Genomic DNA, 230,686 nt, shown 5'->3' on the forward strand with positions numbered 1-230,686 from the left:
TGATCGATGCTCCGAAGCAGCCGCTATCGGCTCTTACTCTGCTGACAGAGCAGGAACGGCAGGAGCAGCTTATTCTCCGCAATGAAACGAAGGCGTACTATCCGCAGGATAAGACAGTCATCCATCTGTTTGAAGAACAGGTACTCGCCACGCCGGAGAAGATCGCAGCATCTGATGGCAGCTTAACCTTCACCTACGATGAACTGAATCGCCAAGCGAACCAGTTCGCCTATAGGCTGCGTTCGCGAGGTATTGCAGCAGGGGAGCTGGTCGGCATCATGGCTGGCCATTCCATCGCATGTCTCTCCGCTCTGCTCGGCGTGCTGAAGGCCGGGGGAGCCTATGTGCCGATTGACCCGGACTACCCGCAGTCGCGTATCCAACAGATTATAGCCAGCAGCCGGCTGAAGTACATGCTGGTTGATTGTACGGATCAAGTGCCGCCTGAATTTCGTGGACAGGTCATGCTGCTGGATGATCCTGTCTTAGACCACGGGGCCGATGCGAATGGGGATTCTCCTGCATCGCCGGACGGACTGGCCTATATCATCTATACATCCGGCTCTACCGGCATTCCTAAGGGGGTGAAGGTGCACCATCGCGGATTAATGAACTATATTACCTGGGCGGCCAAAAGCTATCTGAGCTCGGATCATGAGGTGTTTGCACTCTATTCTTCTCTTTCCTTCGACCTAACGGTGACCTCGATGTTCGCGCCATTGATTAGCGGGCATGAGGTGCGAATCTACAGGCAACATCGTTCCGAATTTATCCTGCGCGATATATTCGCAGACAATCAGGCTACGGTGGTCAAGCTTACACCTGCGCATCTGGCGTTGATTATGGACCTGGATTTGCGGCAATCGACGGTTCATTGTCTTATCGTTGGCGGCGATGATCTCAAGGCGTCGCTGGCTGAACGCGTGCATCATCTGTTTGGTGGACATATCCGAATCGTCAATGAGTACGGGCCTACAGAGACGGTGGTAGGCTGCATCGTTCATGAGTATGATCCGAAGCAGGATAGGCAGGGCTCTGTGCCGATCGGCCAGCCAATTCAAAATGTGAAGGTATATGTGCTGGATCAGGCCGGCCAGCCTGTGCCCGATGAACAGCCCGGGGAGCTATATATTGCTGGAGATAGTGTCGGGCAAGGGTATCTGTACCAAGAGGAGCTGACCGAGGCACGATTTGTTGCGGACGCTATCCTGCATACAGGAACCATGTACCGAACAGGGGACCTGGCTTGCTGGTCTGCAGACGGCACACTGCATTATCTTGGCCGTGTGGACCATCAAGTGAAGATCAAAGGCTATCGCATCGAATCGCAGGAGATCGAGAATGAATGTCTGCGCCTGCCCGAGATTAGGGAAGCTGTAGTCATCGACCGGGAAGACTCACGTGGACAGAAGTATCTGGCGGCTTATATTATCCCGGACAGAGAGGGCTTCGATACGATGAAGCTGCGACGCCACTTGATAGCACGCTTGCCCAGCTATATGGTGCCTGCTGCAATACAGTGCATGAAGCAATTCCCGCTTACCCCCAATGGCAAGGTAGATCGCGATCGCCTCCCCGACCCGTTAATAGATGTGCAAGAAGGGGAGAAGGAAGCTTATACGGCTGGCGGCAACGGAACCGAAGCAGCCGTGCTTGCAGGGTTGAAACACATGTTGAGCGTCGATGCCATTCATCCAGGCGATAACTTTTACTTTTTGGGAGGAGACTCGATCAAGGCGATCCAGCTATCCGCTCAGTTGAGAGAGCAGGGCGTTCATCTGACCGTCAAGGATATACTGGCATTCCCTGTCATCCGCGAGCTGCTTGCTGTTGCGACAGCAGCACCTGCAACGCACATCGCTCAGACCCCTGCAATGGGAGCAGTACCCTGTACGCCGATATGGCGCTGGTTTAAGGAGCAGCGATTCGCTGAACCGCACTATTACAATCAGTCTGTGCTGCTTCGATTACACCGGGAACTGCCAGTGGAACGACTCCGGCAAGCGCTGGGGAGATTAGTCGAGCATCATGATGCATTACGGCTTATCCTTCATGAGGAAACAGGCGAGCTGCACTATTGCAGCGAACGGTTAGGCCAGCTTCCCGAGCTTGCCTGGATCGATCTGTCGCACTGCACAGGCAAGGAAAGGATCGATCGGCTCAGGAGCGAGGGAGAACGATTGAAGTCGAGCATGAGCCTTGCGACGGGGCCCTTGTTCAAAGCTGCCTTATTCGATCTGGGAGAGCAGGGCCGGCGCCTTCTTCTCACTGCTCACCATGGGGTCATCGATGCGGTATCCTGGCGAATTGTACTGGAGGACTTCAGCTCGATCTGTCATGCCTTGCTGGAGGACGAGACAGTCGTGCTGCCCGCCAAAACCCATTCATTTCAAGCGTATGCTCAAAGCCTGGAGCAATATGGAGCATCCGACTCCCTGTTGGCTTCACTGGATTATTGGGAGGCTAGCGAGACACAGAGGCATGCTGACCTAGGTCTGGCACATCAACATCAGCAGCGGATTCCCTCGAAGTCTACGGAACGGACACTCGAGCTGACAGCCGAGCTCATAGAGGACGAGACGAAGCGATTGCAAACCTCTGCCAATGCGACTTATGCAACGACTACCCAGGATTTGCTGTTAACTGCGCTCAGCATGGTGGTCGGTCAGATCACGCATAGCCATGACGTTACGATTGAACTGGAAGGACATGGTCGCGAACCATTCACGCATGCGCTGGATGTGACGCGCACAGTCGGCTGGTTTACAACACTGTTTCCTGTCTGCTTCCACCCGAGCGGAGGAGATATGGGACAGGAGATTCAAGCGCATAAGGAGCAGCTACGACGCATACCGGATAAGGGATTAAGCTATGGTGTGCTGCGATACCTTAGGAATACGCTCTTGGCGAGCGAAGTTAAAGATTCCATTCGCTTTAATTATTTGGGGGAGATTGAAAGCGAGCTGCCATTTGGCCTGTTTTCGCTGGCCGAGGAATATAGCGGAGCCGACAGCTCCATACACAACCAGATGACCTGCGGTCTTGACTTCTTAGTGTGGATTGCTGGCGGAAGGCTTCATATTCGGCTGTCCTGTGACCCTGCGAGATATTCTCACGATAGTGCCGAACAGCTTCTGCATAGCTTCATAGCCCGACTGCAAGCCATTATCCATCACTGCGAGAACACAAAGGCACAGTCGGCGCCAGCAGTATACGACACCGTCGCCTTAACTCCGGATGAGCTGGACAACTTGTTTGTCGGGTGAAGTGAAATTAGCGATAGTGGGGGGATACACATGGGTGTGGAAATCAAGTGTGTGGTATGGGATCTTGACCATACGCTATGGGATGAAGTGCTGCTGGAAACGTCGGAGGTATCCCTAAAGCCGGGCATACGCGAGATCATACAGGAGCTGGATCGACGGGGCATCCTGCAATCGATTGCGAGCAAGAACGACTATGCTGCGGCCATGTCGAAGCTGAAGGAATTCGGGCTGGATGACTATTTTCTGTACCCGGAGATCCACTGGCATGCGAAATCCTACTCCATCACCAATATTCAGCAGAGACTGAATATTGGACTGAATACCTTTCTGTTCGTCGACGATCAGTTATTTGAATTAGAGGAAGTGCAGAGTGTGCATCCCGATGTCTGGTGTCTGGAGGCTAAGGAGCTGTCTGCCCTGCTCGATCACCCGCGGTTGAACCCGCAGGTGGTCACGGAGGAGACCGGCAGACGACGGCAGTTGTACAAGCTCGATGAGCAACGCAACCGGGCCGAGGAGTCGCACACTGGCCCGAAAGAGGAATTTATGGCGTCTCTTCAGATGAAGTTTATGATTACAGAGGCATGCGAGGGAGACCTGCAGCGAATGCAGGAGCTTACGGTCCGAACCAATCAGCTCAATTCAACCGGAATCACATACAGCTATGAGGAATTGAAGCGACTCTCGGAGCTGGACGAATATAAGCTGTTGGTATGTGAACTGACAGACCGATTCGGGTCATACGGCAAGATTGGCTTGGCGTTAGTCGAGGTCGATGCAACCGCATACCATCTGAAGCTGTTATTAATGTCATGCCGTGTCATGTCCAGAGGCGTGGGGACGGTATTGCTGACGTATCTGATTCAGCGTGCAAGGGAGGAAGGGAAACGGCTGCTCGCAGACTTCAAGGAAACGGACAAAAATCGCCTGATGTATGTGACCTATCGCTTTGCCGGATTCAGAGAAATCAAGAAGCAGGATCGACATCTATTACTGGAGCATGACGCTCAGGAGGCAGTGGGATACCCGCCATCCATCAAGGTGATTACACCGCAATACACTATTAATTCCTAGAGAGAAGGTGTCCTATGGATCGTTACGAGATCGTGAAGAATTTTATCCAACAGAATCTGATCATCTTTGAGGAGGACGTTGAGATTCAAGCTGATGATAACATCTTTGCCCTCGGGTTTGTGAACTCCCTGTTTGCCATGCAACTACTGCAATTCATCGAACGGGAGTTTGCCATTACAGTGGACAATGAAGATCTGGAGATTGCCAATTTCAGTACGCTCAACAAGATCATCTCACTGATTGACAAGAAAACACAAAGCCGTGTACAGCCATGAGATCAGTGGCAGAAATTATTCAGGAGGCAGAGCGCTTCGCAGACGAGGAATTAAGACCCTATGCCTCCAGCTTCGAGGAGCAGGGTGCGATTCCGACGGAGGTGCTGCGGAGGCTGGCGGAACGGGGGTTCCTGGGCGCCACGCTGCCGTCAGCTTATGGAGGACTGCAGCTCACTCCGGTTGAGTATGGACAGCTTCTGGAGTGTATGGGCAAGGCCTGCAATTCCATCCGCGAACTCATGACGGTTCATACCTCGCTTGTTGGAGAAGCACTGCTGCGCTTTGGAACGGAGGCGCAGAAGGAGCAGTGGCTTCCCAAGCTGGCGGCTGGGCAGGTCCTGGCGTCATTCGCCCTGACTGAGCCGAATGTCGGAAGTGATGCCCGCGCAGTAGAAACGAGCTACCGGCAGGAGGATGGGGGCTATATCTTAAATGGAACAAAAAAATGGATTACATTCGGCGGAATCGCGGATGTCTATCTGGTGCTTGCCTCTCATCATGGCACTACGACAGCCTTCCTGGTGGAGCGCAGCCTAAAGGGAGTATCCGTCAGACCGATGGGCGGCTTACTGGCAGGCAAGGCTTCTCACATGGCCGAGCTGCAACTGGAAAATGTTCGAGTGTCCGCTGGCAACGTGCTGGGACCTGTCGGGGGCGGCTTCGATTATATTGGTTCGACGGCACTGGATCATGGGCGGTACGCGATCGCATGGGGGAGTGTCGCCATTGCACAGGAGGCGCTGGAGACGATGATTAGCTATGCTCGCCATCGCAAGCAAGGCGGCAAGAGCATCTGTGAATATGATGCGATTCAAGCCATTATCGCGGAAGGAATCAGCCAGATTCACGCGGCTCGTTCCTTATGCATCCAGGCGGGGACTATGCGTGCTGCCCATCATGCTCATGCTCTGTCGGAGACGATGATTGCCAAGTATTTTGCCTCGAAGGTAGCTATGAAGGTGGCAACGGATGCGATCCAGGTACTGGGCGCGAATGGCCTCTCCAATCAGTTCCCGGCGGAACGATTGTTTCGAGAGGCCAAGGTTATGGAGATTATCGAGGGCACGACCCAGGTGTTGCAGCCGATGATAGCCATGCATGGATTGCGTGCTTATTACAAGCCTGCTGTGTCTGTACCCAGCGAAAGCTTCGCATAAGCAAGCAGCATGTGAAGCGGGAGTACGAAGGAGACGAGAGGATGAGACATGACTTGATCAACACTGTATTCATGTTCCCGGGCGTTGGCTCGCATTATACGGGGATGGGAGCGTACTTGTATCATCGTTATTCGATGGCGCGTGAAACCTTCGAGGAGGCTAGCGACACATTGCACCTGGATATGACAAGCCTCTGTTTTTCCAAAGATCAGCAGCAGCAGTTGAATCGACTGGAGCACGCTCAAGCCGCTCTCGTGTGCGTGAGTGTGGCAGCCTATCGGGTCTTCGTTCAAGAGATGGAGTTCGAGCCGAATGCGATGCTCGGGTACTCGCTTGGAGAATACTCAGCGCTCTGCTGTGCCGGGGCAGCGAGCCTCAGCGATACACTGCAATTAGTCTATCAGCGGGGCGCTATCGTGAGCCGGCAAGCTGCGGCTATAGACGGCACGATGGCTTGGGTCACCAATCTGGAGGCCACAGTAGTAGAGGAGACTTGCCGGGAAATGAGTACGACTGCTGACCCGGTCTATCTCTCCGCCTACGACACCCCGTATAAAACCTCCATCTCCGGCTCGCATCGCATGATTCGGGCAGTCGGTGAAGCGCTGGTTGAACGCGGTGGAATTGTAATTCCGATCCAGATGAGCGGGCCGTTCCACTCGCCATGGATGCAGCCTGCAGCCGATGAATTCAAGCCCCTTGTCCACTCTGTAGCGCTCCGTCCCCCCCGTATTCCGGTCATCGCGAACTGGAACGGTCGGCCATACGGCGATCAGGTGGAGGAGGTCGCGACGAATCTGGTGCTGCAATTAGTCAACCCCGTTCACTGGCATTCCTCTGCCGAGTATGCGCTGCAGCGGGGGATGAGGGTTGCGGTCGAGATCGGGCCCAAAAATGTGCTGCAATACTTAATGAAAAGCTTGTCCCCCACGCTGAGAACGTTCACCTTTGATAAGGAAAAGGATGTGCTGGAGGCGAGTCGAGGGCTGCTCGTTCAGGACAGCGACTACCTCTCCATTATGGCTCGATGTCTGACTGCTGTGGTCGCTGTAAAAAACCGCAATACCAGTCGTGAAGAGTATGCCAGGTATGTCATGGAGCCATATCGGCAGATCGAGGCCCGTTACGAAGCTCTACGGGCCGCTGAGGAGATTCCACTATACGAGGATGCTGTAGCAGCGATCGATATGCTGAAGCTGGCACTGGAGACGAAGCGAGTGCCGGTGCAGGAAGGAAACCATCGAATGCAGCAGGCACTCGATTACAAGCGATTGAAACGAGGTGAACGACAATGTATACAAAAGTAGGCATTATCGGCGCAGGTACGATGGGAATTGGAATTACAGTCGATCTGCTGCTGCATGGCATCCAGACCGTTCTTGTGGACATCTCCGAGCAGGCGCTGGAGAAGGCGAAGCGAGAGATCGTCCAGACCGCTCGATTCGCTCCATTGCTCAATAAGGCGCTGCCTGTCGTATCCGAGGAGCAGGTATGCTCTCTCGTTATCGCAACGACGGATATGAAGCACGTTGAGGACTGTGAGTTCATTGTAGAGAACATTCCGGAGCAATGGGCTTTGAAGGAGCCGCTGTATCGGCAGTTGGACAGCCTATGCCGACCGGATGTCGTCTTTGGCGTCAATACCTCTGCGATTTCGATTACGAAGGTAGCGGGTGTGACACATAGACCGGACAAGGTGATCGGTATGCATTTCATGAATCCGGTGTACTTGAAGCCTTCGATCGAGGTTATCCGGGGCTATCATACGTCCGAGCGAACGGTGAACGAGGCAGAAGCCTTGTTAGCACAGCTCGATAAAGACGCGATTGTAGTCAATGATTTGACTGGCTTTGTCTCGAACCGCATCTCCCATTTATTTATGAATGAAGCTGCATTTGTGGTGGCGGATGGTGTGGCTACTGCCAAGCAGGTGGATGAGATATTCAAAAAATGCTTTGGACATAAGATGGGACCGCTGGAAACAGCCGATCTGATCGGGTTGGATACCGTGATGGACTCGCTGAATGTATTATACCAGGAATATCAGGACCCCAAATTTCGTTGCAGCCCTTATCTGAAAAAGATGGTAGAAGCCGGAAGACTCGGACGCAAGGTGGGAGCAGGGTTTTATGACTACACGAAGCAAAGGGGGAATGAAGCATGAACGATGTGAAGCAGCTAGAGGAGCGTGTGCATCACTATATTGCCGAGCATGTGGATGTGCCTGAGCTGGATTACGATGTGGAAATTTTCGAAGAGGGACTGGTGAACTCGCTCTTTGCCATCCAACTGATGACGTTTCTGGAGAAGACCTTTCAGATCAAGGTGACGATGGATGACCTCGATATGAATAATTATAAGTCGGTCGCTGCGATCACCAATTTTGTGCGCAACAAGCTGAGGGAAGGTGTCTAATATGAGAGCCTTGCTTGCACCGTGGCAGCAGGAGAAGTATAGCGAATTCACCGCCTTCGTTCAGCGTGAGGTAGAGCCTTACGCCAACCAGTGGGACATTGAGCAGCGCCTGAGCCCGGACATCATCCGACAGTGTGCGGAGCGAGGATATTTCGGCGGCACACTTCCCGCGTCTTATGACGGGCATGGCTGGGATTATGTGACCTATGGCTTGTTCAATGAAGCGATTGGACGGGGAAGCGTCTCATTATCCGGCTTGTTTAATGTGCATACGATGGTGGCTGAATCCATACTCAAATGGGGGACGGAGGAGCAGAAGGCGGCCTGGCTGCCGCGTCTGGCGAGCGGTCAAGCGATTGCGGCGCTCGCACTGACCGAGCCTGGCGCTGGCTCCGACCTGCAGATGATGGGGACAGAATTCCGCCTGGAGGGCGATCATTTCATTGTGAATGGCCGCAAAAAATGGATCACCTTCGGCGGTCTGGCCGACGTGCTGCTCGTCTTCGGCAAGCTAAGCGGCACGCAGCCTGTCGCTTGTCTCGTGGAGCGCAATCGTCCTGGGCTTACCATCCATCCGATTCGAGACATGCTTGGATTCAAGGCTTCTCAGCTCGCAACCATTGAACTGGACGAATGCCGTATCCCCTATAGCAACATGCTGGGCAGACCCGGCTTTGCGCTGTCGCATATCGCGCCTTATGCCCTGGAATATGGGCGCATCTCGATTGCATGGGCTGCACTCGGGCTGCTGCGCGGCTGCCTGGAGACTTGCGGAGAGCAAGCGATGGATCGCCATTCGTTCGGAATGCCTCTCATTGATCATGGCATGATCTCGCATATGATCGCGGATATGGGCGTGGACCTAGAGGCGGCAGGGCATCTGTGCTTGCATGCTTGCCAGGCGAAGGATGAGCATTCTGCGGAAGCCACGGAGAAGATTATGATCGCCAAATATTTTGCTTCGCGCGCAGGAGCGCGCCATTCGGCAAATGCCGTGCAAATTATGGGCGCCTCCGGCTGCAATGACCAGCTTTCCGTCTCGCGGTATTACCGCGACTCCAAAACGATGGAAATCGTCGAAGGCAGCAATCAGATTCACCAGTTGCTGTTAGGGAAGGGCTTCGCGCAGAGAGCGAAGCATCTTGCACGCCGCCAAGCCCGTACCAGCGAGGAGCAGTTGATATGAGCTATGCTGCTCTGCATCATGGGTTTGAGGCTCAGGTGGAACAGAGGCCCGATGCCATCGCCGTCACATGCGGCTCATCAATGATGACCTATCGCGAGCTGAATGAGAAGGCGAACCAGCTTGCCTTCCGTCTTCGCTCTGCGGGCGTGAAGCCGGATACGGTTGTCGGCATCATGCTGGAGCGGTCGCTCGACATGATGGTTGCTGTGTTCGGGGTCTTGAAGTCTGGTGGAGCGTATCTGCCCCTCTCCCCGCAGCATCCCGACAGCAGAGTACGCTATATGCTGGAGAACAGCCAGGCACGGCTGCTGCTGACCGCGAGGCGCTATGCGGACAAGCTGAGCTATCCTTCCATCATGGTGGATGACCCGGAAGTGTATCGTGGAGATGTCCATAACCCCGAGCATGTGAACGCCCCGGGCGATCTCGTCTATGTCATCTATACCTCGGGCTCGACGGGCCGTCCTAAGGGCGTGATGATCGAGCATCACTCTCTAGTTAACCGAATTCAATGGATGCAAAAGGCCTACCCCATCGGCCAGGGCGATGTTCTATTGCAGAAGACGCCCTTCACATTTGATGTATCCGTATGGGAGCTCCTCTGGTGGTCTGTAGCCGGTGCGTCCGTACATCTGCTGCCCCCCGCAATGGAGAAATTCCCGCAGGCCATCCTGGAGGCAGTGGAGACGAACAAGGTGACGATGATTCATTTTGTGCCGTCGATGCTTGGCGCCTTTCTGAATTATGTAGACGGCGCTCAGGAGCAATACCGATTGCGCTCGCTAACACATGTGTTTGCCAGCGGGGAGGCGCTGCTGGGGGGACAGGTGGAGCTTTTTTACCGCGTATTATCGGAGCCATGGCAGCCACAGTTGACGAATCTGTACGGGCCGACGGAAGCGACCATTGATGTCTCGTATTATGATTGCTCGCCGGATTCCCCAGTCAGCGGGATCGTCCCTATCGGCCAAGCGATCGACGGTATTGAGCTGATGATCATCGGGGACAACGGAACAGGTCTGGCTCAAGGTGAGATCGGGGAATTGTATATCGCAGGCGCAGGCGTAGCACGCGGATATGCCAATCAGCCCGAGCTGACGGAGGAACGGTTCATTCCCCATCCCGATCAGCCAGGAGTAAGAATGTACAGGACAGGCGATCTGGCCAGTTGGGGCGTGAGCGGCAATCTGGATTACCATGGGCGAACGGATCACCAGGTCAAAATACGCGGACTACGCATTGAACTCGGCGAGGTGGAGGCTGGTATCCTGTCCTACAGCGGCGTCGAGCAGTGTGCCGTGGCGGTGACTGAGGAATCCGAAGCATTGGTGAAGCTCGTCGCCTACATCGTTGTACGTGAAGGCTTCGACCTGAGGCAGCTACGCAGTCACTGCAAAGGCATCCTGCCAGATTACATGCTTCCAGGATCATATGTCGTGCTGCCGCAGTTGCCCGTTACAGAAAATGGGAAGATAGACCGCAAGTCGTTGTCCGTAGGCCAAACCGTCAATGGTTAATGGAAATAGGATGGGGGGTGTCGCGCGATGGATCGCCAGATGAAATTGAGAAAGGAAGACATTGAAGACGTACTTGCATTAACACCGCTGCAGGAAGGGATGCTGTTTCACTATCTAAATCATCCGTCATCCACGATATATCATGAAGAGCTGAGCTTGCGGCTAGCCGGACAGATTACCGCCTCGCACATACAAGAGGCATGGCAGCAGGTGATTCGCGCCAACGAGATGCTGCGCGCCGTATTCCGGTGGGAAGGCGTCCACAATCCCGTTCAACTCATCTTGCGGGAAAGCAATTTCAAGCTGCACATTACAGAAGGGAAGCGAACAGAGCTTACTCCTTTTGACCTGCGCTTCGTTCCCTTCGCTGTGGAGCTATGCCGGGGTACGGATCATTCGTTCGATATGATTATGCGATTTCATCATATTTTGCTGGACGGATGGAGCATGGGGATCGTGCTGCGTGAATTCATGACAGCCTATCGCATGATCGTATCAGGAGAGGCTCTGCACCTGCCGAAGAAAACGGCCTTCTCCGTCTATATTCGCCATATGCAACAGCAGGATGCTAAGAAGCAGGAGCTGTACTGGAGAAGCTATCTGAGCCAGATGCCCGATCCCACACCGCTGCCCATAAAAACCCGGGCATCCGAGCGCAACCGGGCGCTGACTCATTCCATAGCGCTCGATCATGCCCTGCAGCAGGCGTTACAGGGGCTGGCACATCATAACGGCGTGACACTCGCAGCGGTATTCTACGCAGCATGGGGGCTGCTCCTTCAGCGATATACCGATTCGGAGGAAGCGCTCTTCGGTACTACCGTCTCGGGACGATCCATGCCGATCGTCGGTATCCAAGAGATGGTCGGCTTGCTGATTAATACGTTGCCGCTAAGGGTGCGAAGGACGGAAGGCCAGACAGTAAGCATGCTTCTCCGGGAACTATTCCAGACGCTGCAGGATCGAGCTGACTACGAGAGCAGCTCCCTCGTTGACATCCAGCATTATGGGGGGAGAGAGCGCGGGCAGCCCTTCTTCGATACGCTGGTCGTTGTAGAGAACTATCCGCTGGAGCGCGCACTAATGATGGGGGAACAGTCTCCTCTTGCTATTCAGTCGTATGCCATGCGTGAAATGACGGATTACGATCTCACCGTCTCGATCGAATGCTTCGATCAGGTGACCCTACATTTCTCCTGGCCAGAGGGGCTGATCGATCGGGAAGCCATCTCTCGCTGCGGGGGGCATCTTGTTCAGCTCTTGCAGGAGATGGCTGCCAAGCCCCAGGAGAGCCTGGACAAGCTGTCCCTGCTGACGCAGGAGGAGGAAGGTCGCCTCTTACATCCATCCATCATTGCCCAGGCAGAGGGGGTTCCTTCATGTATTCATCATCGATTTGAGGAGCAGGTGCGCCGAACACCGGATCAGATCGCTCTGCGCTTCCAGGACGGATCGCTATCCTATAAGGAGCTGGACGAGCGTGCGAATCAATTAGCCCATGTATTGCGTGCGAAGGGGATTGGCCCGGATAAGGTTGTAGCCGTCTGCACGGAGCGTTCGCCGGAGATGATCGTGGCTCTATATGCCATCTTAAAGGCAGGCGGAGCCTATATGCCGATCATGCCGAATATGCCGCAGGAGCGAGCACGATATATGCTCAAGGATAGCGGGGCAAAGCTGATGCTATGCCAGGCACAGCTTGCCCGCTTGTACAGCGAGCTGGATGAGGTGGATACGATTGCACTGAATGATCCGCTCATCCTCATGCAGAGCAGACAGGCGCTGAAGGAGACGGGTTCTCCGAACCAACTGGCCTATGTTCTCTATACCTCCGGCTCCACCGGGGAGCCGAAAGGCGTGATGATCGAGCATCACTCGGTTCTCAACCGGATTCATTGGATGCAACAGGCGTATCCTCTTTCGACGGAGGACGTCATTATGCACAAAACACCCATAAGCTTTGATGTATCCGTCTGGGAGTTGTTCTGGTGGTCCTTCTACGGGGCATCGTGCTGCCTGCTTCCTCATGGGGAAGAGGGAGACCCCTATGCCCTGTTGCAATCCATACAGCAATACGGGGTAACGACGATGCATGTTGTTCCCTCGATGCTTCAGGTCTTCCTGGAGGTCGTGGAGGAGGGGGGAGCGGCAGCGCAGCTTGCAAGCTTGAGGCAGGTTTTTGCAAGTGGGGAGGCGCTCAGCCGCAGCCATGTTCATGCCTTCAAGCACCGGGTAGGCGAGCACGTTGCCCTGATCAACTTGTACGGCCCGACAGAGGCTACGGTGGATGTGACGCACTATCGGTGCGAGCAGGCTGACGACCAGGCTCCTGTCCCAATCGGCAAGCCTATCGATAATATTCAGTGCTATGTGTTATCCCGGCACATGATGCTGCAGCCTGTCGGAATTCCTGGACAGCTTGCCATCGCAGGCGCCGGGCTGGCAAGGGGCTACCTCCATCGTCCCGAACTGACCGAGGCAGCATTCGTGTACAACCCGCATGTTCCAGGGGAGCGCATCTATCTGACAGGAGATCGCGTGAGATGGCTTGCAGACGGTAACCTGGAATATCTGGGACGCGAGGATCATCAAGTCAAACTACGCGGCTATCGGATCGAGCTGGGGGAGATCGAGGAGACCCTTCGCCGCATGAGCGGCATCAAGGATGCGGTCGTGCTTGCATCAGGGGATACCTCCGAAGATCGCCAGCTTGTCGCTTACATCGTAGCCGCAGGCGAGCCGGATACATCGGAGCTACAGCAGAAGCTGCTACAGGTATTGCCGGACTACATGGTTCCCGCCCAGTATATTCGGTTGGATTCGATTCCGGTTACATCGCATGGCAAGGCAGACAAGAAGGCGCTGCTGCTGATGAAGCCTGTGCGTAAGCCGCCTGCGCTTGAAGTCAAGCCAGGCAACGATGTGGAGCAGCGAATACGGGCGATATGGCAGAATGTCTTGAAGGTGCAGCAGGTGGGGCTGCATGATAACTTTTTTGAGCTTGGCGGCAATTCGCTCAAGATGGTGCGGCTGTTCGGGCAGTTAAAGGGCGCGTTCTCCAAGGAGCTGACCATGACGACCTTATTCCGCTACCCGACCGTGTCGGCCTTGGCAGGCTACTATCAGGATACGGCCCCGCGTGTAGAGCCGGAACGTCCGCAGCAGCCGACAGGCAGCAAAGATGTCGCGGTCATCGGCATGGCTGTCCGCTTTCCGGGAGCAAGAGACATTAACGAGTTCTGGGACAATTTGAAGGAAGGCGTGGAATCGATTCATTTCTTTTCGGATGATGAGTTGAGGCAGAGCGGCATCCCGGAGGAGCTGATTCAGCACAAACGCTATGTGAAAGCCAAGGGGTACGTGGAGAATGCAGCGCATTTTGATGCCCCTTTCTTTGAGTATCATGAGCAGGAAGCGGCGATGATGGACCCGCAGATTCGTCTGCTGCATGAATGCGCCTGGGAAGCGCTGGAGCATGCCGGCTATTCCGTGGAGAACGGGGCAGACATCGGCCTGTATGTCGGGGGCTCATCCAATTACCCATGGCTCAGGCATATTACCCAGCAGCCGTCCAATGCGATCGACCAATTTACATTGATGCTGCTCAATGAGAAGGATTTTTACAGCACGCGCCTGTCGTATAAGCTGAATCTGACAGGGCCAAGCATGACCGTGCAGTCCGCCTGCTCCACCTCGCTTGTTGCTATTTCGCAAGCCTATCAGGATATTGTGAGCGGACAATGCATGATGGCGCTGGCCGGGGGCGTCAGCATTACCTATCCCCTACAGGGCGGCTACCTGTACGAGGAGGGAATGATTCTGTCCCCGGACGGACATTGCCGGGCCTTTGATGCGAAGGCCAGCGGTACGGTGGCCGGGAACGGGGTCGGGATGGTGGTGCTGAAACGGCTGGAGGAGGCTGTGCGGGACCGCGACCCGATCTGGGCTGTCATCAAGGGGGCGGCGGTCAACAATGATGGCATCCACAAGGCCGGGTTTACCGCGCCTGGAGTCGAGGGACAAGTGTCGGTTATCCGCCGCGCCCAGCAGATGGCCGGGCTGGGGCCGGAGGAGATCAGCTACATCGAAACGCATGGCACCGGTACGCCGCTAGGCGACCCGATCGAGGTTGAAGCATTGGCGCTTGCATTTGGCGAGCAGCAGCCAGGAAGCTGTGCGATCGGCTCCGTGAAGACGAATATCGGCCATCTGGACGCTGCGGCGGGGGTAGCGGGCTTTGTGAAGACCGTACTTGCGCTCTATCACCGCAAGCTGCCGCCCAGCCTGCACTATGAGCAGCCGAATCCCAAGATCAGCTTCGGGCAGACGCCCTTCTATGTCAACACCGAGCTTGCGGACTGGAAGGCTCCCGTGCGGCGAGCAGGGGTCAGCTCCTTCGGGATGGGCGGAACGAACGCCCATGTGCTGCTCGAGGAGCCTCCGTCTCCGCCCGTCTCGTCAGCCTCCAGGCCGTGGAGCATCGTGTCCGTGTCCGCCAAGACGGAGAGGGCGCTTGAACGGGCGACTCGCAGGCTGGCGAATGAACTGACACAGCATCCTGATGTGATAGTAGCCGATGTCGCCTATACACTGCATGTAGGACGACGGGCGTTCAACCACCGCAGAGTAGTGGTTGCCACGAGTGCGAGTGATGCCGCAGAGCAGTTGAGTCGTGCGCTTGAGGGCGCGAGCGGGACAAGCTCGCGCCAGACGGGAACAGCAGTCCCCCTCCCGCGGGTAACCTTCATGTTCACCGGTCAAGGGTCACAGCACATCCAGATGACGCGGGATTTGTACGCGAACGAACCGATGTACAGGGAGGAGCTGGATCGCTGCCTTTCAGTGCTGCAGCCGCTGATGGGGATGGACGTGCGGCGAGTGCTGTTCCCCGAGAAGGAAGAGGAGCAGGCCGCAGCGGAAATGCTCAACCGGACAGACATCACCCAGCCCTTGCTGTTCAGCACCGAATACGCGCTTGCCCGCCTGCTCATGAGCTGGGGCGTGCAACCGTATCAGATGATCGGACACAGCATCGGCGAATATGTGGCTGCCTGCCTGGCAGGGGTATTCACCCTGGAGGATGCGCTCAAGCTTGTGGTGACCCGCGGCCGGCTCATGCAGTCTACGCCAGGCGGTGCCATGCTCAGTGTCGGGCTGCCGGAATCGGAAGTGCGCGCGCTTCTCTCTGACGAGGTATCCTTAGCGGCAGTGAACAGTCCCGCCCATGCTGTCATCTCGGGCACGACCGATGCGATCAGCCGCCTGGAGCGGCAGTTGGCCGATAGGGGAGTGAAGACGACACGGCTGCGAACATCTCATGCGTTCCACTCGCATAGTATGGATGCCATACTCGGTGAATTCGAGGCAGCGGCGGCTCAGATTCGGATGAGTCCTCCGGCTATTCCCTATATCTCCAACCTGACCGGGACATGGATTACTGGCGAGCAGGTGCTATCGCCGTCGTACTGGAGCCAGCATCTGCGCAGTACGGTTGCATTTTCCGCAGGATTGGATGTGCTGCTCCAGACAGGGCAGTCCATCCTGATTGAGATGGGGCCCGGAAAAGTATTAAGCACCTTCGCACAAAGCCATCCTGCCAAAGAGCAGGCGCTTCTCATTGCAAGCGCGCTGCGACATCCGTTGGAGCAGCGATCGGATATGGAGCATCTGTATCGCACCGTGGGACAGCTATGGGTTAACGGGGTGAGGGTGGACTGGGAGGCCTTCTATGCCTCAGAGCAGAGAAGACGGCTGCCACTGCCCGCGTATCCGTTCGAGCCGCATTCTATGCAGGTATGGAAGGGGCATCCCGCCCAGGCGGCGGCTAACGCCTCTGTTGCCTCCATGGGGGAGAATCTCGAAAAACAGGCCGACCTGGCGGATTGGTTCTATGTTCCCGCATGGGAGCGGCATTCGCTCCCGCAGTATCCGCAGTCATCCGTACACACGACCGCGGATCAAGGCGTCTTGTGGGTCTATGTAGACAGCGGCCGCAAAATGACAGCATTAAGTGAGCGGCTGGAGCTAGAGGGATACCAGGTCATTCGCATCTATGCAGGGGACAGCTATACCAAGCATAGTCCATCCTCCTTCGCGATCGATCCAGGGGAACCGGAGCATTACGAGGCGCTTGTATCGGAGCTTGTGCGGCAGCAGTTGCTGCCACGCAAAATTATTCATGCATGGAGTATGAAGGAGGGCGCAGAGCGCGCCTTGTCCATCGAGGAGGCAAGCCTGACACTGGATAAAGGCTATTACAGCCTGCTCTACACCGCACAAGCCTTAGGCAAAAGACCGCTGGGCACAGCGATCGAGATCCTTGCACTGAGCAATAACATGCAAGAGATTATCGGCCACGAGGCGCATCATCCTGAGCAGGCTGCCCTGCTGGGCTTCTCCAAAATCTGCGGCCTGGAGTTCACTGGCCTGCGCTGTCGCAGCATAGATATGGATTGGACGACTTATTCACAACAGGGAGAGTGGGTCGAGCAGCTCGTTCATGAATGTCAAGCCGAGGGATCAGAGCATGTCGTTGCCTACCGGGGGCGTTATCGCTGGATTCAGAGGTTCCAGCCGTGTCGCCTGGAGAATAGGCCGTATCCGGCAAGCCGTCTGCGGCATCAAGGCGTGTATGTCATCACCGGAGGATTAGGCGGGATCGGCTTCGCGCTTGCTCAGCATCTCGCCCGTTCTGTTCAGGCCAGGCTCGTATTGACCGGTCGCTCCGCTTTCCCTGAGCGGGGCGAGTGGGAGCGGTGGCTACACTCTAATTCGGAGCAAGACCGAACGAGCCATGCCATTCGCGGCATCCTGGAGATGGAGGAGCACGGTGCTGAGGTGATGCTCATCCAGGCGGATGCTGCCGATATGCAGGAGATGGCTCGTGGTCTGGAGATGGCGCGGCTGCGCTTTGGACCGATCCATGGGGTCATTCACGCGGCGGGGGTGGCCGATTATCTGGGCATCATGCAGTACCGCACCAAGGCGCAAAATGATCACGTGCTGGCTCCTAAGATAGCCGGAACCTTGATTCTGGATCAACTGCTGCAGCAACAGCAAGCGCCGATCGATTTTCTGGTGCTGTGCTCGTCGATTGGAAATATCGCTGCCTATCAAAAGTTCGGCCAGAGCGGCTACAATGCGGCCAATGAGTTTCTTGACGCCTTCGCATTCTATAAGAACGCCCGAGAGGGCGTATACACGATATCCATCAACTGGCCGGATTGGAAGGAGGCGGGCATGTCTGTCGAGTCAGCGCCGCGATGGGCCAAGCAGTTGAATACCGAGGTGGAGACGATTCTGGAAGACGGTCTGTCGACAGCAGAAGGCGTAGAGGTGTTCCAACGCATCCTGGAGTCGCCCTATCCGCAAGTGATCGTGTCCCCTCAGCAGCTTGGGGTCAAGCTTGAGTATGGCGCGAAGCGCTTCCGCAAGCTGCTCGAACAAGAGCATGCGACTCCGACCGCGCCGCAGCAGCGCGACCAAGCAACAGAGTACACGGCTCCGGCAAGCGAGCTGGAGCGGACGCTATGCGAGGTATGGCAGCGAACATTTGGCATGGAGCAGGTAGGGGTACATGACAACTTCTTTGATCTGGGCGCCAGCTCTCTCGATCTCATCCGGTTCAACGCCAAGCTGAAGGAGCACTATGAATGGGAGATTCCTCTGGTCAGTCTCTATGAGCATTCCACGATATATGCGCTGGCGCAATTTTGGGATCGGCAGCAGCGTGCGAAGCCGCTGGAGGCTCCGCGTAAGGAAGAAGAGCTGAATAAAGCAAGGTCGGTCATGAAGAATACGATCTCGATAATCGGGAAGCGGACGTAGTGACTTAGTGGGCAAAGGAGGGGAGAAAGTGACCGTGAATCACTTGCAAAATGAGCGGACAGGCTTGGAAATCGCGATCATCGGCATGGCTGGGAAATTTCCAGGCGCTAACCAGCTCGATCAGTTCTGGAATAACCTGAAGCAAGGGGTAGAATCCATCTCCCATTTTACAGAGGATGAGCTGATCCAGGCGGGCGTTGCCCCGGAGCAAATGAATAAGAACCATTATGTAAAGGCCAAAGGGTACATCGAAGGGGTGGAGCAGTTCGATGCCGCGTTCTTCTCGTATTCGCCAAGAGAAGCAGAGATGACAGATCCCCAGATTCGGATGGTTCAGGAGACGACATGGGAAGCGCTGGAGGGAGCAGGCTATGACCCGCAGTCCTATCCTGGCTTAATCGGTCTCTATGTCGGAGCTTCGACCAATCTGAACTGGATGAAGCTCTCACCTCTGATGAACAGTACCAGCGCGGCGGAATTGTCGGAGGCCGGAACACTGTGTTACAAGGATGCGATTTCGACCTTGACGTCTTATAAGCTCGGACTGAAGGGCCCGAGCTTTACGATCTATACGGCTTGTTCGACCTCATTGTTAAGCGTTCATCTCGCTTGCCGCGCGCTGTTGACCGGGGAATGCACGATCGCGGCTGCAGGGGGGGTCTCCGTATCTTACCCGACCAAGCGCGGCTATGAATACCAGGAGGGGATGACGCTCTCCCCGGACGGCAAGGTGCGCGCATTCGATGCGGATGCGAGCGGCGCGGTGTTCAGCGACGGTGTCGGTATGGTCATCTTGAAGCGACTGGAGGACGCGCTGGCAGATGGCGATTCCATCCATGCGATCATCAAGGGCTCGGCGGCCAATAATGATGGCGGGCGGAAGGTCGGTTATACCGCCCCGAGTGTGGAAGGTCAGGCGGATGTTATCCAAGCCGCGTTAAATTTCGCTGAGGTCGACGCTGCGACGATTGGCTACATCGAGACTCATGGGACGGCAACGCCTCTGGGTGATTCCATTGAATTTGAAGCACTCAAACGAGCCTTTGGAGAAGTTGACCGCAGAGGGGGCTGCGCGATCGGTTCGGTCAAAAGCAACATCGGCCATCTCGATACTGCCGCAGGAGTTACAGGCTTGATCAAGGCTGTATTGTGCCTCAAACACCGGCAGATACCGCCTACACTGCATGTCCATCGCCCTAATCCCAAGCTCAATGCGGTAGACAGCCCGTTCTATATCAATACCGAGTTGACCGAGTGGGAGCGGGAGGCGCATCCGCTTCGCGCCGGTGTCAGCGCATTCGGCTACGGCGGAACCAATGTTCATCTGGTGCTGGAGGAAGCCCCGGAGGCAGTGGGCACTCCTGCGAGTCGCAAGCAGCATGTGCTTACCCTTTCGGCTTATTCGGAGACATCGCTTAGGCAAGCTGCATCGAAGTATGCACAGCATCTCACAGCGCATCCGGCCGTGAATATAGCGGATGCCGCTTATACGATGCAGACGGGACGCCGTGCCTTTCCTTACCGCAGGGCGATCGTTTGCCGCAGTGCAGAGGATGCGCGGCTCGCCTTGGAACGCATGAGCCATCCTGTCCAGGCGGCCAACGGGACGCGCGAGCTAATCTTTATGCTGCCATCCCGTTCATCCGCCTATCGCGAGGGCTGGCTGACGCTGTATGAAGAGGAGCCTGCATTTGCACAGGTGATCGAGCGGAATATAGCGCTGGCCCAACCGTTCGTTCAGGCGCCATTGAAGCCAGCGCTGTACGAGGCTCCGCACCGTCCGCATATGGAGGAGATGCTGTATGTGCTCTCCCTCTGTTCCCTGATCGAGCTGTTGTCGGAGCTCGGCGCAGCTCCCGCACGTTGCATCGGCTCTGGAGCAGCAGAGCTTGCCGCGGCGGTCTGTGCCGGCGTCCTCTCGCTCGGCGAAGCGTTGCGTCTGGTAGCTTCGCGAGATCAGGGGCTGATGATGACATCGATCCAATTCCAGCCTGCCTCCTTCGCCTTCTTCTCTGCTCATACGGGGGCTTGGATCGAGAAGGGTCAAGTCACGGACAGCTCCTACTGGGTTGCCCAGCTCCAGGCGGAAGCGACCGCGGTCGGTCAGTGGCATAAGGAGCAACAGTCCGTACATGGCGAGCTGTATGTGAGATTAGGCCCTCAAGAGGCAGCCGACGGGGACGGGATGGGGATGGCGTCTGTCCTGGACGGCTTCATGGAGACGCTCGCCAGCCTGTGGGAGCTTGGGGTTCCGGTGGCGTGGGCCAGGCTGTACACGAATGAACGGCGAATTCGGATTCCGCTGCCGACGTATGCTTTTGAGAAGCAGCGGTATTGGCTGGAGCCCGCACGCGATGAACGGCTAGAGAGCAGCAAGGAAGAAGCCGCGCTTGCCAAGCGCGCCAATATGACGGATTGGTTCTACAGCATGGACTGGGAAGCACGGCCAGCGCTGCCCCCTTCCGCCGCACGCCAGCCGCACTGCTGGCTGCTCTTGGTGGATGAGGGCAACGTGGGAGCAACGATGGCGAAGCGGCTGCGAGCGGCTGGCCAGCGCGTCATTACCGTTGAGCAAGGGTCTGCATTTGCCAGGCTAGGGCAGGATGCCTACCGAATGAATGCCGCGGTGGAAGCAGAGTATACTCGATTGCTTCACTCGCTACAGGAGGATGGCAACCTGCCGGATCGCCTCTTGCACTTATGGAATGTGAGCCCGCATCATCTGGGCGCCGACTGTTTGAACTTGGGCTTTTATTCACTCATTTATTTGGCGAAGGCCATAGGAGAGCTTCACTGGATTCATGCGATAGACGTGTATGTCATGACGAACAATATGCAAAAGGTCGCTGGCGAGGATTACATCGACCCGGAAAAAGGAACGCTACTTGCTCCGATCAAGGTCATACCGCAGGAATACGTCACGATTCGCTGCAAGAGCATCGACTTCATCTTTGCGCCTAATGGAGAGGCTCCGATCGATCAACTGATAGCGGAGCTGGGCAGTGTGGAAGATACCGTCGTCGCCATTCGTGACGGCGTGCGATACATTCGCACGTTCTCCTCCATCCCGCCCGAGCAACTACAGCAGGCCGTCTCATTGCAGGCCGACGAGGCTGCTCCAACGCTCCGTCAGCATGGTGTCTATCTGATTACAGGAGGCCTGGGCGGGGTCGGTCTCAAGCTGGCCGATTATCTGGCACGCGCCGTGCAAGCGAAGCTGGTGCTCGTCAGTCGCAGCGGACTGCCAGGCCGAGCCGAATGGGAGCCGATCCTCCAGGCGGGAACCGACCTGGCGTTATGCGAGCGGATCGGTATCGTTCGTCAGCTAGAGTCGCGGGGGGCTGAGGTGCTGGTGGTCCGGGCGGACGTCGCGGACGAGGAGCAGATGAGGGAGGCTCTGCAGCTAGCGGAGCAGCGGTTCGGTGCGCTGCATGGCGTCATCCACGCCGCAGGCATATTGCGGGTAAAATCTGCGCAATGTGTCATTCAGGGCATCACCCGAGCCGATTGCGAAGAACAATTCCGACCCAAAATGCAAGGCGTACAGGTGCTGAACAAGCTCCTGGGCGAGCATTCGCTTGATTTCTGCCTGTTCGTCTCGTCTCTCTCGCCGATCCTGGGCGGACTCGGGTTCGTCGCCTATGCCGCTGCCAACCTGTATATGGATGCTTTCGCCAGCCAATTGAATCTCCAGGGAAATCACCGCTTTGTGAGCGTCAACTGGGGAGATTGGCAATATACAGGGAAAGTGGCGGCGAAGCCGCTGCTCGGTCAAAGTCTGGAGCCGCTGGAGATGACGCCAGAGGAAGGGGTCAAAACCTTCCAATGTGTGCTCGGGCTAAGCGGCCATAGCCAGATCGTGATCTCATCAGGAGACCTGCACACCCGGTTCAGCCAATGGGTTCAGCTAGGCTTTCGCGAGCGGGGAAGCAAGCCAGCAGAGGCGAAGGAAAGCCACACATCCACTGCGCTGTACACGGTCGACGAGCTGGAGCAACGAATGGCAACGATCTGGATGGAGTTCTATCGTGTCGATACGGTCGATCGACAAGCTAACTTTTTTGATCTGGGAGCGACCTCGCTGGATATTATTCAGATTCAGGAAAAGCTGGTCAAGCAGCTTCAACGCCATATCCCCATCGGCTCCATGTTCGAATACCCTACCATCCGCTCACTTGCTGCGCATGTAGGGGGGAGCCAGGCACAGAAAAGCGAGCGCTCCGCCTTCGGTCAACGGCGTCAGCGCAGTGAACGGAGCGGCGATGTTGCGATTATTGGCATGGCGGGCCGCTTCCCTGGCGCGCTAACGCTAGCAGATTATTGGGATAATGTGGCGAACGGCGTGGAAGCGATCCGCTTTTTCACAGATGAAGAGCTGCTGGAGTCTGGCGTTCAGCCCACAGAGATTAACAATCCGGCCTACGTGAAAGCCAAGGGCTACCTGGAGGGAACCGATCTGTTCGACGCGGCCTTCTTCGATTATACGTCGCGGGACGCCGCGCTCATGGACCCACAGTTGCGGTTGTTTCATGAATGCGCCTGGACGGCGCTAGAGCATGCCGGGTATTATGCCGAAGCCTATCCTGGGTTGATCGGTGTCTTCAGCGGAGCATCTCCTAATCTGTATTGGCAGGTTCTGTCTACGCTGAGCGAGTCGGAGGAGCCAGCAGGACAATTTTTAACCTCGTTGTTAAATGATAAAGATTCATTGAGCACGCAAATTTCGTATAAGTTCAACTTGCGTGGGCCAAGCACCAATGTATTTACGGGCTGCTCCACCTCGCTTGTCGCCATCCATTATGCACGCGAGGCGCTATTGAACCAACAGTGCGACATGGCGATTGCCGGGGGTATAACGATCACTCAGCCAGATAAAGCGGGATATGTCTATCAAGAGGGCATGCTGTTCTCGGTAGACGGTCATTGTCGCCCCTTCGATGAGGAGGCCAGCGGCATGCTGTTCGGGGACGGGGTCGGTATTGTTGTGCTGAAGCGTCTGGAGGAGGCGCTGCACGATGGCGATACGATTCATGCGATTCTCAAGGGCTCCGCAATCAACAATGACGGGAGTCGCAAGATCGGCTACACCGCTCCTAGCGTCGATGGGCAGGCCGAGGTCATTCGACTGGCACAGCGGGAAGCGCGAGTGGAGCCGCAGGACATCTCGTATATCGAAACCCATGGTACGGCAACCAAGCTTGGGGATACGATCGAGATGAAGGCGCTGTGCGAAGTGTTCGAGCTGCCGGACAAGCAGATCATACCTATCGGCTCTGTGAAATCGAACGTCGGCCATCTCAATGCGGCCTCAGGAGCTGCGGGCTTAATCAAGACGGTTCTTGCCATGCAGCATCAGCAGCTTCCGCCGAGCCTGAATGTGAAGGTACCCAACCGTCAGATCGGGTTTGAGGATAGTCCGTTCTATGTCAATACGACCCTTAGGGAATGGAAGACGGGCAAGGAGCCGCGCCGTGCAGGAGTCAGCTCCTTCGGAATCGGAGGAACCAATGCCCATGTCATCCTGGAGGAAGCGCCCACGCGCCAGCCGTCGTCGTCCAGCAGGCCTTGCCATATGCTGATGCTATCGGCGAAAACAGAGGCTGCGTTGGATCGGATGACCTCCAACCTCGCCCAATATATGGAGCGCCAGCCGCTGTTGAATGTGGCTGATCTTGCATTTACGCTGCAAACAGGACGCAAGCCGTTCAAGTATAGACGGGCGCTCGTCTGCTCCTCTGTGGAAGAAGGAGCACGGCTGTTGGGTGCGTCTGAGCGGCGCAAGGTGCATACGGGGCATGTCCATTCCGACCGGCCCAAGGTGTGCTTCCTGTTCTCCGGCAACGGGGCGCAATATGTCAACATGGGGCGTGAGCTGTATGAGCAGGAAGCGGTGTTCCGGGAAGCTATGGATACCTGCTTTGCGATCCTGAGCGCTCTGACGGGCTTCGATTATCGTGCTGTCCTCTATCCAACGGATGCGGCAAGCAGCCAGGATGAGGCGAAGGATAAGCTGGAGAATATGGAATATTGCCAGCCTCTCATCCTTTCCTTCGAGTATGCCTTGGCGAAGCTGCTATCCGAATGGGGGATTCAGCCCTCGGCGATGATCGGCTACTCCTTTGGCGAATATGCGGCGGCCTGTCTCGCTGGGGTGTTCACTTTGGAGGAGGCGTTGCAACTGATCGTTGTTCGCGGCCGCCTGATGAGCAGCCTCCCTTCCGGTGTGATGCTCAGCATCCCGCTGCCGGAGCAGGAGCTGCTGGCTCTGCTGACGGCTTTCCAGGCCAGTGAAGCCACGGTCATCTCACTTGCGATTGTCAATGGGCCATCGTGCATCGTGGCAGGGACTGAGCCTGCGATTAGCCAGCTTGAGCTGTACCTGAAAGAGCGGCGTCTGATGGGCGTGAGGGTTTCTATCGAAACGGCCGCCCATTCGCATGAATTGGATACGATACTGGAGCCGTTTTTGGCGCATGTGCGAACGATGGAGCTGCGTGCGCCGAGGCTTCCTTTCCTCTCGAATATAACCGGAACATGGATTACACCAGAGCAGGCGACAGATGCGGAGTATTGGGTGCGACATATGCGGGAGACGGTGCGGTTTGCCGACGGCATGCAGGAATTGTTGAAGGACCCTAACAGCCTGCTCATTGAGCTAGGCCCGGGCAGCGAGCTGAGTGCTCTGGCCAATCGGCTTGTGGAGCAGAAGAGCAGCCGCGCACGAATCTTCCATACGGTTCGCTCCGCCCATCGGGAAGTATCTGACCTGTCCTACTTGCAGTATCAGCTTGCTCGCATGTGGACGCTTGGCATGGAGCTGGATTGGGAACGATTCTACGCACAAGAGCGGAGACAGCGAATTCCTCTGCCAACCTATTCGTTTGAGAAGGTATCGCACAAGCTGCATGGAAACCCATACCAGTTAGGTCAACGCTTGCAGGAGAAGCCGCAGACGGGCAAAAAGAAGGAGATTGCTGACTGGTTCTATGTGCCGCAATGGATGACTGTTTCCAGCGTTGCCGCTGTCCCTGGAACGCAGGAGCGGTGGCTGCTGTTCACCGACCGATGCGGGGCAGGCGCTGCTCTGATGACCGAGTTGCTCAAGCTGGGACATGAGGTCGTGATAGTGGAGGCAGGAGAAGTGTTCGAGTGGCGGGGCGGCAGCCATTGCATCATCGCCCCGGATCAGCCAGAGGATTACGCCGCTCTGCTGCAGGGATTAGCGAGCGCATCTGCTCTGCCTACACGCATTGCACATCTGTGGGGGGTGACCGATGAGCAGGAGCATTCCGCTACAGGGCCTACCCTGGAGAGCACGGCGCGCATCCAACAGGTTGGCTTCTACTCCTTGTTCCATTTGGCTAAGGCACTTGGTCGGCAAGAGCTGACCGGCACGCTGCCGATCCATGTCATCACGAACGGCGTGCATAGCGTCGCCGGCACGGAGAGACTTATCCCGGAGAAAGCAACGGTGCTCGGCATTTCCTTGGTCATCACCCAGGAGTATCCGTATCTGTCCTGCTCCTGCATCGATATGGAATGGCCTGCCGGATCGCCGCTTCAGCAGCGCAGAAGGGTACAGCAGCTCATCTCTGAATGCATCAACACAACGGACGACAACGTCATCGCCTACCGCGGCAGCCATCGGTTTGTGCTGCGCTACGAGCCGCTGCCCCTTGCTGCGGCTGATCCAGAGCTTGTGCCGCTTCGTCCAGAAGGCGTCTATGTCATTACCGGCGGACTTGGCGGGATCGGTCTGGTGCTGGCCAAGCATCTGGCTCAAGCGGCGCAAGCCCGGCTCGTCCTTATCTCCCGCTCCGGTCTGCCCGCGCGCGAGGAGTGGGGGCAGCACCTGCAGGATCATGCTCCGCTAGCGGCTAAAATTCGAGCCGTTCGCGAGCTGGAGGAGCTTGGGGCACAGGTCGCTGTAATTGCCGCAGATGTCGCCGACAAGCAGCAACTGCAAGCTGCGCTCTGCCTGGCGGAGAGCCGCTTCGGCGCCATTCATGGCGTTATTCACGGGGCAGGGGTGCTGGGCGGGAAAACCTTTAATTTGCTGAGCGAGCTGGAGCAAGCGGATTGCGAGGTGCAGTTCCACGCCAAGCTATATGGCCTCATTCAGCTTGAGGAGGCTCTGCGCGGCAGGACGCTTGACTTCTGTCTGCTCATGTCCTCGATCTCCGCTGTGCTCGGAGGTCTCGGGTACGCTGCTTATGCGGCATCGAACAATTATATGGATGCATTCGTCCGGCACATGAATCGCAGCTCTGCGTATCCATGGTTAAGCGTTAACTGGAGCGATTGGAAGTATTGGGACGAAGAGGACAAGGATGCTCGCATCGGTGCCAGTGTGCATGAGCTATCGATGACGCCTCAGGAAGGAATCGAGTCGTTCCTGCGCGCATTGTCCTGGCAGCAGGGGGATGTACTCGTGCATAGCCCTGGAGATTTGCAGACGCGCATAAATCAATGGGTTCTCCTGCATTCCCTTAGGGAGGAGGAACCGTCTGACGAAGGTAGAAGCTACCATGCTCGTCCACAGCTTTATAGCGACTATGCCTCGCCCCGCAATGAGACGGAGGAGCGGCTCGCTCATATTTGGCAACGCATCTTCAATGTAGAGCAAGTGGGCATACACGACGAGTTTATGGAGCTTGGGGGCGACTCACTCAAAGCCATCACGGTCGTCTCGCGAATTCATAAGGAGTTTCACCTTGAAATCCCCATCTCCCTGCTCTTCGAGCGGTCGACGATCGAGAAGCTGGCCGAGTATATCCAGCACGCTGACAAGGGCGGCTATGGAGACATCGAAGCCGCGGAGCCAAAGCCGTATTATCGGCTGTCTTCAGCGCAGCAGCGATTTTACATCCTGCATCGGCTGTACCCCGAGAGCGTCGCCTACAACGACACCTCGATTATGCTGCTGGAGGGGGAAGTGGATCGGCAACGGTTGGAGGCTGCTTTCAAGAGCTTGATTGCCAGGCACGAAATCTTCCGCACGACGATTGTCATGCAAAGTGATGAACCGGTGCAGAGGGTGCATGCACATGCTGACCTGCACATGGAGTATTTTCAAGCCTGCGAGACCGAAGTGATGGATATGATCGCGCGCTTTATTCGCCCGTTCGACTTTGAACAGGCGCCGTATTTCCGCATCGGACTGATCCGGCTGCAGGAGCAGCGACATGTCTTGATGATGGATTTGCACCATATTGTAACTGACGGGGTCTCCTACGATATATTTGTTCATGATCTCTTTGCCTTCTATGATGGCAACAGCCTGCCAGCGTTACGAATCCAGTATAAGGATTACGCCGAATGGCAGGCAAGCGAGCTGGAGCAGCGAACGATGCGCAAGCATCGGCAATACTGGCTTGACCGTTTCCAGGGGGCATTGCCTGTGCTGCCATTGCCTCACGACTATGAACGACCTGCCATTCAATCCTTTGAAGGGGGAACGGTATCGTTCACATTGCAGGCGGAGCTGACAGGACAGCTCAGAGCGCTCATCGCCACTTCGGAGACGACCTTGTTTGCGGTTCTGCTGGCCGTATATACTGTGTTGCTTAGCAAATACAGCGGGCAGGAGGATATTGTCGTCGGTACACCGATTACCGGCCGCTACCATGCCGATTTGCAGCCGATTATCGGTGTGTTCGTCAATATGCTGGCGATGCGTAATTCGCCGGCAGCAGCCAAGACGTTCCGGCAATTTCTAGCCGAGGTCAAGCATAATTCACTCTTGGCCTTTGAGCATCAAAAATATCCCTACGAGGACTTGATTGCTGAGCTCGGCCTGCAAGGACAACTGGACAGAAACCCGCTATTTGATGTCTCCTTTATTATGCAGAACATGGATACCGATCATATCGAGCTCGATAAGCTGAAGATTAGTCCCTATCCATACGATCATAAGCGAGCCCAGTTTGATTTGATGCTGCGCACGGTGGAGTCGGAGGATGCCATTGTATTGAACATGGAGTATGCCGCGGCGCTGTTCAAGCGCGAGACCGTCGAGAGGCTATGTGAACGATACGTGGATATACTGCAACAGATCGTAGCGTTCCCTGACATCCGCTTGCGGGACATCTGCCTCAAGCATCAACTGAAGGAACTGCAGACGGTCAGCCAATCCGGCGATTTTGATGATTTTGACTTCTGATGAGGGGAAAGGAGCGAGCCAATGGGAGGAATCGCTAGAGAAGAATGGGTCCTTGCCGCCAATCAGCGAGAGCAGGAGCACCAATACTGGCTGCGCCAATTAGCCGGGGAATTGACGGATAGTCACTTCCCTTATGATCACCGCTCCACAGGTTCAGGGAATAAGCTAGAGCGGGTGGAGTTTGAGCTGGATGCGGAATTAGCCCAGCGACTGCATCAATTGTCCGGCGGCTCGAGCTTGCGTCTGCACATGGTGCTAACGGCCGGACTCGTTCTCCTGCTGCACAGATATACTGGCAACCCGGATCTAACGGTAGGCACTCCTGTTCAGAGACAGTCCGATGAAGCGGCGGGCTATGTGAATACTATTCTCGCCCTCCGACATGAGATGCGAGAGGACATGACGTTCCGCCAGCTTCTCCAGCATGTGCGGGACACCATTGCAAGCGCCACTCAGCACCAGAACTATCCGCTGATTGCGCTGCAGGATGCTCTGCGTGATCGGCTGCCGGCGGGGCGGGCGTATCCATTTCGGACGGCAATTATGATGGAGGAGCTGCACGATCCGAGCTATCTGGCGGGGAGCGATCCAGAAGTCGTATTTTCCTTTCGCTGTGCCCAGGATGTCATTCAGGGATGGATCAGCTACCAGCCGGGTTTATATGAACGGATGACGATGGTGTGTCTAGGAGAGCAGTATGCCGAGCTGCTCGGACAGGCGATCCGCCTGCCTGAGCAGCCCCTGTGGCAACACTCTGGTCTGAGCGAGCGGGAGCTGCAGCAACTGCTGCAATTCAATGCAACGGATCAGGACTACCCGCGTCACTTGACGCTAGCTCAGTTGTTCGTCCTGCAGGTGTCCAAGACACCGGATCGACTGGCGGTTACAGACGGCACGAGCGCCTTCACCTATGCGCAATTGCATGAGCAAAGCAATCGGGTCGCTGCCTCCTTGCGTGCAAGGGGGATCGGCAAAGGGGATATTGTCGCTCTCATGCTGGAGAGGTCCGCGGATATGGTCATTGCGCTGCTTGGGGTGCTGAAGAGTGGCGCCGCATATTTACCGGTAGCGCTGCACCTGCCGCCCGCCCGCATACAGTCGATGATGGACGACTGCCACTCTCCGCTGATGGTGACGAGGCCAGATCTTGCCGAGCATCTTCACCAGGAACGGTATGAGAAGGTTTATTTGTCCGAGCTGCTCCATGGGGCAAGCGAGGACTTGGCGTATACAGGCGAGCCGGATGATCTGGCCTATATTATATTCACATCGGGTACCACGGGGAAACCGAAGGGGGCCATGGTGCAGCACCGGAATGTGGTGAATTTTATTGTTGGCCTCGCCCAGGAGCTGTTGAGCCGTTATGAAGCCCCTTTACGGTTCGGCCTGGTCTCGCCATTCGAGTTCGACTCTTCGGTGCAGAACATGTTCAGCGCACTCCTGTCAGGACATCACTTGTATATCGTCCCGGAGGAAGTGCGCGTCGATGGCGAGCAGTTGCATCGCTTCTATGTCGAGCAGCAGATCGAGATCATGGATGGAACAGCGACACATCTGCGCTTGCTGGCGGGATTCATCAGCGACCGTGAGAGCTATGCACTGAAGCAGTGCATCATGGCGGGGGAGGAGCTCCCGGTGGAGCTGGCCCAACGATTTTTAGCCGGCTTTGGCGAGAATAACCGCCCGCTCCTGGTTAACGCCTACGGGCCTACGGAGACTACCGTGCTCTCTACCTATTACCCTGTCGATCCTGACGAGCTGGATACGTGTATCAGGCTCCCGATCGGCAAGCCGCTGCCCAATCAAAGGGTTTACATTATGGGGCCGAATCTGCAGCTTCAGCCGATTGGCGTGCCAGGTGAGGTATGGATTGCAGGGGATGGTGTCACGCAAGGCTATGTAGGTCAGCCTGAACTGACGAATGAAAAGTATGTGACCATTACTGCCGATCAGTCGTGCCACCCTGTCTGCCAGGGGCGCCTATACCGTACAGGGGATGTCGCCAGGTGGCTGCCAAGTGGGAAGCTCGAGTTTCTGGGACGGACGGATGACCAGGTGAAAATAAACGGGCTGCGGATTGAATTGGGCGAGATTGAAAGCTGCCTCCTGCGGTTGCCGAATATTCATGAAGCCGCCGTCATGGCACGCACCAGAACAGAGGGAGAAGCCCCCATCCTGTGCGCCTATATTGTGTCCGACAGCTCCATGACAGCCGAAGAGGTTCGAGGCGAGCTCAGAGAGCAGTTGCCGTCGTACATGGTCCCGGCTTACGTGATTTCATTGGAGCGTCTTCCGCTGACAACGAACGGCAAGCTGGCACGCAAGGCATTGCCAGAGCCGGTATGGCAGCAGAGCGCTCTGCAATATATCGAGCCGCGGAGCGAGACCGAGCGGCTTCTCGCTCACATCTGGGAGACGGTATTGGGAATAGAACGGGTCGGGATAGCGGATCATTTCTTCGAGCTGGGCGGCAACTCGCTTCAGATGACCACTGTCGTTGCACGTATCCAAAAGCAGCTTGGCTCAGAGCTTTCACTGCGGGAGGTCTTTCTAAGGCCGACTGTTGCGCAGCTTGCTGAGTATGTCGATCAGGTGGAGAGGCTGAACTTCGTCCCCATCGAGCGGCAAGCCGAGCAAGCCTATTACCCCGTATCCTCTGCTCAGAAGAGAGTCTACATCCTGAACCGGTTCGAAGGCATTGGGACGACATACAACCTGCCGGGCGTCCTGCTCATAGAGGGCAGGCTGGAGCGGGATCGGGTGGAGCAATGCATGTACAAGCTGGTATCCCGCCATGAAGCATTGCGAACCTCCTTTCACTTTGTAGGGGGAGAGCCGATGCAACGGATTCATGAGGAGGTTGCGCTGGAGTTCAACCACAGCGAAGTGAGGGAGAGCGAGGCCAAGGCAGCGATTCAAGATTTTATCCGCCCATTTGATGTGCAGATTGCTCCGTTAATGCGGGTCGGTACGATTCGCCTGGGCGAAGAGCGCTGCCTACTGTTATTCGATCTGCATCATCTCATTGCTGACGGCGTCTCTCTGTCCCTACTGCAGCATGAATTCATTCGCCTCTATACGGGTGACGAGCTGGAGCCACTGTCCATCCAGTACAAGGATTACGCCGTCTGGCAGCGCAAGCGATTGGATGGCGGTCAATTCGAGCAGAGTAGACACTATTGGATGAGCGAGCTTGCAGGCGACCCTCCGCTGCTGCAGTTGCCTACGGATTACCCCCGACCACCGCAGCAAAGCTTTGCAGGGAACCGTGTTCATCTAGAGCTGACAGCCGAATCCACGGAGAAACTGCTCGCCTTTGCGGAGCGCAACGAAATGACGCCCTACATGCTGTTTCTGGCAGCGCTGAATGTCCTGCTGCACGTCTACACGCAGCAGGAAGATATTGTAGTCGGCAGCCCGATTGCTGGTCGCGTGCACAGTGATGTAGAGCCTGTAGTGGGCATGTTTGTGAATACACTGGCGATACGCAGTCGGCCATCAGGCAACAAGACAGTAGCTCAACTGCTCACCGAGGTGAAGGAGCAGGTGCTGCACGCGCTGCAGCATCAGGAATATCCGTTCGAGGAGCTGGTGGATCAGCTTCAGCTTGAGAGGGACACCAGTCGCAATCCGCTTTTTGACGTTATGCTGGTGATGCAAAATATGGCCTGGACACTCGATCAGCCGCCGGGATTATCCATTAGTCCCTACGCCTTCAGGCATGATATGTCGAAGGTTGATCTGACGCTAGAAATCTCTCAACATCCCAGTCTGCGCCTGGAGCTTGAATATTGTACGGCGCTGTTTGCACAGGGAACGATGCAGCGATTCCTGCAACATGTTGTCCGCACGCTGGAGTGGATGCTCGACCATTGCGATTCGTTCCTTCGCGATCTTCATATGCTGACGGACGACGAATACCGCCAGGTCATTCTTCAGTTTAATGAGACCCCTTCGCTCGATCTGGAACAAGAAGCTGTGCATCGTATCCTGGAGCGGAAGGCAGCAGAAGCTCCGCAGCGAACAGCCATCATCTGCGGGGAGTCCGTCTACAGCTACGAGACCATCAATAGCCGGGCGAATCAGCTTGCCCGTTATCTGCTTCGCAACGGCATCGGGCTAGAGGATAAAGTGGGACTGCTCGTCGACCGCTCAGTGGACATGCTCGTTGCCCTATTCGCCGTACTGAAGGCTGGGGCAGCCTATGTTCCGATTGACCCTGAATATCCGGTACAGCGAATCGCCCATATATTGGAGGATTGCGAGGCGAAGCTGCTATTGACGGCGTCCGAGTATGCTGAGCGAATGGCCTTCACGGGCATCCACATCGCGGATGTTGGTAACCGTGAGCTGTACTCAGGGGAGACGGGAAATCTGAACACAGAGGTTCAACCCGATAATCTCGCCTATATTCTGTATACCTCCGGTTCGACCGGAATGCCCAAGGGCGTGTCGATCGAGCATAAGAGCGTATGTAATTTTCTGCATGCGATGCAGCATCAGTACCCGATGTTGGAGAGCGATGCCTCTCTATTAAAGACACCCTACACATTTGATGTGTCGGTCATGGAATTATTCGGCTGGACACTTGCCGGAAGTCATCTCGTCATTCTGGAGGAGGGGGAGCACCGGAATCCGAGAGCCATCCTCCGAGCAGTCGACAGATACCGTATCCGATTGTTGAATTTCGTGCCCTCGATGTTCAGGCTGTTCGTCCAAGCACTGGACCGCGAGCACACTGCGATGCTCCATGACATGAAATACATCCTGCTCGCCGGCGAGGCTCTGCCGCGCGATCTGATCGAGCAGTTTGATGCGCTTGGCTTGCCCGTTCAATTGGCAAACCTGTACGGGCCTACAGAAGCGACGGTAATTACAACAACGTTCTCGCTGGCTGCCCGTCGTAACTCCCATGTCGTGCCGATCGGCAGGCCGATTCCGAATGTCAGAGTGTACATCTTGAATGAGCAGCGGCGGCCGCTCCCTATAGGTGTAGCCGGGGAACTGTATATTTCAGGAGCTGGGGTAGCCAGAGGCTATATGAACCAGCCTGAGCTGAACGCCGAGTGCTTCCTTCCCGATCCATTCTGTGAGGGAGCGACAATGTATAGATCCGGCGATCTTGCCCGCTGGCTGCCGGACGGCAACATCGAATACATCGGCAGAATGGATAACCAGATCAAGCTCCGCGGCTTTCGGATGGAGCTGGGTGAGATTGAGGAGGCGATGCGATCTCATCCACATCTTGCAGCAGCCGTGGTCATGCCGATCGATGATGTCTCTCATCATCGGCAATTAGTCGCTTATTATGTGAAGGAAGCCGCGATTACGGATACCGAAATCAGGGCGCATCTCAAGCAGTGGCTGCCGGAATTCATGGTTCCGACGTCTTATGTGGAGCTGACAGAGATACCGTTATCACGCAGCGGGAAGGTAGATCGGAATGCACTGCCGCAACCGATGATGGAATCCAGTGCTGAAGCAGGATCGGCTTGTCAGCCGGAGACCAAGCTGGAGAGGCAGATCGCCGCCATCTGGCAAGGCATTCTCAAGCTGGATACGATCCGTATTGATCAGGATTTCTTCGAGCTGGGCGGGGACTCACTGCAAGCGATCGAGCTGGATCTTGCACTGGAGAAGGCGGGGCTGGCTGCGGAAGATCTCGTCATCTATAGACATCGGACGATCAGAGAGCTTGCTGCTTCGATTGAAGCTGCTCAAGAAGCGGCGAAGATCCATCCATAACGAGTCCCGTGCTGAAGGAGGTGCAAATCATGGAATTTTGTTGGGCATTGCCTGTTGTCGCTACCACAGCGTATGATCAGTTATGCCAAGCGTATATCGATCAATCGCAGCGGGCTGAACGCCATCATTTTGATTCGGTGCTGCTCTCGTTAACCCCGACATCCGTTGACCCTTTTGTCATGGGGACAGGCATCGGGCTGAATACGACATCCATCCGTATACTAATTGCCCAAAACACCAACCATCTGCTACCGACGTATACAGCCAAGGCGGTTAATACTTTAAATGCCCTCATCGGCGACCGCGTCGATATTAATGTTGTAACCGGAAGCGCCGCCTTGACACTGAGCAAGGATGGCAAGCCGGACACGCGCGAGGTGCGTTACGCCCGAACGAAGGAATACATGGATGTGCTTCAACGGTTAAGGCGAGGGATCACTACCTATACAGGCGATTTCTATCATCTGGAAAATTGCAACATCTATCCCAAAGAAAACCCGGACAAACGTTCTCGCTATTTCGTAGCTGGCAGCTCCGAGGAGGCGATGCAGGCCGCAGGAGAGCATGGCGACGCCTATATTCTGTACGCCTGTGATCGTAAGTCGATGGCCGCCCACTTTCGCAAGGTAAGGGCGATCGCCGCTACCCATGCACGAACCGTTACATGCGGCGTGCTTGTCGATATTATTGCCAGGGAGACCACCGGGGAAGCATGGGAGGCCGCTCGCGAGCTGTTGGAGCAGACACCCGAAGCTGTAAAGCGGTTAACGAAGCTATTTATAGATAATGCGGATTCAGTTGGCCTGACCCGATACAAATCGCTAGGCAGCGACACCAACTACATGGTGGACAACTATTTGTGGGGAGGTCTGAGTGTCATCAATCCCTCTAATGCCGTTGCGATCGTAGGAAGCTACGATGAGGTGCGTGCAACGCTATCGGATTTTCAGGATGCTGGAGCCGATTATATTCTTGTGGCCTCCCTGCAAAGCGAATCGGAGCTGGAAAGGATCGGGAACGAGGTCGTCCGACCTCTGAAGGAGGAACAGAGCAAGAAAATAAGCTGCGGCTAAATTGATCTAACATCACGTAAAAACCGCTTTTTGGTAATGTAAGGTAACATACCTTCATTTTCCATCTAGCGGTTTTTTTATGTGGAAAATGAAGTCAAAAAACGGCGGTTTAATAAGGAAAGCTAACATATTCTGATACCTATAATTTAGAACTAAGAGTATATTCGACTTTTTATTTTAAATATAGACAAAAATATACAAAATACACCCGTATGCGAGCTTGCGAGCCCTGTGATATACTTTACAAAGAAAAAAATACCATCAATTCAATTAAAATCAATAAAAGTCGAGTATTTCATCTCTTTCATTAGTGGATAAGAGAGATGCCTGCCATCTCTGACCAAGTGCGAGTGAATGCTATATTTTATGATATGAGGGGTGCTGAAGATGTCACCGCAACCATTTCTTACAGATCACCTGACATTTATGGATCTGATCGACTTTCGCAATAGCGAGCAGCCGCACAAGACCGCTTTTACTTTTATTGAAGATGACCAAGAGCTCAGCATTAGCTATCGGCAGTTGAAGGAACGGTCAAGCCAACTGGCGGCAGCCCTCAGAAGCTATACCCGGCCTGGAGACAAGGTGCTCATCTTGCATCAGCCTGGTGCAGATTATGTGTACAGCTTTTTCGGATGCCTGTATGCAGGCTGTACAGCCGTTCCTGCTTATCCGCCATTAACGAAGCGGTATGCAGAGAGAGTCCGGTTGATCGCAGCGGACTGTCATGCCCGTGTTGCGCTCGTGTCGGAGCGCTGGAGCCAGCGCATGAACCAGACGTTCTGCGAGGAGTCGCTACTATATTTGAATACCGATCCCTATATTAACGGTGCAATAGAAGAATCAGAGCTTGCGAGGCAGGATGGCTCTGAGCTCGCCTTCATTCAATATACCTCAGGCTCCACCTCCAAGCCCAAGGGCGTTATGGTTAGCCATCAGAACCTGATTCATAACTCCGAGGCAATCCGGCAAGGCTTTCAGCTTTCGGAGGAAAGCACAGGAGTGCTGTGGCTGCCTCCTTATCATGATATGGGACTGATTGGCGGCATTCTGCAGCCGATCTTCACCGGCTTCCATATGGTGCTGCTCGCGCCGAATGATTTTGTACAGCAGCCTATGCGCTGGTTATCCGCAGTCTCCAAGTATCGTGCAACGGTGAGCGGGGGGCCGAATTTCGCCTATGATTTATGTATTCAGAAGATTCCCCCGCATGAGCTGCACACTCTTGATCTGAGCACATGGGACGTGGCCTTTACCGGCGCAGAGCAGATTCAAGCACAGGTCATGCGCGACTTTCATGCCAAGTTTACCACTTGCGGCTTTCGAGAGCAAGCCTTCTATTCGTGCTACGGACTGGCTGAATCCACACTCTTCGTCACGGGTGGCATACCGGGAGAAGGGATGATGACACTGCCTGTCAACCGGGAGAAATTAAACGAAGGCATCGCCGAGGTAGAACAGAATCCCTTAGCGTCCACTGTGGAATATGTGGCCTGCGGCAGCTCCTATCAGGGCCAACAACTGCATATCGTGCATCCGCAGACGGGCATGCCGCTAGAGGATGGCGTTATCGGGGAGGTATGGGTGAGCAGCGCCAGTAAGGCGCTCGGCTACCTGAACCAGCCAGAGCTGACGGCAGAGACCTTCCACGCAGTATTAGGAGATGGAAGCCCCGGTGAATATGTGCGCACAGGCGACTTGGGTTTCCTGATGCAAGGCCGACTGTTCATTACTGGGCGAGTGAAGGAAATGATCATTATTCGCGGGAAGAATTACTTCCCGGCCGATATGGAATGGCACATCGAGCAAGCTAATGAGCACTTCATCCCGGACGGCTGTGCAGCGTTCTCGGTGTCACAGCAAGGCAATGAGCAGCTCGTCATTGTTCAGGAGCTGAGTCGGCACTATCGCTTGGCGGATACTGCTCCGCTGGCGAATACGATCCGAAGAGTGCTTGCCAGCCAATTCGGCATCCAGCCCTATGAGATAGTCTTCGTCAAGCAGGGCGGACTGCAAAAAACATCCAGTGGCAAAAAAATGCGAAATGCATGCAAGGAGCATTACCAATCCGGTCTTCTGCGCATTATTGCCGGTCACAGACGAGCAGAGGATACGCTAGATGTCCTCGATAGCTCTATCCACTCTGTTCACTCGGATCGACAACGGGTGGAGGTGGCTGAGCTCGCGGGTATGTCACAAGCCGAACAGTTGGAAGGGTGCATCGATTACGTGCGGACGCATGCTGCCCATCGCTTCCGTCTCTCCCCTTCTCTCATCCAGCTTCAATCCTCACTCCTGGAGATGGGATTCGACTCCATCAGCGCAGTGGAATTCCAATACCAAGTAGAGGTAGACCTGGGTATCAAGCTTTCCCTGGAGCTGTTGCTCTCTGCTGAAGCGACGGTTGAGTCAGTTGCGGTCGCCATTGTTCAGCGACTGGGAGAGACCAGCAGTCCAATCAAGAAGCAAGTTGTAGAACGCATGGATGGCACAGCCTTTCCTCTCTCAGAGGATCAGCAGCGGCTATGGTTTGTCGAGCAGCTCCATCCAGGACAAGCCACATTGCATATTCCGGTAGGCGTTCGCATCATCGGTTCGTTAGATCCGCAGCGCCTCTATGAGGGCATGCTCGAATATGTCCAGCTTCATGAGACGCTGCGGACGGCCATCGACACGAGTGATGGAGGCATGCGGCAATATCTTACTGAGGGCTGCTGTCTGGAGAATGCCTGGCTATATGAAGACCTTGAAGCTCATGAAGCTCATGATGGCATATCCTATGAGAAGGTTAGCCAGGACATCATCGGACGCCCGTTCGATCTGGCCAATGGCCCGTTGTTCCGCTGTGCAGTCCTTCGACTCAGCAGTCAGGAGCATATCTTACTATTCGTCATTCATCATCTCATCTCGGATCTCAAATCCGCCTTTCTGGCATTGTACGGAATTCTCTCTCATTATCATCCTTCCACAACGGGAGCTTCTAAGGATTCTTCGGTTCGTTACATGGATTTCTTGCAGTGGCGGCAGCACAAGCAAGCTGAAGCAGAGTATACCAGGCAGCTTCATTACTGGGAGGACCAGTTGAAGGACGCTCCACTGCTGCTGGAGCTGCCGCCGGATTACGAACGTCCGGCAGTGTCTCGTCATACGGGTGGACAATATACCTTTCATCTGTCCAGCCAATTAAGTGAACGCATATGTATGTTCAGCCAGCAGCAGGGTGTGACTCCATATGTAACGCTGCTCAGCGCCTATATTGCATTCGTCAACCTGCTCACCGAGTCCAGGGATTTCATCATCGGCACCCCGGTCGATGGCCGGAGAATTCGCGAGCTGGAGGAGGCGATCGGCTTCTATGCCCAACCGCTGCCGTTGCGCATTCGCCTGGAGTCCGAGCCGGTGCCTTTCTTGCAGCTCCTAGCCATCGCCAGACAGTCTGTGCTGCAGACATTGGAGAACCAGGATATTTCGTTCTCCAAGATCGTTGAGATGGTCAATCCCGAGCGGACGATGAGCTATAATCCTGTCATTCAAGTCATGTTCAGTTATCTCGCGCTGGGGCGTCCGGCAGGACTGCCAGCGGAGTGGCAGCTTCACCCTCAACCGCTTCATACAGGCGTTACCGAGTTTGACTTCTTTCTTACGCTGCTTGACCACGGCGATAGGATGTCGGCTGCTATTGCTTTCAATACCGAGCTGTTCGAGCTGAGTCGCGTGGAAGCCTTCGCCGACCTATATATGGAGATCATACAAGCAAGCATCGCGAGCCCGGAGAAGTCGGTCAGGGAATGGGAGCTCCCCCGTATGGCCTGGCTTCGCCACCAGCAGAAGCAGGAGCCCGTTCCCATCCAGATCGTCTCCACATTCACCTCTCAGTTTGTAGAGGATGCCTTGGCCTTCTGGCTGAAGGAGCTGGGGCTGCGGACAACGAATGGCTTCGCACCATATAATCAGGTGTTCCAGCAGCTCTTGCAGCCTGACAGTGAGCTGGCACGGAGCAAGGAGGGTATCCGTATTGTTCTTGTCCGGCTGTCCGACTTTCGTTCAAATGAGGACTCATCACTGGGTGAGGGGGCAGAGGCTGATGAGCGCCTGCTAACCAATGTGCGTCAGCTTGCTGCTGCTCTGGAGCAGCACAATCGCCAAGCTCCCGGTACGTGCATCGTCGCCATCTGTCCAGAGCCGCCAGAGAGCCAGGAACGGAAGGCTTCACTCTGGTCGACGCTTGAGGGGGTCATTGTCGAGCGCATCGCCTCACTGCCGGGTGTATACCTGCTGCACTCCCATCAGCTATCCGCAGGCCTCACGCACGCGGACTACTACGATGAGTATGCGGAGAAGATGAGCCATACGCCATATACGTATCCTTACTTCGCGTGTATCGGGACGGCACTCGCCCGCACCATCAGCAGCGTGCTCACTGCCCCCAAAAAAGTAATGGTACTGGATTGCGACTACACACTGTGGTCTGGGGTCTGTGCGGAAGACGGGGCAGAGGGGGTGGTGCTGGATGATAGAAGCCTCTATCTGCAGCAATTCGTTCTGGAGCAGCACAGGCAGGGAATGCTCATCTGTCTGTGCAGCAAAAATGCCGAGCATGATGTATGGCGTGTATTGGAGTCGCGCGAGGACATGCTGCTGCGCAAGGAGCATGTGGCGGCCTATCGCATGAATTGGGAGGCCAAGTCGAGCAACCTTGCAAGCCTGGCCGAGGAGCTTGGCCTCAGTCTTGACAGCTTCATCATGCTCGATGATAACCCGGTCGAATGCGCCGAGATCGAGGCGAATTGCCCTGATGTGTTCGTCATTCATGTGCAGGAGCGATGGCCAAGCTTTCGGTCGAAGCTGGAGCGGCTATGGGTGTTTGATCAGGCTCAGCTTAGCGAGGAGGACCGAAGGCGCAACCAGATGTATCGGGAGAATGCCAGACGGCAGCAGTTCATTCAGTCGCTTCAACAGGAGCACATGAGCTATGAGAGCTTTATGTCCCAACTGCAACTGGAGGTCAACTGTACGAGGCTTGAGCCCGAGCAGATTCCACGCATATCGCAGCTAACTTACCGGACGAACCAGTTCAACTCAACCGGCCTTCGTCAAAGGGAGGAGGACCTGCTCCAGCTCCTCCAGCACCATGAGAAGCATTGCCTGACAGTTCATGTCCGTGATCGCTTCGGTGATTATGGATGGGTAGGCGCTGTATTCTATCAGCAGCAGGACGCTGCGATGATCGTGCATGGCTGGATGCTCAGTTGCCGTGTGCTGGGCAAGGGCGTTGAGGCACGAATACTTGAACAGCTTCGACAATTGGCAGCGGAGGGCACGCAGGAGATGATCATCCATTATATCCCGACAGATCGCAATACGCCGTTCTATCAGTTTGTCCGTGCGCTGCCTGGGGTAACCGAAGCTCAAGGAGATGGAGCAATTCTCTATCATCTGCCCCTATCAGCGCCACCCCATTATAGCAAGGCGGATTACGCTGCGTCTTCGGACAAGCACATGCAAGCGCCCATACTGCTACCACAGGTCAGAGCTGCACGCCGGGCGGCGGTCAGCTCGAACAGGGCGAGCTCCCTCCTCTCAAGGATGGAGAGTGCCGAGGAGCTGGTCATGGCCATCCAGCGCTCCCACTCGATAAGGCCGTTCGCCGCCTCCGAGCGTGAGTACGTCGGCCCGAGGAACCAGACGGAGGAAATTGTTGCGGCGATATGGAGAGAGTTGCTGCAGCTCGAACGGATCAGCGTCCATGACTCGTTCTTTTTCATCGGGGGTCACTCCTTGCTGGCGCATCAGGTGTTGTACAGAATACGCGATGCGTTCGGCATAGAGCTGTCCTTGGATGTATTGTTCCAGCAAGATTTCACGGTGGCCTATGTATCGTCGGTCATTGACCAGCATCTGCTGGAGCAGACGGATCTTGAGGAATTGAGGATGATGGCCAAGGAGCTTGAAGGGTTAAGCGAGGAGGAGCTATTGCAGTTGCTCCACGAACATTCCGACCATTAGGAGATAGGTTATGGCACATATCATAATGTTAACGATCGGCTCCGGCGGTGACCTGTACCCGTTCATTCGTATGGGCAGCGTCCTGCAGCAGCACGGGCATCGGGTTACCTTGGTGACCCATTGCATCTATGAGCAGGAAGCGATGAAGCGTGGGTTTGCCTTCATGCCATTTGATACTACTGCACAATATCAGCTCATGATGAACGCGGACATTCAGGTGCAGGTACAGAATCCTGCATCGGGGATTGATTTCACGCGAAAGTATCTGCTCCCCAGAATGGAAGACAATGCGAGGAGGATAGCGGAGCTCTATGATGGCGCTGAGACGCTGCTCATCGGCCATTACATGATCCATGTGCTTGCCCAGATGATCGCTGAGCGCCTGCGCATTCCTTATGTGACCGTGTTTCTCGCGCCAAGCTTTCTGGAAGGGGCACAGACCTCATCGACGATGAGCCGCTATTTTGGACAGGAGATCAATGGCATTCGGCAGCGATTCGAGCTTGCCCCGGTGCGCAACTGGGAGCGCTTGATGGAGGATTACAGCCATGGAGTGGCCTTCTGGCCCCATTGGTTTGGCGACACAGCGGAACGTGAGCGCATCACTAAAGCAGGCTTTCTGCTCCATGAGAATGAGGAAGAAATTCCCGCTGCCTACCGCAGTCAAATCGTAGAGGAACGTCCAGTCTTGATTACGCATGCGACTACGCCGCCCATCTCGCCTGCCTTCTTCCAAGCTAGCATCGAGGCATGCGAGACGTTGGGGTTGCCAGCTATCGTCGTTACCCGGCATGTCGATGTTGTTCCACAGCGCCTGCCTGCGGGTATCCTGCATGTGGATCGGCTGCCGTTCTCCAAGATCATGCCCAGCGTGAGGCTGCTTATCCATCACGGCGGGATCGGAACACTCGGGCAAGCGTTGCAGGCGGGCATACCGCAACTCATTCTCGGCAACGGCTTCGACCGGCCACGCAATGCTGGCTATGTATCGGGTCTGGGAGCGGGCGGGTACCTGCCCATCTCGCGCTGGAACAAGGATGATGTGTCCGCTGCCATACAGCAACTGCTCGATCAGCCCCAAGTGCAGGAGGCGTGCCAAGTCGCCTCCTGCCGCATGCGAGACAGCGACCCGGACAAGCTGGTGGTGGACATCGTGGCCCGGGCACTGGAAGGGACACCGACACGATCCGGTGAGCTTCAGTATGGAGAACCGCAGCAGACAACGGACAGCCTGCATGAGACGATCGAGCTCCTGCAAGGCTTGACCCCGGAGCACAGACGGCAGCTCATGGCGAAGCTCGTGGCGCGCAAGGCCAAGGCATAAGGGCGAAGTAGCCGGAAGGACTGGTTACCTTGATCACCTTGGTCACTGCAGAGCATGGGGAGATCAACAATCGTTAAATAGAATAGAATGCAGATGCATATAAGGACATGGAGGGAAATGCCATGAGCAGGCTCGATTCGCGCGAGGAGATTCTAAACCAATTATCCGAGGAGCAGAGACAGCTTCTGATGCTGAAGTTGAAGGCCAAGAGCAGAGGTCAGGAACGACCACGATTGGAACGCGTGGAGCGTGCGCCAGGAGATCGACTCTTTCCACTGTCTTATGCGCAAGAGCAGATCTGGTTTCTGGAGCAGCTTCAGCCGGGGCAGGTGACGTACAACTCGACATGGTCTTGTGAACTGAACGGCGAGCTTCAGACTGACTGGTTCGAGACGTGTCTCCATCAGATCGTGGAGCGCCATGAGGTTCTGAGAACCGTCTATGTCGAGCAAGGCGGAGTGCCGTATCAACAAATCATGCCCCCGGGGCGGCGAGTCGTGACCCGATTGGACCTCAGCGCGCTAAGCGGTGAGGAGCAGGCGGCAGAGATTGCCCGCATTCATGAAGAGGAACGGTCGATGCCGCTCAAGCTGTCGGAGGCGCCCCTGCTGAGGGCAGTGCTGCTGAAGAAGAGGGAGCGCAGCTTCCAACTGCTGCTGACGATGCACCATATTGTGGCAGATGGATTGTCGTTCGGCATCATCTTCCGTGAGCTGTCCGAGCTGTACGATGCCCGGCGAACGGGTCGTCCCTGCGCGTTGCAGGATATGCCTGTCCAGTATGTGGATTTCGCTTGCTGGCAGAGGACGACTGCCGAGACAGGAGGCTTCGAAGCCGAGCTCTCGTATTGGAGGCAGGCGCTGGACGGGGCGCCCCAGATTACGCCACTGCCGCTAGATCGACCGCGACCGGGCGTGCTGTCTGCGCGGGGCGGCGTTCATCGGTTTCACTATCCGAAGGAGCTGCTGGAGCGCTTGAAGGAGCTCGGCAGGCAGCATGACGCCACCTTGTTCATGACGATGCTTGCCGCCTTCAATGTCCTGTTATATCGCTATACGGGACAGGAGGATATTGTCGTTGGCTCATTGACCTCCAATCGTGTATGGCCGGAAACGGAGCAGTTGATCGGCTGTTTTTTGAACAGTATCGTATTGCGAACCGACCTGTCAGGCCAGCCGACGTTCTCGCGACTGCTGGATAGAGTCAAGCAGCGCTGTATGGACGCATACCGACACCAGAGCATTCCGTTTGAGAAGCTCATAGAAGAGCTGCGCCCCCATCGCTCGTTGAGTGCTAATCCGATCTATCAGGTGCTGTTCGAGCTGCAAAAGGTGGAGCATGGCGAGGGGCGTATTGGCGATATTGAGGTCAAGATGGAGGAGGCGGATACGGACACCGCCAAGTTCGACCTGTTTTTCTCCATCATGGAGACAGAGCATGGGCTTTCGGGCTTCATCGAATACCGTTCAGACCTGTTCGACGCTTCGACCATTCATCACATGAACGATCATTTCCACCAATTATTAAATGAGGTCACTGAGCAGCAGCATACCTCGATAGCCAGCCTCCGTATGCTGACAGAGGCAGAGACACGTCAGCAGTTGCAGGAATGGAACTTCTCGCCCGAAGGAGGCAGCGCCTTGACGGAGGAGCCGAGCTTCCTGTCACGCATCGAAGCGATGGCAGCGCGTCATGGGCAGCGGACAGCGATCAGATGCGGAGAGCAACGGCTCAGCTACAGCGAGCTGAATCGACGGGCGAACAAGCTGGCGCATCGGCTGCAAGCGATCGGGATCGGCCCGGAGGCGCGGGTAGGCATCTGCCTGGAGCGCAGCGTGGAGCTGGTGGTGGCGCTGCTGGGGGTAGCGAAGGCAGGCGGCGCCTATGTGCCGCTCGCCCCGTCGCTGCCCGCAGAGCGCCTGGCGTATATGCTCCGCAGTGCAAAGGTGCAGGCGCTGGTGAGCAGGCAGGCGGAGCTGGACGAGGCGGAGGGGGGCGAGAGGCTGGCGCAGGCTGCTGCGGAGCAGGGAGCGGAGCTGGTGCTGCTGGACCGGGATGCTGCGCTGCTCAGCCGGGAGGCGGAGACGAACCCGGCAGCGTCAGCGAGTGCAGCGCATACGATGTATGTGATCTTCACCTCCGGCTCGACAGGGCTGCCGAAGGGAGCGATCGTGCACCGCAAGGGATTCGCAAACCTGCTGAAGTGGTACACGGAGGCCTTCGGGATGAGTGAGCAGGATAAGGTGCTGCTCGTCTCGTCGCCGAGCTTCGACCTGACGCAGAAGAATATCTTCGCCCCGCTGATGACAGGGGGCGAGCTGGTGCTGCTGCCATCAGGTGTATACGATCCGGCCGAGGTGTCGTCGCTGATCGATACGCATGGCATTACGTTATGGAACGGCACGCCGAGCGCCTTCTATCCGCTGCTGGAGGAGAGCGAGCCGAGCGGGTACCGCGAGCTGCAGACGCTGCGCTATGTATTTCTCGGAGGGGAGGCGATCGCAGCGGAACGGCTGCTGGCATGGACGTCATCGGAGTCGTGCAGAGCTCGCATCGTGAACACCTACGGGCCGACAGAATGCACCGATGTGACGGTATACGGCATCGTGGAACGGCTGGAGGAGCTGGCCGGGAAGGCGGTGCCGATCGGACGCCCCGTGCCGGGCACGCAGGCCTACATCCTGAATGAAGGGCTGGGGCTGCTGCCGGCTGGGGCAATAGGAGAGCTGTGCCTTGCAGGGGTGCAGGTCGGCGGTGGGTATGTTGGCGATGAGGAGAGGACGGCTACGCAGTTCGTGCCGAATCCGTATGGGGCAGGGAAGCTCTACCGGACTGGCGATCTGGCGCGGTATCTGGCGGATGGAACGATCGCGTACCTGGGTCGGAGAGATCATCAGGTGAAGATTCGGGGATACCGGATCGAGCCGGGAGAGGTCGAAGCAGCGTTGCGGCTGTGCGAAGGTGTCAAGGATGCCGCAGTGGTGGCAAGGGAAGATCGTCCGGGCGAGAAACGTCTGGTCGCCTATGTTGTGTTGGAGACGATGGAGGCTACGGCACCAGCGGAAGTGGCTCTCGGCGGCGCGGGACAAGCCGCCGAGAGCAGAGGAGGGCGCGACACGGATCGGCAGCAGGATCAGCAGCAGCTAGTCCGGGCCCATGACTCGCATGGTGCAGAAGGCGATTCGGATTCGGCACGCCACCTGCACGAGGAGCGTCTGCGGGCGCTGCGGCAGGAGCTGAAGGAACGGCTGCCGGAGTACATGATGCCGGAGACGCTGCTGCGGCTGGAGCAGTTGCCCCTGTCGCCTAATGGCAAGGTCGACCGGAAGGCACTGCCGGAGCCGGAGGAGAGGACTGGCGGCGGGAGAGAGGAGAGCTATGCGGCTCCTCGTAATGCAGTGGAGGAGGCGATGGCGGCGATCTGGGCAGAGGTGCTGCAGATGGAGAGGGTGGGCATCCATGACCATTTCTTCGAGCGAGGCGGTCATTCTCTGCTGGCGATGCAGGCTGTCTCCCGGATGCGAACCCGGTTCCGCACGGAATTATCGGTACATCGCTTATTCCATGCCCCTACCATTGCTCAACTGAGTGCAAGCATCGACCCCGCTTCCGTTCAGGCAGTGCCGGCACCGCGCATACCCAAGCTATCCCGTGAACAATACCGGCTGCGGCCGCAAGGGTGAAAGGAGCGAGACAATGAACAATCTGACTCAGGATCAGCCTCTTATCGACATGGAAGCAGACGATGCTTCCGCGGTCTATTGCTTCGCGGCCTCTTATGCCCAGCAGAGACTATGGGTCATCGATCAACTTCTTGAGGATCGGGCCGCCTACAATCTGTCAGCCGCGCTTCGCATTCGCGAGCCGCTTCGTCTGGATGCGCTGGACTATGCGTTGCGATCGATCATTGAGCGTCATGATTCGCTGCGCACCACCTTTAGCGAGACAGACGGTATCGTGTCACAAATCATCAGACCATCTCACGGCTGGACACTTGTGGAAGAAGAGGTGGAAGGGAGCAACGCCGACGAACGTCAGGCCCATGCTGCACAGCTTGCGCTTGCAGAGGCTCGCACGCCCTTCGACCTGGAGGCAGGGCCATTATTCCGCTTTCGCCTGCTGCGGCTAGAAGCAACGGACTATCTGCTCCTGGTGACGATGCATCATATTATTTCAGATGGCTGGTCGACCGGCATTATTATCCGGGAGCTGTCTGAGCTTTATCCTTCCTTCCTCTCAGGCAGGGCAGCAGGCTTGCCGGAGCTGCCGATCCAGTATGCCGATTTTGCCCATTATCAGCGCGATCGGATGAGCAGTGAGGACGCGGCTCCCCTGCTGGATTACTGGAGGCATAAGCTTGGGGGCGAGCTGCCGGTGCTCCAGTTGGCGGGTCAGTCGCCTTACACAGAACAGGTCAGCGATAGGGGGCATACGCTTGCCTTTCAGATCCCCTGCGAGATGAGCGAGCCGCTGAGACGGCTCGGTCAGGCGGAGGGCGCCACCTTCTTCATGACGCTGCTGGCGGCTTACTATGTATGGCTATACCGCTACTCGAACCAGACGGACCTGCTCGTAGGTACCCCGGTCGCGGGAAGAGAGGCGGAGGAGCTTGAAGGCATCGTCGGCTTCTTTGTCAATAGTGTTGCGATTCGCATCCAGATACGTCCCGAGCACACCTTTCGACAACTGCTGGAGGATGTAAAAACGACCGTTGTTGAAGCGTTTGCCCATCAGGAGGTGCCATTTGACAAGGTCGTCGAGATGGTGCAGCCAGATCGGCAGCTCGGGCGCACGCCGATCTTCCAGACGATGTTTACCGTTCACCAGCGCCATATTTCCAGTGATGCGGCAGGGCTTGCTATCGAGCTGTGGCCTGTGGAGAGAGACTCGGCCAAGTTCGATCTGTCGCTTGATCTGGAGGAGTCGCAAGACGGCTTGTCCGGTCTGCTGGAATATCGAGCCGATGCATTCGAGCGCGAGGCTGCCCAGCGGATGGTGCGTCATTTCACAGAGCTGCTTGCCAGCATTGCGGTCAACCCCGACGCTGCTATTTCCCGTCTGTCGATGCTGACATCGGCAGAGACAGCTCAGCAGTTGCAGGAATGGAACTTCTCGCCTGAAGGAGGCAGCGCCTTGACGGAGGAGCCGAGCTTCCTGTCGCGCATCGAAGCGATGGCAGAGCGTCATGGGCAGCGGACAGCGGTCAGATGCGGAGAGCAACGGCTCAGCTACAGCGAGCTGAATCGACGAGCAAACCAGTTGGCGCATCGGCTGCAAGCGATCGGGATCGGCCCGGACATGCGAGTAGGCATCTGCCTGGAGCGCAGCGTGGAGCTGGTGGTGGCGCTGCTGGGGGTAGCCAAGGCAGGCGGCGCCTATGTGCCGCTCGCCCCGTCGCTGCCCGCCGAACGGCTGGCGTATATGCTCCGCAGTGCAAAGGTGCAGGCGCTGGTGAGCAGGCAGGCAGAGCTGGACGAGGCGGATGGGGGCGAGAGGCTGGCGCAGGCCGCTGCGGAGCAGGGAGCGGAGCTGGTGCTGCTGGACCGGGATGCTGCGCTGCTCAGCCGGGAGGCGGAGACGAACCCGGCAGCGTCAGCGAGTGCAGCGCATACGATGTATGTGATCTTCACCTCCGGCTCGACAGGGCTGCCGAAGGGAGCGATCGTATACCGCAAGGGATTCGCGAGCCTGCTGAAGTGGTACACAGAGGCCTTCGGAATGGACGAGCAGGATAAGGTGCTGCTCGTCTCGTCGCCGAGCTTCGACCTGACGCAGAAGAATATCTTCGCCCCGCTGATGACAGGGGGCGAGCTGGTGCTGCTGCCATCAGGTGTATACGATCCGGCCGAGGTGTCATCGCTGATCGATACGCATGGCATTACGTTATGGAACGGCACGCCGAGCGCCTTCTATCCGCTGCTGGAGGAGAGCGAGCCGAGCGGGTACAGCGAGCTGCAGACGCTGCGCTATGTATTTCTCGGAGGGGAGGCGATCGCAGCGGAACGGCTGCTGGCATGGACGTCATCGGAGTCGTGCAGAGCTCGCATCGTGAACACCTACGGGCCGACAGAATGCACCGATGTGACGGTATACGGCATCGTGGAACGGCTGGAGGAGCTGGCCGGGAAGGCGGTGCCGATCGGACGCCCCGTACCGGGCACGCAGGCCTACATCCTGAATGAAGGGCTGGGACTGCTGCCTGCCGGGGCAATCGGAGAGCTGTGCCTTGCAGGGGTGCAGGTAGGCGGCGGGTATGTTGGCGATGAGGAGAGGACGGCTACGCAGTTCGTGCCAAATCCCTATGGGACAGGGAAGCTGTACCGGACCGGCGATCTGGCGCTGTATCTGGCGGATGGAACGATCGTGTACCTGGGTCGGAGAGATCATCAGGTGAAGATTCGGGGATACCGGATCGAGCCGGGAGAGGTCGAAGCAGCGTTGCGGCTGTGCGAAGGTGTCAAGGATGCCGCAGTGGTGGCAAGGGAAGATCGTCCGGGCGCGAAACGTCTGGTCGCCTATGTTGTGTTGGAGACGATGGAGGCTACGGCACCAGCGGAAGTGGCTCTCGGCGGCGCGGGACAAGCCGCGGAGAGCGGAGGAGGGCGCGACACGGATCAGCAGCAGGATCAGCAGCAGCTAGTCCGGGCCCGTGACTCGCATGGTGCAGAAGGCGAGTCGGACTCGGCACGCCACCTGCACGAGGAGCGTCTGCGGGCGCTGCGGCAGGAGCTGAAGGAACGGCTGCCGGAGTACATGATGCCGGAGACGCTGCTGCGGCTGGAGCAGTTGCCCCTGTCTCCTAATGGCAAGGTAGACCGGAAGGCGCTGCCGGAGCCGGAGGAGAGGGCTGGCGGCGGGAGAGAGGAGAGCTATGCGGCTCCCCGCAATGCAGTGGAGGAGGCGATGGCGGCGATCTGGGCAGAGGTGCTACAGGTGGAGAGGGTGGGCATACATGACCATTTCTTCGAGCGAGGCGGTCATTCTCTGCTGGCGATGCAAGCCGTCTCCCGGATGCGCAGAGAGCTGGGCACATCGCTAACCTTGCGGCTGCTGTTCGAGCATCCGACTATATCGGAGCTGTCTGAAGCGATGGGTGTGGCTGAGCCGGCCTATGACAGCCGCACGGTGATTACACCGCTTCCGCTGGCAGCGCGAGCCGGGGGACTTCCGCTATCCTATACGCAAAAGCGACTATGGCTGCTGAATCAGATGGACCCGGACAGTACAGCCTATCATATTTTTGCTTCCATTCAGATTACTGGTCCATTAGATGTAGAACGATTGCGCCATAGCTTCAATGCTGTATTGGAGCGGCATGAAGCGCTGCGAACCGTCATCCGGGGCGATACCGAACCGATGCAATACGTGCTTCCGTTCCTCTCCATGCACCTGCCTATGGATGATTTGCGCCAGTTGAGCGCAGATCAACAAGCGGTAGAGGTTCGTGAGCGCAGCAGGCGCGAAGCCGAGCAGCCGTTCGAGCTGGCTCATGGCCCGCTGCTGCGGGCAAGCCTGCTAAGGCTTCAGGAGCAAGAATACCTGCTGCTGATCTGCCAGCATCATATTCTGTCTGACGGCTGGTCGATTGGAATTCTGATCCGGGAATTAAATCACTTCTACCATGCCGCTACGCTCGGAGTTGCGGCCAACCTCCCGCAGCTTGCCCTGCAATTCGGAGACTATGCAGCCTGGCAGCAGAACAGTTGGGAGACTGAGAGCAAGAGGCTAAGCGACTATTGGCTGGAGCAACTAGGTGGGGAGCTTCCTGTGCTTGAATTGCCGCGGGACTATGAGCGTTCGCAGCACCCCCTCCCGCGCGGTCGGATCGCCTATGGACGGATCGAGCAGCCTGCATCGCAGGCCATGCTTGACATCTGCCGCCGTGAGCGTGCGACGCCGTTCATGTTCCTGCTCGCCGTGTTCAGCGTGCTGCTCGGACGGATCGGCTCACAGGAGGATGTGGTGATCGGCGCCCCGGTCGCGGGGCGTGAGCGGCCAGAGCTGGAGCGCTTGATTGGCTGCTTCATCAACTCGGTCGCACTGCGTGTCGATTTGTCCGGCAATCCTCGATTTCTGGAGCTGCTCGCTCAAGTGCGCACCGTCTGTCTGGGAGCCTATGAGCATCAATCAATGCCATTTGAAAAGCTGGTCGAGCTGCTCCAGCCCGAGCGGAAGCTCAGCGGCAACCCGATCTATGATGTAATGCTGAACTATATCCATGCGTCGGAGGCAGCAGAGCCGGGGGAGACCGTAGACACGCTATCATGGACGACGCTCGAGCAGGAGGAGCCTCAGGCCAAGTTCGCCTTGACGCTCTACGTGAAGGAGGAGGAGGATGGTCTGGCGCTGGAGCTGTCTTATCGGGCAGACCTGTTCAGCGCAGCAAGAATGGAGGAGCTGCTCACGCAATTCGGCGGGCTGGTTGCCCGGATCATCGAGGAGGACAATCGTCCCATTCGTTCGTATTCGCTCGTAACAGCCTCCAGCGTGACACGCTTGCCAGATGTTGGCGCTCCGATCGCGACCCGACCCTTCCGCTCTGTTCCTGACACCTTCGCAGCAGTTGCCAGACAACTTCATGCGATGGTTGCAGTGAAGCAACGGGGGCGTGAGCTGACCTATGGACAGTTGCTTCGTGCTACGCAAGCGATAGGCGGTGATCTAACCGCCAGGGGGCTGAAGAGCGGCGACGTTGTCGCCATTGCCGGACTACGGAGCTTCGGCCTGGTTGCGAGCACGCTTGGCGCGCTGGCCGCAGGCGGGACGATACTGATGATTGCGGCGCATACGCCTCCAGAACGGAGGGAGGAATGGCTCGGGGCTTCAGGCGCAAGCTGGCTCCTATATATCGGCCAGCCGCGTTCTGGAGATGAGCTGCTGCTGCAGCGATTCGCTGGCTCTGCGCTGCTGCTGGTGGACGAAGGGCTGGAGGGTTTGAAGGATCAGATGACCCTCACATTGCCAGACATGGGTGATGGGACTGCTTCTCCGATACAGGCAGACGATGCGGCCTATATCTTTTTCACTTCCGGCACCACAGGCAAGCCTAAGGGCATCGTGGGCAGGCATAGCGGACTGTCGCACTTTCTGGACTGGCAGCGAATGCGATTCGGGATCGGACCAGGAGACAGGGGGGCACAGTTGACCAGCCTGTCGTTCGATGTTGTGCTGCGGGATCTATTCCTTCCACTAACGAGCGGAGCGGCGCTGATCCTTCCTGATCAGGAGGAGGATGTATCTGCTGTGTCCATTCTTCCCTGGATGCAGCAGGAGGGTATTACGTATCTGCATACGGTGCCTGCGCTCGCTCAATCGTGGCTGAGCACAGCGACATCGGGGGCAGGAGCCCCAACACTGCGATACGTATTCTTTGCGGGGGAACCGCTGACCGGCGCACTCATCCGCACCTGGCGTGAACGGTGGGGAGAACACACCACCTTCATCAACCTGTACGGCCCGACCGAAACCACGCTCGCCAAATGCTGCTATATTGTGCCTGGCCATGAGCTGCAGCAGGGCATTCAGCCGATCGGCAAGCCGCTGCCGGAGACCCAACTGATCATTCTGAACCCGGAGCGCCAGTTATGCGGCATAGGCGAGACAGGAGAGATTGTCATCCGCACGCCGTACAGAAGTCTCGGTTATCTGGAGGCTAATGCAGAGCAGCGTGCAGCATTCGCTCCCAATCCCTTTACGAAGGACCCTGATGACATCCTGTACTTCACAGGCGATCTCGGTGAATACTTGCCTGACGGATCGATAGCGATCAGTGGGCGTCTCGATGATCAGGTGAAAATCCGCGGCATGCGGGTGGACTTGAGCGAGATTCAAGCTGTCATCGCCTCACATCCCGACATTCAAGCCAATGTGGTCCTTCCCTGGACATCGGCAGGCGATGTCCAGCCGGTAGCCTACTATATGACCAGCCGCGAACTCCGTCCGCAGCAGTTGCGTGCTTATGTGCGGGTCAAGCTCCCGGCCTATATGATGCCGGCTGTGTTCATCGCGGTGGAGTGTCTGCCTCTGACACCCAATGGCAAGGTCGATCGCAAGCGGCTCCCTGACCCCGCCGCCTGCTTGAGCCTGCAGGATACAGCAGCCGTATTGCCGCAGACGGAGCTGGAGCGGACGATTAGTGAGGTGTGGTGCAGCCTGCTCGGCAGGCAGCAGGTCGGCATCTACGATCATTTCTTCGAGATCGGGGGGCATTCCTTGCTGCTGCTCGCTGTGAAGAGTCGATTGGCTGAACAATTGGAGCGGGACATCCCGGTCGTTGATCTGTTCCAGTATCCGACCATACAATCGCTAGCTGCCCATCTGGCCCGTATTGAAGCGCCGAGCATCGATATATCCGCTTCTGCGGAACGAGCACATAAAAGGCAGCATGCCCTGCGCCAGCGGCGCGAGAGGCTGCAGGTCAATCATCAACAAACAGATAGGTGGAATAACAATGAATACAATTAACGAGTCGATTGCGATTGTCGGGATGAACTGTCGCTTTCCAGGGGCAGAGCATGTAGAGGAATTCTGGATGAACCTATCTGGCAGCAAGGAAAGCGTCAGAAGCTTTACAGATGAGGAATTATTGGGAGCTGGCATCGATTCGGCGCTTCTGAACAAGCCGGGCTATGTCAAGGCGGGCGCGGTGCTAAACCGTATCGATGCGTTCGATGCCGGATTTTTCGGGCTGACACCGAAAGAGGCAGAGATTATGGACCCGCAGCATCGTATCTTTCTGGAGCTGGTCTGGGAAACGCTGGAGCTGTCCGGGACGGTGCCGGACACCTTCAATGGACGCATCGGGGTCTATGCCGGAGCGTTCCTGAGCACCTATATGCTGCAGTTGTTCGACAATCCGCAGCTAGCCGAGACCGTCGGCGAGATGAGTCTGCGTCACGGCAATGATAAGGATTATCTAGCGACCCGCGCGTCCTACAAGCTGAATCTGACTGGACCGAGCGTCACGCTGCAAACCTCCTGCTCGACCTCGCTGGTCGCCATTCATCTGGCCGTCCAGAGCCTGCTTAGCGGGGAATGTGACCTGGCGCTGGCAGGCGGGGTATCGATCGGCTCTCAGCAGATTGCCGGCTATATGTATCAGGAGGGAGGCATCCTCTCCCCCGATGGCAAATGCCGACCATTTGATGCGGCTGCAAGCGGAACGATCTTCGGCAATGGCGCCGGCGTCGTAGCGCTGAAGCGGCTGGAGGAGGCCGAAGCGGATGGCAACACCATCTATGCGGTCATCAAAGGCAGCGCAATCAACAATGACGGCTCCGACAAGGTCGGCTACACCGCTCCCAGTGTGACCGGGCAGTCTCAGGTGATTGTGGACGCGCTGGCGGTCGCAGAGATCGATCCGGCTACCATTCGGATGGTGGAAGCGCATGGGACAGGCACCCCGCTGGGTGACCCGATCGAGATAGCGGCTTTGACTCAGGCGTATCGCGCCATGTCCGGCGGCTCGTTGCCTGACAGCAACTATTGCGCGATCGGCTCGGTCAAGTCGAACATCGGACATCTGGGAGCAGCATCCGGTGTGGCGGGCTTTATCAAGGCGGTGTTATCCCTGTACCACAGGCAGATTCCGGCAAGCCTGCATTTTCGTACACCTAATCCGAATATACCTTTTACAGATAGTCCGTTCTATGTGAATACGCAGCATCGGGATTGGCCGGCTGATCGCCAGCATCCACGGCGCGCTGCTGTCAGCAGCTTCGGGATGGGCGGTACGAACGCTCATGTGGTGCTGGAGGAGTATGCAGCTTCTGCCTGTGAACCCGTGTCAGCGGTGAACACCCGACGGGAGCGGCTGTTCGTGCTATCGGCCAAAACCGGGTCGGCTCTGGAGGAGATGGAGCGGCGGCTGGCCTCCTATGTGCAGTCCTGCCCTGAGGTTTGCCTGGACAGTGTCGCCTATACGCTGCAGGAGGGGCGGAAGGCATTCGCACACCGCAGCTTCTTCATTGCCGACTCCGCCGATGCGTTGGCAGAGCAGGCAGGCAGCGCTTCACGCGCAACCTATCAGCGCGGTGTCGCAGCGCCCGCTCCTCCTCGCATTGCCTTCGTGTTCCCTGGCCAGGGCACACAGTATGTCGGCATGGCGAAGGAGCTGTATGCGTCGGAGGCGGCTTTCCGCGAAGCGTTCGATCAGTGCTGCCGCCTGCTGCGGCCTCTCATCGGCGCCGACCTCCAAGAGCTGCTATGGGCTTCGGACAGCAGCCATGACGCAGCTTCCGCCGAGCTCCAGCAGACGGCGCTTGCGCAGCCAGCCATCTTCGCCGTCGAATACTCCCTCGCCAGGCTGCTGCAGGCCTGGGGCATCTGGCCCGATGTGATGATCGGCCACAGCATAGGCGAGTATGTAGCCGCCTGCATCGCAGAGGTGTTCACACTAGAGGAGGCTTTGCGGCTCGTAACCACTCGCGGCAAGCTGATGCAGAGCATGCCGGCAGGGGCGATGCTCTCTGTCGCGCTCGCGGAGGAGGAGCTGGAGCGCTATCTCGGCGAAGCGTTAAGCCCCTTGTCTCTGGCTGCTGTCAATGCGCCGGGGATGTGTGTCCTTGCTGGAGCGAAGGAGCAGATTCAACATGCAAAAGCACAGTTGGACACGCACAGGATCGAGAATCGGCTGCTGGTCACCTCGCATGCGTTTCATTCGGAGATGATGGACCCGATCATCGAACCCTTCATCAAGGAAGTGGAGACCATCACGAAACGGGCACCCCGAATCCCCTACATCTCCAATGTAACCGGAGCACTCATCGAGCCGGAGCAGGCCGTTAGCGCCCGCTACTGGGGCGAGCAGCTACGCAGCACTGTCCGCTTCATGAGCGGCGTCCAAGCATTGGCGGATGAGCATACAGTATGGCTGGAGGTCGGGCCCGGGCAATCGCTAACCTCTCTGATCAAGCGATGCAGCGGGATGGATGAGTCACTGCTGATCGGCTCTGTACTGCGTCATCCGAAGGATCGCCAGTCTGACCGTCGCATCTGGCTGCAGGCGATCGGCCGCCTGTATCTGAAGGGTGTCGCGATCCGTTGGCCGTCTCATGCTATGGCGAATCGCCAGCGGCTCACCCGACTGCCCTTGCCAACGTATCCATTTGAACGCAAGTCGTACTGGGTGACACAGGGACATCGGGCGGGAGCTGCCCCGCTGCCGAGTGCTCCAGCTACTGGAGGGGATGCCGTTCGACCGATCAGGGAGCTGTTCCATTCCCCTGTGTGGCGGCTTACTCGCCCGTTATCTCCTGCCGTACAGATAAGCAAGGGGGTGCTTGTACTGGGGGATACCGTGGAGGAGAGCGGTGAGCTGGCCCATCTGCTTCTGCAAGGACTGCGCTCCCGGCTGCCCGTAGTCGCACACGCGGCTGCTGCCGATGCCCGGTCAGCGCTTCAGCATTACCGTGACGAGACGGGGGAGACTCCAGAAGCCATCATCTTCCTGGCTGACGGCAGCTATTCAGCCTCCATCGTGGGGGAACTGGTGCGCGAGCTGTTACTGGAGGAGCACGCCGCTGCGCCGCTTGTCCGGGTGGTCACGAGCGGTGCGGTTGCCATCTCGCAACAAGAGGAGGAGCGCGAGGAGCGTGCGCAATTTCTCGCGGCGATTCGCGACATGGCTGAGCTGGCTCCACTCGGTGGTCTGAATCGGCTGGATATAGCCGTTATCTCTGGACATGGAGCACGGCGCACGGCGATGATCGATCGCTGGTTAGATGAGCTGCTTCGTCAGGAAATCGCCGAGTCCGATGCTGCCTACAGAGGCATGCACCGCTATGTGCTGGAGATGGAGGCGCATCCGCTGCCGCTCAGCGTCTCGCCTGGCAGCCCCGCCACCATATCCGCCATCAGCTCTGTCGCCGTCTCTGTCGCCAGACCAGGTACAGTAATCTTCGGCAGTCAGCCAGACGAATGGAACAAGTCCGTCATGGCCGAGCTGTCGAACCACGGCTTGCGGCATTTCACCTTCATTAGCCAGCCAGGCCGGGATTACGCGCTATGGCTTGCTGAGGACCCCTTCCTGGCTGACAAGCTCGTCTCACAGGAGTGGACGATTGCTATCGAGACGGTAGAAGTCGGTAATGGGGAGATTCCCATCGCCAAGGCGCTGCAGTCTGTCTCGCAGGAGGTAAGAGGCATCATCCTCGGCTTCGGTGCGGCGAGTGACACGTGTCGGCAACTGGAATCCATTAGGCCATGGCTAGCGGACAACACGCCCGAATTCGTCCTCTGTCTGTCGGATCAGAGCGCACAGGATGATTCGTCCCTGTCCCGGAGCTTGTGGGAAGACAGGCTGATTCGCGCAGGCCGTGCACTCTCCAGGACGACAGGCAATCTGGTGTTGAACATTGTGGCAGATCGAAAGAGCCGTTCACAGGAGGACATCTCGGCTAGCATCGGAATGGTGCTGGAGCGCCCCTTGCCCCATATTATCCTCGCCGCTCCAGCCGTGGATGGGCAGGCTGAACCACAGGAAATGCCTGAAGAGCTAGAGCTGTCCATGGGCAGCGTGGTGAAGACGGATGGGCGCAGCACAGAAGAGCAGGTTGCCATCATATGGCGTGAGCTGTTCGGGATCGAGACGATTCAACCCGATGACGATTTCTTTGAATTAGGCGGCCATTCGCTGCTTGCCATCCAGTTGGTGTCCCGTATTCGGGAGCATTTCAGCATTGAACTGGATATAGAGAGCATGTTCGATGAGCCCACCGTCAGCGGTGTAACCAAGCAAGTGCAGGCCGCGCTGGGCACTGGCGAAGCAGATGGGCAGGATGAGCTGGAAGAGCTGTTGCGTGGACTGGATGCCTCTTCGCTTGATGATCTGGAACGCGAGCTGGATCAGTTGTATCAACAAAATGAACGAAATGAACAAAATGAACGGAAAACATCTTAAAGGAGGACGTTTATGAACGGCACACTGCATTTCATGGAGCATCAAGAGCTGGATGCATCATCACTTCAACAGCTCGCACAACTGCTCATCTCTGTCGTTGAGGATGGGGCTTCAATTGGCTTTTTGCCGCCGTTGTCTGCCGAAGAAGCATTGGAATATTGGAGGGGCGCTACCCAGCCGGGTGTCCTGCTGTGGACGGCCTGGAAGGGAGAGAAGCTATGCGGGACGGTTCAACTGCAGCTATGCACGAAGGCCAATGGCAGGCATCGCGCCGAGGTCGCCAAGCTAATGGTTCATCCCGCGGAGCGGAATCAAGGTATCGCCAGAGCACTGATGAGCCGGCTGGAAGCAAGGGCAGAGCAGGAGGAGCGGCGCTTGCTTGTGCTGGATACACGCACGGGCGATCCCTCGAATCAGTTGTATCTTTCTCTGGGGTATCAAGTCGTCGGGACGATTCCTGGCTATGCCTTATCCGCTAGCGGAGACAAAGATGCGACGACGATCTACTATAAGGAACTTCATGTCTAATCCACGAGAGGAAGGTGGCGCATGAGCCAGGATATCCAGCTACAGCGCGTGTCGAGACAGCAGTCGATCCCGCTGACCATCGAGCAATACCGATTATGGTTTCTCCAGCAGCTTGAGCCGGACAGTGTGCAATTCAACATTAACTGGGCTTTTTATGCACATGGCGCGCTAGACGAGGCCCTGTTCGCCCAGAGTCTTAATCAGTTGGTTCGCAGACATGAATCACTGCGCACCGTGTTCCGGCAACATGGCGCAGAGCCGGAGCAAGTCATTCTGGATAAGCTTGAGATCGATATTCAAGCCTTTCATCTGAGCTCGCTCCCGGAGGAAGACCGGGAGCAGCATGCGATCGCGCTTATGCATCAGAGCATTGCCGAGCCGATCCTGCTGGATACAGGCCCGCTGCTGCGGATGAGCCTGTATCGGATCGATACGGAATATCACATCATGCTCATTACTATTCATCATATTGTCTGCGACTTCGTCTCTCTGGAGAAGATGATCCAGGAGCTGATTCATTACTATTATGCGTATGCTACAGGCAAGACGGAGGCGGAGCGGGAATTGCCGCCGCTGCCGGTTCAGTTCGCAGATTATGCGGTCTGGCAGAGGCAACGGCTGCAAGGCGAATCGTATCACAAGCAGTTAGCCTACTGGAAGGAAAAGCTGGGCGGAGAGCTGCCCGTATTGCGGATGCCGCTAGATCGTCCCCGGCCACCGGTTATGACACACCAGGGTCAACGGACGAAGTTTGCCTTCTCTGAGGAATGGACGAGCAAAATCAAGCAGTTTAGCCGAAAAAATGGCGTCACGCTGTTCATGGCTCTGCTGGCCGCCTATCAAACGGTGCTCTATCGGTACACGCTGCAAGAGGATCTGTGCATCGGCACCTCGGTCAGCAGCCGCAGCCGCCCGGAGCTGCAGCCTCTGATCGGGATGTTCGTCAATACACTCGTACTGCGGACGAAGCTGGACGGCAATCCGACATTCTCTGAGGTGCTCAAGCGTATGCGCAAGACAGCCTTCGGAGCGTTCGCGCATCAGGATATTCCCTTCGAGAAGCTGATTGAGGAGCTGAATGCAGAGCGCGAAGCCAGCCATAATCCGTTCTTCCAGACGATGTTCACTCTCCTTAGCGCCGCGGATCATGCCGAGGAAGGTACTTCGCTGCCAGGTCTTCAGCTTGTGCCCTTCGAATTCAAGGAGAAGGCCAGTGCGCTGGAATTATCCTTCACCATGACGGAGCAAGGCGGCGTGCTGCTCGGAACGATGGACTATAATAGCGACTTGTATGATAAAGACACCATCGATCGGCTGCTGAGGCACTTCCAACATGTGCTGCAATCGGTTGTCGAGCATCCCGGTCAGCCAATCCAGCAGATTCCGCTCATGCCTGAGACCGAGAAGGCGCATATGCTGGAGACGATGAGCGGGAAGCATCAGGTGTGTCCTCTTCCACAGTCAAGCGTGCATCAAATGGTTGCCGACCAGGCCGCACGCACGCCGCACGCGGTGGCGATCCTGCATAACGGAGTGGCACTGACGTACCGGGAGCTGGACGAGCGTTCACAGCGGCTGGCGCAGCAGCTAAGAGCGTCCGGGGGCAGCGCCAATCGGTTCATCGGCGTCTGCCTGGAACGCTCGATCGAATTAATCGTTGCACTGCTCGCCGTAATGAAATCGGGCAGCGCCTATGTTCCGATTGATCCGAATTACCCGGAGGAACGCATTGCCTATCTGCTGGAGGATTCCGGCGTCCATACCGTGATTGTCTCACCGGATACGAAGCCTCTGGTTCGAGCCGCCTCTACCGCCTCGCCGCTGCTGCTGGCAGAGGCCGAAGCAGCAGCCGCACGTGACGGAGCTGGCGCGCCCTTGCCGGTCGTTAACCCTGAACAACTCATGTATGTCATCTATACGTCAGGCTCGACAGGCAAGCCCAAAGGGGTCATGGTGCCTCATCAGGCCGTTGTTAATCATTGCTTGGGCGTCATGGAGCGATTCGAGCTGCGCCCATCCGATCGGGTGCTTCAGTTCACCTCCATCAGCTTTGACGTTGCGGTTCAGGAGATATTCCCCGCCTTGCTGGCAGGCGCTACGCTTGTCCTATGGAAGGATAGATTTCTGACCTCGAGCAGCGAGTTTCTGCAATGGATCGGGCAGGAGCAGGTCACTGTGGTCAATGCGACAACCGCGCACTGGAATCAGTTGGTCCATGATGTGAAGCAGAATCTCGCTTCGCTGCCGGAGCAGTTGCGTCTTGTAATCGTCGGAGGTGAGGCGGTATCTCGTGAAGCCTATGCCAGTTGGAGAAGCATAGCCAAGGGACGAGTGAAGTGGATCAATGACTATGGGCTGACAGAGACGACGATTACAGCTACGATGTTCTGCCCGGATGGAGATTGGCAGGCTGTCAAGGCGGTTCCGATCGGTACGCCGCTGCCCAATGTGGAGGTCTACATTCTGGACAGCTCGCTGCAGCCTGTGCCGGTCGGCGTCTACGGTGAATTATGTGTAGGCGGCGCGGGGGTTGCGCACGGGTACCTGAATCGGCCTGAGCTGACGGCGGAGAGATTCGTCAGCCATCCATTCCGGGACGATGAGGGCGCGCGACTCTTTCGCACAGGAGATATGGCGCGCTTCCTGCCGGACGGTAACATCGAGTTTGTAGGTCGACTGGATAGCCAGATCAAGATAAGAGGGTACCGGATCGAGCTGGGAGAGATCGAGGCGGCTCTGGAGCAATGCCCGGCACTCGCACAATCTGTCGTCGTGCCTAACAGGCTGAACAGCGGCGATACGATGCTCGTCGCTTATGTCGTGCCGGCTAATCCGCAGGTAGACCTTCGCGAGATCCGGGAGCATCTGAAGCATAGCTTGCCGGATTATATGATTCCGGGGAACTTCGTTGTAATCGATCGCATCCCGCTTACGGAGAACGGGAAGGTCAATACGGCGCTGCTGCCCAAGCCTGAGCTCCCCGCGCTCACCGCCAAGGAATATATAGCGCCGCGAACAAGCACCGAGCAAGCGGCAGTGGAGCTGTGGAGCGAGGTGCTCGGGCTTGCAAGGCTCAGCGTTGTAGACAACTATTTTGACATTGGCGGCAATTCGTTGCTCGCAACTCAGCTCGCAGCCAAGGCGCAGCAACGGTTCGGAAGCCGTGTTCCGCTCAAGTGGCTCTTCGAATACCCGACGCTGGAGGACTGGGCTTTGCAGGTAGAGCAACTGACAGAGCAGCAGCTCGCGGACACAGTCACGCAGTCTGCGCTGCATGCAACGGAGAGCTGCCTCGTTCAGATCAACAGGACAGGCAGTCAGCTCCCGATCTGCCTGATTCATCCGGTAGGCGGCAGCATCTCATGCTACTTCGCGCTAGCCAGGCAGCTCGGCGCCAGCCAGCCATTGTATGCCATGCAAGCGCCCGGCCTGGCAGGGACGAGCATGGCGGGGACGATGACCGTGGAGCAGATGGCCGAGGTTTATGTGAGAGAGCTGCTGGCGATCCAGCCTGTAGGGCCTTATCGGCTAGGCGGCTGGTCCTTGGGAGGCTTTATTGCTTATGAGATGGCTAGGCAACTGCTGGCATCTGGACATGAGGTATATCAGCTTATCTTGATTGACAGCTATCTGAACCGTCAGACGGAGATCAATGATGAGGTCATCTTCTACAACTTCATTCGTCAGTTGGCTGTTGGTGTGAATCAGAGCGTAGAGGAGTATGCCTGGCTTAGCTGGGATCGCTTCAAGGAGCACAGCGATGCGGCGATCTGCCGTCAGTTGAAGGCGGCCGGATTGATCCCCGGCTCGATGGAAGATGATGAGCTGAGGCGGATCTTCAGCGTCTATGCCGATACGGCCCGAGCCTTCTACGACTATCGACCTGCGGCTGCCGCGAAGCTGCCGATTCAGGAAGTGCAACTGTTCCGTGGTGAGGATTTCCCGCAGGAAGAGAGGGTGTGGGGAAGACTGGTTGAGTCCTTCACGGTCTATCCCGTGCAGGCGGATCATTTCTCCATTGTGCAGCATGAAGAGGTTGGGCGGCAAATTCACAGAAGCAGCGACCGCCTGGCGGGGCAAGCAACGGGCGAGTCGATGTTGGAGGGGCTTCGATGATCGAATTTATCGTAAAAATGGCGCTGTATTTTCTTCTCTGGACGCTGTACTCCTATACGATGCATGTTATCGCCCATATACCGCATAAGCGAAATGTGCTGCACAAGATTCACCTGGCTCATCACCGGTACGATTATGGAGATTCCAAATGGCCGCCATGGCATGACTTTTTCTTCTGGTTCGGCGGATGGAAGGAGTCGCTAGATGTATGGATTACATTCACGCTGCCGATTCTTGTCCTGATCTGGTTTGATCCGGTATACGGCATCTGCTTGTTCGGATTTCATTATATCTATGAGATATTCCTGTCCCGTAATGTGCTGGATCACAATCCGAGACTTACCGGGGCGTACACGAATGTTATACCTGTCGGCCAATTTCACCTGAAGCATCACAAGTTTTATAAGTGCAATTATTCGTTTTTTATCTCAATCTGGGATTATCTGTTCCGAACGAATGACAGCCATGTGTTCAAGGCTAGACGAGCGAGAAAGACGGAACGCGAACGGGCAGCAGCAGAGGAGGGAGTTCATTGAACGATTGGAAGCATAAGCTGGCTAGCTTGTCGCCAGAGCAGCGGGCGGCTCTGGAGCAGAAAATAAAGCAGAAAAAATCAGTGCAGGAGGCAGGAAGCCCCACTCCGCACTCCGCGTGCGGTATGAAGTTTTCATTGATCTTCTTTTCGGGGGACGGGTCAAGTGATCAGCCGGATAAATACCGATTGCTGCTGGAGAGCGCGGCATTCGCCGACCGAAACGGCTTCGCCGCCGTATGGACACCGGAACGGCACTTCCAGGCTATCGGAGGGCTGTACCCGAACCCTTCCGTATTAAGCGCAGCGATCGCAGCTACGACAAGCAACATTCAGTTGCGGGCAGGCAGCGTCGTCCTGCCGCTTCATCATCCGATTCGCGTCGCTGAGGATTGGGCAGTCGTGGATAATCTATCCGGTGGCCGTGTCGCCATCTCGGTTGCGACCGGCTGGCATCCGGCTGACTTCGTCCTCCATCCCGAGCACTACGAGCAACGCAAGGAGATCATGTTCCGCAATCTCGACCAGATCCGCAGGCTATGGCGCGGTGAGGCGGTCACCTATGAGGATATTGCGGGGGAACCGATCGAGGTGCGCACGCTGCCGCGTCCGATTCAGCCCGAGCTGCCGATCTTCCTGACGGCCTCCGGCAACCCGGCAACCTGGGAGAAGGCGGGCGAGCTAGGCTTCCATATCTTATGCTCGCTGGCGAATCACCCGGCCGAAGCGCTCAAGGAGCGCATTCAATTGTATCGCGAGGCGAGAGCACGGGCGGGGCATGCTCCGGAAGACGGCATTGTGTCGGTCATGCTGCATACGTATGTCGGCGAGAGCGACCAAGCGGTGAAGGAGCTGGTGCGGGAGCCGCTCAAGGACTATTTGAATACGTTCTTGGGACAATATGATACCCCTATGAATCCGTACCAGGACGAGAAGGTCATGAGCATCCTGAGCAATGATCGCGAGTCGCTTATTAACTTCGCATTTGAGAAATATTTTCAGATGAGCTCATTGATGGGCTCGAAGGGGAAATGCCGGAAGATGGTGGAGCGTCTCCATGAGCAGGGAGTGAATGAGGTTGCCTGTCTGCTCGATTACGGGTTGGAGACCGATACGATCCTGCATGGTCTGCAGGCGCTCGCGGAATTGAAGGATGAATATGCCCCTGTGGAAGTAGAGCACAGTGTTTAGCTTGATTAGTAGAGATGAGGGATCGTATGAATGAAGCAGAGCTTCAGTTGAACCAGCCATCAGCACCACCTTCACCTGCTGCATCATCTATCTGGAGAGACAGCCGCTTCTTGCGCTTCTGGTCTTCACAGACGATCTCTCATCTTGGGTTGCAAAACACGATGATGGCTCTCCCGCTTCTGGCGGTCATGTTCCTGCAGGCGACACCGCTTCAGATGGGGATTCTGCGGTCGCTGGAATATGCCCCCTTCCTGTTATTCGGATTATTCGCAGGCGTATGGGCCGACTATTGGCCCAAGCGAAAATTGCTCATTATCCTGGATTTTCTGCGCGCAGCCGTCCTGTTGAGTATCCCTATCCTGTTTCTGGCTGGCTCCATGAGGATGGTTCACGTCTGGATAATTGGCTTCACGGCAGGGGTATTAAGCACGTTCTATGCTATTATCAGCCAATCTGTGCTGCCGCATGTGCTCACCAAGGAACAGTTTGTGGGCGGCAATTCCAAGCTGGAGCTGAGTCGTTCGCTATCGGAAATGACAGGGCCGAGCATCGCAGGTGTGCTCGCCCAGCTCCTATCGGGGGCGACCGCTATCTTCTTGTACGTGCTCTCGTTCATTGCCTCGGGCCTGCTCCTATGTACGACAAGATTCGAGGAGACGGTACGCAGGCGGGTTAAGGGAAGCGGCGATACGATCTGGCGGGAGATGGGGGAGGGCTTCACCTTCGTGTTCCGTAATCGGCATCTCCGCTCGATTGCGGCATGCTCCTCCACCAGTAATTTTTTCTTCAATATGATGCAGGCGATTCTCGTTCTGTATGTAACACAGGATATTGGGCTGCGTCCGTCGGTGATTGGCCTGTTGATTACTCTCGGAACGATCGGCGCATTGGTTGGTTCCTTGTTCAGTGATTGGATTATTCGTCGCTTTGGTATGGGGAAAGTCATTGTCGCAGCGTCCTTGGGCCAAGGTCTCGGGGCGTTGCTCATGATCGGAGCGAAGGGGAGCCAGGAGCTCGCGTTTCTGTTCATGCTCTCGTCACTCCTTGTGGTCACCTTCTGCACCACGGTATACAACATTGCGCAGGTCAGCTATCGGCAGATGATTACCTCGCCCGAGCTGCTCGGGCGGATGAATGCTACGATGAGAACGATCGTCTGGGGCGTCATTCCGTTCGGGGCGCTGGTAGGCGGTCTGCTTGGCAACCTGCTCGGGCTGTATGCGACCATCGTCATCTCGGCTTTTGGCTTGACACTGTCATTCTTATGGGTGATGCTCTCGCCTGTACGCAGGATCACATGACCGCACATCGATTGGGGAAGGAGGGGGGAGATCGTGCACATAGAGGCGCTGGAGACGAGCCGCTATACGGTGTATCCGATACGAACCGAGTCCGCGCATAGTATTAATTACTGCTACCTCTTAGTAGACAAGGCCACGCGGCAGGGGGCGCTTGTTGATCCGTCCTGGGAGGTGGATACGATCCTTCAGCGCCTTAACGGGCTTGGGGTGGAGCTAACCTCGATATTGCTTACCCACTCTCATTTTGACCATACCAATCTTGCAGCGGCGATGGTACAGCGCCATCGCTCCGCGCAGGTGTATATGTCCCGAGTGGAGATCGAGATGTATGCCTTCCACTGCCGAAATCTACATCCGTTGACCGATGGAGACCCGATTCAAGTGGGGGAGACGCTGCTAAGCAGCATATTAACACCTGGACATACGGCAGGAAGCATGTGTTTTTATACCGAGGGTGTCATGTTTACAGGCGATACGATATTTACGGAGGGCTGTGGCAAGTGCAGTCCGTGGGGAGGCTCTGCGAGCCAGATGTATGATTCGGTTCAACGAATAAAGGCCTATCCGGCAGAAACGGTCATCTATCCGGGTCATTCATTTGGCGCTCCGCCCGGACAGACACTGGACTACCTGCAGCAGAACAATATTTACTTCGTCATACAAACCAAAGACACCTTCGTACAATTCCGAATGAGGGAGAAGCAACCAGCAGCGATGGTATTTTACTGAAATAACAAGCCCGCGCTAGGGCGATTTCATGGCCTGACGACCGCACATTAATGAATGGCCCCCAAGCATAGACTTATCTAAGCTTTGGGGGTACCGTTCATATGGGGCGGTTTTTTTGATTCATTTCCCAGCGGGAGCTTCAAACGAGAAGCCTAGGCAAAGCGAAGAAAGAGTTTTAATTTCTTACTCGTTGGGGTATCATTATGTATGGGTATATATTCTAGTAAAGGTTAAAATTAAGAGTTGCTATAATCAGAAGGTGGGGAGAGCAATGGGATCAAGAATTATGCATGTCATTATTGCGCATCACATTGCAGAGCAGCTATCATTGGAGGATCGGTCTGCATTTTTGTTTGGAAGCATTGCACCCGACGCGGTTACGACGAAGAACGAATCCCATTTCTTCACAGGCGATCACCAAGACGGGTCCCGGAGCATTGATTACAGAGGGTTTTTATATAAATATAGTCGACTAACAGAGCACCCGTATATATGGGGTTATTTTACTCATTTGATCGCTGACGATCTATGGTTAAAGGGATTTTATCTATCGTGGTTGAGAAATAGAATGGATGCAAATCAGGAATTTTATAATTTATATCATAATGATTTTCGCTTATTGAATGGAAAATTATTAGAATACTATGGCATCACAGACGACCTGAGAGCTACACTGAATGGTCGCTCTCCATTAACTGCTATAACAGAGGTTGCGCCCATCGATGTGGAAGCTATGCTCCCGGATGTATTAGGAGATATGGAGTACGATGAGCACGCTATACATGACACACTTCAAGTCTTCACGTTGGAGCAGATTATTGGATACATCGAAACCTCCATTGAGCTAGGCGTGCTGAACATGAAGCAGGCGGCTCTTCTCTATCCCAATTCAATGCGTAAAATGCAAAAAATCTGATTGGGGAGGGGAATGAATAGGATGACTTCACAGGATTGCTTCATCTGTCGCAAGCATAAGGGCGAGTTTTACGTTCATGGCGGATGTATCTATGAGGATGAATGGGTATATGCAGGACATATTGGGGCTAATGATCCCTTGGTTTATTTGGGCTACTTGATAGTAGATGTGAAGCGGCATGTCGCCGGCTACGGCGATTTAAGTGATGAGGAGGCGCGCGCTATAGGAGCTATAGCCAATAAGCTGGGCCGCGCATTAAAAAGCACAGAAGGCGCTGAGCATCTGTACAGCTTTGTACATGGGGATGCCTTTCCCCATTTTCATATCCACCTCATCCCGAGATATCCAGGCACACCCGCATCCTATTGGCACCCGACTCTTATTCGCGATTATAGCGGGGTTCGGGGTACAGCAGAGGAAGTGGAGGCGCTCTGCTCCCGATTGAGAGGTGCTCTTCAACATGACAGCTAATAAAGCTTGCATGACAATCAAACTGTAGACAGCACCACATGGATAGTCTTCTATTCCCGATCGACTGGATTTTGGATGGCATCCTTATATTCATCGAAGTAAAGCTGGCCACTCGTACTTCTTACAGCATAATTTATAGAGTGGAGCGACTTGCCCTGTCGTTTGATTTCCTTGACGAGCCACTCCTCGGTCAAGTCATTGTCCTTCAGGTTGTCGGTAACGATTTTGCCGTCCATGATAAGCTCCAATGGGAACAACTGGGTCGAAGGAGACGGCGGATAGAGATCCTTCCGCAGTAGTGGACGGTATGCATCCTTTTTCAACACCGATACTCTTCCATTTAATTCAAGAACAGCATAATCAACCTCATCGATGTCAAATATATTTTTTTCCCTGAGCTCTTGGTTTAAGGTATCCTGTGTAAGCTTGAGCTTCTTCATATTTTCTTCGAGAATTTTTCCATTTTGAATGAGCACTGTAGGCTGTCCGGAGATTTTCTTGCGTAATTTACGGCTCTTCAATGCAAGAACCATCATCAAATAGGCGATGAAGCTGAACACAAGCAGGGAAGTCAACGGCTCCCAAAAACTCATCTTCAGGTTATAGGCCAGATTCGCGGTCAGTGCCCCGAGTGTAATCGCTGCAACAAAATCATGGTAGGTCATCTGGGCAACCGTCGATTTGCCAAGCTGGCGGGCAATGATCATCATGATGGCAAAAGCAAAGATGGAGCGCCATAAAATTTCCCAAATATGATGCATGAACATTCTCCTTGTATGGACTTGTTGGTTGATGCGGCCTGTTACACCTATTCTAACCATCATTTGTAAACCCATACGAATTGTCTATAGCTCCATTATTTCCGAACAGCATGCTACAGTGAGCTACATCAAGAGAGTGCGTAGAAGAAGGGCAGACAGGCTATAATTTACGTGCCTTGATCACGAAGGTTACGGGAAGCATCCGCGCTTTTTTAGCGAAATCGCTGTCTGACCTCGTCATTTCTTCATCAGAGTGCTCAATAAGCTGTTCAATGAGAAACCCTGCTTTGGCCAGCGCATTTACATAGGTTGATAGCTTGCGATCCGATAAGGTCAGCGTACTGTCACCAAGCGATACCGAGTACCAGGATTCATCAAAATAGCTCTTTTTGAATTCAAGCCGGTCGTTTTCAGCTACAACACATTTGTGTATCGGGTGTGACCAACTGAATATAAATATCCCATCTTGTCTAAGGTAAGAGGCAATCCGACAGAAGGTACCGTCAAGATCAGTCGTCCAGCCGATAGCATAGATCGAATAGACGAAGTCAAAATATTGCTCAGGAATACCACATGCCTCTTCCATAGGGGAGCAGACTAATTGTGCGGATAGGCCGCATGACGTCAAATGCTGCTCCGTCTTGTCGAGTTGGTTTTGCGACAGATCCATTCCCCATAACTCGGCTACATTACGCTCGCCTAGATATTGCAACGAATGCCCGCTTCCGCAGCCTATTTCCAGCACTCTCTTTCCCGCAACATCACCAAAGAGCTGAAAGTTCTCTTCCGAGACAAATGCTCCATAGAGGGGCAGCGAGGTTGCTCCTAGAATCTCATTTCCCTTGGTATCCCAAAAGATGCTGCTTGTCTTATGTATATCACTCTTGTTCATATCAACAGAGATAGCGCTTCCAACCTCTCCAGCGCCGATAATGTTTGTTCTCCCTGAATGAGTACCCAAAATCTACCATCCTCCAATGTAAGTCATAAACTAGAAACATCATTTCACTTATATGTGACCCTGTAACGCAAGTGGATGAGAACGTATGATCTCTATATAGTATACACTCATTCTTTGGGTTTTTCCACCCCTTTCCATTGGCGAGCCCTTTAGCTTTGGATCGATTTGATTTACAACAGTAGTTGATATAAAATAGTATTATATGATAGATATTTATATCATATTGGTACGATGACTTCATACCCAATCATTCTATTCAAGAGGTGGTTAATGATGAAGAACACTACACAGGTCAAGATTCCTCAACCCAAAACATTTGGACTGCTTGGGCACTTGCCGCTAATCGACAAGGACAAGCCATCTCTGTCTATTCTCAAGCTTGCGCAGGAGTATGGGCCAATCTTCCAGCTCTCTGTGCTAGGGGAGACCGGCACTTTTATTTCTGGTCACCAGTTGGTTAAGGAAGCATGTGATGTAGAGCGGTTTGACAAGTATGTATACAGCGAGCTTCAAAATTTGCGGGCTCTCGGCGGCGACGGGCTGTTTACCAGCGACACGACAGAGCCTAACTGGCGCAAAGCTCACAATATTCTTCTCCCCACCTTTGGCAAGCAAGCGATGAAGGGTTATCACAATATGATGCTGGATATAGCTGAGCAGCTCGTTCAGAAATGGGCGCGACTCAATCCCAACGAGAGCATTGATGTTCCCGATGATATGACACGCTTAACGCTGGATACGATTGGACTATGCGGCTTTAATTATCGTTTCAACAGCTTTTATAGAGAACAACACGATCCCTTCATTCTCAGCATGGTACGCTCCCTGAATGAAGCGATGCTCAAGAGCTCACGGCTTAGCATCCAGAATTGGCTGATGGTTAATACGAGGAAGCAATTTGAAGCAGATATTCAGTCCATGTTCAAGCTTGTGGACAAGATTATCGCGGAGCGTAAAGCCAACGCTACGGGGGAAGAGAGAGATCTGCTCTCCCGCATGCTGAATTCGAAGGACCCGGAGACGGGAGAGGGACTATCGGATGAGAATGTTCGTTATCAGATCATCACGTTCTTAATTGCTGGACATGAGACGACGAGCGGGCTGCTGTCCTTTGCGATCTATTTCTTGCTGAATCACCCGGAGGTTCTGCAGAAGGCATATGAGGAAGTGGATCAAATATTGACAGATCCGTTGCCGTCTTATGAGCAGGTACTCCAGCTCAAGTATATCCGGCTCATTCTCGATGAATCGTTGCGGCTATGGCCAACTGCGCCAGGCTTTGATGTGTATGCGAAGGAAGATACCGTGATCGGCGGTCAATACCCGGTCAAAAAAGGAGAGAGTATCAGCATCGTGCTGCCGCAACTGCACCGGGACAAGGATGCCTGGGGCGAGGATGCAGAAGAGTTCCGTCCAGAGCGGTTCGCTGATCCCTCGAAGGTTCCTTATCATGCGTATAAGCCGTTCGGGAATGGCGAAAGAGCGTGTATCGGGATGCAGTTTGCACTATATGAGGCAACTCTGGTTCTGGGAATGATCTTGCAGAGATTTGAGCTGGATGATTATCTGGACTACCAGTTGGATGTAAAGCAAACCTTGACGCTTAAGCCAGGGGACTTGAAGATTCGCGTGAAGCAGCGCCCCGACAAGCATCCACTATCCTTCTCCAGCATGAGTACGAAAACGATGGTTTCACCAGAGAATATGACTCGTTCAGCTAAAGAGGGCAACCCACGCTCAACGCAAGCTATCGCTGGTGCGGATCAATTATCGCTGCTTGTCCTGTATGGGTCTAATCTGGGTACGGCAGAAGGGATTGCTAGAGAGCTGGCGGATACTGCTCAGATGTATGGCTTCAATAGTCAAGTGGCCGAATTGAATGAGTGGGCGGGCAGGCTGCCGACGGACGGGGCTGTGCTGATCGTGACGTCCACCTACAACGGTAAGCCTCCACACAATGCAGCTAATTTTGTTCATTGGCTGGAACGGACAGAGGCAGGCGATCTGAGCGGTGTGCGGTATGCTGTCCTCGGCTGCGGCGACCGCAACTGGTCCAATACGTACCAGAATGTACCGCGATGGATCGATGAGCAGCTAGAACGCAAGGGAGCTGTCCGGCTGTCTCCGCGCGCTGAAGCAGATGCTGGCGGAGATTTCGAGAAGCTAGTTAACGATTGGCGTGAGAACACATGGAAGAACGTAATGGATACCTTTGGGCTGGAGATGCCAAGCAAGGACGAGTTCAATCACAAGCCTGATAGCTTAGAGATCGAATTCGTAGCGGATGGAACAATCAGCCCGATTGCCCGAATGTATCATACTGTCAGTGCGCGAATAACGTTTAATATGGAGCTGCAGGGTCAAGATAGCGACCGTAGCACAAGACATATCGGGATTCGGCTGCCTGATGGGCTCTCCTACCTTGAAGGAGACCATCTTGGCGTATTGCCTAACCATAGCAAGGCGAATATCGATCGAGTTCTTCGCAGATTCCGTCTTCACGGCGGAGAGAGACTTGTACTGAAAGGCAAGGGAGCGAAGCTAGCCCATCTTCCGCTAGAGCAGCCTGTTCATGTTCAGGAATTACTGAAGCACTGTGTGGAGCTGCAGGAGACCGCCACTCGTGCACAATTGCAGGCTCTTGCCCAATGGACGGTGTGCCCGCCCCATAAGCGAGAGTTGGAGGAGTTGCTCACCGAGGATAAATTCCGGAGCGTGATTCTAGGCAAGCGGATTTCCATGCTGGACTTGCTGGAGAAGTATGAAGCATGCGAGTTGCCGTTGGGTTCCTTCCTGGAGCTGCTGCCTCCGCTGAAGCCGCGATATTACTCTATCTCCAGTTCACCCAAGCAGCATCCAAGTGAAGTGAGTCTGACGGTAGCTGTAGTAGATGCACCTGCCTGGAGCGGGAGAGGGCAATATCGAGGTGTAGCGTCCAACTATCTTGCTGGGCTGCATGCGGAGGATGAGGTGCAGGTGTTCGTCCAGACCCCGACATCGGGCTTCCAGCTTCCAGACGATCCATCTGTGCCAATCATCATGGTTGGGCCTGGCACGGGAGTCGCTCCATTCCGTGGCTTCCTGCAGGCACGTCAAGCCCTTAAGCATAATGGAGCAGCGCTTGGCGAAGCACATCTGTTCTTCGGTTGCCGCAACGCTTCTGACTATCTCTATCGGGAAGAGCTGGAGGCCTATTCCGAGGAAGGCATTGTTACACTGCATACAGCATTCTCCCGCTACGGAGAGAAGCCATGCTATGTTCAGCATAGGATGGATGAGCACGCAGAAACCCTGTTGAACATACTGGCCAGAGGCGGCAAGCTGTATATCTGTGGTGATGGAAGCAACATGGCTCCTGATGTCGAGGCCACACTACAACAAGCGTATTGCAGGATATACAACAAAGATGCCGAAGAATCGGCTAGCTGGCTCAAGCGTTTGGAGGAAGAAGGACAGTATGCTAAGGATGTATGGGCTGGCCAGAGCAATCGGTAACTAAGCCAACGGGGAGCTTCCCCGTTGGCTTTTTGGTTAGACTGTTTCACAAAACCCGTATTTTGTACATATGTCTTTGCGGGGTGGTGTCAACTCCGCTGACACCACCCCGCTTAGCTCCGCGTAGCAAGAAGCCTACCGCGAGCCGCTCAACAGCCACGCTGCGGCTATCTGATCGCGAGCCGGTTTTAGGGCTTAGATGACCTTTTGCGCGGCTTATAATACCTGGGTTGTTTTGCATACGTCTCATTTCGTTTCATTTATAAAATATCAGTCACTGCACCTTTAGATGCAGAGGAAACTAATCTTGCATACTTGACGAGTACGCCCGAATTTACTTTTAGCGGAGGCTGTATCCATGCTTGAGCCCTAGTAGCTCTGAATTCGAGCCTCGACTTCTATTCTTACCTCCATTAGAATTAAGATAGAATAGGAGGCGTTACTGTACATGGAATTTATCGAAATAGGACTGAAGCTACTGGGGTTAATTCTCATCATTTCACTTTTCTTCTCTCTAGTGAGGTTCCTGGTTCAAAAATATCTAAGCGACTTCTACCAGGGCATTACTAAAGCAATGATCAAAATGTTCAATTCTATCAAGGGAATTTTCAGAAAAGTGAGCTGACAGTGATTCCTAATTCATCTGCTCCAGCTCCTCTCTCCCTCCTCCAAGTGCCATAAAATAAATGCTTGTCTTCCCACATAGAACATGCTATCATATCTCTTGTGCTTAATAGTACCATATTGTGGAGCCGTGGTGTAGAGGCCTAACATGCCTGCCTGTCACGCAGGAGACCGCGGGTTCGAATCCCGTCGGCTCCGCCATTTCTTATTTGAATCGTGTACATAAAGCATCAGACAAGGAGCGGCCAGGCTGCTCTTTTTTTGCATTCTGTCATACACCCATCCATCGGCAATGGCAAAGCCGGCGCGTGCGGCTTCCATGTAGATGGAGCAATACAGGGAGAGTGATGCGCGATGACGCGCCGCGGAAGATTCGCCCCTACCCCATCAGGACTGCTTCATATCGGCAATGCATTTGCCGCATTATGTGCCTGGCTGCAGATTCGTCAGGCCGAAGGACAATTCATATTACGTATTGAGGACATTGATAAGCAACGCTCGCGCCCCGAGCTGGCAGCCCAGCAACTGGATGATCTTCGTTGGCTGGGGCTGGACTGGGATGAAGGCCCCGATCTAGGTGGCCCGTATGCCCCCTATGAGCAGCGTCATCGAGACGAGTTGTATGAAGCAGCTCTCACTAAGTTGCAACAGGACGGCCACCTCTACCCTTGCTATTGCAGCCGGGCTGATCTGGCTCAGATTGCGAGCGCGCCGCATGGACTCGCCTCTGAAGGCGCCGTATATCCTGGACTATGCCGTCACCTGAGCGTTGCAGAACGAGAAGCCCGTGCCGCTGAGAAGTCACCGTCTCTTCGTTTCATTATGCCTGAGGGCGCTACATGCTTCACCGATGCCATTGCTGGGCTGCAAGCTTATAACAGCAGCATGCTTGGCGACTTCGTCGTCAAACGGGCGGACGGCATGTTCAGCTACCAATTAGCTGTTGTCGTGGATGATCATGCGATGGGCATCACAGATGTCCTGCGCGGCTGCGATCTGCTCGACTCCACCCCAAGGCAGCTTGCTCTGTATGCCGCCTTGGGCTATGAGTCGCCGCGATTTGCACATGTGCCGTTGCTCGCCGATGCTGCGGGTCACCGCTTCTCCAAGCGCGACAAGAGCCTTACACTCGCCGCCTTGCGCAGCGAAGGTGTGTCGCCTGAGCGGCTCGTAGGCTTGCTTGCTTATCTGGCAGGCTGGGTCGATAAGCCAGAGCCGATTGCCGCGCACACGCTCCTTCCCCTCTTCCGCACGACATCATTGAACACGCACCTTCTGCCTGTTAAGGCTGCCCATCTACATTGGCTCCGAGGCAGCGGCCAGCGACGAGGGAGTTGAACCGCATCCATCGAATTGCATTTACGCCATGGCTTGTAGGACGCCTTACACAGCGAAGAGCAAGCAGGGCTCAACATTCAGCCTTGCTTGCTCTTCGTTTATATCAAATTGGGCGGTTAGCTCCCCTTCTGCCTACGCCAACGCTCTGCACCAGCAGCAGCAGAGCGCACAGCGGCTTGGTGCAGGAGATAACCTATGAAGCAGCCAAGCGTATTCAGCAGCACATCATCTACATCGAAGGTTCGCATGCCCCAGCCGACCTTGGTCATCAGCAGTTGCAGCGTCTCAATCGCCAGCGATAGAGCGGCTCCAGTTGCAATCGCTTGTCGCCAGCTTGCCAGAGGCAGAAGTGCCCCAAGGGGCAACAGCAGCAGTAGATTGCCGCCAATATTGCGCAATGGCACCATGTAGTAACCATGCTGAAGCTGCGCTGCCAGCGTTCGCAGCGGAACCAGATTGATGGGTAGCTGTGACCATGCTGGGGGCAGCTCTATGATCACCGTGGGGACTAATGTAAGCCGAACGACGACCAACGAACAAGAGCTGATAGCGATCCACCGTACATGCGCCAGCCGCAGCTTTCTCCTGCGCAATGCAAGGTAGACAACCAGCACGAGCAACTGCAAGGCGAAGGCTGCCCCCAGAAGCTGTACCTGCTCTAATACGCGATACCCCATCGCCTATCCTTCCGATGCGCCCAACGGTTTCACGAAGCGGGTTCCCGTCCGTTGATAGCCCTGCTGCTCATAGAATACATACGCCTCCTGTTCGCGCTTATAGCCCGAAACAAGCCATGTCCCTTTGCAGCCATGTTGAAGAGCTAATTGCTCGGCAAAGGCAACGAGCTGTCTGCCGATACCTTGACGCTTGCACTCCGGGTCGACTGCGAGCACCGAGATTTCCCCATACCGCGCTACCTCCTCGATCTGCTCGCGAATTCGAAACCCGAGCACCCCTACCACCTCGTCCTCCATCTCATAGACGTACAGCTCATCATAACGGCTGCTGTCCACGAACTGAAGCCGATTGTGCATATCGGACTCGGGCACCTCCCTTCCTAGCAGATGGGACATGAGATAACTCAGCGCAGGCACATCCTTTGAAGCTGCTTCCCGAATATGAACGTTCATCTCTACCTCCTCGGCTCTTTGTACGCAGGTTTTCTATGGTTGATGCTAAGCGCACCGCTTCCCATCCTTATTCGACAAAGAGCACATCTCATCCTTCATCCATGCTCGCTTACTAAGGCTGGACACCAATGGACACAACAAACAACCGGACAGCTAGCATCCGGTTGTCGCACAACGCACTCCTATTCTGACAGGTCTAGCCCATCCAGCCTTGCTCATATACGTAGCGTGCAAGCTGGACTCGGTTGTCCAGGTGGAGCTTTTGCAATATATTTTTCAGGTGATTCTTCACAGTATGCTCGGAGATGTTCAGCGTGGACGAAATATCTCGATTGGACAAGCCCTTGGCAACCTCCGTCAAAATCTCCCGCTCACGGCTGGTCAGCATCGCCGAAGGCTCAAGCATCTTATCTGCGTAAGAGAACTCCTTCAGAATCCGAAAAGCCAGCTCGCGCGTCATCGGCGCCTCATCGACAGTAATCGCCCGCAAATACTCATGCCACGCCTCCGGCTTCAAGTTTTTGAGCAGATAGCCCTGCGCCCCTTTTTTCAGCGCATCGAACAGATGCGTAATATCGTCAGAGACCGTCACCATCACGATCTTCACATATGGATACTGCTCCTTCAACCGGCGGGTCGCCTCCAGACCATCCATGCCTGGCATTTGAATATCCATCAGGATCAGATCCGGCATCCATTGCTCCGTTAGCGCGATCGCCTCCAGTCCGCTGCGCCCCTCTGCAACAATCTCGAATGCCGGGTCCATGCTCAATATCGTGCGAATTCCCTCCCGGGCATGCTCGCTATCATCCACCACCAAGACGCGAAAAGACGGTGCATTCATTCCGCATTCTCCTCCCATTCCTCTCGATCACACCTTCTCACCACTTGCTTACTGCTCAGCTTCTATCGCCTGAAATCGAGCCGGTTTGCCGCTGCTGAGGCTGCATGAGCCCCAGAATATCGCTCATCTCATCCAGCTCGCCAACATGGATATTCGAGATCTTGCCATCCGGGGCAATAACGAGCGTCACCGGCAGCGATGCAATCCGGTACGGCTTCTTGAGACTGCCGCTCTCGTCCAGCAGAATAGGAAATTGCAGTCCATAGCGATCCGCGAACTGCTGTACGGTATGTGCCGGCTCCCCCAGATTGACCGCCAACAGCTCCACCGGCTCGCCGGAACCAGCGGTCAGCTTGTATGCCTCGTTCAACAGCGGCAGCTCATTCACACATGGCGTACACCATGAAGCCCAGAAATTCACCAGCACCGTCTTGCCCCGATGATCAGTCAGTGAACGAGCCTCCCCATCCAGCCCCGTGAGCGTGATGTCTGGCGCCACAGCGCCCTCCTCCGCCTTCGCCTCGGAAGCCCCTGGCATGGCCGTCCACACGACATAGCCTAGCCCGCACAGCACTAGCAGTGCGATCACGGCCTGAACCGGATGTGTACGCAACACTGTCATCCTTCGTCGTCCTCCCCTTGCTCCCTGCCAGCTCTGGATGACTCCGCGGCGGCCGGGATGCCGAACAGGCTGGCGAATGCATCTTGAAATCCTCCTGCCCCAAGCTGACGGCGAATCTCTGCGCTGCTGCCCTCCAGCTCGATCATGCCATCACGCAAAAACAGAATCCGATCCGCCAGCGCCTCGGCAACCTGCAACTGGTGTGTGGAGAATAGCACGGTCTGACCGCTGGCGCCCGCTTGGCGAACCAGACGGATGAAGCTCTCCATCCAGTAGGGGTCCAGTCCGTTCGTCGGCTCATCCATAATAATGAGCGGAGGGCGGGCGAGCAGTGCCTGCGCGAACAGTACGCGCTGACGCATCCCCTTGGAGAAGGAGGCAACAGGCTTGCTCCCCGTCTCCTCCAGCCCGACCGAGGCGAGCGCCTCATCTATATGGCTGCGGGGGACATCCTTCAGCCCTGCCCAGAATGCCATCGTCTCACGGGCAGTCAGCCCGGCGCTGAACCGATAATCATCGGGCATATAGCCGATCTGCCGGGCGTAACGTCTGCGATCCTCCTGCCAGCTTAGGCCGCATACGCGAATTTCGCCCTTGTCTGGCCGCAGAATACCTGCAATCATACGCAAGATCGTGCTTTTGCCAGCACCGTTGCCGCCGCAGAGTGCGATGATCTGCCCTGGCTCGGCCTGCAGGCTGACATCATGGATGACAGCCTCGCCCTTGAACAGCTTGCGAATATTTGCCACCTGTACCGTCACCTTATCCACGCCCTCTCCCCCGTTCCCATAGCCAGCAGGCAATCCCGCCTGTGCCGAAGATCCATAATGCAGCGAATAGCAGATAGCTCCACGTCCCGGAAGGCTGGCGCAGCCATTTCACCCAGTCATAATATTCCGGCCCGATAATCGAACCGCCGCCCAGCTTGATCACTGCCATAAGGCGTGACAGCTCCGCGGGATTCAGCGCCGTAAGGATCGCGAGCATCGGCTTGACCCACATATAGGGAAGCGAGCCCAGCAGCGCAATCAACAGCGGCTGCCAAGCGATGATGAGGAAGAACCAGACACCGATGCAGATCGTCAGCGCCTGCCAGCGGTTGCGGGCTAAGCTGCCGATCAGGAATGAGATCGCCAGAAACATCAGCGCCAGACTCGCGGAGAAAGCCAGAAGCAGCACATACGTGTCCAGTTGGAAGCCTGCCCCGCCTGCCCAGCCAAGCACCCCTGCAAAGCCGAAGCCGACAGCAATGATCGATAACAAGACGATACCCAGCCCGATATACTTGCCGCCGATGAAGTCCAATGTCCCCAGTGAATACGTGCTAAGCAGCTCCCAGTTGCCATCCTCCTTCTCTCCAGTCAGCGAGAACGAGCCCAGCATGAGCGTCATTAGCGGCAGCAGATACAAGATCAGATTCAGCATCGTTCCACTGACGCCCGAGTAGCCTTGAATATAGCCCTTGGAATTAATCAGCAGCAAGCTCAGCATGAACAGCGCGAATAGTCCCATGAACGAATAGGCCCACGGATTACGCAGGCCCATTCGTATTTCGCGGGTCATCACTTGAAGCAGATGCTTCACTTGTGATGCCCCTCTCCAGCGGCTTTATCCGTGCTGCCTTCCTTATCGCCATGCGCCGCCTGGCCGTCAGCCTCCGTCCCGTGGGACGATGAATCCCCACCATGGCCGGACTCCGCCTCCATCTTCATCCCGTCATCGCCATGACCATCTCCATGAGCATCCCCATGGCCATGACCGTCCATATTCATCATATCGCGGTTCACCGCCCAGCTATGACTGGCTAGCTGTTCTGACGTCATCAGTGTGCCTGCTCCCTGCTGCTGAATGTACGCTTCTGCGTCCGCTTGCTTCTCGAAGGAAACGACGCCATAAGCCATCGGTGTCGCATAGGACGGATCATAAGCGTAATACGCTTGCTCATACGGTATCCACTGATTGCTATGGAAATCACGCACGAAGGCTGCGCCGATCGTATCGGTGCCGTTCTCCTGCTTCCACTCATTCATACAGCCCAGATCGTCAAATTTCAGCGACTGTCCATCCTTCGTTACGATCTGCGTAGCATAGGCGTTATCCTTGACGGCCATCTTGCAGATGACGCAAACATCCGTCTCCTCATTAATCTCCTGCGGCGTATAGCTCGCTCCCCCGCAAGCTGTTGTCACCCATACAAGCATCAGCAGCAGTGCTGCCACACCTATTCCTTTTAATCTCATGCCTCTCGTCTCCTAGCATATCGAATTAGAATTGCTGCACCGCCCAGCATCAGCAGTCCGAGCCATCCCGGAGCGGCTGTCCTCCCGTCATCGCCTACTGTAGCAGCCCGCTCGGGCGGAGCCATCAATGGCGCTGTATCCGTTGTCCAGTTGCTGCTGTCTGATTGATACAGACTCTCCAGAAACACCATACCCGGTGATTGAAAAAATAGCTGGAAGGCCGGGCGCTTCTTCACCAGCCCCTGAAAGAGCGGATGAATCGCATAACGAATATCGCTCGCCCCGTCTCCATCCGCATCAATCCCGCGAAAGGACTCCCAGTAGTTCCCGTGTATCCGGTTGCCCTCGCTGCTCCGGGACTGCGCATCCGAGGTATTGTTCTGGAACAGATTGCCCGTCATTTCATTATCGGCAGCATCCAGCAGTTGCAGCCCGATAAAGTTAGCCACCACATCGTTATCGACAATCCGGTTAGCCGAGGACTGCTCCATATAGATCCCAACGCGGTTTCCCTCTACCCGATTGCCAGCAAAGGTAGACTGCTGGACATCGAACAGCAGGATGCCCTGCGAATGGACGTTCTCGCTCTGCTTCTCGAACCGGTTATGCCGCAATTCGACCTCCCTGGAGGTCATAATCATCGCGCCTGTCACATTGCCGTCGCCTACATTGCCGCTAATAAGCGCGCGGATCGTATACATACAGTGAATTCCATAACGTGACTGCTCGATCCGATTGTCCAACACGCGGTTGTCATCGGCATTCTCCATATAGATGCCATCATAGACCTGTTTAATCTGATTGCCCGATAACTCGTTGCGATGGGAATTGTACAGATCGATCCCATTGCTCTTGCCGCTACCGAGCGCACCCTGCGTGACTCCCATGCTGTCGCCCGTCAGCGGCAGCTCCTGCTCCGCCTCCACAGCGGCGCCCGTCCCTTGCCATTCTATGGAGTTATGGCGTACAACACCGTCACTTGCATCACGCAGCAGGATGCCAAAGGACGTGGAGCGCACCGTTAGCTTCTCCAGCAGAAATCGATTGCCCTGCACCAGAATCGCAGCCGCCTGCTCCTCAGCTTGCTGATCCACGACTAGCCCAGCCAGCGTCACTCCATCGGCAGCAATCGTAATTGCCGGGCCGCTGCCAGTGTGGCGGATCGTCACCGTGCCGGGCTGCTCAGCCTTGACCGTCATTTCCCGGTCTAGCACCAGCGGCCCTTCATAGCTTCCCGGAGGCAGTGTGAGCGTATCTCCTGCTGCCGTGCGAGCGGCAAGCTGCTGTAGATTGCCCGTATCTGCCGCCCTCGCTGCCCAGGTGCTGCCGATGAGCCCGGCAAGCAGCAGACAAGCAAACAAGAGCAAGGCCATGACCTTCCCCGGGATTTGTGAAGCACTCATCATTTCACCTCCAGCTCTGCCTTCTTGGTCAGATGAAGATCATCGGCATACAGATGCAAATACAGGGTGTAGGTCCCCTCTGTCGGAAAGGTATACGTTGCTGTGTACACGTCTTCCCCCTCCCATCTGCCTTCTAGCAGCTCCGGCTTGTCGTCTATCCTTACATCGAACATCATGCGGTAGTCGTCAGACAGCTTCACCCCGGACACGGTCGCACGCAGTGTGGCCTCGCTAGTAGCAGTCGGTACTTCAGGGACAGAGGATAGCATAACTCTGATGTCTGCCGGGTCGACAGGCTCAGGAGCTGCCGAGCAGGCAGCTACAAGCAACATCAGCCCTACGAGCCATACAAGCAGCAGGCTGCGCTGCAGCAACGTCCTTTTAACCTGTGCCGCTCTGCCCGCTTGAGCGCAGAACACGCGGTACATCTGCTGAAGCCTTGTCAAGCCAAGCACTGATTTTAAGTATACTCGCCTCTGCCCAAGTCTCCTATGACTACAAAGAGTCATTTCAAGTCGGGACGGCGCCCCAAATGTGACAGGCCTCTGACAACAACGATTCGCAGAGCGATACCTATACGTCTGATCGAAGATGCTTCTGCTCCTCATCTACCACGCCCACGCCTTCGGAAGATAACCCGCAAGCGACCCTAGACGCTGCCAGCCGGGTACCGCAGCCGATTTCATTCGCTCTGCTGTGCATGACGGCTCTGCAGTATAGCCTCGCTGACGCGCCTCCTTCCAGGTCGTCTCCGTCAAGTAATTCGTCGCATTGGCCTGCTCAAAGCATGGAGGCGCTATGTATATCTGCTGAGTATGATCCAGAACCATTCGCGTCCCCCCTGGAGGCGCCATGGGCAGTGGAACCAGTAAGAACAGTACAGCCAGGATACCTCCAGTTATAACGGCAATTCGCCATTTTTGATTGAATCGCAACCCAATCCCCTCCTCGTAACAATATAGACAAGCCTGTCAACTAACATACAGCTTCAATAAAGGTGCCTGCAGGTAATTGTACAGGATAGGCCATAGCCGAAGACAGTCCTAATGGAGTGAACATTCCTTGACACTTTTGGTGGTGGATGCATTGAAAATATCTGTATATAGCTCTTTGTAGTTATGGCTATCGTGGAAGATTGAATGGTAAAATAAAAAATTGTATACATAGAACTGTATCCATCTAATTGAAGAGGGGGATTACATGAGTAGCAACGGCAATTCGAAGATCAGCTCATCCAGACCCTACTGGATCGCCCTGCTTGTGCTTGTCCTGCTGTTTGGAGCCTATCTTCTTATGCCGCTAATAAGTGGCAAGGGGCGGCTGCCAGTAGTGATGCCTTCTCCGGCCTTCTCCATGCCGGATCTGGACGGGAATACCATTACCCAGACGCAGTATGACGGCAAGATTAGGCTAATGTCCTTTATCTTTACACGTTGCCCGGATATTTGTCCAGTAACTACGGCGAACATGGTGGAGCTTCAGCGAAAGCTTCAGGAGAAGGGATGGTTCGGCAGCAAGGTAGCCTTCCTCTCGGCAACCTTCGATCCAGACAACGATACGCCAGAGGTGCTGCGTGGCTATGCCGAGCGGATGGGCATCGATTCGTCGGGCTGGACGCTGCTTCGCCCTCAGCAGGAGGATACGATCCGACTTGCAGAGCAATATGGTCTGTCCATTCAGAAGCTGGATGATGACCAGTACATTCATTCTGTGACGTCACTGCTCCTCATCGACGACCAGCAGCAGGTACGGATGATCTACAAGATGGGCGAGGAGATGGACAATGAGCAAGTGATGCAGGACATCACCTATCTGGTAGATAATCTATCGAAGAACGAATAACAATAGCCCCCAAGCGGCATCCACGGTCGGATGAGCTTGGGGGCTTGCTTTATACTGCTTATTGATGCTTCTTGCCGGGCTTTGAGATCAGGAAGTAGATCGTGCCAACGAATAACCCTCCACCCACAATATTGCCCAGTGTAACAGGAATCATATTATTGAACCAGCCCGCAAGCGAGATGGTCTCGGGATGGGGAAGGAGCAGCGCCAGACCCAGTACCGTCATATTAGCGACACTGTGTTCATAGCCGGATGCGATGAAGGCGAACAGCATCCAGAAGATCAGGATCAGCTTGGCGGTGTCCTCCTTGGCGCGCATTGATGTCCATAGCGCCAGACAGACGAGCCAGTTACACATCACGCCGCGGAAGAAGGCCTCACTGAAGCCAAGATGCATCTTTTTGGCTGCGGCTGCAAACAGCAGATGATCTGGCGCGATATGAGCGAACAGCCCTGTTCCGACGATTATGCCGCTAAGAACCATCGCACCGATCAGGTTGCCGCCGAATGACCAGCACCAAGCGCGCAGCGTATCCGCCCAACTCGTCTTCTTGGACAAGGTCGCTGCCGTGAAGTACATGTTATTCCCTGTGAACAGCTCCGCACCGGCGAACACGACGAGCGTCAGTGCAATGCCAAATGAGGTGCCCATTACAAGCGAGGTGACAGGCGACTGCACAGCGGACAAGGAAGCACCCAAGGTAAAGATAAGTATAATCCCTATTCCTACATAAGCTCCCGCCAGCCCTGCGGACAACATATATTTCAGCTTGCTCTCCCGAAGCAATGCCCTGCGAACCAATGCAGACTCCACGACCTTATCCAATGTCTCCTGATACATGATGCTTCCCCTCCCCTAAGTCCCCTGCATCCCTGATTCACACTTTACATCTAACGAATAGCTAGTAACTAGTAACGATTAGCCAACTCAGCTATTTCTGCTATTTAGGCAAGCCTACCTGCACCTGATTGCCTTCAATACGGACAGGATAGCTTCGCGCTGCCCCTTCGTCCGGCGCATAGGCCTTCCCGGTCTGTAGATCGATCCGCACATTGTACAGTGGGTCATACAGATCATGACCGGACACGATCCCCTCTGCCAGCGTTCCGCCCTTCGGGTGCGGATTGCGGTTCTCCAGCGCATACAGACGATCATCCGTCGTGCGGAAGACAGCAAGCTCTATGCCCTCCATTACGATCTTCCGGCCAATCCGCAGTGGAAATTCCTTCAGCGAACCTAGCGTATGATACGTGTACTCGGTAGTTTCGGATTGCAGCTTCATATGCCTCTCCCCCTATCCTGGCCTGCTGCACCGAGCGCTCTCATGAAGCGCCCGGTGCAAATTCCATTTAACCAATTGTCGTATTGCCATATAGCTCCCGGCGTGTCTGTGGGTTGTTAATGACCTTGCTCCATGGCTCCGATACTGTGGCGAGCGCCGCTTGAATGCGCGCATTCAGCTCCAGCCGCTGCGCCATATCATCCACCACGGCTGCGCGGATCGCTTCGATTCCTGTCCGCTCCACCCAATCCGAGGTTCTCTCCAGATAGCTGGCATGCTCGCGATAGTATTGAACGAAGGCCGCAATAATCTCCACCAGCTCATCATCTGACTGTACCTTGCATAGCAGCTCCGCCAGACGAGGCTTAATGCCGCCGTTGCCGCCCACATACAGCTCCCATCCACCGTCATTGCCAACGATGCCGACATCCTTCGTACACGACTCTGCACAGTTGCGTGGGCAGCCGTTGACCGCCATTTTCAGCTTGGCAGGCATATCCAGCCGCTCGAACATCTTCTCCAGCCGTACACCCATGTTGACCGAATCCTGCGTACCGAAGCGGCAATATAGCGAGCCAACACAGGTCTTGACGGTACGCAGCGCCTTCGCATAGCCATAGCCGGAAGGCATATCCAGATCGGCCCAGATGTCCGGCAGATCCTCCTTCTTCACGCCTACCAGATCGATGCGCGAGCCGCCCGTCACCTTGACCATGCCCACATTATATTTGACAGCAGCGTCCGCGATCCGCTTCAGCTCCTCTGGCGTGGTCACCCCTGCGTACATTCGCGGTATAACTGTATACGTTCCATCCTTCTGGATATTGGCGTTCAGCCGCTCGTTAACAAAGCGCGAATCCGGCTCCTCCTCATGAATGCCAGGCCATACCATATGCAGGAAATAGTTAATCGCCGGCCGGCACTTGGAGCAGCCCTCAGGATGGCTCCATTCCAGGACATGCATGACCTCCTTCACCGTCGTCAACTGCTTGCTGCGGATGGCTTCAACGACCTCATCCCGGCCAAGCTTCGTGCAATCGCAGATGCCTGCCGCCGCGCCGGCAGCCTGATACTGGTCGCCCAGCGTGTACTGCAATATATTCTCGACCGTTCCTTTGCAGCCGCCGCATGAATTCGTCGCCTTGGTGCACGCCTTAATCTCATCCAGCGTGCTCAGTCCATGCTCATGAATGGCCTGAACGATGTGACCCTTCGATACGCCGTTGCAGCCGCAGACGATCTCATCATCCGGCATAGCGGCGATCCGATCCATCGGAGATTTCCCGCCGGAGGCGGTTCCCATGAATTCTTCATACAGTGCTTCCGTCATCTCTGCTTGCGACCGCACCCATTGGTTCATGACCGCCGAATCGCTCACGTCTCCGAACAGCACGCCGCCAACGATCGTTTTATCGCGAAGCAGCAGCTTCTTGTACGTCCCCTTCCAATCATCCTGCTTGCGCAGCACAGTCAGCTCGGGACTATCCTGGAAGATGCCCGCCGAGAACACATCGACGCCGGATATTTTCAGCTTGGTCGAGGTGAAGGAGCCTTCATATGGGGCCGTATCGACGCCGCCCAGCCGTTTGGCAAGCACCTGTCCTTGCTCGAACAGCGGGGCTACGAGGCCATAGCAGACGCCCCGGTGCTCGGTACATTCGCCAACGGCATAGACATCCGGCGCCGAGGTCTGCATATAATCATCGACGACAATGCCGCGTCCGGTATGAATTCCGCTATTCTCCGCGACCTTGATGTTAGGGCGAATGCCCGCTGCCATTATGACCAGATCCGCCTCCAGCTCCGTTCCATCGGCAAAGCGCAGCGCTTGTACCCTTGCATCGCCCACCAGCTCATTCGTCTGCTTCTCCAGCAGGAAACGTATCCCCTGGCGCTCCAGCTCCGCCTTCAGCATGATCGAGGCTTGTGGATCAAGCTGACGTTCCATGAGATGCGGCATCAGATGCACCACCGTTGTCTCCATGCCCAGTTGTACCAAGCCCTTGGCTGCTTCCAGACCGAGCAGTCCGCCTCCGATAACAGCCGCCTTGCGATACACCGCCGAAGCTTGCAGCATTGCTTGACAATCAGCGATGTCACGAAATCCGATGACCCCTTCCTTATCTGCACCGGGGATCGGCAGAATAATCGGATTGGAGCCGGTGGCAATGATCAACTTGTCGTAGGAATGAGCCATCCCATCCTCTGTGTACACGAGATGCCCATTCGTATCGATGTGCGTAATAGCTGTGCCGGTATGGAGTGTAATTCCGTTCTCCTCATACCAGGCCAGCGGATGCAGGATAATCTCTTCCATCGTCTTGCTGCCCTCCAGCACATAGGAGAGCATGATGCGGTTATAATTTGGATGCGGCTCATTGCCGAATACCGTAATTTCATATCGTGAAGGCGCCAGCTTGAGCAGTTGCTCGATGGCATTCATTCCAGCCATACCGTTGCCGATCAGCACGAGCCTTTCCTTAGCGGAGCTGGCAGCGCGTCTTGCTATCGTATCGTTTCGTAGGGCTTGATCTTCTTTCATGTGAATCGCCTCCGTTTCTTGCTTACTTCATAGTTTAGCTGGTTATCGGCGCAATCGTTATGATAAATCTCACAATCCACAAAGTTATCTGGTTATCAGACATCTACTCTATGGAGCATTCATACTTTCATTCTCATTTGGCTAGCTGACTTACTTCAACCGTAAACCTCCCCCGAGCACAGTGGCTCTCCTGAAATGCAAATCACGCGTTTTCAGTCTTTACATTCCGCGTCGTATGGGCTATATTTCAGTTGAAACCCGGCCGCCTGCGGCGAGCCGGATAGGATCATGCCCCCGAAGGAAGGAGAGAAAGCGCGATGCTGTTGCACAAAGGCGAGGTATTGTTTCGCCAAGGAGACATCGGGCCGCTCTACCAGCTCGAGAGCGGGATGCTCAAAATTGTAAGACTCCATGAGAATGGCCATCAAATGCTAATGAACCTGATCACACCCGGCGAAGTCATCCCGCATCATTCCTTAATTACCCAGCAGCCCTACCATGGAACGGCTGTTGCCCTTACAACCTGCGAGGTAACACTCCTCCCCGCCGCTGCATGGTACCAGTCCCTGCTCGATGAGCCAGGCAAGAGCGTGGACATCGCACTCAAGCTGCAGAACAAGCTGCGGATGATGCAGCAGCGAATTGACCAGCTCACCCATCCCGAGCCTGCCCAGCGGCTTGCGAAGCTGCAAGGCTGGTTCGAGCAATATCTGTCTCTGCCCAGCGGACAACTGACCGATCTGCTCACCCAGGAGGAGATTGGTCAGTTGATTGGCCTGCGCCGCGAGACCGTTAACCGGCTGCTTCGCTCATCCGCTGATGCAGTAGAGCAGAAGCATGCTCAGAGTGTGCCGGCTGGCCCGAAAAATTCATAGTGCATATCCGTATCGGCTACTCCGTTTGCCACCAGCTCCTGCTTGACTGCACGCATGAACGGCGTAGAGCCGCAGAAATAATAGACGGCATCACGCTCAGGAACAGCTTGCTCCAGCCAGGCTGCATCGAGGGCTGAATCAGCTACGGCATGTCTTGCTTCCAGCTCGCCGCCTGCTGTCTCACGGTAGAAATAGTATGCGGACAGATTCGGATGAACGTCGACCAGGCCATCCACATGGTCCTTCAGCGCATGCCGCTGCAGGCTGACAGCGGCATGAATGAATACGATGCGGCGCTTCGAGCCGGCCTCTACCAACGCATTCAGCATGCTGACCAGCGGTGTCAGCCCCACGCCGCCGCTAATCAACACAATCGGTCTTGTATCCTCCAGGTCAAGACAGAAATCGCCTGCCGGAGCAGACAGCGGCAGCACATCCCCCACCTGAATGCGCTGGTGCAGCACATTGGAGACCTTGCCTGCCGGTTGGCTGCCGCGCGCATCCTCCCGCTTGACTGTAATGCGATAGTAGGACTTGCCCGGACTATCCGAGAGCGAGTATTGACGAATATGGGAGTATTCCTCTTCTGCGCTTTCATACTTGATGCTAACATATTGTCCTGGAAGATAAGTGGACAAGGGACCACCATCCTGAGGAACCAGGTAGAAGGAAGTAATCTGCGACGTCTCCACAACCTTGCGCTGCACGACAAACGGCCGGAAGTCAGCCCATCCCCCCTGCTGCTGCTCCGCCTCCTTGTACATTTCCTCCTCCACATCGATGAAGACCTGGGCGATTACACCATAAGCCTCTGCCCATGCGCCTATGATCTCATCCGTTGCCGCATCCCCCAGCACATCCTTGATCGCCTTCAGCAATTGCTCGCCCACAATCGGATAATGCTCCTTACGAACGCCAAGACTGCGGTGCTTATGTGCAATCTGCTTCACCACGGGCAGGATCATGCCTAATTGGTCAATATGCTTCGCTGCCGCATAGACCGCATTGGCCAATGCTGCCTGCTGCTTGCCCTGCTTTTGATTGGCGTGATTGAACAGGTTCAGCAGCTCTGGATAACTGGCAAACATCGATTTGTAGAATCGGGTCGTAATCTCCCGTCCGTGCTCCTCCAGCACAGGAACGGTTGATTTGATCGTCTTGATTGTCGCTTCACTTAACATGGGACAGTTCTCCTTTAGCGGTAATTTACGTTGGCGCTGGCACCGGCTTCAGACATGAGGCACGGTCGCTTGCGATCCGACGCAGCCCGTATCCTTCACATGATCACAGCAGCCTCAGCCTTGCCAGTGGATTAGGGCTTCGATTAAGCCTATGCTTCCACAATCTCATTAGATGGCGGCTGGGTCTGTTTGACATTATTATAAAAAAATCTTCCCCTTGCGCAGTGTGATCGAAATAACACCAATTGCCACAGTTCTGTGACATTGTTCCGACGCAAAATCCTAGCATGCTAACAAAAAAGCCTCCAAGCATTCGCCTGAGTGCCCATCCTAGCGATATTTTTAACGGTCTGCATTCGGCAAGGCACTCTGGGGAAAGATATGCCAGGAAGATAATTGCTTATAAGGAGGGCGGTTACGATGTGTGGAATAGCTGGAATAATGACAAGCGATGCGGCAGCTCCAAGGGATGAAGTATTGCTTCGTATGATCGAGATCATGAGGCATCGAGGCCCAGACGATATGGACATGTGGAGCGCTCCTCACATCGGGCTTGGCTTTTGCAGACTGTCTATTGTCGATGTGGAGGCGGGCAGACAGCCGATAAGCAATGAGGATGGGAGCGTCTGGCTTGTATTTAATGGCGAAATCTACAACTACAGGACGCTGCGTGCACAGCTCCAGGCCAGAGGGCATCAATTCAGCACAAGCAGCGACAGTGAGGTCATCGTCCACCTATATGAAGAGTATGGAGCGGATTGTGTGAAGCGATTGCAGGGGATGTTCGCCTTCGTGATCTGGGACAGCGGACAGCAGCAATTGCTCGGAGCCCGCGACCCGTTCGGAATTAAACCTTTCTATTATACGGCTCGAGATCACTCGCTGTTGTTCGCCTCTGAGATTAAGAGCCTCCTGAGTGCTGCCAGCAAGCCTGGTGCAATGGATCTGGAAAGCCTGAGACACTATCTGACCTTTCAATATGTACCTGATCCCATGACGATGTTCGAGGGCATCAGCAAGCTGCCCCCTGCTCATCTGCTGATCGCTCGTCCAGGAAGCTCCGTGCGTCTGGAACGCTATTGGGAAGGCGCCTTCAATTCTCAGAAGCGGCCGCTGAGCGAGTGGAGCGAGCAGATTCGCGCTGCGCTCGATAGCTCCGTGGGCCGCCATCTAAGCGGCGATGTCGAAGCCGGCTGCTTCCTGTCCAGCGGCATCGATTCGACCGCCATTGCTGCACTGATGCGCCAGCGCGGCATGGTCAAGACCTTCTCGGTCGGGTTTGACGGCGAGAGCAATGAGACAATCTGGGCCGCACGCACCGCGGAGGCGCTCGGTACCGAGCATTACAGCAAGGTGATCAGTGAAGCAGAGTATTTTGACTCGATTCCCCAGGCTGTATGGCAACAGGACGAGCCGGTCGCCGATCCTTCGGCCATCGCCGTCTACCATCTGGCGGAGCTGGCAAGCAACCATGTCAAGGTTGTGCTGTCAGGTGAGGGCGCTGATGAGCTGTTCGGTGGCTACCGGATTTATCGTGAGCCTGCCTCACTCGCTCCGATCGCATGGCTACCGGATAACCTGCGTCGAGTTCTGCATCGACTCGCAGGGCGGCTGCCGGAGGGGATGAAGGGGCGCAGCTACCTGCTGCGCGGGACAACGCCGCTGGAACAACGGTTTCGGGGCAATGCCAGCATTTTCACCGAGCAGATGAAACATGAGCTTCTGCAGCCAAGCTGGTGGTCAGAGGAACCACCGAATCCCGATAAGATAGTTGCGCGGCTCTATGCCTCCACACGCCATCTGGATGCCGTCGCCAGAATGCAGCATATCGACTTGAACTTATGGCTCCCGGGCAATATTCTCATGAAGGCGGACAAGATGTCGATGGCTCATTCGCTGGAGCTGCGCGTACCCTTTTTGGATACAGAAGTTTTTGCACTGGCCGCCGAGTTGCCCCGTCAGCTCAAGACGGCCAAGGGAACGACCAAATATGCGCTGCGCAGAGCACTCGAAGACGTCGTACCTCCGTTTATTGTCCATCGCCCTAAGCTTGGATTTCCCGTCCCGCTCCGCAGGTGGCTCGCTGGTCCGCGAGGAGTGGAGTTGCTGGAACAGATTGACGGCTCCGGGATTGGAAGCTATATTCGCTCGGATTATGTACATGAGATGCTTCGGCGTCATCGCCAAGGACAAGGCGATTATTCCAGAAGGCTATACACGCTCTATATTCTCGCCTTATGGCATGACAGCTATATCCGCAGCTTTGGCCGCATCTCGACAGATGAGCTTGTCCGCCGCGAGCGCATTGCGCCGGTACTGCCTGGCGAATCCTCTCTTTCCACCACCGCCCTCTGACAATGGCTTTCTATTGAAGCGAAGCCAGCATGAACCGCCTCGCCATGGCACGGGGCGGATTTCCCCCTAACCCACAGCTAGCTTGACCGAATCAATCATTAAATTCCCCATGGAATCTCCCGCTCCCATCCCTATGACTTCAATTCGGTCCATTCCGACCATTGTAAACCCCAGCGTCTGTCCAGCCTGCAGCACTAAGCTCTCTACCACAGCTTGGCGGTACATAAAGCGAAGCATGGCTGTCGTATTCGGTTCAGGACTTGAGGTCGCTACTCCGGTAACTCTTACAATTTCGTTAGTCACATACAGCACAGCACTTTCCGTTTCCGATACATACCACGGGCAGTTAATGCACCGACTGGTCAGCGAGTCTGTTCCACGCAGGCTACTCTGGTCATCCGGACATCGTTCCATCACATCCCCTCCTCTGCTCTTTTTATTATATTGAATCCCCTTCTGAATGACCGAGTTTTTCGTCTATTTCCTTCCAATTGGGCATCGGCACGCGAACTTCTCTACGATGTTGGTGAAACGCCCAAATAGTAATGATTTTCCGCCCGGCAGAGACAACAACCCACTACGACTCATATATATGGTAAAAAGTGTTGTAGAAGGAGGATTCTTAAACGTGAGAAGCCGTTGCCCTCCTCGCTATCTGTGTACCCGCCCGCTTACATTGTTCCACATGCATTATAATTCTCTTCTGATACCATCATTTGCCTTGAGGAAGCGGTTGGCTAAGCCACGCAATACCAAAAAACGGCGCTGCTCCAAGCGTGGTCGGCCACAGCACAAGCGCAGCAAGCGCAGGGAGCAACGACTGAGCTGTACATGTCATCGTGTCAACCGGGGAAGGTGCACACGCAAGCGGCGCCAACAACAGACACAGCAGCGGCCTCAGCCGTGGCTAAACGGATCACAGAGTCGCACTGGCGGTGAACTATTCCGTCAAACCGCCCCCTCCGTTCCCACGCCATGGCGTGTACCGCAAACTGTCGATCCCCCTTCCCCTGCACCTCTGTCTCCTGTGACACCCGCCCCCGACCCTCAGCCTGCGCCACTGCAGTCATCATGCGAGATGGTTACTGGGAGAATATTTCAAATGAGCAACAGTGCGCCGCATGTCTACTACTTATCCTCCGCTCCAGCCTCTGGTATCGTGCGGGTGACCAATGAAACCAAATGCACGATGCGAGCCATTATTGAGGTGACAGAGGGTGAGGCCGTAGAAGGTGTCATCGAGCAGGGGCAACAGGTCAGCTTTGATGTACCGCCAATTCGCCGGCTGTCCATCGTCGGCTCCGGCGAAGGCGGCATATGCAAGGGGCGATTCGTCATCCGCCTGCGACGGGCGACCTAGCTACAGCCGACGATGGAGAACATTAAACGGAAAGCCTCGGAGGAGATGTTCATGATACAACAAGATGAGCAGCTATGCGCCCTTTCCAAGGCACGCCAAGAGCTGCGGCAGACGGTGGAGGCATGGTATGTCTGGCTGTCCTCGACTCCACATGTGCTGTTTCATTCGGAAGACCAGCAGCGAATGCAGGCACCGGTCTCCCGGCTGGATCAGTTGACCCGCTGGCAGAGCGAGAGCGCTCACGCCAAGCATGCCTGGTTTCTGGAGAACGGCATCCCGCTGCTTCGCCGTAGACTGGATAAAGGAGACTATGACCGATATGAGAGCTGAACGCCGCCCGATCGCCACAGCGATCACACAAGGCTGCGAAGCCTGGCGCTGCGGCGACGACGCCCGAGGACTGGAGTCGTTCCAGCGGGCTGCCTTGCTGCTGCTCGTTGAGCTGGAGCAGCAGGAGCAGCGCCGTGAAGAGCCAGACGATCTGCCTTACACGAGACTGTCCGCACAGCTTCAGCAGGCGCTGACACTGATGGAGGCCGGGGATATTGCCGCAGCGCTGGATGTGCTGGAGACGCTTGTCCTGTCAGAGCTGGCTGCTGTGGAGAAAGGACAGCAGTGATGCCGTCACTTTTGCAGCATAACCTGGAACGGCTGCCTCCGAAGCTGCGGGCACGGGTCGAAGCGCATATCGCCTCCACTCAAGGGCAACGCTACGAAACCGTGTCGTCCGAGAACGGATGGCCCATCGCCCGGATTCCACAGGAGAATGGCCTGTATCACACCAACAGCTTGCTCGATCCCTGGTCGGAGGCAAGCCAATGGGCTGATTCGGTCCATTATGACCATACCCGGGTCAGCATCCTCTACGGCTGCAGCTTCGGCTACCCGCTCCTGGAGTATATCAAGAGGAAAAAGCCCTATACTACAGCACTTATCTTTGAACAGGATCTATGCCTGTTCTATACGATGCTGTGCGAGCTCGACCTGACTCCGCTGCTGGAGGCTCCCGACTGTCGTTTGCTTGTTGGCGGTGTGGAGCAACTGCAGGAGCAATTGGAGGATGCCCTGACTGGCGAACTGATCCTGCACAGCAGCCGCCTAGACTGTCATTTCACCCCGCTCGCTCACCGCAATCAAAAGAAGGCCTATCTACAGCTACATGAATGGTGGATGGACATCCTGAATCTGGCTGTATCCAGTGTAGGCAATTCTGTTCACGACACGCTGATCGGACTGCTAAATACAATAGACAATGCCGAGGCCATCATTCGCTCGCCCAGACTTAGCGCTATGCGGGGAGCTTTTCGGGGTGTGCCTGCTTTCATTATTGCCAACGGCCCTTCGCTTGATCGCAATATGGAGCAATTGCGCGGAGCCGTCGGCCGCTCGCTCATGCTTACCGCAGAATCCGCGCTGCGGCCTTGTCTTGCCCGCGGCATCGTGCCCGATGCAATCTGTGTGACCGAACGCTCGCCGGATGTCTACCATTTTCATTTCGCTGCCGAGCCGCTCCCCGAGCAGGTTGCACTGGTAGGCCTGACCTTGCTCGATCCGCGGATTCCGTCTTCGATGCCGGGGCCATGGATTCCGGTATTCCGCCGCCTGGAGACATCTACTCATTGGGTGCAGCGCGCAATTATGGAGAGCGGCGAGGCGCTCAAGGGCGGTTCGTCCTCCGCCCATCTGGCTTTCGAATTCGCTCTATGGGCGGGCGCCGACCCGATCATCTTCGTCGGGCAGGATCTGGCCTTCGGCCCTGAGCTCGCCACTCACAGCACACAATCCATCTATGCCAAGGCGCAGCTCGCCGGACACGTCCAGGCGCTGCGCAGCCAGCAGCTCTATGAGGTGCCGGGGGTGAATGGCCAACCAGTGCAGACCACCAGGTTATGGCTGGAGTTCAAATCATGGTTCGAGCAGCACATCTCGCTAAATCCCGACCGGCAGTATATCGATGCTACGGAGGGCGGCGCTGTAATTCAAGGAACGGTACCGATGACACTCCAGGAGGCTGTGCAGCGCTACTGCACCAACAAGCTGGATCAGCGACTCACTGCGCTGGCACTGGCCGCCGCCCCGACCGAGGAGGCATTATGGCTGCCACAACGGAAGAAGCGTCTTCTGCAGCAGTGCGCCCACATTCAAGCTCAGCTTCTCACAGCAGCCGCACTGGCTGAGGAGGACGTGGGTAACTGCCTCATCATCGAGCAGGCTTGCCGACTTCATGAGAGGTATCCGCACGCCTTGATGCCGTCGTTCGTGGAACAGCTTATTCAGGAGCAAGGTATTGCCTATACGCGCTATGCAGCGCCAGAGATCAGCACCTACATGCAGCCGCTGCTGCTTGCCTACCATACACGTATTGATAGTCTAGGCGAGATCACATCGCTTGCACAGATGCGGGAGATGAACGGTATCCAGATGGAGATGTTCCAGGCGATTAGCGAGATGTGCAGGGCTCTATCTGACTTGCTCGGTCTAGCGGGACAACGATTGGATCGGAACTAGGGCGTGTCTGAACACTCTGAGCGAATCCGAACTGGCCGAATGCTCGTTCCAGGCAAGGCGCTTTTTCGCAGGCGTACCGGGGGTACGTCATGAACAGGCAACGCAGCTTGGGGCGAATAGGCGGGGAGAGATGCCCTTGAACGGGATTTCAGACACGACATGGACGGGATGGAACAAATTGGGCGAGACTCGTGTCATCCATCTATACCATTCCTGCCTGCATGCCATAAAATGATATTGCTATCTATAGCTCTTTTCATTTAGAAGGAGGAGTGTGTATCCATGAGTTGTTCGAGTGCGCAAAACTGCTGTCAACAACCGATTGTGAGCGTGTGTCTCCCAAGTCAGGATTATGCATTAGGTACAGCAGTTTCTAGCTTGATCTTCGGGCCCAGCCCAAGCCCGGTCGCCGCCTCCGGTATTATATCAAATAATTCGACCAACTCCGCTTCCATTACGTATACCTTCCGCCGTGGCACACGTATTGTAACGACAATTGCAGGTGTCGGCTCCGGCCAGACGAGAGCCTTTGCCGTATCAGGCTTTACCACCATTAGTGCCACCGCTACAGTTGGAAGTGCAATTGCCAACCTGTGCATGACGGAGTTTTTCCGGCCGTCTGTATAATACCATGCCTCGCCTTTTCCCCTTATTCATTATTGGGGAAAGGCATACATAACTTCTTATTCACTTTACTCCAAGAAATCCACCGATCAGCCCAATTCATATGTAGGGGGAAGACGGATGAGAGATTGTGCACAGATGACGATTCCACCCCATTCGACCATTCGCGAAGCGGCTGCCGTTATGGAAGCGAGCAGCTCACAGATCGCACTGGTAGCAGACGCAGATGATCGGCTGCTGGGTACGATTACAGACGGGGATATTCGCCGTGCGATGCTGCGCGGGCAGAAGCTCACCGATCCTGCGGCGACGATCATGAATGACCGTCCGGTTACCATCGTTCACGGCACCTCCGGCAAGCTCGCTTATGAGCTGATGTTACGCAAAAATCTCCGTCGGCTGCCAGTCGTCTCAGAGTCGGGCAGACTGCTGGGACTGGAGGTGCTGGAGGATTTTCTCCAGCCTTGCCCAAGGGATAATGCCGTTGTCATTATGGCCGGCGGGCTTGGACGGAGATTGGCACCACTGACTGACCATTGTCCCAAACCGCTGCTAAAGGTCGGCAGCAAGCCGCTGCTGGAGACGATTGTCGAATCGCTCCGCGCCTATTCGTTTCATCGTTTTTATTTTTCAGTCCATTATAAGGCAGAGATGATTGAGGACTATTTTGGAGATGGCAGCAGGTTCGGCGTACAGATCGATTATCTGCGCGAGCACCAGCCGCTTGGCACCGCAGGTGCACTCTCCCTGCTGCCTGACCCGGAGAAGCAGCCGGTGATCGTCATCAATGGCGATCTGCTGACCAGCCTCAACTACTCGCACCTGCTGCAGTTTCATCAGCAATGCGGCGGCGCAGCAACCATGTGCGTGCGGGAATATACGTATTCGATTCCCTACGGGGTCGTCGAGACGGATCAGCACCGGTTCGTTGCTGTCCAGGAGAAGCCCGCCCATCAGGCCTTTGTCAACGCTGGCATCTATGTGCTGGAGCCACCGTCCTTGCAGCATATCGCACCCGGGAAATATATGGATATGCCCGATCTGTTCGAGCAGCTCAAGCGGCGCGGGCTGGAGGCGTCCGTCTTCCCGGTGCGAGAATACTGGCTGGACATCGGCCGCCTCGACGATTATGAGCGCGCCAACCGTGAATACGGGGAGGTATTCCGATGAAGGAGCGCAACGGAGGCTTCACGCTTATTATCGGCTACGGCTCGATGGGTCAGCGCTATCTGCGGCTGCTGCACAGCATGGAACGCCAGGCTGTGGTGGTCAGCCGCCATGCTGCCGGTACCCGGGCGGCGCCAGAGGCCATCGCCATCTTCCGCTCGCTAGAGGAGGCCTGGACGATGAGCTGTCCGCAGCAGATCATCATCTGCAACCCGACGGGCGATCATCGCAGCACCCTGGAGTGGCTATTGCGCCGGGGGTTTGACGGCCCCATCCTTGTCGAGAAGCCGCTGCTGCATCCGAGCCCTAATCCAGCGGTTGATGTTCCCCTGCTGAATGCCGCGCGATCGCATGGCCGCATCTTCACCGCCTATAATCTGCGCTTCCATCCGGTCCTGCAGCGGTTGAAGCAGGTGTCTGATTCCGCCACACTGTTGTCGGTGCAAGTGTATGCTGGTCAGGATCTGCGCCAGTGGCGGCCTGGCGACTACCGTCGGAGCTACTCAGCGCGCCGTGCCGCAGGCGGAGGCGTGCTGCGCGATCTGAGCCATGAGCTGGATTATGTACAATGGCTGGGCGGCAAGTGGGTGCGTGTTGCTGCTGTTGGCGGGCAGCTCAGCAAGCTGGAGGTGGACAGCGATGATGTCTACGCGCTGCTGCTCTCGACTGAGCGCTGTCCGGTAACGACGGTACAACTCAATTACACGGACCGGATCGGGCAGCGACAGATTATTCTGAATACGGATGGCGGCACCTACACGGCTGACTTGGTGAACAGCACCCTGACCAGCGAGGAGGGAACGGAGCATTACTGTTGCGGGCGGGACGTAACCTACCGCGCTCAGCTTGAAGCGCTGTTCCAGGAACGGTTCGACTCATTGTGCGGCTTGGAGGAATCCTGGGAGACGCTTCGGCTCATCACGGCTTGTGAGCGCTCTGCCCGGCTTGGAAGGTGGATACGACATGTTGACTAGACCAGCCAGACTGTGTACCCTCTGCGCACGCGGCGGCTCCAAGGGTGTGCCCGGCAAGAACATCCGTCCGCTGCTGGGCAAGCCGCTGCTTGCCTATTCCATCGAGCAGGCGCAGAGCAGCGGCCTGTTCGACCACATCGCAGTCAGCAGCGACTCGCAAGCGATTCTGGACATCGCGCATGCCTGTGGCATCGACTTGCTGATCCGCCGTCCGTCAGCGCTGGCGGACGATACAGCTCCTAAGCTGCCAGCCATCGCACATGCGGCAGACATGGCGGAGCAGCTAAGCGGCCTCTCATTTGACATCGTGGTGGACCTTGATGTCACTGCTCCGGCGCGTACTCCTGAAGCGATCGTCGGTGCCGTCGCGCTGCTGGAGCAGACAGCCGCCTGCAATGTCATCAGCGCCCATCCTTCCCGTCGTTCCCCCTACTTCAACATGGTCGAGCAAGCTGCCGACGGGAGCGTGCACCTTGTCAAGCCGCCGCCGCTGCCGATTACGCGCAGACAGGATGCTCCGCCTACCTATGACTTGAACGCTTCAATCTATGTATGGCAGCGGGAATGGCTCAGGCAGCATCATACGCTGTTTCATGAACGCACAAGACTGTACATTATGAAGGAAACGGCGCCGGATATTGATTCCGAGCTAGATTTTATCCTTGTGGAGGAATGGATGAAACGAAGGAGAGTGGCTGGCGATGGAGAAGGCTGATTGCCTTCGGATGTTCGAGCTAAATGGCAGAACAGCGATCGTGACGGGTGGCCTCGGCATTCTAGGCCGCAGATTTTGCGAAGGATTGGCTTCAGCGGGCGCCCAGGTTGCGGTAGTGGATCTGTCGCGACAGGAGACCGCGGCATACGCCGCAGAGCTGGAGGCACGGCACCATACTTCCTGCATCGGCATCGCCTGCAATGTAGCTGATCCGCAGTCTGTTAGGCAGATGGCGGAGCAGGTCGACAGCGAGCTTGGAGGCATCCATATCGTGCTCAATAATGCTGCAACCAAGTCCGATGACCTGGAGCAGTTCTTCGCCCCCTTCGAGCACTACTCATTGGTACAGTGGCGGCGCATTATGGAGGTTAATGTCGACGGAATGTTTCTGGTTGCCCAGGCAACGGGCAGGAAGATGATCGCTCAAGGGAGCGGCGGCTCCATCATTCAGACCTCCTCCATCTACGGTCTGCTTGGGCCGGATGAACGGATTTACGAAGGGGCGCGTTACTTGAATGCCAGCATCAACTCCCCCGCGGTCTATTCGGTATCCAAGGCGGCTGTGGTCGGCCTGACCGCTTATCTCGCCGCGCATTGGGCACCGCATGGCATCCGGGTGAACACCCTGACTCCAGGCGGTGTCTTCAGCGGTCAGAACGAGCGCTTCGTGCAGCGTTACGCTGCGCGCGTCCCGCTCGGACGTATGGCGCATCCCGATGAGCTCGTCGGAGCCGTGCTCTACCTCGCCTCCGACGCCTCCTCCTATGTGACCGGTCATAATCTGTATGTCGACGGAGGATTGCATGCCTGGTAGCGGTATGCGTGGATCGCATCACGCAGATGCCGGGTGCTATGTGTCAGCTTCCAGCAGGCGGAACCGTGTATCTGCTCCGCTGGTCGTGAAGTCTCTAAGCCGTTAAGCCGCTGGGCCTTGGGCTTAACGTGCAGGCACGCCCTTGACGACCGCTCCCGCCGCCACCTCGCGCGTAACCACCGCTCCTGCACCGACGATCGCACCGCTACCGATCATCAGCTTATTATTCCCGGCACGACCTTGCAGCACAACGGCACCCGCGCCTATATACGCCCCCTCGCCCAGATGGACGTTGCCCGATAGATGAGCCCCAGGCCCAATGGTTACATAGTCCTCAATGAAGCCATCATGCGAAATCGTGCAGTTCAGATTATAGATGCCAAAATTGCCGCAGCGGATTCCGGTTGTCATCCGGCAGCCCGCCAGCACGATATTGCCGCAGCGCTCATACAGATCCGGCAGTTGTCTGGCGGCAAGTGTTGCTTCAGGATGCACCAGATTAATATAGGGCAGATGAGGATAGCGATTCTGCACCTGCCTGCGCAGCGCGGACTGACCGATCGCGATGATGAATTTCCAGCCCTGCGCAGCGAGCGTGCTTACAGCTTCCTCCCCGATTACTGGCAGCTCGCTGCTGACGCATGGCAAGTGAGGGATGTCTTCGGAGCCTGCGGGTTGCATTCGATCAGGTTGCATTCGATCAATCAACACGAGCTGTGAATAGCCAAGCAGCCACGCCAGGTCAGCGGCTTCCCTTGCCAGGCCCGAAGCGCCGAAGATCGCCAGCTTCATTCAAGCCTCTCCTCCTCGCGGTAGCTCCTGCTCGCTGGCTTGCCCAGCACCTCCCAGTATGCATAAGGGGTCATCCCGTCTCCCGGCCGCTTCACCGCTATATCCTCCTCCGTTATCAGCCTGCCCGCCTCGATGTCTCTGGCTGCTACCAGGCTTCGCCGGACGATACGCGCATTGTCTATCTCGGCATCATCCGGCAGCTTGCGTCCAGTACCGAGCGCTGCCTCCGCCTGACGGACTGCAAGCACCATCTGGGCGAAGCCTTCAGGATCAAGTGAGGCGCGATGATCCGGGCCCTCCATACCCCGGTCTAACGTCAGATGCTTCTCCAGCAGCACTGCGCCTCTGGCTGCTGCAGCCACCGCTACAACGTTGCCCTCGGAATGGTCGGACAGTCCAACCGCCAGTCCGAATGCCGCAGCGAGTGTATCCAGCGCACGTAGATTAATGCTCTCAAAGGGAGCCGGATAGGCAGTAGTGGCATGCAGCAAGGTGACCTTAGCCGTGAGCGCAGCCTGTCCTGCCCTGGATAAGTAAGCCTCGCGAAATGCAACGCGCCCAGGCCAGTCTGAGGCAGAGGCGGTGTAACCATAAGCCAATACACCTAGCGCCTGCTCAATGTCCGACAGCGTGGACATGCCTGTCGATAGCAGAATCGGCTTGCCGCTGCGCGCCAGCGCCAGCAGCAGCGGTGCGTGCGTAATGTCCCCCGAGGCAACCTTGAAGCGTGTAACAATGCGCCGCTGTCCAAGCCACGCGGCACTCTGTTCATCGAATGGCGTGGCCAGCAGCTCCAGCCCGCATGCAGCGCATTGCTGTGCCAACAGCTCATGCGCCTCCTCGGATAGCTCCAGCTTGCGCAGCATGGATAACTGGGAGTCCTCTGCTCCTGCTGCCTGTTGTTGCTGGTATGCGGCCTTGGGCGCATCGGCAGCCGCAAGACGCGATGCTTTGAAGGTCTGGAGCTTGACAGCATCGGCTCCCGCCGCTGCCGCCGCCTCGACCAGACGACTGGCCAGCTCCAGCGACCCATTGTGATTGACACCGATCTCTGCAATGATCTTCATGCCCATACCCTCGCCTCCCTCTTCAGCAAAAACGCTTCAGCCCGCTAATCCCACATCCCGCGCGGCGACACAGCTCCTCCACCATGCGCACACTGCTGTTGCCATTCCCATACGGATTGGGCAGACAACTGGCATCCATGCGGAAGGCATGGAGGATGGCGGCTCGAATGGCCGTCTCATTCGGCTCGCAGTGCAGGACAGATGGCCCACGCAGACGGCCCCGCTGCCGCACGCCAATATCGACCGTCGGCGTGCCGAGCGACGGAATCTCACACAGCCCGCTGGAGGAATTGCCTACGACGGCATCTACAACCCGAGCCGCGCTGAAGTACCGGAGCTGCCCGAGTGATGTATACACCCGGCAGTTTCGCCGATTCGACGCAAACTGTTCGACCAGCGCGCCGTAACGACGGCCTCCCGGATCGGCATTAGGCTTGGTCAGCAGGATGCCGACCTCATCCCCAAGACTATCCAGCGCCGTGAGCAGCGCCTTCAGTTCTGCCTCGGCATCGTGCTCGCCAAGCGTCGCCGGGTGATACGTCACAAGTACATTGCGCGGACGAAAAGTGAATTCCAGCTCCCGTTCCAGCTCTTGTCTTGGGAGCAGCGGCAGCTCCATGATCCGGTCGATGCCCGGGTGCCCCACCTGAATGATCGTCTCTGGAGCTTCCCCAAGTCGGCGAACTCTGCGAGCAGACTGTTCATTGGTAACAAAATGAAGCTGCGCCATTTTCGTTATCCCATGGCGTATGGCCTCGTCCAGTGCCCCTTCCGTTACATCTCCGCCGCCGATATGAGCAATCGGAATCCGGGCGAGATAGGCAGCGCTGGCCGCTGCCCATATCTCGTAACGGTCGCCCAGTACGACGACCCAATGGGGACGAAGGCGCGCGAAGGCATCGGCAAAGCCGATCATCCCGAGCGCTGTCGACTTGGCTGCTCCTGCTCCAGTATCGCTGGATACCAGCATTTCGACACGCTGCTCAATGGCGAAGCCGTCCTCGATGATCCGATCAACCGTCATGCCAAATTCCGGCGACAGATGCATCCCGGTAACGATCAGTTGAAGCCTTAGCTGCGGGAGCTCCTCAATCCGCTTCATTAAGCCATACAACAGCTCATACTCGGCCCGGCTCCCGGTTATGACTGCGATGCGGTATGGATTTAGCTGTTCCATGCTTCCCTCCGTGTGGCCCCTATGAGAAATGCACTGCTCGGAATATTAATTACCCTCTTAGCCAAGCTCTCGCTTGTTGCAAGCTCCATGCGTGGGGCATCACGCAGCATGGGCAGTTGATGCAGCGGAGTCCAGAGCGGCCGTGCCCTGATGCCCTCCTGATGGGCAAGCTCCAGTACGGCCTCCAACTCACCCTGATGCTGCTCCTCCAGCACCAAGGCATTCAACCAATAGTTGCTGCGGCATTGCTGCGGCTCACTGTAGCATTGAACCCCTTCCACTTGCTCGAATGCGCGTTGGTATGCTCGTGCCAGCCTGCGTTTGCAATCTAGCATCATCGGCATCTGCTCCAGTTGTGCCAGCGCTAGCGCCGCATTCAGATTGGGCAGCCGATAATTGTAGCCAACGGCATCATGTACAAAGCGCCAACGATGCGGCACCTTCGCCGTCGTCGTCAAGTGCCGGACAGCTCTGGCCAGCGGCTCGCTGTTCGTCACAATGGCGCCGCCTCCGCCCGCGGTCATAATTTTGTTGCCGTTGAAGCTGAATGCCGCCAGGCAACCCCAACTGCCGATATGGCGGCCTTTGTACCAGGAGCCAAGTGCTTCCGCCGCATCCTCGACCATCTCCAACCGATAATCGGCGCATACCTCTGCCAGCTCATCCAGCCGCGCCGGATGTCCCAGCGTATGCATCGGTACGGCAACACGAATACGCCTCCCAGTAAGCCGATTGAAGCAGGCGCCATCTCGGAGCACTGCGATCGACTGGAGATGCCGTCTTAATTTCCCCGGATCAAGACCGAGAGTTCGTTCACAGCTATCCGCCAGATGCGGAACTGCCCCGCAGTAATGAACCGCATTGGCCGTAGCCACGAATGTCAATGCAGGGATGATCACCTCATCCTGATTTTCCACACCCGCAACCAGCAGAGCAGCATGCAGGGCGGCAGAACCGTTCACCACAGCGACTGCATATCGCATCCCCGTGAAGTCTGCTAGCTGCTGTTCGAACTGTTCCACAAATGCCCCAGCCGACGACACCCATCCTGTATCGAGACACTCCTTTACATAGTGCCATTCCTTCCCGGCGAAATACGGCGCATGCAGCTCAACCGGCTGCTCACCTGACGGAAGCACCTGCTTCAACCGCTGCACAATCTCCTGCGCAAACTGACTTGCAGCCCGTCCGCTCATATCGTATACGATTGCGGCTCTGCTTGCCATGCCGAGGGCATGGAGGCAAACCACTCGATCGTCTCCGCCAATCCCCTTCGCAGCCCATCCGCTCCCCCATATTTCGGCTCCCAGCCTAGCAACTGCTTGGCTTTAGAGGGATCGGCCCACAGCCGCTCCACTTCACTGCCTGCAGGACGCACTCGGGCGGTATCGCTCTCAATTGCCGCCTCGACCCCGAGCAGCTCCGCCACCAATGCCGCCGCCTCACCGATGCTTGTTTCCCGGCCGCTCCCGATATGCACCGTGTGGCCTATTGCACCCACCGCCTGCGCAGCAGCAGTAAACCCGCGAACCGTATCCTGGACATACGTAAAATCCCGAGTCGGCAGGACGGAGCCTAGTCGGATACTGTCCGCTCCTGCAAGAAGCTGCGTGATGATGGTCGGCAGGACGGCTCTCCGGGATTGGCGTGGGCCATACGTGTTGAATGGGCGCAAGATGACAACTGGCAGCCCATAGGCGTAGTAAAAGGACAGCGCAAGCTGATCCGCGCCGATCTTGGAGGCCGAATATGGAGATTGCCCAAGAAATGGATGCTCTTCCGTCATCGGGACATATCTGGCCGTCCCATATACCTCGCTCGTAGAGGTATGCACGATTCGTTCCACGCCCAGCTCCCTGGCAGCCTGCAGCACATGGAGCGTTCCCTTGATATTGGTATCAATGTAGCTTTCAGGAGCCAGGTATGAATATGGAATACCTACTAGCGCAGCCAAATGAAAAACCGTGTGGCAGCCCTTCATGGCCTGCTTGACAGCAGCTCCATCGCGAATATCTCCATAAACCAGGTGCAACTGGGAGCGAATGTCCGGCTTCAATTGATCCAGCCACCCGGCTCCGCCGAAAGCATTATAGTAGACAAATGCGCGAACCTGGCAGCCTTGCTTAACCAGCAGCTCAGTCAGATGAGAGCCGATAAAGCCATCTGCTCCGGTAACGAGCACAGGGCCGTTTGTCAGTCCCATAGTCCCCCCTCCTCCATGCATCCCCCGATGTTACGACAACACGGATAATGACATTTTATTCTGTAGAAAGGAGAGTTATGCTGACCCTTGCTCGCAAAGCATGATAGCATCTATCCCACCCGAACAAACGAAATTGTAGCAGCAGTCGAGGAACCCGACAAGGTAACGGTAGCGGCTAACGTGGTAGTAACTGTGACCCGAATGGTATCCCCTGCATTTACGGTAAGGACAATCTGATTATGGACAAGTCCCACGCCGATAGCTGCTGCAACCAATGTCCCATTAACGCCTGCATTATTACGGAACAATTGAAAGTTTGTGAGCAAAGTTAGTGTCGGATATATCGCATACGTAATCAGATAGCGCCCAGCCGTATTTAGTGTGAAGGTATCCGCAGTCGGATTGTTCACCGTGATGTCGCTCGGAAGATTCTGTGCATTCGGAAAAGTTATGTTTCCCGTTGGATTCAGAAGCGTAAGAACAATGGTAGCCCCAGAATTGTTGGCTGCCGATCCGATCGTCCCCGTCGAGCCTGTGGCCCCGGTTGCCCCGGTCGATCCCGTAGCTCCGGCGCTTCCTGTGGCTCCCGTTGCCCCGGTCGGGCCTGTAGCTCCAGCGCTTCCTGTGACCCCGGTTGCTCCGGTCGGGCCTGTAGCTCCGGTGCTTCCTGTGACCCCGGTTGCTCCTGTCGAGCCCGTAGCTCCAGCGCTTCCTGTGACCCCGGTTGCTCCGGTCGGGCCTGTAGCTCCAGCGCTTCCTGTGACCCCGGTTGCTCCGGTCGAGCCCGTCGAGCCTGTTGGACCCGTCACGCCTTTACTACATGCATTGCAGGCAGCATAAATAACACCGGATTTGCAATAAGAACAACACCCGCTGCCATTTATAATATTCATACTGCCCCCTCCTTCATCATGATGCATTAAAGCTGTCTTCTGCTTAGCCACCATTCTCCTCTTCCTACAATGAATGTTGAACAACTTCCTTTTGCCTGTACATTCTTCCTCTACAATTAAGGAAAGGGCTCAAGATGATAGACTAAAGAATAGACGTCCAGAGATTTATAATCAATTAGGAAACACAGAGGAGAAGGAGCCATTCCATTCAAGGTGAGGCGGCTGAGTTGCTTCAAGGATTGTTCTTCGCTTATCATGAGGAAGACAAGCAAAGATTAGGGATAGCTGTATAGCGCTGCATTAATATAAGGTGATCAGATTAGAGGAGGCAATCTATGAAAGTAACCAACTGGCGCTACACCCTGCTCCTGTTGCTCTGCCTGGTAGCGGGGATGGTGGATGTGATCGGTTTTTTGGAGCTTGGCCATGTGTTCACAGCCAACATGACGGGCAATATCGTCCTTCTTGGCATGGCGATTGGTCAGTCTCAGGAGCTCGCCGTACTACGAGCAGGAATTGCGCTGATGGGCTTTATAGGGGGAAATATACTCGGTGCAGCACTGCTGGGCGAATCAGAAGGCAGCAGACCGAAGGGATGGCCGCCCAAGGCAACACGCCTGCTCGGTGTAGAAGTGCTATTATTGCTGGCATTCACATTATGGCACTGGCTCGGTGAGCCAACTCCTGCTCAGCTCTATGGTCTCATTATTTTATTAAGCTGTGCGATGGGTCTGCAAACCTCCGCAGGCCGCTCATTGGGGATAGCTGGTATCTCAACCACTGTTCTGACGAACAACCTGACCCATACCGTCGAGGACGGCATTACATACGTCCGGCGTCTTCGTCAGAGCAGACGGGATCGAACAGCACCGCTTGCTCGCTGGAGCCGCGACACCCTTTTGCGCTTGGCTGCGCTTGTCACCTATCTTCTTGGTGCTATTGCCGCAGCGCTTGCTATTAATTTTGGGCTGTATCTCTTATTATGGCTGCCGGTCGTGTTGGTTGGCTCCATCACCCTGCTCGCCTGGCTCTTGCTTCATCCTGAACCAGATGACAACGCATCAGAGGCTCTACGATAACCACTACTATAATGAAGGAACGAAAGCCGGGGCATACGAAATCCCCGGCTCGCTTGCTTGCGAAAGTGTCAATTCTCCAGCAGTTCATCCAATCTCCTCTCCAGCCATTCCTGCAAAGACAACTGCTGTTGACTGGCCAGTCGGGTCAGCATTTGCTTCTTCACTTCAGGGATATACATCGTAATGGGAGACAAGCCTGTGTCGATCAGTATTCCATCATATTTTACAACAATTTCCCCCTGACGAATAAATAAGCGGAGCTTGTCGATCCATTCACCGTGAGTCGCGGGCAAAATCCCCTTCAATACGGACTTGCGTACCTCCACCTCCAGTTGCCCCCCGGCAACAATCCGCATATTGGCTGGCCCTATCTGCTTGAACATCTCCTCAATGAGCGTATAGATAATGGAGTCCAAGGAACGAGGCAATGGAAAGATAAAACGGGCATACCCATAAGCAGTATTCGGCTTTCGCGGCTCCAGCTCCAATTGTGCCCGCCAGCCTGAAGCGACGGCTTCTTCATAGCTAATTCTCTCCCCGTCCTCCGTTAGCAGCATCGCCTCCGCTTTCTTGTTGCTCACACGCTTCAGCTCGATCAGGCGCGCCAACTGCCCATTGCGGGCAAACGGCTGGTACAAGAACAGACCGTGCTTGCCATCATAGATGGTTTCATATTTGCCCGCATCGGGATTTTCCAGCCTATATCTTTCCAATTCCGTCTCCCGAATAAAATAGGTGCGTTTGCCGCGGTATTCACCTTCATAATAATCCAGCTTATTCTCTTGCAGCAGCTTATGAATGAAGGTCGTGGAACGACCAAGCCTCTGCGCAGCCTCTGCTGGTGTCAGATCCGGCTTCACATAGTAAGCCTTGAGCCTCTCGACCTCCTCCACACGGAAGCGATACCCGCCATCGCCTCGATGGGTGCTGCGATTCACTGGCTCCAGTCGTTTGTCTGAATTGGCATGGTTCACGAGCTTATATAATGAGGTTGTCGTAATTCCCAGGGCAGCGGCCGCTTGGACAACATCCCAATACTCTCTGCTTGTTTCATTCATGGATCATTATCCCTTCCTGTTTCTATCTCATGATCTGATTCACTTCTTCTTATTATAGCTTTTATATATCAGAATATAAAGCAAATCACATGAACAGTTTTATATGATCATATCAGAACACGAACACAATTTTCTTTTTTTGCTCTACATATTAATCAGAATATGATAATTGAGTTCAATAGAAAAGATTGTACTATTATTTTAGATTCAAATATTGATTGTCATTTTTCGGGTGTACTAGTCGTTACGTATGGAAGGCACATATATTATCGAAATAAAACCATCTATTCAATGAATATAAGTTTATATATAATAGTAGAAAGTGTATGAAAGAAGGAGAATAAGTGGATGAACCTCAATCTGCCGAATGTCACATCGCTGCTGCGTACTGGCGCGGACACCAGCCACCTATCACCAGCCCGGTTATATCCCCTACTGCTCGATGATCAATATCGCGGCCAAGTCATGGAGGGAATCTCTGCGCAGGAGGATGACCAGGGCAATTACAATTATCGGGCTGTCTCCAACCTGGGGATGGTCTATCTATATATCCACCGCCGCGACCGCCGCCGCAAGCTCAATACGAAGAAGGAATATGCACGCGAGCTGCTTTTGCTGCTGCGCTATCCGGCCCAGCTCAACAAGGCGGACATTCGCGAGTTAACCAGACTCGATATGGAGAAATTCCAGCAGCTACTGGAGCAACAGGGGCACCGTACTAGCACACTTAGCAAGAAGATCGTCATTATCCAGTCCTTTCTTACGTGGTGCTACGAGGAAGGCTATCTGAACAAACCGATTGCTCGCGGCTTGCAGCCCGTACATATGAACCGTGCAGAGCTTCCCGATCGAGACATTGACGAGCAATCGCTGCGCAGCGCTATCGACTACTACAAGGAGCAGCCTAAGATTCAATCCCTACTATTTATACTCGCAACCAGTGGCCTGCGCCTCAATGAGATCATCACTCCGCTCTGGGGAGATTTGTATTATGATGCCAGCCGCAAACGCTATTATTTGCGCACGCGCACGAAGCGGGATAAGCTGCGGCATGCCCACATCAAGGACTACGCGCTTGAAGCGTTGCTTGAATATCGGCGCAGACTCGGGCTGAGCACCATGATATCTCCAGGGGACTCCACCCCCTTCTACCCCAATCGGTTAGGCAAATGCTACACCCTATCCAGCCTATCTGCCTCACTATCCACATGGATGGCGGAGGCTGGTTTGACGACTATTCACGGCAGACGTATTACCCCCCACTACTTGCGTCATTATTTTACTCAGACCGCTTATGCCAAGGGGGCGCCGCTGGACTGGATCTCAGAGACACTGGATCATTCGAGCACCAAAATAACAAAGGAGAATTATTTGAGCCGTGTAATGAAGAAGGAGCGCGACGTCAGCGATTATGTAGATTTGTTATAGCTTCTTGAATAGTGAAAGCTATGGGATGCTCTCTCCTCTATTGCAGATTTAGAACATTTGTTCTATAATAAAGAGAACAAATGTTCTAAATGGAGTAGAGGGAGGAAACGTGAATGTCAGATGCTGCCATTGAGCTTTATGAATACCATAGCTGGGCTAACCGCGCCATTTTGAATCATTTGGGCAGCTTGCCGGAGAACGTATGGCGTCAAGAGACGGCGGGCATCTACCCATCGATCTCGGGTGTTATGTCCCATATGTATGCAATGGACGCCATGTGGCTATGTATGTTGCGTCAGCGCCCGTTTGATGAAGCGAGAGCTTTGCTGCTGCGATTGAAGGAGCAGACTAGCCAGGAGGGTCTGGAGGATGTGCGGGAGAGATTTCTACATATCGAGAGCAAGTATCGTCAGTGGCTCCTTACTGAGGACTTGAACGACTCTCTGCTGCTTGCCCATCCTGTTCACGGAGTCGTGAACGCCTCCCTATCCCGCATTATCCAACATATTGTGAACCATGGCGCCTATTATCGCGGTCATTTGTCTGCTATGCTATGCCAACTGGGACATGCCGATGTGCCGACAGATTATTTGTTATATCTCTATACTGGATAGCTGTGCGAGATGGATAAGCGATGCCGTTCATATGCGAACTCTTCTGATTTTACTTCGAGGCCGTTCTTTCGAGTGTAAGAATTCATTTATCGCAGATTATGGTTTACATAATTATATTTATGTATATTAAATACCTCTTAGTTCTTCGATCCTTTTAAATTTCACTAGTATAGTTTACATAATTATATTTATGTTAACTATGATACTTAACACTCCCAGGATGATATTATCCTTCTAGTCTTATACTTTAGACGCTATCGTTGACTGGATAGGGTCGCCTCACGAAACGGAAATAAATATGCGCTCTACACATCATTGCATAACAAAACCGCTCCCTTTACTTTTAGTAAGGGGAGCCAGTTTTTCGTGATGGTGAGCAAATTTTCTTTTGCCCAAGGAACATGGTTTACTTAACAAGGATCCCTCCAGCAGAATACCCACTATTTTTTATCATCCTTGTCTCGATTGATTCTATAGAGTGTATATATAGACTCTGTTAAAAAACTAAGAGATGCGATCATTGCAAGAGAGAACAACCATATCACTCGACGATCATCAATACCCTCTCCTACGGGACCAATCTTCGGTTTGTAGATATAGTACACTTGAAGAATGGCCATTAGCATCATAAATATAGATAAAATCATCCTTGTGATAGCCATTTTCCTTTTATTCATAATTTCCACTATCACCCCTTCCAAGCATTTCGGTCATTACTCTACATAACTATTATTATGTAAACTAATGATGTTCACAACTCTCTTTATTAGTACCTTCAGATAAAATATCATCCCGACATTAAGATGAGAAAATTTTCATCATAATCTCATAAACAGAGTGAAGGGGTTGGGAGAGTCATCTTCGATCTCTTATTGTTAATTATTGTCAAAAAAATCTGTGTTATAGTTATTCTTGGCTCTATTAATAAATGAGGAAATTTATTCGACACAAACGGAGGGAATATCCAAACGATGCTTAAACCAAAAATGTACCGCAAGCTAATCATCACCTGCTTATGTGCTGCAATCGGACTCTCTGCTATGACCGTTGGCACCTCAAGCTATGCTAGCGCAGCAACGACAGAAGCTTCTGACATTATCGCTAATGGCAAGGATCTGCTGGGAACTCCTTATAAATTCGGGGCCTCAAGCTCCACTGGTTACTTTGACTGCTCTTCCTTTGTCCAATATGTTTTCAAGCAAAGCGATATTAAGCTACCCCGCTCCTCATCTGAGCAGGCATCCTACGGAGACAAAGTCAGCAAGAGCTCTCTAAGCCAAGGCGACTTGATGTTCTTCAAAACGAATGGCAAGAGCATCAGCCACGTAGCCATCTACATAGGCGACAACAAGATGATTCATGCTTCCTCCAGCAAAGGCGTAACCATCGATAGCATTAACAATAGCTACTGGAAAAATAAATATGTCACTGCACGCCGTGTGCTTAGCTAGTCGCCATCACTGGCATGATGACGACCTGCCAAGCTATCCTAATCTCACAAGTGCTGCAGAAGCTTTCATCCGTAACAGCCGTCTCTTCCCAGGCGGCTGTTTGTGCGTTCTGCGTACTCTCTTACCTTAATAGACGGTGCCTCCCCACAAAAGGTTGCAACGAGCTTCAAATTTTTTGAATAAAGAAAAGCTGAAGCAGGCCTAAGCCTGCTCCCTTCATTACGTTTCTGATTACGCCTGGCGTTTGACCTTGCTGGAGGTCTTGCCTTGAGTTTCTTGCTTAATTTGTTTTAGAATCGTCAAAAACTGCTCTTTCGTTGGAATTTTCCGCTCCATAAACTACTCCTCCTATGTATGTTGACATGCACGTTCTCATTATACAAGATAATGACCTCCAGTAGCCTTGGTAATGTCAGGGTATACACTGCAAGCCCGAGCTTGTTACAATAGAAAACATGGAGGTGAGCTGCGATGAATATATTGAAAGCCAAGGATCGTATTGAACTTGACAAGCGTGTGCCAGCAATGCCCTGGTATGTAGAGAAATTCATTAATTATAAGCTTCCCGACCTATCCCCCTCATCACTGCTGGAGTATGTACGAGATTATGAGACCTTTCTCAAATGGTTGATGGCGGAGGGCTTAACTACAGCAACTGTGATGAAGGATGTGCCGCTGGAGGATCTTGAACGACTGCATATGGACAGCATCGACCATTATAAAATGTTTCTATCTACGTTTAAGCCGGAGACGAACAACCGTGTCACCATCTCCCGTAAGCTGTCCTCGCTCCGTTCCTTGTTTCATTATTTGAGCCAGATCGCAGAGGATGAACAATTCTACCCGCTGCTCAAACGCAATGTGATGGCCAAGGTGACGATCAAGCGAGCCCACAAGCCTAAGGATACAGCCGCCAAGCTGGAAGGCAAGCTGCTGCAGGAAGAAGAAATTTACGAGTTCATTCATTATTTGAAATCCGAATATCCGATTGATGTTGCTGACAACAAGCAGGCGCTCTATGCCTATGAGAAAAATAAGATTCGCGACGCCTGTATCATCATCCTCATCCTGAATTCCGGTCTGCGAGTATCCGAGGTTGTAAACCTTAATGTGGATGACATCGATCTGAAGAAGAGGCTGCTCCACGTATATCGCAAGGGGGCCAATGACGACACCTTCAAGACACCGGTTTATTTTCGCCAGGAGGCGATGGACGATCTGAGAGAGTACATGGCAATTAGAGACTCGCAATATCGCCCTGCACGGCGGGAGAAAGCACTATTCCTTGCCGTTGCCAACGGCAAGAACGAGGGGACGCGCATGACCAAGCGAGCCATCCAGGAGATGGTGATCAAATACGCCAAACGGTTCGGCAAGCCTTACCTGTCTGTGCACAAGCTGCGTCATTCTTTTGCAACGGATTATTATCTGCGCAATGATATCTACAAGACGCAGGAGCAGCTTGGACATTCCTCGCCGGAGACGACGATGATCTATGCTCATCTGACCGATAAGACAATGGCTGAAGCCATCGATAAGCTCAAGGAGTAGAACCGTCTTGCATCGAATAGCGTGAACAGAACAGGACGCCTCTGAGCCACCGTGAAAATGGGGTCGAAGGCGTCCTGTTCATAGGTAATAAACTTGAATTATCGGAGATCGAGACGAATGTCATCCAGCCAAATCACACCCGATTCCGTCTGATCGAATACGAATTCGATCTTGCGAATATCCTGTACATGCCATGGAGAGCCTCCATCATGAAAGGCTGCCAGCGGGATGAAAAAATCTTGATACACCGTTTCGGCGGATAGGCTGAGCTTGCCATTGCGGATAAACGGCTCAAGTAATGATATATTTAGATAGTTGCTGATTAACAGCGGCTGAATCGGCTTGAACTCACTTAGCGGGCGGCTATAGACCTTGCCATCCTGCGTCGTCAGTCGCAACGAAAAATCGAGCGGCGAGCGATTCGTTGTATCGCCTGCATCGCGAGCCAAGGAGAATGCAAAGGCAGAAGGTTCACTGAGACTAGCGGCGATCGTCTTTGGTATTTCTACTGTGTACCGCCCCTTCCTCTCCTCCCATGACAGCTTTAGAGCGCGGTTTTGGCGTGAACCGTTACCGCGACTGCGCTTGTCCTCTTCCTCCCACTCGCTCAGACCGTCCGCTTGAAGCCATCCCCTGCGAATGGTCGCCGTCTCTCGATTATCATCTTCCTCATAATCAGCAAGCCGCAGCATCTCCGAATCGTCATAACGGCTGAGATACTGTGTAGCAGGTAGTTGATCTGCGATGACTCGCCAATCCTTGAACATCGGTATATACTCTCGTTGCTCATGAAGAGTCGCTTCCAGGAAACCCGCGATATAGGCCTTGGCAATCAACCGCTGCTCGGCAGCAGGCAGCAAAACCTGCGTATTCATTAATAGTCGGAGCGGCAGCTTAATATCATGCTTGCCCCAGCTCGTATTGAACTGACCGTGGTTAGCCTGCTCCACATAGAGCGAGGCCTTCATATAGAACTCATCATCCTCAGGCTTGCCGACGAATGAGATTCGATCATATTGGCGATCCCCATCAAACGTGCTGACATCAGAATCATAAGCCCCTTGAATGACCAGATAATTCACATTTTCCAGCTCAGGGTACGTATTCTCCAGCTTCTTATCTGTCGGGGCAAGCGCGATAATCGTCTTGATTCGATATTGAATGCCGGTCAGCACATCCGTGCGCCCGGCTTGACTGAAATAATCATCAAAGCGCGCAGCCAGCACGGCTGCCTGCCCCCCTCTCGAATGCCCAATCAGTGCCAGTTGCTCCCAGTCAATCTGATGAAACAGCCGATGCTCCGAGTCATTGCTCCAGTCATCCAACTGCTTCAGATGGTGAATGATGAGCCATGCTCTCAGCGCATAATCCTCATCGGGAATGCCGGACACCATCGAATAATTGGCATAATTCTCATCGATGGATATGGTGATGAAGCCGCGACTGGCCAACAGCTCGCCAAGGTAGGCATAACCGTCATCGGAGAAATCCTCCATATTATGATTACCATGCACAATCATCACCAGCGGGAACGGACCGTCGCCTACTGGCATCCACACTCTACCGTTCAAGGGAAGACGGCTCTCATCGAACCCCCAGTATAAGGTGCGCAATGCTCTCCAATCCTTAATGAAGGCTGAGGCATCGACGGTGCGAGAGACCCATTGGGCCTGCTTGCCATATTCGCTTCGGAGCCTGTCCGTTCCGCTGCCGTAAGTCAAGGCTTCCACAGCATACGGTCCCCGTGTATAAGGCGCTGTCAAATCCACCGACCCGTCCGCAGGATGATTCGCAGCAACCGCGCTATCCGCTTCATCGATCTGCTGGCTCATAGCCGGAAGCGCCCGATCCATCTGCAATCCTCCATAGTAGACATAGCCCGCCGAGGTCAGCAGAAGCACTGTAGCGCAGAACGCCACAACTAACACCCGGGGAGCCAGTTGCTTGACTGGACGGATCAGGACGGATAGAAGAACTCCTGCCAGCATCCCGAATAATGCCAATAGTCCTGTAAGTAGAAAAGCCCCCGGCCAGTCCATATTGGCGAATGTGAACAGCCTGGGAAAGATCGCAAGTACAGCAGCCAAGCTGCCAAGCAGATAGTAAGGTACACGCCAAGGCAGCCATACCAGCAGACAGCAGGCGGCGAACATTACCGCCCCTACGAGCAGATTCCCTGCTGCTGCAACGGCAATGATGATAATCCAGTCAGCCAGTTGTCCCAGCCCGGTAAACATCGTCAGCCCGGTCTCAATCCAGATCAACATAAACACAGTATGCAATCCTGCAAATGCGGCCATGAACAGCTTCGAATCTGGATATCTTAGCCGTCTTAGCCGCTGCTTTAAGCGTTTCATCGGTAATTCTCCTTAACGGCGGGCGCAGTCAGCTTATTTTTCCTCAAGCAGCCGCTTGATAACAGCAGACAGGATGCCCGGCAGATACGGCTTCACCAGGAAGTCGCGAATTCCCCACTGAGCTGCCTTGTCCTTCTCCTCGAATGCGCTGGAGATAATAATGGGTGTATTAGTCAGCTCGGCAGACTTCTTCATATGCTCGATCACGTCCCACCCGTCAATGCCCTCCTCCAGCAACAGATCGAGCACAATCAGATCAGGCTTCTGCTCTTGCAGCCGTTCCAGCGCTTTGCGACCTTCGGTATACAGCTCTACTCTGAAGCCTGAACCAAGCAGCTCATCGCGAAGCATCCGGGATAGATTATGATCGTTCTCTACCAGCATGACGACCGGAGCCGAATGAGGAGCGACTCCATCATGGTCTAGATCAGAAACCGATGGCTCGTACAGCGGTATATCGATCGTGAACGTACTCCCCACACCTTGGCAGGATTCGACCGCTATATCTCCATTATGCTGGTGAAGAATCTCCTTGACAATCGCAAGTCCCAGCCCTGTGCCGCCGATCTCTCTGCGGTCAGAGTTATCCACACGGTAAAACTTATTGAACAGCTTGGGTAGAGCCTCCCTAGGAATGCCTAGCCCTTGGTCTTGAACACTAATGAGCAGCCGCTCTCCATCCCGTCTGCACTTCACGTGGATTTTGCCTCCTTGCGGAGAATACTTGACCGCATTGCTCAGCAAGTTGGTCAGCACCTGACGCAGCTTGTCACGGTCCCCAACCACGGTATAAGGCAGTTCTCCCCACTCTGCGACGAGCTCATGCTGGGAGGTGTTGACCCGCTGCGCCTCCAGTGCTTCCTCAATGAGCGACTTCATATCGACAGTCTCGGTGACATAGCTTTGTTTGCCCGACTCCATCCGCTGCAGGTCGAGGAAATCATTGATTAAGGTTGTCAGCCTTCGAGCCTCCTGATGAATGGTGTGAATATATTTGCGCTGTCGCTCGGGCTTCAGTTCCCTATGCAATAGCAGCTCAGCAAAGCCGAGAACACTGGCGAGCGGGGTGCGCAGCTCATGGCTCACCGTGCTGACGAACTCCGATTTCATGCGATCCACCTCATGCTCTCGTGTCATGTCCCGATGGACCAGCAGCAGGCCAAATCGCTCATCATCCCGATACAATGGTTCAGAGTACAAGAGCATATGTCTTGGCTGAGGATGGCTCAGCTCATATTGGATGCTCTGGGAGCCGCGTTGCACGCCACTTACAACCTGTTGGATAAAGGCGACTAGCGGAGCAGGTTCGATAACCCGCTTCTGCAGTTGCTCCGTAAGCACTTGCAGTGTTAGTCCGCGCTCAAATACATCGGCTTGGAAGAAATCGAAAAATTCACCCATCTTATCATTGATTTCGATCGTCTCGCCTTCCAGATTAATAAACTGAATGCCCTCTTGAATCGTATTAATCATATCTCGTGTCAGTTGTCGCTGTTGCTCCGTCTCCTCGTACATCTCCAGCTTGTCCAAGGCCAACGCGACTTGACGGCAGCTATGCAACAGTTCATTCTCGTCATGCCTTGTGATGGCTCCGCCGATGCGTGTTACAACCAGCAATGCGACCACCTCTCGTCTGCTGTTCTCAATCGGAATGAACAGATCACTCGATTGCATACCCGCAGGATGATAGCCCCGCTCCCCGTCTGAAGCCTCTCGCACAAGCAGGTACGGCTCCAACGTTTCAATGCATCTGGCAGCAGGGCTGTCATCAAGCGAGGCTACGAACGCAGCCGCTGATTCGGCTGATATGCCGCTTGAGGCATAATCGCGCGAACCGCTGAGCATCACCAGCACCCCTTTATCGAAGTTGCTGTAACGAACCACATTATGGATAATGCTGTACAGCAGTTCACCCTTGTCCAGTGTGTTGGCCAAGGTCTGAATAAACTGATTGCGGTTTTTGAGGATCTCTTCATTTTCTTCCAGGGTCTGAATGGCTTCTTGCAATTCCTCCTGCTGCGCCTGCAGTTCATCCTGCTGGGCTTGAAGCTCTTCATTCTGTGCAAGCAGCTCTTCTTCCTTGGATTGAATCTGGCTCAACATTTGCTGGAAGGAGCGCGCCAACTTACCGAGCTCGTCCTCTCGGCTGTCCAGTCCCTTCAACTCGATTCGGCCGCCCCGGCCAAACTGCCCGACCTGTTGTGCCAGTTGGCTGAGCGGTCGGCCAACATCGACGGCGACACGTCTGACAGACAGCAGCGATACAAGCAACACGAGCAGGATGTATAAAATAAATAGGCCGCCTTGCTTGGTTAGGTCGCTCAGCAGCTTCGTGCCAGCTTGCCCTGCCCCTTGACTGACTGTATGCTCAAACTCCTGAGCGTAGGCTATCATCTGGTTGACCGGATTGGACTCGCCCGAAGGAATAAGGCGACGCAGCTCCTCGTAATCGCCTTGCTGGGCAAGCTTAATCGCCTCTGGTTGCTTAGGCTCGAACTGGACCTCGAAGAACTGCCGGATGTCCTGAATCATCTGCGTTTCCCGGTCACTCAGTTTCATCTGCTGCAGTGATGACATCGTCACCTCCAGCCGTTCCTGCAGCTTCGTCAGCTCCGATAATTCATACTCGTTCAGGAAGAGGAAGTAGCCTCTAGAACGCATCACAATTTCGTTGGCGTTTTGACTGAGCTCCTTCACTAGCTCTCCCTTGGTATAGATCGCAGCCGTTTCCTCTGAGTACTTCTGCAGGATATGAATCGTGCTCCATAGCACAAAGGTCGCTCCCGCAAGGATGAACAGCATGGATAACAGCATTCTGGAGCTGAAGCGGCGAGTTATCTTCCCGTTAACCAGTTGCCGCCAGCTAGTCACGCAGCATCTCCTCCACCTTGTCGACCAGCTCTAGCGGACTAAATGGCTTGGACATAAAGCCATCTGCACCCGCAGCCATTACCTTGTCCTGCTCGGCTTGTTGGCTTTTGGCGGACAGCATCAGTATTTTCACCTGTTCGCTGGCAGGCAGCTTCCTTACTTTCTCAATAACCTCAATTCCGGTCATCTTGGGCATCATATAGTCGAGGATCACCAGATCATAATGACCGTTCGTAATATAGTGATAGGCTTCGTCGCCGTCGCAAGCCTCATCAATCGCATATCCCTCATCCTCTAACGTATCGACCACAAGCATACGCAGTACCGGCTCATCTTCTGCCAGCAGCAGCTTCTTAGACATTGTGCAACCCCCATAGCTGTTATAAGTTCAAATGATGCAAGGCATATCCCCTTACTCTAGCTCCCGTTCCGCCAGCCGTTAGTCCTTCGGCTGTCAGTCAGCAGCAACGAGGAGCGAACAATTGGGACAGCCTGTAGCCTGCTCGGATAAGGAAGCTGGCTCTTCTCCCGCCAGCAGCGCACCTGACTGTGCCGCTTGATCCTACCTTAACCAAATAGCTAGCCTTATGTCTTCGACATCCATCGTCAGATTCCTGCTTGCTCTACGGATGTTGCGGGACTCTAGTGTGTGCAAGCAACCCCAATGCTCCATGCCCCTTCATGAAGCATTGGGGTTGCTGCATTTATTTGTGCTTACTTGCGCTTATGCTGATCAAGCTCGGCCTTCACACGACGGATTGCGTCGGCCTCCGGTTCGGCTCCTCCATAGCGTGCCGGCTCATAGAGCTGTAGCAATTGCTCGGCACTTGCCCGCTCTAGCGGACGCTGCTCCCCCAGCTCCTCGACCGTCTCTCGCGGCGTGAGATGGCTGCGCGGGGTATAGCCGCGATCCTGCTGCTTACGCAGCCAGGCAGCGTACAGATAGCGCACCTTATCCTGCGCACTCATATCCTCCCGCCAACTATGACCCGCCGTATCCCTGCGGCGCCGTTTGGCCTGCGGACGGAGCTCCCGTTCCGGCAGTGCCTCCATCTCGTCACTATATCCTTGCTGTTCACCCTCACCGCGTACCATCAACCGACCCAGCCAGCCTCGTAGTCTCGCTCCGATTCCGGGAATACGACGTACCATCTGATAGAGCGCCCACAGCATAACCGCGGCGATGATGGCAGTCAAGATATATCCGGCCACTCTCTCCAGCAACTGCAACAGGGCAGATGGTGCCCGTCCCTCCTCGATCAGATCCGAAGGCAGCTCTGGCTGCTGAGGCAATGCCTCCTCCGGCTCTGCCTCGCCAGTGCTGAGTCCGCTCAACAGGCGAGACAGTTGCTCGCGCAGCCAGGCAAGCGCACGATCAAGCTGCGGGAGCAATGCAAGTGCAAGCGCAGTGAGCAGCAGCAGCCCGAGCTGAAGCTGATTCTGCAGTCGAACGCCGCGCGGCGGCCTCTCGCTGCTCCCTGCCGCAGCTTCCCGCTGCAGCATCAGCCGATTGGAGACAAGCAGCACAGCCGCCAGCGCCAGGATGCCTGCACCCAGCAGTACGGGAGCATAAGGCTCCAGCTCCGGTACGTGAACAAAGATAGCCGAGGCGGCAAAGTAGAGCGCAATGCCGCTCAGACAGGCCCCCAGGTTCAGAAGGCTGCTCCCCTCCGTCCTTGCTCCCCGATATAAAGCCACCATACACAGCAGTCCGCCGACCACTAGGCTCAGCGGGCGATGGGGGAAGCAGACCCAGGCGACTGCCATCCCACAGGGCACTGTGAAGAGTAGCAGCTTATACATGCGTTGAAGCCGCCAGTGGCCGTTCACCCAGCAGCCTGCGCCGTAGCAGCCAGCCAGCAACAGGTAGAGAAGGGGCCAGGAGGGCTGAAGCAGCAGATAAGCATGAATGACGAGCAATGCAGGCCCAAATAACAGCAGCTCCAGCAGCCCTGCTCCTACAGCCCGCAGCACCTCCCTACCCGGAGATATTCTGGACATTGCGCCCCTCCTTCCCTATGGGAATCCAATTCACATCATGTCCCAACTGACGCAGCCGCTCCAACTGCGCTGCGATTCGCTCGCTCATAAAGGCGGACAGCACCAGGTAGCCTGTCCGCGCGCGCACGCTGTCTGCCTCCTGCTGCACCAGCTCATAGAACGGCTGGGCATGCTCGATGACAAGCCCAGCCATCGTGTCCAGTATCCGGTTAAGCTGCCCCTGTCCCCCATGCGGCATGATACGGACAGGGAGCTTGGGCTGGTCGTACAGCGGGGCATTCACGGCAAATCCAACCTCCATTCCCTGACCCGACGCATAGGCGGCAGCGCCTGCGGCATAGGAGATTGACCATTCCACCCTCTCCTGCTCGTTAACCGTATTCCACATCCGCTCATGATCTTCTACGTTCAATAAGATCATCAGCCGATGATCCGCCGTATAATCACGCTTATGCACCTGCAGCGTTCCGGTTCTGGCGGTAGCCTTCCAGTTCACCGCACGCAGCGAATCGCCGCTGCGGTAGTCGCGCACACCGGCTGTCAGGAACGGGTCCTCCAACATCCAGCGCTGTACCGTCTGCTCACCCTGCCAGCTCTGCGAAGGAAGCTGGAGCTGATGCATCGGCAGTGGTCGTGGACGAACCCTTAGCTCGCCTCCTACATGCAGCCTGACAGAGGTCTGGGCGAATCCTAGCAGATCGCCACAAGTCAGTGACACCGTATCCAGACGATAGACGCCGCGCTGCATGCAGACGACGCGATGACGACGGGTAATCTTGGTGTAGGGTGGCAAATGAAACAAGCTGCGGTGATTCTGCATGAATTGCCCGCTGCTAATGTCCAGATTGGCTTGGCGCTGAAATTGCAGACCTGAATGAAGCAGCGATTCCACCTTCAGCCATGGCAGCGGCAGCAGCTTTCGATTGGCGATCTGCTCGACCATCTCGATGCTGTCCCCCGCAAAGCAACGATCCGTACTGAAGCTGCGGCTGTAGGTTAGCTTGCGCTGCCCCCAGCGCCTGTAGATAGTCGACTGCACCATACCGACCAGTATCAGCATCACAATCACCCAATGAAGCTTCATCGCCTGCCTCAGCCGCCTGCCGCTTGGGCTTCAGTCGGCACCGGGATCGATTGCAGCAGCTCGGTCAGCAACTGCTCGCTGAATGCATGACGATCCTGTCGATAGCCCGCCGGAATCAGCCGATGCGCCAGCACGGGGAGCACCATCGCTTTGACATCATCCGGTGTGGCATAGCTTCGTCCCTCCAGCACCGCCTTAGCCTGTACCGCACGCAGCAGCGCCTGGCTGCCCCGTGGGCTGATGCCTGCCTCCAGCTCTGGATGGCGGCGCGTCCGCTCAATCAGCTCCAGCATATACACGAGCAGATCATCATGCACGGTTACTTGGGTATAGCTATTTTGGGCATCAACAATATCCTCTGCACGGACAGCAGGCTCCAGCTTGTCGAGCGGATTGTCCTGACGGAAGCGCTTGAGTATAGCCAGCCCTTCTTCAAAGCTCGGATAGCCCATTCGTATCTTGAACAAGAAGCGATCCAACTGCGCTTCGGGCAGCGGGAACGTTCCTTGATGCTCAACCGGATTCTGGGTGGCGATGACGAGAAAGGGACGCTCCAGCATGTAGGTCTCGCCGTCTACACTTACTTGACGCTCCTCCATGCACTCCAGCAGGCTCGACTGGGTACGAGGCGTCGCGCGATTAATCTCATCGGCGAGCAATATATTGGTGAACAGCGGGCCGGGTCTGAACTCGAATTCGCCCTCCTTCTGATTATAGAATTGTACCCCGCTCAGATCTGTAGGCAGCAGATCGGGGGTGAATTGTACCCGCTTGAAGCCGCTCTGAACGGATTTCGCTACAGCCTTGGCTATGAGTGTCTTGCCTGTACCTGGCACATCCTCCAGCAGAATATGGCCAGAGGTAATCAATGCGATCAGCAGTTTTTCCACAACATCCTCTTTGCCGACAATGACTTGACCGACACGCGCTTTGATCGTGTCGGCCATCGATTGGATGGCCTTGAGCTCCATCTGTCCCACTCCTTTATATTGAAGAAGAAATTATAGTCAACCTGCCTGCGCTAACTGTCCTGAAGCTCTGCATTGTAGGCTGGAGCACCTGCGTGTCCCCCCAACGCATCGCTGACATCGGTGCGTCGATCTCGCAGCCAAGCGATCAGCTCAGATAGCGCCTGGATCGAAGCGACGGGCTCCACACCCTTCGAGCGCATATGCTCTACCGAGGTTTTATAGGCGATAAACGGAATCGACGCATCGATCGAAGCCCGCCCGTCGATCCAGGCGTCACCTACGGAAACCCACTGCTCCGGCGCGATCTCCGGGAAATGGGATTTGGCCAGCTCATACCCATCGGGCGCAGGCTTCAGCGCCTTCACCTGATCGCGGCATATAATCAGCTCGAACAGCGGGTAAAGCGCTGTGGCGCGCAGCGCGCGTTCCGTTGCGGCTTGCGCATTATTCGTAAGAAGTACAAGCGTATAATTCCCGCTTAGCTTATGCAGCAGCTCCGATGCGCCAGGCTCAAGCCCCACATCCTTCATGCCTGCATATTCATAACGTGTTATCGTCTCTAGCAACAACGGCTCAATGCGCCGTCCCCCCTCCTGTTCTCTGGCATGCTGTAGCAGCATGGAGGGAGTATATTCGTCTACTTGCAGCCCTTCCTCAATGAGGTCATGCTCGACGAGCAGGCGCTGCAGATCGTTCTTCATCGCCGCAAAGTCTATACGCGACTGGAGCAACGTATTGTCCATATCAAAAATAATACCTCTAATCATTGCTTAGCTTCCCTGTCCTCTCTATCCCCAGTGGATGGTTGTCGACGTCGGTTCGGATAACAAAATGGCAGAATAGAGCAGCATATCCTCGTGCTTTCCCTTGACAACCGCCTGCTTGCGCAGCCGCCCCTCGAAGCACATGCCGACCTTCTCCATCACGCGCGAAGAGCCAGTATTGTCCGGGAGGCAGCGGGCCTCGATTCGAATCAGCCCCATCGTCTCGAATCCAAAAGAAAGGATGCGCCGTACCGCCTCCGACATGATGCCCTGATTCCAATATTCCCGGCTTAGCGCATAGCCCAGCTCGGCCTTGGCATGAGCCGGCTCCCAATGAACAAACCCGATCGTGCCGATCAATGTACCCGAGGCTTTCTCTACGATCCCCCATGGGGCGACCTGTCCGTCATTGTATTTGCCAGTCAGCCACTCAATAAAGCTGCGCGTATAATCGATACCAGGATGTGCAGACCAGCTTGTATAGCGGCTTACCTCCGGGTCCGAGCAATAGGCATACATGTCCGCTTCGTCCCAGGGCTCGATTTTGCGCAGCAGCAGCCTGTCCGTTTCCAGTCTCGGCAGCTTCGCGAACACATCCTCTATCTTCATACTTGTTCCCCCAGTTTGGAGTGATAATCCTTGCGGCTCATCCTCTTAGCTTATCGTTATGATGGCAGGTATACAGATTTTACCACACCCTTCCTGCTCTTTTACAGGAAACTTTCGCCATATGCCCGATCAGGCTCGCTCTTAGGGACGGTCATGGCAAGTAAAGCAAGCGAGCACCTGGCATGCTATACTAGGAACAGTGCGGTAGATCGACTTCCTCCGCCGCCCGTTTATTGCAATCAAGCCTGCACGCAGGAAAGGAGCTGCTTCACGATGAAATGGTGGAAAGCCGCCGCTACGTATGCATTTCTCATTACGATTATCTATATGAACCGTAACGTGCTCTCCGATTGGCTGCTGCATGGAGATGCTCCGCTGCCGCTAGTCGCAACATCTGCACTCATCCTTGCACTATTTCCTGTGCTCCCCTACAAGCTCGTCATCGGGGCGCTCGGCTTCAAGTACGGGCCGTTGACAGGCGCAATGGTTAGTTGGACGGCGGTCTCGCTCGCCTCCGCGATCGTCTTCCTGTTTGTCAGCCGATTCTACAGGGATGCGGGACGCGCATACATCAGCCGTTTTCGACATGCAGAGCAGTTAGGACAATTAATGGAGCGCCGTCCCTTTCTGACGATATTTACAGCAAGACTGATTCCCTTTCTGCCGCAGGCGCTAGTCAATATTTATCCGGCTCTGCTGTCCATCCGGTTATCTACTTACATCGTCGCTTCGTCGCTTGGCAAGCTGCCTGCCTTGCTGTTCTTCTCCTATCTGGGCTCACAATTGGCGGAGAATTGGAGACAAGCGTTGCTGATCCTTATCCTCTACGTACTAATGTGTGTTACTGGCTATGCAGTATATCGGATTTGGCGTAGCCGTTCTTGATTGAATTGAATAACATATAAGATTTTCTAAGCATGACCTATAATTTATCAATTGTGGGTTGATTTTCTGTTCAGTAAGATAATAGACGAAGTGATTGGAAGCGCTTTAAAACTTGAGGAAGGAGGAGGCTGCGCCTGGAGACCTGGACTGGGCGATAGCAGACAAGCCCATACCACAACAACAGAACTGAAAAATAAAGGGATAAAAGGAGATGCCTATTGTGCTGAAGCTAGTAAAAAAGATGAGCCTTTCATTCTTGGCGCTCAGCCTGATCGGGTCGTCGCTAGCGTTCTCCGCATTTGGAGAGGCTACAGAATCCGAGACGGCAGCAGTGGCCGCAGAGGCTAAGACAGCCTATGTGTATGATTTTGAAGACGGCACCACCCAAGGATGGGCGTCCCGCATTGGCAAGGAGACGGTAGCGGCTAGCGATGCTCTGGCGCATGCGGGGAACTACAGCCTGTATACCGAGGGGAGAACAGAAAACTATAGCGGGCCGTCACTGGACGTTAAAGGCAAGCTGCAGCCGAAGACCCTCTATTCTGTCAGCGCATGGGTGAGACTGGGAGCGGAGCAGCCTGATACCTCGCTCCGTATCAGCTTGCAGCGCACCCTCGCAGAGGAAACCAATTATGATACGATTGCACCTAATACACTCGTAACCGCTGGCTCGTGGGTGAAGCTGTCAGGCAATTATGAGCTGACGAATGAAGCAGATGCGCTATCCCTCTATGTCGAGTCCGATCAAGGGCTTGCTTCCTTCTACGTGGATGATGTCGAGCTGAAGGCCGTCAATGATACAGAAGTTCCATCGCTTGCCGGTACATACAAGGACCTGTTCACGTTCGGCGTAGCGATTGAGGCGTTACAAACTGAAGGCGCTTACGGAGAGCTGGTGAAGAAACATTTCAACTCCATTGTCGCTGAAAACTCGATGAAGCCTGGCTCCTTGTCGCCGTCGGAGGGCAAGTGGAACTGGGAGCCTGCAGATAAGCTCATTGCTTTTGCCAAGAAGAACAATATGGACGTTCGCTTCCACACGCTGGCTTGGCATTCACAGGCGGCTGAATGGATGTTCAAAGATTCGAACAATAATCCCCTGGCGGCGACCCCGGAGAACAAGAAGCTGGTGCTGGAGCGCCTGACTAATTATATTCACGCGGTTGTTGAACGCTACAAGGATGACATTACCGACTGGGATGTCGTCAATGAGGTTATCGACCCTGGGCAGCCAGATGGCATGCGCCGCAGCGAATGGTACCGACTGACCGGAACCGACTTTATCGAGACCGCGTTCCGCGAAACCCGCAAGGCTGCGGGTGATAAGGCTCGGCTGTATATCAATGATTACAACACAGATCAACCTGCCAAGCGAGATCATCTCTACAATCTGGTGAAATCCATGCTGGATAAGGGGGTGCCGATCGATGGAGTCGGACATCAGACGCATGTCAATATCGTCCATCCTTCACTCGACTCGATTCGGGCATCCATTGAGAAATTTGCATCCCTTGGGCTCGATAACCAGATTACCGAGCTGGATGTCAGTGTCTACACGAATGACCGGGATGTTTATGAGACTGTACCGCAAGACATCCTCATCGTTCAGGCTTACCGCTACAAGGAGCTGTTCGAGCTGTTCCGGGAGCTGGGCGACAAGATCAGCAATGTAACCGTATGGGGTACAGATGACAGCAGAACATGGCTGAACACTTACCCTACAGTACGCCCGAACCCTGCTCTGCTCTTTGACAGAGAGCTGCAGCCCAAATATGCTTACTGGGCGCTGATCGATCCTTCCCGCGTGCCTTACCAGGCCAAGGAAGCAGGTGTACGCCAGGGCACAGTGAGCTTGCAGCCAACACCGTCAACGCTATGGAATGGAACCGGCGCCCTCTCCTTGTCTGGCAGCACAGATGAGTACGGAGCAGACGTCAAGCTGCTGTGGGACAATACGAAGCTGTACGTGCATGTGGATGTCTCCGACACGAAGGCCGGAGAAGGTGACCGGATTGACCTGTTTGTCGGCGGCAAGCAATACACGTTCCCAGCCACTGCTGATGAATCGCAAGCGGCCGACTCTGTACGGACTCCGCGCAGCGGCGGCTATACCCTGCAGGCGGCAGTGCCGCATGAGCTTGCCAATCCGGCAATAGGCGGACAGCTAACGTTCGATGTTCGTGTGACGAGCGCAAGCCGCGAGCAGTCGCTCTCCTGGAATAACCCTTACCACAAACAAGAGCAGCAGCCCGATCAGCTTGGCAAGCTCAAGCTCGAGCATGCTGCCAAGCTGACTCAAGTGACGAAAGGTACGCCAGTAATTGATGGTCAGGTTGATGCAATCTGGAATGCTGCGACCTCCGTTACAACAGACACATGGGTAATAGGCAGCTCTGGAGCTACAGCCAAGGTACGTCTCTTATGGGATGAAGGCCATCTGTATGTGCTGGCCGACGTTAAGGACAGCAAGCTCAGCAAAGCAAGTGCAAATGTATGGGAGCAGGACTCCATTGAATTGTTTATCGACCGCAACAATGCGAAGACAACCATCTACCAGCAGGATGATGGACAGTACCGCATTAATTATGACAATCAGCAAAGCTTCGGCGGTAGTGCATCTGCCGCAACGCTGAAATCTGCTACCACCCTGACTTCGGACGGCTACAGGGTCGAAGCGGCAATCGCACTGGACACGCTGCGCGCAGCTCCAGGAACGTATCTCGGATTTGATGCGCAGGTCAATGATGATTCAACCGGGACAGGCGCTCGAAGTGGCGTGGTCAACTGGACGGACCCGACTGGCAATTCGTATCAGAATACTTCAGGCTTCGGCACGCTTCAGCTCGTATCCGCTGAACCGCAACAGCCAGCCCCTTATTATCCGAGCGCTTCCACTGTTAGCGTTCCGTCCTCTCAGCCAGCGCTGCCTGAGCAATCATTGGCTGTAACAGCTAGCCAGCTTGAGGGCTCCGGTTCCGCCGTCATCAAGCTGAAGGAAAATGAGCGCTATGCTGTACTTCCCGCGAATGCTGCGGAGCTGCTGGGCAGCCGCTCTCTCGTCCTGCACCAAGGCGGCTATGAGTGGACCTTCCCGGCAACGGTGCTGGCTCCAGCCGGCAAGGCTGCCGGCGAGCAAGGACGTATCCTGATTCAGCTTGACTGGAAATCGATAGATTCCGCAGCAGTTGGCAACAACGGCTTGATCCCTGCAAGTGGGCAGGTCACAGTCCAACTGATCGCTCTGAACTCCAAAGGAGAGCAGCTTCCACTGACGGAGCTCGCTGATCCTGTGACGGTGGCGCTTCAGACGCAGCAGCTACCTGCAGAGCGTGTCCTGGAGCGGATCGCGCTCTATAGCTGGGATAGCGAGAAACAGACATGGAAGCGGGTACAACCGGCTTCACCCGCTATTACCCCTGCCGCTGCCAAGCTTGCTGCCTTGGGTACCTATGCCTTCTTGGAGTCCAATCCCTCCTTCCCTGATTTGAAGGATCAGCATTGGGCAGCTCCGGCGGCCAAGACGATGGCAGCTTGGGGATTGGTCAACCTCAGCAGCACAGGACAACTGGAGCCGGATGCTCTAGTTACCCGCGGCGAGCTGGCTCTGCTGCTCGCACAAGCTCTGACGCTGCCGGCTGCTCCTGTAGCCTCCTTGCCGTTTGGCGATGTGCCATCCAATGCGAGCCTGCGTGATGCCATCTCAGCCGTCTCTGCATCCGGCCTGATGGTAGGCAGCAATGGACAATTCGGTACCGACTCCCAGTTAACAAGAGAGCAGCTTGCCTCTGTATTGGTGCGTGCCTACAGCTATAAGATGGGGCTTACAGTTAGCTCATCGCCAGCCACAGCATATGCTGAGTCGCTAGATGCCTTGAGCAAGATGTTCACGAAGGATGCGGCATCCATCTCTCCATGGGCAGCGCAAGCCGTCTATGATGCAGTAAGCTATGAGCTGCTGCGCGGTACTGGCGGCGGCGCCTTCCAGCCTGGCGCAGAAGTCACGCGCAAGGAGCTGCTGCAAGCGGTCTATAATCTCCTCCTCGCAGTAAACCGCGTGTAACTCCGTTGGGAGACAAGCTGAACCGTTAGCATAAGGGGCAGCCAGAACCATCAGTTTCCACTGATGCTCTGGCTGCCCTGCTCTTTTTTCCCGCTCCACGCCCACGCTTCGTCTCCGCGCCCTTGCTCCTCATTCTGGAGGAAGATTATCGTTGTCATTTCCCGTCATTATGTTACAATACTTTTTATAATCATTTATTTAGAAAAGGTGAATGTAATGACAGGAAAGCCCCCATATACGGTGTTGCTTTATTATAAGTATGTGCGTATTGAACAAGCCGAGCAATTTGCCCAGGAGCATCTGGCTTACTGCAAGCAGCTTGGTGTCAAGGGTCGCATTCTGATCGCTAGCGAAGGAATTAATGGTACTCTTTCCGGCACGCCGGAGCAAGCCGAGCAATACATGAGTGACATGCGCGCCCATCCCTTGTTTTCCGATATGATCTTCAAGATCGACACGGCCGAGGAGCATGTGTTCAAGAAGCTGTTTGTACGTCACAAAAAGGAGCTCGTCACGCTGCGATACGAGGATGCTGAGCTTGATCCCAATGTCATTGGCGGGCAGCGTCTGACGCCGAAGCAGTTCCACGATTATTTGCAGCGGGACGATGTTATCGTGCTCGATGGCCGCAATGGCTACGAGTATGACATCGGGCATTTCCGCGGCGCCATCCGCCCGGATGTCGACTCCTTCCGTGAATTCCCGGAATGGATTCGCGACCATATGAGCGAGCTGAAGGACAAGCCCGTGCTTACGTATTGCACAGGCGGCATCCGCTGCGAGAAGCTTAGCGGCTTACTGCTGCAAGAGGGCTTCAAGGAGGTCTACCAGCTCGATGGCGGGATTGTGACCTACGGGCAAGACCCTGAGGTACAAGGTCATCTGTTCGATGGCAAATGCTATGTGTTCGATGAACGCATCTCGGTGCCGATCAACCGCACGGATGAGGATATTGTGGTGGGCGTATGCCACCATTGCGGCAAGCCAGAGGATCGCTATATTAACTGCGCCTATGATCCCTGCCATCTGCAGCATATTTGCTGCGAGGAATGCGAGGCCGAGCACAGCGGACATTGCTCGGATGCATGCAAGACCAACCATGCTGCCCAATTGCAGACTTGAAGATAATGAATCGACTGTTGCAGCACTGACCCCATAACTGATCCCATAGTCGACAATGACAACCGCCCACCCGAACTGCCTTTACAGGCTGCTGCGGGTGGGCGGTTGATTTGTCTTTGTCTATTCCCCTCCTCCCCCTCCATTATGAAGTATGATCGATCTGTCCCCAAGCAGAGCAACAAATTTCGCATTGACAATTAGTACGATATACAACTATTATATATACAACTATTTCATTGCGGCTGCTTGCTCATGATTGCATCAAAATTCTATGGCTGGCCAGAATGCCAGCATGGCTCGATTGCAGGCAATATGATCATCAGCTACAGGAAAGGAGCGTCATTTTCATGCTGCGACAGGGAGGCTTTCTCATTTCCAAGATTCATCAGTTGTCCGGGCGAATCTTTGCCCGCAAGTTGAAGGAATATGATATTACAGAGATCAATCCGGCACAGGGCAGGCTATTGTTTGCGCTATGGCAGCAAGACAGAATCCCGATTCAGGAGCTGTCTCGACGCACTGCGCTTGGCAAGTCAACCTTGACCCGTATGCTCGACAATCTGGAGCAAGCTGGTCATTTGATGCGCGAGCATGATCGAGGAGACCGACGCAAGGTGATCATTCGACTCACAGAGGAAAATCGACGAATGAAAGCCTCCTACGAGGAGGTGTCCTCGGAGATGGCACGATTGTATTATGAGGGCTTCGACGATCAAGAGATCGATCAGTTCGAGGCATATCTTGACCGAATCTACCTCAATCTTAGCCGTGCCGAACATACTGATGGGCATGGCGATTCGCAAGAATAGGGTGAGGAGGAATCAAGATGAATCATGAAGCCACGGCCAGCGCGCATGGCTTGCAGGGAGCACGGGAAATTAGGCGCCATGGGCTTGTTCCATTGTCGGAGACACAAGCTATGGCGGGAGCGCTTCAACTTATCGCTGACTCGGAGACAGTCATTGTGGGCTCACTCGATCCGAATGGCTATCCACAGATGAAGGCTATGTTCAAGCGCAGAGCCGAGGGCATCAAGCATGTCTGGTTCAGTACACACGCTTCTTCCAAGCGCACGTTCTGCTTCAAGTACAATGACAAGGCCTCTCTATATGTTGTCGATCCAGGCCGAATGGCCGGGCTGCTGCTGACGGGGCGAATGGAGCTCGTACACGATATGGACATGAAGCAGGCGCTGTGGGTGGATGGCTGGGAGGCATACTACCCGCTGGGTGTCACTGACCCGGAGTATACCTTATTGCGGTTTACAGCATTCTCTGGGAACTACTATCAGGGATTGCAAAACGTCAATTTTACACTGTAGGAGGATGAACCGAATGATCATGCAACACTGGCCTTTATGGGATAAGCTGGATGCTTTTGACGGAGCAGAGCAGGAATATAGAACAGGAGAGTGGCGAGGTAAGCGGGCTTTATATCTGAATATGGACGGAAAACCGATCATGCACCAGCAGGAGCTCCCGTGTGACCGCTTCCGCATCAAAGCTGAGGTGGCCATTCCTGAGCAAGTCGGCTTCATCGGTCTCGTTTTCGGAGGGATGGATAAGGATAATTATGAATTAATCTATCTTGCACCGGAGGAAATTCAGTATGATCCGATCATGAACGGCTCCATGACCTGGCAGATTTATAACGGATCAGCCTATCAGCATCCACTGTCGCTTCCATCTGGGGAATGGGTGGAACTTGCGGTGGAGGTACACGGTCGAACAGCCGCTGTCTATCTGAATGACGAATCTGAGCCGAGGCTTGTCATCCATAACCTGCAGCACGGAGGAGCGGGACGACGTGTAGGTGTATGGAGCTACCTCCCCGCCTATGTCCGCAATCTGTCTGTACACGAGCTGCCTGTCTCATCCACTGCTTCAGATGCTTCTGAGGCGAGCCATACTGCGTCTTCATTAGCATCAGGCGCAATAGACGCCAACAACGCTAGCTTCATTGCCAATTGGCAAGTGTCCTGTCCCTTTCCTGCTGGCACTGAACCTATGGATACGCAGCTTGAATGGCATTCGGCAGTTATCGAGGAGAACGGAACATTAAATCTGAACCGTCTGTTTCGGGCGACGCCTGGCAGTGCCATACGGGTAGCTGCCGAACTGGTAGTGGATAGCTCGGGAGAGTATAGTGCAAGCTTTGGTTATAGCGACCATCTACGTCTATGGATCAACGGCGAGGAGGTATATACTGGAAAATGGCTATGGGCTCCCCCAGTCAGCGACGGACGCATACGTCCTGATCATGCTGCTGTTGTCCTGCAGCTTCAAGAGGGCCGACACGAGATCCGTGCAGAGATTACAAACTACGAGTCCTTTGGCTGGGGTTTGTCGATGCAGACAACACGACGGCTGTAGCTTGGCGGCTGAGTCGCGGTTGGCATGCCTCCAGTGGACGCTATGAATTAATCACCGAAGGCATGCCAGATAGCAGAAGCCAGCCGCCTAAAGATCGCAGAGCGCCGCTCCCTTTTGCTAGGCAGGCATGACTAGCATACAGGCTCAGCGCGCCGCCAGCTCGACATATTGTACAAGCCGGGCATAGCTCATCATCATCTTCTCTTCTTCCCCGCCGCCTAGCACAACCTGGCGCGCCTCATGTCCAAGCTGGGCAAGCAGCTCCGACATGAGGCCAAGCTGCAGCCGTGCCGCCTGCTCAGCGAGTTGTTCCAACGGATTCAGATCGTCCAGCTTGAGCTGATACATGCCACGCAATAGCCACTCCTCTGCCCAGGCCGAAGTCTGCTGCATCAGCCATGTGATGGGCTCCATGCTATCGTCCCCTTGTAGCTGTAGATTATAATTTTCCATAAGACTCCTCACATATCCAATTTAAGATTCAACACCTTGCGCCCCTGCAGCAGGCTAATCGGCCTCATGCCTTTATTCCGTTCCATCTGAACAAAAGCATACACCGGCTGCTCCACCTTGAACCCGAATCCGCGCTCCATTCTTTGAATCGCTTGCTTCCACTCCGTCGCATAGGGCAGCTTCATCTCCACACGGCTGCCATCCTCCCTGCAAGCCGCGATGACGAGCGATTCACTCGGCTTGTCATAGACAGGCTTCTCTAGCTGGTTAAGCTTCAACAGCTTGAACTGCGGGCGCGGCTCAGTGAACAGGGTATAATCCGGCTCGAACCCGGTTGTTTCTTCGTGGCAGACGCTGAGGCAGCCAGCCAGATCAGCTACTTCCACTTTTGTTCGGGGTAGCACACTCAACCTCGCGCCCTCTCCAGAGGAGATGCGCCCCTCCTCATTTACCTTCACCTGCTCAAATTGCAATTCAGAGGCGGCAAAATGCCTTATTGCAAGCTCGGGCAGCCATGGAGAGGCAGCCGCATATTGCGTATGATATGTAAATGTCTGATCCTCATAGTATACAGGGCGGACATCACTATAGGTATAGATCCGTCTATCCAACGAACAGTATAAATAGTACGTGATGCCACGGTATCCCGACAGTGTCTCCCACGGCTCCGCGCCCAGGCTATACAGTTTCAGCTTAGGAACGGTGTAATATTTGGAGCGGAACTGCCCTGCCAGCTCAGCAAGGCGAACTGCCGGCAGTTGCTGCTGCAACAGCTCCAGACGCAGCAGCAGACGTGTGATGCGTCCAAGCAGCGCGGCTAACGAGAAGCGGACATGCCGTTCCCAGAATAGCTGCAGCTCGCCGTGGATAGCGCGGAGGCTGCGTTCCACCTCAGGGAGATTGCCACTATGCGCCGCAACAGCCATCGTCTCCAACCGGGCGGCAAAGGAACGTGGAAGCCTTGCCAGACCACTGCGCAGCATATCCAGCAGCAGCAGGCGGCATTCCGTGACGGCGCTCCGGGAATAGCGAATGGCGCTAGCCTCCTCCGCGAGCGCCGCCTGGTCATCCAGCCCCACAGCAGCCCGGTAGCGCAGCAGCGCCTCCAGCCGGAGCAGCTCCCCCTCCCTCTGCTTCACGCTGCATAACGCCTTGGAGGGGTCTGGCTCGGCCGTGAACGACACCTCAGCAGCATGATCGGTCAGATGCACCGTCAACAACGTATCATGCTTCACTTCAATCTCCATCGGATAGCGCAGCCGGAACCATACTTCCTCGATAACCGTGGCTGTAAAGGGTCGCAGCAGCAGACCCAGCTCGGTGGTGAGCAGCCACGCGAAACGTCTCTCCGTGTTATGAGCAGCAGGAGCGGCATGAGGCGGACGAGTCTCAGCCACGCGATACCCCTCCGCAGGCTCCCGCAGCGCCTGGGCAGTCTGTTCGGTATTGGCCAGCACAGCGTCCGCAGCGTCCGCCGCCTCTGGCTCCGCTATCGCAATACAGTGCCGCTGGTAATACAAGATTGCAATCAGTACATGCTTGCATAGCGTATCCGCCGGGCAAGAGCACTTCCAATGCTCAGGCGAGAGGCTAAGACTGCAGGTTGTTCCTTCGCTCAATATACAGGAAACAGCCTGCTCTCCATGCTCGTACATAACCGTGATCCCCTGCTCCAGCTCCTTGCAGGCACGCTTGTACAGCCCCTTGTTCCCGTAGCGGATCAAGTAGTCCTCTGTACACATCACAATGAACTGCTGAAATTGCTGCCGGAATGTGTCGTCTGGCATCCTCGTGCCGCCCCCTTCTTGATCTGGTCGCACTGCGTCCCAGTCCCTGTTCACAGCTAACTGATTGGGCAGAACTACTCCCTTCCTTAGCGTCCCGCCGCGCGCATAATATCATAGACAGTCTCACTGAATACTCGGCCAGGAATTCGATTGAAGGCGATAGCTTGGCTTGGATCATAGTAATGGTATTTATTATGACGATTCGGGTAGAAGTGCACAGATTCCAGTGTAATATCCTCAATTCCTTCATAATAGCTAATGCTCGTCCCGCTAATCCTCAGCTCTGCAATCAGCTCACCATAATCCTTGTACAGCTCATAATAAGTCCCTGCATCCTGAGCCATACCTTTGTACCAGCCATACTTCTCCAGCGCCTTAGGAAATGCTGTCGGGGAGAAGTCCTCCCCGGGCAGTTGCTTGTACTCCTTCGCCTCCTGCTCCTCCTCTCCCACCAGGTATATCATGCGGTTCAACTGCTCGAACGGCTGCTTGATCTCATAATCCTCCAACTGCGATTTCCATGCCTCCAGCGTCTGCTTGTCCAGCTCCAGCGGATGTACAAGACCAATCATTACCCCATCCGCCAGCTCGTACTCATCCTCATCTACCGTGTTAAATGAGCCATCCTCCATATAACGGAACGTATCTGTCGGCTTGCCGCCTTCATAGACGCCCCAGATCAGACCGACCGCAAATTGCTGCATAATCATATTGCGCACGAACAGCTCCGTCCATTCTTCAGAGCTCCACAGCCGTTGCTTGGACAGCGACTCCTCCAGCCGCTGCGCCTGCAGGGCGGCCATCGCCTTCAAATCCTTCTTCAATTGTGTCAGTCTTGACTTCGATTGGGCAGCCAGCTCGGCATCATCCTTCGCCCCGGGTGCCGGCAGACTCTTCATCGTCTTACCGGTCTCCTCGTTCACGATGACAACCTGCAGATCACGACTCACCTTGACCTGAAAGGAACGCTCCCCATAGCTCAGCGTCTGCACGCCACGGCTATCGAAGCCAAGCGAGGTGATCAGTCGATCCTCCAACTGCTCTGTCGTCAACCCTTGCGCTTCCGCAGCCTGCAGCAGCGCTTCCTCGGCTGCGCCTTTGACCTGCTTGTTCTTGACTGTGCGCTTGATCTTGTCGATAGCCAGGAGCGCTGCCGGCTCCTGCAGATAGGCTAGCGCCCTGACCGCCTCGGCTGCGATTGCCCCACGGCTGTTGTCCGCCCAGTATTTAATCTGCGCGCCCAGCAGATCAGACAAGCTGCGATCACCGAACAATGCGCCGATATAGAGCACCCACTTCTCCTTTGCCGGAGCATCGTGGCTGAGCCAGAGCTGTACCAGCTCCACGGCAAAGCGGGCTAGCGAATTACTGCTCGCATACTGCCTGAGCTCCAGCAACTGCTCATTCGGTGCTGTCGTATGCTCCATAGCTTGCGTCAGCACATATTTCTTGATACGAGGGTCAAGCGCCTCACCGTTGACATCCAGCAGGTCTGGCAGATCATCAAGAGACAGCCACCCTATGCGCGCCAGCTTCTTGCCATCCGTCACGTCTGCTATAGCCGCATGTGCCTGTGCAGGGCTGCTGTCAGCGGTGTCCAGTAGCGTCTGGATCATCGCCCTGAACTCCTCCGACTTCTCGGTGGACAGAAGCTCGGTATACAAGCTCTTGCTGTCCGGCAGCTTGCGGATGACATGGAGCACCAGCTCCCTTACCCCGGCCTTTTTCTCCCTCCGATAAAGCTCAACATATAGCCGCGGATGATGACTCGCTGCCGCGCCCAGCTCGGCTGCTGCCAGTTGCTTCGCTTTCTTGGAGCTGTCAGCCAAGCCCTGGCGCACGATCTCCACCAGCAGGTCGGTCGCTATCTCCTCCCTTGCTTGAAACACCGTCTCCAGCAAGAGTAAGCGCGAGTCGACGGACAGCTCCTTATAGCAGCTAATTGCTTCGGACACATACCCTTTCACAAGGCCGCGGAATTCCTCATCCGACATCGGGCCGCTCGTGTATCCCTGCTGTCCATGTAGCCGGAACAGCATGCCAAGCAAGCGGTCACGATCAACCTCCGGGTCATCGCCATATCGCTCCAGCATGCGCGTTGCGCTAAACTGATCGCCCTTGTATAACAAAGCAAAGGCCTGGGCAGCCAGCTCCTGCAGCTTAGGCAAGATGATGGCCAGCCTGCGATACGGTTCCGAGTCGATAGAGAGGAAGGACGTCGCGATGAACAGGAAGGGACGCTTCCGATCCTGATGCCGTTCATAGAACAGATGCTTGTTATTGTTATCTTGCAGATATTCTTCGGCTGTCATCTCCCCTTGCAGATAACGCGCCCAGAACAAGCCATACTTGGCTCCATGACGCTTATCCCTTAGCAGCTCATAGACCAGCTCCTCCACCGTCGGCGTACCCTCGGGCATTTCGATCTGCATATCGTCAAGCTCCTTGCGAAGGTACATTCGCAAGAACGGATGGCTCACCAGCTCGTATGCTCGCATCGACTGCTCCGGCTCAGAAGCAATCGCTGCCCGCAGTACCCCCCAGGAAACATAATAGCTGTTTAATTCTTGCAGAAGCCGTTCGATCAGACCAAATGGTTCATCCAGCGGCACCACGCCCGTCAGAGCCTTGTCATTCCCGGTGGCCGAGCGTTCCAGCGTTAACAGGTACGCCCTCACCTCCAGGGGATAGACCTCATGCAGGGTACGTACTGCACGCAATAATAGCGAGCCGATAACACCAGGCTCCTGAAGCAGCCGCGACGAGCCGCCCGCCATATTCATGACAAAGAACAACGCGCTGTGAATCGTCAGCATCGCTTCATTAAACTGGTCGCGAGTTGGCTGCTCACACTCCCCTTGCTTCCCGGACATATAATCCGCAATCGCCCTCTCCCTGCGAGATTGCAGAATGCTCGCATTCAGATCGAGCGCAGAGATATTATCCTTATGCGGCAAGTTGTAGCGCAGCATCGGCTCAATCAGCCTGCGGAGCTCCTGCTCCAGACGGGCTGCATCCTGCTCCAGCAAGGCTCTCAGCAGCTCCGGCAATGATTTGCTTTCCTGTTTCGCCACATCCTCATCCAGTTCACGGAGCAGCGCGAGATGGAGCAGCAGACTATATACTTCCCCTACTCCGCCGAGGTTTTTCGTTCCGAATCCACAGCTTCGCAAGGTCGAACGAATCTCCAATACGACAGGCTCTATACCTGCATAGCGGATCAGCTTGCGCAGACGCAGCAGGATGGCCTCAAGCCGTTGACTGCCAAGCTTGCTGTCACCGCTCAGACCCAGAGGCTCCGCTTCCTTGCCCAGTACAATCGGGAACGCGCGCAGGTTCCAGTAGTATCGGTTGCTTTCCGTGCCTGTCCGCAGCACGATCGCAGCAGCCCGAAATAAAATGTCGCTGTCATCCTTTTTCGAGAGCTTTTCGAGAGCCCCCATTGTGCGATAGGAATAATAATTGGATTGCTCCAGCAGGTCGGGAAAGTCCTCCGTCTTGCCTGCAACATAATCCGCAATCTGCCGCGAACGATCCTCTGTGACGGAATATTCTGCAGCGCAGGCCTCCGCGAACCGCTCAACCAGCATTTCCAGGGTACGGTCTTCCATTAACATTATGCTTCCTCCTCAAAGTACGAATCATGGCATCTCATATGTCGGCTGCACCTGGCAGCACGGGTCAGCACCCAGGCGCACGTCTCCCTCGACCCGGATGAATACGAATCGGCTGCCATCTGGCAGCGGGTGTATTCAAACTCCGCGGACGGTTTACACACACGCCCTAGGGTTGAACCTCTCACAACGGCCTCAGGAGATTGTCTCTGCAATCCAATCGGCCAGCATATGCGGTGTAATTGCAGCGACATGCGCTCCCATATTGGCTAGCGTCTGGGCTGCCTGTCTGTTATAGACCGGCTCTCCGCCAAAATCAAGTGCCGTCAACACGAGCAGCTTCGAGCCTGCATCGATAATATCCTTGCATGCCCTGTACATCGGCGGCAGCGTGTAGCCCTCCTCCAGATCGGTGACGAGAATAAAGATGGTGTGAGCAGGATTCTCAATCAGCGTCTCGCCATACCGTACCGCCTGGGCAATGTGCGTCCCCCCGCCTAACTGTACATTCATCAGCAGGTCGACGGGGTCTTCCAGCCTGTCCGACAGATCGACGATCTGGGTATCAAAAATAAACAGCCGTGTTCGGAGTGCATTCAGCTTATAGAAGATGCTGGCCATCACAGAGCTATAGATTACGGTATCCAGCATGCTTCCGCTCTCATCCACGCCGATGATGATGTCCCATTTGTTATAGGACTGAATCGAGCCATCAAAATAGAGCTTGTCAATGACAAATCGCTGCCGTTTCCGGTCGTAATTCTTCAGATTGCTTACGATCGTCTTGCGCATATTGAGGTTGCGGATCGACTTGATCGGACTGCGCGTATAGCGGCTTCGCTTGCCGACAATGCCTGCTTGCACATGAGATTCAAGCTGCTTGCGCAGCTCCTCCACAACCTGACGCACGATCTCCTTGGCGCTATGCAGCACCGCGCCCTTCATCCTTCCCTTGAACTGGAGCACATTCTTCAGCAGGTTCATATTCGGCTCCAGTGACTCCAGCAGCTTCTTATCCGTCAGCAGCTCCGTTAAGCCGTAGCGGTCGAGCGCCTGCTTCTCCAAAACCTCCGCTGTCTGCTTGGGGAAGAGCGTCCGCATCCTGTGCAGCCACTTCGGTACTGTAAGCCGTGATGCTTCCTGCCCTCCACCGCGTCGGTAGCCCTGCTCTTCTCCATACTCCCGGTCATATAGATAGCTCAATATTTCATCCATCTCCATATAACCGAACTGATCCGCCGAGTAATCGGGTGAGCTGGACAAGCCATGATCGGCCGATTGCCCCAGAATAAGGCGCCAGCGGTTCAGCACCTCCCGGGAGCTGCGCTCCTCCTGTCCATCCTGCTTCATATCAGCTTCCACGCAGCAAACTCCTTCCGTATCGCTTCATCCATCCTTCTCGCCTCGATCAGCGCCCGCTCCTTCACAGCCGGCAGCTCCAGTTCATACATTGTTGTCTCATGCAAGGCCGCGACTTTCTCTGCGATCAGACTGCTCTCAACAGGTGTAAAATGAGTAAAGGCCAGACGCAGCTCTGGTACCATGGCGATGAAATCATCATACGGCAGCTCGCCAATCAGGTGATTCAGCTCAGAGAGCAGACGACTGTCATACAAGAAGACATCACGCGCGGACGCGCAGACACCCTGCAGATACAGTGCGGATTGCTTGGCCTTGTCTGGCGTACCGCGGATGTATCCCTTTGCCCGCTGCATAATCTCCTCTCTGCTTCTGCTGCCAAGCGCCGCAGCAATCGCGATTGCACTGCCCTCCAGCAGCGGGGGCAGCGCTGCCATGTCCAGCAGCTCATCCAGTTGCTGGTGAAGGCCATCCCCGTCATAACGCTCCGGCTCGCTCCCGGCTAGCATCGACAACAGTTGCAGGCTCTGTGCAACTGCCGGCTGCTCGTCGGCATGCGTCTCGGTCAGGTGGGGTAGCTGCAGCAGCGCCATGCGATACGCCTCCTGTGCAAGACGCGGCAGTTGTCCGTCATCCGACAGTCCCAACAGTCGACTGTGCTGTCGCATGCGTACCAGTGTATTCAGGCTTCGGCAGATGGAGAGAAAATGAGCATCGGCGTGCAACGCCTGTTCTACCCGCTCGTATAAGCTGCGCACTGACTCCTGCAATCCCATCAGTCCAGCCTGCAGCAGCAAGCCGACCAGCTCGGAGCTATGATGCTCCGGTATGGCCAAGGCCTGCTCCTGCAGCTTGCGAGCTGCCGCCTCCCTGACTGTGCCGCCATAGATTGAGCATTCGATAAACCTTGCTTCAATGCGTGAGGAATACGAATACGACCAGCTCTCCCTTACCAGATTCATATCCTTGTATGCCACCCAGTCCGGGCCGGCTTGACGAGTAGCAAACTCACCGACCAGAAAGCTGATGCAATGAAACCACTGACTCAGCAACCGATGCTGCGACTTGGCATATATATCCAGCGTCTTCGAGTGCTTGCCCGTGACATTAAGCTGCAGCTTGAGCTGCGCGCTGCGTGCCTTGAAATCCTCTACAATCGGCACAGCCAGCTTGTTCGGGGCGACCGTGCCGATCTTATCCCCCGTAAGCAGCAGCGCAAGCTGCTGCAGCGGCTGATCCGTTGCCAGCGTATGCTCCCCCTTGACGAAGGCCGACAACGCGGCATCCTGCAGTTCGAAGACGCCGCCCTCCCGTTTGCCGCGCAGCTCAGCCAGGCCATGCAGCATCCGATAGGCTTCTATCGCATCGCTGGTAGACACAGCCTCCTCGCTCTGCCGCAATTGGCGTGCAAGCTGCGCAAGCAGCGAAGCAGCAACATCGGTATAAGGCTGCTCACGCAACTGCAGCGGCTCGGACTTGCGCTTGCGATGCATCTGATTCCATATCTGATCATAATAATTCACATACGGCATTCCGCTGGCATAACCATTCAGTCGGTCAGCCTCCATGAACGTATATACCATGGGGTAAGCAGCAGTAAGAGCCCGATCGGAGCTAGCCCTGCCCGCTGGCTCGCCTGACGATGGATATGGAGGAAGCAGGGCGTAGGTATGGAAGCCCCCGGTAACGACAAGCACCCGCCCGTACTCAGCCACTGCTTGGGCAATGCAAGCGCGCATATGAGCTTCCCGTTCCAGATCGCCGAATTGCCCTAGCTGCTCATCGGAGTAGCACATCCGCGACAGGGTGCAGTACGTGAACACGATCCGCACAAATTCGCGCGTATCAGCAACAAGACCATTAATCTCCACCATCTTCTCCCACAGCTCATCGAAGCTGCGGCAATTCAGATTGCTGCAGAGTGCTTCCATAAACTGCGAGCCTGCCAGCAGCGTCTCATCCTGTGCCGAGGCCTGCTCTGCTTGCTCTCCTTCCTTGTGCTCCCCTGCCACTCTGCGCCCGTAATCGTCCAGGTCGATGAAGCGGGCAGGAATGCCGCGCCGCGCCGCCTCCTTCATGGCAACATACTCTGGCGAATAGCTCAGCAACGGATAATAATACGCTGCCTTGCCCTCCTCCGACTCGAAGGTGCAATAGAGGCTAACCGGAGGGACAGTGGCCTCATCTGTCAGGATCGGGATGAGTTCCGTCGCATTCACCGGGCCTTCGATCAGTATGATGTCCGGGCGATACTGCCCAATCATCGCCAGCAGATGGTGCGAGCAGGCGGGGCTATGATGTCGTACAGGGAAGAAGACGACGCCCAGCTCTTCATTCATCACCTGCTCGGCGAAGGCTCGCTCGATCTCCCGAACCTGCTCGGACGGGGCAACATCCATCAGCCGATCCATTGCTTTTCCTCATAATATGCCTTCCAGAGCGGTTCTACCGCAGCACGCTCCTTGACGATCTTCGAGAAATACGCCTTCAGCAGCGCCAGATCCTTCTCATTCTCCTTCACGATGGTTCCTTGCATGCTCTGAACGAGCCGGTTCAGAGCCATCGGCTTGCTCTCATAATAGTAGGAGGTCATGGCACTCTCCACATAGACTGATACCGCCTCCGCCGTGCTGAGAGCCGCCTGCGGACTGTCCACCCGGTAGCCCTCGCGTGTCTGTCCGGTTCGCAGCTCCATGAAGGTGGTCGCCAGCAGCTCGACAACCTCCACGTCGATCTCGCTGTCGATGCCTCCTGAGCGCAGGAGTGCCTTAGCCTGGCTCTCGATAATACGCGCCTCCAGCTTCACGTTGTTGACGGGGCGCACGGTCTCGAAGTTGAAGCGCCGCTTCAGGGCGCCGCTCATCTCATTGACCCCTTTATCCCTAATATTAGCTGTAGCGATAATATTGAAGCCCGGCTTGGCGAACAGATTGCCTTCCTTCAGCTCCGGGATATGAAGCACCTTGTCGCTCATAATGCTGATCAAGCTATCCTGCACCTCGGCCGGGCAGCGTGTGATCTCCTCGAAGCGGGTCAGGATGCCCTCCTTCATCCCCGTATAGAGAGGCGAAGGCACAAGAGCCGCCTCGGACGGCCCCTGATCGAGCAGCATCGCATAGTTCCACGAGTATTTGACCATATCCTCTGTCGTCCCTGCCGTCCCCTGAATCGTATTCATGCTCGTCCCGCAGATTGCCGCCGACAGCAGCTCGCTCAGCATCGTCTTCGCGGTTCCCGGTTCGCCAGCCAGCATGAGCCCGCGGTTGCCCGCCAGCGTGACGACAGCCCGTTCGATCAGCACGTCATTACCATAGAACTTGCGCGTAATCTCGACCTTTTCCCCGTTATGTACAATCGGCGTTTCCCGCCCTATAATAAAGTCCCGCACCGCCGCCGGCGACAAGCGCCAGTTGGGCGGACGTCCTCCGCGATCCTCTGCCTGCAGCGCAGCAAGCTCGGCCGCATACAATTGCTCTGCGGGTGGTTTGATCATCTCTTGCATAACTCCAGCTCCCCCTCTATCCAAATCAGATCATGTGTTCCCATTTTCTCATATATAACATCTTAACACAGTATACAATGGCTTTCTATAGGGCGTCTCCCCTCGCAATTCCCGTATGAGTAGTCATATTTTCTCATTTTTCAAGGTCTTTCGACATGTTTATCGTAATTTGCATAAAATCCATAAAGGCATTTGTATTTCTCCATTGAGTGGAACGGATAATTCGATTATCATTAACCCGAATACGATAACGAGAATCATTATCTTTACTCAATATAATAGATTACTATGGAGGAATTGGACAATGAAATCGATAGCAAGGCAACTCACTGCTGTAGGTATGCTTCTAACCATGGGAGGGTGGCTGATCGCCTGCGGAAGCAGTGGAAACAGCGGGAGCGCTCCAGGAACGGTCGACGGACAGACGGCACAAAACCTGTCGAGCAAGCAGATAGAGTCTTCCTCTACGCAGACTGCTACAGAGACGGAGACACGAGCGTATACGGATCATGCGGGCCACATGGTGTCTATTCCCGTACAACCACAGCGAATTGTATTTCACGGGGAAACCGTCGGTGATCTCATTGCGCTTGGCATTCAGCCTATCGCCAGCGCAAGCAACTTTATCGACGGGACAGTCTTCGCGGATAAGACGGGAGACATCGCCGACCTCGGATTTCCGATTAATATTGAGAAGACAACGGAGCTAGAGCCCGATCTGATTCTTTATGCTAATAATGATGAGAAGATATATCAATCCCTCTCGCAGATCGCGCCTACACTCATCTTCAATACCTTTACTCCGCTCGATCAGCGTATTCTGGAATTAGGCGACATCACAGGCTACAAGCAGCAGGCCGAGCAATGGCTTGCTTCCTATCGCGAGCGAACGGAGAGAATGTGGGACAAGCTTCACGACGCCGGAGTCAAAGAGGGCGAGACCGCGACAGTGCTTACCTACTACCCTGGCGACCGGCTGTTTGTCATGCTGAGCACCGGGTTATCGCAAATACTGTATGAGAAGCAGGGCTTCAAGGCGCCCGATCCGGTTCAGAAGCTGCTCGATACGGGCAAAGGCTTTGAGCAAATTTCAATGGAGCTGCTGGATCAATTTGCCGGGGATCGAATCTTCATCCTCACTCCGGTACCGGAGGAAGCGAAGGCCTCAACAGAGGCGATGCTGCAAAGTCCGCTTTGGCAGCAGTTGCCTGCGGTCAAAAACGGGCATGTCTACATGATTGACATTATGAAAAGCTCAAGTGATGCTGCTACCCGCGAGTGGCTGCTGGACTATCTGCCGCAGCTTCTTACTGAAGCCGAATAATTCGCTTAGGGCACGACACTAACGCCCCGGTCTGCATACTGCTTTGATTTTAGCCGAATCCTTAGGTACAATGATATTATTGATAATCATTCTCACTAAAGGAGCTCGCTATGGAGACCTGTCTCTTATTTCATCTGGCTGGATTGGAACTATTCTGTTCAACACCTGATTCTGCCTTCCGCCTGTCCGACAGCGCTAAGCTGCTGCATACCTTATTGTTCCTCGAAGGAGATGGCGGCCAGTTAACCATTGACGGCGAAACCTTGAATGCTCAAACCGAGCGAGCATACTGGATCGGGCCCGCAAGCGTCTACGAACTGGAGGCAGCCATGGGGCAAGCCCTGCGTTGCTATCGTGTCCGTCTGCGAGTGATTCGCTCCAGTGAAGAGTTGGAGCTGCATTCGGGCGCATTGTTTAAACAAAGCCATGAATTGCTTGCCTACCCATTCCGCCGTGTGCTTCATATCCTTGACAGGCTGCATACATTGACCGGTAGGGATCATGCCAATACCACACCATATCGGGCGCAATTGCTGCTTCAAGAACTGATGGTCTTGCTGCATGAACAAAATATTGACAGCGGGGACCCTTTGAGCGCTGCTCAAGCCGTCGACCGTGCGGTCAAGTTCATGCAGACGAACTATGCGCATCCGATTACGGTCAAGCAGATGGCAGCTCTCGCCGAGGTTCCCGCCTGGCAGTTCACACTGATCTTTCAGGAGCTGACCGGAAGAAAACCGCTGGATTACATCACGGAGCTGCGCATACGCCGTTCCAAGGAGCTGCTTATTCAAGAGAGCGCACCGCTTCGGGAGATTGCCCGCCAGGTCGGATTTACAGACGAATATTATTTCAATCGCCGTTTTCGCCAGTTGACCGGACTGTCGCCAAGACGATATGCACGTCTGGCCAATCATCATCTGATCCGTGTACGAGACTGGCTAGGCCATGAGGTAGATATTCCTTCCTCACCTTCCCGGATTATCTATCACGGCGAGACCTTTGGCGACCTGCTGGCGCTGGGCGTGCAGCCGATCGGCGGCGGTCTCCAGTTTCAGCAGCATCGCAAGGTGCGAGATCAGACCCGCGACGTCTGCGACGTTGGCTTCCCTCTGCAACCGGACATCGCCAGGGAGCTGCGGCCGGATCTCATCATTATGGCCAGTTCGAATGATAGACTGTACCGCTCCATCTCACAGATCGCTCCCGCCCTGGCCTTTGACTCCTATGCCCCGCTAGGGCAGAGGATGACACAGCTTGGAGAGTGGCTAGGCAAGCAACAAGAGGCAAGTCAATGGCTGGAACGGTTTCACTCGCGGGCGGAGTCCATATGGCGGCGGTTGCCGCTTGGAACGGATGTGACGGCGACTGTCTTCGCCATTCATCATGGACGTTTATTTGTGATGGGTGCCACCGGATTCTCCTCCTCCCTCTACTATCCTTATGCCTTCAATCCCCCGGCGTCTATTAAGGAGCTGATACAGGATGGGAGCGGCTATGCCGAGCTCTCCCCTGACCGTCCCGACAGCTTAGCCAGCTATGCTGGTGACTATCTGTTCCTGCTCTGTTCTTCGGATGAAGAGTCGCGCGTTACGCTCGGCAGGTTGAGTTCGAGTATATCCTGGCTATCGCTTCCGGCTGTGCGAGCAGGCAGAGTCTATCAACTGGAGGCGGATGAGTGGAATCATGCGGATGCGGTAACTGTCGAAAGCTCGCTTGAGCTGCTGCCTACGCTGCTACACTTCTGAAGTACGGTGCCTCATGAGAAGACCTTGCCAAATATAAGCACACGGCAGCAGCCCGCGAGCTTTATGCCCGTGAACTGCCACCGTGTGCTGTTGTTATACTGCGATGATTAGGTCGTGTCTGAAAACCCGCTCAGAGTGTTCAGACACGCCCTAGTAACCTGATGAGGCCGAGTCCGAACTGTTCGTAGCGATCTGAATGCCGTTGCTCGTGCCGATACGCTCTGCGCCCGCTTCAATCATAGCTAGCGCTGCCGCATAGTCGCGCACTCCACCCGAAGCTTTAACCTTGACTCCCGCTCCAGCCGCTGATTTCATCAGCCGCACATCCTCGGCGGTGGCTCCGCCAGTCGAGAAGCCGGTTGATGTCTTGACGAACTGTGCGCCCGCTTCGGCGGAGAGCTTGCTCGCCAGCTCGATCTCCTCCTTATCCAGCAGGCAGGTTTCCAAGATGACCTTGACGAGACGTCCCTCTGCCGCTCTCACAACGGCTGCAATCTCATCCCGTACAAGCCCGGTCTTGCGCTCCTTCAATGCGCCAACGTTGATCACCATATCTATCTCCGTCGCTCCATTGTTCACCGCGTCTGTCGTCTCCGCTACCTTGATCGAAGTGGTGTTCATGCCCAGTGGGAAGCCGATTACGGTGCATACTGCTACACTGCTGCCTGCCAGCAATCTGGCTGCTTCGGCTACATAGTAAGGATTGACGCATACCGATGCAAATCCGAATTGCTTCGCCTCCGCGCATAGTTGTCCAATCTCAGCGCTCGTGGCCTGAGCCTTCAATAACGTATGGTCAATGTATGATGCAATCTTCATCTGTTCTCTCTCCTATTCCATTGGCGCGAACACATTGTCGCTCTTATATTTGGCTGCATTGCTCGCATCGATCAGGCCCGTTCCCCCGTCGATATAGCTCTCCACCTGTTCTCCCTTAGCTACCTTCAGCGCCGTCCGCACGACGAGTCGTCCAAGGACAGCGGGGTCATTCAGCACGGTGGCACTGTAGCTGCCCTCGATGATCGCATTGACCGCCTCGGAGAGCCCGTCGATACCGACAACCTTTACTTTATCCAGCATATTCGCCTGCTTCAGCACTTGAACCGCACCCATCGCCATATCATCATTATGCGCATAGACCAGCGAGACATCCGGGTGAGCCTGCAGCAAGTCCTGCATCGCCTTTACAGCCTCGGCGCGAACGTAGTTGGAGTATGGCCCTTCGATAATTTGTACGCCCTTCTCCGCCTCGACGACCTCATGGAAGCCATCATGGCGATCCATCATCACCTTGCCGCCGGCATCGCCCTGCAGCTCGATAACTTTACCCTTGGCTGCTCCCAGTCCGCCGAGCAGCTCCACCGCTTTAGCGCCTGCAAGTCGGCCCATCTGCTTATTGTCGCGTCCTACGAACGAAGCGACCGCTTCTTCTGTTGGACGGTCAACCGTCACAACCGGAATATTATTTTGCTTGGCGAGCGCCAGCGCCGGAGCGACCGCAGTCGGGTTGGTCGGATTCAGCACGAGCACATCAATTCCTTTTGTAATGAGATCCTGCACGTCCTGATTTTGCTTTTGCAGATTATTTTGCGCGTCAATCGTAATCAGCTCGACACCGTTCTTCTCCGCCTCAGCCTTCGCTGCTTCAACAAGCGACGTATAGAACGGGGATTCCATCGTCACCTGCGAGAAGCCGATGGTAACTTTATCCTTCCCTTCCTCGCTCGTGTTCCCCGAGCCTTTGCTTTGAGAAGAACAGCCACTAACCATCAATACTGCACATAAAAGCGCTGTCATCGAAATGCTTGCCCATTTTTTTGTCTTCATCTTGATCTCTCCCTTGTTGTAGTCATCACTTGCATATGAATTACTCGCAGTATCAGCCTTGGTGCGACTTGATGACGAACCGGTTGAACACAAGCGCCAGCACGATGATCAAGCCCATAAAGATCGACTGATAGTACGAGGACAAGCCAATTAGATTGAAGAGATTAGTCAATATACTCATTAGCAGCACCCCGACGAACGTGCCTCCCGCACCGCCGACACCACCAAACAGGCTAGTGCCGCCAAGCACAACCGCTGCGATCGCATCCAGCTCAACACCTTGTCCCGATGTCGGCTGCCCGACCGTCAGCCAGGAGGTCAGCACAACGCCGCCTAGAGCTGCCATTAATCCGCAGATCACATAGGCAGAAGTGATATACAGATTCACTTTAATTCCTGTCAGATGGGCTGACTGTGGATTGCCGCCGATGGCGTACAGCTTGCGGCCGAACGTCGTGTAGCGCAGGACAAATACCGAGAGCAGTGTAAGCGCGATCCAGATGACCCCGGATACGGGGATGCGGCCAAAGATGTTGCCGCCGAGAAATCGAATCGACTCAGGCAGGTTAAACACCGGCTTGCCGTCGGTCAGCAGCAGCGCCAATCCACGAGCGGCTACCATGGTCGCTAGTGTTGCAATAAATGCCGGCACCTTGAGCTTCGTGGAGATCAGTCCGTTGATTGCCCCGATGGCTCCACCGGCGATGAGCGCGATGAGAATCGCAGGCAAGGAGCCCAGACCGCTCGTCACGAGGATGGCCATCGTCATACTCGACAGCGCCAAGGTGGAGCCGACGGACAGATCAATGCCTGCCACTAAAATGACGAAGGTCATTCCTAATGCGATAATGCCTACAACAGATGATTGCTGCAACAGATTTAACAGGTTTTGTACGGTGAGAAATTTGGGCGACAGAAGAGCGCCGATTCCCATAAATAAAAACAGCAAGAAAAATAGATTGTAACGCTTGACGACATCCAGCCACCTGAAGCTTGCAGTCGGCTTGGCCGCACCAGCTTCCATGCTAATTGGCTTCAAGCTCTTCCCCCCCTTTGACGGCATAATGAAGTATTTCCTCCTTTTCATTGCGCGGATCGTCGAATTCCCCTACCAATCGGCCGCTGTACATGACCAGAATGCGGTCGCACACTTGCAGCAGCTCGTTAATTTCAGAGGAGACGACAATGATTCCTTTGCCCTCAGCAGCGAGCGAACGCATAATTTTATAGATTTCCTCCTTGGCTCCGATGTCGATGCCCTGTGTCGGTTCATCGAACAGCAGCAGCTCCGAATCGCGGATCAGCCACCTGGAGATGATCACCTTCTGTTGATTGCCGCCGCTCAGATTAACCATCAGTGTATCCTGATGAGGCGTCTTGATGTTGAGCGCTTGAATCCGTTCCTTGACCGCCTGACGCACCTGGTGCCCCTTCAAAATCGAGAAGCGTGAAAACAGATGATGCGAGGAGATGACTGCGTTCTCCTGCACGGACAGATGCAGCATCGCTCCTTCCGTCTTGCGGTTCTCCGGCACAAGCCCCATCCCCGCACGTATCGCCTGCCCCGGCGACTGAATGATCCGCTGGCGCCCATGAAGGTGAATCGTTCCGCGCTGCAGCTTGTCAGCGCCGTAGATGGCGCGCAGCACCTCGGTTCGCCCCGACCCGACAAGACCGTACAGACCGATGATTTCACCCTTGCCCAGCTCAAAGCTCACATTATGAACGTGCTTCGTAGTTAAGTGCTCCACCCGGAGCAGCTCCTCGAACTGCCGCTCGTGCTTGACATGAACATGCCGCACTGCTTTGTGGCCGATAATTAACTCCACCAGCTCTTCCTCATCCAACTCTGTCAGCGCCTTGGTGGCGATGTAACGACCATCCCGCATAACGGTAACCCGATCACCGATGGCAAACAGCTCCTCCAGCTTATGAGAGATGTAGATGACGGTAATGCCCTGTCGCTTCAGGTCGCCAATAACCCGGAATAGCGTCTCGACCTCCTTTTGCGACAGTGTTGTCGAAGGCTCATCCATAATAATGAGTCGGGCATGGCTGGCTATCGCCTTCGCCAATTCAACGATCTGCTTGTGCCCGGCGCTCAGCTCTCCTACCCTCTTGTCGACCGGAATCGAGATGCCGAATCTCTCCAGTATGCCAGCCGCCTCTCGCCGCAGCTTCCGCCAGGACAGCAGGCCGTAAGCCGGCTTCAAATAGGAGCCTAGAAATATATTTTCCGCTACCGAGAGATGATCGATCAGCGACAGCTCCTGATAAATAATAGCGATGCCTAGCTCCTTGCTCCGCGCAGGATTGCCAATCTCGACCTTGCTGCCCTCGAAATAAATGTCGCCCTCGTCCTTGTCATAGACGCCGGTCAAGATTTTCATCAAGGTTGATTTGCCTGCCCCATTGGCACCGATCAGGCAATGCACCTCTCCTTGCCGCACCGTAAAATCAACGTGACTAAGCGCTTTCACACCTGGGAACGACTTGCTGATGTTCAACATGCTTAATATCGGCTCCATGTCTACCCCCCTATCTGTACCGGTATGCGCTGCTCTGCGGATTGCTCCATCATGGGACCCAATCGTTCATGCAACTGCACATAATTAGCATAAGCTTGCGTATACAGCTCTCGGCTTCGCTCATCGGGTCTATAGGAGACAGAGGAAGATGTCATGCGCTGCGATGCCTCCTGCAGCGAGCTGTACCACCCTGCTCCGTATGCCGCAATGACCGCACAGCCCTTCGTGCCCGCCTCGCCCTCATCCGCGATGTCGATCACCATGCCGGTAACATCCGCAATAATTTGCATCCATAGCTTGTTTTTGGTGCCGCCGCCAGAGGCGATAATCCGTGAGACGGGAACCCCCGCACCTGCGAAGGTATCGATGATGCTCTTCGTTCCGAAGGCAACCCCCTCCAGAATCGACCGGTAGATATGATACCGGGTATGAGCAAGCGTCAACCCATACAGCGCCCCCTTCATAGCGGCACTGCGATACGGCGTCCGGTTCCCCTGCCAGCTATCCATCATCACCAGGCCGCTGCTGCCAGCCTCCAGCCTTGACGCTTCCTGAATCAGCTCCTTGTACACGTGCTCCAGCGCTTCCCCTTGCACGCCGGGGTAGAACTGGCTCATGAACCAGGAGGTCAAGGAGCCGCAGGACAACTGCCCGCCTTCAAGCAGCCAGCTATCTGGCAATATTGCATTGGCATAAGGCCCCCACAGCCCAGGCTCCTCGACCGCCGCATCGGTATGCATCAGGTGAACGAAGCTGGTGCCTGTAATCAAGCTCATCGTTCCCGTATCACAGGCCCCGATGCCAAGCATGCCGATATGCGCATCAATTCCTCCTTGAAATATAGGGATGCCTGCCGGAAGCCCGGTCTGTGCAGCCGCCTGCGCAGTTATGACGCCGATCTGCTCGCCAACAGCCGCTACCTGCTGCGGCCACCACTGCTCATACTGCTCCAAGCCGATGGCCTCGAAGAATGAACGTGAGAAGTGATCTGTATAATTCCATTTGCACACTGCATTGCATTTCGAAGCCATCCAGTTGCCGCTCAGCTTGAAATTAAGCCAATCCAATTGCTCCATAATGCGATACCCTGGCTTCAAGAAGCCGTTGTTTTTTAGCCATAGTGATTTGGCTGTCATCCACTCCGCCGAGACCCCGCCTCCAGAGCGGCGGAGAACATCCGCAACATGCGGGTCGGCCAGTCCATTAATATAGTCTGTCTCAGACTTGGCTCGGGTATCCATCCATAGCATCGCAGGCGATTGCGGGTTCCCCTCAGCATCCACCACCAGCACCGTCGAGGAAGTTGCGCATACCGCTACTGCTGAAACCGCATTCAACAACTCGGGAGCCGGGCAACTGCGCAGCGCGCGCAGTAAGGCATCCCACCAATCAAGCGGCTGCTGCTCACAGCTTCCGGGGTGCGGGTAGGACGTGGGGTACGTTGCGCTCCCCACCCACCGCTGCTCCCCCTGGGCAGTATACAATGCCGCCTTGAGCCCCTGCGTGCCAGCATCGATGCCCAGAACATACGTCATTTTGTTTGCCCCTCCTGCGGGTAGAACATAATTTTATTAAAAACAATCTCCCGGTTTTTAATCTGATCGAACAGCCTCGGCGCATCATCCAATTGCAGCCGATGCGAAATGATCGGCTCTGCCGTCAGCTTGCCCGCTCCCATTAATTCGGTCGTATACGTCCATTCTCTGCCTGGGAATGGCGCAGAGAAGGAGTTCCATGACCCGTGTACAGCCAACTCGTAACGAAGAATTTTGTTCACAGAATCCTTGCTTAGCTCCAATCCGGCATGAGAGATGCCGAGGAACACGACCCTTCCCTTCTTCGTGCAGGAGCTGACAGCCTGATCCTGGGCAATCGGCGAACCCGAGGTGTCGAAGGCAAAGTTCATGCCGCCGAACTTCTCCTCCAGCACAGCTACCGGATTCTCAAGGCGGGAGTTAATCGTCACATCCGCGCCAAGTCGGCGAGCCAGCTCCAGCTTCTCCTCATGAATATCCACAGCCGCAATATGACTGGCGCCCAGCTCCTTGGCGAACTGGATGGCGAACAGGCCGATGGCGCCCAGGCCGAAGATGGCGATGCTGTCCCCAGCCTTGAACTCTCCCGCCCACAGGCCGTGAATGGCATTGGCTGCCGGATCGACCATCGCTCCGGCCTCATACGACACATTGTCCGGCAGCTCCACCAGATTATCTGGCGTCACTTTAATGAAGTTAGCCATCGCCCCATCACTGCGAGAACCGTAATAATCATACGTGTCGCATAGCGAGAACAATCCGTCCTTGCAATACATGCATTCGCCGCATGGGATGAGTGGCGCTACAGCTACACGCTGTCCAACCCGCCATTGCTGCACCTCCTCGCCAGTCTCCACGATGACACCGGCGAATTCATGTCCGATTGTCAGGCCTTGTGAATAAGCGCCTTTGTGAAGCACTCTAGGAATGTCCGAGCCGCATACCCCGACCGCCTTCACCTCGATAAGCACTTCATGTGGTGCAATGACAGGAATAGCGACCTCCTCCACCTTCAAATTTCCAGGTTCATACAGTTTAACCGCTTTCATCATTTTGAAGCTCCTCTCCACTTGTATCTATTTAAGTGCGCCTTTTGCGTCTGCTTGCCTGTTGCAGAGTCAGCAGCTTCTTGGCCGTCACTTCATCCGTAAACAGCGTATTAAAAAATTTCCCGTTCAACGCTCCCACGATCGCTTCGGCTTTTCCTTCACCGCAGGCCATCGCAATCGAATGCTCCTTCTGCTTCAACTGCTCCAGTTGCAGGCCGATCGTGCGTGAGTTAAGCGTTTCATCCGTCAATCTGCCATCAATTGTGTAATAGCGGGAACAAATGTCTCCTACCGCTCCTTGTCGCAACAACTCTCCGTACTCCGCTTCTGAGAAATAACCCGCCGTGTAGAGCACGGACTGATAAGAAGCTCTGCCAATGCCGAATACCGCAATGTTGGCCTGCTGTCCGAGCGTCAGCACCTCGCGAATGGAGGAATCCGTCATAATCGCGTCAGCGATGACGGCTGAATCTACGATCGTCGGAACCGACAGCATGTAGGATTGAGAATGAAATGCCTTGGAGAATTGCTCCAATATATGCATCGCTCCTGTGGAGAACGAGGTCGTGCTGACCGCACCGTTCAACTGGACGATCTTCACATCACGCCGGTGTGCCGGCTGCAGTTGATCCGCGACATAGGACAAGGTTTCGCCCCATGAAATGCCGATCGTATCCCCGTCCTGCACCAGATCGCTAAGATAACCAGCGAGCGCTCGGGCAACATCCTGTAGCACCATCGACGGCTCACTGACAAACACAGGGGATACAAACACCTTGTCGATCCCGAACGTTTCCTTGACCTCGTCTGCGATATCGCTTACAGAATCGAGCGGATAATTAATAACAAAGGATACGATGCCTCCCTTAACTGCCGCATCCAAAATGCGGCTCACGGTTGGTCTCGACAAGCTTTCCTTCTCTGCAATTTCAACCTGGGTCATGCCCAGCTCATAATACATCTTGGCAATGCGGACCATCTCTCGAATTGTATACATGCGCATGCTCCTTACTTAACTTGCCCTGATCGTCAGGCCTGACGCTTCTTACGAGATTGATTCTATACGATGCTTTTCATTATTTCAATAGATCCCGAAAAGTTGAACATAATTTCACGAAAACAATAAAAAAACAAGCCCCGCCAGCGCTTCAAACCTCGAAACACTGACGGAGCTTGGATTAGATGACAGCGTTGCCCAGACGAAGCTTCTCCTGCAGCAGCGCAACAGACAGCTCGGCGGGATCAACGGCATGCAGCACAGACAATGCAGCGGCCGTACCCGCAGCCTGCCCGGTCGCCATGCAGCTAGGCGTCAGCCTCGTTGTCGCCAATGCCTCATGCGAGGTCGAGATGCAGCGGCCAGCGGCCAGCAGGTTGGCGATGTTGCGGGAGAGCAGACAACGATATGGAATATCATACGCTCCATCCCCGGAGATGAAGGCCGCTGCCACTCCTTTGCCAGAGGGATCATGAATATCGATCGGGTAACCGCTACGGGCGATGCGATCGTCGAACTTGCGACCGGAGGTGACATCCTCCTTGGCCAGCGTGTAGCGGCCGATGATCCGACGCGATTCACGAATGCCGATCTGCGGCGCAACCGCTGATACCGAAGCCCGCTCAAAGCCGGGCACATCGCGCTGGAGAAATTCCGCCATCATAAGCACTTGCTTGCGTCCCTCCTGCTCGGCGAGCGTCAGATCCTCCGCATCCGTCGCATCCAGTCCTTGCACCCGCGTACAGTTGATCAGCACCTCATCGTCGGCCGGGCCGGTAAAGAACAACACCTGATCGCGGTTGATCGGCACGCCTGAGCGCTTCCAATGGCTGTAGAACCCGCTAACTCCAGTGAGCGGAATGCGATCCAGCTCGGCAACCGGAGTCTTCTCATAGAACTCCTCAGGATGCGCCTGAATATACTGCTTCACCTTGGCGAGATCGACCCCGCGCATGCGAAATTTCATCGTCATCGGCTGCGATTGTCGATCGCCCTCGCGTCCCTGCACAATCTCCGCACCGGACAGATAGGCGACATCCGCATCACCGCTCGTATCGACGAACTGCTGCGCTCGCACATCCAGCTTGCCCGACTTGCTGGTGATGCGCACCGCTGTAATGCGCCCCTCTGCCGTATGCACCTCATCCACAAAGCTGTGCAGCAGCAGCTTGACCCCCGCCTCGCGCAGCATATCCGTTGCAACCACCTGGTAGATTTCCGGGTGGTACGGAGTCAGTGTATGGACAAAGCCGACCGTATCGCGCAGATGTCCGGGTGAACCGCCACACGCCTGCAGCCGATCCACAATCTCCTGGGCAATTCCCTTGATCACCTGCTCCCCACGGTCGGTATGGAAGGTCATCCACGGATAGACCATCGCCGCCGTGGACATGCCGCCCACAAAGCCATAGCGTTCGATTAGCACCGTCCGCGCTCCCTGACGTCCAGAGGCAATCGCCGCAGCGATGCCGGCAGGCCCTCCGCCGATGACGACCACATCGGTCTCCAGCTCCTGTACCCGCTTGCTATGGACATTGCTCTGCACAGTCATAGCCGACGCAGCAGCAGCCTGCTCGCCGCTCGCGGCGCTTTCTGTACTCGTCAGCGCTTGCTCTGCAGTGCTCCTATGCTCCCTCATATCACTCCATTGCTTCATTGGTTCCACTCCTTCCCTATCTTTCATCGCTATTCCTTCAGCCCTGTCATCGCCACGCCCTCGATGAACCGCTTCTGGGCGAGGAAGAAGACGATGAGCAGCGGCACAGTCGCCATCACCGTAGCGGCCATCAGATGGTGCCAGGCCGTTCCAACCTCATCTGTGAACAGCGACAGGCCTAGCGGCAAGGTCATCAGCTCACGGGTATTAATGAAAATCAACGGATCGAAAAACTCGTTCCATACCGTCACAAAGGTAAAAATCGTCAAGGTTGCCAGTCCCGGCTTGGCAATCGGCAGCATAATCTGCGCATAAATGCGGAAACGACTGCATCCGTCAATCATGGCTGCCTCCTCCAGCTCGGTCGGTACCGAGATGAAGAACTGCCGCATGACGAAGATGCCGAACACACCGCCCGCTCCGAAGATCGGAAGCAGGATGAGCGGCAGATGCGTGTCGATCCAGCCGAGCTCGCGCATGAACAGGAACATCGGAATCGCCGTGACCTCATGCGGAATCATCATCGCACTTAGCAGCACGAGAAAGACGGCATTGCGTCCAGTGAACGGGATCTTGGCGAACGCATACCCGGCCAGTGAGGCGAAGAACACCGTGCCCAGTACGACGATCAGCGCAATATAGACACTGTTGAAATAAAAACGGTGAAACGGAATCCGTTCAAACACCTCGACATAGTTCTGCAGCCGGAAGGTCTCCGGTATGAACTGCGGCGGATACGTGAAGATGCTCTGCGGCTCCTTGAATGAGGTAGACAGCATCCACAGGAACGGTACCAGCATCACTAGCGAGATCGCTGTCAGCGCCGCATAGATGCCTGCGGCTCCCGACAGCTTGCGCAGCGACAAGGTCGGCGTGCGGTTGTCCAGAGCGGACAGATTAGGCGTCGCCTTCATTGAATACCCACCTCTTTCGAAGCTGCCATTGCAGCAAAGTCAGCGCCAGCACAACAACGAACAATACATAAGCCAGAGAGGAGGCATAGCCTAGCTGGAACAGCTTGAACGCTTTCTCCCAGATGTAATAGACCAGCACCTTCGTGCTTCCGCTCGGGCCGCCCTGCGTCATCACGTAGATCTGGCCGAATACCTTGAGCGAGCCGATCACCGTCATGACAACTGTCAGAAATACAGTCGGCGTAATCATCGGCAGCGTGACATTGAAGAAGCTGCGCGTGCGCCCGGCTCCATCCAGCGTCGCCGCCTCATACAGCGAGCGCGGCACCTGCTGCAGTGCGGCAATGAAGAGCACCATATTGAGGCCGACATTTTTGAGCACGCTGGTTACGATTACCGCAGGCATAGCCAGGCGCGTATCATAGAGCCAGGATGGTCCCTTGATGCCAAGCATGAGCAATAGCTGGTTGATCAGTCCCGAATCGGTGGCGAACATGTACTTCCAGACGATCGCCCAGACGATGAGCGAGGTCATCACCGGGACGAAGATTGCTGTACGGAATATGCCGATGCCTCGCATACTTCTAGAGAGCAGCAGCGCCAGCAGCAATGCCAGCACGATATTGAACGGCACCAAGCCCGCAGTAAAATAAAATGTATTGCCAAATACCTTCCAGAACATGGCGTCCTGCAGCAGATGCTCATAGTTTTGCAGACCGACCCAGCTAGGGTCGCCCAGCAGCGGCCAGTCCGTCAGGCTCATATAGAGCGATAGCCCCATCGGGAACAGCAGCAGCAGTGCAAAGCCCAGCACCATCGGCGATACGAACAGCCAGCCTGTAATTTGCGCCTCTCTGGCGAGTGGACCTCTGCCCGCACCATTGCGTTTCATTACGATTCACCGCCTTTAATTGATCTTGTCGATAGCATTGCGGAATGCATGAATCGCCCTCCGCAGCTCATCCTCAGCCGTCCCAAGCACGATCGCTCCCAGCATAACCGCAGCGACACCTGTGGAATGAAGCACGGCGACATCCTCCGTCACCAGCTTGCGCTGAGAGGGTATCAGCACCGGAAGCTGCGAGAGTTCAACCAGTTGTCGATATTTCAATACATCCTTAAAGGATAGGGGGGTACCGTATTCATCACCCGGCACAATAGAAGCCTCCAATGCCGTCATCCCATAGCTGCGAGCAGCCTGCACCAGATGGGGATCATAGCTGCTATCGATAGCAAACGTCCGATCCAGCCCAATCTCGCCCAGCATGAAGGACGGAAGATGATGCGCATAGATCGAATAGAAATCGAAGCCAAGACCGTCCAGCCGTGAGATATGCTCCGCTTGGGCGCCCTCGATGCTGCCTGCTGGCACGACCCCAAGCGGCCCTTGCCACTGACTGCGAATCGTCTGGAAGACATCCTCATACTCCTCCAGTGCTCCAAAGTGATTGCCGCTGGCACGATGGCCAACATTGTAATGCACCTTCAACCCATCTGCGCCTTCCTCAATCGCCGCCTTGGCCAGCGCAAGGTCGTTGGCTGGCAAGCTGACGATCAACGACAGCTCGCGACTGGCCAGCAGCGCCTGCAATTTTCCCATTATAGTTCCCTCCGTTATCGGTATGCTTCTTGTTCCTCGCCAGCTTAGACGGGCTCGAGCAACGCGGGAGGTCGGCAGACAGTCCGCTGTGCGAGCCATCACGCCTGCCCCCCCTGACGGATGTCTGCAGAGCAGCCCACCGCTGCTCTGCACGCCAGATAACGTCACCCGTATCGCTTATTCAAAAATTCCGCTCAAGTCTTGTTCGATCTGCTGCAAATTATCCTTCGGCGCAGCGACACGCCCGAACAGTCGATCGAAGCCTTGCAGAATCGCATTGTCAATGTCCTGCCAGCGGATGTGACCTGGTAGGATGCGCGACTTCGGCATTTCATCGATGACCGCCTGAATGATATGCTCCTTGCTCGGGTTGTTCGGCTGGTTCAGGAACACATCCGAATTGAGCACTGAGGTGCGCGGCGGCACGAAATAAGTCGCGGTCGCCTGAATCCCTTGCTCGCTGGCGAAATATTTCAGCAGCTTCTTCGCTTCCTCAGGATGCTTGCTGTCCTTGAACAGTGTATATCCCGCTTGACCGAGCATCGAGACACTGCCCTTGGCGCCAGCCGGCATCGGCGCGATGCTCCATTCAAAGCCTGTAATCTCGCGCGCCTTGGAGACGTAAGAATAATTATCAAAGAACATCCCTACATTCCCGGCGTCGAAGCTGATCTGTTCTCCTGCCTTGGGGTGGGATTCGTCGGTGAACATCATTCGCTCCAGCATCTCGAACGTCTCCACACCATAGGCGTCATTCCAAGTAAACTTCGTCATCTCATCATTGAACGGCCCGCTGCCGAACGACCAGGAATAGGAGGACAGGATGGCCCATGTCTTCCAGTCGCGGAAGAAGTTCGCCCCATAGACGCGATTCGCGGCATTCTTATTGGAGAGGGTCTTCGCCGTCTCCTCGAACTTCGCCCACGTCCATTGTCCTGCGGCTGCCAATGTATTCGGATCGGTCAGCCCGGCCGCATCGAACAGCGTCTTGTTGTAGAACATGACGACCGGCGGCGTCGAGAACGGCAAGCCTAGCAACTGATCGCCATCACGGAACAGATCGAGCGTGCTCGGAATGTAGTCCTCCAGCTTGAAGGACGCATCCTCCTTGAACTCGGATACATCTGCCAAGATGCCGTTCGCCTTGAATTGCGGCAGCATTCGCTCCGACACCCAGGCAATATCCGGGAGTGAGCGACCGGCGGCGAGCACCGAAACTTTCTGCTGATATTCCGCGAATGGCACTGATTCCATCGTCACCTTGATGCCCGGATTATCCTTGGTAAAGTCTGCGATCAGCTTATTGTACACATCCATGTGCGCCTGATTGCCCCACATCATGAACTTCAGCTCGACCTGTTCGCCTTGATCCGTGCCCTCCTGCCCGCCTTGCGGAGCACCGCCGCTGCCTGAGTTGCTGCTGCAGCCGACCGCGGCCACAAGCAGAAATGCCAGAATAGCTGTCCAAGCTGCCTTTCTCATATGAATCCCCCTTATCCGCTATGTCGCTAGCGATGCTGTATCGCTTGCCATTTGAGTATAGCCCAGCGGCCTTGCGTCCTTAAATCACGCCATTTCAAGAATTGGTACGCAATCTTTATACATTGAACGAATAAGCTCCAACCCCCATGATGCGAAGTCCGCTATTCCCTATTGCCCTCTGCCTGCTCAGGCAAGCTGAAGCGCTCGCGATACTCGCCTGCTGTCATCCCGTTCTGCTGCTTGAAGACCAGCATGAAGTGCTTGGGGCTCTGATGGCCGGAGAGACGCGCGACGTCATAAATTTTGAGCCGGGTATGCGCCAGCAGCCAGCGTGCCCGCTCCATGCGCGCGTCCGCGATATATTCCGAGTAGTTGACGCCAGTCTCGCTCTTGAACAATTGACTCAGATAGGTCGCATTCAGGTGGACGACCTCCGCCACCGTCTGCAGGCGCAGATCGCCATCCAGGTGAAGCTTCACATACTCCTTAATGTCGCGGATGAGCCTGCGAGCCTCCTTGCCGCTGGCCTCGCTGTCCATCGTCTCTGGCTGGCGCTCGACAATGCCGTATTTGCGGTCGAGCTGGTGCTGAATCTTGTGTACTGCGGCAACAAACTCATGACGTTCGATCGGCTTGAGCAGGAAATGGCTCACCCCGTATTCAATCGCCCGCCGCGCATATTCGAACTCTCCGTAGCCGCTGATGATCATAATCGGCAGCTCAGGATACATTTCGCGCACCCGCGACACCATCGTCAGCCCGTCCATCTCCCGCATCCGAATGTCGGTAATCAGCAGGTCCGGCACCTCGCATTTCAGATATTCCAGCGCCTCCACTCCGCTCGCCGCCTCCCCCGTCACCGCAAATTGCGGCACCGCTTGACCGATCAGCTCCCGCAAGCCTTGGCGGATAACCCGTTCATCCTCTACCAGCACCACCTTGTACATATGCTCATCTCCCATTTGCATGAATTGGAATCGTAATCGTCACCGCCAGCCCCTGCCCAGGGCTCCCGTCCACACTGAGACTGCCGCGCTCGCCATAGATTAGCCGGATGCGCTGACAGATATTGTTCAGGCCCAGCTTATCCTCATGATTTGCTTGCAATGATTCGTAGCTGGGCTGTAAGCCGATTGCGGCATTCAGCACATCAATCTCCTGCTCGCTCAAGCCTTTGCCATTATCCCGAACGGTTAGCAGCAGCTCATCCTCGAACTGGAGCGCCGACACCCAGATGACGCCCGGCTCCTCCCGTTCCTCCTGCCCTTCCAGCCCATGGTAGAGCGCGTTCTCCACCAGTGGCTGCAGAATCAGCTTCGGAATGGGATAGTGCTTCACCGCATCATCAATGTCATAGATAACCTGCAGCTTGCCTGCATAGCGAACCTGCTGGATACGCACGTAGGAATCGACGAAGGCGATCTCCTCATGCAGCATTACAAGCCGATCTACCTTATCAATCGTGTATCTGAGCAGCTTGCCGAGCGCCGTGACCATATCCGACACCTCCTCATGCTTGCGACGGATCGCCATCATATTGATGGACTCCAATGTGTTATAGATAAAATGCGGATTGATCTGACTCTGCAGCGCGGACAGCTCGGCCTCCTTCTCACGGATGCCCAGGATGAACACCTCGTTAAACAGCCTGTTGATCTCCTCCATCATCCGGTTAAAGCCGCGGCTCAGTTGGCCGAATTCATCATTGCTGAAGTCAGTCACACGCTGGCCGAAATCGCCCTGCTCCGCCCGTACCATATGCTGCTTCAGGCGAATGAGCGGGCGGGTGATGCGGTAGGCCAATATCGCTGCCAGAATAGCCACACCTGCCATACATAGCACGCCGAACCAGAAGGTGAAGGCGACCATCGCTCGCGACTCCTTCTGAATCACAGCAATGGGCGTCAGGCTAATAACAGACAGGCCGGAATAGCTCGAATGGTGCTGCACATACAAGTATTGCCTGCTGTCCAGCACCAGCTTCTGGTTGCCCTTGTCCGGGTAAACCTGCAGTCGCCCATCTCGAAACAACCGTTCATAAGCGGATAGTCCCCCGGCGGAGATGCGCTCGAACATCAGCCGTTGCCGGCTGTCGACAATCATCAGGCTCGCGTCCTGCTCGAAGTTCAGGTTGGAGAGCACCTGCCGGAACGCCTCCAGCTTCATATCGATGACAATATAGCCGAGCCGCGACAATGTGCCTGGGTCGCGAATCTCTCTGGCAATGGCAATATACGGCTCCTCCTGCCGGGTCAGATAGTAGCTCGGCTCATGCGGCGGGAGCAGCCGCCACTGCCCATCCGAGCCCTCCAGCTCCCTGAACCATTCGTCCTGACGGCTGTCCCAGACGGCCTCGATCGCCAGTGAATCGACGCTGGAGAACAGGATGCCGCTGTTGCTGATCAGGTGAATGCCGCGAATCTCCGGGCGGTCGTACACCTGCCCTGAGGTGTACAGCTTCATCTTCAAGTAATCATCGGACTGCGCCCAGGTTGCCGAGCCCATCGGCCCATTGTATTTGGCGAGGATGCCTAGCACGATCTGATCATAGAGCGGCATCAGGGACAATCGTTCATAGTCCTTGAGCAGACGGTTCAAGTTGGCATTAATCTGCCGCACAATATCAATGGTGAATTGCTCGGTCTTGTGATCCAGCGTCTGCGAGAAATGGCGGTAGTTAACTAAACCATGCAGCCCGAGAGGCAGCAGCGTCAGCGCAACGAACAGCAGCAGCAGCTTGGAGCGCAGGTTCATCTCTCGTGAATGTCCGTTAATCCAGTCGATCATCATCGTTCTATCCCCCAAGCGGCTGTCCTATAGTTGACTCTTCCGTATTAAATCGCTTACATCATTGCAATGAGCGTTCATCATATCCCGTTTGCAGCGGTGACGCTATCCCGTCATCTTTGGATTGGGTATGGAATCTTTAGATATGTCCCTCTCCCGCGACAGACGGCAAAAAAGCTGTCCCCAAGACGGGAACAGCTTCTCCAGACCAGCATAACAACGGCCTGAGATGCTGCATGTGCTCCTATTATAGAGCACCAGCGGCTTCTTGAACAGGCAAGATGTCATATAATATTACATTTTAAGACGGATTCTTGATAGCAATCTATGGGAGCTGTCTGCGAGCAAGCGCCTTGCCCGGAATGCACCTCTGGCAATATCTAACCTACTTCAAATGAAAAGCCTCTTCGATCTCCTCGATACGTGCTGGCTCCATATGAATAATCTCTCCGAGCGCCCGTGCCGAGATGATGGCCTTCGCACTATATTCTGCCACCTCCAGGCGGTCGAATGTGTTCAGGAGCGTCTGTCCTGTAACAATGACACAGTCATTCTCGGCGATAACGATCGGCGTATCCATGCGGAACAGCTTCGCCGCCACAGCTGGCGCCGTGTAGAGATCGCCATGCGGCAGCTTCGGAATATTGCGGAGCAGGATGTAGCTCTCCGGGATAGTACGCGAATCGAACTCCTCGTTCGTCACCGCAAATGCCATAATGTTCGGCGGATGCGCGATAATGACCGAATTGACATGCGGCTGGGTGTCATAGATATACTGGTGAAACCTCACCGAGCGGCTTGGCGTCTTGCCCTGCTCCTTCTTGCCATTCTGAATGCGCACCAGGTCGGCCGGCTCCAAATATTTGCGGTCCCTATCGAATGGTGTAATGATGAAGGAGCCATCGCTAAGCCGCTGCGAGAAGGTGCCCTGCGTGCTGGTGAACAGCCGCTGGTCATAGGAACGATGAATCAGCTTGCACATCTCGCGCCGCGCCTCCCGCTCCTCGCTCGTGCAGGTACCGGGGACGAACTCCTCCTGCAGCTCCTCCCGCTTCTCCACCAGCTCTGCAGGCTGCAGCGAGACAGGGGTACCGATACGGCGTGCCTTAATTTCCAGGCGAGCGCAGTATTCAAGCGTCTCGAAGCGCTGAAACGCCTGGAACAGATCGGCTCCACCTACCACAACGCCATGATTCTCCAGCATAACCGTGTCGATTCCCTCCGCGAATACAGCAGCGATCTTCTCGCCCAGCTCCATGCTGCCCGGCAGACCATATTCCGCCATCCCGACCATGCCGCAGATGCGGTGATCATTCGGCAGCAGATGCACATTGGGAATCTGCCTGACGATGCTGAAGGCCACCAGCGCTGGAGGATGCGCGTGCACAACAGCCCGCAGATCCGGTCGCTTGCGGTACACCAGCATATGGAAGGGATGCTCGCTGGAGGGCTTATGCTTGCCGACGATCGTGCCGTCTGCCTTGACGCAGACCATGTCCTGACGTGTCAGCTCTCCCTTATCGATGCCGGCAGGCGTAATCCACATATCGCCATTCTCGTCCAGCACCGACAGGTTGCCGCCTGAGGTTGTCGTCATGCCATAGCTGTATATGCGCTGCATCATCATCAATATCTGGTCGGACGGGTGTAACAGATCGAATCTCATAGGGTCGCCTTCTTTCTGAATATGTCTGTTTCTTAACCGTATTGTACTAAAAATTAATTTGGTTATGTGGATTTATTTTTATATTATCCTTAATCCTGGCGTTGCGATGTGACATGCATCACAAAAAGCCTTCAGCTTACTGAATAAAGACGGCATTTGCCTGCCATCAACAGCATCGCTAAAGGCTCTCCCATCGCTCCTGCTGCACCTGCAACTAACAGAGCGTTTCCACAACATCTCTAATCTTCTGATGATGAGCCAGCACACCATAGCTCATCCAAGCGAGAAAATCCACCTCCCTGACCCTTCCTTCGCGGACAGCCGGCACTGCTCTCCAGACCGGACTGGACAGCAGCTCCCGTCCCTCCCCCTCCAGCTTATCAAAGGTGACAAATAAATAGTCCGCATCGATCTCGGTCAACTGCCGCTCATCCAACTCGACCATTCGCTTCCCCTCGGTCAGGCGCTGTACACTCTCGGGAATACGCAAGCCGAGGTCAGTGTGCAATACGGTTCCGGTATAGCCAAGACTCTGCCCCCCATACAGGCAGACAACGCAGGCAGAGATACGCAAGCAGGCAACGCTTATGCCCGGGGCACGCTCCGCTAACAGCTTACGGGCCTCTTCCGCCTTGCGTTCATACCGCTCAATAACGTTTTGCGCCTGGGCTTGTCTACCGAAGATGGCTGCGATCATGCGCAGCGTCGCGCGCCAATCCTCACCGAGGTATGGCAGCTTGAACACGGGAGCTACCTCCTTGTAGCGCTCCAGTTGCCAACGCTGACAGCCGGCATCGAGCACGATGAAGTCCGGCTGCAGCCGCTTCAGCTTCTTCGACTCCATCGTGGCAATATCGATCTGCGGCACCTGTCTCAGACCAAGATAATCCTGCCGCCCCCACTGCGCATGGTACATCTGCGCGATCGGCATAATCCCTAGCGCCACCAGGTAGTCCTCTAGAAAAGGCGCAAAAATGCGCGAATATGTATGCTGCCTGCGCCTGTATTGGCCTGGTGAAATCCCCATCGCCTGCTTAAAGCGTCGGTTAAAGTAATACTCGTTGCTATAGCCGACAGCCTGAGCAATGTCGCATAGCCTGTCCTCGGTGAGAATAAGCAGATGCTGTGCATGCTCAAGACGGATTGCATTAATATATTCGAGCGGAATATGCCCTGTCAGCTCCTTGAACAACTGGGAATAGCGCCATCTGCTTACGCCAGCTCTTCCCGCAAGCTGATCCACAGTGAGTGGCTCGTTGTAATGATCTGCTATATAGCGTATCGTCCTCTCCACTGCCTCATGCTCAACACGTCCCTCTTGCTGCCTTGCATTTTGTTGAAAAAGGAACAACAGCAGCTCCTGAAAGCGAATATGATTATGAAAAGCCTCCAGTTGTCCACCAACATCCACATGACCGCAGATCGTCTCCAGCAGCAGCATGCATTGCGAGTAGGGATGACATGAGATGGGACCTGGCTGCAGCAGGACAGCTCCGGCGGGCAGGCGCGACTGCTTCGCGCTCTTTCCCATCACCTCGAAGCGAATCCTGTAATAGCTCAGCCCTTCTTCTCCGGCCTCCAGCTTATGCACCGCTCCAGGCTCCAGATAAAATCCCCGGCCCTGGGTCAACTGCCAGCGCAATTCATCGGCCGCTAGACTGCCCCAGCCCTCTGCAGCAATGAACAAGGTATGCTGTGCATAGGATACGGCCGGGCCGATTTCCTGTGCCGGCTGTTGAATCCGTGTAATATCCGTCAGCGAATAGGCTAGCGGCATGCGATCCACCCCACTCATTCATGATGATCCTATCGCCTCTTGAAGGAATGCCCAGGCAAGACTATTTCACCATTGCCTGCAGCAGGTCATCCAGCTTCATGGAGTTGGCCGTAATCTGCCCGCTCTGCCAATGCGAGCGCTCAAACCGGTACACATTGCCCTTTTGCACCGCTGGCACCGATCTCCACAACGGATTGTCGAGCACCTCAAAGGCCTGCTGGCTGTCTACAGTGCTCCAATCGCCGTTAGAGGGGAACAGAATCAGATGATCGGCATTCAGATCAGGGATTGCCTCCTCGGACAACATCATCTGATAATCCGTCATATCGGCCACCATCTGTACAGGCTTCAGCCCGAATTCACTGTAGATGACCCCGGTATAGCTGTTATGAACTCCAAACAATGCTAGCGACTTGTCGTCTATGTTGATACGAACGACGGCGACAGTCTCATGGCCCACAGCCTGTTGCAGCTTCTGCCTTCCCTCATTAACCTTGTGCTCATAGGAGCTCAGCACGTCCTCTGCCTTCTCCGGAATACCGAGCACATCGGCAATCGTCGTTATGGTATTCCTCGTACTACTCAGCGCCTCATCCTTGAGGCGATAGGTCGGCGCAATCTTGGAATACAGCTCATACTTCTCCTTATCCACGGCACCATCGACTAGAATCAGATCCGGGGCCTGCTGCAGCAAGGCCTCCAGACTCCCGGAAATATCAAACAGCGGCGCATCGAGCTTCAGATACTCCTGAGTTCCCCAATACGGATGATACCACTGCACTATTGGCTTCACCCCCAACGCGAGCAAGTAATCCTCCAGATAGATGCCTGCGATACGCTGAGGATGTACCGGTATGGTCACCTCCCCGAATTCATCCTGCACAATACGGGTTGCCGGCTCCTCCAATTCCCCTTGTGCCTGCTGCTCGGTCTGCTCTGTCTTTGTCGGTACAGCCTCCCCAGGCTCGTTCGTACCCGACCCACAGGCCGTCATTGCTGTTGACAGCATGAGCAACAGAGTCATTCCTAATGTCAATCGCCCCATTTTCGTCATTGCCTTCGTCCACCCCTATTTTAATTGATTATCATTCTCAATTTCAACTTTTTTAGTGTAGCCTACTCCCGATAGGAGGGCAATACACTTTCCTTCATGATTTCTTATACAAACGTAAGCCGAGAACCCCTATTCCTCCAATTCCTCCCCCACATCCGCCCGATATTCGAACCAACGGAACCAAATTTCATACAATAACATATCAATCTCTTACAGGTCAGGTGGTGCCAGATGACGGAAGATGATCGGATACGATTAGTCACATTCATTGTTGTGTTTGTTATTATCGGTTCTTTTATCGCGGGGATCGGAACAGACGGGAGCAGCCAGCCCGATTCGAGCACCATTATTGTCTGAGTAGGCGGTGAGCTCGCATGGCCAGAAGAGGCAGCATCAGCAGTAATGGTAACGGAAACGGCAATGGAAATGGGAACGGAAAATGTAATGGTAACGGCAAAAATGGCAGCAAGAGCAGCAGCAAGCAGCCCAAGCTGTCCCCGCAGCAGGTTGCTGTTGTTATTGGCTTGCTCACAGGCGCTCTCGAAGTCTTGTCCGTACTGGTGGACAGGGATCAAAATATACAGATCGTCCTTCAAGGCTCGCTGCGCAAAAAGACCAAGGCCGACCAACTCGTCGAGGACCTGGGCGACGTAAGCGTGAGTGATCTTATTGATGCGTTTATTAGGAAATAGCAACGTTGCGCTAGTCGACACAGCCGCCCTCCGCTTCCTCCTCTAACTTTGTTGTATAATGGGAGCAAGGAGAGTGATCTGCATGACAACCTTTACAGCTTTTGTAGTGGACAACCAACATGGGGAATTCCAACGCGGGGTCATGAAGCAAACCCTGGAGCAGCTTCCAGAGGGCGAGGTCACGATACAGGTGGCCTATTCCAGCGTCAATTACAAGGATGGCCTGGCTGCCGTTCCCGACAGCAAGATTGTGAAGGCTTACCCGTTCATCCCGGGAATAGACCTTGCCGGTATCGTCGGGGCCTCAAGCGATGCGCGCTTCAAGCCTGGTGATCAGGTGCTAGTTACAGGCTATGGGCTGGGCGTGTCGCATCCAGGCGGCTTCAGTCAGTATGCCAGGGTTCCGGCCGACTGGATCGTCCCGCTGCCGCATGGCATGACCTTGCGACAGGCGATGCAATACGGCACTGCCGGCTTTACCGCGGCGCTCGCCGTAGATCGACTGCAGCATCTTGGCGTGCAGCCGCAGAATGGGCCTGTGCTCGTAACCGGCGCTACCGGGGGCGTTGGCAGCCTGGCTGTCGCGATGCTTGCTGCGCACGGCTATGAAGTGGCAGCCAGCACCGGCAAGTCGGACGAGCACCATTACCTGCGCACGCTTGGAGCTGTCCATGTGCTGGACAGAGCAGCGGTTGCGCCGTCATCGCCCGCCACGCTCGGCAAGCAGCGCTGGGCTGGGGCTGTCGATACCGTGGGCGGCTCGACGCTGGCGCATGTCATCAGCACCGTGCGCTATGGCGGAGCGGTGGCCGCTTGCGGACTTGCCGGGGGCAGCGAGCTGCCGTTGACGGTGTATCCCTTCATCCTGCGAGGCGTCAGCCTGCTCGGTATCGATTCTGTAGCTTGTGCCATGGAGACACGGCTCGCCATCTGGAGCCGACTGGCTGCGGATCGAAAGCTTGGGGCGGCGCTAGACGAGGTAACAGAGGAAATCGCGCTTGACCAGCTCCCCGAGCGACTGGATGCGATCCTTCAGGGACGGCTGCGTGGACGGACAATTGTGAAGCTATAAGCATGCTGCGGACAGGAGGGCGCGGAGCAACCATGCGAAATTCGCCACAGCCCGTATACCTGCTGTGCGCCCGCCCGTTCAGCAGCGTTGCTTATCATATCTATCCTATCCGTTATCCGGCAGCCTGTGCTTCGGCTTGTTCCTGTCTGCTCCCCGCCTACAGCGAGATGCGGTACTGCGAGCACTCCTCTACGATATGCTCGCCCTGGTTGAATACCCATCGGAAGCAAAAGCGACTTCCGTCATACCCTGTCCGCTGGAGAATGTCCGGGGCGATCACCTGCTCCAGATTATCCTTGATCGTCTGCTCCATCTGGTTCAGTCGCTCCTCATTGGCGGCGCGCAGCCGCTCCGCCTCCTCCAGATCTGCTGCATTCTGGATATAGTAAGCCAGCCCAACCTGCTTATCCGTAGCCTCCGCTGGCAGTGGCTGCCCTGAACCGGCAAAGATCTGCCGGACAGTTGCCAGCCAGTCCTCATAGAGATGAATATCTATTTCGTACATCGATAACTCCCCTTTTAATGTTAACGTCGTTGTTCAGCTATAGCCATCTAGCCCTCCGCCTCATCCGCTTGCAGCTCCACTTCCCCGCTAGCTGCTGCCGTATGCCGTAGCAGCGGCTCCCGATCCGATGCCAGCACCAGCTCCAGCAGCCCGGGGAAGCGATCCTCCAGATCGGCCCTGCGCAAGGACAGAAAATGCTGTGTACCTTGGATACGCACCTTCAACACCCCCGCCTCGCGCAGCGCGCGGACGTGATGCGTCATGGTGGACTTGGCGATCGGATACTGGAAGGCGCCACACGCCTGCTCCCCGGCGCTGGCCACATCCTGGACAAGCTGCAGCCGAAGCGGGTCGCTCAGAGCGGCAAAGATTGCTGTTAGCTGAATAGTATCCCGATCAGGATGATACAGCTTTCTCATCACGACTCCTCCTCCCCTCCATCCCTCAGTAATCCTACTTATTGCATTGTATCATATCTCATGCTATATTTTTATAGTTCGACAATGATCGAACATTACGTAATTCGGAGGGAAAACCAATGTCTTCTTCACGATCTGCCAACAATTCTGACGAAATACACAGCCTCCGGGAAAAGCTGATCATCCCGCTTATGGGGGCCACACTCGTTCTCGTTATTATGAACACCATGATGTTCAATCTGGCCCTGCCGCAGGTAGCGAAGGAATTCGGACTGGCGTCCACGACGGCCTCATGGATCGTAACCGGATATTCAATCCTGTTCGCCATCGCCTTGATCACGTACAGCCGCTTGTCTGACTTCGTGCCGATCAAGCGGCTGCTCGTCATCGCTCTTAGCTGCCTGGGCGGGGCATCGATACTGGGCTTCTTCAGCCATAGCTTCGGGCTGCTGTTGGTGGCCCGACTGGTGCAATCTGCCGGCGCTGGCTCGGTGATGAGCCTTGCGATCGTGTTTATCACCCGTTATATTCCGCTCGAACGCCGCGGCAAAGCTATGGCGCTCATCAGCTCGGCCGCCTCGCTCGGACTTGGGCTTGGCCCGGTGGCTGGCGGAGCCATTACACAATATCTGGGCTGGAACACGCTGTTTCTAATCACCGGCATTTCCCTGCTGTTCATTCCGGTCTTTCTGAAGCTGCTGCCGCAGGAGCAGCCGCGCAAGGGAAGCTTCGACTGGCCGGGAGCGGTGCTGCTCGGCATCGGCTCGACTGGACTGCTGCTGTTCCTGACGAGCCGCTTGGCTGCTGTGCTTGCCCTGGGTATTGCCGCCCTGGCGTTCTTTTGGCTCCGCATCCGCCGAACAGCGCATCCGTTTGTTCAACCGGTGCTGCTGCGCAATCGCCCATACCTGCTGCTAACGCTGCTGGGCATAACGGCCTACATCAACAATTTTGCCGCTCTGTTTTTGCTGCCGCAGTTGCTGTCGCATGTATTTCACCTGACACCGAATGAATCTGGCTTTGTACTATTTCCTGGCGCCCTGCTGTCCATGCTCGCCGCCAATTACATCGGACGAGCCATCGATCGCTTCGGCAATGAGCCGTTGTTCCGCGTGGCGCCGTGGCTGCTGCTGGCAGCCGGTGTACTGTTCGCACTGCTTGGCAACCTGTCGCACTATGCCATTATGCTCTTTTACTCCCTATTGATCATCAGCTTCTCCGCTCTCAATGCCAGTGTGTCCAATGAACTGTCAAGGGTGCTTCCGAGCGAGCATATCGGATCGGGGATGGGACTGTTCCAACTGCTGCAGTTCTTCAGCGGCGCCTTCAGCGTGGCGTTGAGCAGCAGCGTGCTTGGCGCATATTCGCCAGCCGAGCTGCCGGGTGCATTCACCCTGCTATTTTGGGGCATGGCTGGCGTGAGTCTGCTATCTCTCATCGTCTCCCTGTTCTATCGCCTAGTGCAGCGGCAACAGCAGCACTCACCCGTTCGCAGTTGATCTGAAGACACATAGCGAAACCCCCGTTCACGGCTGATCGCCATAAACGGGGGTTTCGTATGTCTGCCCTAATGTCTACTTGCAGAAGCAAGCAGCTCCTGCTTGCGTTCCTCCAGCTCAGAAGGCGTCATCTTCGGGCAGGTGAAGCATTTGCGGCCGTTCTCTCTTGCGTAGTACATGCAGCAGGAGGAACGAATCATCCACTTCTCCTCCGGGTTCGCAGGATTGTCGATGTAGCGTGGCTTGTGAACAAATGGGTGTCTGCGGCGACCGAACACCTCTGGCGACACCCGATTCAGAATCAGATCATAGATTCGCTCGAAGCGCGCCTGCGCCTGAGCATCCTGGACTTGCATGAAGAACAACTTCTTCAGATACGTATACTGACCGCTGAACTGGTTCCAGATCATGGCGCTCTTGACTCCTGCTGCCTCGGCTATCCCTTCAACCAGCGGTACCATAACCTCCTGAATATACTTTGTAACCTCCTGTTCCACGAACGCCTCCATCGCCTCCGGTTCCTCCGGCAGCTCTTGTCCAGATGGCCGATGAACAACATAGCGAAGATTAGCATGATCATCTCCATAGCGTTCGAGTTGAAGGGTCAGATTATTCATTGATAGATCCGGCAGGCGGTTGCTCTGCGCCATCATTATTATCGATGCGGCGAACAAGTAATACACGCTTAACCCGGCAAAGGAAGCCGGCAGTACGAGCCCGTCAGCACGGACAGCAGCACCGGCCTGCTCCAGCATCGTTCTGGCTTGCTCATGATCCAGCAGCATGGCTGCCGGTAATTCCGCGAGGGGCTCAGCAGCACCTGTAGGCGATATATTTAAGTTTTGCTCAATCAGCGTCCAATCCAATCCTTCATTCATCGATGTCCCCCCTCATGCCAGCAGCTTCAAGCTCAGCACGAATCCCCGGTCGACATGTTCAACCGGGTACTGGCTTGGGCTGGCATAGCTTCGTTTCGCGCCGAAACGAATTCGAGCGCAAGCAATCCTTTCCATCTGCTCGCTTAATGATAACGATTATTAATTTCGTTGTCAATAGTCTGCCTCTTTACGTAAAGAAGCGGATCACACGCTGCATGAACTGCCTCGCTGCCTGCCCCATATAACGATCTGAACGATGGATAATCTCCAGCTTCCGACAAGGCGTCTCCTCAATTATGGGAACACAGTGCAACGCAGGATCGCCCATCTGAACGATAAGCGGCCAAGGCTGGATGGTCGCCCCCTGGTTCGCCTTGACGAGACTAAGCACCGAGGTTGCCGAGGTCGTCTCCATCTGTGTGTTGAGCAAGAAGCCGCGTCGACGTGTATATTGCTCGACAATGTCACGACCGATATACCCTTGCGGATACATAATCGTTGGTAGTGTCCTCAGCTCCTCCAGCATAATCGGCTGCTGTCTGCCATACAGCGGATGGCCCTCAGAGACGACCAGCACATAGTCCTCCCTGCATAGCGGGATGCTTACGAGCCTCTCATCCGGCTCTCCCTCCAGGCTGATTCCCAGATCGACCTCATTGTCCAGCACCTGCTGCACAATCTCGACTGAGGCGATCACCTGGAGCTTGATGGTCGGATATTCCCTGTGATATGTCGTCAGCAGCTCGGTAATCCGATAGTCCAGATCGGACGGCAGCACAGCGATTCGCAACACACCGCGCTGCATCTGCCGCAGCTCTGCAATGGCCTCCTGCGCATTCTGAAGGTTGCGCTCAATCTGGGTACTGTATAGCAGCAGCAGCTTGCCTGCCTCTGTCAGGGCAATCCTTTTGCCTAGCCGATCAAACAGCGGGATGTTCAGCTCATCCTCCAATGCTCGTATCTGCTGGCTTAGCGTCGGCTGGGAGATGCCGATCTTGTCCGCGGCCTTCGTGAAGTGCATCTCCTCGCATACAGCCATAAAGTAACGGAGCTGGCGAATTTCCAAGCTCATCCCCTCCGAATCATTGATTGTATCTATGATAATAATAGAAATAATCATATTGATCAATCATATTCTTCCCTATACACTTGAAGATGCTACAGTATCCATCGCACAGCCAGTGTTGTGCGGATAAACGGATGCGATGCAATACATCATATGGAGATGAGACAGCCATGCGTTTTCTATTTTTGCTAACCGCCTTATTCCTTGCTTCACTGAATCTTCGTCCGGCCATTTCATCTGTCTCGCCGCTGCTCGAAACGATCCGCGAGTCGCTTGGCATGAGTGGAGCACTCGCCAGCCTGCTGACCTCGCTTCCTGTACTGTGCATGGGCTTTTTCGCCCCTGCAGCCGTAAAGCTCAGCTCCCGCTTCGGCTTGGAGCGGACGGTAGCCTGCTGCCTGCTGCTCATCGGCGGCGCTACCGCGGCGAGATTCGTCGCCTCCACGGGCTGGATGCTGCTGCTAACCGCTCTTGTCGCCGGGATCGGCATCGCGATTACAGGACCGCTGCTATCCGGCTTCGTCAAGCGCCATTTTGACAATCCCACCGCTATCGTCGGTGTCTATTCAATGTCACTGGTCATCGGAGCGGGACTCGGCGCCGCGCTGGCTGTGCCGCTGCAATCCGCCCTCAATGATTCCTGGCAGGCATCCGCTGCCTCCTGGTCGGTGCTCGCCTTCGCCGCTCTTCTATTCTGGTGGCGGCCGATCAAGCCGAAGCAGCGGGTAGCTGGCTCGGATGAGCCCGCTGTGCAGACGACGCCGCAAGCCAAGCGTGCCGGACTGCCGCTGCGCAGCAAGCGCGCCTGGCTGCTGACGGGCTTCTTCGGGCTGATGGCTGTCATCTTCTATTCGATGACGGCATGGCTCGCACCGATCGTGGAGGAGATGGGCGCCAGCAGGCAGACAGCCGGCTCGGTGCTGACGCTATTCACCGTGGTGCAGATTCCGATGAGCCTGCTCATGCCACTCCTCATCAGCCGCTATCAGCGCCGTGGCGTATGGCTCGTTGCCTGCTCGCTCCTGGAGCTGATCGGTCTGCTGCTTCTGCTGCTGCACGCATCGCCATGGCTGATTGCCATCGTGCTGGGGCTAGGTGCTGGAGGACTGTTCCCGATCGCTCTGATGCTGCCGATCGATGAGGCGGCCGATGCGGAGGAAGCAAGCTCACTGTCTGCCATGACCCAATCTGGCGGCTACATGATTGCCTCACTCGGGCCGCTGTTTGTCGGCGTGATGCACGACAGATTCGGAGGCTATACGTCTGCCATCTATGGTCTGGCAATCCTGGTCATCGTGATGATTGTGATTCAGCTTCGAATTGGCAGCAAGCAGCCAGAGAAGCATCGCAGCACACAACAAGCATAGCAGCAGCAAGCGCAAAAGCTGGCGAGATTGCAACCAAATGCAAGCGCGCCAGCGGCGCTCCCCCGTTGTAACCGATTTCTTCGCATTAAATTCGCTTTTTCAGCCGTTTTCACCCCTTCCCGAACCTTTACAGTTATTGCTCACAAGGCGTATCATTCATCTCGTAACATATATTGCAAGAACGCTGAGTCCTGCAATCATGCAGGAGCGGGGGAACCGAACAGGCAAGCGATGCGAGCGCGATTGAGGAAACGCTCTGCATTCATGCCTATGGGGTGAATCGTCAGGCGCAAGCCGTGGCGTAGGGCTGCCTCCTCAGGCCCGAATCCGTCAGCTAACCCCGTAAGCGTCAAGAGAGGAAGAAATACCGATGGTTACTCAATTGAAACGGCTGTTTATCGGACGACCGATGAAAAGCAGCGCCCTGGCCAATGAAAAGCTCGGCAAGCTGAAGGCGCTGGCCGTCCTCTCGTCCGATGCCCTGTCTTCGGTCGCTTACGGCACGGAGCAGATTCTGCTCGTGCTGCTGCTGGCTGGAACTGCCGCACTCTGGTACTCGCTGCCGATCGCTGTCGCAGTGCTTGGGCTGCTGCTGATTCTCATCCTGTCTTACCGCCAGACGATCGCCGCTTATCCGACTGGAGGCGGTGCGTATATCGTTGCCAAAGACAATCTGGGCACGGCAACTGGCCTGCTCGCGGGCGGCTCGCTGCTCGTCGATTACATCTTGACTGTCGCCGTGAGCTCGTCAGCGGGGACCGATGCGATCGTCTCCGCCTTTCCCGCGCTGCATGATGACCGAGTGGGGATCGCGCTGATCATGATCGGATTTCTTACCATCATGAATCTGCGCGGTGTAACAGAATCTGCCAGCGTGCTGGCTATCCCTGTCTACCTGTTCGTCATCGCCATCTTCGCCCTCCTTGTGACCGGAGCGATTCGTTTTCTAAGTGGGGATATGCACTCAGCATCATCTGGAGCTGGAGCTGCGCTGCATGGCGTCACACTCTTCCTGCTGCTGAAGGCGTTCAGCTCGGGCTGCTCGGCTCTGACCGGCGTCGAAGCGATGTCCAATGCGGTGCCGCATTTTCGCGAGCCTGCGCCCCGCAACGCATCGACCACTCTCGTTATGATGGGCGTGCTGCTGGGTGCGATGTTTATGGGGATCACGCTGCTCGCCTACGGCTACGGCATTGTCCCCAATGCCAAATCTACGGTCGTCTCGCAGATCGCAGAGGCGGTGCTTGGGCGCAATATCTTCTATTATATGATTCAGGGCGTGACGGCCCTTATCTTGTTTATGGCTGCCAATACCGCCTATTCTGCCTTCCCGCTCCTGGCCTACATGCTGGCCAAGGATAAATATATGCCGCGGGCATTCACAGTGCGCGGCGACCGACTCGGGTTCTCGAACGGCATCGTGTTCCTGGGCGTCCTGTCCGCCGCACTCATCCTCGCGTTTGGAGGAGAGACAGAGGGCTTGATCCCGCTCTATGCCGTCGGCGTATTCATTCCATTCACCCTGTCACAGCTCGGGATGATCGTAAGATGGCTTCGCCTGAAGCCGGCTGGCTGGGTACCCAAGCTGATCATGAATACGATCGGGATGCTGACGACCTTGTTCATTACGCTCATCTTCATCTTCACCAAGTGGAGCCAGGTTTGGGTCGTGTTTGTGTTCTTGCCGCTTGTCATCCTGTTGTTCTATCGTATTCACCAGCACTACAGCAACATAGCCGAGGAGCTACGCATCGAGCCTGAGAAGGAGAAGCCGTATATAGCCAAGGGAACGATCATTGTTCCTGTTGCCGGCATTACGCGGGTTGTCATGCATTCGCTCAGCTATGCCCGTTCGTTAAGCGATCAGGTGGTCGCCGTCTATGTCGGCTTTAGTGATGAGGAGCTTGAGGCGATGGAACGCAAATGGGAGCAATGGAATCCCGGCGTCAGACTCGTCGTTATCCGCTCCAGCTACCGGAGCGTCATTCGCCCGCTGCTCAAGTTTATTCACACGGTGGAAGCCAAATCGCCGGAGCATGGCCCCGTGACTGTGCTGATTCCACAATTCATTACGCGCAGTTGGTGGCATGCCATGCTCCATAATCAGACCAGCCTGCTCCTGCGGGCGCAACTGTTCCGGCAGCAGGATATTGTGGTCACGACGGTGCCCTATCATTTGAAGCGGTAGCGGCGCGGCCACGTTCATTGCTGATCCTCCATGCTTCGGGCGCAGCCTGGCTTAGCTTTCCGGCTCATGGAACGCTACCCAGGCTTGCCCTGCACAGGGAGAAGAATGCGCCTCTCCTTCCTAATTACACTGAAGCTTAGAATTCATTCCCTATTTTGAGAACGTATTCAATTAGTGCAAATGATGTTGTGTTTTTACATAGACATCCTTGTCGCTCAATTTTATGATGGAAGAGTCCGCAGTGATTCCCGAGGTTCAACGGCAATGGAACCCAACATGAATATGAGGAGAAGAGGGATGCTATGAGTCGATTTATATTATCCGCTTTCGCAGATGAGATCGATACCGATCTGAACACTCAGATGGATGTATTGGAACAGCACGGCATCAAGCATATTGAAATGCGCGGGGTGGGCGGCAGGCTGATTGTAGACTACACATTAGACGAAGCCAGAGAAATTAAGCGCGCTCTGGATGCAAGAGGCTTCAGGCTATCCGCCTTAGGCTCCCCTACAGGCAAGATTGGCATCACGGACGAATTCGGGCCTCATCTTGAACAGTTCAAGCATACTGTAGAGCTCGCAAGGCTGCTGGAGTGCCGTTATATCCGTATGTTCAGCTTTTATATTCCCAAGGGAGAGGCCCCGGAAGACTATCGTGATGAGGTGATCGCTCGCTGGAGCCAATTCGTCCAGGCGGCAGCGGGCAGTGGATTGGTGCTGCTGCATGAGAATGAGCATGGCATCTACGGCGACACCCCCGAACGCTGTCTTGATCTTGTGCAATCACTGCAGAGCGATCAGGTGCAGCTCATCTTCGACTTCGCCAACTTCGTCCAATGCGGCGTCGTCAATTACCCTGACGCGTATGAGCTGCTGGAGAAGCATATTGCCTATATCCATGTTAAGGACGCCCTGCGCACGAACGGCTCCGTCGTGCCAGCCGGGGACGGCGACGGCCATGTCAGAGAAATATTGCAGCGACTATCCGCAAGCGGTTACGATGGCTTCCTGTCCCTGGAGCCGCATCTGTGGTCCTATTCGGATTTCTCCAGATTGGAAGCGGATTCTCCAGGGTACGCGCTGCCAGAGGGATCTGCCAAGCGGTTCGCTGTGGCTGTACACGCGATCAAGAAGCTGCTAAGCGAAATACAGGATGAGCATCACCGGGAGGAGGCTTGAATATGAACCATGTACGAATCGGTATCATCGGCATCGGCAGCATGGGCTCCGCTCATGCCAGAGAGCTCATGGCGGGCAAGGTGGCTCATGCCGAGCTGACCGCTGTATGCGATGTGCGTCCTGAGAGACTGGAATGGGCGCAGCAGCATCTGGGGGAGCACATCGCGCGATTCGATCAGCCTGGGGAGCTGCTCCGCTCGGGGACTGTGGATGCCGTATTAATCGCCACGCCGCATTATGATCACCCGACGCTGGCAATCGAAGCTCTCCAGCAAGGTCTTCATACGTTGATTGAGAAGCCGGCAGGCGTCTACACCAAGGCAGTAGCCGAGATGAATGCGGTCGCTCTGAAGAGTGGCAAAGTATTCGCCATTATGTACAATCAGCGCACCAATCCGCTGTACCGCAAGCTCAAGGACTTGATTGACTCAGGAGAGCTTGGCGAGTTGAAGCGTTCGATCTGGATTATTACGAATTGGTACCGGCCACAGAGCTATTATGATTCCGGTAGCTGGCGCGCCACCTGGGCTGGAGAAGGCGGCGGCGTGCTGCTCAACCAGGATCCGCATCAGCTCGATCTGTGGCAATGGATGTGCGGGATGCCCAAGCGGGTGCGGGCCTTCATGTCTTTTGGCAAATATCGCAATATTGAGGTGGAGGACGACGTTACAGCGTATGTGGAATATGACAATGGCGCCACCGGACTGTTCGTCACGACAACAGGCGAAGCGCCAGGCACGAACCGGCTGGAGGTCACCGGGGATCGCGGCAAAATTGTCATCGAGGACAACAAGCTCACCTTCTGGAGACTCCGTGTGCCCGAGAGCCAATTCAACCGGGAATTCAAAGGCGGATTCGGCAGCCCGGAATGCTGGAAATGCGACATCCCCGCCTATGGAGATAACTCACAGCATCTGGGGATTATGAGAAACTGGGTAGAGGCGATTCGGAATGGAACGGAACTCATCGCTCCCGGTATCGAGGGAATTCACGGCTTGACTCTCTCCAATGCAATGCACCTCTCCGCCTGGACAGATGACTGGGCAGAGCTGCCGCTGGATGAGGAGCTGTTCTACACGAAGCTCCAGGACAGGATCGCGGCCTCTACCTTCCATAAGGACGCAGCGAACATTGCGCTTGATGTGACGGGAACCCATTAAGATTACATGGGTGACGGATACTTCTTCTATCGAAGAGAGGCGGTGCAGGGTGGTCAACACCCTGGCACCGCCTCTTGTTCATGTCGATCCAGCCATCGACGGTCCTAACCATCCCCCCATCACAATCACCGCAAGTATCAGGTAGTTCTCCCCTGCGATGAGTACACTATGGAGACCGCAGCAATCCAGCTTGCTGCTGTTACCCTACGATTCCCGTCCGCTCCACGCTCTCTACAAAATGACGCTGAACGAACAGATAAATGATAATTAGCGGCAGAATAGCCAGCAGAATCCCTGTATCCTGTACCATGCTCAGGTAGAACGGATCCTCCGCCGAGCCGCCATTTTGCAGCCGCTGCAAATTATAGGGCAAGGACGAGAGCTGTGTAGCCATTACCTTGCTTGAGGTCAGATAAGTCGTCGTATAGAAGCTGTCATTCCATTGCCAGACGAATGAGAACAGACTGACCGTCAGGATGGATGGCAGCGAGTTCGGCAGCATGATGCGGGTGAAGGTCTTGGTCACATTAGCCCCGTCCACATACGCCGCCTCCTCCACTTCCTTCGGGATGCCCCGGAAGAACTGCCGGAAGATGAAGATGAACAAGCCTGCCTTGAACGACATCGCCGTGGCCGAGGTTAAGATGAACGGCCAATACGTATTGAGCAAATTCACCGGTTTGCCGGTAATCAGCGGAATGATGCCGAACAGGGTGAAATCCTTCAGATTGAGATACATCGGGATCAGTATCGTCGTCGGCGGTACCAGAATCGTCAGGATGACGCATCCGAACAGCAGATTGCTCCCCTTGAACTTCAGCCTCGCAAATCCATACCCTGCCAGCGCGCAGGCGATCACCGTCAGTATAGTGGTCGTTCCCGACAAAGAAAATGTATTTAGCAGCGTCTTCCAATAATCCATGAACTTAATCGCATTGCTGAAATTCGCCCAGGAAAAATTCTCCGGAATCCAGACCACAACTGGCGAATACAGATCGGATCTGTCCTTGATGGCTACCGATATTTTCTTCAAGATCGGAAAGATAATGACAAAGGACAGCCCGGTAATGAGCACAAAGCGAACCATGGACCACAGCCATCCCTTCCAATTGTTCAGCGATAGCAGATGGGTTTTCACAAATGTCAACATATGCCTCCCCCTCCCCCTTCCCCAAGCCCGCTTGGGCCACAGCGTATCCCTGCGTTGTCAGTCATAGTAGAACACCCGCTTCGATATAATATAGCTGCTGACTGCCAAGATTAACGCTACTGCCAGGAAGTAGATCCATGCCATCGCAGAGCTTAATCCGAAGTTAAAGCTTGAGAAGCCTGTCGTTCGTATGAGAGTCGTCGTCGAATTGCTGGCGAACGAATCAATGACCGTATAGATGACATTGACCAAAATAAGCGGGCTGACCATCGGGAACGTAATCTTCCAGAACGCCTCATAGCCGGTAGCTCCTTCGATCTTGGATGCCTCGTAGAGCTGCGGAGAGATGGTCTGAATGCCTGCAAGGAAGATCAGGAGCTGCACGCCGGACTTGCTGACAATTTCATAGATGCGATCAACCGCCCCTGTCAGATAGGTGACGATCCAATCGCTGACGCCTGCGCGTACCATCATCCGTTCCAGCTCGAAGGTACCCAGGGCATTCAAGAACCGCCCTCCCTGATTTTCGGCATTCACCGCCTCGATCAGGCTGTTCGTCTCCAGCGAAGCAATCACGCCCGAAGCCAGGATTACCGGCAGGAAGAAGATCGCTCTGGCTGCCGATCGCCCAAAGAAATGCTGGTTCAGCAGCACAGCCAGGAACAGGCTGAAAATGACGATGAGCGGAACATTCACAACCATATTCAGGATCGATTCGGTCAATGCCCGATTAAAGTTCGTATTCACCGTCAGCGCTTCGATATAGTTGGCTAGGCCGATGTATTCGACAGTGAGCCCCTCTTCGGTGCTCTGAACCGTGCTCAAGCTATAACGCAAGGAATTAATTAATGGAATCAGGAAGAACAGGGAGAAGCCGATCAGCCAGGGCAGTACATAGACCAATCCCCAAAGCGCTTTTTGCTGCTCATAGGTTCTGCGTCTTTTCGTCGTCTTCATTACCGTTTTCAGGATCGCTCACCACCCGTTGTGAAGCCTTCGGCTTCGATTGTCACGCCTCCCGCAGTTACAGGTGCAGCGTTATAGTTGACAATGACATAGAAGCCATTCTCATATCCCGTCTTGTATACACCGTCAGCCAGCTTCTCATGGGAGACGATTCCCTTGCCCTGCGCCTGCTTCATGACCTCGTTCATTTCACCATAGAGCTGCTGAGCAAGGTCGATCCATTCCTTGTACTGAACCGAATAGAAATAATCATATTCCGTCTCCTTCACTGCCGCATTCTGCTCATACGTCCAGGTGAAATACGGATGCGCGCCATACTCCAGACATTTCAATAGATATTGTCTCGGATTCGTGTATGTGGACAGATTGTATGGCGACCCCGTATAGTCGCTGTATCCCCGCACCACCATCTGATAGAACGGGATCGCCTCATCCTCCAGCTTGAAGCCGCTATTGGACATCGGCACATTCGTGACATCCGTTGCATAAGGCAGGGCGTAGGCATTGCCCCCATCTACCATGATGCGCAGTCCGGAGGACTGAATGCTGCGCAGTGCCGCTGTAGCTACTGCTTCCGTCTCGACCCGATCCACGGTCTTCCCCTTGCGGAAGTCGCTATTCAACTGGTCGCCCAGATCGCGCAGCGAGATGCTGTCCATCTGAAGGCGCTGCAATCCGCCCAGCAGCCCTTCGGTCACCTTGCCAAGCTTGGCTGGCGATAGCAGATAGGCCGGCGTGCGCGTGCGGTCACGGCGGTTCAATGCCTGATCGAGCGGATAGATGTACGCCGGGTCTCCGGTTAATCGTCGTGAAGCATCGCCGCTCGTGCTGAGGCCATCCGTATTGGAGAAGTTCAGCAAGGCTACATCAGGGAAGAAGGACACGCCCGACTGCTTCGCAAAGGCGCGGAACCTCTCCAGCCCCGATGCGCCCCCGATGGCGCTGTCAACCTTCACCTTCGACGGAACCGCTTGCCCGACTCCGCCGTTGAACCATCCCGAATATTGGATGCGAACATTCGAGATCTGACGTTCCTGCAGCTCGGAGACGATGGTCTGCGCCTCCTCCAATGTCGTTAACGGCAGTTGCGCGCGGTATGGAATACCAAGCATATGCTTCTGTGTATTGATGCTGCCGATCAACTGTAGATAGAACGGGATATTCTCATCTGCGCTCCCGGCAGTTGGTGCAGGTGGTGCAAGCAGCTCCCGGTCTGCCAAATATCGCTGGTAATATCTCGCCATGCCTTCATAGGAGGCCTCATCGCCGCTAAGGAACGCATAGCGCACGACATAATCCGTCTCCATCGGCTTCTCCTGGAATTTGGGAAGTGAGCGCTGCTGCGAACCGGCATTGAGCGTCACATCGTCCTTATGTCTATAGTAAAAGGTCGGATACACAAAGTTATAGCTGTTCAGGCGGCCGTTCACATCGGCATTGATGAGCGCTGACGCAGCTCCCTGCTCGATCACACCCAGAAAGGCTCCTCTTTCCTTGATAATACCGAAAACCGGCAGTCGGATCTTCTGATCACGAACGAGATAATCCGTCTTGTCATTGGTCAAGTCTCGTCCGTATACCTCCTGCTGATAGACCGGATAGGTGGACTTGCCGTTATTAAAGTGAATGAGAGCGCCCGATCCGTCCGGCACGAATAACGATCCCTGCTCCTTAGCGCTCCCGGCGCCAAAATAATTCAATACCGTCACCTGATTAATCGGATAGTTCGGCGAATGGTGAATACTACTTGACGGAATCTTCGCCACAAGCGTATTCCCATCCAGTGTATACTCGATGGAAATCATAAAAATACGCGGGGTCGGTCTGGTCTGATCCAGACTCAATTCGGCGATGTCCCGTTCCAGATCCTCCTCCGTATAGCCCGCTAAGCGGAAGGCCTCCAGCGCTCGCTGAAGCTGCAGACCTTTCAGCGAGCCGTCATTGCGGCTGTATAATCCGGTTTCCTTATCCTCGCGGTAGGCGATGACGAGCGCCCGCTTGCCTCCTGCCTCTAGCTTGCTGGTAATCTCCTCCAGCCGCTCCTTGCTCAGCATCTTGGGCATGTCATCGACGGACGGTTCATATTTACCGAATTGGTAGGTCACCCGGATGCCATTCTCAATCGGCTCATACGCCACCTGACCGAGTGCGGCGCTGTCCGAGAACGTATTAACCGAGCTGGACTGACCCAATGAATTATAAAAACTGATGCGTGACTGAGCCGATAGCATATCCCGGTTGACTCCCGTTGCAATCGTATCTGACTCGCGATCCTCCGGGTTGCTGCGCCAGATCTCACTGCTGCGCTTGTCAACCACGGCAATCTCCGCCGTCGTCTCATCGATGAACAGTCTCAGGCTTCCATTGTCAACGATGCCCTTCATTGCGGAGAGGCGAGCATCCGTGAAGGCCGCCTGCAGATGCTTGCTCTTCGGGAGCGTCGTCATCTGCTCCCCTGCGGACATTTCCACCGAGCGCGAGCAGCCTGCCGCAATGCCTCCCAGTATGAGGAATGCGATACCGATCAGCACCATCTTCCATTTCCGCATATCGTCTTCCCCCTTTCTACTTCCGCAATGATATTTCCTGATAGATCGTCATCACAAAGGATACAATCTGTTGAATCAGGCTAAAGAACAATAAACATAAGAACGCCATAAAAGCCATGGCGACTGCCGTCAAGCATAACGTCAAGATCGTCTTCATCGGTGTAAATTGGTGGACGGTCATATTGCCGACGAACAGCAGATAGAGACTCCAGGCCGCCGCCACGCTGCCGGAGAAGTAGAAGAAGGAAGCCTCCTCCAGTGAAATAAAGTTGCTGAGCACGATCCACGGCACCTGAATCAGTATGATCGGGAATAGAGCAAAGCAGGTGGAGGTAAAAATCTCCGTAAACTTGCCCTCGCCATCCAGCAGCGTCGTCAGCGACCAGTTGGCGATGCTGAAGAACAGCACCGGTATGACGACAAACACAATTTCCATAATGCTATTCAGCTCTTGGGGATGGGCAAAATTAACGAGAAACCCGTTGTACTGATTTTGCAAAATCATCGTCATCGCCAACAGTGCCAAAATAACGAAGGCCGTCCGGAGAATCGTCTGCTGACGAAGCTCATACTTCAATTCCCAATATGCATCATATGGATGAACAGCCAGGTAAAGCGGAAATTTGAGCCAGGCTTTATTCAATGGACACGACCTTCTTTCTCCCTCTCGTCTTCAGAATCTTGCGCAGTGCAAGCACAGCGATCGACCCCACGACAAGCCCTGTCATGATCGTCGGAAAATAACTGCGAAGCGTTTCCTTGCGGTATAGCACGAATGCCTTGGAATAATATTTGCGATCCATGCTGCGGTTGAAGTACTCTACCGCCTGCTTGTAATTCCCCTGTCGAAGAGCCGCCTTGCCCAGCCCGTTATAGGCATACTCCAGATTGGCGTTCATATTGACCGCTTGCTCGAACAAGGCCGCCGCTTGCTCCTCGTCTCCCTGGTAATAGCTTCGCACGGCATCGTTAAGGACACGACCGTATTGCGTCGTCTCAAAAACTGTAATCTCTCCCAGCCCCCGATCGAGCACCAGGAACCGGTCTCCCAGCCTCTCGATAGCTACGGGGGTATGGAATTCACCCGTCCGGTTGCCCAGATCGCCGAAAATATAGAGCAGATAGCCGTCGCCATCATACGTGAAGATTCGGCCCTTCTTGGCATCCAGTACAGAGTATATCTCGCTATCCGTGACATCAATATCGATCAGCCTCGGCGGGCCGTCATAGCTGGTGTAGCGAATATCTCCACCGGGATCGAAGTAGCCTCCGCGCCGCAGAATGTCTGCTCCCTGCGCATTCAGCTTCTTGACCGTGTTGCCCCATGAGTCGCCATTGGTTGCGTAGATGAAGCCCTCCCGATCGATATCCAGGCTTGTAAATTCAGTGGGTGTGAACTGCACCATCTGACTCCGCTGCTCTCTGGTCGACAGCAGCTTCCATAGATATTCAACCGGATCGACGGACACCCGGTTCGCGCCGATAAATGACGTAAACTCGCCATCGGCGTTAAACTCCATGAATCCATCGAATACACCGATCGCCATCACATAGACTCGGTTGGCCCTATCGACCACCACCCGGGCCGGTTGGAACACGAAGCTGCTCTGGAGCAGATCCGATTGCGGCGCCTCGATGATCTTCACCAGCCGATCCTGCTCATCCAGATGCACAACCCGGCGATTGCCGGTATCCGCGATATAGACATGCTTGGCCTCGGTGACGAAGATGCCCTGCGGCTTGTTGAAGCGGTCGGCTCCCCCGAAGGAATCGATAATACGAATCAGCTTCAGTTGTTCATCCAGCACTACGACCCGATTATTGCCACTATCGAGCACATACACCTCCTGATCATCCGATACATACAGATCACTCGGCTCCTGGAAGGCTCCAGCTCCGGACTTCTCCCCATTCTCCAGCAGACTCGCCTGGTATGCGGCTGGCGCAGCGACCGTCGTTCCCCAATAGGAGTAATTATAGGACGGTGCCGAAGCATGAACACTCGCGGGGGTCATGAGCACGCCCGCCAGCAAACTAACCATAATGACGCTATAGATGAATCCTCGTATACGGTTCTGCATCGTTCATGCCTCCCTTCTAGTCCTTCATCCCGGAAGTAGCCATCGTCTGTATGACGCTGCTCTGCGAGATGAGGAAGAGTGTGATCGGCACGACCATGATGACAAGCGCAACAGCCGCGCCTACGCCGGCTCTAGCAATGCCACCCTGGATAATCTGTCCCAAGGCATAGTTGAGCGTCTTCAGATTTTCACTGTAGATGAAGCTTCCGCCATCCGAGCCCCACAGCATAGGGAATTGCAGAATCATCAGTGTCAGCCACGCCGGCTTCACGTTGGGCATCACGATGCTCCAGAAGATCCTGTACTCTGATGCGCCGTCAATCTTTGCTGCTTCCAGCAGCGCATTCGGAATCTGCTCCATGAATTGCTTCATGAGAAACAATCCCAGTGAAAAGGACAGCGACGGCACAATAAGCGAAGCGTGCGTATCAATCCAACCCAGCACCGACATTACCATGTAGTTCGGAACAGCCGTAACATGCGGGGAGAACATCAAGGACAGCACAACAATCGAGAATAGTACGGTCGAGCCGGGAAATTTGTATTTGGCCAGCGGGTAGGCTGCCGCTGATGACAGCAATATATGTCCAACCGTCCCTACCGTCGTAATGAATATCGTGTTGGAGATATATCTGGAGAACGGCACCCATGAATTGCTCATCAGCAGAACCAGGTCATAAAAATTGTCCATCGTCGGGTTATATACAAGAAATCGTGGCGGGAAAATAAAGAGCTCATCCAGCGGCTTAAACGCATTGTTCACGGTATAGATAAGCGGCAGCGCCATAAATGCTCCGAAAGCCGCCAAAAACAGAAACAGAAGAAAGCTCATCGACCAGGATCGGTTAATTCTCTTCTGTATTCGCAAGCTGGACAATACTTTGGAAGCCAACGTCACTCACCTATCTTTCTCAGTAATTTCTGCGTAAGCTTGTTCGTGCCGACCATGATGGCGAACAGTACGGTCGCTATAGCGGAGGCATAGCCCATCTCAAAGCGGATCGTGCCGTAATCCATCAGGTGGGTAACGATCGTATGGGCTGAATAGTTGACGCTCGGAAATCCAGCCAGCGCCACTGCGATGTCGGCTACCGCAAAGGCAGCCGTAATCTGCATGACAGCGCCAAACATCAGTTGTGGTCGCATCGATGGCAAGGTGATGAACCACAGCTCCTGCCAGCGGTTCTTGATCCCGTCTACAGCCCCTGCCTCCACGATCGACTTGTCTATGGTCTGCAAGCCTGCGATAAAGGCCAGGAAGCTGGTACCAAGGCTCAGCCACAGTTGCACGATGATCACGATCATCAGTACATAACGCTCATCCTGCAGCCATTGTATAGGCTCCAGCAGGATGCCGATCTGCATCAGGAAGCCATTCAGATAACCATAGCTGTCGCCGGAGAATATGACGAGCCAGATAAAGAACACATTGCCAGAGATGGACGGGGCATAGAACACCAAGGTCATAAATGCCCGCACTTTTGGTGATAGCTCGTTAATAATCCAGGCGAAGATAAAGCAGGCCACATAGCTGACAGGGCCGGTAATGACGGCAAAGAAAAAGGTATTGCGCAAGGCAATCATAAACACATCATCGTTCAGAAACAGCCTTGCATAGTTATCCCATCCGACAAATCTCGGCATCTCCAGCATATTGAAGTAGAAGAAGCTGAGGAAGAACGAGACGGCTACCGGAATGACAGTGAAAAAAAAGAACAGAATCATATACGGACTCATCAAAATATAATGATGCCGATGGCGATACAGCTCACTCTTGAGCGTCGCCCAGCGGGAGCGCTTGCTCGTATGGGCCGGGAGCGCAAGCTCTTGACTGGTCGTTTCTGCGCGCACTAGGTTCCACCCCTCCCATAAGTTAAGGTAATTTGAATTCCTTCCGTTTGATCGCAATCTCATCATTAATGTAAATGACGTAATCTAGCAGCGCCTCACGGTGATGCTCCCCGAGATTCACAACTTTACGGAATGCATTATCCACATGCCTTGCGGTAAAGTAACCGCCCGGAACCTGCGGAATGCCTTCGACCCAGCTCCACTGCTTATTCAGATTGTCGTAGTCCTTCTTCGGCCAAGGCAGCTCCTCCAACGCTTCGATATTCGCCGTCGGATAGCGCGCCGCCTCACCCATCAGCGCCTCCATCTCCCGCCCGAACTGAATCTGCACGTCGCGCGAGGTCCACCATTTCATGAATTCCCACACCGAAGCCTTGTCTTTGGCATTCTCCAGCATCAGCACATTAGAGGTCGTGCTGGCGACATCATGGCGGATTGTACCATCCTCCTTGACCATGCCCGGCACAATCGTAAAGTCCCATAGCCCCTTAATCTCTGGCGCAAACACCGTCAACATATTGTAGGTGGTGTAGTCTGCAATACCGATCGGCATCTCGCCCGTCCTGAAGCGGTTAGGGAAGTCAGCGATCAATGGGAACTTATAGTTCGTGTAGAATTGCGTCCAGCGACGGAACATCTCAATCGAGGTTTCCGAGTCTAGCGCGCTGTGCTTGTGATCTGCGGTATAGAATTCGCCATCGTTCTGATACAGCAGCATGGCGAACGTTCCTGTCGGCTCGACCGGCAGCCAAAATTCCATGTTATGCTTTTGCAGCACCGAGATCATATTGTAGACCTCATCCCATGTCTTAGGCACGGACAGATTGAGCTCCTCCAGCACATCCTTCCGATAGAACAGCATCGGGAAGGATTGCTGCTCTGGCAGCGCATACACACCCCCATCATAGCGATAAGGCTCTAGCGCACTGTCGCGGAATCGCTCCGCCACCTCCTCGAAGTCCGGGAACTGTGTCAGATCGGCGGCTGCTCCTCGCATCGCATAGTTGACCGGCACGTCCTCCGTCATCTGCATCGCCGCATCAGGCCCTTCGCCCGCCAGCGTAGCGGGGAGCAGAATATTGGGCTGCACGAGCTTTAGTCGTACCGAGATGTTCGTCTCTGGCGTAAACGTCTCATCGATCATCGCCTTCAGCACCTGAGCCTGATCGCGGCCTGTCGTAATCCAGACATTAATGGAGCGATCCTTCTGCTCCATATTGCCCAGACTGTTGTAATCCTCGGTATACGAGGCAATGTAAGACCCAATCTCATGCTTGGCCTTGTCTACAAAGGTCGAGCCAGCGTCCGGCAGCGGCATATCTGTGGACGAGACGACAAGGTAATCGAGCGTCAACGGCTGCTCGCGCACCGTAAGCATCCAGGTTCCGAGACCGCCCACATTGAGCTTATACGTCTTCAGCCGCTTGGATACTGTCTCCGGGTTCGCCGCCATGTCCTTGAGCTGCACGACCGCGGACAGCAATGGCGCCACCTTGTCGCTCTGCTCGCCCGTCACCTGCACGAGATGATCTGCAACCGACTGGATAATATCCGCCTGCTCGCTGAATACTTCCGTCATCTCTGGAATCCGCTTCTCCAACTGATAATCACGCATCGGATCAGGGTTGTTGGAGGTAATCATCAGGATTTTCCGATACACATCGTTGAGCTGCAGCACACTGGATTCAATCGTGCGCAGCAGTGGCGCAATATCGCCCAGCATCACGGTTAGACGCAGGCGATGGGTGCCCTCAGTTAGATGGAACAGATAGGGCTCTTCGCCACCAAGCACATCCATCTGCCATTGCGGATTATACTGAAAGCGGATACGCTTCATCTCTTGAAACGGGTATTCTCCGTCAATCATCAGGCTGCGAGTAGCATAGACGCCCCTCAACTGATCCTGCTTGCGCTTCAGGGCGATCTGGTACAGCCCCTCCTCAGGAACGTCAATTTCCCATTCAATCCATTGTCCCGGAAGCTTCCAGTTCGTACCTCCGATCGCATTCATCCTGATCTTGGAGACATGATAAGGATCGACAGATGGACTGGATCGATCGGATACCGGGTAGAGCGTCGGAGAGGACTTGCCATTGGCCGCCTCGCCCTGAACTTGAATATATTGTTTGCTTGTCGGCTGAAGTCCCTTCGCATCGTATTCCGCTTTCATCTGCTCATACGTCCTCAGCTCCGGCTCCTGATACAGCTCGATATAATCGATAGCCATCGGCTCGCGCAGTGCAGTCAGAGCGATGGACGGCTTACCACGCTCCAGGTAGAAGGAATACGGCTCTTCATAATACCAATCGCTGTCCGAGAATGAGGTCATCAGCCATCTCGGCCGCTCCACCTGTCTTGGCCTGAGGTCATTGCCTCGGTCATCCTGGCGGATCTGATCCTCGCGGTTATCCCAGACACGCTCGAACATCAGCAGCTCTGCTCCCTTGAACGGTACCTTTCCATTAATTGACAAAGACCGTTCAATCGCGGAGCTCTTCCCTTCCATAGGATAATAGTGGATGCGGATCTGATAGAGGCCTGCTTCTTCGATCGGCGCTTCCCAGCGGATCGTACCTGTATCTGGCGTTAATACAGCCTTTCCAGCGAGGCCATGGTAGCCCTCCTCGATACGAAACTGTCCACCCGTCGCCTCAACGAAATCCTCGCCCTCAATACGTATGGTGCGCTGCGGCTTCGCTGCGTCAGCATGCGCCTGCCGATATTCATCATAGCCGCCTTCCTTGACCACGCTTGCCGCCGCCACATAATCCGCCGATGCCTGTGCGGGCATGCGACTGGACTGCCGGGAAGGGATGACATTCCAGAGAGTGACAACAAGAGCGGCAATGATGATCGCAATGCCCGTTTTTTTTAAGCCAGCCTTCAATTCCTCTCCCCCTCCTTCTCTCTTCCTTACAACGTCAAACATTGATTAGACAAACATTAATTACAGATGTAGCGTTTACATTATTGTTGGCTTTCCGCCCGAACTGACTTAGTTATTCCATACTTCATCGATTGCCGATTGAAACTGCGGTTTGTACTTCTCAATAATGGTCGATACCGATACCCCTGAGAGCAGCTCGCCCTGGAACGGGTAAAACTCCATCGTAGGATACGTGTTATGGTCAGTTGTCCTCATGCCTGCTTGCGCCAGTCGGACATTTTTGATGTCTTCTTCATTATCAAACCAGGATTCATACAGCGCTTGATGGGAGTATTCGTAGATGGATTCAATATCATGGATTTTCTCCCAGATATACACCAGTTGCTCTGGATTCGTGATCGCCTTGGGGATCATCATGAAGCTGACGGTTCCATCCACCCCGTGATACCCCTCCTTCGCGCTTGGTCCTTTCGGGAATGGCACAAAGCCCACATCATAGTCCTTCATATCATTACTGTATACCGGCTTCTCCCAATCTGCGCCAAATATCATCAGCGTGTTGCCTTGACGGAAGAACTGGCCTGGCTCCGTCCAATCGCCGCCCTCTGTAGGACGAGCAATCTTCTCTACCCCAATCTTGCTAATAAACTCCATCGCCTCAACGACTTTAGGGTCATCCAGGTTCTGCTTGTTCCCGGCCACCAGGTCCGTCTCATTGGCGGCCAGTGCCTGCGTGATCAACCCTCCGCCTGCAAGTCCCCACGTATCGACGGTGCCGTCATTATTCGTGTCTCTGTTCGCTTCCTTGGCAACCTTAATGAAGGTTTCCCAGTTCCAATTATCCTCATCGACATACTCCTGTAGCGGCTTCATTCCCAGCTCATTCATCAGCGTGCGGTTATAATAAATGCCGTTCGAGCCCAGCGTGCCTGTCTCGAAGCCATAGGATTTTCCGTTGTATTCTGCAAAGGTCTTCGCATAGACCGGATTGAACACATCCCAATTGGTAACCAGATCATCCATTTCCCAGAACAGATTCTGCTTCACGAGCGAAGGAATGCCCCATGGCCTTGCATAGCGGATCAGCTCGCCTATCGGCTCCCCGGCCAGCAGTGAGGAGGAGACCTTCTCGGTATACTCGAACCAGTCGATCGTAATATACTCGACTTTGAAGTTATGTTTGGCCATCAACGCTTCCAGATTCTCTTTTCTTTTGATGTCATCTGGATTCTCCTCCGGGATCGTCATATCGTACCAGGATACGATGCGGATCGTTTTGCCACCCAGATCAAAGTCCATCTCCGGCGTTGCTTCTGCTTCCTCCTTGACCTCGGCTTCCGATTCGCTCACCGTGTTGCTCGGCTGCGGCGTCTGCGTTGCTGGCTCTACATTCCCGCCGTTGGAGCAGGCAGCCATGAAGATCAGAACGAACAAGCTTATCCATGAAATCAGTCTTCTTCTCATACAACTCTCCCCTTTACGTTCAATGATTACAGTCGTCAGCTCCCGGCAGGGTGCCGCTCTACCGGAAGCTAGCCTCCTGCCAGTGAATGACCTCGCTGTCTAGCTAAGAACGAGCCACGTCAATCAGGTTCCAGAACGATTGCTTGGGCTGCTGCTCGACATCAAAGACTAACGGCCAGTTCTTGCGCCCTCTGACCGGGAAACCATCCAGCCATGTGTAACGATCGCTAACCCCCCAGAACGTGACCGACTTGATATGCGCGCTATATTCCTTGAACAAGGAGAAAATCTGTGTATAGCGCTCGGCCTGCTTCTCCAGCATCGCCTCAGTCGGGGCGGTCAGATCTGTGCGAGTATCATCATGAGCGAACATGGATACATCCAGCTCGGTTACATGAAGCAGCATATCGAGGCTCGCATACCGTTCAATGGCTCTGCGAATATCATCTGTCGACGGGAAATCGAGATTCCAGTGCGCTTGCAGCCCCACGCCATGGATCGGTGCGCCGCGCTCCTTCAAGGACTTAACCAGTTTATAGATCTTCTCTCGCTTCTCCGGCACGCACTCATTGTAATCATTGTAGAACAGTTGGGCCTTGGGGTCTGCCTCATGCGCATACTCGAATGCCCTGGCAAAGAAGCTCTCGCCCAATATGTCCAGCCATGGCGAAGGCCGCAGAAATTCTTCTTCCTTGTCTGACACTGCTTCATTAACGACATCCCAGGCATACAGTTGTCCGGTATAGCGTCCAGCTACGGTATGAATATGGGATTTCATCCGCATAAGCAGGGTCTGCGGGTCCGCCGGATGGCCCGAATCCCCCTGAAATACCCATGCTGGCGTCTGGTTATGCCAGACTAAGGTATGACCGCGCATGCTCATTCCATGCTCCTTGGTAAACGCTATCATTTTATCTGGAACTTCAAAATCATATTGCTGCTCCTGTGGATGCAGCCGCTCAAACTTCATCTCATTCTCCGCTGTCAAGCTGTTATAATGCTCCGTCAGCAACGAGGCCTCCGCCTCGATGCTCCACTTATTGACAGCGGCTCCAATCATAAAATAATCCTTGTAGGCTTCTCTTAGCTGCGGCAATACCTCAGATTGGTTCGTCATTCTCTTATCCCTCCAGCCTGTCGTAATCGAAGAAATCAAAGTCGGCATGACCGCCCGACGACTCCTTTTCGTAATGAAATAGACCTATACGTGTTCCCATGAAGTGATCCAGCGTATACTTCAATTGCAGCGGTTCACCGATCGGTCTCCATTCCTCGCGGTCAGAGGAATAGAAAAACTCGGCAATATCTCTGCTTTCCCTGAAGTCGAACGACACCTTCAAGTAAATGGACTTCTGTAGATACGGCAGCTTCTCTACGATTAACTCCGCCCCGTCGCCGCCATTGACGGTCATCACCACATAGCGCTCGCCATTATCGGCAACCTGGACACCTATCGCGCCGAAATGATACTGCAGCGCTACGATGCCCGCATAGCTATGTAGCTGCATGCCGGATGTATCCAACAGAGTCTCGGCACTGCAAGCCGGGCCCTCCGTCCGCTGGGTCAGCGTATTTCTGGCATGCAGGATGCCCGTGGCGGGGGTGCCTGCGGTCAGTCGCAGCCATCCGCTACGCTCCGTTACCGACCAGTGCTCATGATCCGGGTTATGGTTCCATTGCCAATTCAGCGCCAGCTTGTTCTCGGTGTAATCGAAGCCATCGCTGATGACGAGCGGGCTTGCAGGATGGCTGCTCTGCGGCAAGGATACCGTGAATTCCTCCGGCACCTTGCCGTCTGTACCGAAGACAGGCCAATCGTCCTGCCAGGTAACCGGCACAACATACGGAATCCTTCCAACTGCATGATGATCCTGAAACAAGACAGCGAACCACTCGCCCCCAGGCGTATCCACAATACCGCCTTGGGCCACGCCCTGATTCATGTAGCCCATGTCATCGTCCAGTACGACTCGGTGTTCATAAGGCCCCAGCAGCTCGCGTGAACGGTAGCAGAGCACTCGGCGGCGGCGATGTCCGACACTCGGCCAATCGATGAAGAACAGATAATAATATCCATTCATCCTATAAGCGTGGCAGCCTTCGCAACGAAGAGTAAGCCCTTCCCGTCCGGTCTCCAGCAACAGTTGGTGGATGCCGTCCTCCCTCAGCGCTGTGGCATCTGAGGTCAATTCAGCGATACGGATGTCGCCATTGCCATAGAATACGAAGACACGCCCGTTGTCAAACAGCAATGCCGGGTCATGAAGCAGCCTGTCGATGACATGCCTCTCCCACGGCCCCCGCTCTATATCCCGCGTCTTGTATACATAGAAGCGACTGACATCCAGACTGGAGAAGCAGACATAGAAGATTCCCTCATGATAGCGCAGGCTGGCCGCCCATGAGCCGCGGCTGTAGATGCCCTTGCCGTCCAGCAGTTGATGGGCATCATTGTCCTCCAATGTGTCGAACACATAGCCTGCGAGCTCCCAATCCTTCAGGTTCGGAGATTTCATGATTGGACAGCCCGGCATCATATGCATGCTGGTGCTGACCATGTAGAACCATTCTCCGACCCGAATCACACTTACATCCGGTACATCAGACCACATAATCGGGTTTCTAATCGTTGTTGTATTCATGGCTTGTGCTCCTTATGCTTTATTACTATTCTAAACCTGGGATAATTGCCAATATTTTATATCCAATAACGATGTATCCGACTCTCCCTGGAAGACAAGATACAGGTCATGAACGCCCTGAATCCCGGACAGCAGTGTGCTATAGGTCGACCACTTTGTACCCTGATCAAGCGGCTTGAGCGCCAAGACGCCTGCAAGCTCGCCCTCCACATGATCCAGGCGCAGCTCGATACGGCAATCTGCACTTATATTTGATACCGCCGCCGTGAACGTTGCCGTCTCATCTGCCCCACAGTCGACCTGGGAGAGTGCAATCCAGTGACCTGCCTGGATATTGGTTAACGCCAGTTGATACCCTGGTTCTCCCGCGAGTGGACGTGTTCTCACACCAGCGCTCCAGGCAAAAGTAACCGCTCTCACCTGTTGGTAAGGATCATACGCCTGCAACTGAGGCACCCCTGTATAATCAGCCTGAACATCCTGAAGCTTGCCATTATCATCAAAGAATATCTGATTCAGATGGGTCGAGCGGTAGCCTCTCTCCACCCCCATTGCCTTGGATAATGTCTGGGCATGATAAGCAATATACCACTGATTCTGAAATTGGAAGATCGCATGATGATTATTGCCCCCGATGCCGAAGAAGTGCGCCGGGTTCCTCAGTATCGTCCCCTCATATGTCCATGGCCCCATCGGGCTGCTGCTGGTCATATAAGCAATCTCGCCTGCGCCAGGGCTGCCCTCCGGCCGCTCTTGACCCAGGAAGTTGGTGCAATACGTATAATAATAAACATCCCGATACTTATGAATGCCGCCGTCCTCGAACATATACGGCGCATCGATAACGGCCGCTTCACCGATGACGCTCGTCATATCCTCCCCGAGCCTCATGACCCGCGCCGTTCGCGGCTGCTCATGCTGACCCTTGGGGACACCGCCACCGAAGTAAATATAACCCTGGCCATCCTCATCGACGAGTACGGCCGGGTCAAACAGCCAGACGACGTTCTCCACACCAGGGGTATCACGGGTTAGGAGTGGTTTACCGATCGGGTCGACCCAGGGCCCCAGAGGGCTGTCGCTTGTCAGCACACCGATACTGGTGGCATTATTGGCAAAATACAGGAAAAATTGATCTCTTCCCTCTATGACCTTATGGACAGCAGCCGGCGCCCATGATTGTGATGCCCAAGTAGCCGCGCCCTGCGACCCTGCCACAGCGATCTCTCCATGATCCGTCCAGTTCGCCAGATCGCTTGAGGAGATAACGGATAGATGACGAATGGAACCGTAATGATTATCTCTCACATTGCCCTCATCGTCATATACCAGCACATCATGCGTCATGTACAGATATACTCGATCCTGATAGACGAGCGCATAGGGGTCCGCTCCAAATTTATGAGCGCTGAGCGGATTACCGCAACGAGGCAGCTTGCCAAGCGGCTGTGCTGGCGGAGCCTGCCTGTCGGTGTGAATCTCTGCACCTGTTCTGCTCTCTGAATCATTCATGGTATCTCATAGCCTCCTCCAGCGTAAACTGCTCAAGACTGCGTAATCAGCCACTCTATTGAGCGCATCGCAGAACATGAACCCGCGTTCATTTTATAGTGTACCTGATTTTTTTTGTGTCAGGCAACCTTCCGTTTTTGATTTTTTTGCCTATTCTTTGCCAAGTGAAGCGCTTGCTAACGATCACATGACTCTTTATGATAGGATTAACTTACACGGAGGGGATCGTCATGGATACCGATAAGTATAACTATCTAGTTCCTAATGTTTTCCTGTTCACAGAAAGAAATTGCTTTCCAGATTGGGTCATTACAAAGAACCAGAACTCGTTTCATGATCTTACCTTTGTTATTGCGGGCAAAGCCAACTATTTTGTTAATGAAGTCAAATATACCGTAGAGGCAGGCGATCTGATCTACATCCCGAGCGGCTCTACGCGGGAAGCTCACACGTTCAAGGACAATCCCATGAAATCTTACCCTTTTAATTTTTATTGGAATGAGCCTCACAACTCTATACACCTGCCATTTGGCATGGTGACGAAGAACCTGATTACGAAGGAGATTCTCGATCACATCCGCGAATTCAAGCATGTCTGGATGAACCAGCAGCCCTTCTATATGATTCAGGCACGAGCGTTGCTGCAGTCCATCATCTATCGTCTGCTCACCAACTACTACCGCCAGTCTGCGGCACCGGTCGATCCTCGCATCAAAAAGGTGATGAATTATATAGCTGATCACTACGCAGATAGCATCACGATCGGCAAGCTGGCTGCGCGCGTCGGTCTTCACCCTGTCTATCTCGGGAAGCTATTCAAGCAGCACACCGGCTCCTCCTGCAAGGAGTACATCAATCGCATCCGTATTAATAATGCGGAGATGATGCTCTCCTCCGGCGACTTCACTGTCACAGAAACGGCAGAACGTTGCGGATTTCAGGATATTTCATATTTCAGCAACCTGTTCAAGGCGATGAAGGGCTATCCACCCTCTGCTGCCAGAGGCTGAGGAGATAGAGGGGGACTTGCGTCCCCCTCTGCGCAGCCTTATTTTCCCCATACCTCGTCGATAGCCGACTGGAACGCCGGCTTATACTTCTCGATCACAGTCGAGATGGATACGCCCTCCCGGATCTCCCCTAGAAACTCATAGTATGGCATGCTCGGGTAATAGGCATCCTGCTCCACAATATTGATGACTTTCGATGCTATCAAGGCGTTGTTCAGATCCTCTTCCTTGCTGAAGAAGGTCTCGTATGCCGCTTGCTGGCGGTAGTCGTAAAATGATTCGATGTCATAGATTTTTTCCATAATGTAGACAAGCTGCTCCGGGTTTTCCACACTTCTGGGAATCGTATAATAATTCGGAATCGTCAGGAAGGTCCGATAGCCATCTGCACTTGGCCCCTGCGGGAAGGGCACGAAGCCCAGCTCGAAATCCTTCATCTCCGTCTGCCATTCATTAAAGGTGTAATCCTGCCCCGGATTCATCAGCGTATTGCCCTGCAGGAAGAACTGTGTTGGCTCCTGCCAGTCCCCGCCCTCGGTTGGTCTGCTGATTTTCTCTGTGGCGAGCTTGGATAAGAAATTAAGCGTTTCGAGTGTCCTTGGGTCCTCCAGCATCTGTTTGCCGTCACGCACCAGTGCCGCATCGTTGGCTGCAAGCGCCTGCGGCAACAGCGAATCGGTGGACAATCCCCATGTATCGATCTTGCCATCATTATTCGTGTCCCGATTGGCCTGCTTCGCCACTTCAATGAACGTGTCCCACGTCCAGTTCCCTTCATCCACATACTGCTGCAACGGCTTCAAGCCCAGCTCGTTCATTAGTGTACGGTTATAAACAATACCCGATGCCGCACCCTCTCCACCGATTCGGAAGCCATAACCTTTACCTTCATATTCGGACATCGTCTTGGTGTATTGCAGACGGAAAGCGTTCTCATTTGTGACGTACTCATCTAACGGCCAGAACAGTCCCTGCTTCGTCAGCGAAGGAATCATCCATGGTCTGGCCATCCGAATAATATCTCCGATCGGGTCGCCTGCTATGAGTGAAGCGCTTACTTTATCCGCGATCTCACCGTAATCGACAATGACATACTCAAGATTGAAGTTATGCTTCTCCATCAGCGCCTTCAGGTTTTCCTGCATCTGAAGACTGTCGGGGTCCTCCCCCTTGATCGACTCGTCATACCAGGATACGAGCTTGATCGTTTTGCCGCCCAGATCAAAATCCATCTCTCGTTTTGCGGGAGTCTCCTTCGTCGCCTCCGTCTGCGCGGGCTGCGAATTCGCATTAGCGGCACCCTCATTTTGTCCTCCGCCAGCTTTGTTCGGCGCTTCATTGCCGCCAGCTCCTCCACTGCCACCGCTGCATGCAGATGCAATCGCGAGCATGAGGCAGCACGCCACCAGTAATGTTATTCTTCGAATACGCATTGTCTATTCCCCCCACACAGTATTGCCACAAAAATGTAGCGCTTTCATTTCGGATCAACTCTGATGATTGGCAGCTTCCGTGACCGCTAGCAGGACGAAGCAGCCATCATAGATTGAATTATAATACCCATCCTGACCATGTAACCATAGAGGATCTAAACATATTTTGTAATTATACAAGATAATTATTCCCATATTAAGATGAGTAATGGGAATCAAAAAAAGCCAGCGCATCCCCGGAGACCAATGGAGGCTCTCCGGAGACACTCTGGCTAACGACTATATCGGAAACGGCAAGCCTAGTTATAGGCAGGCAACCAATCGCCATGCGCTTCAATCAGATCGTCGCACATCGACTTGATGTCATCCATAGACAGCTCTGCCGAGGTATGCGGGTCCAGCATCGCCGCGTGGTAGATGTGTTCCTTCTTGCGTGTCATCGCCGCCTCGATCGTGAGCAGTTGTGTATTGATATTCGTCCGGTTCAGAGCCGCGCATTGCGCAGGCAAATTCCCGACATAGGTCGGTGTGACTCCGCTGCGGTCAACAATACACGGCACCTCTACACAGGCTTCCTTCGGAAGATTCGGAATCAACCCGTTATTCATAACATTGCCGCCAATCTTGAACGGAACATCGGTCTCCATCGCCTCGAAAATATACGATGCGTATTCATGCGAGCGCGTATGCTCCAGATTATGGCTGTTGAGCAGTTGCTCACGCATTCCCTCCCAGCCCTTGATCTGCTCGATGCAACGACGCGGATACTCGTCAAGCGGAATATTGTAGCGCTCGATCAGCTCCGGGTAATTACGCTTGATGAAATACGGATGGTACTCGGCATTGTGCTCGGAGGATTCTGTAATATAATAGCCAAAGCGCAGCATCATCTCAAACCGAACCATGTCATCATGCTTTTCCTTCTGCTTCTCAGCCGCTCTGCGCTTAATCTCCGGATACAGATCCTTGCCATCCTTAGTGACCTCCAGCAGCCAGGCCATATGGTTGATGCCTGCAATCTTCGCCTGCACGCCCTCCTGCTCCAATCCTAATGCTTCAAACAGATGCGGCACGCACACCTGCACGCTATGGCATAAGCCAACTGTCTTTACGCCGCCATACGTATTCATGACATTGGTCAACACTGCCATCGGGTTGGTGTAGTTCAGGAACCAGGCATCTGGACACACCTCACGCATATCCGCAGCAAAATCCAGCATGACCGGGATCGTGCGCAGATTGCGGAAGATACCGCCGATGCCTACCGTGTCGGCAATCGTTTGGCGCAGGTTATATTTTTTGGGAATCTCGAAGTCCGTGATCGTACACGGATCATATCCGCCCACCTGAATCGCATTCACCACATATTTTGCGCCGCGAAGCGCTTCCTTGCGATCGAGATATGACTTAATAACACAGGTGCTGCCTGATGTTTCCTTCAGATTATTCAGCACCCGCTCCGAATCCTGAAGACGCACCGGGTCTATATCATATAGCGCCAGCTCAAAACCCTGCAACGCAGGGGTCAGAATGCAATCACCCAACACATTTTTGGCAAATATTGTGCTGCCTGCACCTAGAAATGTAATTTTGGACATCGTCTGTACTCCTCCTGTTTCACTTGCTTAGCAAGCGGTATTGATGTCCTTATTATAGGCGGGGAGCTTGCGTTCGACTATGGAATATAGGATGATAGATATGGAGATTTGTAGTTCAATTTATTCGGGACATCCTATCTGATTCCATAGCTTTCTAAGAGGCTATACTGACATCCAGGAGGAATGGAACATGGTATTTGAGCATGATTGGCATCATGTCCGTATTAATTCATCCGCGCAGGAGTTGGGCATTACGGTGCTTTTCTGCGGAGAGGGCCAGCCGATAGGCAAGCACCGGATCGGCCCTACTGCGCATGATCATGTCTTGATTCATACAATCGTCGCCGGCCGAGGCTGGTTTGAGTCAGATGGTAAGCGTTATACATGTAGTGCGGGAGACACATTCGTAATTATGCCAGGGCGCCAGATCAGCTATGAGGCCGATGCGGTTCAGCCCTGGCAATATGTATGGGCAGCCTTCTCCTCTAGCGAGGATGAGCATATACTGACAAGCATCGGCATAACAGACGAATGCTGTGTCATTCGCAGCGAGCCGGACGCGCGGCTGCTCGAAGCCTATCGACTGCTGCAGGAGGCATTGCTGGAGACTGCCTATCCCCATCTAGGCAATCTGCAGGCATCCGGCTATATGCAGTTGCTGCTGCATCGCCTGGGTCTTGCCAATACCGGACGATTGAAGGCAGAGGCCGCTGGTTCCAGCAGCATGGAGCGCCAGATTAGTCGGGCCATCAGTTGGTTCCAATTGCAGTATGCCCAGCCGCTGTCCATCGATCATATTGCCCGCTCGCTGGGCTATCACCGCACGCACCTGTCGAAGATGTTCCGCACGGTAACCGGGCTCTCCCCGATGCAATACCTGCTGCGCATCCGCATGGAGCGTGCGGCTCAACTGCTGCAGGAGGGCGAGCTGTCCGTGAAGCAGGTCGCCTCCTTCGTCGGTTACAATGATGCGCTCTACTTCTCCAAGCAATTTCGCAAGTGGAGCGGATTCACACCCTCCGATTATGCAAGACAGCAGCGCTCGCAGCCGCACACCAAGACGACATGACAGCGCCCGTTCAGCCGCCGTCACCATCCGCCCCGCTCCAGTTCCACAGCTCCACCTGTCCGAGTTGGAATTCGTAGAAGGCTTGCTCCTCTCTCAGCTTCTCCAGCTCCCTCACAGGGCCGGTAACGATGGCGCCGTAGACCTGAATCCCATGCTGCTCCATGTACTGAAGACGCAGCCTGTCGTTGTCCTTCCCATTGTAGCGCCCCTCCTCCAACAGCCAGGCGATATTATCGAGCAGAGTAGACTTGGCCAACGCCACATTATCTATGGAGAGCGCGAAGGATGCCATCTCCTGCCGATGCTCGCTGTTGAACAGCACCGGCGGCTGCAACGTCAGATGTTCCACCCACTGCCTGCTGTCGCTCCGCACCGCGTATCCTGGCTTGAACGTCTTCAGCTCTCCGCCATACACGGGCATGCTGAGTACACTCAGATCGTATCTCTCCACCATGGCGAGCAGCTCCTCGGGCGATAGAGCATAGCGGGTCGAGAAGCTCATATCGGCAACATAGCCATCTCCGATTCGGGACAGGCGATTCCATATTTGTGATGAGCTGTTATCCATAGCATTAAGGCTCGCCCCTTCCTCGAGCAAGTCAGGCGGCACAGCGAAGCTGAAGCGATCATTGGTTCCCAGATACCTGGAATCAAAGTCGAGGGTATAGTTAAATCCGGTAAACGGGTCCAGCGTGGCTCGCACCTTGCCCGACTTCACATTCCAGTCGCCGACGATGCGATACATATCTAATTCAACTTGCTGCTTGAGCAAGGAATTGATCGTCGGCGTCGCCCAGTTATAGGTATCCGCCCGCATCCCCTGTCCATGTGTATTGACCATCGTGATCGCATAGCGCTGCACCTTATCTGCGCTCGCCGTCTCATGGTACACAATATTAACAATAATCATATAGATAGCATATAAGAATAGCAGCGCGAGACCCGTAACGATGACGCTCTTGAAGATCGTAAACCGGGTCTTCCAGATCATCCGGCGAAATTGCCGCTTATCCAGTCTCAGATCAACGCTGTCCTCGGCCTGCCGTTCCCAATCCTTAAGCTGCAGCAGGCTCTCCTGCTCAGCCTCCTCCTGCTCCTGACGGTGCTTGTTCTGGTCGCTCATAGTCAGCCTCCTCCCTCCTGCTGCGCGTCTTCTTGCGCGGCAAGCTCTCTAAATTTCTTGCGTCCCCTATGCAAATTCACCTTCACCTGCTCCGCTGACAGCTCCAGCATCTCGGCCAGCTCCGCATAGCTGAAGCCGTCAACCTCTCTCAGATAAACGATCGAGCGATATTGCTCGGGAAGCCGAAGCAAGATACGTTCAATACGCAGCCACTGCTCCTTCTTCGCCAGCTCCGGCTCAGGCAGACCGATGACGCTGACCGCGGTTGTGTGCTCCTCATAATCCATCAGCGCCTTGCGCTCCGTCTTCCGCCTGCGGTACCAGTCGATATAGAGGTGTCGTGCCACCTTGTACAGCCAGGCTCTGGCCATCGTCAGATGCTCCTTGCGCAAGGAGAGCATACAACGGCAAAAGGTCTCCTGCAGCAGCTCCTCCGCCGTTTCTCTAGAGCCGCACATGCGGTACAAGTAGCGGTACAGCGCCTGATGATGCGATTCAAACAGATGAGCGTAGGTCTCTTTTTTCACCTCCAGCCCCCTTCCCATAACAGTCAACGGATTGACCGGTGAAATGTTACACGCAACTGAAGAAATCATACAATACCCTGCTTGTTGTTCCAAGCTGACCACATTCACCATGTACAAAGATCAGCTACCCGAAGCCTCATGCGAGGATGACAAAAAACCTTCATTCCCGCTGCGATCCAGGGCGTGTATACACACCCTAGCGGAAATGAAGGTTGCTCTTGTCACTATCTTCTGCGCGTATTCGTCAGACGGAACTGTCCCACCAATTGCTGAAGCACGCCCGCAATCGCCTCCACATGTCCCGATGTGTTGCGGGCATGCACCATTGCCTCGGTCAACTCCTTCACCCGATGCTCCACATCGCTTGAGGAACGTCGACTCTCGATACTGACCGCCGCGATCTTGCCCATCAAGTCGACCACCTCATCAACGACCTGTGTCTTGAGGCTGTCCTCGGCCTGCGCCTCGCTGAGCAGCTCCGAGGCTGCGCTCACCAGCTCCGTGCCTTCAGCCACAACCCGGTTGCCTTCATCCATCGAAGCATAGGCTCGCTGGGCACTCGTATAGATATGCTGTACAATCGATTGAACCTGATCCGTCGATTGCTTCGTGCGGTCGGCGAGCTTGCGAATCTCCATCGCTACGACATTGAAGCCTTTGCCGTGCTCGCCGACACGGGCCGCCTCAATCGAAGCATTTAGCGCCAGCAGGTTGGTCTGGCTGGAGATTTCCTCGATCACATGCAGCACTCCCTGAATATCTTGTGTTGTCTGCATGAAGGAGGTAATGGTCTCATTCGTCTCCTTCACCTTGAGCGCGATATGCTCCATCTTGTCGCCGATGCGTTCCACCTCGCTGCGAGCAACCGCAATCTGACTGGAGGCCTGCTCCTCCAGCTCCAGCAGCGTGCTTCTCATCTGATTCGCCACATCCTTGGCGACCTCAATGTCCTTGAGCTGATGGCGGAGGCTGCCGATCATCTCATGAATTTTCAGATTCACCGCCTGAGCGGTTCCCTCGGTGGTTGTGGTCGAACGATTCATTTTTTGCTGACTGGTCAGCACATCGCCCGCTGTTGCCTTGACCTGGAGCATGATGCTCTCCAGAGAATCAATCATATTATTAATCCATTTGGCAAGCTCACGAATCTCATCCTGATCGAGCACCTGCGTATTGAGTCGCTGCGTCAGATCACCGCCGCCCTCGGCATTAATACGGATGAAGCGGTTAATCCCGCGCAACTGGGAGACGACTCGCTTGCTGCCCGTTCGGTGCAGCACGTTTCCCGCCACCGCTCCATGAGCCAGCGCAGCAACTGCCAGTACGAGCGCGCCTATCAGCGGAGACAGGTGCGGGAGCAGCAGATAGCCGCTCAGCCCCATCACCACAGCAAGAACCCCTGTCAGCCACAACTGCGCTCTGTTCTGCCTGTAGGCGATCCCACGCAGCCGATAGACCTCCTCCAGATCCCCCTCGCACATCATGCCCCACAGATCCGGGCAGTGCGGCATATGGAAGGAGACGCCCTTCCCGATGACCGCAATGTGCCGATAATCCGAATAACCCGGAAATTCCACAAACAGATTACTGCCGTTCTGAATCGTATTCATGACGCCGGGATGCAGCTCGCCTGTAGAGGGATCGGTGAACATCAGCTCCAGCTCGGTATGCTCCTGCACCGATACGATACCCCAATCGGTCGCTATGCCGTCCTTGAGGTTTTCGCCATGAGTGAAGGTTCGATCCTCGAAACGACTGCGTGACAGCGCCTTCCCCGGCTTGATCTCCGTGCGAAGCACCGGCTTGGCCATAAAAATATAATTATCACCCGAGTCAGGGTAGATATGGCCGGATTCGCGCTGAATCAAATCTCCGATGACATCATTAGGCACTCTGCCGCACAAGGTTCCTATACGTACACCATCCTTGACGAGCGGCAGCAGAAACATCAGCGTCATCTTGTCATGGAACGATGAGGAACGACGACCAAGCGCCAGGGTGAGCGGATCGGGATAAGGGCCGAACAGACAAGGACGGCCGCCAGGCGTCTCGGTAGTGTAGGCCAGCCCCCGCTCCAACAGCTCATCGCTGCGAGCCTGCGTGTCCGCTGTAGTGTATACAACACGGCAGTCAGTATCCAGCAGGAACAGCTCGGTCAGATCGCCTGCCCGGTTATATGTTTCGCGGAATAACGGCTCCAAATTGTCAGTAAAGCTCTCATCAAACTCCGTTGATCCATATTGTAGCGAAGTAATCTGTGCAGACAGCCGTTCCAGATGCCCCCAGTAATCCTCCGCCCATGACTGCAGCAGCGCCTTGCGTGTCTCGGCAATGCCTTCAAAAATCTCCTCGACATCGTTCTTCGTAGCCTGATTAAGTCGATAGGACCACCATAACGGCAGTCCGTTCCGCCATCCTAACCATCCGAACATGACATCCCCCTCCATAGACCTATGTCTCTATACATGCATCAATATGAAAGTTATTTTAACACACAACGAAAAATTGGTTAACACCTATGTAAGGTTATTCCAATCAATAATTTTATCAACCTGATAAAAAATCCCTTTTTTACGGGTTATTGCAGCAAATTTAATCGGATGACCGCTTTCGAGCATAGGAAAAAGAGCCGCATCATCCATACGGCTCCCCTCTATCCCGCGATCTGCACGAATTACACCTGCAGCAGCTCCTCCAGATGGCTCAGCTCCAGATCCGTCCAGCCGACATAACGACGCTCTCCGTCAAGCTCGACCTCGACGACGGGTACGTGGCGCACCCCGTACTTCACCTGCAGCACATCTCTTAAACCATCGTTGCCATCCACACTGATGTTTTCATACGCAATTTGCTTGCTATCTAGCAGGGTCTTTACCTCTGCGCAATAATGACAGCCTGTTTTGCTCCACACGACGACTTTTTTAGCTGATGACATGTTCCTGCCTCCTGATTGTAGTATAACGATTTTCCGGGATGGACAGCCCCAGATTCCCCCTTAATGTCTCCGCCTCATACTCGCTGCGGTAGATGCCACGCGCCTGCAATATCGGTACCACCAGACGTACAAAGTCCTGCAGTCCATTGGGTGTGCCGGGATGAATAATGAAGCCATCTGCCCCCTGCTCCTCGTACCATTGCTGGAGCTGATCCGCGATCTTCTCCGGCGTGCCGATGAACCCGCTTCGTGGCGTGACCGAGCGCAAGGCAACCTGACGGAGTGTAAGGCCTTCTTCTCTGGCCTCCTGCTTGATCTTGTCTGTCGTGCTACGGAAGCTGTTGCTGCCGAGATCGCCGAGCTCCGGGAACGGCTCATCAAGCGGATACTGCGAGAAGTCATGATGCTCGAAAAATCGCCCCAGATAGTCCAGCGCATTCTCGATCGTCACCAGACTGGCCACCTCCTCATATTTGCGCTCCGCCTCCTCCTCCGTCTCTCCGATGATGACGCTGATGCCTGGCATGATGACGATCTCCTCCGAAGAGCGGCCATAAGCTGCAGCCCGGCTCTTGACATCCTGGTAGAATGCCTGAGCCTGCTCCAGTGTCTCCTGCCCGGTAAATACCGCATCCGCCGACTGAGCCGCCAGCGTGCGTCCGGCATCCGAGGAACCCGCCTGGAAGACCACAGGATGCCCCTGCCTGGAGCGTGCAATATTGAGCGGTCCCTGTACAGAGAAATATTCGCCCTCATGGTCTAGCCGATGCAGTCTGCCCGGATCGAAGAATTGTCCGGTCTGCTTGTCGCGCACAAACGCATCATCCTCCCAGGAGTCCCACAGTCCTCGAACGACATCCAGATACTCCTTGGCAATCCTGTAGCGCTCTGAATGAGCAGGATGCGGCTTGCGACCGTAGTTTTTGGCTGAGCCCTCAAGCGGAGAGGTAACGACATTCCAGCCGGCGCGACCTCTGCTGATATGATCGAGCGAGGCAAATTGTCGGGCTACTGTAAATGGCTCGCTATAGGAGGTAGACAGCGTACCGACCAGCCCGATGCGATTCGTCACGGCAGCAACAGCAGACAGAACGGTGATCGGCTCAAAGCGATTCAGAAAGTGTGGAAGCGACTTCTCGTTAATGTATAAGCCATCCGCGATAAACACCAGATCGAACTTGCCCTCCTCGGCCGTCTGCGCTTGATGCTTCACGTAATCGATGTTCACACTGGCATCAGCGACAGCCTCAGGATGCCTCCATGCCGACATATTGCCCCCGACCCCTTGAATAATCACGCCGAGCTTCAACTGTTTACGCTGTGCCATGGATATTCCCTCCTCTAATAAGATTGAACGTATTATTGCGCCTGTTTTTGCTGGAAATGATGGCTAAGTCGCAGCCGGTAGCTTTTGACCAGCACATGACCATTGTGGAATTCCTTGTCATAGGCTCGTTCAAAGCCGAGACGTTCATATAGCTTCACCGCCGATTGCATCATATCGGATGTATGCAGATACAGGGAGGAGGCTCTCAGGCCGATGGCCCGCTGGACACTCTCCTGAATGAGCAAGGTCGCCACTCCTCTGCCTCGTGCTTCAGGCGACACGGAGAGCAGCCGAATAATCGGGCTCTCAATCCCCAGCTCGGCTCGGCCATAGGCCTCCTCCGAGGAGAGGAACAACTGGACACTGCCAATAATCCGCCCGTCCTGCTCCGCGACCAGATGCGCATGTGGCGGATGCGGCTGGTTCTCTATAATGGAAGCTTGGATTGAAGCCCGATACTGCTCCCAGAGCTGCCCCGGCAGCTCCTGCTCATATTGCTCGTATGCGCGCAGCACGACCTCCAGCACCTGCGCGATCTCCTCAGGCTGCACCTCTCGTACTCGAATATTCCCCTGCCCCAATGTTGATCCCTCCCCATTCTGATGTGCCCTTGCAGGCAAAGACGATATTCGCACTCATCCCCAACCAGCACGCCTCGTCCCTGCTCTTCTCATCGAACCGCCCGCAGCTCGTCGCCCTGCTCCTCAACTGCGGGCAGCTATCGAGGTCTGCCCGGCAGCAAGCTGATCCAGCGCATCACCCGCTAGCTGCGCCAGATAGGCTGCGCTGGGCGCGAGTGCCCGCTCATCAAGCGTGAAGGCCGGATGATGCCACTCCTGGGCTCCCGCTGTGCCGAGGAAGACGAACAAGCCCGGCACTTCGCGCTGATAGTAGGCAAAGTCTTCGCCTGCCGTGGAAGGCGGCGGCTCGACCACCTCCAGCCCGCTGCGCTTCGCCGCTTCCCGACCCAGCTCTGCAAGCTCCTTATCGTTATGCACCGCCGGCGGGCCTTGAATCCATCTTACGCTAGCAGTTGTGCCATACGCTGCTGCTACCCCGCCGACAACCTCCTCCAGCCGTCTGCGGACCCGTGTGCGCACCCGCTCATCGAAGGTGCGCAAGGTTCCATCCATTACCGCCTTGTCGGGAATGACATTCCACGAGGTGCCGCTATGAATTCGCGTCACGCTGATAACGGCGCTATCCAGCGGGCTGACATTCCGACTGATAACCGATTGCAATGCCGTCACGATATGGGCTGCGGTCACGATCGGGTCAAGCGCTGCATCCGGTACCGCCGCATGTGAGCCGATGCCGTCTACTTCGATAGCGAAGCCGTCGGCTGCGGCCATGAGTGGCCCGGACTTGATGCCCACTGTTCCGACAGGCAGATCTGGCTTGTTATGCAAGCCGAAGATGGCGCTCACCCCCACCAGCGCACCGCTGGCTATAACCTGCTGCGCTCCGGTCGCCTTCTCTTCCGCCGGCTGAAAGATCAGGCGCACCGCCCCAGCCAGCTCCGCCTCCCGCTCCTTGAGCGCGAAGGCCGCTCCCAGCAATGCGGCGGTATGATAGTCATGACCGCAAGCATGCATCTTGCCAGGATGGGCAGAGGCGTAAGGCAGCCCGCTCTCCTCCTGGATCGGCAAGGCGTCGATGTCAGCGCGCAGTGCAACTACAGGGCCTGACCCTCGTCCACCCACCTCCGCTATCAAGCCTGTGCGAAGCGCATAGGGCAAGATACGGATACCAGCTTCCTCCAGCCAACGGCGGATGGCTTGCGTTGTTGCATATTCTTCATTCGACAGCTCTGGATACTGATGCAACTGCCGCCTGATGGCGATCAATCTATCCTCCCATGCCCGGTCACCCTCTACCCGCTTTCCTTTTCCCATCCGCTACTCCTCCTATCCATTGCGGTCTCGTCTGGCATCATTCCCACATACGAGCGCTAATTCGCGCTGCCGGCTGCCTCCCTGAACGCTTCCTTCAACAGCTTGTAGGAGTGGACGCGGCTTGCGAAGCTTTTGAGCGCGGTCGTGATGATGATCTCCTCAACACCGTATGCCTGCTGCAGCTCCAGCAGCCGGCGCCGCACCGTCTCCTTCGAGCCCTTGATAATCTCTGGCACCTGCTCCTCAATCGTGAACGGCTCATTGCTCTGCTTGCCGTACTCCTGCGCATGCTCGATATTCGCCACTGTCAGCGTCTTGCCGCTCTGCAGATGAATCTTGACCAGCTTATGCTGGGTGGACAGCTCGGCAGCTTCCTCATCTGTGTCGGCTATAATAGCCGACACCGCCAATATTGAAGTTGGCTCGCTGCCCCGAGCCGGGATGAATCTATCACGATACACCTCAAAGGCCTGACGGGCGGCCTCAGGATCATTGTTGATGAACTGGGAGAACACATAGGGGTAGCCTGACTCAGCAGCAATCTCCGCGCTGCCTGTACTCGTCCCCAGCACATACACCTTGGGCGGCTGCACAGGCAGCGGTGTCGCCCGCAGTCCATACAGCGGATGCTCCGCCGCCAGCTTATTGTCCACATACTGTTGCAGCTCCCGCAGCTTCGCGGGCAGCTCCTGCGGCTCCGCTATGCCATGCTGGAGCGCTCTTGTCGAGCGGGGCAGGCCTCCAGGCGCTCTCCCGATGCCCAGATCGACACGTCCCGGAGCGAGTGCTGAGAGCAGATTGAAGTTTTCCGCCACCTTGTATGGACTGTAATGCTGGAGCATAACGCCCCCGGAGCCGATACGGATATGCTTCGTATGGGCTAACAGGTAAGCAATCAGCACCTCTGGCGACGAGCCTGCCACATAATCAGAATCATGATGCTCCGATACCCAGAAGCGGTGATAGCCAAGCTCCTCCGCCAGTTGGGCAAGCTGTACCGTGTGGCGCAGCGCGTCCTCTGCCGTCTCCCCTTCATAGATTGGACTCTGATCCAAAATACTGAGTTTAAGCGCCATCGTCCTTTCTCCTCTCTATCTGCCTATATGGAATAACTCCACTCTTGTATGCTCCGCTTGAGAAATTGCTGCGTCCGCTCCTCCTTGGGCTGCCCGAACAGCTCATGCGGCGCTCCTTCTTCTACCACCACACCGCCATCCATAAAGACCACATGCGTGGCGACATCGCGCGCAAAGGCCATCTCATGCGTCACAATGATCATCGTGATGCCTTCACGAGCAAGATTGCGAATGACCGCCAGCACCTCGCCTACCAGCTCCGGGTCAAGGGCTGACGTCGGCTCATCGAACAGGATGACCTCCGGGTTAAGGGCCAGCGCGCGAGCGATACCGACACGCTGTTGCTGCCCGCCGGACAGCCGACTTGGATACTCGTGTAATTTGGCGCCCAGTCCTACCTTCGTAAGCGCCTGCACCGCCAGTTCGTGCGCTTGCCGCTTCGGCAGCTTCTGTACGATGACGAGACCTTCCATGACATTCTCAAGTGCTGTCTTATGCTTGAACAGATTGTAGTTCTGGAAGACCATCGCCGTCTTGCGACGCAGCTCATAGATATCCTGCTTGCTCGCCTTGCTGCATTCGACCCTGAGGGTCTGAATCGCCAGCTCTCCCGCATCCGGGCGCTCCAGGAAATTGATGCAGCGCAGCAGTGTTGTCTTGCCTGAGCCGCTCGGCCCGAGAATGGCAACAACATCTCCCTGCTCGACCGTCAGATCGATTCCTTTGAGCACCTGCTGCTTGCCAAAAGCTTTTTGAATGCCGCTAAGCTTGATCATGCGACTCCCCCCCGGTTGTAAATGCTGATTTTTTTCTCCACCAAGCTGACACTTTTTTCGATAAGTACGGTAATGCCCCAATAGATCAAGGCGGCTGCTATGAACGCTTCGAAAAACTTCCAGTTGGTAGCTGCCACAATATTGGCCTGCGAGAAAATTTCGACGGCAGTAACCGTGAAGGCCAGTGTGGAGCCATGCAGCATCCCGATCAGCGAATTGGATAAATGCGGCAGGCTAACGGCCAAGGCTTGCGGCAGGAGGATACGCGCCAGCGTCTGGCGGGTCGTCATCCCGATCGCGTAGGCCGCCTCCACCTGCCCGCGGTCGATCGCCAGAATGCCAGAGCGCACAATCTCTGCTTGATAGGCGCCCGAGGTGAGCGAGAAGGCAATCAGTACAAAATATAGCACCGGAATCTGGCCGGAGGTGAACGCTAGCCCGAGCGCTCCAGATACCGCATCGATCAACACCGGCAGGCCGAAATAAACCAGGAACAGGTGCATCAGCATCGGCGTCCCGCGAATGAAGGTGACATAAAAGGCTGCGAGATGCTGCAGCACGGGCACCTTATAGATGCGAAGCAGCGCAACAGCCGTTCCGATCAGCAAGCCGACAAGCACGGAGCTGGCTGTAATGAGCAGCGTCATCGGCAGCGCAGCGAGCAGCTTGACGAACGCTGTCCATATAAATCCCGGATCGATGCTCATAGCTGCTCCCCTCCCTTCTTCCATTGCGGCACGAACAGGCTTTGCAGCAGGGTGCGCTTGGTCGCCGTCGTGCTCAGCCCCGGCTCGTAGCGCAGCAGCCGACGCTCCGCCAGGAGGAACAACCTCTCCAACAGCATGCTGATAGCAAAGTAGATCAGAGACAGCGCGATATACACTTCAACAAAATGCTGTGTCGCCATGCCAAGCGTCTGCGACTTGCCCGTCATCTCCATAACGCCCAATGTAAAGGCGAGCGACGTGTCCTTCAGGTTGGCGATGACCAGATTGGCAAACACCGGCAGCGATACGGCTGCGGCTTGCGGCAGCACGATGCGGGTAAAGGCCTCAAAGCCGGACATCCCGATCGCATAAGCCGCCTCTACCTGCCCGCGATCGACCGCGCCGACCGCGCCACGGATTGCTTCTGAGATAAAGGCCCCGCTATGCAAGCCATAGGTGACAATGACATAGACCAGCACCGGCATCTTCGATAGATCCAGATGAATGCCCTTGAGCAGCTCAGGCAAACCGTAATAGATGAGGAATAACTGAATCAATATCGGCGTTCCGCGAAAGAACGAGACATAGATGGCGGACAAACGCCGCAGTACAGGAATGTTGTACAGTCTCGGCAATGCGACGATCAATCCGACCATAATACCCAGCACCATCGAGACAGCGACGATCAGCAGTGTAATTTCAAGATAAGCAAGCAGCTTCGGAATAAATTGATATACATAATTCAGGTCAAACCCTCTGCCCATGCCCTAGCCGCCTCCTATTTCACGCCGCATAATCAGACTGGCAGGTCGAGGACCATTCAAGCCGTCACACGAATGCGGTTCTGTCATTTATTTTTGCACTTCGTCCAGACCCTTCGTAAAATCCTCACCCAGCCATTCAATGCTTAGCTTGGCCAAGGTTCCGTCCGCTTTCGTTTCCTTAATCGCCTTATCCAGCGCATCGGCCAACTCCTGGCTATCCTTGCGCAGGACGAACAGCACATCCGATTGAATCAGTGGCTCGCCTACCGTCTTGAGCGCAGGCTCCCCGTCCGCCCCAACGTAGAAGCGAAGCGCGAAATCGGTCATCAGTGTCGCATCTACCCGTTTGCTCTGAATGAGATTAACCAGATCATTGGCCGCCCCGCTCGAGTAGACAATCTCCAACGCATCGTTATGCTCCTTATTGTATTGCTGGAGGAAGAACGCCTGATTGCTGGTCGCGCCAGTATAGACCTTTTTGCCCTTCAGATCATCAATGGATTGAACAGAGTCATTCGTTTTGTCCACCGCAACCTTGCTCAGGAAGATGCTGTATGGCTCCTTGTTGAACAGATACTTTTCTTCACGATCCGGATTTTTCTCCATCTGATGAGCGACGAAGTCAATCTTATTCGTCTCCAGACTAAGTAGCAGGTTGGCGAAATCCATCGTCTTGAACTCGAATTCATATTCCGGCAGACGTTTGTCCAGCTCCTTCACCAACTCGACGTCGAAGCCAGTCAACTTGCCGTTCTCATCAATAAAGCATACATTGGGAAATTGTGTTCCCGTGCCTACGACAATCTTCTTCACGCTTTGGCTCGCAACGTTGCTTCCTGTACCGGACGCTTGCGACGATGATGTCTCACTGGCGGAAGCTCCGCAGCCGGATAGCACCAGCATCAATGCGACTAGCGCTGTTGTAAGTGTAGACCATGTTTTCATCTTCATTTCCCCCTCTAGGCATGAATGCAGGAATTACCATCCGTTAGAATTAATTAAACCAATCTGTTTAATCGGATTAACTTGAGAAAATTCTATCACCTGCATCGTTCATGGTCAATCGTGTTTCAATCGAGTTTTTCTATTCATGCATCAAAGAGTTCTATAAGACTGCGGCAAATGCTTGCTCAGGTGCAGCAGCGTGCGTGACAGCTCGCTCTGCTCGCCCTTGAGTGTCAGTAGATGCGTTCGCAAGCTCTGCAGACCGAGTGACGGCACGGCTACCGGAATGATGTGCCCCTCCTCCGCTTCCCTGGCTGCACACAGCTCTGGCAGGAAGCCGATGCCCATCCCTGATATGATCAGCTTTTTGGCCGTCTCCAGATTATCCAGCTCGTACTGGATATGCGGACGATGATCCAGTGTCTCGAAGATACGATGCAGTCTCATCCAATCGAGCGAACCGCACTCGAAAAAGATCAGCGGCTCGCCTCCGATCTCCTCCATCGCCACCTCGCTGCGGCGGGCAAATGGATGGTCCTTGTATACATAGAGGCTGATCTTGTCTTCGTAGAACAACAAGGAATCGAGAAAGGGATGGCTGATATTGCGCACGAAGCCCACATCCACCTCCTTCTCCTGCAGAAGCTTCGTGATGGTCTCGCTGGAGGCGGTCACAAGCTTGATCCGCAGGAGTGGGTGGGTTTGGCGCAGCTTCGACAGCAGCGCGGGGAGCAGGTAGCTGGCAGCCGATACTGAGCACCCGATACGCAGCTCATGCCATGTCTGCTGATACTTTAACTGCTGCTTACCTTTCTTGTAGGACTGCAGGATCTGCTGGGCATACGGCAGGAACTGCTTGCCCTTCTCCGTCAGCGTGAACTGCTTGCCGAGCCGGTCGAACAGCTTCACATCCAGCTCCCGCTCCAATGACTGGATGCGCGCACTAACAGAAGGCTGAGACAGGAACAATGCCTCTGCTGCTTTGTTGAAGCTATTGAAATGAATGACATGGACAAAGGCCTCAATGTTCTCAATATTCATGCTGGCTCATCCTCTCTTATAAGAAAATGTTTCATATTATTACTTTTCACATATAAATAGTTGGTTTTGAGACAATACGGTGTGCCTCTCCCCTGGCAAACAGCGCGAGCCTCTAATATTTCATCATCATATGCGATAGGACAGATAACCGTCAACTGCAACTTATCCATACGGTAGAGCGATCAGGGCAGGGGCTTCACGCTCTTGTGGTACGGGCAAGTCAGCTTGCCCGTACACAAGAGTTCCCCATTGCCCTGCTCCATTGCCCTGCTCTCCATCTTCCGCCCCTCTCATGTGCGTCTCCGTTCCACCACACGCAGCAAGCGGCGGCGGTTGTAGCGCTGTATAGCAATGAACGGCAGGTTCGCTGCGAGTGCATAGCCCACCATGAGCCAGCCGCTTGGAGCGCTGTTCCACAGGAAAAATAATGGCGATGGCAGCATAGCTAGCCAATGTGTCAGCTCGCCGCGCCGCGTCTCTGCCGCAAAGCGAAGCAGCGCCTCGCGGCTGTAGCCGTAGAGGCGCTGCTTCGAGAGACCGCCAGGAAACAGATCGCCCAGCTCAGGCACGCGATCCTTCCAACTTCGAATGCGCAGTGCCCGCTCATAGAATTGTTCTTCACGAGCCCCTCTCGCTAGCCGTGATCGACGCGCCGGGCATAGGCCCCATTCTGTCTGCACGCCTAGCGCGACAGGTGCAGCGGTTGCCTGCGCATCCCCGTATGGCTCTCGCCGCTCCATAGCTGCGTCCGCGGCGGTTGGCCGCAGCGCCGGCCACTTCTGACACTGCTGGCCTGAGTGCGGCTGCGGCCAGGCAGAGCGTTGTGCGGCAGAGCTTGACGTACCAGTCCGTCTGCCCGTCGAAGCCGAAGTCGCCCGGTCGAACCAGCGGTGCGGCATACGGGAGCAGCCATATGCGGTTCCCAGATGCACAGCCAGCCAGGCCACCGCATTCATGGCTATCGTCCATGCAGGGGAGCCCATTATCGCCTCTTCCCCCCGCCGACATCCTTGCCAGTATCCAGGCTGCGCCCCTTCCAGCTCACAGTGCCACGGGCAAAGGTCTGATAAGCGGACACCACAAAGACGTAGAGGAAGACGAGCAGCGCAGCCGGGAAGTACAGACCTGCCATCCCGAAGTTGCCTGCATAACGCAGCAGCATGATCAGTTGCACCGCATAGGCAACGTAGAATCCGGCAGCCAGCCATACGGCGCCAGGAGGCGTCTCTGCCAGCGTGAACCACTGGGTCACAGCGGACACCGCTCCCGCCACCCAGATGCTGATTGCCAGCAGGCGGAGCGGCGGGGTCGCCTTGGCGCCTGCAGCGAAGCTCTTGCTCCAACCGCTGATGAGCGCTCCGAGTCCGCCGGGGTACATGCGGAAGGCTGCTATCCCTCGCCCGAGCAGGTTCGTTAGCGGCAGCTTATCCTGCTGGAAGACGGAGCCGAGCTGATGATTCTCCAGCAGCTCGCCTCTCACTGCCCGGTGTCCCCCCGTCTCCATATACATCTCACGACTGCACATGACGCATGGGCCAAATGCTCCGGTCGGCTGCTGGCTGCTGCCCACCGCGAACAGCACGATCAGGTTGAAGAAGGCCGATAATCGTTCATAGGGGCGCCTCATCCAGTGATACGGCTGCATGGACAGCAATCCGCCACGCTCCTGGAAGGCTAGAGCAAGTCGTTCCAGTCCATCGGCCTCCATAACGATGTCGGCATCGAGAAAGATAAGCACCTCACCCGCTGCGATCTGGGCCCCCTGCCAGCAGGCCCAGCTTTTGCCCGTCCAGCCTGGAGGAAGCAGCCCGGAGGACACCACCTTCACCCCCTGGGCGGCTGCGATGGCTGCCGTCGCATCCGTTGATCCGTCATCGACTACGATCACCTCTAACGGGCGCACGGATTGCTTCGCGAGCGATGCAAGCAATGTCCCGATGTTCGCTTCCTCGTCCCGCGCCGGGATAATAACCGACATCGCCGGCAAATGTCCACCGTTCAAGCCTCCATTCGCATATATTCGCTCCTCCAGACGGATCGGCACGCGCTCCGACGGCTTCAGCCTCCGCAGCGATAATAGCAGCAGCCATCCGCATATCCAGCCCGCCACAATCCAACAAGTTGTTATGAGCATTTCGCTCCCTCCTCTCCCTATTGCCTGACAGTTCCCTTTGTTAGCATTGTACACCGACTTGACCGTGTTCAAACAGTCCTACTATTCTTTTGACCAAGTTTAAATTGTCTCTTCTCCGGTAATAGATAGAGTAACACGGAGATGTCTAGAATTGCACGGAAGAAGCCTGAGGCTGGTTACATCCACTGGCACAGCCGCGGAGGTCTTCTATTTTCTATTATGAGAGGAGTATAACTATGAACAAGCAAGCTATTGTCATCGGCGGAGGACTCGGTGGCTTGGCCGCCGCGATTCGTCTGGCCGCGGACGGGAACCGCGTCACCGTACTTGAGAAAAATGAGCGAGCAGGCGGCAAGCTGAATATTCGCTCGGGCATGGGCTATACGTTTGATACAGGTCCTTCTATCTTGACCATGCCCTGGGTATTGGAGCAGTTATTCGCCAGCGCGGGCAGACGGCTCTCTGATTATATGACGCTGCGGCGGGTCGAACCACAGTGGCGAACCTTCTATGAGGACGGTACAACCATCGATGTGACTGCGGATCTGCCTCGCATGCTGGAGCAGCTCTCCGCCGTCTCGCCAGAGGATGCGAGCCGCTTCATGGATTACCTGAATTATTGCCAGCAGATGTATGAGCTGTGCACCAAGAGCTTCTATAGCAAGAGCCTGACAGGGCTGCAGGATCTGCGAAGCCTGCACAGTCTGAAGGAGCTGCTCGCCATGGACCCGATGCGCACGATGCATCAGGGAACGGAGCGCTTCCTTAAGGACAGCAAGCTCAAGCAACTGTTCGACTTTTTCATCATGTATATTGGCTCCTCTCCCTACGCCGCGCCGGCCGTGCTCTCGCAGTTGGTTCATGTACAGCTCGGACTGGGCATCTACTATGTCGAGGGCGGCATGTACAATATTGCCCGAGGCATGCTGCGGCTGCTGGAGGAGCTTGGCGTTGAGGTGCGAACCTCTGCCCCCGTGGCGGCTATCAACAGCCGTGGCAAGTGGGCAACAGGCGTGACGCTGGAGGATGGCACCGTCATGGGCGCCGATCTCGTCGTCTCCAATCTGGAGGCCATTCCGACACATCATTCATTACTGAAACATCATTCCCAGTCCGCCCAAACCGCTAAGAAGCTTGGCAAATACGCTCCCGCTGTGTCCGGGCTGGTGCTCCTGTTAGGTGTAGATCGAACCTATCCACAGTTGCAGCATCACAACTTTCTATTCTCCCAGGACCCGGAGCGCGAATTCCATCAGATCTTCGATCTCAAGATGCCGGCTGATGACCCGACCGTATATATAGGCGTCTCCAGCATCAACGACCGGACTCAGGCCCCTGAAGGCAGACAGAACCTGTTCGTCCTGACCCATGTACCGCCGCTGGCGGAGGGACAGAGCTGGGAGGACAGGACGGAGCGCTATCGCGAGGTTGTCCTGACGAAGCTGGAGAGGATGGGACTCTCCGGGCTGCGCAGCCATATCGAATTTGAATACCGCTTCACACCTGACGATCTTCGTGAACTATATGGCGCCAATGGCGGCTCCATCTATGGGGTGGTCACTGATCGCAAGCTGAATGGCGGCTTCAAAATTCCTAGCCAAAGCGAGCTGCTGCACAATCTGTATTTTGTCGGCGGCTCCACCCATCCCGGGGGCGGTGTGCCGATGGTCACGCTGTCCGCGCAACTGACCGCGGATCTGATCAAGCAACAGCAAGGGAAGCCCGCAAGCGGACTCGGCTGAACGGAATGCGCCCAGATGTCCGTTTATCGAACGACAACCAAGGGAGCGCACTCCGATGAGCACGCTCCCTTGGTCATTTATATCTTATTCTCGAGCATCCGCTGTGCCTTCCAGCGCCCCGAGCAATAGCTCAGCATAGGCCTTCGCCCCTGTAGGCTTCAGATGGACGCCATCCTTCTCGAAATATTCCTCATGATCCTGACTGGCCGTATACCAATCAGCGATCGTCACCTTGCTGTAGCCCGCGGCGACCTGACTGATCGTTTCGTTCACCTCATCCTGCCATTTGCGAGGGACACGCACCGTCACCAGCACAATTTGCTTCGCGTCCGGCAAGGAGTCGATCAAATCAGACAGCTTCTTCTCCGAGAAGGGGCCGTTGGTGCCAAGCTGAATCACAACCTTCTCCTTCAGCTTGCGCTGGGACTTGAGTTGCTCCAGCAGCTCCCCTGCATCCTTCATCTGACGACCGATCTTGCCATCAACCGTCACACCTGGCAGTTGCTTCTCCAGCACCGAGCTGATATTAAGCATGATAGAGTCGCCAACTGCTGTGACCTGGTCACCTGCAAGATCAGTCGGCGGATCAGGCAGAGAAGGCTTGGCACCAGGTACCTGAGGTCGGCTTCCCTGCTGAAGCCCAGCATTGAAAGCCGGACGCCACTGCGTTCCCTCCGTCTGGCTACCTACCCGCTGCACGATACCAGCCGCCATGACAGATGCGATGCCAGTACCTGCGGGCATCTGTGTCCCTGCATTGGTATGCTGGGCATCCTTCCCTGCGTTCCCTCCGTCTTTGTCTGGCTTGCTGGTGCTGGTATCACCGGGATGTCCTGCCAAGGCGGCTCCCGTGCCTGAGAACACTGGAGCGACCGCAGCATAATAGGAAGACGGCTCAGAGCCGATGCAGGATACCGTCAGTACCACCAACAGCGTTAAGGTGCCGAGCAAGGTCGCTGAGCGCAGCACCGGTCGGAATGCTGTCGAGCCTTGAGGCGCTTGAGCAGCCGGCTTGCGGAAGAGACCTCCGCGCCGAATCGGCTCCTCAATATAGCGATACGATAATGCGGCAAGCACCAGCGTTGCCCCTATCTGCAGAGCAGCAAGAGAGTAATCTGTTCCCCCTGACGAGTACGCCGGGGAAGTCAGTACAATGATCGGATAATGCCAGAGATAAATCCCGTAAGACCGGACGCCCAGCCACTTGAGCGGCCCCGCACCTAGCACCCGCCCCAATATAGTCGCCGGATGTGCGGCTGCTGCGATCAGCATCGCCGAAGCGACGGAGAGCAGCACCATGCCGCCGCGGAACAGAAAATCGCCATACTCGCTCGTTTGCCATACCATGATTACAATAATCGCCATGCCCACGGCACCGACCGTCTCCAACAGTCGATAGGGCATCGTGGGCAATGACTCGCTCATCCGGCTGCTAGGCCAGATTAATGCAAGGGCCGAGCCGATGAGCAGGCCAAAGATACGGGTATCTGTTCCATAGTAGACACGGCTAGGGTCGACGCCGGGAACATACAGCAGCGCCATCGCTGTTATCGATACCAGCGCCAGCAACAGCACCTGCAGCAGCAATACTCCACGGCGGGGCGAACGGCGCAGCGCTACAAGCAAGAGCAGCGGGGCAACCAGATAGAATTGCTCCTCCACCGCCAGCGACCAGAGATGGCCGAGCGGAGACGGAGGCCCGAAGCTTTCGAAATACGATACTTCGTGAAAGATAAGCCACCAGTTATTGACATAGAGCAGCGAGGATAACATATCTCCTCTAATCGTTATGAGCCGTTCAGGGTCGAACAGCAACAGCCAGCCGCCAACACCAATCAGCATCACGAGCATTGCAGGGAGAAGCCTGCGGAATCGCCTGATCCAGAAATCCTTCAGGTCGATTCGCCGGTTCTGCTGCCAGCCCGATATGAGCTGATCTGTAATCAAATAGCCAGATAATACAAAAAACACTCCAACTCCCAGCAGTCCGCCTGGAGCCCACCCCAAGTTGAGATGGTAGGCGATCACCGCCAGCACAGCTAGCGCCCGTATGCCATCCAGACCTGCCATATACCGGCGCGCTTGCAATGGTTTAGACATATCGATGCCCTCCCCTTGCGCCAGGTCCAATCATCCCTCGTTTCATAATGTACGTTGCCGCTGCGGCTTGTGCGGCCAGCCTGAATGATGTCATGCTGCTCATGTCTGTCTGCCCTTTCCTGTATTAAATTCTCGGTAGCTCCCTGCCTCCGGTGTTATACTTAATAGACGTTGCTGTTTATACAAAAGTTCAACATTTTATGAGCATAAATATAATATTATGACTCCATCTTACTCGCACCATGGGACAGGCTTGTCGTATCCTGTCCGGCACTCCCCGTTCAGCCGCGCCCCACCACAGAAAAGACGCAGGCCCTCCCGATAGCGGAGAGTCTGCGCCTTTCCAGAACCTTGTTCCCAAGCTGTGCGAACCCACAGCTTACGAATCTACAATATCGGCTGTCTTAATGATAGGTTCGTCCCTTCCAACTGTAGCCACTCCCGCGCACGGCCGCACGCCACGATTCGAAGCCGATGACAACCATCGCCGCCGCACACAGGGGCATTAGCACTGACAGCCAGACCGGCTGCCCGCACCAATGATTCACCCGTGCCTTCAGTACGATGCCTAATAGACATAGCCCCACAGCCGGAGCAAGCAGCTCCGGCTGCAAGGCTGCCCACGGCAGCATCATCCAAGGAAATACGTACAACATCATATACATGCACAATACGAGTCCCAGCAGGGTGGCACTGCGCCCCACCCCGTCATACATATTCTTCTTATAGCCATTCCACACCTCGGAAGCATTGCGGTACATACGCATCGATACTTCGCTTCCGATCTGCATCAGCTCCAGCGGTTCTCCGATCTGCTTGACCGCGCGAGCCAGTGACATATCGTCAACCATACTGTCCTTGAATGCCTCATGTCCTCCCAGCTTGAAGTAGGTATCACGCTGTATGAGCATGAAGCCTCCATGAGCCGCCGCAAACCGCGGATCTCTCGAACGCCGCACCAGACGGATCGGCAGATGGCAAGCAATAACGAACAGCATCATCGGCACCACCAGCTTCTCCAGCCACGTTTCGGTCACCTGCCGCGCAAAGCCGGTCAGCAGCCCGCGCTGCTGTCTGGCAGCAGCACGGGCTGCCCGCGCAAGCGCATGAGGGGCGAGCCGCGCATCCGCATCCAGATACAGCCACCACTCTCCTGTCGCCTGCTGTGCCAATTGATGGCAGGCATAGGATTTCCCCAGCCAGCCCGGAGGCAGCTCCGCACCTTCAATCATGCGCACTCTGTTATCGCGCGTGCTTCTCTTGCCGATCTCCTCGGCCGTGCTGTCTGTAGAACGATCATTCAACACCAGCACCTCAAGGAACGGATAGTCGTTGGCCAGAACAGCATCAAGACACGCTCCGATGTTCACTTCCTCATTGCGTGCCGGAATCAACACAGATAGCTGCACTGGCAGCTCCTCAGCCTGCCCCTCGCTGCCGTCCCGGCTGCCTAGACGAGACAGCCTGGGCATTTGCGGCAAATTCCAGAGAACGAACACGAGCTGCAGGCACAGTATACCGAGCAATATCCATAACAGCGTAACCATAGCACTGTCTCCCCGCGCAGTTCGTTTACCCATATGTATTCTACCGGATCTACGATTCCGTGATCGTTACTTACTACAATGCCTATCCATTATAGGTCGGCATCTCCAAGCTGTCAAAGCTCTGCTCGCCCGCATCCATACCCTCGCTCAGCGGCGAGAGAGCTATGTGTTCAGAGGTTCATTAAATTCAGGATGCTGCCAGCCAACGCTCGATGCGCTCCAATGCCACCGCAATCGCCGCATCAAGCGCAGCCGTCGTCCCCTGAAAGGGATGCTTCCCGCCAAAGGTGTGGTCGCCCCCTTCGATGATCACCCGCTCCAGCGAGCGGTTGCGCTCTGCCAGCAGCTCCGAGCCGCGAACGAGACGCTCGAAGTCCTGCTCCCCTTGGATGAGCAATGCCGGTACAGACAGCTCAATGATTCGACTCACCATGTCGTATCGTTCCCGATACAACAACAAATCGTCTGCGATCACTCGTTCCAGCGGCATCTGCTGACCAGTACGGGCATTGTGGATCATCGCCACGCCCTGCTCTCGCATGGTCTGCAGCTCCTTCTCCCCGAACATATCCTCGAACCGCACCGTCCCATTCCAGGTGATGACGCCAGCTACCGCTTCCGGGTGATCCAGCGCCCAGACGAGCGCTTCGCCGCCACCGCGGCTGTGGCCGAGCAGAATCACTTGCTGCGACGCAGGGGCTCTGCCGCCATCGATAGGCAGCGTCCCGCTGCGCAGACGATCAAGGAGACTGCCCAGATCTTCCAGATCCCCGGAGATGGTCTGTCTCCCGAACTTGGACAATTCATCAAACTCCGTCAGTGAAGCTCCCACACCGGCGCGTGACATATTGAACCGGATCACATCCGCCGATTGGGCCAGCCGCTGGGCGACATAAGGAAACATCCCCCAATCCTTGAAGCCTTTGAAGCCGTGCAGCAGCACGACCGTGCCTCGCGGCTCTTGGGCTGCGGCATAGTGGATAGTGCCGCGAATGATGCGCTCCTCGCGATCCGCTGATTCCAGCGTATACTGAAAGGACCTCTCGTTCATCACCGTCTCCTCCATTCCCTCTCGTCATCCAAGCAAGCCTCTGCCAGGCGGCTTGGGCTGCACTGATCGCCTGACAGGCCACATCCAGGCTAGAACAAGGCTACAGCCGGAACGACTCTCCAGGCTGCACGAACAAGCCATCCAGTCCATTCTCCGCCAACTTGTCCACGAACTGCCGACCGTCCTGCTTCACGAGATCGAACGTATTGTAATGCACCGGCACTGTCAGCTTCGCACGGAGCCAACCCGCCGCTATCATCGCATCTTCAGGCCCCATCGTATAATTGTCCCCGATCGGCAGGAACGCAAGATCAATGCTGTTCAGCTCGCCATACATCTTCATATCACTGAATAGCGCTGTATCCCCAGCATGATAGATCGTCTTGCCCTCGATCGTCAGTAGAAGTCCGCTCGCCATGCCCATATACATAATCTGCTTCTCCTGCGGCAGCGTAATGCCAGAGCTATGGAAGGCTTGCGTCAGCTTCACCTTGCCGAATTCGAATTCACGCGCTCCTCCCAGATTCATCCCGTGCGTGCGCAAGCCCTGGAAGCTAAAATAGTTCGCCAGCTCGACCATCGACACGATCGTTGCATCATTGTTTCTGGCGATGAGCGCGGCATCACCAATATGGTCCTCATGCGCATGAGTAAGCAAAATGTGCTTCACCCGAATATCGTCCGCACTTACTGTCGCCAGCGGATTATGGGTGATGAACGGATCAATAATAATCGATTGGTCGCCTGAGGTAATCTGAATACAGGAATGTCCGTGATAGATAATGTCCAACGCTACTACCTCCTATATGAACAGTTGTATACGGGGAGCTCTCAAGCCCACACAGCGGGCAGCTTAACACCCGCCCCGCTATTCCCATTTTATACTAACTGCTCCAAGGACACAAACCGCTTGACTAGCTATCTTGCATCCTGGCGCACGAGCGTCCATTTATATAGTAGCTATCCTGCTCATATACCTTAAATGCGATCTCGACCTCCTGAATTCCTGCTTCGGTCAGATGGCTCGCAATACATCGGGCCAGTTGATCCCGAACCTCTCGGCCACGCTCGAACCATGCTACCTCTACAAATGGAAACACTACACTTACACCATCAGCACCTACCGCTGTAAGCTGCAGGCAATCGATGGTGAAGTTATCTGTCCCGCATTCGCATAGCTGAGCCATATCTTCGAGCAGTGCCGCGCTCACCTGTGCGATGACTGACGCCTCTACTCCTCTTACTGTTAATTGGGGCATCGATATATCCTCCTTAGCGATTCGATCGGAGCCCTATAGCCTCACGCCGCCAACAAACAGCTACGTGCTTATGGGAAGCCTCAGGCACGCAGGCGTAGGCTTACCAGCTACAGGACAGCGCACTTCTTACTCGTCCGCCTCCGCATAATGCGCCGCGCAGAAGGCTTCCAACTCGGCCAGCTCCTCGTCCTCCAGCTCGAACTCCAGGTATCGGTTCGTTGTGCGCTCGTACAGCTCATGCTTCACCACGCTGCCGCCCCCTTCGTCCACCCTGTAGATGGCCTTCACATAGACGCCGTGCGGCGAGTACAGCTCGTCCTCCTCGTCCAGCTCCAGATCCAATATAAATTCATAACGCCGGCCATCCAATATACCGAACGGGTCTTTGACATACTCCACTTGAAATTCAATAATATTCACGCGCCATCCTCACTTTCTGTCCTCTTCGCCTGCCACCTTGTTTATCGCAGCAACAGGTTCGTGAATTGGATTGTAGCATTACCTTGCTCAACATGCCAGAGAATCTTGCGCTTTAGCGCACAATTTTTTTGATGCAAAGCGCTGTGCTTTATGCTACGATACGATTTGGCCTATTTTGATAACGAAAGAAGATGATCCAACATGAAAGCTGCCAAGACAGCTCCAGTGCGCGCCAACGATCAGCAACCAGGCAAGGAGCTGCACTTGTTCTCCCTGACGTGGCCTATTTTTTTCGAAATATTTCTGTTTATGCTCATGGGTATCGTCGACACGCTCATGCTTAGCGAAATTTCTGACAATGCTGTGTCCGGAGTCGGGGCAGCGAATCAGTTTCTTCACATTTCCATTCTGATCCTGGAGGTAATAGGCAATGGGGCATCCATTGTTGTCGCCCAGTATATCGGGTCACGCAAATTTATGGAGGCTTCGCGCATCTCGGCGCTCGCTGTGACCATGAACCTGATCGTCGGTCTGGCGATCAGCGGAGTCTTTATTGCGATGGGGCACCGCATGCTGGAAACGATGAATCTGCGGGGCGAGATACTGGAATTCGCCAAGAGCTATCTCGTCATCGTCGGTGGCGCGATCTTCCTGCAAGCCATCATTAACTCGCTGGCCGCCATCATCCGTGTACACGGCTATACCAAAGAAGCGATGTATGTATCGCTCGGGATGAACATCATCCATATCGTCGGCAACTATGCGTTGATCTTCGGCAAGCTGGGCATGCCTCAGCTTGGGGTGGAAGGCGCTGCAATCTCCTCGGTCGCCAGCCGGGCGCTAGCCATCGTGGTCTTTTTCTGGCTGCTGTATCGAATTATGGCGGTTCGTATAGAATGGCAATATTACTTCGCTCTGTCCAAAAGCTATATCGCCAAAATCTTGAAGATTGGCATCCCGTCTGCACTCGAGCAGGTGATGTACCATTCCTGTCAGATGGTGTTTTTGTTCTACGCCACCTTCCTGGGGGAAGCCTCCATGGCAGCCAGACAATACGCGGGGAATATCTCGATGTTCATCTACCTGTTCGCCTTCGCGATCGGCATGGGCACCTCCATTATCGTCGGTCGCATGGTCGGCGCCGGACGCCCGGACGCGGCCTACATCCGGGTATGGAAAAGCGCGCGCTCTGCGAGCATTGCTACATTGGTCATGATCGCTATCATTATCACCTTCCGCGTGCAGCTCATGTCGATCTTCACCGATGATCCGGAGATTATTCGCCTCGGCGCCCAAGTACTGCTACTCAGCATCGTGCTGGAGACCGGGAGAACAATCAACATCATTATCGTTAATTCGTTGCGCGCCTCGGGAGACGCCAAGTTCCCGCTATGGGTCGGCATGTTCACCATGGTCGGCATGAGTGTCCCGCTCGGCTACGTGCTTGTGTTCCAGCTTGACATGGGGCTGGCCGGTATCTGGCTGGCGATCGCAGCCGATGAGTGGATGCGCGCATTTATTATGTCATACCGCTGGCGCAGCCGCTCCTGGGAGAAGCACGCGCTAGTCAAGCCTGATGCGGCAGATCAGCCGCCTGTGCCTGCCCACTGATCCTGTACGTTCATTAACAGAGCCTTCAACCCATGCCACCATGGCATCGTTGAAGGCTCTGTTCGTATGTTCGTACTAGCAAGCAGGCTCCCCTGCTCATCGGAGCAAGGAAGCCTGAGAGAAGCATTACGAATAGCGCTTGGCTGGTCGCCGGGTTGTATAATGTGTGTAGATCCCGATGCAGACAGCCAGCCAGAAGCCACTGGCGAGAATGCCGCCGATGATGTCGCTGGGATAGTGAACGCCCAGATAGATGCGGCTAATCCCCATCGTGCAGATGATCAGCGTAGTTACTGCCAACAATAGCACACGCCCCCACTTCGCAGGAATATGCTTCCACAGCAGATAAGCGAGAATGCCATATAGGCTGAAGGCCGCCATCGCATGTCCGCTCGGAAAGCTATACCCGCTCTCCTCAACGATCCGGTAGATCGTAGGCCGCTCGCGTACAAAAGCGTTCTTGAGCGCCACATTCAGCAGCGCCGAACCGCCTGCCGCAAACACAAACAGGATCAGCTCCTTGCGATGCCGCAGCAGCAAGCCTAGCAATAGCATGGCTGTAACCGAGATCAGCATGACCGGCCTGGTGGAGCCGATCACAGCTAGCGCTTCCATGAAGCGCGTCAGCTCAGGCTTCTCCCAGCCCTGGATGACATGGATGATGGCAAGGTCAAAGGAGTGAATGGCATCTCTGCCGACCATATAGGCAAGCCACCCAAAAGCAACAGCGCACAGAAGACTTAACAACAATGCGCCCGATAATCGGGCTCCGAGCTTCATAATTCGAATATACTCCTATCTGGCAACGAGATTTCAGCTTGAACAGGCAAACCGATGCGTATCATGACCTGATCGATAGGGCAAGCACCAGACGCGGGGAAGGCTGCAACTAAGGGTCGGGGCCGCCAGAAGGTGGAGGCCTGTACCGTTAGCATTACATGCAGCTTTGACGCTTGATGGCACCCAGAGAGGCATCGGGTGGAGCCGATGCCTACTTCATGGATGGAACGAGATGCCCGGCACTGGAGAGCAGCTCCGAGACGGTAACAAACTCATAGCCCTGCTTGCGCAGAGCGGGCAATATGACCTCAAGCGCCTGAATCGTCTGGCTCTTGCCGCTTACATAGTCATGTAGCAATATAATATCGCCATTACGCACGTTGTTCAAGACTTTTTTTACAATAAATTGCACTCCTGGGCGAGACCAATCCTTCGTATCCTGATGCCACGACCACATAATCGTCTGAAGCCCCTGCTTTCGGGCATGACGCAGCACGGCATCATTAAACATGCCGCCAGGAGGACGGAACAGCTTCGGCCCTTTGCCGGTAATATCGCGTATGACCTGCTGCGTCTTTGTTATTTCGTTATCGATCTTCTCGGCAGAGGATCTTCGATCAAAAAAATGATGGGTGTAGGTATGATTGGCGATCTCATGGCCTTCCTCCATTTCTCGCTTCAATAAATCGGGGTGCTTGCTTGCCTTACTGCCAATGACAAAGAAAGTAGCCTTCACCTGAAAGCTAGCCAGCATATCTAGAATTTTAGGGGTATCCTCCGGGTCAGGTCCATCATCAAATGTAAGCGCCAGCAGTTTCTTCTCTCCCGGCACCTCCCATATGACTTCCCCGCGCGCCTCATAATAAGCTCTGCCGCCCTTGGGCGCGGCGCTCAGCTCTGCCGAACATGGCCAGACCAACATTAGACCTAGCAGGATAAGCTTCAATGCTCTCATTACTGCACCTCTCCATCAGAAACGAGGAGCCGCCTACTGCGGCTAGCCAGCTCCTCTGTTCTTATGATCAATAATACAGCGTCCAGGCCATGCTATACGATGCTGCAACAATTTTACGCTATGCCGCCCTAGAACCCTTTGTATTGCGGCTCCTCATTTTCAAGCTGCTGTACCCTTGCAGATACTTGGTCTACGATTTGCTGCGTCTGCTCGGCAGCATTCGTGAACAAGGTTTTCGCTTCCTGGTTTTGAGTAGCTAGAGCGAACTGCTCCAGGCTAGCTTGCGCACTCTTTAATGAAGCGACACATGTTTTGACTTGACTTGCAACGGTCATCTTCGTCCCTCTTTCCATTTATATTTTTGCCTTACCATACGGCGACCCTGATAGCCTTCCCTTAATCTGTAACTAGCAAAACAGGAAATTTCATGCACATTCGCCCTCCGTAATTTATTCATAATTTGAACCTATGGTGGAATAATGACTGCATATGAGCGATGGCGGATGCCGCCTGTGACATCGCCCAATAGGTGGCGTTACAAACAACTGTTAAGAGGTGATCCACATGCAGAAGAGCAAGCTCAAGAAGCTAACTCCGCTCCAGCAGGAATACAACCAGATGGCGCTGGCAAGGCAGCCTAAGAGGAAGACGGCGCGCAATTGCCTGCGTGCCTTTCTATGCGGCGGTCTAATCTGTGTGCTCGGACAAGCCATTCAGAATGCATTTGTATACTGGGGAGGAATGGATGAAACAAAGGCAGGCAATCCGACAGTCGCTGTCATGATTATGCTATCGGTCATTCTAACCAGCCTCGGCCTATACGATAAGCTGGGACAGTGGGCCGGAGCCGGGTCTGCGGTGCCAGTCACTGGCTTTGCCAATTCGATGACATCGGCTGCGATCGAGCATCGCAGCGAGGGGCTGGTGCTGGGTACAGGCGCCAACATGTTTGAGCTTGCCGGTTCTGTCATTGTATTTGGTACGGTGGCAGCTTTCATTGTGGGCAATGTGCATATGCTCATTGATCTTGCCAGAGGAGGTGGATGATTCATGCTGGAAGGGCATCAAACCTGGGTATTTCGCAACCGACCGATTCTGTCTTCCTCGGCTGCCGTTGTCGGCCCCTTCGAGGGACGAGGCCCGCTTGCAGATGACTTCGACCTGATTCACGGCAACTCACTGCTTAATCAGGAGAGCTGGGAAAAGGCGGAAAAGGTGTTGTTTGAGGATGCTGCGAAGGTAGCCATAGAACAATCAGGGCTGCTCAAGGAGAACATCGATTTTTTCATAGGTGGCGACCTGATGAACCAGATCACAAGCACCAGCTATGCTGCGCGCACCTTCGGGGTGCCCTATCTTGGCGTGTTCGGCGCCTGCTCCACCTCGATGGAGAGCCTTGCGCTTGCTGCCTATCTGATCAATTCCCGCGGGGCCAAGCATGTGCTGGCAGGCACCTGCAGCCACAACTCCACTGCAGAGAAACAGTTTCGCTATCCGACCGAGTACGGCTCACAGAAGCCTCCTTATGCCCAATACACCGTAACCGGTGCAGGAGCGGCAGTTGTATCCAATCAGGGTAAGGGGCCGGTGATCGCTGCCGCCACCATAGGACGGGTCATCGATATGGGGATTAAGGACCCATTCAACATGGGAGCTGCGATGGCTCCGGCGGCGGTCGATACCATTACTGCGCATTTCCGAGATTTGAGGATTGGACCGGACGCGTATGATATGATCGTTACCGGAGACTTGGCCAAGGTAGGTCACACGCTGGCTTGTGACTTATTCGAGAAGCACAACATCCCGATTCATCTGACCAACTTCCAGGATTGTGGCATGATGATCTACGATTACAATCAGCAGATGGTGCAATCCGGGGGAAGCGGTTGTGGCTGCTGCGCAGTCGTCACCTATGGGCATCTTATGAAACGTATGCGCAAGGGCGAGATCAAGCGTCTGCTCGTGGTGGCCACCGGAGCGCTCATGTCTCCCCTCGCCCTGCAGCAAGGCGAGAGCATCCCGGGAATTGCCCATGCAGTTGCGATTCATTATGATGACGAAACGATGCAGGGGGGCTAATCATGCCGATGTGGCTGTCCATCGTTATCCGTTCCTTAACCGCGCTCACGGTATTGTTTATCATGACACGACTGCTTGGCAAGAAGCAGATTTCGCAGCTTTCCTTTTTTGAATATGTACTCGGAATTACACTTGGAGAGCTAGCCGGCTTTATCTCGACCGATGTGGAGGCTCACTTTATCCATGGCTTTATCGCAATGCTCGTCTGGTTCAGCGTACCATTCGGAGCCGAGCTGCTCACGATGAAGAGCACCTTGCTGCGCCACTGGTTTGAGGGTAAGGGACGAGTCATTATTAAAGGAGGCAAGGTGCTTGAGGATAATCTCAAGAAGGAGCGCCTGACGGCAGATGAGCTGCTGGAGCAGCTCCGAGGCAAAAATGTATTCAACATGGCGGATGTGGAATTCGCTGTACTGGAAACAAACGGTGAGCTGAGTGTCCTGCTCAAGCCCGACAAGCAGCCGCTGACTCCAAGTCAGCTTGGCGTGAAGATGATCAAAGAAGAGGAGCCTCAGACCGTCATCATCGACGGCAACTACATGGATGAGCCACTAGCCACGCTCGGACTGAGCCGAGGTTGGCTGAATACGGAGCTTGAGAAGATCGGCTTGACGGTAGAGAATGTATTTATCGGACAGGTCGATGCTTATCAGCAATTGTATGTCGATGTCTATGATGATAAATTGCAAGTCCCCGCTCCGCAGAGCAAAGCGCTGCTGCTCGCCAATCTGAAGAAGCTGCAGGCTGACCTGGAACTGTTCGCCCTGGCGACCAAGGATCGCGCATCCAAACAGATGTATGGGCGCAATGCCGAGCAACTGGAACGGTTGATCGCGCAGTTGAAGCCCGCTCTGCAGAGCGGTTGAAGTCGCCTGAACACCCCATTGTCCTCCCACAGACAGTGGGGTTTCTGCTTGCATTTCACCTTCGGGGCATGCATAATTACGTTTATTTGCATGGCAAGTTTCAGACAAAGGAGAAATGAACGAAAATGAAAACATGGTTTCAATTCAAGTGGTGGAAGCTGCTCCTGGCAGCCCTCCTCATCCTCGGTATCGCAGCGGCTATGTATCTAAGGCCTTATGCACCTGACCAGGCCGCACAGACAGCTATGAATGGGACGGCTTCCGTGCAGGTCGCTACATCCGGGGATTGGATACAATTCGAGCCGCTCCGCCCCCTGTCAGATCATCCAGACATCATCTTATATCCAGGT

General features: G+C 55.0%; 168 protein-coding genes, 1 tRNA gene, 1 pseudogene and 1 riboswitch (2 of these 171 running past the window's edge). Of the genes and pseudogenes, 70 read left to right on the forward strand and 100 right to left on the reverse strand.

Translation table 11 applies throughout. The features are described 5' to 3' along the window. The 26 genes from ACY1JZ_RS03475 to ACY1JZ_RS03600 form a co-directional block, all read left to right on the forward strand. Positions 1–3,266 carry the 3' portion of a non-ribosomal peptide synthetase gene (locus tag ACY1JZ_RS03475; protein WP_462628086.1) on the forward strand. 1,240 nt of this gene lie to the left of the window's left edge, so only the last 3,266 of its 4,506 coding nucleotides appear in the window; its start codon lies off the left edge, out of view; it ends in the stop codon at positions 3,264–3,266. Positions 3,267–3,296: 30 nt separating this feature from the next. Continuing rightward, entirely contained in the window at positions 3,297–4,340 is a 1,044-nt protein-coding gene (locus ACY1JZ_RS03480; protein ID WP_462628087.1) for an HAD-IIIC family phosphatase, read from the forward strand. Between the two features lie 14 nt (positions 4,341–4,354). Next, positions 4,355–4,615, forward strand: coding sequence for an acyl carrier protein (locus ACY1JZ_RS03485; RefSeq protein ID WP_270171072.1), 261 nt, complete (start codon positions 4,355–4,357; stop codon positions 4,613–4,615). Beyond that, positions 4,612–5,772: an acyl-CoA dehydrogenase family protein gene (locus ACY1JZ_RS03490; protein WP_462628088.1), complete on the forward strand. Its 1,161-nt coding sequence runs from the start codon at positions 4,612–4,614 to the stop codon at positions 5,770–5,772. Before ACY1JZ_RS03485 ends, ACY1JZ_RS03490 begins: the two co-directional genes overlap by 4 nt. A 41-nt stretch (positions 5,773–5,813) precedes the next feature. Continuing rightward, positions 5,814–7,079, forward strand: coding sequence for an ACP S-malonyltransferase (locus ACY1JZ_RS03495; RefSeq protein WP_462628089.1), 1,266 nt, complete (start codon positions 5,814–5,816; stop codon positions 7,077–7,079). Beyond that, positions 7,064–7,936 (forward strand): 3-hydroxyacyl-CoA dehydrogenase family protein, encoded by an 873-nt coding sequence (locus ACY1JZ_RS03500; RefSeq protein ID WP_462628090.1) that lies wholly within the window; start codon positions 7,064–7,066, stop codon positions 7,934–7,936. Before ACY1JZ_RS03495 ends, ACY1JZ_RS03500 begins: the two co-directional genes overlap by 16 nt. Then, the gene (locus ACY1JZ_RS03505) at positions 7,933–8,187 is read left to right on the forward strand and encodes an acyl carrier protein (RefSeq protein WP_462628091.1); all 255 of its coding nucleotides are present in this window, start codon (positions 7,933–7,935) and stop codon (positions 8,185–8,187) included. The genes ACY1JZ_RS03500 and ACY1JZ_RS03505 overlap by 4 nt, the downstream gene beginning before the upstream one ends. Position 8,188: 1 nt before the next feature. Beyond that, entirely contained in the window at positions 8,189–9,373 is a 1,185-nt protein-coding gene (locus tag ACY1JZ_RS03510; RefSeq protein WP_270171067.1) for an acyl-CoA dehydrogenase family protein, read from the forward strand. After that, positions 9,370–10,890, forward strand: coding sequence for a non-ribosomal peptide synthetase (locus ACY1JZ_RS03515; RefSeq protein ID WP_462628092.1), 1,521 nt, complete (start codon positions 9,370–9,372; stop codon positions 10,888–10,890). Before ACY1JZ_RS03510 ends, ACY1JZ_RS03515 begins: the two co-directional genes overlap by 4 nt. A 27-nt stretch (positions 10,891–10,917) precedes the next feature. Further along, on the forward strand, positions 10,918–18,717 hold the full coding sequence (locus tag ACY1JZ_RS03520; protein WP_462628093.1) for a non-ribosomal peptide synthetase: 7,800 nt from the start codon (positions 10,918–10,920) through the stop codon (positions 18,715–18,717). A 34-nt stretch (positions 18,718–18,751) separates the two neighbouring features. Further along, the gene (locus ACY1JZ_RS03525; RefSeq protein ID WP_462628367.1) at positions 18,752–28,879 is read left to right on the forward strand and encodes an SDR family NAD(P)-dependent oxidoreductase; all 10,128 of its coding nucleotides are present in this window, start codon (positions 18,752–18,754) and stop codon (positions 28,877–28,879) included. Between the two features lie 21 nt (positions 28,880–28,900). Continuing rightward, on the forward strand, positions 28,901–34,624 hold the full coding sequence (locus ACY1JZ_RS03530) for a non-ribosomal peptide synthetase (RefSeq protein ID WP_462628094.1): 5,724 nt from the start codon (positions 28,901–28,903) through the stop codon (positions 34,622–34,624). 29 nt (positions 34,625–34,653) lie between these two features. Beyond that, complete coding sequence (locus ACY1JZ_RS03535) at positions 34,654–35,697, forward strand: LLM class flavin-dependent oxidoreductase (protein WP_270171063.1); 1,044 nt, start codon at positions 34,654–34,656, stop codon at positions 35,695–35,697. 387 nt (positions 35,698–36,084) lie between these two features. Next, complete coding sequence (locus tag ACY1JZ_RS03540) at positions 36,085–41,703, forward strand: HAD-IIIC family phosphatase (protein ID WP_462628095.1); 5,619 nt, start codon at positions 36,085–36,087, stop codon at positions 41,701–41,703. A gap of 10 nt (positions 41,704–41,713) precedes the next feature. Next, positions 41,714–43,027: a glycosyltransferase gene (locus ACY1JZ_RS03545; RefSeq protein ID WP_462628096.1), complete on the forward strand. Its 1,314-nt coding sequence runs from the start codon at positions 41,714–41,716 to the stop codon at positions 43,025–43,027. 122 nt (positions 43,028–43,149) lie between these two features. Beyond that, complete coding sequence (locus tag ACY1JZ_RS03550) at positions 43,150–46,710, forward strand: non-ribosomal peptide synthetase (protein WP_462628097.1); 3,561 nt, start codon at positions 43,150–43,152, stop codon at positions 46,708–46,710. 13 nt (positions 46,711–46,723) lie between these two features. Next, positions 46,724–53,491, forward strand: a complete 6,768-nt coding sequence (locus ACY1JZ_RS03555) for a non-ribosomal peptide synthetase (RefSeq protein WP_462628098.1) — start codon at positions 46,724–46,726, stop codon at positions 53,489–53,491. Next, on the forward strand, positions 53,478–57,926 hold the full coding sequence (locus ACY1JZ_RS03560) for a type I polyketide synthase (protein WP_462628099.1): 4,449 nt from the start codon (positions 53,478–53,480) through the stop codon (positions 57,924–57,926). Before ACY1JZ_RS03555 ends, ACY1JZ_RS03560 begins: the two co-directional genes overlap by 14 nt. A 12-nt stretch (positions 57,927–57,938) precedes the next feature. After that, positions 57,939–58,454 (forward strand): GNAT family N-acetyltransferase, encoded by a 516-nt coding sequence (locus ACY1JZ_RS03565; RefSeq protein WP_462628100.1) that lies wholly within the window; start codon positions 57,939–57,941, stop codon positions 58,452–58,454. A 21-nt stretch (positions 58,455–58,475) separates the two neighbouring features. Continuing rightward, entirely contained in the window at positions 58,476–62,570 is a 4,095-nt protein-coding gene (locus ACY1JZ_RS03570; RefSeq protein WP_462628101.1) for a non-ribosomal peptide synthetase, read from the forward strand. Then, positions 62,567–63,106 carry a sterol desaturase family protein gene (locus ACY1JZ_RS03575; RefSeq protein ID WP_462628102.1) on the forward strand — a complete coding sequence of 180 codons (540 nt, stop codon included), beginning with the start codon at positions 62,567–62,569 and terminating at the stop codon, positions 63,104–63,106. The genes ACY1JZ_RS03570 and ACY1JZ_RS03575 overlap by 4 nt, the downstream gene beginning before the upstream one ends. Then, on the forward strand, positions 63,103–64,293 hold the full coding sequence (locus ACY1JZ_RS03580) for an LLM class flavin-dependent oxidoreductase (RefSeq protein ID WP_462628103.1): 1,191 nt from the start codon (positions 63,103–63,105) through the stop codon (positions 64,291–64,293). The genes ACY1JZ_RS03575 and ACY1JZ_RS03580 overlap by 4 nt, the downstream gene beginning before the upstream one ends. 26 nt (positions 64,294–64,319) lie before the next feature. Further along, positions 64,320–65,594 carry an MFS transporter gene (locus ACY1JZ_RS03585; protein WP_462628104.1) on the forward strand — a complete coding sequence of 425 codons (1,275 nt, stop codon included), beginning with the start codon at positions 64,320–64,322 and terminating at the stop codon, positions 65,592–65,594. 33 nt (positions 65,595–65,627) lie between these two features. Then, positions 65,628–66,323: an MBL fold metallo-hydrolase gene (locus ACY1JZ_RS03590; protein ID WP_462628105.1), complete on the forward strand. Its 696-nt coding sequence runs from the start codon at positions 65,628–65,630 to the stop codon at positions 66,321–66,323. 271 nt (positions 66,324–66,594) lie between these two features. Beyond that, a complete protein-coding gene (locus ACY1JZ_RS03595; protein WP_462628106.1) occupies positions 66,595–67,239 on the forward strand; it encodes a zinc dependent phospholipase C family protein in 645 nt (214 codons plus the stop codon). A gap of 12 nt (positions 67,240–67,251) precedes the next feature. Further along, positions 67,252–67,710 carry an HIT family protein gene (locus ACY1JZ_RS03600; protein WP_442954886.1) on the forward strand — a complete coding sequence of 153 codons (459 nt, stop codon included), beginning with the start codon at positions 67,252–67,254 and terminating at the stop codon, positions 67,708–67,710. 50 nt (positions 67,711–67,760) lie between these two features. On the opposite strand, the gene ACY1JZ_RS03605 is transcribed toward ACY1JZ_RS03600, so the two are convergent. Both ACY1JZ_RS03605 and ACY1JZ_RS03610 read right to left on the reverse strand, forming a co-directional pair. After that, the gene (locus tag ACY1JZ_RS03605; RefSeq protein WP_462628368.1) at positions 67,761–68,471 is read right to left on the reverse strand and encodes a DUF421 domain-containing protein; all 711 of its coding nucleotides are present in this window, start codon (positions 68,469–68,471) and stop codon (positions 67,761–67,763) included. Positions 68,472–68,631: 160 nt separating this feature from the next. Then, positions 68,632–69,363: a class I SAM-dependent methyltransferase gene (locus ACY1JZ_RS03610; protein WP_462628369.1), complete on the reverse strand. Its 732-nt coding sequence runs from the start codon at positions 69,361–69,363 to the stop codon at positions 68,632–68,634. A 342-nt stretch (positions 69,364–69,705) separates the two neighbouring features. Between ACY1JZ_RS03610 and ACY1JZ_RS03615 the strand changes: the two genes are divergently transcribed. After that, the gene (locus tag ACY1JZ_RS03615; protein WP_462628107.1) at positions 69,706–72,927 is read left to right on the forward strand and encodes a bifunctional cytochrome P450/NADPH--P450 reductase; all 3,222 of its coding nucleotides are present in this window, start codon (positions 69,706–69,708) and stop codon (positions 72,925–72,927) included. 260 nt (positions 72,928–73,187) lie between these two features. On the opposite strand, the pseudogene ACY1JZ_RS03620 reads toward ACY1JZ_RS03615, so the two are convergent. Beyond that, positions 73,188–73,286: pseudogene (locus ACY1JZ_RS03620) on the reverse strand (dihydroxy-acid dehydratase); the annotation flags it as partial. 389 nt (positions 73,287–73,675) lie between these two features. Here ACY1JZ_RS03620 and ACY1JZ_RS03625 point away from each other — a divergent pair. Together ACY1JZ_RS03625 and gluQRS are read left to right on the forward strand one after the other, a co-directional pair. Further along, a tRNA-Asp gene (locus ACY1JZ_RS03625) sits at positions 73,676–73,752 on the forward strand. A 153-nt stretch (positions 73,753–73,905) separates the two neighbouring features. Continuing rightward, the gene (gene gluQRS, locus ACY1JZ_RS03630) at positions 73,906–74,889 is read left to right on the forward strand and encodes a tRNA glutamyl-Q(34) synthetase GluQRS (RefSeq protein WP_462628108.1); all 984 of its coding nucleotides are present in this window, start codon (positions 73,906–73,908) and stop codon (positions 74,887–74,889) included. A gap of 116 nt (positions 74,890–75,005) precedes the next feature. Here gluQRS and ACY1JZ_RS03635 read toward each other — a convergent pair whose 3' ends face one another. From ACY1JZ_RS03635 to ACY1JZ_RS03680, 10 genes are all read right to left on the reverse strand, one after another. Then, positions 75,006–75,566, reverse strand: a complete 561-nt coding sequence (locus ACY1JZ_RS03635) for a VanZ family protein (RefSeq protein ID WP_462628109.1) — start codon at positions 75,564–75,566, stop codon at positions 75,006–75,008. A gap of 3 nt (positions 75,567–75,569) precedes the next feature. Next, complete coding sequence (locus ACY1JZ_RS03640; protein ID WP_462628110.1) at positions 75,570–76,019, reverse strand: GNAT family N-acetyltransferase; 450 nt, start codon at positions 76,017–76,019, stop codon at positions 75,570–75,572. Between the two features lie 196 nt (positions 76,020–76,215). After that, the gene (locus tag ACY1JZ_RS03645) at positions 76,216–76,863 is read right to left on the reverse strand and encodes a response regulator (protein WP_462628111.1); all 648 of its coding nucleotides are present in this window, start codon (positions 76,861–76,863) and stop codon (positions 76,216–76,218) included. Between the two features lie 55 nt (positions 76,864–76,918). Beyond that, a complete protein-coding gene (locus ACY1JZ_RS03650; protein WP_462628112.1) occupies positions 76,919–77,485 on the reverse strand; it encodes a redoxin domain-containing protein in 567 nt (188 codons plus the stop codon). Continuing rightward, complete coding sequence (locus tag ACY1JZ_RS03655) at positions 77,482–78,255, reverse strand: ABC transporter ATP-binding protein (protein ID WP_270171023.1); 774 nt, start codon at positions 78,253–78,255, stop codon at positions 77,482–77,484. Before ACY1JZ_RS03655 ends, ACY1JZ_RS03650 begins: the two co-directional genes overlap by 4 nt. Next, a complete protein-coding gene (locus ACY1JZ_RS03660; RefSeq protein WP_270171022.1) occupies positions 78,248–79,069 on the reverse strand; it encodes an ABC transporter permease in 822 nt (273 codons plus the stop codon). The genes ACY1JZ_RS03655 and ACY1JZ_RS03660 overlap by 8 nt, the downstream gene beginning before the upstream one ends. After that, on the reverse strand, positions 79,066–79,725 hold the full coding sequence (locus ACY1JZ_RS03665; protein WP_462628113.1) for a nitrous oxide reductase accessory protein NosL: 660 nt from the start codon (positions 79,723–79,725) through the stop codon (positions 79,066–79,068). The genes ACY1JZ_RS03660 and ACY1JZ_RS03665 overlap by 4 nt, the downstream gene beginning before the upstream one ends. Beyond that, positions 79,722–81,128: a right-handed parallel beta-helix repeat-containing protein gene (locus tag ACY1JZ_RS03670; RefSeq protein ID WP_462628114.1), complete on the reverse strand. Its 1,407-nt coding sequence runs from the start codon at positions 81,126–81,128 to the stop codon at positions 79,722–79,724. Before ACY1JZ_RS03670 ends, ACY1JZ_RS03665 begins: the two co-directional genes overlap by 4 nt. Further along, positions 81,128–81,574 carry a hypothetical protein gene (locus ACY1JZ_RS03675; protein ID WP_462628115.1) on the reverse strand — a complete coding sequence of 149 codons (447 nt, stop codon included), beginning with the start codon at positions 81,572–81,574 and terminating at the stop codon, positions 81,128–81,130. Before ACY1JZ_RS03675 ends, ACY1JZ_RS03670 begins: the two co-directional genes overlap by 1 nt. Before the next feature lie 162 nt (positions 81,575–81,736). Continuing rightward, the gene (locus tag ACY1JZ_RS03680; protein WP_462628116.1) at positions 81,737–82,063 is read right to left on the reverse strand and encodes a hypothetical protein; all 327 of its coding nucleotides are present in this window, start codon (positions 82,061–82,063) and stop codon (positions 81,737–81,739) included. 265 nt (positions 82,064–82,328) lie between these two features. Here ACY1JZ_RS03680 and ACY1JZ_RS03685 point away from each other — a divergent pair, with 265 nt between their 5' ends. After that, a complete protein-coding gene (locus ACY1JZ_RS03685) occupies positions 82,329–82,970 on the forward strand; it encodes an SCO family protein (RefSeq protein ID WP_270171016.1) in 642 nt (213 codons plus the stop codon). Between the two features lie 58 nt (positions 82,971–83,028). Here the strand turns inward: ACY1JZ_RS03685 and ACY1JZ_RS03690 are convergent, their stop codons facing one another. The 3 genes from ACY1JZ_RS03690 to nirB form a co-directional block, all read right to left on the reverse strand. Beyond that, the gene (locus ACY1JZ_RS03690; RefSeq protein ID WP_462628117.1) at positions 83,029–83,811 is read right to left on the reverse strand and encodes a formate/nitrite transporter family protein; all 783 of its coding nucleotides are present in this window, start codon (positions 83,809–83,811) and stop codon (positions 83,029–83,031) included. 100 nt (positions 83,812–83,911) lie between these two features. Then, complete coding sequence (gene nirD / locus ACY1JZ_RS03695; protein WP_462628118.1) at positions 83,912–84,253, reverse strand: nitrite reductase small subunit NirD; 342 nt, start codon at positions 84,251–84,253, stop codon at positions 83,912–83,914. Positions 84,254–84,320: 67 nt separating this feature from the next. Next, positions 84,321–86,795 (reverse strand): nitrite reductase large subunit NirB, encoded by a 2,475-nt coding sequence (gene nirB / locus ACY1JZ_RS03700; RefSeq protein ID WP_462628119.1) that lies wholly within the window; start codon positions 86,793–86,795, stop codon positions 84,321–84,323. Positions 86,796–87,112: 317 nt separating this feature from the next. Here nirB and ACY1JZ_RS03705 point away from each other — a divergent pair, with 317 nt between their 5' ends. Continuing rightward, positions 87,113–87,670 (forward strand): Crp/Fnr family transcriptional regulator, encoded by a 558-nt coding sequence (locus tag ACY1JZ_RS03705; protein ID WP_270171011.1) that lies wholly within the window; start codon positions 87,113–87,115, stop codon positions 87,668–87,670. Here ACY1JZ_RS03705 and hmpA read toward each other — a convergent pair. Beyond that, on the reverse strand, positions 87,637–88,851 hold the full coding sequence (gene hmpA, locus ACY1JZ_RS03710) for an NO-inducible flavohemoprotein (protein ID WP_462628120.1): 1,215 nt from the start codon (positions 88,849–88,851) through the stop codon (positions 87,637–87,639). The two genes, ACY1JZ_RS03705 and hmpA, sit on opposite strands and share 34 nt — an antisense overlap. 420 nt (positions 88,852–89,271) lie before the next feature. Here hmpA and asnB point away from each other — a divergent pair, with 420 nt between their 5' ends. Next, positions 89,272–91,206 carry an asparagine synthase (glutamine-hydrolyzing) gene (gene asnB / locus ACY1JZ_RS03715; RefSeq protein ID WP_462628121.1) on the forward strand — a complete coding sequence of 645 codons (1,935 nt, stop codon included), beginning with the start codon at positions 89,272–89,274 and terminating at the stop codon, positions 91,204–91,206. Positions 91,207–91,272: 66 nt separating this feature from the next. Here asnB and ACY1JZ_RS03720 read toward each other — a convergent pair whose 3' ends face one another. Next, positions 91,273–91,620, reverse strand: a complete 348-nt coding sequence (locus tag ACY1JZ_RS03720) for an S-Ena type endospore appendage (protein ID WP_462628122.1) — start codon at positions 91,618–91,620, stop codon at positions 91,273–91,275. Positions 91,621–92,308: 688 nt separating this feature from the next. On the opposite strand from ACY1JZ_RS03720, the gene ACY1JZ_RS03725 reads away from it, so the two are divergent. The 9 genes from ACY1JZ_RS03725 (at position 92,309) to ACY1JZ_RS03765 (ending at position 99,368) form a co-directional block, all read left to right on the forward strand. Then, complete coding sequence (locus tag ACY1JZ_RS03725) at positions 92,309–92,566, forward strand: S-Ena type endospore appendage (protein WP_462628123.1); 258 nt, start codon at positions 92,309–92,311, stop codon at positions 92,564–92,566. A 51-nt stretch (positions 92,567–92,617) separates the two neighbouring features. Next, on the forward strand, positions 92,618–92,896 hold the full coding sequence (locus ACY1JZ_RS03730) for a hypothetical protein (RefSeq protein WP_462628124.1): 279 nt from the start codon (positions 92,618–92,620) through the stop codon (positions 92,894–92,896). Further along, entirely contained in the window at positions 92,886–93,185 is a 300-nt protein-coding gene (locus ACY1JZ_RS03735) for a hypothetical protein (protein ID WP_462628125.1), read from the forward strand. The genes ACY1JZ_RS03730 and ACY1JZ_RS03735 overlap by 11 nt, the downstream gene beginning before the upstream one ends. Continuing rightward, positions 93,185–95,074 (forward strand): motility associated factor glycosyltransferase family protein, encoded by a 1,890-nt coding sequence (locus tag ACY1JZ_RS03740; protein WP_462628370.1) that lies wholly within the window; start codon positions 93,185–93,187, stop codon positions 95,072–95,074. The genes ACY1JZ_RS03735 and ACY1JZ_RS03740 overlap by 1 nt, the downstream gene beginning before the upstream one ends. A 282-nt stretch (positions 95,075–95,356) precedes the next feature. Then, positions 95,357–95,701: an S-Ena type endospore appendage gene (locus tag ACY1JZ_RS03745; protein WP_270170998.1), complete on the forward strand. Its 345-nt coding sequence runs from the start codon at positions 95,357–95,359 to the stop codon at positions 95,699–95,701. A 117-nt stretch (positions 95,702–95,818) separates the two neighbouring features. Then, positions 95,819–96,868 (forward strand): nucleotidyltransferase family protein, encoded by a 1,050-nt coding sequence (locus tag ACY1JZ_RS03750; RefSeq protein WP_462628126.1) that lies wholly within the window; start codon positions 95,819–95,821, stop codon positions 96,866–96,868. Then, positions 96,865–97,839 (forward strand): Gfo/Idh/MocA family protein, encoded by a 975-nt coding sequence (locus ACY1JZ_RS03755; protein ID WP_462628127.1) that lies wholly within the window; start codon positions 96,865–96,867, stop codon positions 97,837–97,839. Before ACY1JZ_RS03750 ends, ACY1JZ_RS03755 begins: the two co-directional genes overlap by 4 nt. Beyond that, complete coding sequence (locus tag ACY1JZ_RS03760; protein WP_462628128.1) at positions 97,829–98,554, forward strand: acylneuraminate cytidylyltransferase family protein; 726 nt, start codon at positions 97,829–97,831, stop codon at positions 98,552–98,554. The genes ACY1JZ_RS03755 and ACY1JZ_RS03760 overlap by 11 nt, the downstream gene beginning before the upstream one ends. Then, on the forward strand, positions 98,541–99,368 hold the full coding sequence (locus ACY1JZ_RS03765; protein WP_462628129.1) for an SDR family oxidoreductase: 828 nt from the start codon (positions 98,541–98,543) through the stop codon (positions 99,366–99,368). The genes ACY1JZ_RS03760 and ACY1JZ_RS03765 overlap by 14 nt, the downstream gene beginning before the upstream one ends. 123 nt (positions 99,369–99,491) lie before the next feature. Here ACY1JZ_RS03765 and ACY1JZ_RS03770 read toward each other — a convergent pair whose 3' ends face one another. The 6 genes from ACY1JZ_RS03770 to ACY1JZ_RS03795 all read right to left on the reverse strand — a co-directional run bounded on the left by ACY1JZ_RS03770 (position 99,492) and on the right by ACY1JZ_RS03795 (position 105,500). After that, positions 99,492–100,160, reverse strand: a complete 669-nt coding sequence (locus tag ACY1JZ_RS03770; protein ID WP_462628130.1) for a PglD-related sugar-binding protein — start codon at positions 100,158–100,160, stop codon at positions 99,492–99,494. Next, entirely contained in the window at positions 100,157–101,233 is a 1,077-nt protein-coding gene (neuB, locus tag ACY1JZ_RS03775) for an N-acetylneuraminate synthase (RefSeq protein WP_462628131.1), read from the reverse strand. Before neuB ends, ACY1JZ_RS03770 begins: the two co-directional genes overlap by 4 nt. A 16-nt stretch (positions 101,234–101,249) precedes the next feature. Next, positions 101,250–102,404: a UDP-N-acetylglucosamine 2-epimerase gene (gene neuC / locus ACY1JZ_RS03780; RefSeq protein WP_462628132.1), complete on the reverse strand. Its 1,155-nt coding sequence runs from the start codon at positions 102,402–102,404 to the stop codon at positions 101,250–101,252. Beyond that, positions 102,392–103,561, reverse strand: coding sequence for a LegC family aminotransferase (locus ACY1JZ_RS03785; protein ID WP_462628371.1), 1,170 nt, complete (start codon positions 103,559–103,561; stop codon positions 102,392–102,394). Before ACY1JZ_RS03785 ends, neuC begins: the two co-directional genes overlap by 13 nt. A gap of 35 nt (positions 103,562–103,596) precedes the next feature. Further along, positions 103,597–104,607, reverse strand: coding sequence for an NAD-dependent 4,6-dehydratase LegB (locus ACY1JZ_RS03790; protein WP_462628133.1), 1,011 nt, complete (start codon positions 104,605–104,607; stop codon positions 103,597–103,599). Between the two features lie 110 nt (positions 104,608–104,717). Then, entirely contained in the window at positions 104,718–105,500 is a 783-nt protein-coding gene (locus ACY1JZ_RS03795) for a BclA C-terminal domain-containing protein (RefSeq protein WP_462628134.1), read from the reverse strand. A gap of 335 nt (positions 105,501–105,835) precedes the next feature. Between ACY1JZ_RS03795 and ACY1JZ_RS03800 the strand changes: the two genes are divergently transcribed. Further along, positions 105,836–106,579, forward strand: coding sequence for a YoaK family protein (locus ACY1JZ_RS03800; protein ID WP_462628135.1), 744 nt, complete (start codon positions 105,836–105,838; stop codon positions 106,577–106,579). A gap of 68 nt (positions 106,580–106,647) precedes the next feature. Here ACY1JZ_RS03800 and ACY1JZ_RS03805 read toward each other — a convergent pair whose 3' ends face one another. Further along, on the reverse strand, positions 106,648–107,637 hold the full coding sequence (locus ACY1JZ_RS03805; protein ID WP_462628136.1) for a helix-turn-helix domain-containing protein: 990 nt from the start codon (positions 107,635–107,637) through the stop codon (positions 106,648–106,650). A 348-nt stretch (positions 107,638–107,985) separates the two neighbouring features. Between ACY1JZ_RS03805 and ACY1JZ_RS03810 the strand changes: the two genes are divergently transcribed. From ACY1JZ_RS03810 to xerS, 4 genes are all read left to right on the forward strand, one after another. After that, positions 107,986–109,065 (forward strand): tyrosine-type recombinase/integrase, encoded by a 1,080-nt coding sequence (locus ACY1JZ_RS03810; protein WP_462628137.1) that lies wholly within the window; start codon positions 107,986–107,988, stop codon positions 109,063–109,065. A 113-nt stretch (positions 109,066–109,178) separates the two neighbouring features. Beyond that, positions 109,179–109,679, forward strand: a complete 501-nt coding sequence (locus ACY1JZ_RS03815) for a DinB family protein (RefSeq protein WP_462628138.1) — start codon at positions 109,179–109,181, stop codon at positions 109,677–109,679. Positions 109,680–110,650: 971 nt separating this feature from the next. After that, complete coding sequence (locus tag ACY1JZ_RS03820) at positions 110,651–111,130, forward strand: C40 family peptidase (protein ID WP_462628139.1); 480 nt, start codon at positions 110,651–110,653, stop codon at positions 111,128–111,130. Between the two features lie 471 nt (positions 111,131–111,601). Further along, entirely contained in the window at positions 111,602–112,681 is a 1,080-nt protein-coding gene (xerS, locus tag ACY1JZ_RS03825; protein ID WP_270170964.1) for a tyrosine recombinase XerS, read from the forward strand. 98 nt (positions 112,682–112,779) lie between these two features. Here the strand turns inward: xerS and ACY1JZ_RS03830 are convergent, their stop codons facing one another. The 8 genes from ACY1JZ_RS03830 to ACY1JZ_RS03865 all read right to left on the reverse strand — a co-directional run bounded on the left by ACY1JZ_RS03830 (position 112,780) and on the right by ACY1JZ_RS03865 (position 123,338). Beyond that, complete coding sequence (locus ACY1JZ_RS03830; protein ID WP_462628140.1) at positions 112,780–115,038, reverse strand: alpha/beta hydrolase family protein; 2,259 nt, start codon at positions 115,036–115,038, stop codon at positions 112,780–112,782. A 33-nt stretch (positions 115,039–115,071) separates the two neighbouring features. After that, positions 115,072–117,909 (reverse strand): ATP-binding protein, encoded by a 2,838-nt coding sequence (locus tag ACY1JZ_RS03835; protein WP_462628141.1) that lies wholly within the window; start codon positions 117,907–117,909, stop codon positions 115,072–115,074. Beyond that, entirely contained in the window at positions 117,902–118,270 is a 369-nt protein-coding gene (locus tag ACY1JZ_RS03840) for a response regulator transcription factor (RefSeq protein WP_270170958.1), read from the reverse strand. Before ACY1JZ_RS03840 ends, ACY1JZ_RS03835 begins: the two co-directional genes overlap by 8 nt. A gap of 353 nt (positions 118,271–118,623) precedes the next feature. Beyond that, entirely contained in the window at positions 118,624–119,910 is a 1,287-nt protein-coding gene (locus ACY1JZ_RS03845) for a DUF4129 domain-containing protein (protein ID WP_462628142.1), read from the reverse strand. Further along, positions 119,888–120,994: a DUF58 domain-containing protein gene (locus tag ACY1JZ_RS03850; protein WP_462628143.1), complete on the reverse strand. Its 1,107-nt coding sequence runs from the start codon at positions 120,992–120,994 to the stop codon at positions 119,888–119,890. The genes ACY1JZ_RS03845 and ACY1JZ_RS03850 overlap by 23 nt, the downstream gene beginning before the upstream one ends. A gap of 8 nt (positions 120,995–121,002) precedes the next feature. Continuing rightward, the gene (locus ACY1JZ_RS03855; RefSeq protein WP_462628144.1) at positions 121,003–121,965 is read right to left on the reverse strand and encodes an AAA family ATPase; all 963 of its coding nucleotides are present in this window, start codon (positions 121,963–121,965) and stop codon (positions 121,003–121,005) included. 50 nt (positions 121,966–122,015) lie between these two features. Further along, positions 122,016–122,732 carry an HAD family hydrolase gene (locus ACY1JZ_RS03860; RefSeq protein WP_462628145.1) on the reverse strand — a complete coding sequence of 239 codons (717 nt, stop codon included), beginning with the start codon at positions 122,730–122,732 and terminating at the stop codon, positions 122,016–122,018. 21 nt (positions 122,733–122,753) lie between these two features. Next, positions 122,754–123,338, reverse strand: coding sequence for a GNAT family N-acetyltransferase (locus ACY1JZ_RS03865; RefSeq protein WP_462628146.1), 585 nt, complete (start codon positions 123,336–123,338; stop codon positions 122,754–122,756). Between the two features lie 273 nt (positions 123,339–123,611). Here ACY1JZ_RS03865 and ACY1JZ_RS03870 point away from each other — a divergent pair, with 273 nt between their 5' ends. The 6 genes from ACY1JZ_RS03870 (at position 123,612) to ACY1JZ_RS03895 (ending at position 131,777) form a co-directional block, all read left to right on the forward strand. Next, positions 123,612–124,223 (forward strand): TVP38/TMEM64 family protein, encoded by a 612-nt coding sequence (locus ACY1JZ_RS03870; protein WP_462628147.1) that lies wholly within the window; start codon positions 123,612–123,614, stop codon positions 124,221–124,223. 220 nt (positions 124,224–124,443) lie between these two features. After that, the gene (locus ACY1JZ_RS03875; protein WP_462628148.1) at positions 124,444–128,283 is read left to right on the forward strand and encodes an endo-1,4-beta-xylanase; all 3,840 of its coding nucleotides are present in this window, start codon (positions 124,444–124,446) and stop codon (positions 128,281–128,283) included. Between the two features lie 216 nt (positions 128,284–128,499). Next, positions 128,500–129,405, forward strand: a complete 906-nt coding sequence (gene trhO / locus ACY1JZ_RS03880) for an oxygen-dependent tRNA uridine(34) hydroxylase TrhO (RefSeq protein ID WP_462628149.1) — start codon at positions 128,500–128,502, stop codon at positions 129,403–129,405. 347 nt (positions 129,406–129,752) lie between these two features. Further along, entirely contained in the window at positions 129,753–130,214 is a 462-nt protein-coding gene (locus tag ACY1JZ_RS03885) for a MarR family winged helix-turn-helix transcriptional regulator (protein WP_270170941.1), read from the forward strand. Positions 130,215–130,231: 17 nt separating this feature from the next. Further along, positions 130,232–130,726 (forward strand): pyridoxamine 5'-phosphate oxidase family protein, encoded by a 495-nt coding sequence (locus ACY1JZ_RS03890; RefSeq protein ID WP_462628150.1) that lies wholly within the window; start codon positions 130,232–130,234, stop codon positions 130,724–130,726. Between the two features lie 13 nt (positions 130,727–130,739). Then, positions 130,740–131,777 carry a hypothetical protein gene (locus ACY1JZ_RS03895; protein ID WP_462628151.1) on the forward strand — a complete coding sequence of 346 codons (1,038 nt, stop codon included), beginning with the start codon at positions 130,740–130,742 and terminating at the stop codon, positions 131,775–131,777. Between the two features lie 144 nt (positions 131,778–131,921). Here the strand turns inward: ACY1JZ_RS03895 and ACY1JZ_RS03900 are convergent, their stop codons facing one another. The 6 genes from ACY1JZ_RS03900 to ACY1JZ_RS03925 form a co-directional block, all read right to left on the reverse strand. Continuing rightward, complete coding sequence (locus tag ACY1JZ_RS03900; protein WP_462628152.1) at positions 131,922–132,191, reverse strand: hypothetical protein; 270 nt, start codon at positions 132,189–132,191, stop codon at positions 131,922–131,924. Positions 132,192–132,238: 47 nt separating this feature from the next. After that, positions 132,239–134,017, reverse strand: coding sequence for a hypothetical protein (locus ACY1JZ_RS03905; protein WP_462628153.1), 1,779 nt, complete (start codon positions 134,015–134,017; stop codon positions 132,239–132,241). Positions 134,018–134,103: 86 nt separating this feature from the next. Further along, positions 134,104–137,634: a DUF4132 domain-containing protein gene (locus ACY1JZ_RS03910; protein ID WP_462628154.1), complete on the reverse strand. Its 3,531-nt coding sequence runs from the start codon at positions 137,632–137,634 to the stop codon at positions 134,104–134,106. Positions 137,635–137,826: 192 nt separating this feature from the next. Continuing rightward, the gene (locus ACY1JZ_RS03915) at positions 137,827–138,981 is read right to left on the reverse strand and encodes a VWA domain-containing protein (protein ID WP_462628372.1); all 1,155 of its coding nucleotides are present in this window, start codon (positions 138,979–138,981) and stop codon (positions 137,827–137,829) included. Next, positions 138,978–141,401, reverse strand: a complete 2,424-nt coding sequence (locus ACY1JZ_RS03920; RefSeq protein WP_462628155.1) for a DUF5682 family protein — start codon at positions 141,399–141,401, stop codon at positions 138,978–138,980. Before ACY1JZ_RS03920 ends, ACY1JZ_RS03915 begins: the two co-directional genes overlap by 4 nt. Further along, positions 141,389–142,492: an ATP-binding protein gene (locus ACY1JZ_RS03925; protein WP_462628156.1), complete on the reverse strand. Its 1,104-nt coding sequence runs from the start codon at positions 142,490–142,492 to the stop codon at positions 141,389–141,391. Before ACY1JZ_RS03925 ends, ACY1JZ_RS03920 begins: the two co-directional genes overlap by 13 nt. Positions 142,493–142,796: 304 nt before the next feature. On the opposite strand from ACY1JZ_RS03925, the gene ACY1JZ_RS03930 reads away from it, so the two are divergent. Both ACY1JZ_RS03930 and ACY1JZ_RS03935 read left to right on the forward strand, forming a co-directional pair. Further along, entirely contained in the window at positions 142,797–143,816 is a 1,020-nt protein-coding gene (locus tag ACY1JZ_RS03930) for an ABC transporter substrate-binding protein (protein WP_462628157.1), read from the forward strand. 110 nt (positions 143,817–143,926) lie between these two features. After that, entirely contained in the window at positions 143,927–145,564 is a 1,638-nt protein-coding gene (locus tag ACY1JZ_RS03935) for a helix-turn-helix domain-containing protein (protein WP_462628158.1), read from the forward strand. A gap of 150 nt (positions 145,565–145,714) precedes the next feature. On the opposite strand, the gene deoC is transcribed toward ACY1JZ_RS03935, so the two are convergent. The 17 genes from deoC to ACY1JZ_RS04020 form a co-directional block, all read right to left on the reverse strand. Next, positions 145,715–146,383 carry a deoxyribose-phosphate aldolase gene (gene deoC / locus ACY1JZ_RS03940; protein WP_462628159.1) on the reverse strand — a complete coding sequence of 223 codons (669 nt, stop codon included), beginning with the start codon at positions 146,381–146,383 and terminating at the stop codon, positions 145,715–145,717. Positions 146,384–146,395: 12 nt separating this feature from the next. After that, positions 146,396–147,391 carry a substrate-binding domain-containing protein gene (locus tag ACY1JZ_RS03945; RefSeq protein ID WP_462628160.1) on the reverse strand — a complete coding sequence of 332 codons (996 nt, stop codon included), beginning with the start codon at positions 147,389–147,391 and terminating at the stop codon, positions 146,396–146,398. Between the two features lie 52 nt (positions 147,392–147,443). Further along, positions 147,444–148,430 (reverse strand): ABC transporter permease, encoded by a 987-nt coding sequence (locus tag ACY1JZ_RS03950; protein WP_270170923.1) that lies wholly within the window; start codon positions 148,428–148,430, stop codon positions 147,444–147,446. Then, positions 148,417–149,919, reverse strand: a complete 1,503-nt coding sequence (locus ACY1JZ_RS03955) for a sugar ABC transporter ATP-binding protein (protein ID WP_270170921.1) — start codon at positions 149,917–149,919, stop codon at positions 148,417–148,419. Before ACY1JZ_RS03955 ends, ACY1JZ_RS03950 begins: the two co-directional genes overlap by 14 nt. A gap of 2 nt (positions 149,920–149,921) precedes the next feature. Further along, complete coding sequence (locus ACY1JZ_RS03960; RefSeq protein ID WP_462628161.1) at positions 149,922–151,454, reverse strand: FGGY-family carbohydrate kinase; 1,533 nt, start codon at positions 151,452–151,454, stop codon at positions 149,922–149,924. Next, the gene (locus ACY1JZ_RS03965; protein ID WP_462628162.1) at positions 151,451–152,503 is read right to left on the reverse strand and encodes a galactitol-1-phosphate 5-dehydrogenase; all 1,053 of its coding nucleotides are present in this window, start codon (positions 152,501–152,503) and stop codon (positions 151,451–151,453) included. The genes ACY1JZ_RS03960 and ACY1JZ_RS03965 overlap by 4 nt, the downstream gene beginning before the upstream one ends. A gap of 31 nt (positions 152,504–152,534) precedes the next feature. Continuing rightward, the gene (locus ACY1JZ_RS03970) at positions 152,535–153,500 is read right to left on the reverse strand and encodes a sugar-binding transcriptional regulator (RefSeq protein ID WP_462628163.1); all 966 of its coding nucleotides are present in this window, start codon (positions 153,498–153,500) and stop codon (positions 152,535–152,537) included. Positions 153,501–153,681: 181 nt separating this feature from the next. Next, on the reverse strand, positions 153,682–155,052 hold the full coding sequence (locus ACY1JZ_RS03975) for an FAD-dependent oxidoreductase (protein WP_462628373.1): 1,371 nt from the start codon (positions 155,050–155,052) through the stop codon (positions 153,682–153,684). A 134-nt stretch (positions 155,053–155,186) separates the two neighbouring features. After that, complete coding sequence (locus ACY1JZ_RS03980; protein WP_462628164.1) at positions 155,187–156,071, reverse strand: carbohydrate ABC transporter permease; 885 nt, start codon at positions 156,069–156,071, stop codon at positions 155,187–155,189. Beyond that, positions 156,055–156,963, reverse strand: a complete 909-nt coding sequence (locus ACY1JZ_RS03985; RefSeq protein WP_270170914.1) for a carbohydrate ABC transporter permease — start codon at positions 156,961–156,963, stop codon at positions 156,055–156,057. The genes ACY1JZ_RS03980 and ACY1JZ_RS03985 overlap by 17 nt, the downstream gene beginning before the upstream one ends. A 15-nt stretch (positions 156,964–156,978) precedes the next feature. Next, on the reverse strand, positions 156,979–157,671 hold the full coding sequence (locus tag ACY1JZ_RS03990) for a beta/alpha barrel domain-containing protein (RefSeq protein WP_462628165.1): 693 nt from the start codon (positions 157,669–157,671) through the stop codon (positions 156,979–156,981). A 177-nt stretch (positions 157,672–157,848) separates the two neighbouring features. Further along, the gene (locus ACY1JZ_RS03995; RefSeq protein ID WP_462628166.1) at positions 157,849–159,153 is read right to left on the reverse strand and encodes an ABC transporter substrate-binding protein; all 1,305 of its coding nucleotides are present in this window, start codon (positions 159,151–159,153) and stop codon (positions 157,849–157,851) included. Between the two features lie 161 nt (positions 159,154–159,314). Beyond that, the gene (locus tag ACY1JZ_RS04000; RefSeq protein ID WP_270170910.1) at positions 159,315–160,100 is read right to left on the reverse strand and encodes a response regulator transcription factor; all 786 of its coding nucleotides are present in this window, start codon (positions 160,098–160,100) and stop codon (positions 159,315–159,317) included. Between the two features lie 4 nt (positions 160,101–160,104). Continuing rightward, complete coding sequence (locus ACY1JZ_RS04005; RefSeq protein ID WP_462628167.1) at positions 160,105–161,943, reverse strand: cache domain-containing sensor histidine kinase; 1,839 nt, start codon at positions 161,941–161,943, stop codon at positions 160,105–160,107. Positions 161,944–162,325: 382 nt separating this feature from the next. Next, positions 162,326–163,606, reverse strand: coding sequence for a class II aldolase/adducin family protein (locus tag ACY1JZ_RS04010; RefSeq protein WP_462628168.1), 1,281 nt, complete (start codon positions 163,604–163,606; stop codon positions 162,326–162,328). A gap of 214 nt (positions 163,607–163,820) precedes the next feature. Next, positions 163,821–165,401 carry an AraC family transcriptional regulator gene (locus ACY1JZ_RS04015; protein WP_270170907.1) on the reverse strand — a complete coding sequence of 527 codons (1,581 nt, stop codon included), beginning with the start codon at positions 165,399–165,401 and terminating at the stop codon, positions 163,821–163,823. 43 nt (positions 165,402–165,444) lie between these two features. Continuing rightward, entirely contained in the window at positions 165,445–166,437 is a 993-nt protein-coding gene (locus ACY1JZ_RS04020; RefSeq protein ID WP_462628169.1) for an ABC transporter substrate-binding protein, read from the reverse strand. Positions 166,438–166,668: 231 nt separating this feature from the next. Here ACY1JZ_RS04020 and ACY1JZ_RS04025 point away from each other — a divergent pair, with 231 nt between their 5' ends. The 3 genes from ACY1JZ_RS04025 to ACY1JZ_RS04035 all read left to right on the forward strand — a co-directional run bounded on the left by ACY1JZ_RS04025 (position 166,669) and on the right by ACY1JZ_RS04035 (position 168,201). Beyond that, positions 166,669–166,794, forward strand: coding sequence for a hypothetical protein (locus ACY1JZ_RS04025; protein WP_270170905.1), 126 nt, complete (start codon positions 166,669–166,671; stop codon positions 166,792–166,794). 17 nt (positions 166,795–166,811) lie between these two features. Next, a complete protein-coding gene (locus ACY1JZ_RS04030; RefSeq protein WP_462628170.1) occupies positions 166,812–167,129 on the forward strand; it encodes a hypothetical protein in 318 nt (105 codons plus the stop codon). 82 nt (positions 167,130–167,211) lie between these two features. After that, positions 167,212–168,201 carry an oxidoreductase gene (locus tag ACY1JZ_RS04035; RefSeq protein WP_462628171.1) on the forward strand — a complete coding sequence of 330 codons (990 nt, stop codon included), beginning with the start codon at positions 167,212–167,214 and terminating at the stop codon, positions 168,199–168,201. Between the two features lie 157 nt (positions 168,202–168,358). Here ACY1JZ_RS04035 and ACY1JZ_RS04040 read toward each other — a convergent pair whose 3' ends face one another. After that, the gene (locus ACY1JZ_RS04040; RefSeq protein ID WP_462628172.1) at positions 168,359–168,706 is read right to left on the reverse strand and encodes a hypothetical protein; all 348 of its coding nucleotides are present in this window, start codon (positions 168,704–168,706) and stop codon (positions 168,359–168,361) included. A 47-nt stretch (positions 168,707–168,753) separates the two neighbouring features. Next, positions 168,754–169,125: an ArsR/SmtB family transcription factor gene (locus tag ACY1JZ_RS04045; protein ID WP_462628173.1), complete on the reverse strand. Its 372-nt coding sequence runs from the start codon at positions 169,123–169,125 to the stop codon at positions 168,754–168,756. Positions 169,126–169,244: 119 nt separating this feature from the next. Between ACY1JZ_RS04045 and ACY1JZ_RS04050 the strand changes: the two genes are divergently transcribed. Then, the gene (locus ACY1JZ_RS04050; RefSeq protein WP_462628174.1) at positions 169,245–170,624 is read left to right on the forward strand and encodes an MFS transporter; all 1,380 of its coding nucleotides are present in this window, start codon (positions 169,245–169,247) and stop codon (positions 170,622–170,624) included. Positions 170,625–170,692: 68 nt separating this feature from the next. Here ACY1JZ_RS04050 and ACY1JZ_RS04055 read toward each other — a convergent pair whose 3' ends face one another. Continuing rightward, entirely contained in the window at positions 170,693–171,502 is an 810-nt protein-coding gene (locus ACY1JZ_RS04055; protein ID WP_462628175.1) for a (2Fe-2S)-binding protein, read from the reverse strand. 187 nt (positions 171,503–171,689) lie between these two features. Continuing rightward, positions 171,690–172,622 carry a LysR family transcriptional regulator gene (locus tag ACY1JZ_RS04060; protein WP_462628374.1) on the reverse strand — a complete coding sequence of 311 codons (933 nt, stop codon included), beginning with the start codon at positions 172,620–172,622 and terminating at the stop codon, positions 171,690–171,692. 116 nt (positions 172,623–172,738) lie between these two features. On the opposite strand from ACY1JZ_RS04060, the gene ACY1JZ_RS04065 reads away from it, so the two are divergent. From ACY1JZ_RS04065 to ACY1JZ_RS04080, 4 genes are all read left to right on the forward strand, one after another. Continuing rightward, positions 172,739–173,935, forward strand: coding sequence for an MFS transporter (locus ACY1JZ_RS04065; protein WP_462628176.1), 1,197 nt, complete (start codon positions 172,739–172,741; stop codon positions 173,933–173,935). 172 nt (positions 173,936–174,107) lie between these two features. After that, positions 174,108–174,298, forward strand: a riboswitch (cyclic di-AMP (ydaO/yuaA leader). Positions 174,299–174,305: 7 nt separating this feature from the next. Continuing rightward, on the forward strand, positions 174,306–176,123 hold the full coding sequence (gene kimA / locus ACY1JZ_RS04070; protein ID WP_462628177.1) for a potassium transporter KimA: 1,818 nt from the start codon (positions 174,306–174,308) through the stop codon (positions 176,121–176,123). 302 nt (positions 176,124–176,425) lie between these two features. Beyond that, positions 176,426–177,304, forward strand: coding sequence for a sugar phosphate isomerase/epimerase family protein (locus ACY1JZ_RS04075; protein WP_270170896.1), 879 nt, complete (start codon positions 176,426–176,428; stop codon positions 177,302–177,304). 2 nt (positions 177,305–177,306) lie between these two features. Continuing rightward, on the forward strand, positions 177,307–178,464 hold the full coding sequence (locus tag ACY1JZ_RS04080) for a Gfo/Idh/MocA family protein (RefSeq protein WP_462628178.1): 1,158 nt from the start codon (positions 177,307–177,309) through the stop codon (positions 178,462–178,464). Positions 178,465–178,663: 199 nt separating this feature from the next. Here the strand turns inward: ACY1JZ_RS04080 and ACY1JZ_RS04085 are convergent, their stop codons facing one another. The 12 genes from ACY1JZ_RS04085 to ACY1JZ_RS04140 all read right to left on the reverse strand — a co-directional run bounded on the left by ACY1JZ_RS04085 (position 178,664) and on the right by ACY1JZ_RS04140 (position 195,566). After that, positions 178,664–179,614, reverse strand: a complete 951-nt coding sequence (locus ACY1JZ_RS04085) for a carbohydrate ABC transporter permease (protein WP_270170894.1) — start codon at positions 179,612–179,614, stop codon at positions 178,664–178,666. Positions 179,615–179,671: 57 nt separating this feature from the next. Beyond that, a complete protein-coding gene (locus tag ACY1JZ_RS04090) occupies positions 179,672–180,571 on the reverse strand; it encodes a carbohydrate ABC transporter permease (RefSeq protein WP_270170893.1) in 900 nt (299 codons plus the stop codon). Between the two features lie 8 nt (positions 180,572–180,579). Next, positions 180,580–183,129, reverse strand: coding sequence for a DUF5696 domain-containing protein (locus ACY1JZ_RS04095; RefSeq protein WP_462628179.1), 2,550 nt, complete (start codon positions 183,127–183,129; stop codon positions 180,580–180,582). Between the two features lie 16 nt (positions 183,130–183,145). After that, positions 183,146–183,772: a Yip1 family protein gene (locus ACY1JZ_RS04100; protein ID WP_462628180.1), complete on the reverse strand. Its 627-nt coding sequence runs from the start codon at positions 183,770–183,772 to the stop codon at positions 183,146–183,148. Then, complete coding sequence (locus ACY1JZ_RS04105) at positions 183,765–185,210, reverse strand: hypothetical protein (protein ID WP_462628181.1); 1,446 nt, start codon at positions 185,208–185,210, stop codon at positions 183,765–183,767. Before ACY1JZ_RS04105 ends, ACY1JZ_RS04100 begins: the two co-directional genes overlap by 8 nt. A gap of 16 nt (positions 185,211–185,226) precedes the next feature. Next, the gene (locus ACY1JZ_RS04110) at positions 185,227–186,042 is read right to left on the reverse strand and encodes a carbohydrate ABC transporter permease (protein ID WP_442954907.1); all 816 of its coding nucleotides are present in this window, start codon (positions 186,040–186,042) and stop codon (positions 185,227–185,229) included. A 62-nt stretch (positions 186,043–186,104) separates the two neighbouring features. Beyond that, positions 186,105–187,061 carry a carbohydrate ABC transporter permease gene (locus ACY1JZ_RS04115; RefSeq protein ID WP_270170889.1) on the reverse strand — a complete coding sequence of 319 codons (957 nt, stop codon included), beginning with the start codon at positions 187,059–187,061 and terminating at the stop codon, positions 186,105–186,107. A gap of 22 nt (positions 187,062–187,083) precedes the next feature. Next, the gene (locus ACY1JZ_RS04120; RefSeq protein ID WP_462628182.1) at positions 187,084–189,948 is read right to left on the reverse strand and encodes an extracellular solute-binding protein; all 2,865 of its coding nucleotides are present in this window, start codon (positions 189,946–189,948) and stop codon (positions 187,084–187,086) included. 108 nt (positions 189,949–190,056) lie between these two features. After that, positions 190,057–191,412, reverse strand: a complete 1,356-nt coding sequence (locus tag ACY1JZ_RS04125; protein WP_462628183.1) for an ABC transporter substrate-binding protein — start codon at positions 191,410–191,412, stop codon at positions 190,057–190,059. A gap of 103 nt (positions 191,413–191,515) precedes the next feature. After that, on the reverse strand, positions 191,516–192,529 hold the full coding sequence (locus ACY1JZ_RS04130; protein ID WP_462628184.1) for an endo-1,4-beta-xylanase: 1,014 nt from the start codon (positions 192,527–192,529) through the stop codon (positions 191,516–191,518). A 4-nt stretch (positions 192,530–192,533) separates the two neighbouring features. Then, entirely contained in the window at positions 192,534–194,054 is a 1,521-nt protein-coding gene (locus ACY1JZ_RS04135; protein ID WP_462628185.1) for a glycoside hydrolase family 43 protein, read from the reverse strand. Positions 194,055–194,084: 30 nt separating this feature from the next. Then, on the reverse strand, positions 194,085–195,566 hold the full coding sequence (locus ACY1JZ_RS04140) for a glycoside hydrolase family 43 protein (protein WP_462628186.1): 1,482 nt from the start codon (positions 195,564–195,566) through the stop codon (positions 194,085–194,087). Positions 195,567–195,796: 230 nt separating this feature from the next. On the opposite strand from ACY1JZ_RS04140, the gene ACY1JZ_RS04145 reads away from it, so the two are divergent. Then, positions 195,797–196,576, forward strand: a complete 780-nt coding sequence (locus ACY1JZ_RS04145) for an AraC family transcriptional regulator (protein WP_270170884.1) — start codon at positions 195,797–195,799, stop codon at positions 196,574–196,576. Between the two features lie 38 nt (positions 196,577–196,614). Here ACY1JZ_RS04145 and ACY1JZ_RS04150 read toward each other — a convergent pair whose 3' ends face one another. Together ACY1JZ_RS04150 and ACY1JZ_RS04155 are read right to left on the reverse strand one after the other, a co-directional pair. Further along, entirely contained in the window at positions 196,615–198,009 is a 1,395-nt protein-coding gene (locus ACY1JZ_RS04150) for an ABC transporter substrate-binding protein (protein ID WP_462628187.1), read from the reverse strand. Between the two features lie 299 nt (positions 198,010–198,308). Further along, positions 198,309–199,607 carry an alpha-glucosidase/alpha-galactosidase gene (locus ACY1JZ_RS04155; RefSeq protein ID WP_270170882.1) on the reverse strand — a complete coding sequence of 433 codons (1,299 nt, stop codon included), beginning with the start codon at positions 199,605–199,607 and terminating at the stop codon, positions 198,309–198,311. Between the two features lie 190 nt (positions 199,608–199,797). Between ACY1JZ_RS04155 and ACY1JZ_RS04160 the strand changes: the two genes are divergently transcribed. Next, a complete protein-coding gene (locus tag ACY1JZ_RS04160) occupies positions 199,798–200,676 on the forward strand; it encodes a helix-turn-helix transcriptional regulator (protein ID WP_270170881.1) in 879 nt (292 codons plus the stop codon). 10 nt (positions 200,677–200,686) lie between these two features. Here ACY1JZ_RS04160 and ACY1JZ_RS04165 read toward each other — a convergent pair whose 3' ends face one another. The 17 genes from ACY1JZ_RS04165 to ACY1JZ_RS04245 form a co-directional block, all read right to left on the reverse strand. Further along, positions 200,687–201,799, reverse strand: a complete 1,113-nt coding sequence (locus tag ACY1JZ_RS04165) for an anti sigma factor C-terminal domain-containing protein (RefSeq protein ID WP_462628188.1) — start codon at positions 201,797–201,799, stop codon at positions 200,687–200,689. A gap of 2 nt (positions 201,800–201,801) precedes the next feature. Then, entirely contained in the window at positions 201,802–202,326 is a 525-nt protein-coding gene (locus tag ACY1JZ_RS04170) for an RNA polymerase sigma factor (RefSeq protein WP_462628189.1), read from the reverse strand. A gap of 224 nt (positions 202,327–202,550) precedes the next feature. After that, on the reverse strand, positions 202,551–204,758 hold the full coding sequence (locus ACY1JZ_RS04175) for a methyl-accepting chemotaxis protein (RefSeq protein ID WP_462628190.1): 2,208 nt from the start codon (positions 204,756–204,758) through the stop codon (positions 202,551–202,553). Between the two features lie 84 nt (positions 204,759–204,842). Further along, a complete protein-coding gene (locus ACY1JZ_RS04180; protein WP_462628191.1) occupies positions 204,843–204,968 on the reverse strand; it encodes a hypothetical protein in 126 nt (41 codons plus the stop codon). 32 nt (positions 204,969–205,000) lie between these two features. Then, positions 205,001–205,261, reverse strand: coding sequence for a glutaredoxin family protein (locus tag ACY1JZ_RS04185; RefSeq protein WP_462628192.1), 261 nt, complete (start codon positions 205,259–205,261; stop codon positions 205,001–205,003). Next, positions 205,248–206,588: an LLM class flavin-dependent oxidoreductase gene (locus ACY1JZ_RS04190; RefSeq protein ID WP_462628193.1), complete on the reverse strand. Its 1,341-nt coding sequence runs from the start codon at positions 206,586–206,588 to the stop codon at positions 205,248–205,250. The genes ACY1JZ_RS04185 and ACY1JZ_RS04190 overlap by 14 nt, the downstream gene beginning before the upstream one ends. Positions 206,589–206,620: 32 nt before the next feature. Beyond that, positions 206,621–207,169, reverse strand: coding sequence for a GNAT family N-acetyltransferase (locus ACY1JZ_RS04195; protein ID WP_462628194.1), 549 nt, complete (start codon positions 207,167–207,169; stop codon positions 206,621–206,623). A gap of 123 nt (positions 207,170–207,292) precedes the next feature. After that, positions 207,293–208,483: an amidohydrolase gene (locus tag ACY1JZ_RS04200; RefSeq protein ID WP_462628195.1), complete on the reverse strand. Its 1,191-nt coding sequence runs from the start codon at positions 208,481–208,483 to the stop codon at positions 207,293–207,295. Positions 208,484–208,539: 56 nt separating this feature from the next. After that, entirely contained in the window at positions 208,540–209,559 is a 1,020-nt protein-coding gene (locus tag ACY1JZ_RS04205) for an LLM class flavin-dependent oxidoreductase (protein WP_462628196.1), read from the reverse strand. A gap of 23 nt (positions 209,560–209,582) precedes the next feature. Continuing rightward, complete coding sequence (locus ACY1JZ_RS04210; protein WP_462628197.1) at positions 209,583–210,335, reverse strand: amino acid ABC transporter ATP-binding protein; 753 nt, start codon at positions 210,333–210,335, stop codon at positions 209,583–209,585. Next, complete coding sequence (locus ACY1JZ_RS04215) at positions 210,332–211,042, reverse strand: amino acid ABC transporter permease (RefSeq protein ID WP_462628198.1); 711 nt, start codon at positions 211,040–211,042, stop codon at positions 210,332–210,334. The genes ACY1JZ_RS04210 and ACY1JZ_RS04215 overlap by 4 nt, the downstream gene beginning before the upstream one ends. Next, a complete protein-coding gene (locus tag ACY1JZ_RS04220) occupies positions 211,039–211,806 on the reverse strand; it encodes an amino acid ABC transporter permease (protein WP_462628199.1) in 768 nt (255 codons plus the stop codon). The genes ACY1JZ_RS04215 and ACY1JZ_RS04220 overlap by 4 nt, the downstream gene beginning before the upstream one ends. 87 nt (positions 211,807–211,893) lie before the next feature. Further along, positions 211,894–212,751: a transporter substrate-binding domain-containing protein gene (locus ACY1JZ_RS04225; RefSeq protein ID WP_462628200.1), complete on the reverse strand. Its 858-nt coding sequence runs from the start codon at positions 212,749–212,751 to the stop codon at positions 211,894–211,896. Positions 212,752–212,901: 150 nt separating this feature from the next. Beyond that, on the reverse strand, positions 212,902–213,792 hold the full coding sequence (locus tag ACY1JZ_RS04230; protein WP_462628201.1) for a LysR substrate-binding domain-containing protein: 891 nt from the start codon (positions 213,790–213,792) through the stop codon (positions 212,902–212,904). A 162-nt stretch (positions 213,793–213,954) separates the two neighbouring features. Continuing rightward, positions 213,955–214,086, reverse strand: coding sequence for a hypothetical protein (locus ACY1JZ_RS04235; protein WP_462628202.1), 132 nt, complete (start codon positions 214,084–214,086; stop codon positions 213,955–213,957). After that, on the reverse strand, positions 214,083–214,775 hold the full coding sequence (locus ACY1JZ_RS04240) for a glycosyl-4,4'-diaponeurosporenoate acyltransferase CrtO family protein (RefSeq protein ID WP_462628203.1): 693 nt from the start codon (positions 214,773–214,775) through the stop codon (positions 214,083–214,085). Before ACY1JZ_RS04240 ends, ACY1JZ_RS04235 begins: the two co-directional genes overlap by 4 nt. Further along, entirely contained in the window at positions 214,775–215,926 is a 1,152-nt protein-coding gene (locus tag ACY1JZ_RS04245) for a glycosyltransferase family 2 protein (protein WP_270170862.1), read from the reverse strand. The genes ACY1JZ_RS04240 and ACY1JZ_RS04245 overlap by 1 nt, the downstream gene beginning before the upstream one ends. A 236-nt stretch (positions 215,927–216,162) precedes the next feature. Here ACY1JZ_RS04245 and ACY1JZ_RS04250 point away from each other — a divergent pair, with 236 nt between their 5' ends. Next, positions 216,163–217,668 (forward strand): phytoene desaturase family protein, encoded by a 1,506-nt coding sequence (locus tag ACY1JZ_RS04250; RefSeq protein WP_270170861.1) that lies wholly within the window; start codon positions 216,163–216,165, stop codon positions 217,666–217,668. 84 nt (positions 217,669–217,752) lie between these two features. Here the strand turns inward: ACY1JZ_RS04250 and ACY1JZ_RS04255 are convergent, their stop codons facing one another. The 6 genes from ACY1JZ_RS04255 to ACY1JZ_RS04280 form a co-directional block, all read right to left on the reverse strand. Next, positions 217,753–219,768, reverse strand: a complete 2,016-nt coding sequence (locus ACY1JZ_RS04255) for an acyltransferase family protein (RefSeq protein WP_462628204.1) — start codon at positions 219,766–219,768, stop codon at positions 217,753–217,755. A gap of 404 nt (positions 219,769–220,172) precedes the next feature. After that, on the reverse strand, positions 220,173–221,315 hold the full coding sequence (locus tag ACY1JZ_RS04260) for a glycosyltransferase (protein ID WP_462628205.1): 1,143 nt from the start codon (positions 221,313–221,315) through the stop codon (positions 220,173–220,175). Between the two features lie 187 nt (positions 221,316–221,502). Continuing rightward, positions 221,503–222,366, reverse strand: coding sequence for an alpha/beta hydrolase family protein (locus ACY1JZ_RS04265; RefSeq protein ID WP_462628206.1), 864 nt, complete (start codon positions 222,364–222,366; stop codon positions 221,503–221,505). A 100-nt stretch (positions 222,367–222,466) separates the two neighbouring features. Further along, entirely contained in the window at positions 222,467–223,156 is a 690-nt protein-coding gene (locus ACY1JZ_RS04270; protein WP_462628208.1) for a metal-dependent hydrolase, read from the reverse strand. A 124-nt stretch (positions 223,157–223,280) separates the two neighbouring features. Then, a complete protein-coding gene (locus ACY1JZ_RS04275) occupies positions 223,281–223,625 on the reverse strand; it encodes a DUF1904 family protein (RefSeq protein ID WP_462628209.1) in 345 nt (114 codons plus the stop codon). A 126-nt stretch (positions 223,626–223,751) separates the two neighbouring features. Next, positions 223,752–224,045 (reverse strand): DUF6509 family protein, encoded by a 294-nt coding sequence (locus tag ACY1JZ_RS04280; RefSeq protein ID WP_462628210.1) that lies wholly within the window; start codon positions 224,043–224,045, stop codon positions 223,752–223,754. Between the two features lie 201 nt (positions 224,046–224,246). On the opposite strand from ACY1JZ_RS04280, the gene ACY1JZ_RS04285 reads away from it, so the two are divergent. Further along, positions 224,247–225,656 carry an MATE family efflux transporter gene (locus ACY1JZ_RS04285; protein WP_462628211.1) on the forward strand — a complete coding sequence of 470 codons (1,410 nt, stop codon included), beginning with the start codon at positions 224,247–224,249 and terminating at the stop codon, positions 225,654–225,656. Between the two features lie 126 nt (positions 225,657–225,782). On the opposite strand, the gene ACY1JZ_RS04290 is transcribed toward ACY1JZ_RS04285, so the two are convergent. The 3 genes from ACY1JZ_RS04290 to ACY1JZ_RS04300 form a co-directional block, all read right to left on the reverse strand. Continuing rightward, positions 225,783–226,436 (reverse strand): phosphatase PAP2 family protein, encoded by a 654-nt coding sequence (locus tag ACY1JZ_RS04290; protein WP_270170853.1) that lies wholly within the window; start codon positions 226,434–226,436, stop codon positions 225,783–225,785. Positions 226,437–226,647: 211 nt separating this feature from the next. Next, positions 226,648–227,391, reverse strand: coding sequence for a polysaccharide deacetylase family protein (locus ACY1JZ_RS04295; protein WP_270170852.1), 744 nt, complete (start codon positions 227,389–227,391; stop codon positions 226,648–226,650). A 128-nt stretch (positions 227,392–227,519) separates the two neighbouring features. Beyond that, a complete protein-coding gene (locus tag ACY1JZ_RS04300; RefSeq protein WP_270170851.1) occupies positions 227,520–227,726 on the reverse strand; it encodes a DUF1657 domain-containing protein in 207 nt (68 codons plus the stop codon). 229 nt (positions 227,727–227,955) lie between these two features. Here ACY1JZ_RS04300 and spoVAC point away from each other — a divergent pair, with 229 nt between their 5' ends. From spoVAC to ACY1JZ_RS04320, 4 genes are all read left to right on the forward strand, one after another. Then, on the forward strand, positions 227,956–228,438 hold the full coding sequence (gene spoVAC, locus ACY1JZ_RS04305; RefSeq protein ID WP_270170850.1) for a stage V sporulation protein AC: 483 nt from the start codon (positions 227,956–227,958) through the stop codon (positions 228,436–228,438). 3 nt (positions 228,439–228,441) lie between these two features. Next, on the forward strand, positions 228,442–229,470 hold the full coding sequence (gene spoVAD / locus ACY1JZ_RS04310; protein ID WP_462628212.1) for a stage V sporulation protein AD: 1,029 nt from the start codon (positions 228,442–228,444) through the stop codon (positions 229,468–229,470). Positions 229,471–229,472: 2 nt separating this feature from the next. Beyond that, a complete protein-coding gene (locus ACY1JZ_RS04315) occupies positions 229,473–230,336 on the forward strand; it encodes a DUF421 domain-containing protein (protein WP_462628213.1) in 864 nt (287 codons plus the stop codon). A 125-nt stretch (positions 230,337–230,461) separates the two neighbouring features. Continuing rightward, positions 230,462–230,686, forward strand: partial view of an alpha/beta hydrolase gene (locus tag ACY1JZ_RS04320; protein ID WP_462628214.1) — the 5' portion only. The gene runs 525 nt beyond the window's last position; the window shows 225 of its 750 coding nt (coding positions 1–225); it begins with the start codon at positions 230,462–230,464; its stop codon lies beyond the right edge, outside the window.

Source organism: Paenibacillus sp. J5, assembly GCF_054955055.1.

Coding starts and splice junctions, on each gene's coding strand:
- ACY1JZ_RS03480 (WP_462628087.1), top strand. CDS start 3,297: ATGGGTGTGGAAATCAAGTGTGTGGTATGGGATCTTGACCATACGCTA.
- ACY1JZ_RS03485 (WP_270171072.1), top strand. CDS start 4,355: ATGGATCGTTACGAGATCGTGAAGAATTTTATCCAACAGAATCTGATC.
- ACY1JZ_RS03490 (WP_462628088.1), top strand. CDS start 4,612: ATGAGATCAGTGGCAGAAATTATTCAGGAGGCAGAGCGCTTCGCAGAC.
- ACY1JZ_RS03495 (WP_462628089.1), top strand. CDS start 5,814: ATGAGACATGACTTGATCAACACTGTATTCATGTTCCCGGGCGTTGGC.
- ACY1JZ_RS03500 (WP_462628090.1), top strand. CDS start 7,064: ATGTATACAAAAGTAGGCATTATCGGCGCAGGTACGATGGGAATTGGA.
- ACY1JZ_RS03505 (WP_462628091.1), top strand. CDS start 7,933: ATGAACGATGTGAAGCAGCTAGAGGAGCGTGTGCATCACTATATTGCC.
- ACY1JZ_RS03510 (WP_270171067.1), top strand. CDS start 8,189: ATGAGAGCCTTGCTTGCACCGTGGCAGCAGGAGAAGTATAGCGAATTC.
- ACY1JZ_RS03515 (WP_462628092.1), top strand. CDS start 9,370: ATGAGCTATGCTGCTCTGCATCATGGGTTTGAGGCTCAGGTGGAACAG.
- ACY1JZ_RS03520 (WP_462628093.1), top strand. CDS start 10,918: ATGGATCGCCAGATGAAATTGAGAAAGGAAGACATTGAAGACGTACTT.
- ACY1JZ_RS03530 (WP_462628094.1), top strand. CDS start 28,901: ATGGGAGGAATCGCTAGAGAAGAATGGGTCCTTGCCGCCAATCAGCGA.
- ACY1JZ_RS03535 (WP_270171063.1), top strand. CDS start 34,654: ATGGAATTTTGTTGGGCATTGCCTGTTGTCGCTACCACAGCGTATGAT.
- ACY1JZ_RS03540 (WP_462628095.1), top strand. CDS start 36,085: ATGTCACCGCAACCATTTCTTACAGATCACCTGACATTTATGGATCTG.
- ACY1JZ_RS03545 (WP_462628096.1), top strand. CDS start 41,714: ATGGCACATATCATAATGTTAACGATCGGCTCCGGCGGTGACCTGTAC.
- ACY1JZ_RS03550 (WP_462628097.1), top strand. CDS start 43,150: ATGAGCAGGCTCGATTCGCGCGAGGAGATTCTAAACCAATTATCCGAG.
- ACY1JZ_RS03555 (WP_462628098.1), top strand. CDS start 46,724: ATGAACAATCTGACTCAGGATCAGCCTCTTATCGACATGGAAGCAGAC.
- ACY1JZ_RS03560 (WP_462628099.1), top strand. CDS start 53,478: ATGAATACAATTAACGAGTCGATTGCGATTGTCGGGATGAACTGTCGC.
- ACY1JZ_RS03565 (WP_462628100.1), top strand. CDS start 57,939: ATGAACGGCACACTGCATTTCATGGAGCATCAAGAGCTGGATGCATCA.
- ACY1JZ_RS03570 (WP_462628101.1), top strand. CDS start 58,476: ATGAGCCAGGATATCCAGCTACAGCGCGTGTCGAGACAGCAGTCGATC.
- ACY1JZ_RS03575 (WP_462628102.1), top strand. CDS start 62,567: ATGATCGAATTTATCGTAAAAATGGCGCTGTATTTTCTTCTCTGGACG.
- ACY1JZ_RS03585 (WP_462628104.1), top strand. CDS start 64,320: ATGAATGAAGCAGAGCTTCAGTTGAACCAGCCATCAGCACCACCTTCA.
- ACY1JZ_RS03595 (WP_462628106.1), top strand. CDS start 66,595: ATGGGATCAAGAATTATGCATGTCATTATTGCGCATCACATTGCAGAG.
- ACY1JZ_RS03600 (WP_442954886.1), top strand. CDS start 67,252: ATGAATAGGATGACTTCACAGGATTGCTTCATCTGTCGCAAGCATAAG.
- ACY1JZ_RS03605 (WP_462628368.1), bottom strand. CDS start 68,471: ATGCATCATATTTGGGAAATTTTATGGCGCTCCATCTTTGCTTTTGCC.
- ACY1JZ_RS03610 (WP_462628369.1), bottom strand. CDS start 69,363: ATGAACAAGAGTGATATACATAAGACAAGCAGCATCTTTTGGGATACC.
- ACY1JZ_RS03615 (WP_462628107.1), top strand. CDS start 69,706: ATGAAGAACACTACACAGGTCAAGATTCCTCAACCCAAAACATTTGGA.
- gluQRS (WP_462628108.1), top strand. CDS start 73,906: ATGACGCGCCGCGGAAGATTCGCCCCTACCCCATCAGGACTGCTTCAT.
- ACY1JZ_RS03635 (WP_462628109.1), bottom strand. CDS start 75,566: ATGGGGTATCGCGTATTAGAGCAGGTACAGCTTCTGGGGGCAGCCTTC.
- ACY1JZ_RS03640 (WP_462628110.1), bottom strand. CDS start 76,019: ATGAACGTTCATATTCGGGAAGCAGCTTCAAAGGATGTGCCTGCGCTG.
- ACY1JZ_RS03645 (WP_462628111.1), bottom strand. CDS start 76,863: ATGAATGCACCGTCTTTTCGCGTCTTGGTGGTGGATGATAGCGAGCAT.
- ACY1JZ_RS03650 (WP_462628112.1), bottom strand. CDS start 77,485: ATGACAGTGTTGCGTACACATCCGGTTCAGGCCGTGATCGCACTGCTA.
- ACY1JZ_RS03665 (WP_462628113.1), bottom strand. CDS start 79,725: ATGAGATTAAAAGGAATAGGTGTGGCAGCACTGCTGCTGATGCTTGTA.
- ACY1JZ_RS03670 (WP_462628114.1), bottom strand. CDS start 81,128: ATGAGTGCTTCACAAATCCCGGGGAAGGTCATGGCCTTGCTCTTGTTT.
- ACY1JZ_RS03685 (WP_270171016.1), top strand. CDS start 82,329: ATGAGTAGCAACGGCAATTCGAAGATCAGCTCATCCAGACCCTACTGG.
- ACY1JZ_RS03690 (WP_462628117.1), bottom strand. CDS start 83,811: ATGTATCAGGAGACATTGGATAAGGTCGTGGAGTCTGCATTGGTTCGC.
- nirD (WP_462628118.1), bottom strand. CDS start 84,253: ATGAAGCTGCAATCCGAAACTACCGAGTACACGTATCATACGCTAGGT.
- nirB (WP_462628119.1), bottom strand. CDS start 86,795: ATGAAAGAAGATCAAGCCCTACGAAACGATACGATAGCAAGACGCGCT.
- ACY1JZ_RS03705 (WP_270171011.1), top strand. CDS start 87,113: ATGCTGTTGCACAAAGGCGAGGTATTGTTTCGCCAAGGAGACATCGGG.
- hmpA (WP_462628120.1), bottom strand. CDS start 88,851: ATGTTAAGTGAAGCGACAATCAAGACGATCAAATCAACCGTTCCTGTG.
- asnB (WP_462628121.1), top strand. CDS start 89,272: ATGTGTGGAATAGCTGGAATAATGACAAGCGATGCGGCAGCTCCAAGG.
- ACY1JZ_RS03720 (WP_462628122.1), bottom strand. CDS start 91,620: ATGGAACGATGTCCGGATGACCAGAGTAGCCTGCGTGGAACAGACTCG.
- ACY1JZ_RS03725 (WP_462628123.1), top strand. CDS start 92,309: ATGAGCAACAGTGCGCCGCATGTCTACTACTTATCCTCCGCTCCAGCC.
- ACY1JZ_RS03730 (WP_462628124.1), top strand. CDS start 92,618: ATGATACAACAAGATGAGCAGCTATGCGCCCTTTCCAAGGCACGCCAA.
- ACY1JZ_RS03735 (WP_462628125.1), top strand. CDS start 92,886: ATGAGAGCTGAACGCCGCCCGATCGCCACAGCGATCACACAAGGCTGC.
- ACY1JZ_RS03740 (WP_462628370.1), top strand. CDS start 93,185: ATGCCGTCACTTTTGCAGCATAACCTGGAACGGCTGCCTCCGAAGCTG.
- ACY1JZ_RS03745 (WP_270170998.1), top strand. CDS start 95,357: ATGAGTTGTTCGAGTGCGCAAAACTGCTGTCAACAACCGATTGTGAGC.
- ACY1JZ_RS03750 (WP_462628126.1), top strand. CDS start 95,819: ATGAGAGATTGTGCACAGATGACGATTCCACCCCATTCGACCATTCGC.
- ACY1JZ_RS03755 (WP_462628127.1), top strand. CDS start 96,865: ATGAAGGAGCGCAACGGAGGCTTCACGCTTATTATCGGCTACGGCTCG.
- ACY1JZ_RS03760 (WP_462628128.1), top strand. CDS start 97,829: ATGTTGACTAGACCAGCCAGACTGTGTACCCTCTGCGCACGCGGCGGC.
- ACY1JZ_RS03765 (WP_462628129.1), top strand. CDS start 98,541: ATGGAGAAGGCTGATTGCCTTCGGATGTTCGAGCTAAATGGCAGAACA.
- ACY1JZ_RS03770 (WP_462628130.1), bottom strand. CDS start 100,160: ATGAAGCTGGCGATCTTCGGCGCTTCGGGCCTGGCAAGGGAAGCCGCT.
- neuB (WP_462628131.1), bottom strand. CDS start 101,233: ATGGGCATGAAGATCATTGCAGAGATCGGTGTCAATCACAATGGGTCG.
- neuC (WP_462628132.1), bottom strand. CDS start 102,404: ATGGAACAGCTAAATCCATACCGCATCGCAGTCATAACCGGGAGCCGG.
- ACY1JZ_RS03790 (WP_462628133.1), bottom strand. CDS start 104,607: ATGGGACTGACAAACGGCCCTGTGCTCGTTACCGGAGCAGATGGCTTT.
- ACY1JZ_RS03795 (WP_462628134.1), bottom strand. CDS start 105,500: ATGAATATTATAAATGGCAGCGGGTGTTGTTCTTATTGCAAATCCGGT.
- ACY1JZ_RS03800 (WP_462628135.1), top strand. CDS start 105,836: ATGAAAGTAACCAACTGGCGCTACACCCTGCTCCTGTTGCTCTGCCTG.
- ACY1JZ_RS03805 (WP_462628136.1), bottom strand. CDS start 107,637: ATGAATGAAACAAGCAGAGAGTATTGGGATGTTGTCCAAGCGGCCGCT.
- ACY1JZ_RS03810 (WP_462628137.1), top strand. CDS start 107,986: ATGAACCTCAATCTGCCGAATGTCACATCGCTGCTGCGTACTGGCGCG.
- ACY1JZ_RS03815 (WP_462628138.1), top strand. CDS start 109,179: ATGTCAGATGCTGCCATTGAGCTTTATGAATACCATAGCTGGGCTAAC.
- ACY1JZ_RS03820 (WP_462628139.1), top strand. CDS start 110,651: ATGCTTAAACCAAAAATGTACCGCAAGCTAATCATCACCTGCTTATGT.
- xerS (WP_270170964.1), top strand. CDS start 111,602: ATGAATATATTGAAAGCCAAGGATCGTATTGAACTTGACAAGCGTGTG.
- ACY1JZ_RS03830 (WP_462628140.1), bottom strand. CDS start 115,038: ATGAAACGCTTAAAGCAGCGGCTAAGACGGCTAAGATATCCAGATTCG.
- ACY1JZ_RS03840 (WP_270170958.1), bottom strand. CDS start 118,270: ATGTCTAAGAAGCTGCTGCTGGCAGAAGATGAGCCGGTACTGCGTATG.
- ACY1JZ_RS03845 (WP_462628142.1), bottom strand. CDS start 119,910: ATGTCCAGAATATCTCCGGGTAGGGAGGTGCTGCGGGCTGTAGGAGCA.
- ACY1JZ_RS03850 (WP_462628143.1), bottom strand. CDS start 120,994: ATGAAGCTTCATTGGGTGATTGTGATGCTGATACTGGTCGGTATGGTG.
- ACY1JZ_RS03855 (WP_462628144.1), bottom strand. CDS start 121,965: ATGGAGCTCAAGGCCATCCAATCGATGGCCGACACGATCAAAGCGCGT.
- ACY1JZ_RS03860 (WP_462628145.1), bottom strand. CDS start 122,732: ATGATTAGAGGTATTATTTTTGATATGGACAATACGTTGCTCCAGTCG.
- ACY1JZ_RS03865 (WP_462628146.1), bottom strand. CDS start 123,338: ATGAAGATAGAGGATGTGTTCGCGAAGCTGCCGAGACTGGAAACGGAC.
- ACY1JZ_RS03870 (WP_462628147.1), top strand. CDS start 123,612: ATGAAATGGTGGAAAGCCGCCGCTACGTATGCATTTCTCATTACGATT.
- trhO (WP_462628149.1), top strand. CDS start 128,500: ATGACAGGAAAGCCCCCATATACGGTGTTGCTTTATTATAAGTATGTG.
- ACY1JZ_RS03885 (WP_270170941.1), top strand. CDS start 129,753: ATGCTGCGACAGGGAGGCTTTCTCATTTCCAAGATTCATCAGTTGTCC.
- ACY1JZ_RS03890 (WP_462628150.1), top strand. CDS start 130,232: ATGAATCATGAAGCCACGGCCAGCGCGCATGGCTTGCAGGGAGCACGG.
- ACY1JZ_RS03895 (WP_462628151.1), top strand. CDS start 130,740: ATGATCATGCAACACTGGCCTTTATGGGATAAGCTGGATGCTTTTGAC.
- ACY1JZ_RS03900 (WP_462628152.1), bottom strand. CDS start 132,191: ATGGAGCCCATCACATGGCTGATGCAGCAGACTTCGGCCTGGGCAGAG.
- ACY1JZ_RS03905 (WP_462628153.1), bottom strand. CDS start 134,017: ATGCCAGACGACACATTCCGGCAGCAATTTCAGCAGTTCATTGTGATG.
- ACY1JZ_RS03910 (WP_462628154.1), bottom strand. CDS start 137,634: ATGTTAATGGAAGACCGTACCCTGGAAATGCTGGTTGAGCGGTTCGCG.
- ACY1JZ_RS03915 (WP_462628372.1), bottom strand. CDS start 138,981: ATGAAGCAGGATGGACAGGAGGAGCGCAGCTCCCGGGAGGTGCTGAAC.
- ACY1JZ_RS03920 (WP_462628155.1), bottom strand. CDS start 141,401: ATGGATCGGCTGATGGATGTTGCCCCGTCCGAGCAGGTTCGGGAGATC.
- ACY1JZ_RS03925 (WP_462628156.1), bottom strand. CDS start 142,492: ATGCAAGAGATGATCAAACCACCCGCAGAGCAATTGTATGCGGCCGAG.
- ACY1JZ_RS03930 (WP_462628157.1), top strand. CDS start 142,797: ATGAAATCGATAGCAAGGCAACTCACTGCTGTAGGTATGCTTCTAACC.
- ACY1JZ_RS03935 (WP_462628158.1), top strand. CDS start 143,927: ATGGAGACCTGTCTCTTATTTCATCTGGCTGGATTGGAACTATTCTGT.
- deoC (WP_462628159.1), bottom strand. CDS start 146,383: ATGAAGATTGCATCATACATTGACCATACGTTATTGAAGGCTCAGGCC.
- ACY1JZ_RS03945 (WP_462628160.1), bottom strand. CDS start 147,391: ATGAAGACAAAAAAATGGGCAAGCATTTCGATGACAGCGCTTTTATGT.
- ACY1JZ_RS03955 (WP_270170921.1), bottom strand. CDS start 149,919: ATGGAGCCGATATTAAGCATGTTGAACATCAGCAAGTCGTTCCCAGGT.
- ACY1JZ_RS03960 (WP_462628161.1), bottom strand. CDS start 151,454: ATGACGTATGTTCTGGGCATCGATGCTGGCACGCAGGGGCTCAAGGCG.
- ACY1JZ_RS03965 (WP_462628162.1), bottom strand. CDS start 152,503: ATGAAAGCGGTTAAACTGTATGAACCTGGAAATTTGAAGGTGGAGGAG.
- ACY1JZ_RS03970 (WP_462628163.1), bottom strand. CDS start 153,500: ATGTATACAATTCGAGAGATGGTCCGCATTGCCAAGATGTATTATGAG.
- ACY1JZ_RS03975 (WP_462628373.1), bottom strand. CDS start 155,052: ATGACTGTGCAGAGCAATGTCCATAGCAAGCGGGTACAGGAGCTGGAG.
- ACY1JZ_RS03980 (WP_462628164.1), bottom strand. CDS start 156,071: ATGAAGGCGACGCCTAATCTGTCCGCTCTGGACAACCGCACGCCGACC.
- ACY1JZ_RS03985 (WP_270170914.1), bottom strand. CDS start 156,963: ATGAAACGCAATGGTGCGGGCAGAGGTCCACTCGCCAGAGAGGCGCAA.
- ACY1JZ_RS03990 (WP_462628165.1), bottom strand. CDS start 157,671: ATGGGAAAATTGCAGGCGCTGCTGGCCAGTCGCGAGCTGTCGTTGATC.
- ACY1JZ_RS03995 (WP_462628166.1), bottom strand. CDS start 159,153: ATGAGAAAGGCAGCTTGGACAGCTATTCTGGCATTTCTGCTTGTGGCC.
- ACY1JZ_RS04000 (WP_270170910.1), bottom strand. CDS start 160,100: ATGTACAAGGTGGTGCTGGTAGAGGATGAACGGGTTATCCGCCAAGGC.
- ACY1JZ_RS04005 (WP_462628167.1), bottom strand. CDS start 161,943: ATGATGATCGACTGGATTAACGGACATTCACGAGAGATGAACCTGCGC.
- ACY1JZ_RS04010 (WP_462628168.1), bottom strand. CDS start 163,606: ATGAGATTCGATCTGTTACACCCGTCCGACCAGATATTGATGATGATG.
- ACY1JZ_RS04015 (WP_270170907.1), bottom strand. CDS start 165,401: ATGAGTGGGGTGGATCGCATGCCGCTAGCCTATTCGCTGACGGATATT.
- ACY1JZ_RS04020 (WP_462628169.1), bottom strand. CDS start 166,437: ATGACGAAAATGGGGCGATTGACATTAGGAATGACTCTGTTGCTCATG.
- ACY1JZ_RS04025 (WP_270170905.1), top strand. CDS start 166,669: ATGACGGAAGATGATCGGATACGATTAGTCACATTCATTGTTGTGTTT.
- ACY1JZ_RS04030 (WP_462628170.1), top strand. CDS start 166,812: ATGGCCAGAAGAGGCAGCATCAGCAGTAATGGTAACGGAAACGGCAAT.
- ACY1JZ_RS04035 (WP_462628171.1), top strand. CDS start 167,212: ATGACAACCTTTACAGCTTTTGTAGTGGACAACCAACATGGGGAATTC.
- ACY1JZ_RS04040 (WP_462628172.1), bottom strand. CDS start 168,706: ATGTACGAAATAGATATTCATCTCTATGAGGACTGGCTGGCAACTGTC.
- ACY1JZ_RS04045 (WP_462628173.1), bottom strand. CDS start 169,125: ATGAGAAAGCTGTATCATCCTGATCGGGATACTATTCAGCTAACAGCA.
- ACY1JZ_RS04050 (WP_462628174.1), top strand. CDS start 169,245: ATGTCTTCTTCACGATCTGCCAACAATTCTGACGAAATACACAGCCTC.
- ACY1JZ_RS04055 (WP_462628175.1), bottom strand. CDS start 171,502: ATGAATGAAGGATTGGATTGGACGCTGATTGAGCAAAACTTAAATATA.
- ACY1JZ_RS04060 (WP_462628374.1), bottom strand. CDS start 172,622: ATGATTATTTCTATTATTATCATAGATACAATCAATGATTCGGAGGGG.
- ACY1JZ_RS04065 (WP_462628176.1), top strand. CDS start 172,739: ATGCGTTTTCTATTTTTGCTAACCGCCTTATTCCTTGCTTCACTGAAT.
- kimA (WP_462628177.1), top strand. CDS start 174,306: ATGGTTACTCAATTGAAACGGCTGTTTATCGGACGACCGATGAAAAGC.
- ACY1JZ_RS04075 (WP_270170896.1), top strand. CDS start 176,426: ATGAGTCGATTTATATTATCCGCTTTCGCAGATGAGATCGATACCGAT.
- ACY1JZ_RS04080 (WP_462628178.1), top strand. CDS start 177,307: ATGAACCATGTACGAATCGGTATCATCGGCATCGGCAGCATGGGCTCC.
- ACY1JZ_RS04085 (WP_270170894.1), bottom strand. CDS start 179,614: ATGTTGACATTTGTGAAAACCCATCTGCTATCGCTGAACAATTGGAAG.
- ACY1JZ_RS04090 (WP_270170893.1), bottom strand. CDS start 180,571: ATGAAGACGACGAAAAGACGCAGAACCTATGAGCAGCAAAAAGCGCTT.
- ACY1JZ_RS04095 (WP_462628179.1), bottom strand. CDS start 183,129: ATGCGGAAATGGAAGATGGTGCTGATCGGTATCGCATTCCTCATACTG.
- ACY1JZ_RS04105 (WP_462628181.1), bottom strand. CDS start 185,210: ATGCAGAACCGTATACGAGGATTCATCTATAGCGTCATTATGGTTAGT.
- ACY1JZ_RS04110 (WP_442954907.1), bottom strand. CDS start 186,042: ATGAGCTTTCTTCTGTTTCTGTTTTTGGCGGCTTTCGGAGCATTTATG.
- ACY1JZ_RS04125 (WP_462628183.1), bottom strand. CDS start 191,412: ATGAGAAGAAGACTGATTTCATGGATAAGCTTGTTCGTTCTGATCTTC.
- ACY1JZ_RS04130 (WP_462628184.1), bottom strand. CDS start 192,529: ATGACGAACCAATCTGAGGTATTGCCGCAGCTAAGAGAAGCCTACAAG.
- ACY1JZ_RS04135 (WP_462628185.1), bottom strand. CDS start 194,054: ATGAATACAACAACGATTAGAAACCCGATTATGTGGTCTGATGTACCG.
- ACY1JZ_RS04140 (WP_462628186.1), bottom strand. CDS start 195,566: ATGAATGATTCAGAGAGCAGAACAGGTGCAGAGATTCACACCGACAGG.
- ACY1JZ_RS04145 (WP_270170884.1), top strand. CDS start 195,797: ATGGATACCGATAAGTATAACTATCTAGTTCCTAATGTTTTCCTGTTC.
- ACY1JZ_RS04150 (WP_462628187.1), bottom strand. CDS start 198,009: ATGCGTATTCGAAGAATAACATTACTGGTGGCGTGCTGCCTCATGCTC.
- ACY1JZ_RS04155 (WP_270170882.1), bottom strand. CDS start 199,607: ATGTCCAAAATTACATTTCTAGGTGCAGGCAGCACAATATTTGCCAAA.
- ACY1JZ_RS04160 (WP_270170881.1), top strand. CDS start 199,798: ATGGTATTTGAGCATGATTGGCATCATGTCCGTATTAATTCATCCGCG.
- ACY1JZ_RS04165 (WP_462628188.1), bottom strand. CDS start 201,799: ATGAGCGACCAGAACAAGCACCGTCAGGAGCAGGAGGAGGCTGAGCAG.
- ACY1JZ_RS04175 (WP_462628190.1), bottom strand. CDS start 204,758: ATGTTCGGATGGTTAGGATGGCGGAACGGACTGCCGTTATGGTGGTCC.
- ACY1JZ_RS04180 (WP_462628191.1), bottom strand. CDS start 204,968: ATGGATGATGCGGCTCTTTTTCCTATGCTCGAAAGCGGTCATCCGATT.
- ACY1JZ_RS04185 (WP_462628192.1), bottom strand. CDS start 205,261: ATGTCATCAGCTAAAAAAGTCGTCGTGTGGAGCAAAACAGGCTGTCAT.
- ACY1JZ_RS04190 (WP_462628193.1), bottom strand. CDS start 206,588: ATGGCACAGCGTAAACAGTTGAAGCTCGGCGTGATTATTCAAGGGGTC.
- ACY1JZ_RS04200 (WP_462628195.1), bottom strand. CDS start 208,483: ATGGGAAAAGGAAAGCGGGTAGAGGGTGACCGGGCATGGGAGGATAGA.
- ACY1JZ_RS04205 (WP_462628196.1), bottom strand. CDS start 209,559: ATGGCGCTTAAACTCAGTATTTTGGATCAGAGTCCAATCTATGAAGGG.
- ACY1JZ_RS04210 (WP_462628197.1), bottom strand. CDS start 210,335: ATGATCAAGCTTAGCGGCATTCAAAAAGCTTTTGGCAAGCAGCAGGTG.
- ACY1JZ_RS04215 (WP_462628198.1), bottom strand. CDS start 211,042: ATGAGCATCGATCCGGGATTTATATGGACAGCGTTCGTCAAGCTGCTC.
- ACY1JZ_RS04220 (WP_462628199.1), bottom strand. CDS start 211,806: ATGGGCAGAGGGTTTGACCTGAATTATGTATATCAATTTATTCCGAAG.
- ACY1JZ_RS04225 (WP_462628200.1), bottom strand. CDS start 212,751: ATGAAAACATGGTCTACACTTACAACAGCGCTAGTCGCATTGATGCTG.
- ACY1JZ_RS04230 (WP_462628201.1), bottom strand. CDS start 213,792: ATGAATATTGAGAACATTGAGGCCTTTGTCCATGTCATTCATTTCAAT.
- ACY1JZ_RS04235 (WP_462628202.1), bottom strand. CDS start 214,086: ATGAGAGGGGCGGAAGATGGAGAGCAGGGCAATGGAGCAGGGCAATGG.
- ACY1JZ_RS04240 (WP_462628203.1), bottom strand. CDS start 214,775: ATGGGCTCCCCTGCATGGACGATAGCCATGAATGCGGTGGCCTGGCTG.
- ACY1JZ_RS04245 (WP_270170862.1), bottom strand. CDS start 215,926: ATGCTCATAACAACTTGTTGGATTGTGGCGGGCTGGATATGCGGATGG.
- ACY1JZ_RS04250 (WP_270170861.1), top strand. CDS start 216,163: ATGAACAAGCAAGCTATTGTCATCGGCGGAGGACTCGGTGGCTTGGCC.
- ACY1JZ_RS04255 (WP_462628204.1), bottom strand. CDS start 219,768: ATGTCTAAACCATTGCAAGCGCGCCGGTATATGGCAGGTCTGGATGGC.
- ACY1JZ_RS04260 (WP_462628205.1), bottom strand. CDS start 221,315: ATGGTTACGCTGTTATGGATATTGCTCGGTATACTGTGCCTGCAGCTC.
- ACY1JZ_RS04265 (WP_462628206.1), bottom strand. CDS start 222,366: ATGAACGAGAGGTCCTTTCAGTATACGCTGGAATCAGCGGATCGCGAG.
- ACY1JZ_RS04275 (WP_462628209.1), bottom strand. CDS start 223,625: ATGCCCCAATTAACAGTAAGAGGAGTAGAGGCGTCAGTCATCGCACAG.
- ACY1JZ_RS04285 (WP_462628211.1), top strand. CDS start 224,247: ATGAAAGCTGCCAAGACAGCTCCAGTGCGCGCCAACGATCAGCAACCA.
- ACY1JZ_RS04290 (WP_270170853.1), bottom strand. CDS start 226,436: ATGAAGCTCGGAGCCCGATTATCGGGCGCATTGTTGTTAAGTCTTCTG.
- ACY1JZ_RS04295 (WP_270170852.1), bottom strand. CDS start 227,391: ATGAGAGCATTGAAGCTTATCCTGCTAGGTCTAATGTTGGTCTGGCCA.
- ACY1JZ_RS04300 (WP_270170851.1), bottom strand. CDS start 227,726: ATGACCGTTGCAAGTCAAGTCAAAACATGTGTCGCTTCATTAAAGAGT.
- spoVAC (WP_270170850.1), top strand. CDS start 227,956: ATGCAGAAGAGCAAGCTCAAGAAGCTAACTCCGCTCCAGCAGGAATAC.
- spoVAD (WP_462628212.1), top strand. CDS start 228,442: ATGCTGGAAGGGCATCAAACCTGGGTATTTCGCAACCGACCGATTCTG.
- ACY1JZ_RS04315 (WP_462628213.1), top strand. CDS start 229,473: ATGCCGATGTGGCTGTCCATCGTTATCCGTTCCTTAACCGCGCTCACG.